The organism is Paenibacillus graminis, from assembly GCF_000758705.1.
In the GTDB taxonomy this organism is placed as follows: domain Bacteria; phylum Bacillota; class Bacilli; order Paenibacillales; family Paenibacillaceae; genus Paenibacillus_AQ; species Paenibacillus_AQ graminis.
Genome location: NZ_CP009287.1, coordinates 1,844,639 through 2,075,324 on the forward strand (window position 1 = coordinate 1,844,639; position 230,686 = coordinate 2,075,324).

133 protein-coding genes and 1 pseudogene (2 of these 134 cut by a window edge) are annotated in these 230,686 nt (G+C 51.6%); 97 read left to right on the forward strand and 37 right to left on the reverse strand.

The genetic code is table 11. The annotated features are described in order from the left end of the window. The 25 genes from PGRAT_RS07760 to PGRAT_RS07880 form a co-directional block, all read left to right on the forward strand. A protein-coding gene (locus PGRAT_RS07760; RefSeq protein WP_244884052.1) for an SDR family NAD(P)-dependent oxidoreductase crosses the window boundary here: on the forward strand, nt 1-4,161 show its 3' portion. It extends 3,504 nt beyond the left edge of the window; only the last 4,161 of its 7,665 coding nucleotides appear in the window; its start codon lies off the left edge, out of view; its stop codon occupies nt 4,159-4,161. After that, a complete protein-coding gene (locus tag PGRAT_RS07765) occupies nt 4,154-11,128 on the forward strand; it encodes a non-ribosomal peptide synthetase (RefSeq protein ID WP_025707130.1) in 6,975 nt (2,324 codons plus the stop codon). Before PGRAT_RS07760 ends, PGRAT_RS07765 begins: the two co-directional genes overlap by 8 nt. A gap of 28 nt (nt 11,129-11,156) precedes the next feature. Further along, nucleotides 11,157-15,404, forward strand: coding sequence for a beta-ketoacyl synthase N-terminal-like domain-containing protein (locus PGRAT_RS07770; protein WP_051424765.1), 4,248 nt, complete (start codon nt 11,157-11,159; stop codon nt 15,402-15,404). Next, a complete protein-coding gene (locus tag PGRAT_RS07775) occupies nt 15,401-15,850 on the forward strand; it encodes a type II 3-dehydroquinate dehydratase (RefSeq protein ID WP_025707132.1) in 450 nt (149 codons plus the stop codon). The genes PGRAT_RS07770 and PGRAT_RS07775 overlap by 4 nt, the downstream gene beginning before the upstream one ends. 17 nt (nt 15,851-15,867) lie before the next feature. Beyond that, complete coding sequence (locus PGRAT_RS07780) at nt 15,868-18,285, forward strand: excinuclease ABC subunit UvrA (protein ID WP_025707133.1); 2,418 nt, start codon at nt 15,868-15,870, stop codon at nt 18,283-18,285. 46 nt (nt 18,286-18,331) lie between these two features. Beyond that, nucleotides 18,332-19,360 carry a cysteine peptidase family C39 domain-containing protein gene (locus PGRAT_RS07785; RefSeq protein ID WP_025707134.1) on the forward strand — a complete coding sequence of 343 codons (1,029 nt, stop codon included), beginning with the start codon at nt 18,332-18,334 and terminating at the stop codon, nt 19,358-19,360. 66 nt (nt 19,361-19,426) lie between these two features. Next, complete coding sequence (locus PGRAT_RS07790; protein ID WP_025707135.1) at nt 19,427-19,717, forward strand: phosphopantetheine-binding protein; 291 nt, start codon at nt 19,427-19,429, stop codon at nt 19,715-19,717. Nucleotides 19,718-20,131: 414 nt separating this feature from the next. Then, nucleotides 20,132-20,854: a thioesterase II family protein gene (locus PGRAT_RS07795; protein WP_025707136.1), complete on the forward strand. Its 723-nt coding sequence runs from the start codon at nt 20,132-20,134 to the stop codon at nt 20,852-20,854. 187 nt (nt 20,855-21,041) lie between these two features. Further along, a complete protein-coding gene (locus PGRAT_RS07800; RefSeq protein WP_025707137.1) occupies nt 21,042-29,447 on the forward strand; it encodes an SDR family NAD(P)-dependent oxidoreductase in 8,406 nt (2,801 codons plus the stop codon). Next, nucleotides 29,440-30,096, forward strand: coding sequence for an HAD family hydrolase (locus PGRAT_RS07805; RefSeq protein ID WP_025707138.1), 657 nt, complete (start codon nt 29,440-29,442; stop codon nt 30,094-30,096). The genes PGRAT_RS07800 and PGRAT_RS07805 overlap by 8 nt, the downstream gene beginning before the upstream one ends. A gap of 36 nt (nt 30,097-30,132) precedes the next feature. After that, the gene (locus PGRAT_RS31510) at nt 30,133-34,413 is read left to right on the forward strand and encodes an SDR family NAD(P)-dependent oxidoreductase (RefSeq protein WP_025707139.1); all 4,281 of its coding nucleotides are present in this window, start codon (nt 30,133-30,135) and stop codon (nt 34,411-34,413) included. Continuing rightward, nucleotides 34,406-42,661: a hybrid non-ribosomal peptide synthetase/type I polyketide synthase gene (locus tag PGRAT_RS07815; protein WP_042266333.1), complete on the forward strand. Its 8,256-nt coding sequence runs from the start codon at nt 34,406-34,408 to the stop codon at nt 42,659-42,661. Before PGRAT_RS31510 ends, PGRAT_RS07815 begins: the two co-directional genes overlap by 8 nt. Nucleotides 42,662-42,733: 72 nt before the next feature. After that, nucleotides 42,734-44,011 (forward strand): ACP S-malonyltransferase, encoded by a 1,278-nt coding sequence (gene fabD / locus PGRAT_RS07820; RefSeq protein ID WP_025704275.1) that lies wholly within the window; start codon nt 42,734-42,736, stop codon nt 44,009-44,011. After that, nucleotides 44,001-48,746: a type I polyketide synthase gene (locus tag PGRAT_RS31515; protein WP_025704276.1), complete on the forward strand. Its 4,746-nt coding sequence runs from the start codon at nt 44,001-44,003 to the stop codon at nt 48,744-48,746. Before fabD ends, PGRAT_RS31515 begins: the two co-directional genes overlap by 11 nt. Next, a complete protein-coding gene (locus PGRAT_RS07830; RefSeq protein ID WP_042266337.1) occupies nt 48,743-53,536 on the forward strand; it encodes an SDR family oxidoreductase in 4,794 nt (1,597 codons plus the stop codon). Before PGRAT_RS31515 ends, PGRAT_RS07830 begins: the two co-directional genes overlap by 4 nt. Further along, the gene (locus PGRAT_RS07835) at nt 53,529-61,493 is read left to right on the forward strand and encodes a non-ribosomal peptide synthetase (RefSeq protein ID WP_042266339.1); all 7,965 of its coding nucleotides are present in this window, start codon (nt 53,529-53,531) and stop codon (nt 61,491-61,493) included. Before PGRAT_RS07830 ends, PGRAT_RS07835 begins: the two co-directional genes overlap by 8 nt. A gap of 4 nt (nt 61,494-61,497) precedes the next feature. After that, entirely contained in the window at nt 61,498-66,171 is a 4,674-nt protein-coding gene (locus tag PGRAT_RS07840) for a type I polyketide synthase (protein ID WP_052415700.1), read from the forward strand. After that, nucleotides 66,168-70,874 carry a type I polyketide synthase gene (locus PGRAT_RS07845; RefSeq protein ID WP_042266341.1) on the forward strand — a complete coding sequence of 1,569 codons (4,707 nt, stop codon included), beginning with the start codon at nt 66,168-66,170 and terminating at the stop codon, nt 70,872-70,874. Before PGRAT_RS07840 ends, PGRAT_RS07845 begins: the two co-directional genes overlap by 4 nt. 34 nt (nt 70,875-70,908) lie before the next feature. Further along, a complete protein-coding gene (locus PGRAT_RS07850; RefSeq protein WP_025706089.1) occupies nt 70,909-72,000 on the forward strand; it encodes a hypothetical protein in 1,092 nt (363 codons plus the stop codon). Nucleotides 72,001-72,053: 53 nt separating this feature from the next. Continuing rightward, nucleotides 72,054-73,136, forward strand: a complete 1,083-nt coding sequence (locus PGRAT_RS07855) for a Gfo/Idh/MocA family protein (protein ID WP_025706090.1) — start codon at nt 72,054-72,056, stop codon at nt 73,134-73,136. Continuing rightward, nucleotides 73,133-74,077 carry an ROK family protein gene (locus PGRAT_RS31520; protein WP_052415701.1) on the forward strand — a complete coding sequence of 315 codons (945 nt, stop codon included), beginning with the start codon at nt 73,133-73,135 and terminating at the stop codon, nt 74,075-74,077. Before PGRAT_RS07855 ends, PGRAT_RS31520 begins: the two co-directional genes overlap by 4 nt. Continuing rightward, entirely contained in the window at nt 74,074-75,255 is a 1,182-nt protein-coding gene (locus PGRAT_RS07865) for a DegT/DnrJ/EryC1/StrS family aminotransferase (protein ID WP_025706092.1), read from the forward strand. The genes PGRAT_RS31520 and PGRAT_RS07865 overlap by 4 nt, the downstream gene beginning before the upstream one ends. 25 nt (nt 75,256-75,280) lie before the next feature. Continuing rightward, nucleotides 75,281-79,576 (forward strand): non-ribosomal peptide synthetase, encoded by a 4,296-nt coding sequence (locus PGRAT_RS07870; RefSeq protein ID WP_025706093.1) that lies wholly within the window; start codon nt 75,281-75,283, stop codon nt 79,574-79,576. Nucleotides 79,577-79,619: 43 nt separating this feature from the next. Next, on the forward strand, nt 79,620-88,058 hold the full coding sequence (locus PGRAT_RS07875) for a non-ribosomal peptide synthetase (protein ID WP_052415702.1): 8,439 nt from the start codon (nt 79,620-79,622) through the stop codon (nt 88,056-88,058). A 13-nt stretch (nt 88,059-88,071) separates the two neighbouring features. Beyond that, entirely contained in the window at nt 88,072-88,650 is a 579-nt protein-coding gene (locus PGRAT_RS07880; protein ID WP_025705246.1) for a GNAT family N-acetyltransferase, read from the forward strand. A gap of 55 nt (nt 88,651-88,705) precedes the next feature. Here the strand turns inward: PGRAT_RS07880 and PGRAT_RS07885 are convergent, their stop codons facing one another. Together PGRAT_RS07885 and loaP are read right to left on the reverse strand one after the other, a co-directional pair. Next, nucleotides 88,706-89,428: a 4'-phosphopantetheinyl transferase family protein gene (locus PGRAT_RS07885; protein ID WP_051424717.1), complete on the reverse strand. Its 723-nt coding sequence runs from the start codon at nt 89,426-89,428 to the stop codon at nt 88,706-88,708. 79 nt (nt 89,429-89,507) lie between these two features. After that, the gene (gene loaP / locus PGRAT_RS07890; protein WP_025705248.1) at nt 89,508-90,116 is read right to left on the reverse strand and encodes an antiterminator LoaP; all 609 of its coding nucleotides are present in this window, start codon (nt 90,114-90,116) and stop codon (nt 89,508-89,510) included. Nucleotides 90,117-90,403: 287 nt separating this feature from the next. Here loaP and PGRAT_RS07895 point away from each other — a divergent pair, with 287 nt between their 5' ends. Beyond that, nucleotides 90,404-91,432, forward strand: coding sequence for a cysteine peptidase family C39 domain-containing protein (locus PGRAT_RS07895; RefSeq protein WP_025705249.1), 1,029 nt, complete (start codon nt 90,404-90,406; stop codon nt 91,430-91,432). 104 nt (nt 91,433-91,536) lie between these two features. Here PGRAT_RS07895 and PGRAT_RS31140 read toward each other — a convergent pair whose 3' ends face one another. Then, entirely contained in the window at nt 91,537-95,124 is a 3,588-nt protein-coding gene (locus tag PGRAT_RS31140; protein ID WP_051424718.1) for a M14 family metallopeptidase, read from the reverse strand. Nucleotides 95,125-95,484: 360 nt separating this feature from the next. Beyond that, the gene (locus PGRAT_RS07905; RefSeq protein WP_081954739.1) at nt 95,485-96,381 is read right to left on the reverse strand and encodes an AraC family transcriptional regulator; all 897 of its coding nucleotides are present in this window, start codon (nt 96,379-96,381) and stop codon (nt 95,485-95,487) included. Nucleotides 96,382-96,584: 203 nt separating this feature from the next. Here PGRAT_RS07905 and PGRAT_RS07910 point away from each other — a divergent pair, with 203 nt between their 5' ends. The 11 genes from PGRAT_RS07910 (at nt 96,585) to PGRAT_RS07960 (ending at nt 113,670) form a co-directional block, all read left to right on the forward strand. Continuing rightward, complete coding sequence (locus PGRAT_RS07910) at nt 96,585-98,768, forward strand: alpha-galactosidase (protein WP_025705252.1); 2,184 nt, start codon at nt 96,585-96,587, stop codon at nt 98,766-98,768. A 116-nt stretch (nt 98,769-98,884) separates the two neighbouring features. Beyond that, entirely contained in the window at nt 98,885-100,669 is a 1,785-nt protein-coding gene (locus tag PGRAT_RS07915; RefSeq protein WP_025705253.1) for a sensor histidine kinase, read from the forward strand. Next, complete coding sequence (locus PGRAT_RS07920) at nt 100,662-102,212, forward strand: response regulator transcription factor (protein ID WP_025705254.1); 1,551 nt, start codon at nt 100,662-100,664, stop codon at nt 102,210-102,212. The genes PGRAT_RS07915 and PGRAT_RS07920 overlap by 8 nt, the downstream gene beginning before the upstream one ends. An 85-nt stretch (nt 102,213-102,297) precedes the next feature. After that, on the forward strand, nt 102,298-103,254 hold the full coding sequence (locus tag PGRAT_RS07925; protein WP_025705255.1) for an ABC transporter permease: 957 nt from the start codon (nt 102,298-102,300) through the stop codon (nt 103,252-103,254). A gap of 14 nt (nt 103,255-103,268) precedes the next feature. Beyond that, entirely contained in the window at nt 103,269-104,207 is a 939-nt protein-coding gene (locus PGRAT_RS07930; RefSeq protein ID WP_025705256.1) for a carbohydrate ABC transporter permease, read from the forward strand. A gap of 85 nt (nt 104,208-104,292) precedes the next feature. Continuing rightward, a complete protein-coding gene (locus PGRAT_RS07935) occupies nt 104,293-105,999 on the forward strand; it encodes an ABC transporter substrate-binding protein (RefSeq protein WP_025705257.1) in 1,707 nt (568 codons plus the stop codon). 352 nt (nt 106,000-106,351) lie between these two features. Further along, the gene (locus tag PGRAT_RS32230; protein ID WP_162165073.1) at nt 106,352-109,744 is read left to right on the forward strand and encodes a glycosyl hydrolase; all 3,393 of its coding nucleotides are present in this window, start codon (nt 106,352-106,354) and stop codon (nt 109,742-109,744) included. A 112-nt stretch (nt 109,745-109,856) separates the two neighbouring features. After that, nucleotides 109,857-110,831 (forward strand): glycosyl hydrolase, encoded by a 975-nt coding sequence (locus PGRAT_RS07945; protein ID WP_025705260.1) that lies wholly within the window; start codon nt 109,857-109,859, stop codon nt 110,829-110,831. 212 nt (nt 110,832-111,043) lie between these two features. Next, entirely contained in the window at nt 111,044-111,601 is a 558-nt protein-coding gene (locus PGRAT_RS07950) for an RNA polymerase sigma factor (RefSeq protein ID WP_025705261.1), read from the forward strand. After that, entirely contained in the window at nt 111,583-112,713 is a 1,131-nt protein-coding gene (locus tag PGRAT_RS07955; RefSeq protein WP_025705262.1) for a DUF4367 domain-containing protein, read from the forward strand. Before PGRAT_RS07950 ends, PGRAT_RS07955 begins: the two co-directional genes overlap by 19 nt. An 84-nt stretch (nt 112,714-112,797) precedes the next feature. Continuing rightward, a complete protein-coding gene (locus PGRAT_RS07960) occupies nt 112,798-113,670 on the forward strand; it encodes a hypothetical protein (protein ID WP_025705263.1) in 873 nt (290 codons plus the stop codon). 169 nt (nt 113,671-113,839) lie between these two features. Here the strand turns inward: PGRAT_RS07960 and PGRAT_RS07965 are convergent, their stop codons facing one another. Beyond that, nucleotides 113,840-115,192 (reverse strand): outer membrane protein assembly factor BamB family protein, encoded by a 1,353-nt coding sequence (locus PGRAT_RS07965; protein ID WP_025705264.1) that lies wholly within the window; start codon nt 115,190-115,192, stop codon nt 113,840-113,842. 169 nt (nt 115,193-115,361) lie between these two features. On the opposite strand from PGRAT_RS07965, the gene PGRAT_RS34640 reads away from it, so the two are divergent. Further along, entirely contained in the window at nt 115,362-115,487 is a 126-nt protein-coding gene (locus PGRAT_RS34640; protein ID WP_280515324.1) for a hypothetical protein, read from the forward strand. A 530-nt stretch (nt 115,488-116,017) separates the two neighbouring features. Here the strand turns inward: PGRAT_RS34640 and PGRAT_RS07970 are convergent. Together PGRAT_RS07970 and PGRAT_RS07975 are read right to left on the reverse strand one after the other, a co-directional pair. After that, on the reverse strand, nt 116,018-118,309 hold the full coding sequence (locus tag PGRAT_RS07970) for an alpha-galactosidase (protein WP_025704868.1): 2,292 nt from the start codon (nt 118,307-118,309) through the stop codon (nt 116,018-116,020). A gap of 93 nt (nt 118,310-118,402) precedes the next feature. Next, complete coding sequence (locus PGRAT_RS07975; protein WP_042266345.1) at nt 118,403-119,392, reverse strand: LacI family DNA-binding transcriptional regulator; 990 nt, start codon at nt 119,390-119,392, stop codon at nt 118,403-118,405. A 191-nt stretch (nt 119,393-119,583) separates the two neighbouring features. Here PGRAT_RS07975 and PGRAT_RS07980 point away from each other — a divergent pair, with 191 nt between their 5' ends. The 6 genes from PGRAT_RS07980 (at nt 119,584) to PGRAT_RS33100 (ending at nt 126,237) form a co-directional block, all read left to right on the forward strand. After that, nucleotides 119,584-121,422 carry a sensor histidine kinase gene (locus PGRAT_RS07980; protein ID WP_025708807.1) on the forward strand — a complete coding sequence of 613 codons (1,839 nt, stop codon included), beginning with the start codon at nt 119,584-119,586 and terminating at the stop codon, nt 121,420-121,422. Next, nucleotides 121,400-122,509, forward strand: coding sequence for a response regulator transcription factor (locus PGRAT_RS07985; protein ID WP_025708806.1), 1,110 nt, complete (start codon nt 121,400-121,402; stop codon nt 122,507-122,509). Before PGRAT_RS07980 ends, PGRAT_RS07985 begins: the two co-directional genes overlap by 23 nt. Before the next feature lie 285 nt (nt 122,510-122,794). Beyond that, nucleotides 122,795-124,114: an ABC transporter substrate-binding protein gene (locus PGRAT_RS07990; RefSeq protein ID WP_025707923.1), complete on the forward strand. Its 1,320-nt coding sequence runs from the start codon at nt 122,795-122,797 to the stop codon at nt 124,112-124,114. Nucleotides 124,115-124,188: 74 nt separating this feature from the next. Next, complete coding sequence (locus PGRAT_RS07995) at nt 124,189-125,067, forward strand: carbohydrate ABC transporter permease (protein WP_025707922.1); 879 nt, start codon at nt 124,189-124,191, stop codon at nt 125,065-125,067. A 16-nt stretch (nt 125,068-125,083) separates the two neighbouring features. Then, nucleotides 125,084-125,926: a carbohydrate ABC transporter permease gene (locus PGRAT_RS08000; protein WP_025707921.1), complete on the forward strand. Its 843-nt coding sequence runs from the start codon at nt 125,084-125,086 to the stop codon at nt 125,924-125,926. 170 nt (nt 125,927-126,096) lie between these two features. Beyond that, a complete protein-coding gene (locus PGRAT_RS33100) occupies nt 126,097-126,237 on the forward strand; it encodes a hypothetical protein (protein WP_155990510.1) in 141 nt (46 codons plus the stop codon). Between the two features lie 949 nt (nt 126,238-127,186). Here the strand turns inward: PGRAT_RS33100 and PGRAT_RS08005 are convergent. Next, a complete protein-coding gene (locus tag PGRAT_RS08005; protein WP_025707186.1) occupies nt 127,187-128,452 on the reverse strand; it encodes an MFS transporter in 1,266 nt (421 codons plus the stop codon). A gap of 48 nt (nt 128,453-128,500) precedes the next feature. Continuing rightward, complete coding sequence (locus tag PGRAT_RS08010; protein ID WP_025707185.1) at nt 128,501-129,412, reverse strand: LacI family DNA-binding transcriptional regulator; 912 nt, start codon at nt 129,410-129,412, stop codon at nt 128,501-128,503. A 199-nt stretch (nt 129,413-129,611) separates the two neighbouring features. Between PGRAT_RS08010 and PGRAT_RS08015 the strand changes: the two genes are divergently transcribed. Genes PGRAT_RS08015 through aroA form a run of 7 tightly spaced genes read left to right on the forward strand, consistent with a single transcriptional unit; the run spans nt 129,612 to nt 138,188 of the window. Beyond that, the gene (locus PGRAT_RS08015) at nt 129,612-130,754 is read left to right on the forward strand and encodes a DUF1611 domain-containing protein (protein WP_025707184.1); all 1,143 of its coding nucleotides are present in this window, start codon (nt 129,612-129,614) and stop codon (nt 130,752-130,754) included. A 20-nt stretch (nt 130,755-130,774) separates the two neighbouring features. Next, the gene (locus tag PGRAT_RS08020; protein ID WP_025707182.1) at nt 130,775-131,914 is read left to right on the forward strand and encodes a DUF1611 domain-containing protein; all 1,140 of its coding nucleotides are present in this window, start codon (nt 130,775-130,777) and stop codon (nt 131,912-131,914) included. A 2-nt stretch (nt 131,915-131,916) separates the two neighbouring features. Then, complete coding sequence (locus PGRAT_RS08025; RefSeq protein WP_025707181.1) at nt 131,917-133,977, forward strand: alpha-amylase family glycosyl hydrolase; 2,061 nt, start codon at nt 131,917-131,919, stop codon at nt 133,975-133,977. Beyond that, nucleotides 133,970-134,404 (forward strand): hypothetical protein, encoded by a 435-nt coding sequence (locus PGRAT_RS08030; RefSeq protein WP_025707180.1) that lies wholly within the window; start codon nt 133,970-133,972, stop codon nt 134,402-134,404. Before PGRAT_RS08025 ends, PGRAT_RS08030 begins: the two co-directional genes overlap by 8 nt. Before the next feature lie 21 nt (nt 134,405-134,425). Further along, entirely contained in the window at nt 134,426-135,604 is a 1,179-nt protein-coding gene (locus PGRAT_RS08035; RefSeq protein ID WP_025707179.1) for a glycosyltransferase family 4 protein, read from the forward strand. 18 nt (nt 135,605-135,622) lie between these two features. Continuing rightward, entirely contained in the window at nt 135,623-136,861 is a 1,239-nt protein-coding gene (locus tag PGRAT_RS08040) for a Coenzyme F420 hydrogenase/dehydrogenase, beta subunit C-terminal domain (RefSeq protein WP_042266352.1), read from the forward strand. Further along, entirely contained in the window at nt 136,818-138,188 is a 1,371-nt protein-coding gene (gene aroA / locus PGRAT_RS08045) for a 3-phosphoshikimate 1-carboxyvinyltransferase (protein WP_081758976.1), read from the forward strand. Before PGRAT_RS08040 ends, aroA begins: the two co-directional genes overlap by 44 nt. Nucleotides 138,189-138,806: 618 nt before the next feature. Here aroA and PGRAT_RS08050 read toward each other — a convergent pair. Then, on the reverse strand, nt 138,807-139,925 hold the full coding sequence (locus tag PGRAT_RS08050; RefSeq protein WP_042266354.1) for an IS4 family transposase: 1,119 nt from the start codon (nt 139,923-139,925) through the stop codon (nt 138,807-138,809). A 292-nt stretch (nt 139,926-140,217) separates the two neighbouring features. Then, nucleotides 140,218-142,536 carry a helix-turn-helix domain-containing protein gene (locus PGRAT_RS08055; RefSeq protein ID WP_025708238.1) on the reverse strand — a complete coding sequence of 773 codons (2,319 nt, stop codon included), beginning with the start codon at nt 142,534-142,536 and terminating at the stop codon, nt 140,218-140,220. A gap of 301 nt (nt 142,537-142,837) precedes the next feature. Here PGRAT_RS08055 and PGRAT_RS08060 point away from each other — a divergent pair, with 301 nt between their 5' ends. The 4 genes from PGRAT_RS08060 (at nt 142,838) to PGRAT_RS08075 (ending at nt 150,817) form a co-directional block, all read left to right on the forward strand. Next, nucleotides 142,838-144,409 (forward strand): extracellular solute-binding protein, encoded by a 1,572-nt coding sequence (locus PGRAT_RS08060; protein ID WP_025708237.1) that lies wholly within the window; start codon nt 142,838-142,840, stop codon nt 144,407-144,409. 24 nt (nt 144,410-144,433) lie between these two features. Then, the gene (locus PGRAT_RS08065; protein ID WP_025708236.1) at nt 144,434-145,333 is read left to right on the forward strand and encodes an ABC transporter permease; all 900 of its coding nucleotides are present in this window, start codon (nt 144,434-144,436) and stop codon (nt 145,331-145,333) included. 19 nt (nt 145,334-145,352) lie between these two features. Further along, entirely contained in the window at nt 145,353-146,222 is an 870-nt protein-coding gene (locus PGRAT_RS08070; protein WP_025708235.1) for a carbohydrate ABC transporter permease, read from the forward strand. A 68-nt stretch (nt 146,223-146,290) separates the two neighbouring features. Then, nucleotides 146,291-150,817, forward strand: a complete 4,527-nt coding sequence (locus PGRAT_RS08075) for an OmpL47-type beta-barrel domain-containing protein (protein ID WP_042266356.1) — start codon at nt 146,291-146,293, stop codon at nt 150,815-150,817. 153 nt (nt 150,818-150,970) lie between these two features. Here the strand turns inward: PGRAT_RS08075 and PGRAT_RS34280 are convergent. The 4 genes and pseudogenes from PGRAT_RS34280 to PGRAT_RS08090 form a co-directional block, all read right to left on the reverse strand. After that, nucleotides 150,971-151,075 (reverse strand): annotated as a pseudogene (locus PGRAT_RS34280) (VOC family protein); the annotation flags it as partial. A 34-nt stretch (nt 151,076-151,109) separates the two neighbouring features. After that, nucleotides 151,110-152,102 carry a YiiG family protein gene (locus PGRAT_RS08080; protein ID WP_025703891.1) on the reverse strand — a complete coding sequence of 331 codons (993 nt, stop codon included), beginning with the start codon at nt 152,100-152,102 and terminating at the stop codon, nt 151,110-151,112. Nucleotides 152,103-152,484: 382 nt separating this feature from the next. Beyond that, a complete protein-coding gene (locus PGRAT_RS08085; RefSeq protein ID WP_025703890.1) occupies nt 152,485-153,453 on the reverse strand; it encodes an alginate lyase family protein in 969 nt (322 codons plus the stop codon). 55 nt (nt 153,454-153,508) lie between these two features. Then, nucleotides 153,509-154,639: a glycoside hydrolase family 88 protein gene (locus PGRAT_RS08090; RefSeq protein ID WP_025703889.1), complete on the reverse strand. Its 1,131-nt coding sequence runs from the start codon at nt 154,637-154,639 to the stop codon at nt 153,509-153,511. Nucleotides 154,640-154,756: 117 nt separating this feature from the next. Between PGRAT_RS08090 and PGRAT_RS08095 the strand changes: the two genes are divergently transcribed. Beyond that, nucleotides 154,757-155,632 (forward strand): helix-turn-helix transcriptional regulator, encoded by an 876-nt coding sequence (locus PGRAT_RS08095; RefSeq protein WP_025703888.1) that lies wholly within the window; start codon nt 154,757-154,759, stop codon nt 155,630-155,632. 54 nt (nt 155,633-155,686) lie between these two features. On the opposite strand, the gene PGRAT_RS08100 is transcribed toward PGRAT_RS08095, so the two are convergent. Next, on the reverse strand, nt 155,687-156,556 hold the full coding sequence (locus tag PGRAT_RS08100; RefSeq protein WP_025703887.1) for a helix-turn-helix transcriptional regulator: 870 nt from the start codon (nt 156,554-156,556) through the stop codon (nt 155,687-155,689). A gap of 161 nt (nt 156,557-156,717) precedes the next feature. Here PGRAT_RS08100 and PGRAT_RS08105 point away from each other — a divergent pair, with 161 nt between their 5' ends. The 4 genes from PGRAT_RS08105 to PGRAT_RS08120 all read left to right on the forward strand — a co-directional run bounded on the left by PGRAT_RS08105 (nt 156,718) and on the right by PGRAT_RS08120 (nt 163,847). After that, nucleotides 156,718-158,691 (forward strand): alpha-amylase family protein, encoded by a 1,974-nt coding sequence (locus PGRAT_RS08105; RefSeq protein WP_042266358.1) that lies wholly within the window; start codon nt 156,718-156,720, stop codon nt 158,689-158,691. Nucleotides 158,692-158,734: 43 nt separating this feature from the next. Next, entirely contained in the window at nt 158,735-159,871 is a 1,137-nt protein-coding gene (locus PGRAT_RS08110; protein ID WP_238326722.1) for a serine hydrolase domain-containing protein, read from the forward strand. 783 nt (nt 159,872-160,654) lie between these two features. Continuing rightward, a complete protein-coding gene (locus PGRAT_RS08115) occupies nt 160,655-162,274 on the forward strand; it encodes an ATP-binding cassette domain-containing protein (protein WP_025703046.1) in 1,620 nt (539 codons plus the stop codon). Then, entirely contained in the window at nt 162,267-163,847 is a 1,581-nt protein-coding gene (locus tag PGRAT_RS08120) for an ATP-binding cassette domain-containing protein (RefSeq protein WP_162165051.1), read from the forward strand. Before PGRAT_RS08115 ends, PGRAT_RS08120 begins: the two co-directional genes overlap by 8 nt. A gap of 199 nt (nt 163,848-164,046) precedes the next feature. Here PGRAT_RS08120 and PGRAT_RS08125 read toward each other — a convergent pair whose 3' ends face one another. After that, nucleotides 164,047-165,093, reverse strand: coding sequence for a LacI family DNA-binding transcriptional regulator (locus PGRAT_RS08125; protein WP_025703042.1), 1,047 nt, complete (start codon nt 165,091-165,093; stop codon nt 164,047-164,049). 508 nt (nt 165,094-165,601) lie between these two features. Here PGRAT_RS08125 and PGRAT_RS08130 point away from each other — a divergent pair. From PGRAT_RS08130 to PGRAT_RS08155, 6 genes are all read left to right on the forward strand, one after another. Continuing rightward, a complete protein-coding gene (locus PGRAT_RS08130; protein WP_238326723.1) occupies nt 165,602-166,459 on the forward strand; it encodes an ABC transporter permease in 858 nt (285 codons plus the stop codon). A 17-nt stretch (nt 166,460-166,476) separates the two neighbouring features. Beyond that, on the forward strand, nt 166,477-167,358 hold the full coding sequence (locus tag PGRAT_RS08135) for a carbohydrate ABC transporter permease (RefSeq protein ID WP_025703040.1): 882 nt from the start codon (nt 166,477-166,479) through the stop codon (nt 167,356-167,358). A gap of 59 nt (nt 167,359-167,417) precedes the next feature. Next, nucleotides 167,418-169,031, forward strand: a complete 1,614-nt coding sequence (locus tag PGRAT_RS08140; protein WP_025703038.1) for an ABC transporter substrate-binding protein — start codon at nt 167,418-167,420, stop codon at nt 169,029-169,031. 32 nt (nt 169,032-169,063) lie between these two features. After that, nucleotides 169,064-170,560, forward strand: coding sequence for a glycoside hydrolase family 32 protein (locus tag PGRAT_RS08145; RefSeq protein ID WP_025703036.1), 1,497 nt, complete (start codon nt 169,064-169,066; stop codon nt 170,558-170,560). A gap of 4 nt (nt 170,561-170,564) precedes the next feature. Further along, nucleotides 170,565-171,452: an ROK family protein gene (locus PGRAT_RS08150; protein ID WP_025703035.1), complete on the forward strand. Its 888-nt coding sequence runs from the start codon at nt 170,565-170,567 to the stop codon at nt 171,450-171,452. 232 nt (nt 171,453-171,684) lie between these two features. Next, on the forward strand, nt 171,685-175,488 hold the full coding sequence (locus PGRAT_RS08155; RefSeq protein ID WP_052415703.1) for a GH32 C-terminal domain-containing protein: 3,804 nt from the start codon (nt 171,685-171,687) through the stop codon (nt 175,486-175,488). 69 nt (nt 175,489-175,557) lie between these two features. On the opposite strand, the gene PGRAT_RS08160 is transcribed toward PGRAT_RS08155, so the two are convergent. Beyond that, nucleotides 175,558-176,994 carry a DHA2 family efflux MFS transporter permease subunit gene (locus tag PGRAT_RS08160; protein WP_244884081.1) on the reverse strand — a complete coding sequence of 479 codons (1,437 nt, stop codon included), beginning with the start codon at nt 176,992-176,994 and terminating at the stop codon, nt 175,558-175,560. Nucleotides 176,995-177,287: 293 nt separating this feature from the next. Here PGRAT_RS08160 and PGRAT_RS08165 point away from each other — a divergent pair, with 293 nt between their 5' ends. Next, nucleotides 177,288-177,872, forward strand: a complete 585-nt coding sequence (locus PGRAT_RS08165) for a TetR/AcrR family transcriptional regulator (RefSeq protein ID WP_025709533.1) — start codon at nt 177,288-177,290, stop codon at nt 177,870-177,872. A 34-nt stretch (nt 177,873-177,906) separates the two neighbouring features. Here PGRAT_RS08165 and PGRAT_RS08170 read toward each other — a convergent pair whose 3' ends face one another. Beyond that, the gene (locus PGRAT_RS08170; protein ID WP_025709531.1) at nt 177,907-178,686 is read right to left on the reverse strand and encodes an ABC transporter ATP-binding protein; all 780 of its coding nucleotides are present in this window, start codon (nt 178,684-178,686) and stop codon (nt 177,907-177,909) included. Nucleotides 178,687-178,809: 123 nt separating this feature from the next. On the opposite strand from PGRAT_RS08170, the gene PGRAT_RS08175 reads away from it, so the two are divergent. Beyond that, a complete protein-coding gene (locus tag PGRAT_RS08175) occupies nt 178,810-179,622 on the forward strand; it encodes an AraC family transcriptional regulator (RefSeq protein ID WP_025709529.1) in 813 nt (270 codons plus the stop codon). Nucleotides 179,623-179,734: 112 nt separating this feature from the next. Here PGRAT_RS08175 and PGRAT_RS08180 read toward each other — a convergent pair whose 3' ends face one another. Genes PGRAT_RS08180 through PGRAT_RS08190 form a run of 3 tightly spaced genes read right to left on the reverse strand, consistent with a single transcriptional unit; the run spans nt 179,735 to nt 182,759 of the window. Beyond that, nucleotides 179,735-181,000, reverse strand: coding sequence for an ABC transporter substrate-binding protein (locus tag PGRAT_RS08180; protein WP_025709527.1), 1,266 nt, complete (start codon nt 180,998-181,000; stop codon nt 179,735-179,737). Between the two features lie 38 nt (nt 181,001-181,038). Then, nucleotides 181,039-181,878, reverse strand: coding sequence for a carbohydrate ABC transporter permease (locus PGRAT_RS08185; protein ID WP_025709525.1), 840 nt, complete (start codon nt 181,876-181,878; stop codon nt 181,039-181,041). Then, nucleotides 181,878-182,759: a carbohydrate ABC transporter permease gene (locus PGRAT_RS08190; RefSeq protein ID WP_025709523.1), complete on the reverse strand. Its 882-nt coding sequence runs from the start codon at nt 182,757-182,759 to the stop codon at nt 181,878-181,880. The genes PGRAT_RS08185 and PGRAT_RS08190 overlap by 1 nt, the downstream gene beginning before the upstream one ends. Before the next feature lie 332 nt (nt 182,760-183,091). Here PGRAT_RS08190 and PGRAT_RS08195 point away from each other — a divergent pair, with 332 nt between their 5' ends. The 4 genes from PGRAT_RS08195 (at nt 183,092) to PGRAT_RS08215 (ending at nt 188,574) form a co-directional block, all read left to right on the forward strand. After that, nucleotides 183,092-183,772, forward strand: coding sequence for a hypothetical protein (locus PGRAT_RS08195; protein ID WP_025709522.1), 681 nt, complete (start codon nt 183,092-183,094; stop codon nt 183,770-183,772). A 315-nt stretch (nt 183,773-184,087) separates the two neighbouring features. After that, the gene (locus tag PGRAT_RS08205; RefSeq protein ID WP_025709520.1) at nt 184,088-184,546 is read left to right on the forward strand and encodes a VOC family protein; all 459 of its coding nucleotides are present in this window, start codon (nt 184,088-184,090) and stop codon (nt 184,544-184,546) included. Between the two features lie 15 nt (nt 184,547-184,561). Further along, complete coding sequence (locus PGRAT_RS08210; RefSeq protein WP_025709518.1) at nt 184,562-185,260, forward strand: SDR family oxidoreductase; 699 nt, start codon at nt 184,562-184,564, stop codon at nt 185,258-185,260. Nucleotides 185,261-185,631: 371 nt separating this feature from the next. After that, nucleotides 185,632-188,574, forward strand: coding sequence for a glycosyl hydrolase 115 family protein (locus PGRAT_RS08215; RefSeq protein WP_025709517.1), 2,943 nt, complete (start codon nt 185,632-185,634; stop codon nt 188,572-188,574). Between the two features lie 58 nt (nt 188,575-188,632). Here the strand turns inward: PGRAT_RS08215 and PGRAT_RS08220 are convergent, their stop codons facing one another. Next, nucleotides 188,633-189,412: a helix-turn-helix domain-containing protein gene (locus PGRAT_RS08220; protein ID WP_025709516.1), complete on the reverse strand. Its 780-nt coding sequence runs from the start codon at nt 189,410-189,412 to the stop codon at nt 188,633-188,635. Between the two features lie 143 nt (nt 189,413-189,555). Between PGRAT_RS08220 and PGRAT_RS08225 the strand changes: the two genes are divergently transcribed. Next, nucleotides 189,556-190,995, forward strand: a complete 1,440-nt coding sequence (locus PGRAT_RS08225; RefSeq protein ID WP_025709515.1) for an amino acid permease — start codon at nt 189,556-189,558, stop codon at nt 190,993-190,995. On the opposite strand, the gene PGRAT_RS08230 is transcribed toward PGRAT_RS08225, so the two are convergent. The 3 genes from PGRAT_RS08230 to PGRAT_RS08240 form a co-directional block, all read right to left on the reverse strand. Beyond that, entirely contained in the window at nt 190,992-191,624 is a 633-nt protein-coding gene (locus PGRAT_RS08230) for a LysE family transporter (protein ID WP_025709513.1), read from the reverse strand. The two genes, PGRAT_RS08225 and PGRAT_RS08230, sit on opposite strands and share 4 nt — an antisense overlap. 113 nt (nt 191,625-191,737) lie before the next feature. Beyond that, nucleotides 191,738-192,184 carry a spore coat protein gene (locus PGRAT_RS08235; RefSeq protein WP_042267924.1) on the reverse strand — a complete coding sequence of 149 codons (447 nt, stop codon included), beginning with the start codon at nt 192,182-192,184 and terminating at the stop codon, nt 191,738-191,740. 143 nt (nt 192,185-192,327) lie between these two features. After that, nucleotides 192,328-193,182: a manganese catalase family protein gene (locus PGRAT_RS08240; RefSeq protein WP_042267926.1), complete on the reverse strand. Its 855-nt coding sequence runs from the start codon at nt 193,180-193,182 to the stop codon at nt 192,328-192,330. 175 nt (nt 193,183-193,357) lie between these two features. Here PGRAT_RS08240 and bcbE point away from each other — a divergent pair, with 175 nt between their 5' ends. The 6 genes from bcbE to PGRAT_RS08270 all read left to right on the forward strand — a co-directional run bounded on the left by bcbE (nt 193,358) and on the right by PGRAT_RS08270 (nt 198,326). Further along, the gene (gene bcbE / locus PGRAT_RS08245) at nt 193,358-194,632 is read left to right on the forward strand and encodes a bacillibactin exporter BcbE (RefSeq protein ID WP_025706438.1); all 1,275 of its coding nucleotides are present in this window, start codon (nt 193,358-193,360) and stop codon (nt 194,630-194,632) included. Between the two features lie 65 nt (nt 194,633-194,697). Continuing rightward, complete coding sequence (locus tag PGRAT_RS08250; protein ID WP_025706437.1) at nt 194,698-195,939, forward strand: LTA synthase family protein; 1,242 nt, start codon at nt 194,698-194,700, stop codon at nt 195,937-195,939. Between the two features lie 52 nt (nt 195,940-195,991). Further along, entirely contained in the window at nt 195,992-196,180 is a 189-nt protein-coding gene (locus PGRAT_RS08255; RefSeq protein ID WP_025706436.1) for a hypothetical protein, read from the forward strand. Between the two features lie 16 nt (nt 196,181-196,196). Beyond that, the gene (locus PGRAT_RS08260) at nt 196,197-196,499 is read left to right on the forward strand and encodes a spore coat protein (RefSeq protein ID WP_025706435.1); all 303 of its coding nucleotides are present in this window, start codon (nt 196,197-196,199) and stop codon (nt 196,497-196,499) included. A gap of 113 nt (nt 196,500-196,612) precedes the next feature. After that, nucleotides 196,613-197,878: an erythromycin esterase family protein gene (locus tag PGRAT_RS08265; RefSeq protein WP_025706434.1), complete on the forward strand. Its 1,266-nt coding sequence runs from the start codon at nt 196,613-196,615 to the stop codon at nt 197,876-197,878. Between the two features lie 16 nt (nt 197,879-197,894). Further along, the gene (locus PGRAT_RS08270; protein ID WP_155990437.1) at nt 197,895-198,326 is read left to right on the forward strand and encodes a CBO0543 family protein; all 432 of its coding nucleotides are present in this window, start codon (nt 197,895-197,897) and stop codon (nt 198,324-198,326) included. Here PGRAT_RS08270 and PGRAT_RS08275 read toward each other — a convergent pair. From PGRAT_RS08275 to PGRAT_RS08300, 6 genes are all read right to left on the reverse strand, one after another. Beyond that, on the reverse strand, nt 198,285-200,126 hold the full coding sequence (locus tag PGRAT_RS08275) for an alpha-glycosidase (RefSeq protein ID WP_420329525.1): 1,842 nt from the start codon (nt 200,124-200,126) through the stop codon (nt 198,285-198,287). The genes PGRAT_RS08270 and PGRAT_RS08275 overlap by 42 nt on opposite strands. A 275-nt stretch (nt 200,127-200,401) precedes the next feature. Continuing rightward, entirely contained in the window at nt 200,402-200,923 is a 522-nt protein-coding gene (locus PGRAT_RS08280) for a DUF3231 family protein (RefSeq protein WP_025706431.1), read from the reverse strand. A gap of 113 nt (nt 200,924-201,036) precedes the next feature. Next, nucleotides 201,037-202,272 carry a hypothetical protein gene (locus PGRAT_RS08285; RefSeq protein ID WP_025706430.1) on the reverse strand — a complete coding sequence of 412 codons (1,236 nt, stop codon included), beginning with the start codon at nt 202,270-202,272 and terminating at the stop codon, nt 201,037-201,039. A 14-nt stretch (nt 202,273-202,286) separates the two neighbouring features. After that, a complete protein-coding gene (locus PGRAT_RS08290) occupies nt 202,287-202,658 on the reverse strand; it encodes a hypothetical protein (protein ID WP_025706429.1) in 372 nt (123 codons plus the stop codon). Between the two features lie 127 nt (nt 202,659-202,785). Next, the gene (locus tag PGRAT_RS08295; protein ID WP_025706428.1) at nt 202,786-203,187 is read right to left on the reverse strand and encodes a hypothetical protein; all 402 of its coding nucleotides are present in this window, start codon (nt 203,185-203,187) and stop codon (nt 202,786-202,788) included. Between the two features lie 5 nt (nt 203,188-203,192). Continuing rightward, nucleotides 203,193-203,597 (reverse strand): hypothetical protein, encoded by a 405-nt coding sequence (locus tag PGRAT_RS08300; RefSeq protein WP_025706427.1) that lies wholly within the window; start codon nt 203,595-203,597, stop codon nt 203,193-203,195. A 215-nt stretch (nt 203,598-203,812) separates the two neighbouring features. On the opposite strand from PGRAT_RS08300, the gene PGRAT_RS08305 reads away from it, so the two are divergent. The 6 genes from PGRAT_RS08305 to PGRAT_RS08330 all read left to right on the forward strand — a co-directional run bounded on the left by PGRAT_RS08305 (nt 203,813) and on the right by PGRAT_RS08330 (nt 209,413). After that, nucleotides 203,813-204,433, forward strand: coding sequence for a GNAT family N-acetyltransferase (locus tag PGRAT_RS08305; RefSeq protein WP_025706426.1), 621 nt, complete (start codon nt 203,813-203,815; stop codon nt 204,431-204,433). Nucleotides 204,434-204,689: 256 nt separating this feature from the next. After that, complete coding sequence (locus PGRAT_RS08310) at nt 204,690-205,256, forward strand: TetR/AcrR family transcriptional regulator (RefSeq protein ID WP_025706425.1); 567 nt, start codon at nt 204,690-204,692, stop codon at nt 205,254-205,256. A 731-nt stretch (nt 205,257-205,987) separates the two neighbouring features. Then, nucleotides 205,988-206,752, forward strand: a complete 765-nt coding sequence (locus tag PGRAT_RS08315) for a MerR family transcriptional regulator (protein ID WP_025706424.1) — start codon at nt 205,988-205,990, stop codon at nt 206,750-206,752. Beyond that, nucleotides 206,749-207,399 (forward strand): GNAT family N-acetyltransferase, encoded by a 651-nt coding sequence (locus PGRAT_RS08320; protein WP_025706423.1) that lies wholly within the window; start codon nt 206,749-206,751, stop codon nt 207,397-207,399. Before PGRAT_RS08315 ends, PGRAT_RS08320 begins: the two co-directional genes overlap by 4 nt. Before the next feature lie 22 nt (nt 207,400-207,421). Next, the gene (locus PGRAT_RS08325) at nt 207,422-208,462 is read left to right on the forward strand and encodes an alpha/beta hydrolase family protein (protein WP_025706422.1); all 1,041 of its coding nucleotides are present in this window, start codon (nt 207,422-207,424) and stop codon (nt 208,460-208,462) included. Between the two features lie 114 nt (nt 208,463-208,576). Beyond that, nucleotides 208,577-209,413, forward strand: a complete 837-nt coding sequence (locus tag PGRAT_RS08330; protein WP_025706421.1) for a metallophosphoesterase family protein — start codon at nt 208,577-208,579, stop codon at nt 209,411-209,413. A 200-nt stretch (nt 209,414-209,613) separates the two neighbouring features. Here the strand turns inward: PGRAT_RS08330 and PGRAT_RS08335 are convergent, their stop codons facing one another. Then, nucleotides 209,614-210,483, reverse strand: coding sequence for a LysR family transcriptional regulator (locus PGRAT_RS08335; RefSeq protein WP_238326833.1), 870 nt, complete (start codon nt 210,481-210,483; stop codon nt 209,614-209,616). A 167-nt stretch (nt 210,484-210,650) separates the two neighbouring features. Between PGRAT_RS08335 and PGRAT_RS08340 the strand changes: the two genes are divergently transcribed. Both PGRAT_RS08340 and PGRAT_RS08345 read left to right on the forward strand, forming a co-directional pair. Continuing rightward, the gene (locus tag PGRAT_RS08340; protein ID WP_025706419.1) at nt 210,651-210,956 is read left to right on the forward strand and encodes a DUF1330 domain-containing protein; all 306 of its coding nucleotides are present in this window, start codon (nt 210,651-210,653) and stop codon (nt 210,954-210,956) included. Nucleotides 210,957-210,971: 15 nt separating this feature from the next. Next, a complete protein-coding gene (locus tag PGRAT_RS08345; protein WP_025706418.1) occupies nt 210,972-211,766 on the forward strand; it encodes an SDR family oxidoreductase in 795 nt (264 codons plus the stop codon). Nucleotides 211,767-212,153: 387 nt separating this feature from the next. Here PGRAT_RS08345 and PGRAT_RS08350 read toward each other — a convergent pair whose 3' ends face one another. Beyond that, nucleotides 212,154-212,558 carry a response regulator gene (locus PGRAT_RS08350; protein ID WP_025706416.1) on the reverse strand — a complete coding sequence of 135 codons (405 nt, stop codon included), beginning with the start codon at nt 212,556-212,558 and terminating at the stop codon, nt 212,154-212,156. A 15-nt stretch (nt 212,559-212,573) separates the two neighbouring features. Next, complete coding sequence (locus PGRAT_RS08355) at nt 212,574-213,791, reverse strand: sugar efflux transporter (RefSeq protein WP_025706415.1); 1,218 nt, start codon at nt 213,789-213,791, stop codon at nt 212,574-212,576. 135 nt (nt 213,792-213,926) lie between these two features. Here PGRAT_RS08355 and PGRAT_RS08360 point away from each other — a divergent pair, with 135 nt between their 5' ends. The 4 genes from PGRAT_RS08360 (at nt 213,927) to PGRAT_RS08380 (ending at nt 219,396) form a co-directional block, all read left to right on the forward strand. Further along, nucleotides 213,927-214,808: a helix-turn-helix domain-containing protein gene (locus PGRAT_RS08360; RefSeq protein ID WP_025706414.1), complete on the forward strand. Its 882-nt coding sequence runs from the start codon at nt 213,927-213,929 to the stop codon at nt 214,806-214,808. 252 nt (nt 214,809-215,060) lie between these two features. Then, on the forward strand, nt 215,061-215,735 hold the full coding sequence (locus PGRAT_RS08365) for a hypothetical protein (protein WP_025706413.1): 675 nt from the start codon (nt 215,061-215,063) through the stop codon (nt 215,733-215,735). A gap of 21 nt (nt 215,736-215,756) precedes the next feature. Beyond that, entirely contained in the window at nt 215,757-216,533 is a 777-nt protein-coding gene (locus PGRAT_RS33105; RefSeq protein WP_156124055.1) for a hypothetical protein, read from the forward strand. 37 nt (nt 216,534-216,570) lie between these two features. Beyond that, a complete protein-coding gene (locus PGRAT_RS08380; RefSeq protein ID WP_025707578.1) occupies nt 216,571-219,396 on the forward strand; it encodes a glycoside hydrolase family 3 protein in 2,826 nt (941 codons plus the stop codon). 210 nt (nt 219,397-219,606) lie between these two features. Here the strand turns inward: PGRAT_RS08380 and PGRAT_RS33110 are convergent, their stop codons facing one another. Both PGRAT_RS33110 and PGRAT_RS08390 read right to left on the reverse strand, forming a co-directional pair. Beyond that, nucleotides 219,607-219,996, reverse strand: coding sequence for a hypothetical protein (locus PGRAT_RS33110; protein WP_042266371.1), 390 nt, complete (start codon nt 219,994-219,996; stop codon nt 219,607-219,609). A gap of 399 nt (nt 219,997-220,395) precedes the next feature. After that, nucleotides 220,396-221,670 carry a helix-turn-helix domain-containing protein gene (locus tag PGRAT_RS08390; protein ID WP_042266373.1) on the reverse strand — a complete coding sequence of 425 codons (1,275 nt, stop codon included), beginning with the start codon at nt 221,668-221,670 and terminating at the stop codon, nt 220,396-220,398. Nucleotides 221,671-221,783: 113 nt separating this feature from the next. Between PGRAT_RS08390 and PGRAT_RS08395 the strand changes: the two genes are divergently transcribed. The 6 genes from PGRAT_RS08395 to PGRAT_RS08420 all read left to right on the forward strand — a co-directional run. Continuing rightward, nucleotides 221,784-224,051, forward strand: coding sequence for a glycoside hydrolase family 3 C-terminal domain-containing protein (locus tag PGRAT_RS08395; RefSeq protein WP_042266375.1), 2,268 nt, complete (start codon nt 221,784-221,786; stop codon nt 224,049-224,051). A 305-nt stretch (nt 224,052-224,356) separates the two neighbouring features. Beyond that, nucleotides 224,357-225,712 (forward strand): glycoside hydrolase family 30 protein, encoded by a 1,356-nt coding sequence (locus PGRAT_RS08400; RefSeq protein ID WP_042267928.1) that lies wholly within the window; start codon nt 224,357-224,359, stop codon nt 225,710-225,712. A 228-nt stretch (nt 225,713-225,940) separates the two neighbouring features. Continuing rightward, nucleotides 225,941-227,698, forward strand: a complete 1,758-nt coding sequence (locus PGRAT_RS08405) for a sensor histidine kinase (protein ID WP_025703403.1) — start codon at nt 225,941-225,943, stop codon at nt 227,696-227,698. Nucleotides 227,699-227,985: 287 nt separating this feature from the next. Beyond that, the gene (locus tag PGRAT_RS08410; protein ID WP_025703402.1) at nt 227,986-229,071 is read left to right on the forward strand and encodes a response regulator; all 1,086 of its coding nucleotides are present in this window, start codon (nt 227,986-227,988) and stop codon (nt 229,069-229,071) included. Nucleotides 229,072-229,150: 79 nt separating this feature from the next. Next, nucleotides 229,151-230,464, forward strand: a complete 1,314-nt coding sequence (locus PGRAT_RS08415; RefSeq protein WP_025703401.1) for an ABC transporter substrate-binding protein — start codon at nt 229,151-229,153, stop codon at nt 230,462-230,464. A gap of 99 nt (nt 230,465-230,563) precedes the next feature. After that, nucleotides 230,564-230,686, forward strand: partial view of a carbohydrate ABC transporter permease gene (locus PGRAT_RS08420; RefSeq protein ID WP_025703400.1) — the 5' end (the start) only. The gene runs 762 nt beyond the window's last position; 123 of the gene's 885 nt are visible here — the first part of the coding sequence; the start codon lies at nt 230,564-230,566; its stop codon lies beyond the right edge, outside the window.

The following is a 230,686-nucleotide window of genomic DNA, read 5'->3' on the forward strand; positions in this document are numbered from 1 at the left end:
CAGACCCGAGTCACAGTGAAGGAGCCGGAAGGTTATACAGCCACACACCGGGAATTGGCCCAGGTATGGGGTGATATTCTTGGACTCGCCTCGATCAGCGTGTTCGATTCTTTTCATCAGCTGGGCGGGGACTCGATTCATGCTGCGCATCTGCACAAGCGCTGGAATGAGCGGCATCCCGGCACGCTTGACGTGACGGATATTTACAGATACCCGACCATCCATGAAATGGCCGGGTATCTGGACAGCCGACAGACAGGCCAGCCTGCTGCGCTTAATCTGGATAGTATTCTGGAAGGGTTCAAGGGGAGCAAATATTCCAAAGAAGAGGCAAAGAGGCTGTTGGCAGAATGGACTGAAAATTCATCCGGTCAGCGCCTTCACCCCGCCGGGAGTGACGAATATGCCATCATTGGATACGCCTGCAAATTCCCGATGGCAGATGATGCCGAACAATTCTGGCGGAATCTTACGTCGGGAGTCAACGCGATCCGGCCATTTCCTGAGTCAAGAAGAAAGGATACCGACAGTTACCTGGCTGCACATCAGATCAGCCCTGGGGACAATGCGTATTGTCAGGGGGGGTATCTGGAGGAGATTGACCGGTTTGATTCCGCCTTCTTCCACATTTCTCCCAGAGAAGGAGAATTGATGGACCCCGAGCAGCGGCTGCTGCTGGAGAATGTGTATCAGGCTGCCGAACACAGCGGCCTGGGCGGCCGAATCCTGTCGGGTACCCGAACCGGCGTGTATGTCGGAAAGGATACCACAGGACGGAATGAGTATAACAACAGGGTGGATATCCTGGACCCCTTGAAAGTGACTTCAGGCTCGACTGGCATTCTGGCCAGCAGAATCGCCTACTATCTTAATTTGAATGGCCCTTGCCTGGTTGTGGATACAGCATGTTCTTCCAGTCTGACCGCAATATGTCTGGCGACGCAGGCCCTGAAGCAAGGACAGATTGATATCGCCATTGTGGCGGGCGTATCTCTGGCGTATCTTCCTACCCAGCATAACTCTCTGATAGACTCTGTTGACGAAATGATCCGTCCTTTTGATGCTGAGGCTAACGGGACCATGTGGGGCGAGGGGGCAGGGACGATCATCCTGAAGCGGATGAATGAAGCGGTGCAGGACAACCATGTGATTCATGCTGTAATCAAGGGTTCGGAGATGAACAACAACGGAGCATCCAACGGTATAACTGCACCGAATGCCGAAGCGCAGGAGAAAGTACTGGTAGCCGCCTGGAAAGCGGCCAATATTGATCCCGAAACGATCTCTTATATCGAGGCCCACGCAACCGGAACCCAATTGGGGGACCCTATTGAAATAAAGGGAATTACCAATGCTTTCAGGCGGTTTACGAATAAAAAGCAATTCTGTGCCGCAGGCACCGTGAAAGCCAATATCGGACATTTGGTCGGGGCCTCAGGGATGGCGTCGGTCATCAAAATGATTCTGGCGTTTAAGCATAAGCAATTGCCTCCGGTTCTACAGTTCAAAAATCCGAATCCATTTATAGAATTTGCCGATTCTCCTATTTATGTTAACGACAGGCTTCAGGATTGGAACGGCTCGGCCGCTCCCCGCAGATGCGGCATCAGTTCATTTGGGTTTAGCGGAACGAATTGCCATATCCTGCTGGAGGAACCTCCAACCTTCCCCGGTCCGCAGGAAGAGAAGCAGGACTGGTATATTCTGGCGCTGTCGGCAAAGACGGCAGCATCCTTGAGCGCATTAATCAAGCGCTACATTCTTCAGATCAACGGATCAGTCACGCTGGATTTGCGAAATCTTTGCTTCACCGCTAACATCAGCCGGGGACATTATGAGCATCGGGTCGTCATCCTGTTCCGGACCGGCAATGAGCTGCGCGCCAAGTTCAAATATCTGCAAGAGGCGGGTCTCCCGGAAGCGGCGGATCACGATCAGAGAATCTATTACAAGGCCAGCAGGATCAGTTATGACCGGAATGGTGATGACGAAGAAGGACTGCTTGAGGAAGATAAGCTCAAATTAAACAGGCTGGCAGAGAGCTTAATGGAGGAATGGAGCATTGAAGAGACGTTGTTCGCTGTGGATCATTTGCACAAAATTGCGCGATTGTACACGGATGGAGCGGATATCAACTGGGATCGTCTATATCAGGGCAAGCCTTACCGGCTGACCGAGCTGCCGGTCTATTCCTATGAAGCTGTCCGCCATTGGATTGGCGACAGCAGCCGGAAGCTGTTGAACCCTTCAGTGAAACACTATCAATTGCAATGGCTGCCGGATCATAGAGAAGAATCCGCAGGGAGCAAGCCGAACGAAGGTGCCTGGCTGTTTATAGGGGGAACCGGAACCAAGAGCAAGGAGCTGCTCAGCGAATTGCGCAAGCAGGAGATTGAACTCATTGAGGTCACTCCGGGAACCCATTACCACCAATTAGCTGCTAATCGGTACAGCATCGGTTCGGGCGAAGAGTATTCTCTTTTGCTGAAAGAGCTTTCAAATAGAAGGGTCCGGAATATCATTCACTGCCTGAGCCTTGCCGACGAAAAGATTGCCGGGATAGAGGACCTTCATGCTGCGGAGAACAGGGGTGTATATAACCTCTATCATTTGGTAACCGAGCTGCTGAACGGACAGTATCATCAAGAACTGAACCTGTTCTTCGTTGCCGATCATACGTTTAGGGTGAACCGGCATGAACCGGTGCTGAGCCCGCATCATGCCGTCATGTTCGGGTTAGCTAAAGTGATTCCTCAGGAATACCCGCAATTTAAATGCCGCTGCATCGATATCGACAATGCTACAGCTTCAGCGGCTGTCTGGGAAGAGATATGCTCCGGTTCAGCGGATTTCCAAGTGGCCTATCGGGACAACACCCGCTATATCGAACATCTCGAAGAGCGGTTGCTGGGAGCTGCCGAAGCGGGCGGCGTGTCCCTGCAAGAAAACGGCGTCTATGTGGTAACCGGAGGACTCGGCGGTATTGGCCTGGCGGTTGCCCATTATCTATCCGGGAAGCAGCGGGTTCATGTCTGTCTGTTGAACAGGGGAACATCGCCGCCCGGCCCAAGCCAAATCGAAAGGATTCGCCAGATCGAAGCTAACGGGTCTGAGGTGGATTTGTATACCGCAGACATTTCCGAACCCGATGAACTGCAAGGTGTATTGCAAGCCATCCGCACCAAATATGGACAGATTCATGGTCTATTCCATTGCGCGGGCATTGCCGGGGAAGGGCTGCTGATTAATAAAGAGAAGCCGGAGATTAAGCGGGTGCTTGATGCCAAAGTAACGGGTACCTGGTTATTGGATCAGTATACGGCCCAGGATAACCTGGACTATTTTGTGCTGTTTTCTTCGGTCACAAGCCTGCTGGGGGGGATGGGACAGGCGGATTACACGGCTGCCAATGCGTATTTGGATGTGTTCAGCGACTACAGGCAAGCGAATAACCGCAGGAGTGTTACCATCAATTGGCCTGCATGGAAAGAAGTCGGCATGACCCTGAAATATGATATTCAGGAGGGACTCTCCCCTTTTCTGGGGTTGACAGAGGAGCAGGGGATCAGCATCCTGGATGCTGTGTTGCAGCGGAAGCTCTCACGGATTATTGTCGGTCAAATCAATGAGCGCCATTTCCGGAGCGGAAACCATTCGTTGCCTTTTGTTGTCCCGCCGCAGATAATCTCCCGGGGAACCGGAGCGTTCCTTCCGGAAGCAAGAGCAACTGCAAGTGCAAGTGTGCCGCCCATCATGCCTGTCTTAAAAGGCAGAAATAATCACAGCTACAATTCGTATGAAACCTCGCTGGCAGCGATGTGGCAAAGGGTGCTGGGAGTCGCAGAGGTCAATGTGTATCTGCCTTTTCAGGAAACAGGCGGAAACTCCATTCTGGCTACAAGCCTAGTCAAAGAAATGGACGACGTCTATCCGGGTTGTGTCAACATAGCGACCTTGTTTGCGTACCCCTCCATCGCCCAAATGGCGGAATACCTGGAGCAGAAACAAAGCCACAACGCATCCCCGCAGGAAGCAGACCCGGGAGACTCCCAGCGAATGGAGCTCAGCGATAAGCTGTCCGGGTTTGTCGAGGGGAAAGTGTCGATAGAGAATATATTGCAGTATCTGGATACCAACGGGTTGGGGGATGATGATGATTAACCGTAAAGAGATCAATGATCATATTTTACAGTTGTTAAAATCAGGAAACCTGAATCAGGAAATGGCTGTAGCCATTCTGGAAAAGGTCAACCGCTCCTCAGAGGTGAAGCGGCAGGATATTGCCGTCATCGGGATCGCCTGCCGTGTTCCCGGAGCCAATACCCCCCGGCAGTTTTGGGGGAATTTGCTGGGGAAGATCAACAGCATCGGAGCGTTTCCGGAGGAACGCCTGCAGGACCTCTCCCCGTTTATCCCGGAATTGGAGGAGATGCTTGCACAGTCCAATCATCAAGCAGGCTACTTGGAGCAGATCGCCCGCTTTGACCATCCGTTTTTTCGGATCAGCGAGAAGGAAGCCATGGCGATGGAGCCCTATCAAAGACTGTTTCTGGAGACGGCATACCACGCGATGGAAGACGCAGGGTATGGCGGAGATCAACTGAAGCATTCGAACACAGGCATATTTGTAGGGATGGAAACGGCTTACCAGTCCCACTATCGCGCTCTGCTCGAACATGAGGATATTTCTTCGTTGACGGGTTCTTTGGTAGGTCTGTTAGCCAACCGGCTTTCCTATTTTCTGGACCTCCGGGGACCCGCCCTTGTGGTAAACACAGCTTGCTCCTCCGGGCTGGTCGCATTGCACCAGGCCTGCCTGGCCTTGGCGAACAAAGAATGCGAAACGGCACTGGTTGGCGGTGTCAACCTGATGGTTATTCCGCAAGCCGCAGGGAAATTAGATGATCTGGAGTCCTCCCAGGGAAAGGTGAAGGCGTTCGACAAGAATGCCGACGGGACGATTTGGAGCGAAGGAATCACAGCCCTGCTTATTAAGCCGTTAGAGAAGGCGTTGAAGGACCGGGACCCCGTCTATGCCGTCATTAAGGCTAGCGGAGTTAACGCCGACGGGGCCTCCAATGGCTTAACCGCTCCAAATCCGGAGGCTGAGACAGGGCTGTTCATCCGCACCTGGGAGAAAGCCAAGATCGATCCGCTCTCGATTTCATATGTGGAAGCCCACGGTACAGGTACACTGCTTGGGGATTCCATCGAATTGCAGGCGATAAACGATGCATTTAAAAAATACACGGATACCCCTCATATTTGCGGCATTGGTTCGGTCAAAACCAATATTGGACATACAGTGGCTGCCTCAGGCTTAGCATCATTGCTCAAAGTCATATTGTCGTTGCAACATAAAAAAATCCCTGCGTCCTTGAACTATGAGTCCCCGAATCCGTTTATTGATGCCGAGCACTCTGCCATCTATATAAATACGGAGGTGAAAGACTGGGAGCGAAAAGATACGCCGCTGCGGGCCGGCATCAATTCCTTCGGCTTCAGCGGTACGAACTGCCACGTAGTGGTGGAGGAAGCCCCGGAGATGAAGCGTCAAGAAGCGGAAGGTTCGCCTCCGGTCCATTTTTTAACCATGTCCGCCGGATCAACAGCGGGCCTAGGCCGATTAATCCAGGCGTATTATGCCTTTTTGCAAGCCCATGATTCCATTGATCTCGAAGATCTTTGCTATACGGCCAATACCGGCAGAGTTCAAGCTGACAGCAGGGCTGCGTTCGTTTTTGCCACCAGAGACGAGTTAATGAAGCAGTTGGCAAATGCGGATGTAACCCGAACCGGCGTATCCGGCGAAGATGGAATCTATATAAGCGGAAATGTCCAGCCGGAAGATGTCTTAGCTGCTGCAGATGAGTTCGAGATTAACCAGCTGGCTAAGCGGTATATCTGCGGGTTATCCGTCGATTGGGCAGCTCTATACCCGCAAAAGCGGCAGAAGCTGAATTTGCCCGGTTATCCCTTTGAAAAGATCAGGCTATGGCCGGCCGCAGCTGCCAAATCCGGTTTTGCAGCCCGGAAACAGCCTAATATGCATGAGACGTCTAACCCGGATGAAGAAGCGCCGCAGTCCCGGCTCTACCACAATATTCAATGGTTGCCCGTTAACACAGAACCCCCTCACCCGCTGCCTACGAGCGAAGAGGCAGTCCTGGTGTTCACCGATCCGGCAGACTGGGGCTGGGCGCTGGCAGATGAAATCTCCCGGCACACCCCCCATGTCATTCATGCCCGGCTTGCCGGAGCTTACCACAGGGAGAGTCCGGCATTATACAGTGTGAGCGGCACGGAAGCAGACTTCTGCCAATTGATAACCGATATAGGCTCCGTGAAGATAAGCAAAATACTTTGGGCAACCGGAATGGATGACTGTGATATCGGGGACAGCCGCGATGTTGAGGAGCAATTGACCCATACATTATACCCGCTGCTGTGTCTGACGAAGGCATGGGTCATGCAGGAAATGAACCTGACAGAGGTTATCCTGGCCGGGAAGAACGGTCAAAGGGTTATCCCCTCAGACGAGAAGATTTATCCATACTTCGCATCGCTTTACGGGATGGGGAAAGTCATTCGCGAGGAATACAGCGGACTCCGCTGCAGATGCATTGATTGCGATGAATCGACACCGGTCCGTGAACTCGCCGAAGAAGTATTTAGACAATCAGACTACTACCAAATTGCGATTCGGGAAGGAAGGAAATATTACCCGCAATTAACACCTGTTGAGCTGGACGCTTTCGGCCCTTCTGCGGCAGGCTTTAAGGAGCAAGGGGTATATGTCATCACCGGGGGAACGGGCGGAATTGGCTTGCAGCTGGCACAGCATATTGCCCTGCAGCACCAAGTGAAGCTTGTATTAATCAGCCGTTCCGGGCTGCCAGCGCGCGAAACCTGGGAAGAGCTGATCCAATCGGCCCAGGAGCCGGACGGAAGAGTGGCGCTGATCCGCAGCCTGAAGCATCTGGAGCGCAACGGCTCACAACTATATACATACAGTGCGGACGTTGCCAGGCTGGATGAATTAGCGCCAGTAATCAGCAGGATCACAAGCCAGCTTGGGAAAATAGACGGAATCATTCACGCAGCAGGCCTTCCAGGCAGCGGTTTGCTGGTTGAGAAGGACGGGCCATCGTTTGCCGCCTCCATTGCTGCCAAAATTAAAGGAACCCATTATCTGCATCAGTTAACCCGTGAGAACCCGCCCGATTTTCTTCTGTTGTTTTCATCCATAGCTTCTGTAGTGGGGGGCATATATTTAGGAGATTATGTGGCGGGGAACAGCTATCTGGACGCGTTTTCCGGTATGCCAACCGAACATACCCGGCTGATTTCCATCAACTGGACGACATGGATGGACACCGGTATGGCGAAGAATACAGGCGGGAACCTGGATGTTGCCTTTCGCTCGATTTTGCCCCGCCACGCGCTCCATGCCTTTGATCAGATTCTAGGCAAAAAAATAAATAACATTGTGGTCGGCAGCATCCAGTTCAATAATGACCTGTTCTGGAACCGTCCTTTGCCGGTTGAACTGGCTCCTGCGATTAGAGCGCAGATCAAGTTTCCTGAAGCTGAAATCGATGTCCGGCTAACCGGAAGGGCAGATGATGCCTATACGGAGATCGAGCGGCAATTGGCCCAGATCTGGGGCAACCTGTTCCAGATGCCAAGCATCGATATTCAAGATAATTTCTATGAGCTTGGCGGCACGTCCATCATGGGCATCAAAATGGCGAACCGGATCAATGAGCAGTACCGTGTAGCCATGACCATTCAGGATATATTCACCCATCTGACGGTATCATCCTTGGGGAATCTGGTGGAGCAAAAGCTGAGTACCAGAACTGAAGCCGGGGCGGTGACCAAGCAGGAAGTGGAACCCGCCCAAACAAGTATGCCTTTGTCACATGCGCAAAGGCGTATTTGGTTTTTGCAAAAAATGAATCCCGACCTGGTGGCGTACAATTTGCCCTTTATCCGCTTCTTTGACATGGACATAGACGGGGAACTGCTGCAGCAGGCGGCTGCCTTCCTGGCCGGCAGACATCTCATGATGCGCACGAAATATGTATTGAAGGACGGAAACCCGGTGCAGGAGGTGCTGCCGGCGTATGTGCCGGCCGTTCAATTTATCGATGCCGCCGGGCAAAATGATCCGGAGTTATTCGTGAGGATGAATATACACCAGCAAAAAATGAAACCGTTCAATCTCGAAATGCCGCCTTATAGAATCTATCTGTACACCATCAGCGCTGAGCGGGCTTGCCTCTACATCAATTTCCACCACATCCTCACAGACGGCTGGAGCATTGATATTTACTACAGAGAATTGTTTAGCCTATACCAATCCTTCCTGCATCGGCAGCCGCCCAGACTGCCGGAGATGAGGTACGATTACTTTGATTGGATTCTAGAACAACAAGCATGGGAGGAGAGCGAAGCCTTTGTGGAGCATGAACAATTCTGGCTGAAGGAGCTTTCCAAGCCCTTGCCGGTTTTGAACTTGCCTTCAGACCACAAAGCGCCTGCCGTTCAGACATATAGAGGCAGCTTCCACAAATTCACAATTTGCGGCGAGCTGTACAGAAAGCTGAAGGCGCATCTTGAAACTCAGCAGATTACAGCCAACAACTTTCTCTTGAGCGCGTATTTTCTGTTATTGCACAACCTGTCGCAGGAGCAGGATATTATTATTGGCGTGCCTACCTCAGGAAGGAATGAACAGAAATGGGAGAGAGTCGCGGGCATATTCATTAATACCCTGTGCATCCGCGTTCAGTTTCAGGGAATTACCACATTCATGGAATTACAGGATACCGTGAAGCACAAGGTATGGTCGGCTATTGATAAAGCCCAATATCCGTTTGATTTATTGGTGGAAAAAGTAAATCCGGAACGGGATTTGTCCAGAAATCCCATTTACAATGTTCTCTTCCAGTTTTATGATAAATTATATTTGGAAAATGAAGGAATCAGCCCGTTTGAATTAAGCTGCCTGGCCCAAGAAACCGATCAGCAAATTGAGATTTCGTTCGAGTACAATTCTGATATGTATACAGAAGGCACCATCTCCCGGTTTGCAGGATACTTCCTGAATATCATCGGACAGGTTGTAGACAAGCCGGAATGCCTCCTCCAAGAGGTTACCTTGTTGAGACATCAGGAAGAAACCGAGCTGTTAAGCCGTTTTCAAGGGGAGCAGGTGGAGCTGGAGGACGACCAGACGGTTCACAGACGTTTTGAAGCGCAGGTGCAAAAAAATCCGGAAGCCATCGCTTTAGTTGATGAGGAAGGGCAAATGACCTTCCGGGAAGTGAACGAGCAGGCCAATCAGCTTGCCTGGATGCTGATCGATAACGGGGTTCAGCGAAATACCCCGGTCGGGATTTTTGTAGACAGGAGCTGCTGGACCGTCATCGGTATATTGGCGGTTCTGAAGGCGGGCGGAGCCTATGTACCGCTTGATCCGGGTTATCCTGAAGACAGGCTCGCTTATATTCTTGCGCACAGCGGCGCCAGATTGCTGCTGACAGAAAACCGCTATCTCCAGAACGTGGCAGCATTCGCGCATGATGGAGGGATTACGGTCATCAATCTGAGTCCGGTCAAGGAACAGACGCCTGTAAGCCAGATGTACTTAACGGATTATGAGGAAGCGCTGTCCAGGGTGAATCCGTCTACCGGAAGCCAAGGAGCGGACTGGATGTATATCATGTACACCTCAGGCTCTACCGGCAAGCCCAAAGGCGTATTGGTTACCCATTCCAACGTCTTGAACTTCGTTGAATGGAGCATTGGAGAATTGCAACTTCAGCCCAGGGATGCACTTCTGCTGGTAACCTCAATCAGCTTCGATATTTCGGTGTTCGAGATATTCGCTGCGTTGTTAAGCGGCGCCCGGTTATGCATTGCAGCTAAGGAACATTTGAGGGATACCGAAAGCCTGCTGGCTTATATGGAAGCCAAGGGGATCACCATCTGGCATTCTGTTCCCAGCCTGATGGTTCAGCTTATGACATTTATCGGGAACAATCAGGGCCGGTACCGCCAATCGCCGGTATTACAGCAGATCAGGCACTTAATGCTTGGCGGGGAGGCATGGAGTACTTCACTGGCCCAAAGCCTGCGCGCGACCTTTCCGCAAGCGGAGATTCGCAATATGTATGGCCCGACGGAGGCAACAATATGGATCTCCAGCTATAAACTGGGTGCGGAGATCGATGAGTCGCATCCGGTCATGCTTATCGGCAGGCCGATTGCCAACAATCAGCTAATCATCCTGGATCAGTATGGCAACGTTTGTCCGCAGGGAGTCACCGGGGAAATTTATATCGCCGGGAACAATGTGACCCAAGGATATTATAGCGATGAACAAAAGACGAAAATGGCCTTTATCCCGCAGAACAATGGGCAGATCTATTACAGGACGGGCGATTTGGGAAGATATTTGCCGGAAGGGAATGTGGAGTTCGCCGGGAGAAGAGACCAATTGGTCAAAGTAAGGGGATACCGTATTGAGTTAGGAGAAATTGAGCAGGCCTTACAAGAGCTGACGAATCTGCAGCAGATCGCTGTAACGACTGTGAAGGATGGGGAAACCAACAAAATTATCTGCCTTTATACCGGCGGCCCGCCGGTTCCGCAGAACCAGTTAAAGGAGGCTGTAAGGCAAAGGCTTCCGGAATATATGATTCCCGCCCAATTTTTTCATGTGGACCAATTCTTGTTCACGCCAAACGGAAAAATGGACTGGAGGTCCATGGAGGCCCTTATTGCCGGAGAAACTGCGGGCAGCATGGATGCAGCGGGAATCCGAAACGAAGTGGACAAGAAGCTGTCCGGGATGTGGACAAAACTGCTGGGCATCCCTGTTGCCGGCATTCAGGATAACTTTTTTGATATTGGCGGGAACTCTTTATTGATCGTACAGATGCAAGGGATGATCCAGCAGGAATTCTTCCAGGACATCCCGATGATGGATCTGTTCAAATATACGTCGATTGAAAAGATATCGGATTACCTGCAGGAGCATACGGTAAAAGTATCGAGTGTGGAAACAGGCCAAAAAAGAGCGGACATGAGAAAAAGACTGCGCAACATGAGAGGTTAACATCCGCCCATGTGAAAGGAACATGACCATGGAAAATGATCTTAGTCTTAACTCGAAGATTGCTGTCATCGGAATGGCTGGAAGGTTCCCGCAAGCAGGGGATATCGGAGAATTCTGGCGTAACCTGGTTCAAGGTGCGGAAGGGATTCAATTCTTCTCCAAGGAGGAATTGAGGCAGGCGGGGGTGAGTCCGGCCCTGCTCGAGAAACCCGAGTATGTACCGGCTTCCGGCCGTTTACAAGACATCGGGGAGTTTGATGCCGCTTTTTTTCAATACACACCAAGAGAATCGGAAATCATGGACCCGCAGCAGCGGTTATTTCTGGAGTGCGCCTGGAATGCAATAGAGGATGCCGGGCATAGCCTGTCCCAATACGAAGGAGCGGTTGGCGTATTTGCAGGGGTAGGTGCGAATAAATATGTAACCCATATTATGAGCCATCCTGAGCTGCTGCATATCTTGGATCACCGGCAAATTGAGGCGGCCAATGACAAGGACTTTCTCACCACACGCGTTTCCTACAAATTGAATGCGACCGGCCCCAGTTTTGCAGTACAGACCGCTTGTTCTTCTTCCCTCGTGAGTGTGCATATAGCATGCCAAAGCTTATTGAATGGCGAGTGCGATATGGCACTGGCCGGAGGCGTTTCCATTCAATTTTTAGACAAGAGCGGATATCTCTATAAAGCGGGCGGCATCGAATCGCCTGACGGACACTGCCGCTGCTTCGATGAAAAGGCAGAAGGAACCGTGTTCGGCGATGGGGTTGGTGTGGTTGTGCTCAAAAGGCTGGAGGACGCCGCTAGAGACAATGATCATATTTATGCGGTGATTGGCGGTTCAGCCATCGGCAATGACGGGGCGGGCAAGATCGGGTTCACGGCTCCGGGATTAGATGGACAGGTACAAGTGATTTCGGAAGCTATGGAAGTGGCCGGAGTGACGCCTAACGATATAGGGTATATCGAGGCGCACGGCACCGGCACCAAATTGGGTGATCAGGTAGAGATTGCGGCCCTTAAGGAAGTGTTCAAAGGCCGGACTCGGGAAGAGGCGTGTTACATTGGATCCGTTAAGTCCAGCATTGGGCATTTGAACACCGCCTCAGGCATCGCCGGCTTAATCAAAACGGTTCTGAGCATCCAGCAGAATCTCATCCCGCCGCTCCTGCATCTCCGCAGCCCTAATCCGCAGTTGGAATTAGAGGACAGCCCGTTCCGGCTGAACCGGAGTCCGGTGACATGGGCTGCGGGTGAGCAGAAAAGGGTGGCGGGCGTCAGTTCTTTTGGCATCGGAGGCACCAATGCCCATGTCATTGTCGAACAAGCCCCAGACCTTTGCCTGGAACCAAACGGACAAGAGTGGCATCTGCTGCCGTTCTCGGGAAAAACGGAACAGGCCCGGCAACGAAACCTTGAAAATCTGCAGGCGTACCTCCAAGCCCATCCAGAGGTTGATCTGTCGCGGGTGTCATCTACCCTTCAGACGGGAAGGGAGCATTTTGACTTTCGCGGATTTCTTCTTTGCGGCAATCATGGAGGGCACCGGGTGTTCTGTCCGGAACACCGGGCGGTAAAGCAGGAGAAATCCGTTGTTTTCTTTTTCTCTTTGGAACAGGCTCCCCCCGTAACAATGGTTCAGGAATTGTACAGGCAGGAGCCGTTCTTTCGAAAAACAATGGATGAAAGCTTTCAAATGGTGGAACGGATGTTTCAGCTTGATCTCACCAAGCGGATATCCCCTGAAGCGGATACTATTCAAGGGCAAGCGGAATTCCCCTCCAGCCAAGAGCCCTATGGGCCGCTTCTGTCTTTCATAGCGGGTTATTCCCTGGCACAGCTCTGGCAGCACTGGGGCGTTTTCCCGCAAGCGGTGGCCGGGGATAGAATCGGCGAATATGTCGGCGCTTGCCTGGCGAATGTTTTTTCACGTGAGGCTGCCTTGAAATTATTATTTTTCCAAGGGGATGTTTCGGAAGGCATTGTGTTGGGACAACCAGCCCTCCCGGTTCTGTCGAATGTATCGCATACCTGGTTAGATGAAGAACAGGCGGTTTCTCTCACCTATTGGAAAGAGGTCTTGAACCAGCCAAACAATCTGCTGGCTTGCGTACCAGAGCTTGCCGCACTCCAAAATCCGGTTTTTATCAAGATCGGTCCGGGAAACCATCGTCTCGATAGCCTGGACCTAACCATCCAAGAAAAGAATCCAACCGCCCTATTGCTGGATTCACTTCCACGCGAAGCAGACCACGAGGCGGCTGACAAGGTTCTTCAGGACGCCTTGGGGAGGTTGTGGCTGGCAAACATTGAGGTCTGCTGGAAGAACGTTCAATCCGGCAGGCAGACCAGAAGAATTCCGCTGCCTACCTATGCTTTTGACAGAGAAACTTACTGGATTGACAGAGCGGCTGCCCAAGAACAGGACGGATTTGCGGCAGATAAACTCCACGAAGAACCATTGCAGGCAGTGGGCAGGGGAGACCATTTCGTTCAGGTTGGCGGCACACGCTATATGCTGGATTCGTCTCAACTGCAGGAAATTCAAGAGCTGCTTGCCAGCTTCTCCCCGGACACTGCCGGATCATTTCCGGATTCACAGGAGAAGCGGAAGGAGTACATCGTTCCCAGACTGTGCAGCCTCTTGGAGGAGTTATTGGGAAAAAGACCGATCAGCAGCCAGGACGACTTTTTCGAATGTGGGGGCGACTCTGTAACAGCGATCCAGTTTGCCTCCCGTGCGAAGGATTTCGGCATCGTGTTTTCTTCGGAGCTGCTTTTTGAATACCCGACGATAGAGCAATTATCGGATAAGCTCCTGGAGCAGCCGGCAGCCTCCCTGCAAGAAGAAGAGCCTATGCCGGAACAACGGGCGGGCATTCATTATTTTGATGTGGCTGCATCCGATCAGAGCCTGTTGGCGGAGGTCTTGCCTGCCGAAGAAGTGGAAAGTGTGTATCCGCTGTCATTTATGCAGCTTCTGGTGTTGAATCACAACATCATTAATGCCCGCTCAGGCACGGTGAATCTGCTTTCGTTCCAGATTTCCGAGGAGCTGGATTACGACCGCTTCCGGTCAGCCTGGCACAAGGTGGCCAACCGCCACACCCTGCTGCGGACAGGCTTTGTCTGGAGAAGAATCTCCAATCCGGTTCAGTTTGTCAAAAAACAGGTGGAAATCACCATCCACGAGCTGGATTGGACCGGACTCTCCCCAGAAGGACAGCAGCGCGCACTGGATGAGTTCCTGTCCCTTGAAAGAAAAAAAAGCTTTAAAGTGGATGAGGTTCCGCAAATGCGTTTCCACCTGATGAAGCTTCGGGAGGCCTGCTATCAATTTGTCTGGTCCTACCAAAACTCTTTGTTTGACGGCTGGAGCATGAACATTATTCTGCGGGAAGTATGGGACAGCTATGGACAGAGCGAATCCCGGATGCTTGTGCCCGAAACCGCGCCTACTCCTTATCTGGCCTATATACAGTGGCAAAAAACAAAGGATATTGAGGAAGCGAAGTGGTGTTGGACAGAAGAAATGAAGGGTTTCAGCATGGAAACGCAGCCGGAGTTAGCGGACGACATCACCCCTCTGAACTACGAAGGCGCCTTTCAGAGTGCAGATATTCTGCCGGGTGATCTGCAGACGGCAAGAGATTATGCCCGAAAAGGGCAGATCACGATGAATACGCTGTTTCTTGGCGTGTGGGGCCTGGTGCTTGCCCGGCTGCTTAAGAAGAATGACATCATGCTGGGAATGATTACATCCGGAAGAGTCCCGGAGGTGGAGCATATGGACACCATGGTGGGATTGTTTACGAACAGCCTGCCTGTCCGCTTGACGTACACTCCTGCGGAGCGTGTCCAGGACTGGTTTCAAGCGCTGCAAAAAAAATTACTGAAGCTCAGACGCCACGAGCATGTTACCTTACAGCAGATAAGCCAGTGGTCCGGGCTTCCTGTCGATTATTTACAGCGGGTGACCAACACACGGAGCTTGGTCTACACCAATTTTCCGTTTCACATGAACCAAATTCCAAACGGAAGCGGGCAGAATTTGCTTCAAGCCGAGAGTATCGGACAACTGCATCTTCCGCTGCGTCTGTTTGTCAATCCGGGCGATGAGCGGTTTACGCTACGGATTGAATACAACCGCAGTGTATATGATCCTGACCATATCGCTCAACTCCTGCTGGATATCCAGCAGCAGGTAGCCAAGATTCCCCATGCGCCAACACTCGGAGAGTTAGTCCATCACAAGGAAGAAGGAGCCGCGTTATGAAGATTGCCGTCGTGAACGGTCCGAATATGAATTTAACCGGTGTACGGGAAACCGGGTTTTATGGAAAAGTCACATGGAAGCAAATTGAGGAGAGGCTGCGGAAACTGGCTGAAGAATGGCAAATCGAGCTGCTTTGTTTTCAATCGAACCATGAGGGGGAGATCGTTGATTTTATTCAAGAGCATCTATCTTCACTGGATGGGATTGTACTAAATCCGGCGGGACTATCCAAAACCGGGTATTCCATCCTGGATGCGATGTCTTCGGTCGGCATCCCTTATATCGAAGTGCATATGTCCAATATTTTTGACAGGGGAGGCTGGCACGCACAATCCATCTTTTTTGAGAATGCCGCCGGACTGGTCGTGGGCCTGAAAGGTTATTCCTATGATCTTGGTCTGCAGGGGATGAAACAGTATTTGGACACAGCGCTTGCTCCGAACTAGCAGAAGGGACATGTGAAATGAAACATATTGAAGTCTATAATGCCAAATTGCATAATCTCAAAAACATCACAACGAAGATTCCAAAACAGCAGCTCATTGTCGTAACAGGCATCAGCGGATCGGGGAAATCCAGTTTTATCTTTGATACGCTCCATCATGAAGGGCAGCGGCTTTATCTGGAGGCCTTAGGCATTTCTCACGACGTCCTGCACTACGACTCGTTTGATATGATTCAGGGACTTAGTCCGACGATTGCCGTACAGCAGAGAACCGTAAGCAATCTGAATCCAAGGTCGGTTGTAGGGACGGCCACCCGGCTCTTGAACTTGATGGCGCTGATCTACGTGAACGAAGGGGTAGAGAAGGGGAGCGGACAGACAGAGACATCGTTGCGGGAATATGTCCCTGGAATGTTTATGTTCAACTCGCCCCACGGTTCCTGTCCGGCCTGCAGTGGCAGAGGAACGATTACAGAGGTGAACATCGCGAAAATTCTGCCGCCAGACAGTGAATCAATAGAAACATGGCACCAATTCGCCTATGAGTTCCCGCAGCACAAAAAAGAAGAAAAGGAATATGTCACCAAGAGGTTTGATAACTTTATCAGCTGTTATAACCTCGCGCCGGAGACGCCGTTTTCACAATTATCCGGTGAGGCCAGAGACGTTTTTTTGCATTATCGGCCCAAACGGACGCAGAGCAAAGGGAACCTTATCTTTTATGGAGTGAATGTGGTGATCGAAGAGAAGCTGAAAAAAGTGAATCTGCAGCAGCTCCCCGATCTCCACATCACCCGGCCATGTACAAGATGCCACGGGTACCGGATCGGGGACAGGGCACTCGCCATCACGTTGGAGAATAACCATATTGGCCAGCTTTGCCGGATGGATGTGCTTGGGCTTACAGCGTTTTTTCAGCATTATCTGGCCGTAAGGCCGCATACTGCTTTTGTGGTGCATTTAATCAAGGAGATCCTCAGCAAGCTGGCCTGTATGGAGACCGTTGGATTATCTTATCTCAATCTGTACCGGGAAATTCCGTCTCTTAGCGGCGGGGAAATTCAGAGACTGCATATCATGTCCCATCTCTCGGCCAAAGTGGATTCGATTATTTATATCTTTGATGAACCGACGGCCGGCTTGCATGAAGTGGAGAAGGCCAAGATTATCGAGAGCTTTCAAAGCTTGAAGCAGCAAGGAAATACTGTGATTGTCGTAGAGCATGATGAAAGTGTGATCCGGCAGGCGGAGTATATTATTGATTTTGGTCCCAAAGCGGGTCAAGAGGGCGGGACTATCGTCTATCAAGGGGACTATGCCAACTTCCTGGATTCCGCTGAATCGATAACGGCCAAGTATCTGCTTCATAAACCGATGCCGCCCAAAGAATATGCGGGGATAGTGGACGCCTCCACGCCCAGGCTTTCCATCAGGAATGCCCAAACCAACAACCTCAAGAATATTAACGTGGATATCCCGCTGCAGTCTATCGTCGGAATTTGCGGTTTATCCGGCAGCGGAAAAAGCTCTCTGATGATCGATACCTTGATCCCTAAGCTGCAGGCGGCATTGAAGGCGCGGGCACCGGGAAACAAGCGTTCAGACGAAACGGAAACCGAGGCGGATACCGTGACGGCCAGAGCAGAGGCGGAGCTGGAAGGTGCCGGGAATATAGACGGTTTTGTCGTCGTCACCCAGCAGTTGGCCCGGAGGCATGAAAATTCGATTGTGGCTACATTTCTGGGAGTCTGGGAGCCGATCCGCCATATTTTCTCCACACAGGAAGAGGCGGCGGCGCAGCAGTTTACGAAAGGACATTTTTCCTTTAACTCCATGGGCTCATGTCCAATGTGCAATGGCTACGGGCATATCAAGAGATGGCTGAGCCAGCTTGTGTTCAGTGAGGAATGCCCGTCCTGCCAAGGCAAACGATTTAAGGATGAAGTGCTGCGGGTGAAGTATAAGCAGCGCAGTATTGCTGACATCCTTGGGATGTCTGTTGCGGAAGCCCAGGCCTTCTTTCAGGATCATCCCAAAATCAGCAACCTGCTTACTGCGATTGAAGAGATGGGCATGGGTTACATTCACTTGGGCCAAAGCCTCACCACACTGAGCGGAGGAGAAGTGCAGCGGTTAAAGCTTGCCAGAGAGCTGGGGAAAAGCGGAAAGGTCAACTATCTGTATATCCTGGATGAACCTACTGTCGGACTCAGCTACTACGATGCCGAAAAATTGCTGATGATCTTAAGCAAACTGGTAGCCGGCAAGCATTCCGTTATACTCATCGAACACGACCCGTATGTCCTTTCCTATTGTGATTATCTCATCGAGCTAGGACCGGGCGCCGGACACAAGGGAGGGGAAGTTGTGGCCGCCGGGACCCCTGAAGAAGTGAAAAAAAATGCCGGTTCGATGATTGGCCCGTTTCTGGAATAACCCCAAGCTTACCGTTCTCAATCGAAACCGAAAGGGGAAGTACGGAATGAAGAAAGTGCTCTTACCGGTGGTGCAGCCGCCTATTTGGGGATACCAGTTTTTTGCTTTTCCGCTTTGTATCGTGCTTGCACACGACAAAAGCCTGCCTTGGTTCTACAGCAACTTCATACAAGTTTGTTATGACAAAAGACCTGATCCGCCCATCCCGTTTACTTTTTACATCCATGACCATACTTTAAATCCATGGCTGCATGTCGAACGCCTGCAAAGAGGCACAATGGGCATCATTAAGCGGAATATTGTTGATTTTATCCGGGACTGTCTCGATGACGGCATGTATTGTAATCTGAACGTAGACGAGTTTTTCATCCCGGAACGGGAAGTTTACCGCAAAGGGCATCTTTCCCATGATGTATTGGTCCACGGATATGACATGCAGGAACAGACCTTTCAGCTTATGGGCTTTACAGATAAGCATACATTTGCTTCCACCAGCGTACGGTTTACCGACTTTGAACAGGCGTATGACAACATTGACAATATTGATCATCAGGCGGTGTGTGATCGGATCTTTCTTTATAAATGGATGGAATCGGGACAATATGATTTTGATCTGACCCTGGTTCAGGAAACTCTGGAAGATTACCTGCTCTCCAGGAATACATCTACGAGATTCCGGATGGTTGCCTCCCCGTGGAATCATTGTGATTATGGGTTGAAAACCTATGAATCTCTGCTGCAATATTTTGAGCAATTGCAGAATGGGCAAACCGGCTTCGACGTCAGGCATATTCATAGCTTGTGGGAACATAAGAGCTTGATGTCAGCGCGCATCAGATACATGCAAGGGCTTTCAAAGCAGCTTATTTCTTCTGATGATACACTTGCTTCTTCTATTGAATTGGAACGGCTGGCATTAAACGCCCGAAATTTGATGCTGAGATATTATTTGCACAATACTCCGGAATCACTTGCCAGGATCATGAGGTATCTGGAAGAAATAGCGGCCAAGGAAAAGCTGTTCATGGAAAAGCTATTGGATCAACTATATCAAAACAAAGCCTACTCCTTCTAAGCCACTGTCATGATCCATCCCGCTCAAAGGCCATAGGTAAAATCCAAAATGGGAGTGATTCTAAGCGTGATAACCAAAAATGAGATTGAAGCCCAATTGGTGCAGATTTATCTTAAACAGATGCAAGCTGTGGCAACTGGCGACACAGCTGTACAGACTAACGGAATTGATTTTTCCGGGGATCAAATCAGCTTGCAGGATGCAGGGATTAACTCACTTGGGTTTATCCGGTTAGTGGTTGAGATCGAAAATGCGTTTCATATGCAATTTGAGGACGACATGCTGAACATTGAATTATTTCATTCACTGCAAGACCTGGTTGCTTATATTGAAAGGGAAGTGAATAAAGCGTCCTAACCTGTATATCCGCCCGGTTGATTCACCAATATGCCTGGAAGTCCCCGGCCGCTTTATGCTGCTTTTTCAGCTTTCGTAAACGCTGTGTGAATTGTCCTGCAATTTCTTGACAAGGGTATAGGCGTACGCTAATATGTTGGTTAAGGGTTCCAAGTCGACAATTTTTTGGATAGATAAAGATGCTCATAGTGGTAAAACCTGCCCTGACAACAGCAGAGTTATAGGGGAGGTTTTTGCTTTATTCTCACAAAAATAACCAGACTGTTCTATTGAAGCTTAGGCACTTTAGAATGACGCAGGGGCCATAAATGATAGAGTAGTAGTGTATGAAGCAAGATACACGAAGTGGCGGAGCCATGCCTCTGAAGACGTTCTAAAGGGTGCGATGGGACGCCCGAAAAGGAGAAATACGCAGTGGGTACCAGCAACGGTTCTTTAGATGGAATGAAGTTGTTTTGTTTGCCGTACGCAGGCGGGTCCGCTACTGTATTTACAAAGTGGAAACGGGAGCTGGACTCAAGAATTGAGCTGATACCCGTTGAGCTGGCCGGTAGGGGAAGAAGGTTTGTTGAACCATTCTATCCTTCGTTGCATGACGGGGTGAAAGATATCTCGACTGCTATTATGGATCAAATAGGCGACAAGGGCTATTCATTATTTGGACACAGCATGGGGACGTTGTATATATGTGAACTGATGAAACAAATCCAGGCCAACGGCTGGGAGAAACCGCGGCATCTTTTTCTGTCCGGCATGTACCCGCCCCATATTCATGATAAGAAGAAGATTCATCATTTGCCGGATGATGAATTCTGGCAAGAAGTCATCAGGCTTGGCGGGACTCCGAAGCAAGTTTCGGAGAACAAAGAACTGATGCAAATTTTCACACCAGTCCTAAGGTCTGACTACAAGAATGTAGAGAGCTACATTACGGAAGCTCCCCAAGTGAAATGGGATATGGATATTACTGTTCTTGTCGGCGATGAGGATGAGATCACAAGCATGGGGGAGATCCGGCAGTGGAAAGAGTACACGACCCAATCTTGCTCGATCGTTACATTTCAGGGAGGGCACTTCTTCATCAACGAGGAAGAGAAGAAGGTCATCGACCTCATTAACAGAACACTAATTGCATAGGATGTGCCAGCATAAATAACCCTCACCTGTATATGGTGAAGGGTTATTTATGTTTGTGCTGCTGGCAGGGCTAACTGAAGGATACGGGTTAGCTCTGAGGGTTTGGGAGCACCTCTTCCGCAGAGTTATTCTTCTGCACAGACATGATTGTTTTCAGCGAAGAATAGGAAAGGGACTGGGGATTACTATGAGTCATCATAACAGTGATCAAAAGTATACTGGTTTGGAAATTGCCGTCATCGGCCTGGATTGTAAATTCCCGCAAGCCGCTGACGCCGGGCAATTTTGGAATAACCTCAAGTATGGAGTCGAAGGGATTCAGTTTTTTTCCGATGAGGAAATGATTCAATCCGGCATCGATTCAGCTCTGTGCAATGACCCGAATTATGTGAAGGCAAGAGGCATTCTGGAAGACATTGAATATTTTGATGCGTCCTTTTTTGATTATACGCCGCATGAAGCGACGGTACTGGACCCTCAAGTCAGAGTTTTTCATGAATGTGTGATGAACGCATTAGACAACGCCGGGTATAATCCCGATACATACAAGGGGCAAATCGGGCTGTACGCGGGCAGCACCGAAAATGCCAACTGGCAGCTCCGGCAGCTTCTGGCCGGCGAGCACCCTACGTTTAACATGAGCTTCCGTGAATATTTATGTACGTCGATCTCCTATAAATTAAGGCTGAGGGGGCCAAGCGTTACCGTTCTGTCAGCATGCTCCACTTCGCTGGTTGCTGTCCATCTTGCGAGCCAGGCCTTGCTGAACGGTGAATGCAACATCGCGTTGGCGGGCGGTGTGCACCTTTCTCTCCCTTCTAAGAAGGGGTATTACTACGTCGATGATCTGATCTATTCAGCGGATGGCCATTGCCGCACGTTTGATTCCGCTTCACAGGGAACGGTGATCAGCGATGGAGCTGGGGTCGTCGTCCTGAAAACCTTGCAGGATGCCATTCAGGACCGCGATCATATTTACGCCGTGATTAAAGGGTCGGCCGTCAATAACGACGGCAACCAAAAAGCGGGGTTCTCCGCACCCAGCATTAACGGACAAAGAGAAGTGATCGAAGCGGCACTCCAAATGGCCGAGGTGGAGGCGGAATCGATTACTATGGTGGAAGCCCACGGTACGGGTACGAAGATTGGGGATTCCATCGAGATCGAAGCGCTGAAACGGGCGTATAGTACGAACCACAAAGCGTATTGCGCAATCGGCTCTGTAAAGTCGAATATCGGCCATCTGAACGAAGCAGCCGGAATTGCAGGCTTGATCAAAACGGTTCTGTCGATTGAGCACCGGCAGATTCCTCCCACGATTAACTTCAACAACCCGAATCCCAAAATTGAATTTGAGGATACCCCCTTTTATGTGAATAATGCGCTGGCCGATTGGACAACCCAAGGCACTGCGCTCCGGGCCGCCGTAAGTTCTTTTGGCATCGGCGGGACCAATGCCCATATCATTCTTGAAGAACCTCCGTCATTGGAACAAAAATCTGAGGAGAAGGCTCCCCGGTTGTTTGTATTCTCTGCCAAGACTCCAACTGCCGTGCAGGAACAAATCAGGCGCTTCAAGGAGCACTTGAGAAGTAGTCCCCATCTGAGTCTGTCCGATGCTGCCTATACGCTGCAAGCCGGGAGAGGGGCCCGGCCAAACCGTGCCTTTATTGTTGCGGACAGTCATCAGGAACTGGCAAGCAAGATTGAGGAAAAGACATTTGCCATCCGGTCAGTGGACAAAAGCCAATCTGCTGTTCTTTACGTCCTGCCGGATATGGATGGTGATGTCCAAGCCGTTCAACAGGCAATCTCCTTATATGAGAGCCATCTGGCATTTCGTCAGGCGGCAGACACGGCCATGGGTAAACTGGGATCTTACAGCGGAATAGACTTCCGTACACTGTTCCTCCGGGGTGAAAAGAATCAGCTGCAGCGTGAGGCTATTCATTTTCTCTTCGGCTATGCTGTGGTAAGCATCATGCTTCAAGTTAACAAAAAACCTTTGGGGCTGCTTGGCATCAAGCGGGGCAGCCTTGTAGCTGCTGCTGTGGCAGAAGCTGTAGCACTTCAACACTCATTTACTGCATTCATGGACAGAGAGCGCACAGCCATCACAGATCATCCAATCTATAACCCCCGTGTCCCGATGTATTCGGCTGCAAGTGGCGGCAAAATGTTGTGGGGACAATTGAAAGAAGCGGAGTTCTGGAGTAATGCCTGGAACGCTTCTTTTTCTTTAACGCCAGGGATTGTGAACCTCGTGAACACCCCCAAGACCCTTGTTGCATATATAGGAACGGAAGTAAACGAGCTAATGACAGCAATGGATGAACCCCACACAAAGCTGATTTCATTCATTTCAAGTGTGGACAGTGATAGTGGAAACCGGGGCTTTCTGGAGTGGATAGGGAGACTATGGAGCGCAGGGCTGGGCATTCGCTGGGATGCGCTTGAGCAGGCAGGGCATAAGGGACGTATTCCGCTGCCCGGCTATCCGTTTGAGCGAAACCGCTATTTCCTTGATGAAGACCCGGTACTACTGGGAGCATCCTTGCTTCAGCAGGTAAAAGGACAGACAGGGCATCAGAAGTCTGCAGCAGATTGCTGCTATACTCCTACCTGGAAGAAAGCAGCGCTTTCCGGCGTGAGAAGCAGGAAGGGGAGCAAGCCCTCAGCGTTAATTGTTCACGATGTCGCATTGGAAGAGCGCACAATTGAAATGTGCAACCGTTACTTTGACCATCCGGTATTTGTGGCAAAAGCTTGTAAGCCCGTTTCGGTTGGCGGCACCACAATCCAACTGGAGAATAGCAGCAAAAGCGCCTACTGCGAAATGTTTCAGGCGTATCAAAAGCAAACCAAGGCGTTGCCCAAGAATATCCTCTATTTTGCGCTAAGCGGGCATGGCATGGATGCATGGGATCACAGACAAGGAGATCTTTTGCTGCAGGAAACTTATTATGGGTTATTGCCTCTCGTTCAGGCTATAGATGAGTGCAATGCAAACGGGAGGCTTCAACTGGGCGTGGTCACGAATCATCTCTTTGATGTGCTGGGCAATGAAGAACTAAACCCATGGAATGCGACCCTTCTGGGATTGGTTCGCGGAATTCCCCTAGAGTTTCCGAACCTGCAGTGCCAGCTCATCGAGATTGCGGATCAAGAACAGCTCCGCCTGCCCACAGTCGCCGATATTCTTTTCCGGGAAGCGGAGAGCAGCCAAGACGAGATTGTTGCTATACGGGGAAACTCCAAATGGATTCCCATGTATGAACCCCTTGCCCCGGGCCCGGACACCCTGCCTGTGCTTTCTGATCGAGGGGTATATTTGATTACAGGGGGAAGCGGCGGCATCGGAATGGAACTGGCCGAATATCTGTCCCGCCACTGCCATGCCCGCCTCGTCCTCATGGTCCGTTCAGCGTTTCCGGCGAAAAGCCAGTGGGCAAGCTGGCTTCGCGAACATGCCGGAAATGATCTTATCTCGGGAAAAATCAGAAGAATCCAAGCCATGGAACAAAGGGGAGCAGAGGTATACGTATATCAGTCAGATGTCTCTGACTTCAACCATCTTGCACACACCATTCAGCAAGTCGAGCAGAAAATGGGGCAGATCCAAGGCGTCATCCATGCTGCAGGGCTTCCTGGAGGCGGTTTTATTCAGCAGCAGAGCAAAGAGACAGCGGACCCGGTCATCTTGACCAAAGCGCTGGGATGCATTCATTTGAATCAAATCCTTCAGGATCATCCTTTGGATTTCTTTGTGGTGTGCTCTTCGATCAGTACACTGTTTCCCATTATCGGGCAGTCCGATTATAACGCGGCCAATGCATTTGTTGATGCATACGCAGAATATTGGAACCGCCTTGGAAAGCACCGGATAACCAGCATCAAATGGGATGTGTGGAAAAATGTCGGGATGGCGGTTAATGCAGGGATGGCTCCAGCTCCCCGAAAGGAACTTGGCCATCCGTTATTCGACTCCTGCCTTCGAGTAAATGATAAGGAGATCTTTCATTCGAAGCTGAGCCTGCGTAAGCATTGGGTACTGCAGGATCATCGCACGGAGGAATATGGCGTATTATCAGGAACTGCTGTACTGGAAATGGTTCGGGAAGCTGTAGAAAGCAGCAGGCAGAAGAAGCCATTCCTTCTCCACAATGTGCAGTTCCACACGCCCATCTTGGTTTACGCAGAAGAAGAGAAGGAAATCGTGCTTATACTCACCAGGAACAATGAGTTTACAGTGTATGGCCGTCTTCCGCAAAAACTTTCATGGGTGCCGCATGTTACGGGGAGGATGGGTTCCGTAGAGCCGCAGGGCAACACCGTGGATCTTGAACAGTTGAAGAACCGCTGCATCCGGCAGAACGTCATGTATACAGAAGCTGATAATCACAAGCATGCGGGCCATCTGATCTTTGGAAAAAGATGGCGGAATATCCGCCAAGTCATGGCCGGAAGCAATGAAGGCCTGGCCATCATCGAGCTTCCGGAGGAATATCAAAGTGATCTGAAAGACTATCATCTCCATCCCGGATTGCTGGATTCTGCAACAAGCTTTTTACTTGGCTTCATTAACCAAACAAGTCTGTATATTCCTTTGTCCTATGAATCTCTCGCGGTCTATGGGGAGTTGACGAGCCGGGTGTACAGCTACAGCAAGTATCTTGGCAGCTCCTTGGCTCAAGAGGAGCTGGCCAGCTTTGATATTCAGATCATGGATGAACAAGGCAACGTTCTTATGGATATCAGGAATTACACCATGGTAGCCGTATCCGATGTGCTGGCCAACCGGATCAGTACCAATCACGGGAAGCCGCAACAGGCTGCCATCGATATAGATCATTTGCTGGACCCGTTCCCGGCCGGGAATGCAGCCGCCTCAACAGGCATCCTGCCGGAGGAAGGGCAGGAAATATTCGGCAGGGCACTTGCGGCGGAAGCTGCCACGATCATCGTCTCCGCGGCACCACTGGAAACACGGCTCCGCGGGGATAAGAGTACCGATCAGCTGCACAAGCACGGACAAGAGCCGGTGACCCGAAAGCCGCAGGGGAAACGGCCCGAGTTGCCGGTGGATTATGTTCCTGCCCAAACGGATATCGAGAAGAAATTGTGTGTGATCTATGAAAATCATCTTGGGTTTCAGCCGGTCGGTATCGAGGATGACTTTTTTGAATTGGGCGGAGATTCGCTCAAAGCCATTCATGTAATCGCCAGTATTAGAAAGCAATTTGACTGCAGCCTGACCCTGACAGACTTTTTTCTGAACAAAACGATTAAGAGTGTTGCCCTATTCATTCTGAATGCCAGCCGTGCTAATGAACGGCAGATTGCTCCAGTGAACCCCAAAAGCCACTATCCCACCTCATTGGCGCAAAAACGGATCTTTTTCTTGCAGGGACTTATGCCAGATACGGTGGGATACAATGAATCCACTTCCGTCTTGCTGGAAGGGAATTTGAGTGCCGGAAAGATCGAGGAGATCTTCGCCGCCATCATCGGGCGCCATGAAAGTTTGCGGACTTCCTTTCGGGTTGAAGATGGCGAGATCGTTCAAATCATCCACCCTCATGTTGACTTTAAGCTGATCGTGACGGCGGTGAATGAGGGGGGGCTTGAACAAGCCGTAGACAGGTTTATTCAGCCGTTTGACCTTGCCCAGGCACCGCTTATCCGCGTCGGCTTGCTCCAAGCCGGGGAGCAGCGTCATCTCCTGGTCGTCGATATGCATCATATTATTTCAGACGGCACGTCGATGAATCTGCTGGTCAAGGATTTTGCTGATCTGTACATGGGGAAGATCCTGCCGCCATTAGCCATTCAGTATAAGGATTATGCCGGGTGGGAGCAAGAATTCATTACTTCCCAAGCCTATCAAGCGAAAAAGGCCTACTGGCTGGAGAAGCTGGCGGGGCCGCTGCCCGTCTTGACTCTGCCGGCAGACTATCCGCGTCCGGTTTCACTGAGCTTTCAAGGCGACCGGATCACGTTGGAGCTTGGCCGCCCGTCAAGTGAACGCATCAAAAAGTTTTCCCAAGAGCAGCAGGTTACCTGGTTTATGACCATGCTGGCTGCGTATTATGCATTGCTCGCACGGCTCAGTGGAGAATCTGATATTTTGATAGGCATTCCACAGGCCGGGCGCAATCACGAAGATGTACAAGAAATGGTAGGCATGTTTGTCAATTCGCTGGTGCTGCGGAATCAGCCGGAGAGAGATAAGCCCTTCCTCGCCTTTTTACAGGAAGTAAGGGCAAGCCTGCTGGAAGCTTTGGAAAATCAGGATTTTCAGATTGAAATGATTATGGACCAGCTTAACTATAAACGGGACCCGGGCCGGACCTTTCTCTATGACACGATTTTTAATTATCAGAGCATGAAGAATCAGACGGAGACGGAAGTAAGCTATCTGCGGGACATGAAGTTGTCGCCGTATCCAATGATATCGAAAACGACGAAAGCGGATCTGAATATTCATTTATATGAAGTTCCTTCCGGAATTTTTTTGGAGTGCTTCTACCGGACGGATCTGTTCAAGCGGGAAACCGTTCAATACATCTTTGAGGAATATCGCAGATTGATCGAAGCCATTCCAGAGCAGGCCGGTATGACAATAGGGGAGTTGCCGGTATTCCGGCAGAAAGACATCCCGCGGGCAGGAGGCAGTGTTTCACCACCCGTCCGGTTCCAAGCCTTCCAATACAACGATCCGTCAGACCATCTGGTACAACGGTTCGAAAAGCAGGCCGCTGCATATCCGGACCATCCTGCTGTCAAATACCGTGAAGAATCATTGAATTACCGGCAGCTTAACGAACAAGCCAACCGGATCGCCCGTCGGATATGGGAGCTGAAAGGACAGGAGAGTGTAGAACAGCCGGTAGCCTTATTGTTCGGGAATACGATTGAAATGGTTGCGGCGCTGGCTGGGGCTATAAAAGCGGGGATTCCTTTTGTGCCGCTCGACCGCAGCGCTCCGGTGCAACGTCTGACCCATATGCTCAATGATGCGCAGGCAACTCTCATCCTCACTGATTCTGAGAATGAGTCCGCTGCCCGTGAACTGGCGGAAAGAGCCAATACAAAAGTAACGATTGTCAATACAGCAGAGGGCTTGAGCGGTATCTCTGCGGAGAATCCCTCCATTTACCCGGAAGGTGATCAAACCGCCTTTATCCTGTATACGTCAGGCTCCTCGGGATTACCGAAGGGGGTAGTCCAATCGTACAGAAACATCACCTATTACATTGCCCAGTTTACGCATTCCTTAGCGGTCAATCATCAAGACCGGATAGCCCTGTTAACCACCTACAGCCATGCCATCGGCATTCTGGATATATGGGCAAGCTTGTTGAACGGGGCAACGCTGCATTTATGTGATCTAAAACTGGACGCGAGTATACAGAGATTCAGCAGCTGGTTGAACTCCGAAGGGATTACCATCTATCATTCCGTTCCATCCGTCTTCCGGTTCCTAATGAAGAATTTGCCCGAAGATGTCAAGCTTCCTTCGCTCCGCATGATTTTATTGGGCGGAGAAGTGGTTACCAGAGCGGATTTTGAGCTGTACAAGAAGAACTGCGCCGAACACTGCTTGTTTGTTAACTTTCTGGGATGTTCCGAATTGATGGTGATTTCCTTTTACATGCTGGATAAGGAAAGTGAAGTGAATCATGCAAAGCTTCCGGCCGGGTACGCAGTCCATGGCATTGACGTGCGAATTGTCAATGATAATGGCAGGGAGGCCGGGATTTTTGAAATCGGGCAGCTTGTTTATCTCAGCGAATATCTTTCTCCGGGTTATTGGAAGCAGGCCGGGGCTACGGAGAGGGGGGGTGCTTCCGCTCCAGACACCGGAGCGAGGCTGTATCGAAGCGGAGACTATGGCCGGCTGCTGCCAAACGGCTGCCTGGAATATCATGGGAGAAATGATACTCAACTGAAGATTAGGGGTTACAGAGTTGATCTGAACGAAATCGAAAGCACACTTGATCACATTCCTTTTATTCAGCAGAGCATTGTCACAGCGATCATGGATCAAGAGGGCGAGCAGGCAATTGCCGCCTATTATGTTTTGAAGGAACCGGCTGCAGAAAAGGAAATTATCCGGGTGCTGCGGGAACAATTGCCGGCGTATCTGATTCCCCGTTATTGGATAGAACTGAAGTCCTTCCCCATGATTGGTCCGAATAAAGTGGACCGCAATGCCTTGCCGGCGCTGGATGCCATTCAGTCAGAGGGCCTCCGGGATGAATATGTGCCTCCCCGCAATGAGATGGAGAACATGCTGGCCAGACTGTGGGGAGAAGTGCTGGGCGTACAGCACATAGGGGCAGATGACGGATTTTTTGACATCGGCGGCCATTCCCTGCTGCTCATGCAGGTCCAGAACAATCTGGAGAAGGAGCTTAAGATAACCATTGAGATGGCTGATCTTTTCAAATATCCTACTATAAGTTCGTTAGCCGCGTTTTTAAAAGACAACCATAGTCACAATGATTACCTGAACCATAGCAAGCAACGCGGAGAGTTGAGAAGAAGCCTGATGGGAAACCGCAGAAAAGGGGAGCTGAACAATGAATAACGCTGTAGTGTTTGACTTTGATGGAGTAATTATTGATTCACTGGAAGTACAGCGCAAAGCCTTTTTCGAGAGCTTTCGCCTGGTTTCCGAGGGTCCGCTCCCTTCTTTTGAGGAATTCCTTGGGCACAGCGGGGATTCCATACCGAACATTTTTACCAAGATGGGCCTGTCGCTTGGCATGACCGAGCATTACCGGAGGATTGCCAGAGAAAACATTCATCTGATCCAAATGATAGACGGCATGGAGGAACTGCTTCGGTACATCAAGGATACAGGCTGGCTCTGCGGCCTTTGCACGGGAAAGGACCGCTCCCGGACTCTGCAAACACTGGAGGAACATGGACTGATCGGCTATTTTGATGCCGTGGTTTGTTCCGATGATGTCACCCATCCCAAACCGCACCCGGAAAGCCTGCTGTGTACCATAGGCCAATTGCATACGACGGTGGATCATTCAGTTTTTGTAGGCGATGGAAAAAACGATATCATTTGTGCGCGTGAGGCGAAGATGAGAAGCATTGCCGTCGCCTGGGGACATAATCCGGTAGAAATTCTCCAGCAGGAAGCCCCCGGTTATATCGCATATAACGTGGAGGAACTGCGCCAGGAGCTGCAGACTCTTTTTCTGCACACTGAAGTTTCATTATAAGCAGCGGGAGGGATTGAATTGTTGGAGGATGACGCGATGCAGTCAAAAATTGCAATTATAGGCATGGCCTGCCGTGTTCCCGGAGCCGATACTCCCGCAGCCTTTTGGCATCAGATTGTACACGGGGTTGAATCCATCAGGACATTCAAGGATGAAGAGCTGACCGCAAGCGGCATTTCAGCGGATATTTTCAACCATCCCCAGTATGTGAAGCGGGGCGCGGTTATCGAGAATGCCGACTATTTTGATGCTGATTTCTTTCGCTACACGGCAAAAGATGCGGAAATTACCGATCCCCAACACCGGGCGTTTCTGGAATGTGCCTGGGAGGCGCTGGAGGATGCCGGATGTGTGCAGGACCTGGAGAACTATTTGGTAGGTGTATATGCCAGTTCATGTATCAGCTCCTATGTTCTGAATCTGTATTCAGATCCCGAATTGATGGGCAGGCTTGGGCATGTCCAGATTGGAATCGGCAATGAAAAAGACTTCTTAGCGTCAAAAATCTCGTATAAGCTGGGACTCAGCGGCCCTTCCGTCAATGTCCAAACCGCCTGCTCGTCCTCTTTGGTAGCGGTGCATATGGCCAGTCAAAGTCTGCTGAACGGGGAATGTGATCTCGCCTTGGCCGGCGGGGTCACCATACGGGGCGAGCAACGGGCCGGATATATGTATCAAAAGGAAGGCATGGTTTCGCCGGATGGGCATTGCCGTGTATTTGATAAGGATTCCAAGGGTACTGTGTTTGGAAATGGCCTCGGAATCGTTGTGTTAAAGCGGTTGGCGGACGCAGTCCGGGACCGGGATAACATTCAGGCTGTGATCTGCGGCACGGCCGTCAACAACGACGGTGATCAAAGGATTGGTTTTACAGCGCCAAGTCCGGTGGGACAGGCTCAAGTGATTCATGAGGCACTGAGTGTGGCCGGCGTTGCTCCCTGGGAGATCAGCTACATTGAAACCCACGGGACCGGGACGGAACTGGGGGATGCCATTGAGATCAAGGCGCTTAAGGAAGTGTATCAGGCCGGGATGCGCCCGGCGCAGTTTTGTGCAATTGGTTCAGTCAAACCGAATATAGGTCATCTCGACACGGCTGCCGGCATTATCGGGCTGATAAAAACTGCGCTGGCTCTCAAGAACCAGGTGATCCCTATCTGCATCAATCATGAAACACCCAATCCAAAGCTCTCCCTGGAGGAAAGTCCTTTTTATGTGAATACAGCATCGCGGCCATGGAAAGAGGCAAGTGCTGCTCCCAAGGCGGGAGTGAGCTCTTTTGGCATTGGAGGAACCAATGCACATGTTATTCTGGAAGAGGCACCTTCCATATCTACAGACGTTTCCGCAAAAGAGCACCATGTCTTTTTATTTTCCGCCAAAACGCTGAAGTCTTTGGAGCAAACCTGCAGGAAAATGGCTGATTTTTTCGGCAATGACTCCACACTTCATCCTGCCGATGTTGCCTACACGCTGCAAACCGGCCGCAAGCATTTTCCTTACCGGAAAATGGTGGTCAGTTCCTCGCTCGAAGAGGTCGCGCAATGGCTCAGGACAGGCTCAAGCCAAGCAGAATGCCAAGGGAGGGAAGAGGTGCCTGTCGCCTTGTTCTTTTCTGCACAGCAGCGGGATATGTTGAAGATCGGTTATGAACTATATCAAAGAGAAACCCGTTTGGCGTCTATCATCGATACGTATTTCAGTGATGAGCTTGTCCTCCGCACACTGGCCGGGCTGGATTTACAGCAAATTTTGGCGGCTCCCCGCCATCGAAACCAGGAACGCCTGTATACGGAGCTTGGCCAGTTTATCTATCAATGTGCGCTTGCCGATTATCTGATTTCATTGGGTATCCGGAAGGAAGTGCTGATTGCAGAGGGAAATGGAGTGTTTTCAGCGATATACGTCTCCGGATCGCTCAGCATGAATGACCTGCTCCGAATCATTCTTATCGGGCAGAAATGGCGTAGTGCAGCAGGGGAGCAGCAATCCTTGCTTGAAATCGAACTGGCTTCTTTGCTGCACGCTCTGCCGGTCCAGACTTCGGAAGCGGAAATGATCGCGGGTGGAATCCGGGTAGACGAAGAAATGCTCCGCCGCAAGGAATTTTGGCTGTCCTGCAGTCAAGCTGCCGGCGGGCCCCAAGCGGCCGAGCTGCCGGAGCAAGAGGGCCGGCTGCTTATTAAGATAGGCATGGAAAGCGAGATAGACGGCCCGCTGAATGCTATGAGCGTGGTTTCTTTACTGCGCCAACCGGTTCACGATGAACCGGCGGATTCTCTCTTATATAGCAAATTAGGGGAAATATGGATGAGCGGCGGAACAGTAGACTGGCAGCCGTTCTATTTCAGAGAGAGCAGAAAGCGCGTCGCACTCCCTACTTATGCTTTTGACAGGCAACGATATTGGTATGAAAGGAAAGAAGAAGTCCCGCAAACCGCTCCGCGTAAAAAAACGCCCGAAAAGTGGCTGTACCGCCCGGTCTGGAAACAGTATTATGCTTCGTCGGACTCCAGTCAAGAGAATAGAGGGCCGGACACCTTCCTGTTGTTTATAGATGACAGCGGATGGGGGGAAGGAATACAAGATTCCCTGTCAGCAAAAGGGAATAAAGTATGTACGGTAAAGATGGGGGCCGGTTTTCGCCGGATCCATCCAGATCAATACGAAATAGATCCCGGCAATGCAGAGCACTATCTTCAGGTGTTCCGGCATGTATTTCAGACGGCCCATCCTGTATGGAAAATCGTTCATATGTGGAGCAGCCGGGAATACATGCCGGACCCCGGGGGTTTTTACAGCCTGCTGCATATGGGCAAGTCCTTTGGCATGATTCAGATTCACCAGCAGATCCAACTGACGGTCGTGACTTCCGCTTTTCAATCCATTATGGGCAATGAGGTCTTGGTCCCGTCAAATGCAACGGCAACCGGTGCAGTGCATGTGATTCCGCAAGAATTTCAAAACGTTCGTACTGCATTAATAGAGATGGCCGGGGAAGAGGCCGGCAAGCAAGATCAAGATATTGTGGAGCTTCTGGTTGATGAATTTTTAAAGCCCGGCCCGGAAAGATTCTTGGCGGTTCGGGGCAGACGGAAATGGGTCCGCACTTTTGAGCCCATGCAGATTGATACGCCAATCGATTGGAAGCAGAAGCGGAACGGGGTACATTTGATTCTTGGAGGATTAGGCGGCATTGGCCTGACTGCGGCAAAGGCGTTGGCGGAACAAGGTGCGGGAACCCTTATCCTGACTGGAAGAGCCTGCTTCCCTCCAGAAGAGGAATGGGAGGAACGGCTTGCCCAATATCCCGAGAACGACATCATCAATCAGAAAATCCGCAGAATAATAGAACTTCAGGAACAGGGAGCCCAGGTATATCTTTATCAAGTACAGGTAAGCGATGAGAAGCGGATGGACGAGCTGTTTACAAGCATAGAGCATATACACGGCAAAATACAGGGCGTTATCTATTCGGCAGGTACGGTTGTAAGCGATTTCTTTCATAATTCAATATCCCACATTACCCGGGAAATGTGTGAAGTTGAGTTTGAGGTGAAGATGAGGGGACTGATTATTCTTGAGCAGATGATTCGCGGGAAAGAGATAGAATACTGCATGGTCAATTCATCAATTTCCACGATTCTCGGCGGAATCGGATTAGCCGCCTATACGGCTGCCAACCAATTTATGAACAGCTTTGTTCAGAGGATGAACCAACAGCAGAATCGGACCAGGTGGATGGCTGTGGATTGGGATGCTTGGGATTTTTCAGTTTCTGACAAGGCGGGCAGCACAGCTGTCAATGAACGCTTGGATCAGTTTATTCATCCTGCGGAAGGGGGAGAGATTCTGAAAGCTCTGTTCCAGGTCATGAACAAGACGGAACATATTGTGGTTTCGACTACAGAGCTTGAACCGAGGCTGGCTCTGTGGGTGAACCATTCGCGGAATAACGAACCGGGCGGCCAACGGGAAAGCAGCAAAGAGCTATCCATCGAACAGCTATTGCAAGAGAGGATCAGAGAAGCAACAGGCCTTTCCAACATGGGGGCAGACGAGAACTTCTTTGATGCAGGGATTACCTCTATCGACATTGTGGGCATGAATGACTCCATCCAGCAGCATATCAACAGACCTATTTTGATTTCCTCCTGGTATGAATATCCGACGGTCAAGAAGCTGGCGGGTTATTTAAAGGGTGAAGAAAAGGAAACGCGCAGTGCTCAGGCGTTTGACCGTACTGAGATCGTGAATAGAGGGATGGATAAACTAAAAATGCTGCGGAACAAAGGGAGGGAGCTGCAAAATGGCTGATCCATCGGATTACAACGGATTAGAGATAGCCGTTATCGGCTTGGCATGCCGGTTTCCGGGAGCAAACAACCGCGAACAATTTTGGAACAATATCAAGGACGGGCTGGAATCGGTTACTATTTTTACGGATGAAGAGCTGAAGCACGAAGGCGTCACGGCTGAGTTCCTAAATAATGAAAACTATGTAAAAGCGGGCGCGGTTCTTGACCGGTTTGAGTATTTTGATGAAAGATTTTTTGGCTACAGCCCCAAAGATGCGCTGGTGATGGACCCGCAGGTGCGGCTGTTTCATGAGGTGGCCTGGGAATCGCTGGAGGATGCAGGGTATGTTCCCGATACTTATCCCGGTTTGATTGGCGTGTTTGCCGGGGCATCCAGCAACTACAACTGGAATGCGAGAGTCTATTCCTATGAAGGGGAGCACCGGGACGCCTTTTCCGAAATTCAGTTGAGCAATAAGGATTTTCTGGCTTCCCGGATCTCCTACAAGTTCAATCTGAAAGGCCCGAGCATGACGCTCACGACAGCCTGCTCCACATCGCTTACTGCCATTCACACGGCTTGCCGAAGTCTGCTGAGCGGCGAATGTGACATGGCGATTGCAGGCGGAAGCTCGATCATAATTCCGCACCGAAGCGGATATTTATATCAAGAGGGTCATTTTCTTTCCAAAGACGGGCATATCCGGGCCTTTGATGAACAAGCCTCGGGCATTCTGTTCGGGAACGGAACCGGCGCCGTTGTGCTGAAGCCTCTGGAAACTGCGCTTGCGGATAAGGATCACATCTGGGCGGTCATCAAGGGCAGCGCGGTCAACAACGACGGGAACCGTAAAGCGGGTTATATGGCACCCAGTGTAGAGGGACAGCGGGAAGTCATTGAGAGCGCTCTGCAAATCTCTGAAGTCGGGCCTGACAGCATTTCTTACATCGAGACGCATGGCACCGGAACTCAGCTTGGGGATACCATTGAATTTACTGCGCTTCAGCAAGTTTTTCACACCAGGCAGTCCCCTTGCATACTGGGTTCCGTCAAGAACAATATTGGCCATCTTGATGCAGCTTCCGGGGTTGCGGGATTCATGAAAGCCGTGCTGGCACTGAAGCACCGGCAGATTCCGCCAATGGTTAACTTCTCGAAGAGTAATCCGCTTCTGGAAATGGAAAAATATCCGTTTGAGATCAATACCAAACTGCTGGATTGGCCGCTGTCCTCCCATCCATTGCGGGCGGGAGTCAGTTCATTCGGTGTGGGGGGGATGAATGCACATCTAATCCTAGAGCAGGCTCCCCTGCCCGCGGAGGAACCGGCAGAGGATTTACAGCCGCAGTTGATCCTGCTGTCCGCGCAAAGCATGGAATCTTTGGAGAACATGACAGAGAATCTGGCGCACCATTTGGAAAAACATCCGGACATCCGTATCCGGGATGTTGCCTATACCTTGCAGGCAGGCAGAAAACCTTTTGAATTCCGCAAGCAGATCATCTGCCGGGACAGGAAACAACTGATCGAAGGATTACGCAAGAAGGATGCCAGGCAGCCGCAGGTGTACCGTGTGGGAGAAGCACCTGAGCAAATTGTGTTCATGTTCCCGGGGCAGGGCGCCCAATATGTCAATATGGGCAGGGAGCTTTATCACAACGAGCCGATATTCCGCAAATATCTGGATCAGTGCTTCGCAATCCTGCGGGTCCATTCGGAAACTGATTATCGGGCTATCCTGTTTCCAAGCGAAGAAGAGGCAGAGCAGGCGCGGGAATTCATGGCGCGGTTGGAACATAGCCTGGTCATCCTCTTTATTTTTGGATACGCATTAGCAGGCTTGCTCATAGAATGGGGGATCAAGCCGGATGTTGTGATTGGATATAGTCTCGGAGAATATATCGCTGGTACGATTTCGGGGTTATTCACCCTGGAGCAGGCTATTCCTCTGGTTCTCAAACGGGGGCAGCTCCTTCAGCGGCTGCCGGATGGAATGATGCTCAGTATTCCGCTCCCGCCGGGTAAGGTTCTGCCTCTGTTAGGCGACTCTCTTGAAATTGCAATTGATAATGAGATATCGTGCGTGGTGGGCGGTCCCGCACATTCGGTGCTTGAGCTGGAAGAGAAGCTGAAGCAGAGCAAATGTGTCTGCACACCGCTCCCCACGGCAAAGGTGATTCATACGTCGAGAGTAGAGTCCATCCTGGATGAATACCGGGCAGCTTTACAGCCGGTGCAGTACCAGCCGATGAAGCTGCGGTTTATGTCCAGTGTGACCGGAGACTGGGCCGGGCCAGAAGAGCTTGCCACAAGTCAGTATTGGATCAATCAGTTGCAGGAAAAGGTTTCCTTTGTGAAAGCGATCCAGCATTTGGCTGATAAACGCACCCTCTTTATTGAAATTGGCCCGGGGCATGATCTAAGCGCCTTGGCCAAACGGACGTTTGGTCAGAGTCCCAATGCACAGGTGCTCAACCTCATTCCGATTGGCACCAGCAAGGTTTCCGAGCAGCATCATTTGTACGACCGGATCGGCAAGCTGTGGCAATATGGCTATTCTGCGGATTGGAATACATTTAACCCGCAGGGCAGACGCATACCGTTGCCCACATATGCGTTCATGCGGAAGAAATTCTGGCTGGAGGAACCCTCGTTTCCAAGCCGGGCAAGCAGTCAGTCCTGTCGCATGAACCGGAAAAACATAGAGGAGTGGTACTATCTACCTTCCTGGAAACGGCACACGCCGGTCTATCAAGCCACGCCATCTCAAGCCAAGCCTGAGAAGCGCAGGCTTATTTTTTGTGACCATAGTTCCGCTGGTTATGGCTTGACCCAAAAATGGAAATCGGTCAGTGAAGGAAGTATTACGGTTTACAAGGGGGAGCAGCGTGCCAAATGGAGTGCGGACGAGCTTGTGATCAATCCCGCCCGGGACGAGGATTACGAATGGCTGTTTCAAGAACTGCACGCCGATTCGTTTATCCCGGATGAAATTATTCATTTATGGAGTTTATCGTTTGATCAGAACGAAGTTCATGCTATTGTCCCGGATGCTGGTCTGGACGATGGTTACTATAGCTTGCTTGCGATTGCCAAAGCGTGCGGACAGCAGCTCAGCGAGCATCCGCTTGAACTGAAAGTAATCTCTAACGGTGTCTGTGAAGTGATGGGGGGCGACGGTACCTTTCCGCATAAGGCAACAATGCTTGGACCTGTGAAGGTCATTCCGCTTGAGTATCCAACGATACGCTGCAGCTTTTTTGACATGGATCGGATGCCGGATGACTCCCGTTTGGACAAGATCATCGATTCATTGGTCCCACAGCTTGCAGCGGCGAAGTGGGAGGGAGTTGTGGCTGTCAGAAACAATAATTTTTGGGTGCCAACCTGTAATGCCGTCACTTTCGATACTCATCATGCCATGAAGATTCAACCGGACGGAAAGTACCTGATTACAGGCGGGCTTGGCGGTATTGGTCTTGCTGTTGCCGGATTTTTGGCACGGCAGGCCAAGGTGGAATTAATCTTAGCAGGACGTACGCTATTTCCTCCAAAAGAAGAGTGGGCAGAATGGAGCGCCCCCCATCTTGCAGAGGAGATCCAACAGCTAACGGAAATAGAGAACTCCGGAGGCACCATTCATATTCTGAAGGCTGATATTAGTGATCCGGCTGAGGTTCAAGCATTGATCGCACAGGTTGAGCATACAGTGGGAGCACTGACGGGGGTTATTCATGCTGCCGGAGTTGCAGACGGTGAGCTCATACAACGTTCCACGCGGGAGAGCTCCAGACATATGTTGGCGGCTAAGGTAGACGGAACGCTTTTGTTGTATGAGGCTTTGCAGGGGAAACCGCTCGACTTTTTTATTTTATGCTCATCACTGAGCTCATATCTTCCGGCTGTGGGCCAAGCGGGATATTGTGCGGCTAATGCATTCCTTGACTCTTTTGCTTTCTATGCCCATGCACAGAATTCCAGTTTTCCCGTCCTGTCAATCAATTGGGAGCGTTGGAAACAGACCGGAATGTCAAAAAGGATTGAAGCCTTGCATAAAGAACTGACCGGGTCGGAACTGGAGGATACGATTACGGAAGGAGAAGGCGTTCAGATTTTTTCGCGGATTGGCAATCTCGCTTTGCCTCAGGTAATCATTTCTGCCTTTGAGATGAACGAGAGGGTCCGGTTCCATGAGCAGGCCGGCTCTCCTCTTGATTTTGAGGGGGCGGAGAGCATTTCTCATCATCAGCCTGATGCGGCGGTATTTGGCCGGCCCAGCTTGACAACGGAGTATGTCTCTCCGCGAAATGAGCGGGAGCGGGAGATCGCGCAGCTGTGGGAAGCGCAGTTCGGGGTGCAGCCGGTCGGGGTGGATGACAGCCTGTTTGAATTGGGAGGAGATTCGCTCATGGCCCTCTCGATTCTGGCCAGGGTCCAAAAGCAATATAACGAGCGTATCCCTATGGCGTATTTTATCAACCACCCGACTGTGGCTGGCCTCAGCAGCTATATGGAGCAAGTAACGCCAAATGTGCCGGACGGGGTCAAGCCTGCTGCGCCCAAGGATTATTATCCGCTGACCTCTGTTCAGAAACGTGTGTATTTTTTGCAAAAGATGCATTCTATGACGACGGTATACAACAATCCGGGAATCTATCAGCTGGAAAGCGAAATCGATATCGGCGTGCTCCATCAAATCTTCCAGAAGATTCTGCAGCGGCATGAAATCCTGCGGACCTCCTTCGGCTTTGCCGGAGAAGAAGTGGTTCAGACGGTTCATCAGAGTGTTGACTTTGCCATCGAAGAGCTGGACGGGAGCGAAACCGGCATAGATGCGGTAATCGCAGGGTTTATTCGTCCGTTTGAATTGGAGAAGGTACCGCTGCTGCGTGTGGGCTACTTGCGGGACAAGCGTATTTTGCTGATCGACATGCATCATCTCGTATCGGATGAGATGTCATACCAGTTGTTGATTAAGGATTTCCTTGCTTTTTATGAGGGCCGGGATTTGACCGTATTGCCTTTGCAATATAAGGACTACGCAGCGTGGCAATCCGGAATGAAAGACAGTCCGGCGTTCGTAAGCCAGCAGCAGTATTGGCTGGATCAATTCGCGGATGGGGCCTGTGAAACGAAGCTGCAGCTGCCGCTCGATTTCAAGCCGCCTCTCATTCAAAGCTATGAAGGCGACTTTATCCGGTTTGATGTGGATGACCGCACAAGCAGACGGTTTAAGCAAATGTTGAAAACAGAGGGCGTGACCTTAAATATGGGGCTGCTGGCGCTTTATGCAGTGGTTCTTTTTAAGATATGCCAGCAGGAGACGGTCATCGTCGGCACCCCGGTATCCGGCAGAAAGCATACGGATCTGGAAAATGTCATCGGCCCGTTTGTAGACACGGTTGCGTTGAAGCTGTCTATGGGAGCCCAGGCTTCTTTTGCGGAATTTCTGCAAGAGGTCAAGCAGACGCTGTCCTCCGCTCTGGATCATCAGGAGTATCCATTCGAAGAGCTGATAGGCAGCCTGGACCTGGAACGGGACTTGAGCCGTAATCCCTTGTTCGAAACGATGTTCAGCTATCGGGAGGTATACGATAAGACCCATCAAATCGGCGGCGTGCGGGAGATTACCTCTTTTTACAGACACAAGACAGCGATGTTCACGATAAGATTTACCGCTTGGGATGAAGGACCGCAGATCGGCTGCGAAATTGAGTACAGTACTACAGTGTTGGCTAAAGAGACGATGCAGCGGTTTGCCGGTTTTTTTGAACATCTTATGCAACAGGTTCTGGACGAGCCTGCCAGACCGCTGACCGAAATTCCGATGTTGACAGATATTGAAAAAGAACAGATTTTGTTTGGCTTTAATCAGACACACAGCATTGTGGAGCCTGGGCAAAATATCGTTTCGTTATTCGAGCGGCAGGCAGAAGAGCATCCGGAGAAGATTGCCGTTGCTGCGGGATTAACCGCAATGAGTTATCTGGAATTTAATCATGCTGTAAATCAGCTGGCTCATTATTTGCAAAAGAACGGCGTAATCCGGGGAACCCCGGTTGGGATATACCTGGAGCGCTCTCCGGATGCGGCTGTCGCCATACTCGCTGTGCTAAAGGCGGGAGGCTGTTACGTGCCGATTGATCCAAGCATCCCAATCCAGCGGATTCATCACATCCAAGAGGAGGCTGGACTGGCGGTCATGCTGTCCACCAGTGATCTAACAGGACAAGCAAAGCTGCAATGCCGGAGAATGATTATGCTGGACCGGGAGCGGGAGGCCATTTCACAGGAGTCACCGGACAATCCGGGCCACGGGGTGGAGGCTTCGCAAACGGCCTATATGATCTTTACTTCCGGTTCCACCGGCAAACCGAAGGGGGTGAAGATTCCGCACCGCGCATTGACGAATTTCCTGCTCTCCATGGCCAAAAAGCCCGGGATGACAGCGGAGGATAAGCTTTTATCTGTAACTACCCTCTCGTTTGATATTTTCGGTCTGGAGCTATTCCTGCCGCTGATCTCGGGAGCGCTTGTTGTCCTTGCGACAAACCGGGAAGCGGCAGATGGCAGAGTCTTGGGGGAGCTGCTTGCAACACACGGAATTACAGTGATGCAGGCTACACCAGCCACGTGGAAGATGCTGCTGCTGTCCGGATATGCCGGCAGCAGCCGGTTGAAGGCGTTATGCGGAGGGGAAAGCCTGCCGCCGGATGTAGCCAGGGAGCTGCTTCCCAAAGTAGGCTCGCTTTGGAACATGTACGGGCCTACCGAAACGACGATCTGGTCAACCGTTGCCGAGATCACCAATGCCGGGCATATCCTGATCGGAAAGCCGATTGATAATACACAAATTTACATCCTGGATCAGAACAAAAACCCGGTGCCCTTAGGAGTCTACGGAGAGATGTATATCGGCGGAGCCGGGGTTGCAGACGGATATGTTAACCAACAGCAGTTAACGGAGAAGAACTTTGTCGACAACCCCTTCAGCACGTTGTATCCCAAGATGTACAGGACAGGTGACTTCGCCCGCTTTTTGCCGGATGGCACCCTCCAATGCCAGGGCAGAATCGATGACCAAGTGAAGATCAGAGGCTTCCGCATTGAACTGTCAGAGATCCAAGCCGTCATTGCCGCTTATCCGGGGATCAAAGACAATGTGGTGGTGCTTGAAACCAGCCCGCCAAATGTGGAAGAAACGGAGACTAGCGAGAAGAAGTCTATCACCAGCTACATGGTTCCGGCAGGACCAGAAGCGGTCAATATCGACGGGCTGAAGGGCTATTTGCTGGAAAGATTGCCGTCCTACATGATCCCGGTGCAATATTTCATCATTGCTGAAGTCCCGCTGAGTGCCAATCAGAAAATTGATAAGAAAAGACTGCGGACGATGCAGCAAAAGCTTCTGGTGTCCGCGAAGGCGTTTAAGGAGCCGGCGTCGGAGGTGGAGAAGCAGATCAGTTCGATTTGGATGAATTTGCTGCACAAAGAGACCCTCAGTATTACAGATTCTTATTTCGACCTTGGCGGCACCTCGATTACCGTGGTGTTGCTGCAGGAACAATTGAGGGAAGCCTTTGGCGTACCGCTCCATGTAGCCGATATTTTTTCACATCCTACCATCGAACGCTTGGCAGGCTTCATTGAAATGAAGATTAGTCCGGAGACCTCCTTACTGCTAAGGGGAGTACAGATGCCTTCCGGATACTATCTGACAGCGAATGACAGGAATGAGCAGATGAAGTTGAGGCTGGAATTAGAACCGGCAACGGCACAGAGTCTGGTCCATATCGCCGATTCCCACGGGATGAGGACGGAAGAGGTCATCCTGGCGCTTCTGTTTTATGTGCTGAATCAGATATCCCGCGAAGAAATTACCGAAATCACTCTTCTGGATGGTAACAACGGATTACACCAGGCGTGCATTGATTTTTCCGAGCTGGAAGACTTTGATTCGCTCTTTACAAAGATTAAGGAAAAGGTCAGTGATATACAGAGTGAACGCTCCCCGGCAGAGAACACCCGGATTGAGGAGAAGGATGAGAAGAACCTGTTCCTGCTGTTCCCGCTGACCTCTTCTGTGGCTGCCAGCTTGTCCTTCCCGTTCAATGCCCTCTGGACATGGGAGATCAGCCGCAGAGAGAGAATTATCGTCCAGCTTGAGTATGACAGACTACTATGGAAAGGGGCAGCATTAAGTAAAATGGTTCAAGGTTTCACACAATTAGCCAATCAGTTGGCGAGCCGGCTCTACATTCCATGAGTCCGGGATATCCGCAGTGTTCACAACCCGGCGGTAAACTGTACCGAGGTAAATAAAGGGAGGATAAAATATATGATAAAAATTGCTTTGCTGTTCCCAGGTCAAGGAAGCCAGTACACTATGATGGGCAAATCTCTTTATGAAAGCTCTGCCGAGGCAAGGGACATTTTTAGCAAAACCAACGATATCCTCGGCTATGATCTGCTTGCGGTTATCAATGAGGGGAATCTGGACAAATTAACGCGGACTGAATTTGCCCAGCCGGCGATCTTTGCCTATAGTTATGCGATTTTTCAATCGATTTGGAAGGACAAAAAGTTTTTCCCGTCCTTTATGGCCGGCCACAGCTTAGGGGAAATTACAGCACTTACATGTGCAGGTGTGTTTACGTATGAGGATGCCCTGCGGCTGGTAATGGAGAGAGGGGCCCTGATGCAGCAGGCTACAACAGACGGGCAGGGCGGAATGGCCGCCATTAACGGCCTGCATCCGCTGCTGGTAGAAGAGGAGTGTGCAAGGCTCTCAAATGAAGAGGATAAAATCGTGGTAGCTAATTATAATTCCTCGAATCAAGTGGTGATTTCCGGGTCCAAGGCGCTGGTCACGCAGGCGGCGGAAAATCTGGCGAAGATCGGGGCAATCAGCATTCCGCTTCAAGTATCCGCTCCTTTCCACACGCCTTATCTTGAAATCAGCAATCAAATATTCCAGCGTGTCCTAACCGCTACGGATATGTCCGCCATCAACTGGCCGGTTCTATCCAATGTGGATGCGAAGCCCTATTTCGATACTGAAGGAATTCGTACCCGGCTCAGCATGCAAATGGTCAGCGCGGTAAGATGGAAAGAAACGATTGATTATTTGCTGCGCCAAGGTGTGAACACCTTTATCGAACTGGGTCCGAAGTCGGCTTTGACCCATTTGATCAAACGTGATTTCTCGCATGTGCGCGCCTTTTCTTATGAGGATCATTACCAGGAGATCATGGCAGTCATCGATGAGCAAATCGCCGAAAAACGCCCTACTCTGGTATCGCGCTCTTTGGCTATCGCTGTGTGTACACGAAATCAGAACTGGGATGAAGCGGAGTACCAACGGGGTGTAATTGAGCCTTACAGAAAGGTGCAGGCACTGAGCAACCGGCTGGAGGAAGAAGGCGGCGAGGAGTCTGCCGAAGACATGAAACAGGCAATCGAGATGCTCCGTTCTGTTTTTGTGACCAAAAAGGTACCGCTGGAAGAGCAAAGGGAACGTTTCACGCAAATCTTTGATGAAACCAAGAAAAGACATCTATTTGATGATTTTGCCGCGCTCATGTTTGGCGAAAAGGAAACTGTGTATGAACAATAAACCTCTGTTCAATCAGATTCAACTCGATTTGGAAGAGGAGCTCCCCCTTTCCTGTGAATCTGCTGAATCAGAGGAAGCTCTCCGCAAAGACATTGCGGTCATTGGGCTGGCAGGGAAGATGCCTGATGCTCACAACGCCAGGGAGTACTGGACTAATATTGTGCTTGGCAAGGATTCGATCCGCCAAATCCCCCTGTCCCGAAAACAGGACTATGAAGCGGTCATGTCCGCCCTGCTGAAAAAGGATTGTCAGAAGGACCCGGCGGAGTATGCGGAAAGCGGGTATTTGGACCGGGTTGACGGGTTTGATTGCGAATACTTTTCCATTTCACCCAAGGAGGCCAAGCTGATGGACCCCAATCAGCGCCTCTTTTTGCAATGCTGTATAGAGGCAATGGAAGACGCGGGGTATGGGAAAGGGAGATTGGGTGGAACCTCAACCGGTGTTTTTGTAGGGTATAGCAGCGATTTCGGGGGGGAATACAAGCATTTGCTCAGCGGGGACAGTGCAGAGCTGGCTGATCTGGCGATGACGGGCAACATCAAATCGATTATCCCGGCCCGGTTGGCTTATTGGCTGGATGTACACGGACCCAGCTTGTTGGTCGATACGGCATGCTCCTCTTCGCTTGTCGCCGTTCATCTCGCCTGCCAGTCCATTCGCCGCGGAGAGTGCGGGATGGCATTTGCCGGGGGAGTAAAGGTGCAGTTGCAGCCCTTTGACAAATCGAGCACCGGTATTGGCATCGTCTCCTCCGGGTTCAGAACGAGAACCTTTGATCGGGATGCCGATGGAACCGGCCTTGGGGAAGGCGCGGGAGCCGTTCTATTGAAGGATGCCAAGCAGGCGATACAGGATGGAGACCATATTTATGCCCTTATCAAAGGGAGTGCAGTCAATCAGGATGGACAATCGATCGGCATTACCGCACCTAACTCCAAAGCACAGGAAGAGCTGATTATCCGGGCATGGAAGGATGCGGATGTTCATCCGGAGACCATTTCTCTGATTGAGGCCCATGGGACGGCAACCCGCTTGGGCGACCCTGTTGAGATTGACGGAATTACCAGGGCTTTTGACAGATACACGAGAAAAAAACAGTTTTGCGCGATTGGCTCCATCAAAACGAATATCGGACATTTGGACCATGCAGCAGGGATTGCCGGCTTGCTGAAATGTATTCTGGCATTGAAGCATGAGACCTTGCCGCCGATGATCCATTTCCAATCCCCGAACCCGGCGGTCCATTTCCATGATTCCCCGGTCTACGTGAATGATACGGTGCGCTCCTGGGAGAGCGGCGAGCATCCTAGAAGATGCGGGATCAATTCCTTCGGATTAAGTGGAACCAACTGCCATATGATTCTGGAGCAGTACCAAGAGCCAGCGGCCGCTGAGCGTGCAGGGAGGCGCAGCGCAGACCGCTGGAACATGATGACGTTATCGGCCAAGAACAGTGATGTGCTGCGCAGGCTCGTCTCTGAGTATCACCAATTCATCAATCAGTCAGAGACAATTGATCTGGACAACTTGTGCTATACGGCGAATACCGGCCGGGACCATCATGTGCATAAGGCGGCAATTGTGTTCAGAGATCGGATGGATCTGCTTGAGAAGCTCCAATCGCTTAAGCAGGCGGGAATAGAGAAGAGCACCATGGAACATGTCTATATGCAGCAGGGGCTTGAACAGGCTTCCAACATCCCGGTATCCCGTCCTGATGTACAGGAGATAGTCCAGGAAATAAGGGCTGCGGTTGATCAGCAGCGTGCATCCCTTTTTCAACAATTGGCACAGTTGTATGTACAGGGGGAAGTTATTCCTTGGCAAAGCTTGTATGCGGACGGATGCTATCAGTTAATCAGCTTGCCTGCCTATCCGTTTCAGGAAACCCGCTGCTGGATCGAACCTAAGACGTATATGACAAAGATGGGATCGCTTGTCGGTCAATGTCTGGTCCGCAGCAATGGGGTTGAAGTTTATGAAGCCCGCTTCTCCTGCGATACCCACTGGGTTGTGGCTGAACACCAAATTGTGGACCATTATGTGCTGCCCGGAACCGCTTATCTGGAGATCGCGGCTCAAGTCCTGAAGCAAACTGCTCCCGGACAGGGCGGGCTGATGATGGAAAATTTCATGTTCCTGCAGCCGCTGCAGCTGAAGGAGCATGAAAAAAAGAGTGTCCACATAGTGCTGACCAGGCAAAAGTCCGGAGTTGATGTCATGATCACCTCCCAGTCCGGGGAGCAGCCGGATGAATGGGTGATTCACTGTAAAGGTAAAGTGAGCATCCTGCACGGGGAGAAGCCAAAAAGGCGGGTTGCTCTCCCGGATATCCTGAAAGAATCGAAGAGACAATCCGTTGCCGGCTATAAACCTGGAGCAGAGGCTCCGGTCCAGACCGGCCCGCACTGGGAGTGTATGAAGGAGATTTATGTGGAGCCTGACCGCATCATAGCCTATTTTGAACTGCCGGCTCCTTTTGCAGCAGAAGTTCACGCCTATACCCTGCATCCATCCCTGCTGGATTGTGCTGTCAATATTCCCATTAGCCAGATTCGCGATGGGTTATTTTTGCCGTTTACTTATAAGAGGATCAAAATTTTTGACAAGATGCCGGACAGAGTTTACAGCATGCTGCACATGAAAAACAACCAGACCGCAGAGCTTCAGGAAACGGTCTCTTTTGACATCGTGCTGTTCGATGAAGCCGGGGATGTCTTTGCCGAAATGGAAGAGTACTCGTTGAAACGGGTACATATCGAAGCATCCGCTTCCGCACCGGTATTGCCTGGAGGGTTGTTCCATCGGCTGGAGTGGGAGCGTACGCCGCTTCGTGAACGGGAGCAAGCTGAGGGCAGCATGCCGTTTACGCTTGTCTTTGCCGGACAAGATCCGCTTTCCCGTAAGCTTCTGGATGCTCTGCAAGAGAGGAACATGCCCTTTATTTCGGTGATAATGGGTGAATGCTTCAGCAAATTGGATGATTATCATTACAGTATCAGCGGGAGTCAGCAGGATTTTGACCGGTTGTGCGGGGATATCCAGACAAGAGGGGTGCAGCGGATGCTCCACTGCTTCTCCTGGAGCCATGATCCTTTGCGTTCAGGCAGCCATGTAGAGCAGGAAATGAACAAGGGACTATTCAGTCTTTTTTATCTGACCAAAAGCTTGGTTGCCCATAATATCCGGGAGAAGATCGAACTCGTCCTCATGGCTGATCTGGGGGTTCAAGTTACACGGAACGAGCCTTGGCTGAACCCGATGCACAGCGCCTTCTACCATCTCGGCAAGGTGGTCAGCAGCGAATACGCCCACCTGCGCTGCCGCTGCATTGATCTGGACCCGGAAACGGAGGTCACTGCGCTTCTGGCGGAGCTGGACAATCCACCTGACCATTACGTAGCTGCGTATAGACAAGGCGAACGGTACGTGCAAAGGATGAGGGAGCTTCCGCTGTCCAATCCGCTGTCCAAAGACCTGATGTTGTCCGGCTCGGGCTGTTATCTGATTACAGGCGGCACAGGCGGCCTGGGGATTACAACCGCGTCTCATCTTGCAAACAAGAAGCCGGTCAATCTGGTGCTGGTCAGCCGCTCCGGATTTCCGGGTGAAAGTGAATGGGAGGAGATTCTCGAAGAAGGAGAACAGCATGAGGTGATACGGCGGATCAAAATTCTGCAGCAGATCAAAGAAAGCGGCAGTACATATACGTTCTATAGAGCAGATATTTCGAGCAGAACTGAACTGGAACATGTGCTGCAGGATGTAAGAAACAGGTTTGGCGGCATAAATGGCGTAATACACGCCGCCGGAGTAGCCGGAGACCAATTCTTGTTCAATAGGGAAGAACAGCGCTTCCGTGAGGTTGTGCAATCCAAAATCGCAGGCAGCCTCTATCTGGCGGAATTAATTACAGAGCCGCTGGAATTCTTTGTTTGCTACTCTTCCGTGTCCTCACTGGAGGGTACGCCCGGACAAGGGGATTATGTGGCGGCCAACGGTTTTCTGGATAGCTTTGTTTACAGTCTGCCTGCCAATCAAAACGGAATCACGCTCAACTGGGCACCTTGGAAAGAGATTGGCATGGCCTATGATTATGGAATGTCCAGTCAAGAGCTGATCTTCAATCTGCTGCCTACGCATGTGGCGGTGTCCGCCTTTGATGCTGCCTTGGCTTCAGGCGAGAAACAGGTGGTGATCGGAACCATCAACAAGGAAAATGTGGTGAAGAATTTCCGCAGCAGTTTCTTTGTTGAAGGCAATAACCTGCTGATGAATTACGTGGAGCCACAGCTTGTTGTTCAAGCCAGCCCCTCCGCCCAAGCCTCCGCCGGTCTTGCGGAAGGAAGAACCCATGACCGTTCGGCGCAGGCCATTAAGGAGCTAATTCGCCAGTTGTGGGTGACCCTGCTTGAATCAGAATCCATAGGGCCGGACGATTCTTTTACTTCTATTGGCGGTAATTCGATCTTTGCTGTGTACCTGCTGCAGGAACTCGAAAAAGCGTTTCCAGGCATGCTGGGAATCTCGGATATTTTTACGTATCCTACGATTAACAAGATGGCTGAATATGTATATTCCAGAATGGAACAAGATCAGCCTGCTTCATCTGCTGAAGCGAATCCAAGCCAGGAGGAAGAGGATTACAACCTTGACCAGATATTGCATCGCTTAGCCAATGGCGAATTGGATATAGATGAGGTTGAGCGATTGCTGGGAGAAGACGAATGAAGGAAACCAAAAAATACATTTATCAACAGATCAAAGATCAGGAGTTATCCGTCGAAAAGTCCAAGGTTATTCTTAAAGAAATCAAACAGGCTGGCGTGAAAAAGCATAAGGACATCGCGATCATCGGGATGGCCGGGCGCTTTCCGGGCGCTTCTAATTTGGATGAATACTGGAATAATCTGCTCCATGAGGTTGATTGCATCGGCGATTTTCCTGAGAGCAGGCAAAAGGGTGTCGAAGGTTTCATCCAAAAGAATGCACTGGGCCCGCTTCAGAAGATAACGTATGAAAAAGGCGGATATTTGGAGCAGATTGACCAGTTCGATTCCGAATACTTCAAAATTTCCAACAAAGAAGCGGAAATGATGGACCCCATCCAGAGGCTGCTGCTGACCGCCGTTATGGAGAGCGTTGAAGATGCCGGATACGGCGGCCGCCGGATCGTATCCTCCAGAACGGGCGTGTTTATTGGAAGGGACCATACCGTAGGGAACATGTACACCCACTTGCTGGATCAGACGGATGAGCTGGCCTTAACCGGGTCTTATACCGGGATTTTGTCCAGCCGGATCTCCTATTTCCTGGATCTGAGGGGTCCGAGCATCGTCTTGGATTCGGCTTGTTCCTCCGGACTGCTGGCCATACATGATGCCTGCCAGGCGATCAGAAACAACGAATGCGACATGGCGATTGCAGGCGGAGTCTGTCTGGTTTTTTTTCCTGTGAAAAATCCGGCGTTTGGTCTGGTGGAATCCAAGCTGCACTTGCTTAAGCCGTTCGATAAACAGGCGGATGGCACCTTGTGGGGAGAAGGCATCGGATCATTGCTGCTGAAGCCGCTCGATAAAGCGATTGAGGACCGCGATCATATCCATGCGGTTATCAAAGGGAGTGCGGTGAATAACGACGGCAGATCCAACGGACTTACGGCACCCAATGCGCTTGCACAGGAAGATTTATTCACAAAAGCGTGGACCAATGCGGAGATTGCGCCTGAAACCATCGGTTTTTACGAAGCGCATGGGACCGGTACCGTTCTTGGAGACCCGATTGAAGTCCAGTCGCTCAGCAACGCTTTCCGAAAATATACTTCCAAAAAACAGTTCTGCGGCATCGGTTCTGTGAAATCGAATATTGGTCATTTGGCGGCTGCTTCGGGAATTGCATCGGTGATGAAAGCCATTCTGTCACTCAAGCATCAAAAACTCGTCAGTACCCTTCATTTTGATGATCCCAATCCGTTTATCGACTTTGTAGGTTCTCCAATCTATATGGTCAATAAGCTTCAGGAGTGGACGCGGGTGCAGGAGGATATTCCGCTGCGGGCAGGCATCAGTTCTTTCGGCTTCAGCGGGACGAATCTCCACCTCGTGCTTGAGGAAGCTCCGGTCAGTACACCACAGGCTGAAGCAAGCCGTCCGTTTCATATCTTTACGGTTTCAGCCAAGGAGAAGGCGGTCCTTTTCGAGTGGGTGTCCCAATATCTGCATCATATGCAGCGCGCCGGAGATGTGGAGCTGGCGGACCTGTGTTACACCGCTGCGACAGGAAGAGGGCATTATGCGTACCGGCTCGCTCTAATCGTCAGGGATATGCAGGAATTACAAGAAAAACTGCATCGCCTCATAAGTGGGCATCCCCGATCCGGGCAATCAGCCGACGGAATCTATTACGGTGAATTCAAAATCGTTCCGGAAAGCAAAAAGGATAAAAGCACCGGGGAGACAACCGAGCCGGCCCTGAATCTATTGCATGAACAGGCACGTACAATGCTGGCGGCTTATTCCGGGCAAGATATTCAGGCGATTTCGGAAATATGCAGCCTGTATGTTCAAGGAGCCGAGATCAATTGGGAAGTTTGTTACCAGCCGGGCAGGCACCGGCGGATTCCACTCCCTGTCTATCCGTTCCAAAAGACAAGCTTTTGGCCGCAGGCGGACAAGCCCCCGGGAAGCCGAGGGCTTCAATCTCCGCCAAGCGAAACCTTGCCTGGGCGCAAGATACTGGAAACCTACCAGCAATCGGTCTATGAAGTTGAGCTGCGTGTAGAAGAGCAGTGGCTGCTGCGGGAACATCTGATGATGGGATTCCATATCGTTCCGGCGGCGGGGCTGATTGAATGGGCCCGCCAGACAGGCTGCAGCCATGTTGGAAACCTTGCGTTCAACCTGCAGGATTTCCGTTTTATTAACCCTTTGATTGTCGGTGAAAGCGAAGGGCATCTAGTCCATACGCGGGTAGAGCAACAGGACAGCCAGTTCCGGCTGCAAATCGCCAATCGGGCCGCCCTGGGCAACGAGGGGAGCCCTAATGAGTGGAACCTGAATGCCGAAGGGCGGATCGTACCTTTCCAGAATATTGGGGTTGCCAGAGTAGATATGGAGCTGCTTCTGAAAAATAGCGGGTGGGAGCCAGTCGAGCCGGACTTTGGCAGCATTGCGGGCAGCACTGCCTTTGGTCCGCGCTGGAACAACATTCGGCAATTGTCCCAGAGCAAGGATCGTGTGCTTGTCCACGTGCAGTTGGGAGAACGCTATGCGGAGGATTTTTCGGCATACGGTTATCACCCGGCTCTGCTCGATACGGGATTGAATGCAGCCACGATGTTTATTTTACGTGATTTGTATCTGCCGTTTTCCTTCAAGAAATTTACGTTCTATGATAACATGCCTGCTTCCTTTTACAGCTGCTTGTGCAAAAGAGAAGCCGGGGGAGACAACAAGGAGACAATCTCTTACGATATCAGGCTGATTGATGAGCAAGGGAACGTGTTCGCGGAAGTAGAGAACTACACCTTGAAAAAAGTGTCCGCAGCAATGGTCACGAAGGACCTCTTCCATCAGCTCCATTGGGTGAAGGAGTCCCGGCAGTCAGCAGGAAGAAACATAACGGACGGCGCTGTCCTGCTGTTTGGAGACGAAAGAGGACGATCCGGCGAATTGGTCCGGCTGCTTGCGGCAAGAGGCGCAGAGGTGATTCGGGTCCATCACGGTGAGAAGTATAGGCAAGAACAGGAATCCTGCTACACGGTAGGCAATGAGGAAGCGGATTATCAACGCTTGTTCGCTGATCTGCAGGACCGGAAGGTCAGCAGAATCATTCATAGCTATGCTCTGGATGCGGGAGGTGAAGCCGCCGGACTCTGCAATCTGCAAGCCCTTCAGGCCCTTCAGGCGAAGAGCATCCAAAGTCTGTTCTATATAGTGAAGTCGTTAGTCCAAGCCAAGTACAAGCAGGAGATTGAGCTGGTGCTGTTAGGGAAGTATGGCTTTGAGATTACAGGGCATGAGGAAGAGCTGGAACCTTGTCAGACGGCCTTCTTCAATCTCGGAAAAACCGCAGCTGCAGAGTACCCGAATATGAGATGCCGCAGTATTGACCTGGACAATCAGACAGCATTGGCAGCTATATTGGAAGAAATAGAGGATGGACAGGCTGTCTATCAAGTTGCCTATAGGGGAAATGAACGGTATGTTCAGGAGTTTGGCCGTTATACAGGGGAACCGGTACAGTCCGGACAGCCGCCAGAGCTGCAAGAGGATGGTTTGTATGTGATTACTGGCGGTACAGGCGGGATTGGTCTTGAAATCGCCAGGTATTTGTCCTCACAGAACAAGATTTGCCTGGGCCTGTTAAGCCGTGGCGGGCTGTCCCTTCCTGATTCAAAAGAGGATACCGGGCGAAACAAAACGGACGGGATGCGAAGCAGGCAATTGAGGATTCTGGAAGAAATCGAACACTCTGGAAGCCGGGTGATGGTGTGCCCATGCGATGTCACAGATGAGGAAGAGCTTGCCGGTGCTCTGCACAGGCTGAGGGAAACCTTCGGTCCGGTGAAAGGAGTCATCCATGCAGCTGGACTGGCCGGCAGCGGATTTTTGTTTACCAAGACCTGGGCGGATTTCAGCAGGGTCACGAAACCCAAGATAGAAGGGGCTTATCTGCTGCATAGCCTGATAGAGGAGCCCCTCGACTTTTTCATGCTATTCTCTTCGGTTGCAGCGCTGGAAGGAAGTCCGGGCCAGGGTGACTATATCGTGGGCAACGGCTATTTGGATGGATTTGCCCCCTATTTGCGCAGGCAGGGGATTCGCGGAATCACGCTGAACTGGGCAGCCTGGGAAGAGATTGGCATGGCTGCAGACTACGGTGCGGCAACGGGCAGCAGCATCTGCAAGCCGTTGAAAACGCATGAGGCGCTTGCCGCTTTTGGACAAGCGCTCGCCATGGACTGCAGTCAAGTGCTGATCGGTTCACTCCACCTTGACCGGCTTGCAGCCGTGCAAGAAAGCTCATTCTTAAGAATAGAGGATGCGCTTATCCGCAGGCTGGGTGATCCCAAGCAGACTGTTCATGATACTTTCCCGTTCACCATTACGGGCCGCGCCGACGGGAACTATGATGACATTGAACAAGCAATATCGCGGATCTGGGCAGAAACGATGCATTTGCCGTCTGTTAACATCTACAGCAGTTTTCTGGATATAGGCGGGGATTCATTGATCGCAACCCAACTGCTCAGAAAGCTGGAAATCGAGTTTCCGGGCATTCTCGACTTGCCGGATTTGTTTACGTATTCTTCGGTGGCCGAGCTTTGCGGTTATATAAAGCAGCAGCGTGACCGGCAGCAAGTGAAAACGGCCGAATCCGCAGCAGATCCGAACCCCTCTTCCGGGGATTCGCTTGACGTGCAGCTGCAATCGATTATGGACAAGCTGACTTCCGATGAACAAACCGTAGAAGATTTGGTGGAGCTTCTATCACAACGGAGGAATCGTATTGATGAGTAACATCGATCTGCTGAATGCCGAAATTCTGGAGAGCGTCAAGGCCAACCGCCTGGACCAGAAGCTCGCGCTGAAAATTCTGCATCAACTAAACAGCAGCCGGGCAGAAGCGGAAAACCGTACAGCCGATGATATCGCCATCATCGGCATCGCCTGCCGCTTTCCTTTTGCCGATACGCTTGAGCAATACTGGGACAACCTGCTTAACGGAGTCAATGGCATCACTGATTTTCCGCTGAAGAGACGTAAGGATGTTGATCCTTTAGTGCGAAAAATAATGGGGACGCCCGTATACGGCAAAGGAAGCTATTTGGAAGAAGTCGATTCGTTCGATGCCGAATATTTTCGCCTGTCCCCCAAGGAAGCCGAGTTCATGGACCCCCATCAGCGCTTGATGCTGGAAGTTGCCGCTGAAGCGATTGAAGATGCCGGTTATATGGGCGAAAAAATATATGGAACCCAAACAGGGGTGTTCATTGGAAGGGACCACCACTCTTCCGGACTGTATCAACAATTCATTGACTCTTCCAACGAGTTGGCCATGACCGGCAATCTTCCCAGCTTTATTTCGGGAAGGCTTGCCTTTTTCTTTAATTTGACCGGCCCTAATCAGGTCATTGATACCGCATGCTCCTCCGGATTGGTTGCCCTGCACCAGGGCTGTGAATCGCTGAAGCATAAAGAATGTAAAATGGCCATTGTCGGCGGAATCAGTCTAAACTTGCTTCCGCTGGCAAACTCCTCGTTCAAAATTGTGGAAAACAATGACGGCAAGGTGCGCCCCTTCGATAAAAATGCCCAGGGAACGACTTGGGGAGAAGGATTGTCCGCCATCATCATCAAACCGTTGCGGGATGCGCTCAAAGACAAGGACCGGATCTATTCGGTGGTCAAAGGCAGCGGGGTGAACAGCGATGGGGCATCCAATTACATCACAGCTCCCAATCCGGAGGCTCAGGAGCGCCTGTTGATTGATGTATGGACTAAGGCAGGAATACATCCGGAAACGGTTTCCTATATTGAAACCCACGGGACAGGCACTGTGGTTGGAGACCCCATCGAAGTGAAAGCGATGAAGCAAGCCTTTGATCAATATACGAATAAAAAACAATTTTGCGGCCTTGGCTCTGTAAAATCCAATATCGGTCATCTCGTGGGGGCTTCCGGGATGGCTTCCCTCATCAAAGTCGTCTTGTCCATGAAGCATAAGCAGTTGGTCCCCACCCTCCACTTTGAAGAGCCGAATCCATATATTCCATTCTCCCAGTCGCCGTTCTATATGGTGGACAAGCCTCTTGCCTGGGAACAGGCCCAAGGGCCGCGGCGTGCGGGCATCAGTTCTTTTGGATTCAGCGGCATGAACTGTCATGTGCTTCTGGAGGAATGGCAGCAGCAGGAAGATCACCACACGGTGCGGGAACAACCGGAGGAACCGCGGATTTTTCCGGTGTCTGCAAAAACGAAGTCCGGTTTGCTGGAATTACTGCACAGGTACTCTCAATTTCTGCAAGCCAATCCACAAGCGGATTATCAGAATCTTGTCTATACCGCTCAGCTTGGCCGGGAACATTTCTCCCACCGGCTGGCCATTATCGCCAAGAATTCGTCTGAGCTGCGGCTCCACATCGCTTCGGTCCTTTCGGACGATGTGGAACAGCTCTCTGAATCGATAGGGTATTACAGGTATTTCCCCATCAGGCAAAAGGCGAAAAATAATATGGCCCAGCAGGACCTGTCCGACGCCACAACGAAGGCTGCCTATGACCAAGCCGGTCGGCTGGTCCGGCAGATCGCCGGGAACCCTGCGCAGGCTGCTGCTGGCTCTCTTAATGAGCTGGCTCAATTATATGTCCAGGGTACGCGCGTGGACTGGGCAGCCCTATGGACCGGACAAGCCGTACAGACTGTCCGGGTCCCGGTCTATCCTTTTGCCAAAACAAGGCACTGGCCGGCACAAGGGACAAATGAAGGAGCATCTCCGGGTGTTCCGGGGCCGCTTCCGGGTGAGTGTACCGTCAAGACAGCGGGAATGAGAATATACGCCGCGAAGCTGTCCGGCAAAGAGCATTGGCTGCTGCAGGAGCATCGCATTCACGATAATGGTGTATGGCCGGGAGTGGCTTATCTCGAAATGGCCAAGGCAGCAAGCGGGTATTATTTTACCGGGAAGAATGTAGAGCTGAGGCAGGTTACTTTGCCAAATATGCTGATGTGCCCGCCGGATGAGACCAGGGTTGTTCATACGATTATTCATGAGGAGCATGATCATGTTGCCTTTACGATAGCCAGTATGAAGGAAAGCGGGCATAAGGAAAACTGGATCATTCATGCACAAGGGGAGATTTATCCGCAGGCTGAGTACAAAATGCCATGGATTGCGCTGGAACCGCTGATTCAGAAGATGAACGAGGAGAACGCTGAAATATTCACTCCGATTCTTACAGCGGGAATTCAGTATGGCCCAAGGTGGAAGTGCATCCGCAGGTTTTACCAGAACGACAGTTCGGCAGTGCTCCATATCAGGTCAACGGGTGGTGCTCCAGAGCGTGAGGAATATTCGCTTCATCCTGCCCTTATGGACACAGCGCTCAGTTTCTGGCATCTGCTGAGACAAAGCGGGGAAGCGGCTGATCTGCCGGCGTTTCCCTTCTATTATGAATCCATCCGCATCTTTGGAGCGATGCCGGCTTCCTTTTACAGCTATTTGCGGAAAAGGGAGACTCACGGAGATCACCGGGAAACGGTCTCCTACGATATCAGCCTGATTGATGAGGAAGGCAACGTTTTCGTGGAAGTGGAGAATTATACCTTGAAAAAAGTCTCGCCGGCGCTGATTTCACAAGATCTTTTCTACCGGATAGATTGGGTGAAGTCTCCACAGCCGGACGGGAAAAGCAGAAGAGGAGGGACTGTGCTCCTGTTCGGCAACGAGTGCAGACGAACCCGGGAATTAATCGGGCACCTGGAGGCAGACGGCGTTGAGCTGATTCAGGTTGCCCGGGGGGATGCGTATCGCAAAGAGACGGACAGCCGTTATGCAGTCGGCAACGAAGCAACGGATTATCTTCAGTTGTTTGCCGATTTGCAGGGCCGAAACCTCAGCCGGATTATTCATGGTTATGCCCTTGACGAAGGCTGCGGGGCAGACAGTTTCACCAGTTTGCAGGCGGCTCAGGAAAAGAGCGTCCAAAGCCTGTTTTTCATTGTGAAAGCGTTGGTTCAGGCGAAATACAAAGAGCAGATCGATGTCGTGCTGCTGGGCAAACACGGCTACGAGGTCACCGGAGGCGAAAAAGAGCTTGAGCCTTGTTATGCGGCCTTCTTCAATCTGGGGAAGGTTGTGAATACGGAGTATCCTAATCTGAAGTGCCGCAGTATCGACCTGGGCGATGAGACCGGATGGGAAGCGGTGCTGGAGGAAATCTTCGGGGAGCGCATGGCGTATCAGGTGGCCTACCGCGGGAATGAGCGGTTTGTCGAGGAGCTGGCCCGCTGCGCTGGAGAGGAGCCGGAAGAGCTGCTCGGGCTGCAGGAAGGCGGCTTGTATCTAATCACCGGCGGAACCGGCGGGCTTGGGCTGGAGATTGCGAGACACCTGTCCTCGAAGAACAAGATCAAGCTCGGACTCTTAAGCCGCAGCGGCCTGCCGCCCCGTGACATAGGGGAGGACATTAGGCAAAGCGGAGCAGAGAAGGGAACAGCCCGGAAAATGGAGCTTCTGGATGAGATCGAACGTTCAGGCAGCCAGGTCATCATATGTCCGTGCGACATCACAGATGGGCAGGAACTTGAACACTGCCTGAAGCAGCTGAGAGAAGCGTATGGACCGGTCAAAGGGATTATCCATGCGGCAGGCATCGCGGGCAGCGGGTATCTGTTTACTAAAGACTGGTCTGATTTTACAAGGGTGACCGCACCCAAGATCGAAGGCGCTTATCTGCTGTACAGCTTGCTGCAGGAGCAGCCGGACTTTTTTGTTCTGTTCTCTTCGGTAGCGACCCTGGAAGGCAGTCCCGGCCAAGGTGATTACGCAGCGGGGAACGGCTACCTGGACGGGTTTGCCCACTTTTTGCGCAGAAAAGGTGTCCGCGGGCTTACCCTTAACTGGACTGCCTGGGGAGAGACAGGCATGGCGCTGGATTACGGTGCATTGGAGGGCGGCGGAATATTCAGGCCGCTGAAAACCGCTGAAGCGGTTCGTGCGTTTAGCCGGACTCTCCAGTTGGGGCAACCCCGCATCATGATCGCAGACATACGTTTTGACCGGCTCAATGAATCCGTTCTGCGGAATTTCCCGCTCCAGCTATCGCCTGAGCTGAGGAGAACCGGCAATCGCTTTGCGAAGCCTGGTCCCGCTCCGGCAGCGGCAGCCCAGATTGCGGTTATCGGCAAGAGCGGGGCCGCAATAAGTGAAACGGAACAGGCAGTGGCGCAAGTGTGGGCGAAGACATTTGGGCTGACAGAAATGGATATATCAAAGAACTTCTATGAGCTGGGCGGAGATTCTATCATGGCTACGCAGATGACCAATCTCCTCAACACACATCTGCAACAGAAGCTGGGTATTGCAGAGATCTTTGAATACCCGACGGTATCCGAACTTGCGGCTTACCTGGAGCAATCTCTTCCTTCACGGAAGGAGGCTCCCGCAAAGACGGCCAGCTCAGAGGCTCCAAATGCCGGTTATGATCTTTCCAAGGCACAGCAGCGGATTTGGTTCTTGCAGAACTACGATCCCCAGACAACGGCCTATCATTTACCGGTTGTCAAGGTGATCCGCGAGGCGGTTGATCTGGCGGTCCTGCAGCAGGGGCTTGATATCCTAACCCGGCGCCACTCTTCGCTGCGGACCGTAATCAGGAATGTGAACGGGACTGCGAAACAGTTCATTGTTCCGGACAGAAGCCATGTGATCCATTTTATCGATTATTCACAGGAACCGGATAGGAAGCTGCTTTCGTCAAGACGGCTGGATGAACTGAATACAACCGCTTTTGAGCTGGAGCAGAACTTATTCCGGGCGGAGCTGCACCGGTATGGAGAGAGCGAGTATCTCTTATACATCAACATGCACCATATGATTTCGGATGGATGGAGTATGGGGGTGTTTTTCCGGGAATGGATGGAGCTGTACGACCAAATCCAGTCCAAGCGTCCCGTCCAATTAGCGCCGATTACCTTGCAGCCGGTGGATTGGGTAGAGCAGGAGAAGCTCTGGATCGGGTCCGAAGATTGTGGAAACATGGAAAAATACTGGCTGGAAGAGCTGGCCCGGCCGCTCCCGGTTCTTGAACTGCCGACCGATTATGATCGCCCGCATTCCCTTGCCTATGATGGGAGTTATATTAAATTCACGGTTTCAGCAGAGGTTACCGGGCAATTGCGGGTGCTGGCAAGAGACCGCTCAACGACCCTGTACATGACTGTTCTGGCGATCTATTTTCTTTTTTTGCAGAAACTCAGCCAAGAAGAGGACATTATCGTCGGATTCCCGGTTTCGGGAAGAGAACAACAGGAATGGGAGAATATCATCGGATTATTTATGAATATGGTGTGCATTCGGGTGGATTTCCGGGAGCTTGGCAGCTTTGGCGAGGTATTGGAGGAGGTCAAACGCAAATGCTTAAAAGCCTATGCCAACGGTAGATATCCGTTCAATACGCTGGTAGAGAAGCTGAACCCGGAAAGAGACCCGAGCAGAACCCCTGTCTTTTCTACCATTTTTCAGCTATATGACAATGTTCCCCAGGACAATGACAGAATGAGCCTTTACGATTTGAGCTGTATTTGCAAAATGGATAACGGTCAAATCGAGGTTAGGCTGGAATACAAAACCTCACTTTTCACGGAACGGACTATACAAAATTACGCTTGCTATTTAACGCACCTGATTAACCAGGTCATCGCAGATCCTGAAGGACGCCTTAGCGGTTATGAATTGCTGGATACCCGTCACAAAACGGAGATTATGAATGCATTCAATCCCCTTCCGGTTCCTCTGAATCCGCCGGATCAGGTCTATCGTTTGTTTGAAGCGCAAGTGGAGAAGAACCCGGACCACACGGCTGTGGTGTATGAGGGAGAACGGCTCAGCTACAGGGAGCTGGATGAGCTGTCCAATCAGCTGGCAGCCTTTCTGGTGCAGCTTGAACAGGAAGCGGCTGATCCGGTTGGCGTCTATTTGGGCCGCGGTATCCATATGATTGCTGCGCTTCTGGGCATTCTTAAGTCTGGCCGTCCCTATGTTCCGCTTGATGCGGATTTCCCGCCTGAGCGGATCGCGTATATGATCAGGCACAGCGGGCTTAGAACCGTTGTCTCAGACGGTGCGTCTATACCCAAGCTGGTGGAATTAGCCGGCGATGTTCTGAAGACTGTCATCGATGTTACAGGCGATTCCATCCCAGCGGGAACAGCAGATCATCTCTCTTGCTACAACTACTCTGATATCCGCAAGCAGCCCGCTGCCCGAATCCGGCCCAAGGCGTCTTCGGCGCTGATGTACATTATCTATACTTCAGGCTCTACGGGAACGCCGAAGGGGGTCATGGTCAGCCAGTCCAATGTGCTCAACTATCTGTTGTGGAGCCGTCAGCAGTTCAACTTGGGGCCGCAGCACAACATGATGCTGGTCACTTCGGTCAGCTTTGATATTTCAGTCTTCGAAATCTTTGGTTGTCTGTCAAGCGGGGCAGCCTTGCATATTGTAGCATCGGACAGGCTCAGGGACCCCGCGCTTTTGTTAACTTATATTGATCAAAACAAGATTAACTTCTGGCATTCGGTACCCACACTGATGAATCAATTTCTGTTCGGAATCTCTTCGCAAGATGAGCGGGAGGTAGCGTGCTTGCAGCAATTTGATGCCGTTGCCATTGGCGGCGAAGCGTGGAGTCCCAAGCTGGCAGGAGATATCCGCAAAAGCTTTTCCCATGCAAAACTATACAATTTGTACGGTCCTACGGAAGCTACGATCTGGGCAACGTGTTATGAAGCCGCAAGCGATTTGGCCGGCAAAACGACAGTGCCGCTCGGCAAACCGGTTTATAACAACCGGATTTATATACTCGATAAGGATGGGAACTTGTGCGGGCAAGGGATTTCCGGTGAAATCTGCATCAGTGGGGCAGGAGTCACTCCAGGCTATTTCCGGGACGAGGAGACAACCGCCGCTGTGTACCGCACCCATCCATTTACCGATCAGATTGTATACCACACCGGAGATATAGGTAAATACAGTATGGATGGCCAGCTCGAATATATTGCCCGCAAAGATGGAATGGTCAAGGTAAGAGGTTACCGGATTGAAACAGGTGAAATCGAACATACGCTCTACAGACTGGAAGGGCTGAAGACGGCTGCTGTTGTAGCGGTGAACGAAGGCGAGTCGAACAAACTGATCTGCTACTATACCTCGGCACGCGATATCCCGGTCCGGGAAATTCAAGATTACCTGCAGCAGACCTTGCCTTTGTACATGATCCCTTCCCGGTTTATCTCTTTGGAAACCCTGCCCACTACATCCAACGGGAAAATCGACAGAAAGGCGCTGCGGTCCATGCCTCTTCTGATGGAACCCGCTGGACAAGCGGAAATGCAGCTGCCGGAGAATGATGCGGAGGAATTTTTGCTGCATGTGTGGCAGGAATTACTCGGAATCGGGAATATCGGAACGGATCAAAATTTCTTCGATATCGGCGGAAATTCGCATCTGATCATTCAGCTTCAAGCAAGAATTGAACAGAAATACATGAAGCGGATCAAGGTCATTGATCTGTTCCGGTGCAAAACCATTGGCGCCATAGCCGATTATATCCAGGGAAGTATGCAGGAATCCGGACAGTCAGAATCCACAACCGGAACAGCAAAGGATGAGATCAGCGATATCATGCAGCTTCTGGATGAATACAGCGAAGGTGAAACCTCCGTAGAGGAAATCCTACAAAAACTGGGGGAGTGAGGTCGTGGAAAAAAAGGACGAGATCTATTCTTATATATTACAAGAGGTCGGTTCCGGACATTTGGATAAAAACATTGCCGCGCACCTGATTCATTACCTCCGGCAGGATCATGGGAAAGAGGCGGATACTGACATTGCGGTCATCGGGGTTGCTTCCCGCTTCAGCAATACCGGCAGTACATCGGAAGTAGAAAAGCTTCTCACCCTGGGTGTGGACTGCATTCAGGAGCTCCCTGCCAGCAGGAAGGAACAGGCTGGCCTGTTTCTTCCCTTGTTTCAGGTAGAGAAGAATCGCGCACAGTATGACAAGGCCGGATATCTATCCGAGATCGATCCGTTTGATTATGCCTTTTTTAATATTTCTCCCAGAGAAGCAAGCCTCATGGACCCGAATCAACGCCTGTTTTTACAGCTTGCCTGGGAAGCCATTGAGGAATCCGGTTATGGGGGAACCCAATTAACGGGCAGCAGGACAGGCGTATTTATTGGCTACAGCTCGGATTTTGGCGAGGAGTATAAAAAAGGCATTCAGATGCTCATGCCGGAAGCTATGGGCGTAGCCATTCCCGGGAATATCAAATCAGTCATTGCCAGCCGGATTTCCCACTACCTGGATTTGAAGGGGCCGGCGGTTGTGTTGGATACGGCTTGTTCGTCGTCGCTCGTCGCTATTCACTTTGCATGCAAACAACTCATCGAAGGCTCCTGCGATTTGGCATTGGCGGGCGGGATCAAGCTGCAGCTCTTCCCGTTAAAGAGCCATGCCCATTTGAAAATCGGCATTGAGTCATCCGATGAGAAAACCAAAACCTTCGATGACAGCTCAAACGGAACCGGAAAGGGTGAAGGAGCCGGCGCCGTTCTGTTGAAGCCTTTGAAAAAAGCTTTGCAGGACAGGGATCATATCCATGCCATTATCAAAGGCAGCGCGATCAATCAGGACGGCAATTCCATTGGCATCACGGCCCCCGATTCGCAAGCGCAGGAAGAAGTGCTCTGCCGGGCGTGGGAAGAGGCGGGGATCAATCCCGAAGAGCTCTCGTATATCGAAGCACATGGCACGGGGACCAGACTAGGTGATCCCATCGAAATCGAAGGCATCAACCGGGCCTTTTCCCGTTATACCAAGAAAAAGCAGTTTTGTGCGATTGGATCGTTGAAAACCAACATTGGCCATCTGGACCATGCCGCTGGGATTGCCGGGTTAGTAAAGGTGATCTATTCACTTAAGAGCAAAAAGATTTTTCCGTCTCTTCATTTCATGAAACCGAACCAAACGATTAATTTCAGCGAGTCGGCTGTATACGTAAACGATCAGCTTCAGGAATGGACGGCCTCGGGAGCGCCGCGGCTTGCCGGTATCAGCTCGTTTGGACTAAGCGGAACCAACTGTCATATGGTATTGGAGGAAGCGCCGCCGGCGCAGCAGAAGCAGCATCACGGAGAGACGGTGTATTTGCTCCCGCTGTCGGCTAAGGACGAAGGAACACTGCGGGAAATGGCTGCAGAGTATATCAACTATTTATATGGAGAATGCCAGATTGATCTGGAAGATCTCTGTTATACAGCCAGTACGGGGCGCGGGCATTACAACCACCGGTTGGCGGTTATCTTCACAGGGTACAAAGATCTGCTTAACCAACTGGAGCATATAGAGCAACACCGTTTGGCGTCCCTGACAGAACGGGAGAAGCAGGCACTGGCGTTCCAGGCAGCCCAACACTTGAAGGAGATGGCGCGGCACCCGGAGAAAGTGATGGACTCCTATCGCAGGATAGCGGATCTGTACATCTCCGGAGCGGCAATCGATTGGGAGGAGATGTACAGGGGCAGGGCTTGTAATCGTCTGAGCCTGCCGGTCTATCCTTTTCTGAAAACGCGCTGCTGGATTAAACCGGAAGCACAGGTTGAACCCAAACGCTCCACTTCGGGCAGGGAGGTCCATCCTTTGCTTGCGGACGTTGCCGGGGAAACACCGGATCAAGCCACTTACGCAGTTCGTATGTCGGCCGAGGAAGCTTGGGTGCTGAATGAGCACAAGGTGGGGAGTGAATATGTACTGCCGGGTACGGCATACATCGAGCTGCTGCTGGAGATCGGGAGGCAGCAGGGCGGGCGGTCTGTCATCAAGCAGCTCGCTTTTCTGCAGCCGTTCTCCGTGCAGGAGGGGGAGACGCAAGCGCTCCAGATCACCCTGAAAAAAGGGAGCGGCGACAGCCAGTTTACTATTGAGAGCAAGGATCAGACAGACGGTACCTGGCGCAGGCACGCGGAAGGCAAACTATGCCCTCCTTCGCGGGAGCGCAAGACGTACGACCTCCCTGCACTGCTGGAAGCCTTCCACACCCATCCGAAGATAACGGGCGTCGAAACCAGCGGAGGTTATATTACCACCGGAGCGAGATGGAACAATATCAAGGAGCTGCGGGTGGGGGAAGAGGAATGCCTGGTTCATGTCGGACTCAGCGATGCGTACCAGGAAGAAGCCGCTGAATACCATTATCATCCGGCGATGCTTGACAATGCGGTCAATATCGCCATCCGCAGCATCGACGACCAGTTGTATTTGCCTTTTTATTATCAGGAAATCCGGGTCTATGGCCGGATTCCCGCGGACATTTACAGCGTGGTGAGAAGGCAGGACTCGGGGCAGGGGCATCAGACGGCAACCTTCGATATTGACATTCTGAATCCGGCAGGGGAGGTGCTTGCCGAGATTGAGGGGTATACGATCAAGCAAGTACAAGCCTGGAAATCGGCAGGGATGTATTACGCCAAGGACTGGATAGTACAGGACGGTACAGCCTTCCCCGATGTTGACCGGGAAATTTCCCGGGAAACGGTCGCGGTCTTCACCGGGGAGGGGGAGATTGCGGACCGGCTCCTGGAGCAGATTCGTTCACAGTATGGACAGGTGATAGAGATTTCCGGCGGGGAATGGCACAGTCGGGAGGGTTATCAGCCATGGCTGGAGCGTCTGCAAGCCGGGAAGGTGGGAACCGTTATTCATCTGGCGGGCCTCAGCGAACGGGAGATTGAAACAAAGGCGGATCTGGATGAGGCCGGGGAGCGGGGGTTTTACAGTTTGTATTCCCTGCTGGACGGCCTCTTTGTGCAGCGTTCCTCCGGGGACCTGAAGCTTATTCTCGTCTGCGACGAAGCGAATCAGGTGACGGGAGAGGAAGCAGGCCTTCATCCGCATCATGGATGCCTGCTTGGACTTGGCAAGGTGGCGCGGGAGGAATTCCCCCAAGTGCACATCCGCTTGGTGGATGTCGACAGACTCACCCCTCCGGACAGGATTGTGAACGAATTCAGCCTCCGGGAAGCGCCCTATCAGGTGGCGTACCGGAACGGGCAGCGTTACGTGGAGCGGCTGAAGGAGGCACCGCTTGAGCCGGATGAAGGGCATCCCGGCCTCCAGGAGGGCGGGGTGTACGTCATCACCGGCGGGACGGGCGGCCTGGGGCTGGAAATCGGGAAGCAGATGAGCCGGATGAGCCGGGTCAAGCTACACCTCATTGGCCGCCGGGAGCTGCCGGCGCGGGAGCTCTGGGCAGAGATCGTGGCGGCAGGAGCCGGGGAGCAGCAAATCCGGCAAATCGCGGCGATTCAAGAGATGGAACGAAATGGAGCCGAGGTGCAGCTTCATGCTGCAGATGTCGCCGAGGAAGGGCCGATGCGAAGCGTGCTGGAGCGGATACGCGCCGGATCAGGCGGCATACACGGCGTGGTTCACGCTGCGGGGGTGGCCGGAGAAGGGCTGCTGGTCCGCAAGAGCGCCGGGCAGATCCGGGAGGTGCTGTCGGCAAAGGTAACCGGAACGTGGGTGCTGGATCAGCTTACGCGGGAGGATAACCTGGATTTCTTCATGATGTTCTCCAGCATGAACACGGTGACCGGGGGAATCGGGCAGAGCGACTATGTGGCAGCGAACAGCTATCTGGATCTGTACGCCGACTGGATGAGAACGCAAGGGAGGAAAGGGATCACGGTCAACTGGCCGCTGTGGCAGGAGGTGGGGATGGCCAAAACCTATGAGGTCGATAACCGCCACAGCGTGTTTGAGAGCCTCACGCCCCGGCAGGGGGCGGCAATCTTTGCCGAGCTGCTGCAGTCTGGCCGGAGCCGGGTTATCGTGGGCCAACTGAAACGCCGGCTTGCCCGGGATACTATCGGGCAGAGCCTGATGAATGATTATGTGCTGTCGGATACATTGGCGGGCGCCTTCCGCACCCGTATGGAGCAGCAACGTGAGGAAACAGAGCGGCCGGTTTCGGACTATTCTCCTGTACGCATTCTTGACAAGGATGAAGCGGATCTGACCAACACCGAAAGAGAAGTCGCCAACATCTGGGGGCAGGTGCTTGGGGTCGATGAAATTAGCTTGTCTGCCAAATTCAACAGTATGGGCGGCAACTCCATTCTTGCCGTTGATTTATTCAGACGGCTGGAAGCGAGATATGGCAAGATCGTAAATATCTCGGATGTTTTCACTTATGCAACCATTGCGGAAATGGCGGATTATCTGGGTATACAGCAGCAACGGCAGAGTGGAACGCCTGCGATGGAACCTGAATCATCGACTCTGGCATTATTGCAGCGATTAGCGAACCAGGAGATTTCAATGAACGAAGCCCTTGAAACGTACAAAACGAAACCGGGAGGCGTGTCATGACTGCGGCAGAAAAACTGATTTTTGAACTGGTAGCCTCCCAAAAGCTGACCCCAAACGATGCTGCCCTATTGTTGGAGCATCAACAGAAGCATGAAGAACTGGTGAAGGAAAAGGAAATCGCTATTATCGGCATGGCGGGCAGATTTCCGGGAGGGGAGGATCTGGGACAATTCTGGGAATGTCTCCAGCATCAAAAGAACGGGATCACTGATTTTCCCGATTCACGGGTTCGCGACTGCATCGGTGAAGGCCTGTTGGACGAAATAGAGGTAAATCAATTGTTTTTTAAAGGCGGATATCTGGAACGGATCGATCAATTCGATCCTTCTTTTTTTCAAATCGCTCCTGCCGAAGCTAAATTCATGGACCCTCTGCAGCGATTGATGCTGGAAGCCTCTTATCAGGCCATAGAGGATGCAGGCTATGATTACAAGGAGTTAAGCGGGACGAATACCGGCGTATATATCGGTACGGACCACACCTGGGGCCAATGGTACAGAGACAATGCTGCCGAACAGGACCCCTTGCTGTTATCCGGCACATGGTCGGCCATTCTGTCAAGCCGGATTTCCTATGGGCTGAATCTGAAAGGCCCCAGTCTTGTAATCGATACCTCTTGCTCCTCCGGCTTGGTAGCCGTGCATGAGGCCTGCCGGTCCATTCAGTCGGGTGTGTGCAATCTGGCAATTGCCGGGGGTATTCACATCAATTACAGCCCGGTAAAAAATCCGATGCTTGATCTTGTCGAATCGCAGGATTCTCTCATCCGAACCTTCGATAAGCAGGCGAACGGCACGGTTTGGGGCGAAGGCGTGGGGGCCGTCATCCTCAAACCGCTGCAGCAAGCCATCCGGGACCGGGACCCTATCTACGGGATTATTAAGGGGAGTGCCGTGAACAACGATGGAACGTCAGACGGCATCACAGCCCCCAATGCCCGTGCACAGGAAGAGGTCATTTGCCAGGCCTGGCAAGAGGCCGGAATCGATCCGCAGACGATCTCTTATGTGGAGGCGCATGGCACTGGAACCCAGTTGGGAGATTCCATCGAGATTGATGGCCTTACCAAGGCCTTTTCACGTTACACCCAGAAAAAGCAGTTTTGTGCGATTGGCACTGTAAAAACCAACATCGGACATACGGTAGGCGCTTCGGGTCTGGCTTCCTTGCTGAAAGTAATGCTGGCCTTTCATCATCAGAAGATGCCGGCCAGTCTTAATTTTCTGGCGGTGAATCCTTTTATCGATTTTTTTGCATCCCCCGTTTATGTGAATGACCGGCTTCAAGATTGGACAACGACGGACACGCCCCGGGTGGCCGGAATCAGTTCGTTTGGGTTCAGCGGGACCAACTGCCATATGATCGTGCAGGAAGCGCCGGACCTTCAGAAGCTGACAGATGAGCGGGAGCAAGCGCCGCTGTATGTGCTTCCGTTATCTGCAAAAGACGATCAGGTTCTCTTAAGGCTGGTGGAGGATTACACCGGTTATATCTCCCGTCATGCCGGGATCGGCTTGCAAGACCTGTGTTATACAGCCAGTACGGGACGGGGGCATTATAACCATCGTCTGGTCATCCTCTTCACCGGATACGCGGATCTGCTTCAGAAGCTGGAGCACCTGCAGAAACACGGTCTCGCTTCCGGTGAGGGGGTCTTCTGCCGCAGCCATGAGATGGCGGCGCACGGCGGGGGAGCGCCGGATCAGCTTGATAAGGTAAGGCTGACAGAACGGGAAAAGCAATCCTTAACGCTTCAGGCCGCCCGGTTGCTGCAAACACTGGACTCTCCACAGGAGGGTCCGGCTCTCTACCGTTCCATAGGTGAGCTATATGTCTCAGGGGCAACCGTTGATTGGAAACGGATGTATCAAGGGTTACCCTGCCAGCGGTTGAACCTGCCGGTCTACCCGTTCCGCCGCATTCGGTGCTGGGCAGAGAAACGCGGTCAAGGGCATCCGCAGCATATGCATCTGCATCAGGCGTCAGGGCATCCGCTGCTTCGGGGAAATGTCTGCGAAACTTCCGGGCAGGTGGTATATACCGCAACATTCTCAGCAGCAGCGGACTGGGTGCTGCATGAACACCAGATCGGCAGGGAGTATGTGCTGCCGGGTACGGCGTACATCGAGCTGCTGCTGGAGATCGGGAGGCAGCAGGGCGGGCGGTCTGTCATCAAGCAGCTCGCTTTTCTGCAGCCGTTCTCCGTGCAGGAAGATGGGGACACTCATGCTCTGCAGATCGTCGTGAGCAACGGCAAGGGCGACAGCGGGTTTACTATTGAGAGCAAGGATCAGACAGACGGTACCTGGCGCAGGCACGCGGAAGGCAAACTATGCCCTCCTTCGCGGGAGCGCAAGACGTACGACCTCCCTGCACTGCTGGAAGCCTTCCACACCCATCCGAAGATAACGGGCGTCGAAACCAGCGGAGGTTATATTACCACCGGGGCGAGATGGAACAATATCAAGGAGCTGCGGGTGGGGGAAGAGGAATGCCTGGTTCATGTCGGACTCAGCGATGCGTACCGGGAAGAAGCCGCCGAATACCATTATCATCCGGCGATGCTTGACAATGCGGTCAATATCGCCATCCGCAGCATCGACGACCAGTTGTATTTGCCTTTTTATTATCAGGAAATCCGGGTCTATGGCCGGATTCCCGCGGACATTTACAGCGTGGTGAGAAGGAAGGACTCGGGGCAGGGGCATCAGACGGCAACCTTCGATATTGACATCCTGAATCCGGCAGGGGAGGTGCTTGCCGAGATTGAGGGGTATACGATCAAGCAAGTACAAGCCTGGAAATCGGCAGGGATGTATTACGCCAAGGACTGGATGGTACAGGACGGTACAGCCTTCCCCGATGTTGACCGGGAAATTTCCCGGGAAACGGTCGCGGTCTTCACCGGGGAGGGGGAGATTGCGGACCGGCTCCTGGAGCAGATTCGTTCACAGTATGGACAGGTGATAGAGATTTCCGGCGGGGAATGGCACAGCCGGGAGGATTATCAGCCATGGCTGGAGCGTCTGCAAGCCGGGAAGGTGGGAACCGTTATTCATCTGGCGGGCCTCAGCGAACGGGAGATTGAAACAAAGGCGGATCTGGATGAGGCCGGGGAGCGGGGGTTTTACAGTTTGTATTCCCTGCTGGACGGCCTCTTTGTGCAGCGTTCCTCCGGGGACCTGAAGCTTATTCTCGTCTGCGACGAAGCGAATCAGGTGACGGGAGAGGAAGCAGGCCTTCATCCGCATCATGGATGCCTGCTTGGACTTGGCAAGGTGGCGCGGGAGGAATTCCCCCAAGTGCACATCCGCTTGGTGGATGTCGACAGACTCACCCCTCCGGACAGGATTGTGAACGAATTCAGCCTCCGGGAAGCGCCCTATCAGGTGGCGTACCGGAACGGGCAGCGTTACGTGGAGCGGCTGAAGGAGGCACCGCTTGAGCCGGATGAAGGGCATCCCGGCCTCCAGGAGGGCGGGGTGTACGTCATCACCGGCGGGACGGGCGGCCTGGGGCTGGAAATCGGGAAGCAGATGAGCCGGATGAGCCGGGTCAAGCTACACCTCATTGGCCGCCGGGAGCTGCCGGCGCGGGAGCACTGGGCAGAGATCGTGGCAGCAGGAGCCGGGGAGCAGCGAGTCCGGCAAATCGCGGCGATCCAAGAGATGGAACGAAATGGAGCCGAGGTGCAGCTTCATGCTGCAGATGTCGCCGAGGAAGGGCCGATGCGAAGCGTGCTGGAGCGGATACGCGCCGGATCAGGCGGCATACACGGCGTGGTTCACGCTGCGGGGGTGGCCGGAGAAGGGCTGCTGGTCCGCAAGAGCGCCGGGCAGATCCGGGAGGTGCTGTCGGCAAAGATAACCGGAACGTGGGTGCTGGATCAGCTTACGCGGGAGGATAACCTGGATTTCTTCATGATGTTCTCCAGCATGAACACGGTGACCGGGGGAATCGGGCAGAGCGACTATGTGGCAGCGAACAGCTATCTGGATCTGTACGCCGACTGGATGAGAACGCAAGGGAGGAAAGGGATCACGGTCAACTGGCCGCTGTGGCAGGAGGTGGGGATGGCCAAAACCTATGAGGTCGATAACCGCCACAGCGTGTTTGAGAGCCTCACGCCCCGGCAGGGGGCGGCAATCTTTGCCGAGCTGCTGCAGTCTGGCCGGAGCCGGGTTATCGTGGGCCAATTGAAACGCCGGCTTGCCCGGGATACTATCGGGCAGAGCCTGATGAATGATTATGTGCTGTCGGAGAGCTTGAACAAGCAGCTCAGGAGATCACTGCACAAGACGCAGAAGCTGGACGGGACGCCCGATCGGGCAGAACTCGTTATTAAGGACGCGAATCAACTCCAAATGACCCGGAGCCATAAAGAAATCGCGCAAATCCTGGCAAAAGTGCTGGACGTTCAGGAGTTGAGCATTTTCGCCAATTTTGAGGACCTGGGCTGGAACTCCTTGCTCGCGGTGAGGCTTCATAAGGAACTTGATGCGGTCTTCCCTGGTCTTTTTGCCATCTCGGATGTCTTTTCCTTCCCTACGGTTCACGACATGGCTGACTATCTGGAACGCAAGAGAACCGTTCCGCAAAAACGGGAGATGACCATCGAACAGGTTATGGGCGATTTGGAGAACGGAATCATCACGGCGGAAGAAGCAGAGGTGTTGATCGGCGAGATCAGCGGGGCAGTATAAACCAAGCTGTAGAGTCAATCGGGGAGGTGACCATGTGAAAGAGTTTTCACTCCAAGCGGAGCCTTTTAACGGAACATGGATAGATTGTGTGTGCAACAATGCAATCTCCATTTTGATGGTGAATGACAGAAATTTCGAATATTTACCCTGTCTCGCGAACGCAAGGTACCGGTTGTTCTCCTATGGTAACTGCAATGAGAGCATAGAGTTTCCTCCCGGCAGCAGCAATATTGTCACACCGCTTCTTGATATGGTGAGAACGCTCGATTTCTCTCCCTACCTGGACTATGAAACCCTGACAGCTGACAAAAATGATCCTGTTCATCAAATCATCAAGGACTGCCTGCACAGAGGCTTTTATATCTTTGTCGATGTGGACCGTTTCTATTATCCTTCCGGCGTTGACGCAGGCAAAAATCATCTGAAGCACCCCGCTTTCATATATGGCTACAATGACGGTGCGAGCGCCTACTTGTTGATGGAAGATTGCATACAGCCAAGTAAAATGGAAAGTTACATGCTCCCTTATGATCGTTTTGACGAGGCAATCGCTGCTGCCGGGTCCGGGGCCGACAGCTATTATATCGTATTGGTTCGCAGCAAGGATCAAGAGCAGCAGTTTTTTTCCAGCTATACGAAGGATCAGATGCGCGGTAACCTGGAATTTCTCTTGAAGGAGGAGCAAAGCCCGTTTATAGATCACGCCATATCTTCAGCCGATACTGGAGTAACGGTATCTTATGGTCTGCCTGTGATCGGGCATTTTGCGGAGATGCTGGAACAAAGATTGCTGGCAATCTTAAGAGATGATTTCGAACATAGAGCGCTGGCAATCAAGAATCCATACTATTACCGCAAGTCAACGATTCAATTGCCGTTCCTTCTTCATCGGAGGAACGGGCTTGAGGAACGGCACTTCCAAAGTCTGACGGACGAATACAAAAAGCTCTGCAATGATTGGAATTTATATGGAAACACCTTGATTAAATATTATTACAAACTCAAATATATGAAGGATTTGAACTGGATGGCCCAGGGTGAACTGGACGCATTGAAGCGGCTGCTCGCCAAACTGTACGAAAAGGAAAGAGACTTAATAGACAGGACCAGGACAGTCTTGGGCTAACCGGGCAATCCGAACAAATGACATTTGTCCCAAACATGAGAGGATGAGATTCATTGTCCAATACAAAAGAGGTTTCCCTTGGAATAATCGGAGCAGGCTGGGTGGCCGAGCATGGTCATCTCCCCAGCTTTTTACCGATGGAGGGCGTATCCTTTGGAGCTGTGTATGATACAGACGCGTCCCGGGCTGCCCGCCTGGCTGAACAAGCCGGTGCCAAGGCGTGCACGAGCCTTTCTGAAGTCAGTCAGATTCCATTAGATGCTGTCCTTGTATGCACACCCAATCACACGCATTACGAACTAGCCAAGCACTTTCTGCAGCAAGGAATCCATGTCCTGTGTGAGAAGCCGATGACAACAACCGCGGAAGAAGCAGCCTCATTGCGGAGAATCGCCGAGGCTTCGGGGGCTGTACTGTTAATGGGTTTCGTGAACCGTTACCGGGACGATATCCGCGAGTTGCGCTCCAGAATCACATCGGGCCACATTGGAGATGTGCAGGTATGTGAGGTCATTTGGCGCAGAAAGAAGGGGATTCCCCGCCCCGGAAGCTGGTTTACACAGCAAAAGATGTCTGGAGGAGGTGTGCTTATTGACCTTGGAAGCCACATGATTGACCAGATGCTTTTTCTGACGGATGCCCCAGAGCCTGTTGCTTGTCTGGCTGGCCTCCACTCCCGGCCGGTTGCACAGGGGGATTATTCCAACTGGCTCGGCAGTGTCGAATCGGACACGGTTGAGGTTGAAGATACGGCTATAGGGATGATTCAATTTGCCAATGGAATGCTGGGCCGGATTCATGTGAGCTGGCAGGATGATGTGGAGGGCGATTTGGTGGAGATCCATCTGAAAGGCAGCAGGGGCAGCGTGATCCTCCGCACCCTGTTCGGCTTCAGCAATCAGGGCTTATACAAACAGCCTTCCTTGCAGTTCACCCCGGCGGGCCAAACATCAGTGTGGTTCAAGTTCCCGCCGAAAAGTGATGTGCTCATTGATTTCCGGCGGCAAGCGCATCATTTCGTGGACTGCATCCGGGAGACGAAGCAGCCCGGCATTACCGCAGAGGATGGGGAAAGAGTCATTCGTCTGATTCAGCTCCTCTATCAATCTGCACATAAAGGGCTTGTTGCCACATGACAGAAGCTCTGGTCTCAATCGATATGGGAGGCTCGGCAGCAAGGTTGGCAATCTTCGACAGCGGCAACATGACATTGGAGGATTCCGTCAAAATTGAACTGGGCGCTGAGACGGAACCGCTCGAAGCGGTCGCGCAGATTGCCAGTGTCATCGCCAGCTGGGAGCAGAATCGGGAAGGGGCCATTCATACCGTGGCGGCTGGTCTTGCAGGACTGCACGATGCTTCCGGAACAATCATCACTTGGCCGAACCGCCCCGCTTGGAACGGTTTTCCTTTTCGTGAGGCATTCACAAGCGCAACAGGCAAGCCCCTTATTCTGTTTGATGATGCCAATTTGGCGGCTATGGGCGAATACCGCTTCGGATTAACCTATCCCGTGAATCCTCTGCTGTATGTAGTAGTGGGAACCGGGATCGGCAGCGCCCTGGTTTTGCAGGGGGACGTATATAAAGGGGCAAGAGGAGCCAGCGGTGAACTGGGCCATATTACGGTGGACCCGAATGGGGAGCGCTGCCCTTGCGGCGGATTCGGCTGCTTGCAATTGTACGCGTCCGGAAGAGCCATTGAGCGTATGGCGATGGCCGCAGGCTTGCCTGTTACGACAGCAGGCGATGTGTTCCGGTTGTCTGCTCATGGAAATGAAGCAGCCCGGATCATCATTCACAATTCGCTCAGACTGCTTGCCATCGGAATTGCGAATGCCGTCCGCTTATTCGACCCGGTATCGGTGGTCATAGGCGGCGGAATGGTGAGCAGATTTCCTGAAGTATACCGTTCCTTGGAGAAGACCATCCAGCTTATCCTGGGAACCTTGCCGCAAAAAAACGTACAGGTATCACTGTCTGTCCTCGGAGACGATGCTGCGCTTTGGGGCGGCCTTGCATATGGTCTGCAACAAGTATCCATAAAAAAACAAAGAAATGGAAGGTGTTCACAATGAGTAACATGACAAACCGATTCCCCAACTGGCCAATGGCTACCGAGAGTGAAGAAAAGGAACTGCTGGAAGCGCTGTACAGCAACCAATGGTGGCGCATGACCGGGACGAAGGTGAAGGAGTTTGAACGGATATTTGCAGAAATGCATAATGCCAAATATGCACTGGGCGTGACAAACGGTACCAACGCAATCGACCTTCTTCTTAAGAGCTTCAAGGTAAAGGAAGGCGACGAAGTCATTGTTCCTGCATTTACGTTTATCTCAACAGCGTTGCCGGTGATGAGTCTTGGAGCCATTCCTGTTCCGGTAGATATTGATCCCGGTACATTTTGCCTTGATCCGGAGAAGGTGCGGGAAGCCGTTACCGAGAGAACCGTAGGCATCATTCCTGTTCATATGGCCGGCCATCTGTGTGATATGGATCGACTGATGGAAATTGCCGGCGAATTCAACCTGTTTGTCATGGAGGATGCTTGCCATGCGCACGGCGGAGAATGGAAGGGCAAACGTGCCGGCAGCATAGGGGATGCAGGGGTCTTCAGCTTCCAGCAATTTAAGCTCATGACAGCCGGGGAAGGAGGGGCGCTTGTTACCAATTCACAGGAGCTGTATGATCTGGCATTTCTATATCACAATGTGGGCCGGCCTTTCGGCGACAAGAAATATCAGCATCTCGTCGAAGGAACCAATTACCGTCTATCCGAATTCCAGGCGGCAGTCCTGCTTCCGCAGGCAGGACGTCTCGCTGAACAAAACCAACGGCGTGAGCGCAATGCGAAGATTCTAAATGAGGAGATCCAGAACATCGAGGGGATCGTTCCGCAGGGCCGCCTGGAAGCATGTACGCTTCATACATACTACATGTACATGTTCTATTACAATCCGGGGAAATTTGGCGGGATCAGCAGAGAACGGTTTGTTGAGATGCTCAATGAGCAAGGAATTCCTGCATACATTGCCTATACCCAAATTCATGATACGCCTATATTCAAAGAGTTTGCAGCTAACCTGGACGGCAGCTATTCTTTCCCGAATCAACTGAATTGCCCGGCTTCCCGGAAGGTGGCGGAAGAAGTCATTTGGATTCATCATCGCGCCTTGCTTGGCGATGAGGAGACGACCAGAGGAATTGCGCAGACCATTCGTGAAATTCAATCCGGTGTGGAAGCGAGAATTTAAAAGGTCTGAAGGAGGAATTCTGACTATGCATCGAACGATCCAGACCCATAGGGATGAAATCGAAGAAAAGCTCAAAGCGGTTTGGAGAGAAGTTCTTCAAATCGATGAGGTTGGAATAAACGATCATTTTTTTGAAGTGGGCGGTCATTCATTAAAAGCTTTAGAGCTTGAGGTCAGAATTGGAATCGAGTTCGATACCGAAATCTCCTTGGAGAATATTTTTGGAAACCTGACGATCAGGGAGCTTGCCGACTATATTTGCAGCTCAGAGGAAGACAAGCGCTCAGTCATTAAACCTGCCCCGGAAAGAGCTCATTACCCGGTCTCCTGGACACAAAAAAACATGTATTTCTCCGCGGTCAGCGGGATAGAGCAGTACGTCATGGATATGCGGAAACTGGATTATGACATTGACCCGGACGATCTGGAGCAGGCCGTCTACACTATCATTAAGCGGCATCGATTGCTGCGGACTACATTCGAGATCAAAGATGAGGAAGTCGTGCAAATTGTGCATGACGAATCCGAATGGTTCCGGATCAAAGTCTGGGAAGCGCCTCAGGAGAAAGAACTGCAAGAGGCATTTATCCGGAATTGTGTGGGGGAACTCAACCAACCATATTCGCTCCAGGAGCTTCCTCTTTTTCGCATTGGGCTTATTCGGGTACCCCGCCAGGGCTGTCTGCTGCTGATCCATTTCCATCATATTATCTTCGATGCGTATTCCATTAAGCTGGTGTATCAGGAATTGGAATGTATCCGGCAGGGAAGGCTGCTGCCGCCTCTCCATCTGCAATATGCTGATTATTGCGTATGGCAAAAAGAACTGGAAGCGACCGGAGAGTATGAGAGCAGGCGGGCTTTCTGGCTGGATATGTTTGCCGGCGAACATCCGCAATTGAATTTACCGCTTGACCGCCCGCGCTCCAATCGTTTGATATCGGCCTACGGAGTCCGGAATATCCGTCTGAAGCGTGAGCTTATTGAACAAGTCAATAATACAGCCACCCGTTACCAGGCCACTCCGAGTATTTTTTTAACAGCTGTGTATGGGTTGTTTCTTTCCAAATATACGGCACAGTCCGATATTTCGCTCGGCATACTCTCCTCGCGCAGGTACAGCGGATTAGAGAATAGCATTGGTGTGTTTATCCGTCCGGTACCCATCCGGTTTCAGGCGGCTGCGGATCAGACCTTTTCCGGATATCTGCAGCAGGTAAAGAAACAGTTCATTGCTGTACTTGAGCATCAGGAATGCGATGTCAATGAAATTGAGGAAGAGATTTGCCGTCAAAAAGGGGTCTCCAGGGCAGAGCATCCGCTGTATCGTGTCTCATTAAACTTTCATACGGAGCTGGAATCGATATTAGAATCCCTTATCTCTGGCGAAGACGATGTAGTGGAGACCCGGAATACGCTGGATATCGCCTGCGGCTTCTATATGCTTGATACTGGAGAAGCATGTCTGAACACGGAATACAATCTGGAGTTGTTTGATCCTGGCACCATAGAGCGAATGGGAGAGCACTTTATGGGACTGCTGCATGCTGTCCTGTCAGAACCGGAGGGTAAGGTTGGACGTTATAGTCTGCTGTCCCACGAAGAGCGGCACCAAATTTTGCATGTTTTTAACGATACCGCCTCGGATCTTGTGGCGGAGCAAACCCTGCAAGCCATTTTTGAACAGCAGGCTAAGAAAGCCGGAGACAACATTGCGGTTAAGGATAAGGATCATTCGCTCACATACCAGGAACTGAACCATAGATCCAACCAATTGTCGCGTGTACTTATGGATAATGGTGTGGGTGCCGGTTCAGTTGTCGGAATACGGCTGGAGCGTTCTCTTGAGATGATGGTCGGCCTCTTGGCGATTCTGAAAGCAGGGGGAGCGTACCTGCCGATTGGTACGGACTATCCGCTGGACCGGGTGTCCTTTGTATTGGAGGACAGTCAGGCCAGGGTTCTGCTTGTTGATGCGGCAGCAACGATAGAAGGCTGGAAACCGGAGTGTCTGATGCTGGATATCCAAGATCCGTCGCTCTATCAGGGAGACGATGCCAATCCGGAACCGAGAAGCGGGCCTGGGGATCTGGCATACATCATCTATACATCCGGCTCTACCGGCACTCCCAAAGGCGTCATGGTCGAACACCGTTCCGTTGTCAACCGGATTGCCTGGATGCACAGGCAGTTTCCGATCGGCGAAGAGGATTGCATCCTCCAAAAGACACCCTATACCTTTGATGTTTCAGTCTGGGAGCTTTTCGGCTGGTATTATAACGGAGCCAGTCTTTGTTTTTTGCCGCCGGATATGGAAAAGGACCCGGAAATGCTCTTGACAACGATTGCCCGTGAGCAGGTCACGCTGGTACACTTTGTCCCCTCCCTGCTGAACGGCCTCCTTTCCTATATGGTGCCGCGTGCGGCATCGGAGGGGGAGCGGCTGTCCAGTCTGCGATACCTGTTCGTCAGCGGAGAAACGCTTCTTTCCGGCACCGTGAACCTGTTCAATCAGACTCTCTTTTCGGCCAATGCAACCAGGCTAATCAATCTATACGGCCCGACGGAAGCCACTGTGGAGGTATCATGGTTCGATTGCTCTGAAACCTCCGGGGAAAGCGGGTCCCGTAACCTCATTCCCATCGGGAAACCCATTGCCAATATCCGCTTGTACATCGTTGACAGGGAGGATGAACTGCAGCCCATCGGAGTTCCCGGAGAACTGCTTATTTCGGGAATTGGGGTTGCACGCGGTTATGTGAACCGCGCCGGTCTGACAGCGGACAAATTTGTTCAGGACCCTTGGGTTAAAGGCAATCGAATGTACCGGACAGGCGATTTGGCCCGTTGGATGCCGGATGGAAACATCGGGTACCTGGGCAGGATGGACGGGCAGGTGAAAATCAGCGGGGTGCGCATCGAGCTGGGGGAAATTGAAAATATAGCGCTCCAATGCCAAGAGGTTGAAGCAGCAGTTGCAGCCGTTAAGGAGATCAGCGCCGGCGATCAGGCTCTTTGCCTCTATTATGTGCCTAGACACGGGCTGGACTCCGAAGCGTTGAGGAGCTATCTTGCCAAGAAGCTTCCGCGGTTGATGGTGCCGGATTATATTATGGGGGTTCCCAAGATTCCGCTCAATTCCAGTGGGAAAGCCGACAGGAGGCTGTTACCGGTGCCTGAGGTTGGAGTCCATCAGGCCGGGGATGATCTGCCTGTAGATGAGGCCGAGCTGCAGCTGGCCGGAATCTGCCAGGATGTGCTGCATCTTGCAGCGATTGGCGTTCGTACCAATCTGTTTTCGGTTGGAGCCAATTCCCTGAAAATTATCCTGATTGCAGCCAGAATCCGTCAAGACATGGGTGTGGATCTTCCGGTGAGCGAGGTTTATATGAAACAGACGATTGCTGAACTAGCAGCATACATCCGAACTGAAGTTTCGCAAGCGCCGCCGAAAAGTGAACATGACCTGATCTTGATTCATAAGGGAGCGCCGGAAGCTCCTTTTCTTTTTCTTATCCACGATATCAGCGGAAGCATCGACGCTTATTTCGGGCTTGCGGCCCGTCTGGGCGATAAGTACACCTGCTACGGTGTTCCTGCGGAGACCACTGGCCGTCAATGGCGGCACGGCGCCACTGTGGAGGAACTCGCCGGAACCTATCTTGCCAGAATCAAAAAAATTCAGAAAGACGGTCCCTACTCGCTGGCAGGCTGGAGTTTGGGCGGCCTGCTGGCGTTTGAGATCGCCAAACAGATTGAAGCTGAAGGCGATGATGTGAGCATGCTCGCCTTGATTGATTCCTCCCACCCGGGGATGCTTCGGCACCTGCAAACGCCTGATGAAGCAGAAGTGGAAAGCTTCAGGCGGCAGCTGGAGGAAGCACTGCCTGCTTATGAATGGATTGCCGGGCTGAGGGATGAAACGACATTATACGGTATATACAAGGAGCTTGCCCGGCACATGGAAGCAAGCGGCCTTGGCTATGAGGCACTGGAAGCTCTGCTCCCAATGGACATTATGCGGGCCATTCCAGCGTATGCGCAGCACAGCACAAATGACTTCTACCATTATGTGAACCTGTTTATCGACCTGCAGCATGCCTATGTTCATTACAATCCGGTGCGAAAGGTATTCGCACAGGCGTATTTAATCAAGGCGTCAGAATCAGGCGGGGTCGCAGAGAACGGCTGGAACGCATTTTTGTACCGTCCCGTCATCTTCCGGGAGGTTAACGGCGATCATTATTCCGTCTTCAGGGAACCGGATCTTGCCGGTTTAGCTGAAGTCTTTGAAACTATAGGTGTCCAGGATACAGAGTAGCGGCAAAGCGTATGCCTATTTTATCGCTAAAGGAGAACGGATCATGAAACAGGACCCTTCAGGTATTAGCCATACAGAGGGACCCTTGCAGATGCAACCCGTACAGTCAACGTTTGATGGGGAAGCGGGCGAATACTGGCACACCATTATAGACAACGGCACGCCGTTAAATATGCCTTTGGATTATGTCCGTCCGGCTGTCAAAAGCTATGCAGGTGAGGTTGCCATGCTCCGGATAAGCGAGGAGCTTGCCGGCAAGCTTGAGCGTTTGGCGGAGAGTGAAACGGTATCTGTCGAGACCGCGCTGCTTGCATGTTACATTGTGCTGCTCTCTAAATATGCAGGCCAGGATACCGTCTTGGTCGGCTGGGCTTACGGCTCGCTTCTGCGGTCCGGCTCGGGAGGGGACGCAGGTCTCACCGTTTTGGCGGGGCAGGTGGATTGGACTGCAACTTGGCAAGAGTATGTAAATAGCATTAATTCTATTTGTGCGCAAGCCAGGAATTCTCAGCACATCCCTTATGCCGAAGTGGTGAAAAAGCTGGAACTTGACCGTGATCCGAGCAGAAATCCCCTGTTCGATGCCTTATTCCAGACGGGGGATGTCAAAACGGGTTGGGATAAATATGATTTTGCATTGGTGCCCGAAAGAGCAGCAGACGGGATTCAACTGAAACTGGAGTATGATACAGCTCTGTTCTCAAAAGGTTCGATGGAGCGGCTGCTTCACCATTATGTGAACATTGTGGCGGATCTGGCGGAGCATCTGGCATGTAGCCTGGACCGGCGGCTGTCGGAGATCGACATGCTGTCGGGAGCAGAGCGCGAGCGGCTGGTTCAGGGATGGAACCCTACATCCGTCCCCTATCCTTACGGGAAGAGCATCGCCGGTCTGCTGGAAGAGCAGGTCCTGAAGCGCCCGGAGGCGGTTGCGGTCTCGCTGGGAAGCCGGCATTTGACCTACCGGCAGCTTCACGAGCAGTCCAACCGCGTGGCACATGCGCTTCACGCGAGAGGAATCGGGGAAGAGGAGATTGTAGCCGTCATGGCGGAGAGGTCGCCGGAGCTGGTGGTCGCGGTGCTCGGGGTGCTCAAGGCGGGAGCGGCCTACACTCCCGTTGATCCCGATTATCCGGCGGAGCGGCTCCGTTACTTGCTGCGCCATTCCCAGGCCAAGCTGCTGCTTATGCAGCACAAGTTCTGGGACCGGGCGGCGGTTAGTGGAGCCGAGACCCAAGCCGAGACTGTGAACATCGAGGAACTGCTGGCAGCGGAGCTGCCGGACGGTAACCTGCCGCTTGTCTACCGGCCTGAGCGGCTGATGTACGTGCTCTATACGTCAGGCTCGACGGGGAATCCGAAGGGGGCTATGATCACATCGCATTCGTTTGTGAATCTGCTCCACTGGTACACGCGGGAGTTCGCCTTTACCGAGAAGGAGCGCATCCTGCAAATTGCCTCAGCCAGCTTCGATCTGGCGCAGAAAAATCTGTATGCGGCCCTGGTAACCGGTGGACGGCTGGTGCTGTTCGAGCCGGGCCTGTACGATTATGAGCACATGGCGGAGACGATCGAACGGGAAGGCATTACGGTTATTAACTGCACACCCAGCGCGTTCTACCCGCTGGTGGAGTGCGCGGCAGACAGCGGATATCGCCAGCTGGGCAGCTTGCGCGCAGTATTTCTCGGCGGGGAGCCGGTCCATATGACCAGGCTGGGACCCTGGCTGCGCAGCGGGGTGTGCCGGGCCGACATCGTTAACACGTACGGCCCGACCGAATGTACGGATATCGCCTCCTATTACCGGCTGCGCAGCGAAGACTGGACGGGCGGGGATGAGCTGCCCATCGGCCAACCGATTGACAACGTGCGGCTGTATGTGGTGGACTCCGAACTGAAGCTGGTCCCTGAAGGCGTGGAAGGGGAGCTGTGCATCGGGGGCGCCGGGGTAGGGCGCGGCTATTACCATGCGCCGGAGCTGACGAAGGAACGCTTCGTGCACAGCACGGACCTGCCGGAAGAGACCGTATACCGGACAGGGGATAGCGTGAAGCGGCGGCCGGACGGCAATATCGTGTTCATTGGGCGGGTAGACCACCAGGTGAAGGTGCGGGGGTTCCGCATTGAGATTGAGGAGATTGAGCGGAAGCTGCTGGACAGCCCCCGGGTACACGAAGCGGTGGTAACCGCCGGACGGGATGCAGCGGGAGACACCATGCTGTGCGCCTATGCGGTGGCAGCGCCCGGCGCCACCGCTGAGCAGGTGCGCGGGGAGCTGGAGGCGAAGCTGCCCGCCTATATGGTTCCGCAGCACGTGGTGCTGCTGGGGGCCATGCCGCTGACGCCCAACGGAAAACTGGACCGCCGGGCATTGCCGGAGCCGACAATCGGGATCGCGGGAACCGGCGCAGCGGGAGACGGCGTAGCGGAAGACGATGCTGCGCTCACGGACGAGATCGAGCAGACATTGGCTGTGCTCTGGCAGGAGGTGCTGGGCGTGGGGCGGATCGGCCCGGAGGATAACTTCTTCCGCCTGGGCGGCCACTCCCTGAAGGCGATTGCCCTGCTTGCCCGCATCAAGAAGGCGTTCGGCGTCAGCCTCCCGATTCAGAAGCTGTTCCGGGCGCCGACGGTCCGGCAGCTGGCCGGGCTGATCCGGGAAGCGCCGAAGCAGCGCTTCGTGCCCATCCCGCGGGCAGACCCGCAGCAGGCATACTACCGGCTCTCGTCACAGCAGGAGCGGCTGTACGTCCTGCAGCAATTCGAGGCGATTGGCACCGCCTACCATGTCACCTGGGCCGCGCAGGTGCAGGGACCGTTTGACCCGGTCCGCTGCGAGGCGGCGTTTGCGGCGGTCAGCCGGCGGCATGAAGCGCTGCGGACCTGCTTCGAAATGACCGGGGATACCGTGGTCCAGCGCGTGCTGCCCCAGGCTACCGGATTTTTCGAGTATGAGGAGGTCCCCGGCGGCGATCACCGTTCCCTGATCGGGCCGTTTGTCCGTCCGTTTGAGCTGAGGACGGGCCCGCTGTTCCGTGTCAAGGTGGTCCGGACAGGCCGGGAGGAGCATCTGCTGCTGCTGGATATGCATCACATGATTACCGACGGCGTGTCCCAGGATATTGTGCTGAAGGAGTTCGCGGCGCTCTATGAAGGTGCGGCTCTGGAACCGCTGCGGATGCAGTACAAGGACTATGCCATCTGGCAATCCGTACAATCTGGGCAGAACAGGCAATCCGCGCAATCCGGGCAGAGAGGGACCCTGCGGGAGCAGGGACGCTATTGGCTGGAGCTGTTCCAAGGGGAACTGCCGGTGCTGGATCTGCCGCTTGATTACCCCCGGCCTGTGGTGCAGAGCTTCGAAGGGGATAAGCTGAGCGTCCGGCTGGACGCAGAGCAGTCGGCAGAGGTGAAGAAGCTCGCGGAGGCCACGGACACAACGTTGTTTATCGTGTTGCTGGCCGCGTATGATGTGCTGCTGCACAAATATACGGGGCAGGAGGACATCATCGTGGGTTCGCCGTTTGCAGGAAGAAGGCATGCCGAGCTTGAATCTATGGTGGGGATGTTCGTCAACACCGTGGCGCTGCGGAGCTTCCCGCAGAGGGACAAGACCGTGCGGAGCTTTCTGGCTGAAGTGAAGGAGAGCTGTCTGAAAGCCTATGAGCATCAGGAATTCTCGTTTGAACAATTGATTGAACAGCTGCAGCTGCCCCGGGATTTCAGCCGGAATCCATTGTTTGACACCATGTTTGTCCTGCAGAATATGGAGGGGTATACCCCGGGCCTCAAAAATGTGCAGATGACGGCTTACCCGGTCAATAACGGCATTGCCAAATTTGATCTTACGCTGGAAGCCGCTGAAGAAAAAGACGGCAGCCTTCGCTTGAGCCTGGAGTACTGCACGAAATTGTTCCGCAGAGACACGGTAGAGCGCTTCCTTCAGCATTATATGAATATAGTGCAGCATCTGGCCGGCAACCTGGACCGGCGGCTGTCGGAGATCGATATGCTGTCGGGAACAGAGCGCGAGCGGCTGGTTCAGGGATGGAACCCTACATCCGTCCCCTATCCTTACGGGAAGAGCATCGCCGGTCTGCTGGAAGAGCAGGTCCTGAAGCGCCCGGAGGCGGTTGCGGTCTCGCTGGGAAGCCGGCATTTGACCTACCGGCAGCTTCACGAGCAGTCCAACCGCGTGGCACATGCGCTTCACGCGAGGGGAATCGGGGAAGAGGAGATTGTAGCCGTCATGGCGGAGCGGTCGCCGGAGCTGGTGGTCGCAGTGCTCGGGGTGCTCAAGGCGGGAGCGGCCTACACTCCCGTTGATCCCGATTATCCGGCGGAGCGGCTCCGTTACTTGCTGCGCCATTCCCAGGCCAAGCTGCTGCTTATGCAGCACAAGTTCAGGGACCACGCGGCGGTTAGCGAAGCCGAGACTGTGGTCATTGAGGAGCTGCTGGCGGCGGAATGGCCGGACGGTAACCTGCCGCTTGTCTACCGGCCTGAGCGGCTGATGTACGTGCTCTATACGTCAGGCTCGACGGGGAATCCGAAGGGGGCTATGATCACATCGCATTCGTTTGTGAATCTGCTCCACTGGTACACGCGGGAGTTCGCCTTTACCGAGAAGGAGCGCATCCTGCAAATTGCCTCAGCCAGCTTCGATCTGGCGCAGAAAAATCTGTATGCGGCCCTGGTAACCGGTGGACGGCTGGTGCTGTTCGAGCCGGGCCTGTACGATTATGAGCACATGGCGGAGACGATCGAACGGGAAGGCATTACGGTTATTAACTGCACACCCAGCGCGTTCTACCCGCTGGTGGAGTGCGCGGCAGACAGCGGATATCGCCAGCTGGGCAGCTTGCGCGCAGTATTTCTCGGCGGGGAGCCGGTCCATATGACCAGGCTGGGACCCTGGCTGCGCAGCGGGGTGTGCCGGGCCGACATCGTTAACACGTACGGCCCGACCGAATGTACGGATATCGCCTCCTATTACCGGCTGCGCAGCGAAGACTGGACGGGCGGGGATGAGCTGCCCATCGGCCAACCGATTGACAACGTGCGGCTGTATGTGGTGGACTCCGAACTGAAGCTGGTCCCTGAAGGCGTGGAAGGGGAGCTGTGCATCGGGGGCGCCGGGGTAGGGCGCGGCTATTACCATGCGCCGGAGCTGACGAAGGAACGCTTCGTGCACAGCACGGACCTGCCGGAAGAGACCGTATACCGGACAGGGGATATCGTGAAGCGGCGGCCGGACGGCAATATCGTGTTCATTGGGCGGGTGGACCACCAGGTGAAGGTGCGGGGGTTCCGCATTGAGATTGAGGAGATTGAGCGGAAGCTGCTGGACAGCCCCCGGGTACACGAAGCGGTGGTAACCGCCGGACGGGATGCAGCGGGAGACACCATGCTGTGCGCCTATGCGGTGGCAGCGCCCGGTGCCACCGCTGAGCAGGTGCGCGGGGAGCTGGAGGCGAAGCTGCCCGCCTATATGGTTCCGCAGCACGTGGTGCTGCTGGAGGCCATGCCGCTGACGCCCAACGGAAAGATAGACCGCCGGGTATTGCCGGACCCGAGCGCCGGAACCGGCGCAGCGGGAGACGATGCTGTACTCACGGACGAGATCGAGCAGACATTGGCCGTGCTCTGGCAGGAGGTGCTGGGCGTGGGGCGGATCGGCCCGGAGGATAACTTCTTCCGCCTGGGCGGCCACTCCCTGAAGGCGATTGCCCTGCTTGCCCGCATCAAGAAGGCGTTCGGCGTCAGCCTCCCGATTCAGAAGCTGTTCCGGGCGCCGACGGTCCGGCAGCTGGCCGGGCTGATCCGGGAAGCGCCGAAGCAGCGCTTCGTGCCCATCCCGCAGGCAGACCCGCAGCAGACATATTACTGGCTCTCGTCTCAGCAGGAGCGGCTGTACGTCCTGCAGCAATTCGAGGCGATTGGCACCGCCTACCATGTCACCTGGGCCGCGCAGGTGCAGGGACCGTTTGACCCGGTCCGCTGCGAGGCGGCGTTTGCGGCGGTCAGCCGGCGGCATGAAGCGCTGCGGACCTGCTTCGAAATGACCGGGGATACCGTGGTCCAGCGCGTGCTGCCCCAGGCTACCGGATTTTTCGAGTATGAGGAGGTCCCCGGCGGCGATCACCGTTCCCTGATCGGGCCGTTTGTCCGTCCGTTTGAGCTGAGGACGGGCCCGCTGTTCCGTGTCAAGGTGGTCCGGACAGGCCGGGAGGAGCATCTGCTGCTGCTGGATATGCATCACATGATTACCGACGGCGTGTCCCAGGATATTGTGCTGAAGGAGTTCGCGGCGCTCTATGAAGGGGAGGTGCTGGAACCGCTGCGGATACAGTACAAGGACTATGCCATCTGGCAATCCGCGCAATCCAGGCAGAGCAGTACGATGCGGGAGCAGGGACGCTATTGGCTGGAGCTGTTCCAAGGGGAACTGCCGGTGCTGGATCTGCCGGCGGATTACCCCCGGCCCGTGGTGCAGAGCTTCGAAGGGGATAAGCTGAGCATCCGGCTGGACGCAGAGCGGTCGGCAGAGGTGAAGAAGCTCGCGGAGGCCACGGACACAACGTTGTTTATCGTGTTGCTGGCCGCGTATGATGTGCTGCTGCACAAATATACGGGGCAAGAGGACATCATCGTGGGTTCGCCGTTTGCAGGAAGAAGGCATGCCGAGCTTGAATCTATGGTGGGGATGTTCGTCAACACCGTGGCGCTGCGGAGCTTCCCGCAGAGGGACAAGACCGTGCGGAGCTTTCTGGCTGAAGTGAAGGAGAGCTGTCTGAAAGCCTATGAGCATCAGGAATTCTCGTTTGAACAATTGATTGAACAGCTGCAGCTGCCCCGGGATTTCAGCCGGAATCCATTGTTTGACACCATGTTTGTCCTGCAGAATATGGAGGGGTATACCCCGGGCCTCAAAAATGTGCAGATGACGGCTTACCCGGTCAATAACGGCATTGCCAAATTCGATCTTACGCTGGAAGCCGCTGAAGAAAAAGACGGCAGCCTTCGCTTGAGCCTGGAGTACTGCACGAAATTGTTCCGCAGAGACACGGTAGAGCGCTTCCTTCAACATTATATGAATATAGTGCAGCATCTGGCCGGCAACCTGGACCGGCGGCTGTCGGAGATTGACATGCTGTCGGGAGCAGAACGCAAGCAGGAAACTTATTATCCAGCTTCCCCGGCGCAAAAAAGATTGTTTATGGCAGATAAGCTATCGGGGAGAGGCACGGCTTACAACGTTCCTGTCATCCGCAGAATTAAGGGGATGCTTGACGCCGGGCGACTTGGCGGGGCCCTGAAGAAACTTGTCAACCGTCATGAATCGCTGCGGACCACCTTCGAACTGGACGCGGGCAGCGGCATGCTGAGGCAAAAGGTCAATCCTGCCGTGTCTTTTGCTTTTCCGGTATATGAGCTAAGCGAAACAGAAACGCTACTGCTGATCCAAGACTTTGTCAGACCGTTCCGTCTTGATAAGCCGCCCCTTTTCCGGACCGCACTCATACGGCTTACAGACCGGGAAGAAAACGTACTGATTATGGATATGCACCACATCATAACAGACGGTGCTTCTGTAAGCATTCTGCTAAAGGACCTGGCAGCTCTGTATGAGAACAGAGATTTGGATATCCTGAAGCACCAATATAAAGATTATGCGGTAAGGCAGAATCAGCTGGCGGGCACTGAGGAATGGAACCGGCAGGAGGAGTACTGGCTTGGAGTATTCCAGGAGCCTGTCCCCGCGCTTCCGTGGGCTGACCGCCGCACAGAACAGCGGGCAGGGGAAGATTCTTCCCGAACAGCCTATTTTGCCATGGATGACAAAACCGCCTCTGAATTGCACCGTCTGGCGCAAACAACAGAATCAACGCTGTTTATGGTGCTGATGGCTGCCTTCACCGCCTTGCTGTCTAAGCTGTCAGATTGTGAGGATATCGTCGTAGGGATGCCAACCTCGGGAAGACATCATGAGGGCTTGGATAATATAGTCGGGATGTTCGTCAATACACTGGCGGTCCGCTTCTTTGCCAGCCGCAATCTGTCATTTCAGGAATATTTGAATCAGGTGAAAGACAAGCTGATAGAAGCCTATGAAAATCAGGATTATCCGCTTGACAGTCTGGTGGAGAAACTGAATGTATCCCGCAATCTCCGGGGACAGCCATTATTCACTGTAATGTTTCAATTTGCCGAAATGGACGCAGCAGAACAAATTGACGCTATTGACATGGTCCCGTTCGGGCACGACAATGTGCCGGGCAAATTCGATCTTCACTTCATTGTAGTGCAGGAGAACAACAGCCTGGGGCTGGAAATAACGTATTTCGAATCGTTGTTTTCAGAAGAAACTATCGGTGAGCTGATTAGCGGATTTATAGAAATAGTTCAGATTATTACCAGTAATCTAGGAACAGGTCTGGGAGATTTATTGAAAAGACAGAGCGTGCTTCCGTCATCTTGAAAGGGGAACAGCAGTGAATACACACCATTTATTCAGCCAATTTCCGATGCTTGTGTCCGATGGGTTAACACTCCAAAAGATTGATGAGAGCCACCTTGAAGAGGTTTTTGGCATCTATGACAACGATACAGTTTTTGAGTATTGCGGGATTATACCCAAGCACAATAAAGCTACCGTAGCAACCATGATTGGGCACTTTGAAAGAGACTTTCTTAAAAGATCGAGAGTGAAGTGGGGGATCTTTGCCAATAACGACAAGGACACACTGGCCGGGATCATAGAAGCTTTTGATTTCAATCAAAAAGTAGATATGATAACCATCGGCTATTTTTTAGCGGAAGCGCATTGGGGAAAGGGGATTGCCTCAGAGGCAGTCAGCCGGGTTGTCCGCTTCTTGTTTCAGGAGGTGGAAGTGAACAGGATTCAAGCCGAAGTGATGCCGGCAAATGAACCCTCCAAACGCGTATTATTAAAAAATGGCTTCAAGTATGAAGGCACACTAAGGCAGGCCACGTTATGGTCCGGTAAAGGAATCGTTGATGTGGAGATCTATGGATTACTGCAGGGAGATTATAAAACAGAGCGAAGATGATAGTAAACAGGCTCCGTCATAACTTCGACGGAGCCTGTTATAACGTCCGGCAGCCCTAATGGACATGGACATCTTGCTGCCCGTGACCGTCCAGAAAATACCGGATAATTGCATCGGGCGAAATCACCCTGACCGTCTCACAAGACTGGGGTTTCTGTCCGCAAACAGCAAGAGCGTAGTTGTTATCAAGGCTGTATGCCTTCAAATACCAGTCACAATGATCAAATACCCGCAAGCCTTCGACACTCCCTGCCCGGACTGTAGAAAAATTGTTCAAGGAATGGGAGAGCCCTTGGCCGATCGCCTTGATATAGCTTTCTTTTGCCGTCCAAACCGCAAAAAACCGTTCTTGCCTTTGGTCATCTGAGGGGGCTTCCTCAATGAATTCAACTTCCTCCCGGGCAAAAAAACGCCTGGAAATCTCAAGTTGAACGGGCTGAATTCTTTCAATATCAATACCGACAGGACTGTCATCGATGGCACAGACCACCCAATCTCCAGAGTGCGATACATTATAATGAAAGCTGTTGTTGTCAGGTATAGCCAAATAGGGCTTGCCGTATGAATTCGTACCAAAAACAATCCTTTTTACCGGCACAGCAAATGTCTCTGAAATCATTTTCCGGACAAGCAGGTCCCCAACCAGCCCTCGAATCAGATCATCCTGGTGATGAAACCTGGATAGCTTTTCACTTTTTTCTCTGGATACACAGGAGAGCAGGGGGATAAGCTGAGTATTTGGGAAATGGGATATAGCGACTGCATAGATTTGCAACAAGGATAGTCCTCCCTTAAGGGTAGCCTTCCGGCATTCGCCTAAGCGCATAGAGAAAGGCAGTATCTGCTTCATCACAAGATTACATGATTAGCTCTTTGCTGCCAACAGGTTCTATGAGTTCAATGCCGAGTTCGATGATACGCTGATCACCCATGAGTGATACCAGGACTTTCGCCCGGCGTGTATGCTTGTTAATTTTTTTGATAATGCCTTCCAGTCCCTTTAACGGTCCGGACTCCACATAGACCTTGGATTCGATGGTGTAGACCTTGGAGAAATTAATCTCTTCCTCCTGATTCAAAAGCTTTAAAATAATCGACATTTCTTCCTCGGGAATCTTCTTGAAGTACAGCTCCTCTTTCGCTGTTGCAGGCACAGCAGACTGTTTATTGTGTGCGGAGATTGTTCTGTGGCAGGTTAAATCTTCTTTGTTCAGATAGTTTAGCATCTTAATAATTTTGGAATTCCTTTTGATTAAGTAGTAAGTGGAGAAATCCATGACTGTTTTTACGAAAATGTAGCTTGGAAACAAATTCTTTTCCACGTATAGAAGCTTTCCATTCTTTTTCTCGGGGACTATTCTCTTTGGGACGATAGAATACAGTGTTTCTCTGTCAAAAGTTTTGTTCAACCAATCCTTTACACAAAGTTCATCGCCTGTCTTCACAAAAAAAATGTACCAGTTCATAACCGACTCCTTTCAAAATAGAGAGGATCATCTGAATGAATAAAGTCTATAAATGGATTTATTGAAAATAATAAACTTGTGGTATTAATTCGTCGAAAGCAGTGAATATCCTCCAATAATTATCATAATTTATCAATAAATAGTCATATTGCACTAAAATGTCGAAAAATGTCATGTTTTTATGAGGAGCAAACGTGGATTAGGATTCGTCTGCTTGACGGGAAACCGCCTGTTTCTGCCAACAAAAAAAGCCGCCTCCAGGGAGGGGCGTTAGGAGAGTATTGCAAATGAGCAGCAGGATTCTTCCAATGTATGAACCCAGGCTACATACTTACAATGTATACGCTGCATTATTTTCGATTATTGCAAAGGATGAAAGCTATCTGCCTTGGTTTTATAGTAATTTCATATCCATCGGAATCAACACTTGTGATGATACTTTGTATTTTACGGATCATTTCACTTTTTTTGAGTACGGGGAAGGTTTAACCTCATGTCCATGGCTGGAGGTGTACAAACCGCCGCATAAAACCATTTACTCTCAATACTCATTCAATATTAAGGATGCTGTCACCAGTTATTTGAACCAGAACAAGTACATTTGGCTCTATTTGGATCAATTCTATATCCCGCAAAGCGCACATTATCAAAAAATGCACAAAGAACATTCAGTACTTGTATACGGATATGATGATGGAGCCAGTGTATTTTACATCGCGGATAACCTGGACAATGGCAAGTTTATAACAACAGAGATTTCCTGCCGGCAGCTTATAAAAGCCTGGGAAAGCGATATTTGTGAACACTTCCGCAGGCTGTTTCGGGTGCTTAATAGCAAACAAGGCGAATATACACTTAGCACCGCACATCTGAGAGATCAAATAGAAGGTTATTTATCCTCAAAACCTATGAATCAAGGGATTTACTGGGATCAAATTCCGGTGGATGGGCCGCACGCTTATGTGCAGAATATACAATATTGGATATTTGGTCATGAAGTATACAGCTATATACAGCGGCTAATCAAGCAAGTAAAAGTGATGAATGGTCCTAAAGTTTTGGATGTCCGTATTCCCCACCTTTTATGGGAGCATAAGAAGTGCATGATAGAACGGATACACTATCTAAATTTGGGAATGCACGATTTGGTTAGTGAATATGAGAAGGTTGTGAATCACTCCTTAACGATCCGGAACCTGACTATAAAATATAATATAACTAAAAATGATAGAATCTTAGACGAAATAGACACCAGGATTAGTGAAGTTGTGCACACCGAAGATATTGTGTTAAGAAAACTGGCCGAGCTGCTATAGTGCTGCTTTTTGTTTTATATACAATTCTACGGCAAACAGGGATGCCCTCAGCCTTTGCGGCGGGGGCATCCCTGTTCACGTTCACTGCCTATCATTCGTTCAGATTATTGCAGGTTGATGATGTTGCTGATCATGACAGCGGCTTGCGCGCGGTTGGCTATATCTTTTGGCGCAAATGTGTTGGCTGTCATGCCTTTCACAACGCCTTCCTGGGTAAGCAGCGCTACTGCGTTTTTACCGTAGGAGGCTATGCTCGATTTGTCTTTGAAGTTCGCAAGTGCAGCATCGGCATGGGTAACTGATTTGCCTTTGAACTTCGTCAGTGCGTTCGCGGCGATGATCGCCATCTCTTCCCGTGTGATGGAGCGTTTGGGCTCGAACTTCCCGTTGCCTACACCGCGGATCAGGCCATTGCTGACTCCGGCAGCGATATAGCTGTAAGACCAATCCGCAGCAGAAACATCACTGAAAGCTGCCGAAGCATTCGCTGTCTGGAGGCCAAAGGCGCGGACAATCATCGTGATGAACTCGGCACGGGTTACCTCTTTGAGCGGTGCGAACGCATTGCCGCCAACGCCGTTAAGGATTCCTTTAGCCGTCAATTCTTCGATAGCAGATACTGCCCATGCCACTCTGCCTAAATCCGTGAAATGGACCACCGGAGCTGGTGTAGCCGTTGCGGTTGGCTGCTGTGCAGCCGGAGCTCCGGTCGGTGCCGGTGTCGCAGTTGGCGCTGCGTTTGCGGTTGGGACAGGTACACTTGAACCCGGATTCGACGGTGAAGCCGGTTCAGGCTCAAGTGCACCGTTATCCATGCCGTCAGCTTCCGTGGCTGCCGGAGACGATGCATAGATCGCATTCGCCAGCAATCTGAACTGGTTCTGCGGATGATATTTGTTCAGCAGATCGTTGGCGAACAAGGTTACATGGACGTTATCCTTCTGGTAATTCAGGGCCAGGACTTGACCTTTTGCCGCATCGCTGTTTGGCCACCAGCCTGCTTTGAAGAAATCCCCGCCTGTTCCGTATTTCGCCAGGACTTCAGCACCTTCCGGCACAGCTGTGATATAAGCGGCGGATACGGTATACAGGTATTCGTTATCTGCATAAGGAGCCGTAATTACGCTGTCCTGCGAGACAGTTGCTTTGAACAAGCCCTCGTGTGCTGAGGGGTTATTAGATTTGTTGACCGGATTGGAGTAATCCAGGCCCGGCAAAATTTTCAGGGCTTTAATACTGCTAAGCATCGTACGCCCATATCCGATGAACGGTTTACCGCTGGCAATCAGGCTGGTGCCCGCATTGACCAGTACATCAGCCGCAGCCGTATCGGTAGTCACCTTGAATCCAAGATCAGCCAGGATGAATGAAGGTGCTCCGGCAATGCCTACGTTCGCCGGCTTGAGCAGCTTGCCTGCCTTGTCCGCTGATGCGCTGAACGGCACAAGGTCCAAGAGATATTTGGACGCTACAGTTTTCAGGTTCGATCTGGAGACCAGGAAGCTGCCTTTTTCATAGCCGGGTCCGCCATTCGAAAGCAGGGTTACCGCTTTTTTGTCCGCAAGCAATTCGTTAACCGCTTTGATCGCATCGTTGCTGCTGTTGCGGATGACGTAGTTTTGCTCAAAACGGTATTGATTCAGATCTGTCGTTGGAATGACGATGCTGCTGACTTGCTGGGTCTTGCCGGTGAATGCGCCGGCTGTACGGCTGATGTACCGGTCAAATCCGCGCATGTCGGCAAAATTTTGTACAGTGTCGGAATACATTTCATTGAAGTCGGATACATCCAGCCCGTCATACAGAACCAGGTTGGCGTAGCCTCGTTTGGCCTGATGCATGTTCACTACATAGGTTCCTGACGGATAAGTGACTCCATCTACGGTTACTGGCGTAGTAGTCTGCTCTACCTTCACTCCGTTGCGAAGCAGGTATTGCACCATTTTGTACGTTTCCAGTTCGTTTTTTTGCAGATCCTTGGCTACTGGAAGCACATAATATTCAGGGAAAAAGTTCGTTGCTTCCGTTGCACGCTTACGGCCGATGGATTCATATTTAGCATTTACCAAATACTTGTCAACCTCTTTGTGGTCTTCATTGTTCATGCCGCGTTTGAAGATTTCCAGCTGGTTCAGGAACAGCTTCTCTTTGTTATTCTGCACATAATTGGTAGCGGCCAGTGCTGCATAGTAGAAAGCATCCAGAGAATCCTCGTTCAGCTCCGGCACCTCAATGGTGTGTCCAAGCGCCCCTTGGTGCATCGCATAGACTGCGGTGTAAGCCGGTGAAGCATCGTCCCATCCGGTAGCATTGCCGTAAGGATTAGCATAATCCGGATCATTCTTCAGTTTCGCGGCTTCCAGATAAGGAATGTGGTAAGCATTATATTTGGTATTAGCGATTCCGGCATTCCCCATAGCTGTAGCCTGATCAAGCATATTGTCCATGACCAGATCGTATTCGATGTTCGGGTCATGCGGCGGTGTACAAGGCTCAATCAGGAAGCCGCTCACGAAACCGTGCATATCCAGGAAGCTCAGCGGTGTCCACTTGGCGATTTGCGCTGTAACGGCCTGAGTCTCCGGTTGTGTCTGGTAGGAGTTGTCGCGGTTCGGGTCAAGCAGCGTCGAAGTTGCACGTGTGTTGAGCGCACGCCCATCCGGATTCTCCACATAATCAAGCAGGAAAATCACGTTGTCCAGCGCCTTGTCGATATCCAGTGCCACCGGAACAACATTGCCGTCCGCATCAGTCGTTTTATAGTTCACGGTTTTCTGGGTCATCAGCGTATCCAAAAACTTAATAATGACATCGACACCATTGGCTTCATCCGCATGGATGTTGTTCAGCCAGACCGGCACTTTATAGTTTTGCAGCTGGCCGTTTTTGATCATCTCCTGCAATGCAGCAGGGTCATTGTTCATCAACGGCAGCGTTTCGTTCAAATATTGGTCTACGGACGCTTTGTCCTTGGCTACGATGGAGAAGTGGATCGCCCGTCCCTGCGTGGACGTTCCAATCTGCTGATACTCCACATAACGGCCGTATTTATTGTTGCTGCCGGCGGTAATTCTATCAATCGCCGGTTTGATCTCATCATATGTATGATAGGTATCATAAGGGTTCAGCTTCACTTGCTGCTGCGCCAGCACATGACCGTCAGGGGCGGTTGCCGTCAGGTTGTATACACCTGCAAGTTTCACATACTCCGCACGGATGCCGCTGATCGACAAATTGACGCCGAAAGGCATATCAAAGTATACCAGAGCAGTTACTGTAGAAGGTGAAGCAGGCGCATAGCTTACTTTTACGAAGGGATCTCCTGTATACGCTCTAACACTGGAAGCGTTGTTCCATTTTTTCCACTGTGCCAGCGGCTTCATCTCTTCCGCTGTTCTGCCGAAGTTCCAGGTAAGCTGGTCTGCCGTTACGCCTTCAGGAAGGGCCAGCGTAATGGGCAGTGTTCTGGGCTCGGTCATCGAAGCTTGGTAGACTTCTGTGGATACTGTAGGTACAGCCGTTTGATAGACTTCTGCGGTAACCGTAGACGAAGCGCCGGAAGCCGCAGATGCAGGGGCGGTCTGAACTTGCGGCTCTGCCCCAGCTGCAACTTCACCGGCATAGGCTGCCGGAAGGATTCCGGACAACGTCAGGGTTAACGCGATTAATAAGGATAATAATTTCTTAGACATTATTTACCTCCCAGTTATTCTCTCTATTTATGGCTTTTCTAGTAAAACGACTCTCCAGTGTCTGTAAGTTTATGCATCCCTCCAAATGAATTCGCCTGGCAATGCTACCATAATAGGTTATATTCACACCACATGTAACGAATTAATATACATAAATATTTTTTAATATACATTTGAACAATATAATATAGCATTTTATTCAAAAGCGGAAGCTTTTTCATAGATTAGATTCAAAAAATATTTGACGCAGCATTAAAAATAGTAAAGTTTAGCATGGTTACTTTAATGTTTTCCCGCACAAAAAAGAAGAACCCGCAAGGTTTATTTAACCTGCGTGTTCCATTACATACAGATAGCTGTTCATGGCAAAAATCCGCTATAAAACAGATGCTCTTCTTCAATTTGCAGAATGGACTCCTCGGAGTCGTTCTGGACTTGGGCCTGGATCTGCGCCCGGTAATTCTTAGGGGCGGAGCCCTTTACTTTTTTGAACATTTTGGAGAAAAGTAAAGCATCGTTATAGCCTACGGACCGGGAAATGTCAGCTATCGAAAGCTCCGCGTTCCCCATCATTTCACATGCTTTATTGATTCTATAACGAATCAAATATTCCTGAATGCTGATCTGCATTCGCTGTTTGAATAACGAGCACAAATAGCTTCGATTGAGTCCGATAAACTGCGCAATATCCTCAATGGTAATTTTCTGAGGATAATTCATTTCGATAAAATCCCGTACCTTTTCAACGTAAATCTCCGTCCGGGTTTCTTTGAGTTCAGGGGACGTCACCGGACCAAACTCGACGAGCAGCGATAACAATAAATACAGCAATCCCGTCAGTCTGGTTTCCCGGGCTTTATGGAATCCTCTTGATTCATTCATCAACTGCAAGCACTGGTAAATCATATCATCTCTGTCATAGTGGAAGATTGGGGAGGTATTGGTTAGACCCGCTTGCTTAAGGAGCAATTCCGCCGCTGTCCCGTTAAAACCAACCCAGCAATATGACCAGGGATCAGCTGTATCAGCTTGATAATAAGTGATAACATCGGGAAAAATTAAAAACCCCTGCCCCTTCCGCAACCGATACCTGTTACCACCGACTTCAAAAAGTCCTTCCCCGCTCAAAACATAATGGAGTAAATAGTGATTTCTCACAGCCGGCCCAAAAAAGTGACCCGGTATACATTCCTCAATACCGAATTGGGTGAGGTGCAATTCCGTGTGCTGTTTGCTACGTGGTAAATACTCAATCACAGCAAGTCTCCTTCCTGTAAAATATCCAGCATTATACCATATTTACTAAGTGCCATGCCATGTACTCTTCATCTTAATTTATATATTATTTTTATAGTGCTGACTACAATACTGTATGAACTTATCAAGTATTAAACCATGTTATTGTGTTTGAACGCAGCAAATTCTGAACAGTATGAACTAGAAGGAAGGGATATTTTACAATGGGCATAATCGTACAAGAGCAGGCAGGGCTGTTTCATCTGCAGTCGTCCGGCATGAGCTATATCTTTCAGATCGTAGACGGGTACCCCGTACATGTCTATTGGGGGAGCAGACTGAAACACCGGGAACCCATGACAGACCTGCTGATTCACACCCCGAAAAATGCCGGTCTGGACCGGCTGCCGCAGGAATACCCGCAATACGGGAGCGGAGACTTCCGGAATCCCGCGTACCAGGTTGAACTGGAGGATGGAACACGTATCACTGAGCTGAAATATAAGGGTTACCGGCTTATTAAGGGAAAGCCATCCTTAACCGGGCTTCCGGCCGTGTATACCGGGGATGAAACCGAAGCGGATACGCTGGAATTAGAATTAACGGATGCCTATTCTGATCTGCAAGTTGTGCTGAGTTACAGCATTTTCGCGGATCGGAACGCCATCGTTCGCTCGGCCCGCTTGGGCAATCAGGGAGAAAAAAAGTTACGGCTTCGCCGTGCTCTGAGTACCAGTGTCGATTTTCCGGGCAAACGCGATTTTGAGCTCACGTACCTTTCAGGTGCCTGGGCGCGGGAAGGTAATATTACCCGCACACCGCTTCATCAGGGTGAGACCCGAATCGATAGTAAAAGGGGCATGAGCAGCCATCAGCTCAACCCTTTTGCTGCTTTGGTTACTCCGGAGACGACGGAAAGCCAAGGGGAGGCTTTTGGCTTTAGCCTTGTCTACAGCGGCGGCTTCGAAGCCGCTGCGGAAGTGGATTCGTTCGGCTCTACGCGGTTTAGCATCGGTATAAATTCCTTTGATTTTGCGTGGCTGCTGAGTCCGGGGGAGAGTTTCCAGACACCGGAAACCGTGATGGTTTACTCTGGACAAGGACTGGGGGACATGTCCCGGACATATCACCGTTTGTACCGGACCCGGCTTTGCCGGGGGAAATACCGGGATGAAGAACGGCCGATATTGGTCAATAACTGGGAGGCTACCTACTTTGATTTCAATGCAGATAAGCTGGTATCCATAGCAGAAGAGGGAGCCAAGCTGGGGATCGAGCTTTTTGTATTGGATGACGGTTGGTTCGGGAAACGGGATTCTGACAATTCGTCTCTCGGCGATTGGGTTGAGGACCGGCGGAAGCTTCCTGGCGGCCTTAAGGATGTTGCGGAACGCATCAACCGGCTGGGCCTTAAATTCGGACTATGGGTTGAGCCCGAGATGATCTCGCCGGACAGCGAGTTGTACCGGAAGCACCCGGACTGGTGCCTGCATGTTCCGGAGCGGAGACGTACCGAAGCTAGATGGCAGCTGGTGCTGGATTACACTCGCCAAGAAGTGCGTGATTTTATCTATGACTCGCTTTCTGCCATTTTTTCCAGTGTGCCAGTCTCGTATGTGAAATGGGATATGAACCGGTGCCTGACGGAAATAGGCTCGGCTGATCTGCCGCCGGAACGTCAATCCGAGACCGCACATCGTTATGTTCTTGGATTGTATGAGCTGTTAGAGCGTATCACCACCGCATTTCCGCACATTCTGTTCGAAAGCTGCTCCAGCGGAGGAGGCCGGTTTGATCCTGGTATGCTCTACTACATGCCGCAGACCTGGACCAGTGATAATACCGACGCAGTGGAACGGCTTAAGATTCAATACGGCACCAGTCTTGTTTATCCCGTAAGCGCAATCGGAGCACATGTGTCGGCTGTGCCAAACCATCAAGTGGGAAGGATAACCCCGCTTGATTTCCGGGGCGATGTCGCTATGTCCGGAAACTTTGGTTATGAGCTTGATCTGACGAAATTTACTGAAGAGGACAAGGAGAGGGTCAAACGCCAAATCCTAACCTACAAGGAGGTTCGCGGATTAGTACAGCGGGGAGATCTATTCCGTTTGCAGAGCCCATTCGAAGGAAATGAGTCGGCTTGGATGTTTGTCTCCGAAGACAAAGAGGAAGCGCTTGTCTACTATTTCCAAGTGATGGCTGTACCAAATGCGCCTCAGAGATTTTTGCGTCTGGCCGGACTTGATCCGGAACTCGAATACGAGATCCATTCGGGATACAGCGGAGAACAGCTTATCCATGGGGGAGACAGACTGATGCAGTTGGGTCTGCCCCTGGCCTATGAACAAAAGGATTATGAAAGCGGATGGTTCAGGGTCCGGGCAGTAAAGCCCGTCACTGTTTGATGTAAAGGATCTGTCAACGCCCGAAAGAGGAACATATCTTCAACAAATCTTTGCCCCTTTCTGTGGAAAAGGGGCATTTTGCGCGCAGCGGCCAAACAGGCCCGGGAGGATGATCCATGTTTTTTATCCGAATGATGAATGACATGAAAATGAAAAAGAAACTGGCGATAACGTTCATTTCAGCAGCTGTTCTGCCTTTGCTGTTATCCGGCTTGTTTCTGACCGGGAAGCTTCGGGAGATTGTCATTAATGACGCCTTTATACAGTTAGCTAACAATGTCGAGCGCGTACGGAAGCGTACGGAAGAACTGATTAAGGTGCCGCTTAACATTTCCTACCGGCTAACCATTGATAACCGGATGAAGATGGTGGCTGCCCAAAAATATGAAAGTTATGCCGAAGTCATCCAGGCATACCGGGAGTATACGGATATTCGCGACTACATCCAATTGTACAAGGAGATATCGAGCATTCGCGTATATGTCGTTAATTCAGGAGCACTTAATAACTGGGAATTTATCCAGCCGGACAATACCATTATGGCCGAGGCCTGGTATAAAGAGGCCATAGAGCAGAAAGGGCTTGCCGGATGGAATCTTATCAAGGATGAACGGAACGGTTCCCAGCAGTTAAGTCTGATACGTTCATTTCCTGTGGACTCCTTAGGGGAGAAAGGAGTTCTGGCCATTAATGTAGATAAACAGCAGCTAAGATCGATCTTGGACCAGGAGTCGTTCACTACGTTGATCGTGGATGACCGGAATCGAGTGGTCGGATCCAATGAAGCGGAATTTTTCGGGAAGAATCTATCCGAAATTGATGGAGATGAAAAGATACTTTCCCGTCAGGAAGGAAGTTATAACACTGTCGTTAACGGAAAAGCGTCCAAAGTCATTATCGCCAATCTGAATCCGGAGAATAGCTGGAATGGACTTCGGATCATTTCCATTTTCTCTGTTTCCGAGATTACGCGTGATGCCAACCAAGTGATCCGGCTCGGCGCAGTTGTAATAACGGTTAGCCTGATCTTTGCAGTTTTGCTTATCTATGCTTCCGCTTCACTATTATCCAGCAGGCTTCTTCGTCTGAGCAAGCATATGTCTAAAGTGGGATCGGGAGCTTGGGAAACGTATCTCCAAATAGACGGTAAAGATGAAGTAGGTTTGTTGTCCAAGCAATTTAATGCGCTTCTCAGAAGCGTGCACGATTTGGTCCAGGAAGTCCAGGAAACGAATCATCAGAAAAATCTTGTAGAGCAAAGACAAAACGAAATCAAGTTCAAAATGCTGGCGAGCCAGATTAATCCGCACTTTCTCTTTAACTCTTTGGAATCCATCCGCATGGAGGCCCACATTCGCAGGCAGGACGATATCGCGGAGGCAGTTTGGCTTCTGAGCACGTTATTGCGCAGCAGTCTGGAGGCCGGTAACGGCAACATTCCATTGCGAGAAGAACTTGAGCGTGTACGCTGTTATCTTGAAATGCAAAAGTTCCGGTATGAAGACCGTCTGGAATATCGTTTGACGGTTGATCCGGGTCTGGAGGAGCATCCTGTCCCTCCGTTTATTATTCAGCCATTAGTGGAAAATTCCATCGTTCATGGTCTTGATAACCGCGAAGAAGGAGCTGTCATTAAAGTTGAAGTGAAGAGAATCCCGCAGGGAGTTCAGGTCAAGGTATGTGACAACGGGGCAGGGTTCCCGGCGGAGCGGCTTGCCAGTATTCGAGCGGAACTTGCCGTATCCGTACATGAACAGGAAAGCCAGCGGATCGGTATGAGAAATGTAAACGATCGGCTGGTCATGCTGTACGGAACATCCAGTGCTTTGAGTATCGGAAGCGAACCCGGAAAAGGTACTTACATCACGTTTTTCATTCCAGGAGGTGCAACCAATGATTAAGGTAGTTATCGTGGACGATGAACCAAAGCTTCGGCAAGGACTTCAAACGCTGATTCCATGGGAAAGTCTTGGTTTTACAGTTGTAGCTGCAGCAAGCAATGGTAAAGAAGCATTAAAAGCTATCGAGGAAAAAACCCCCGAAGTCGTAATTGCAGATATCCGCATGCCCGTTATGGACGGCCTGCAACTGATTCAGCATTTGAGATCGGCCCGGCAACCTTTGCATTGCATTATTCTCAGCGGATATGCGGATTTCGAATATGCCAAACAAGCGATTAAGTATGGGGTTGCCGGATATCTGCTTAAACCAGTGAATATCAGTGAGATGTCGGCTAGCTTGAAGCTGGTGCGCGAGCGGATTGAAGAAGAGCGTCTTCGGGGGGGAACGGGCCAGCCAGAGGGGATCAACCGGGAGTTGTACCTGCACAGCCTGCTTGTTCCACAGGAGAAGACGGAGGACCCGTCAAAGCTTAGAGGCAGGATCGAGAAAATGGATTTGCTGTGGGGCAGTTACGAAGTCATTGTTATTTTTCCGCGTGTTTCCGACGCCGATCTTCCGGAAACATTAAATCAACTATCGGCCGGACTGAAACAGGCGATAGAGGAACGGAATATGGGGGCTGTCACCATAATCTCCCCTTATGTTATTCTTCTGCTCAACGCGCCGCTGCGTGGACCGCAGCGGCGTGAACATCTGTACGGCGGGATCCGGAACATTGCAGGCGATATCCGATTTATTGCCGCAACCGGGGGCGCCGTTGCCGGACCAGAACATATTTGCAGCTCTTATTTAAAAGCCCGGGAAGCGGCAAAATTAGCTTTTTTTAGCGGTAAAGATCGTCTGTTGGAGCCGGAACCTGCTTGTATTCCTTCGCCGGAATCTCCACGGCAGCCGGATGCCAGTTATGAAGGCACACTAGAGGATCTAATCTTTCGCTTGTATTACAGTCTGGAAGCAGGAAACAAAGCTATGGTTCTGCCGCTGCTGAATGAAGCCGCCGCATTATTTTTCAAATCCGGACAAGATGAGAAGTCCGTCAAACAATCCTTCTTTTTTCTTTCTAATGCTATCATTCATAAACTCGCTGCCGCATCCCGTATTGATCTGAAAGAAACGGAGACAGTTTCGCGTTTCTTAAACGGGATTTACCAGCATGATTATCTATCGGATCTTTTGGGAGAGACTCACCGTTTCCTGTTGGAATTTGCGGAGGACTCCGGGCCAAAGGGCAAGGAGCAGGAAATTAAGAAAATGATCGATTTTATTTATAGACATTATGCGGAAGACTTAAGGCTCTCAACTTTGGCTGGCCTGCTGAGCTATAGCACCCCATATTTAGGTCAGCTGTTCAAAAATAAGACAGGAGAGTACTTCAACACTTACCTGGATAAGGTACGTATCCAAAAAGCTAAAGAGCTGCTGGCCCAAGGGATGAAAGTGTACGAAGTGGCCGAGCTTGTCGGTTACACGAGCGTAAATTACTTTTTCAGCAAATTCAAAAAGTATGAAGGCCGTTCGCCGTCCGATTATAAAAATCCATAATTATTAGATGATTTTTCCCGAAATCCTTGGGATGGGTTCCGCCTCTCCTCTGATTTATGATGGTAAGCGAGAGAGGGGAGGAAGTATGAAAACGATAACAGCAAGTGCGGAAAACGCATACAAAAAAAGAAAAAAGAGTGCCTGGAAGGAGTTAAAAAATCAGAAGTATCTTTACTACATGTCTATACCGTTCGTTCTTTGGGTCTTTGTCTTCCAGTACCTGCCTTTGTGGGGCTGGACGATGGCCTTCCAGAAATATAAGCCTGGAGTCGGTTTTTTTGAACAGAAATGGGTAGGCTTTGATCACTTTCGCACCTTATTCGGGGATGAGCACTTCTACCAGGTGCTGCGAAACACGCTGGCTATGAGTTTTATGGGACTGATCGCCGGTTTCATCGTACCGGTCGTTTTTGCGCTGCTCCTAAATGAGGTCCGCGTACAGGCTATGAAAAGGTTCGTCCAGACCGTATCTTATCTTCCACACTTTGTATCCTGGGTGGTAGCTGCAGGGATTGTCACCAAAATGCTCTCGACGGACGGCGGAGTAGTGAATGATATACTCCTTGGCCTGAATCTCATCGATCAGCCGATTCAGTTTATGGCTCAAGGACACTTGTTTTGGGGCATTGTAACCAGTGCGGATATTTGGAAAGAAACAGGCTGGAATGCGATTATATACCTCGCTGCCATATCAGGCATTGGTCCTGAATTATATGAAGCTGCACGTGTGGACGGTGCGAGCAGATTGAGACAAATATGGCATATTACGCTGCCGGGTATCCGGCCGACAATGATCGTCCTTTTGATTATGTCCATTGGCCATCTGCTGGGTACGGGCTTTGAGAAACAATTTTTGCTGGGGAATCACCTGGTCATCGATTACTCTGAGGTGCTTGATTTGTATGCGCTTAATTACGGTCTGGCTATGGGACGGTACTCCTTCGGAACGGCAATCAACATCTTCAACTCGGTGATAAGCCTGATGCTGTTGTTTGCGGCTAACGGAATTTTTAAGCGCTTTACAAATGAAAGTATCATGTAAGGAGGAAGGGTGACATGGGGGTTGTTAAAAGCAATGCGCCGGCCGGCCGGGTAAAACAGACCCTTCAGGCGAAAGCGCCACAAGATCGAATCCTTGAAGTAATCGTATATTTTTCAATGACTGTCGTAACCGTTCTGACGATCTATCCATTCTTAAACGTACTGGCCATATCCCTGAACGATTCAGTAGATACCGTTAGAGGAGGAATCACCGTCTGGCCAAGGCAATTTACGCTGGATAACTATAGTCTGATTTTTACCTATGGAAGCCTGATTACCGGGTTCAAAATTTCCTTTTTGCGGACCGTCATTGGTACCATAGCAGGCTTAATCAGCGGTTCTATGCTGGCTTACACGCTTGCGCGAAGTGATTTTCAAGCGAGAAGATTTATTTCAATTTTTCTTGCTGTCACTATGTATGTCACCGGGGGCTTGATTCCGGGTTTTATTCTGATGAGGGACCTGCATTTAATTGATACGTTTGCTGTCTACATTTTGCCAGGCCTTGTAAGTGCATTTAATGTTTTCGTGATCCGTTCTTTTATAGACGGTCTTCCTTATGCATTACAAGAATCAGCCAAGCTGGATGGCGCCAACGATTTTACGATATACTGGCGCGTTATTCTTCCTCTTTGCAAACCCGCATTAGCCACCGTGGCTCTCTTCCTGGCAGTAGGCCAATGGAACTCCTGGTTTGATACTTATCTTTTTAACGGGTCGAACGAATCTTTGACCACGCTGCAATATGAATTAATGAAAATTCTGCAAAGTACGACAACAAGCGCAAGCAATTCCCAAGACGCTGCGAATATGGCAGAACGTATGTCACAAATTTCGCCGGAGTCGGTAAAAATGGCAATTACGATTGTGGTCACCGTTCCGATTCTTATCGTTTATCCTTTTTTGCAAAAATACTTTGTTAAAGGGATGACGCTCGGCGCTGTGAAGAGCTAGAGTGTCCCGGCCTATGGTGTGCCCAGGCGAACAGCCTGTCTCATACAAGCTATTATCTATTTCATTAATCTAGGGGGTTAGCTTCATGAAGCCAGAAAAAAACCGGTTGATTGTTTCTTCCATATTGGCACTGACTTTAGCGTCGACACTCGCGGGGTGCAGCGGAAATAACGGCCCTGCTGCCGGCAAGGGAAACAATGCGGGAGATTCTTCATCCGGGACAGAGTTAAAACCGGTCACGCTTACTTATTTTTCGGAAGATTCCAGCACAAACTGGAATAACATGAAGGATGAAGTCGGAAAGATTATTACGGAAAAAACCGGAGTGACCCTGGATGCTGAGTTTGCCGTCGGTGATCCGGTGCAAAAAATCTCCTTGATTGCCGCGACAGGCAACTATCCGGATCTGATCGCCGCTAAGGCGGATGTCGGTAAGCTTGTCGACGCCGGAGCTGTTATCGACTTGACGGAATTGATCGACAAGCACGCACCGAATATCAAAAAAATGTTAGGAGATAAGCTTGTCCGGACCAAATACAGCCTGGAGGATCAATCGATTTACTCCATTCCAACCTGGTCCGCCGTTGATGAGAAGAAATTCAAAGCCGACGGAGGATTTGAACTTCAGCACCGTGTCGTCAAAGAGGCCGGTTATCCGGAAATAAAGACGGTCAAGGATTTTGAAAAAGTCATTCAGGATTATATCACCAAGCATCCTACGGACGAAAACGGCAATAAAAATGTCGGGCTTTCGCTGAATGGGGACGATTGGCATATGTACCAGGTCACTAATGCAGGATTCCAGACAACCGGAGGGCCGGACGACGGCGAATATTACATTGATCAAGAAACACATCAGGCGACTTATCATTTCCGCCGTCCGGAGGAAAAAGAATATTTCCGCTGGTTGAATCACATGAACAACATCGGGCTGCTTGATCCGGAAAGCTTTGTGCAAAAGACCGACCAGTTCAAGGCTAAAGTGGCTTCGGGCCGGGTCCTCGGCTTGGCTGATCCGGAATGGGATTATGGTGACGCACAGAATGCGCTGAAGGCTGCAGGAAAGGTCGATCAGACTTATGGTCATTATCCGGTTACCCTGAGTAAAGAATACAAGGATACCAGCTTCTGGCCGGCCGGCTTTGACGGAGGGTACGGAATCTCGATCTCCAGCAAGTGTAAAGACCCGGTACGTGCCATTCAATTCCTCGACTTCCTTGCATCGGAAGAGGGGCAAATTCTGAACAACTGGGGAATTGAAGGAAAACACTATACGGTTGAAGGCGGCAAACGGGTAGTTATACCAGCTGTACAGGAACGCATGGACAATGACAACGCGGCTTTCCAAAAAGAAGCGGGTGTTGGACTTTACTGGAATATGATGGTCCACTATGGGGACGGGATTAAAGATTCAACCGGGAACTATTTCACACGCAGTTATCCTGAGCAGTTGACAGCGAGTTACAGTGAACCGGAGAAGGAAACCCTGAAGGCTTACGGTGCGGAACATTGGAAAGATCTTTTTCCTGCAGAAGAGGAATTTGAACCAAGAGCTTACGGTGCAGCCTACACGATGTCACTCGCCAGTGACGATCCTGCTGTGATCCTGGGTGCTAAAATGAAGGATATTACCTGGAAGCGGATACCTGAAGCAGTGATGTCCAAGCCGGAGGAATTTGATACAATCTGGGACGCCTATATGGCAGACCTGGATAAGGCCGGAGTTAAGGAAATGGAAGAAGCTTATACCGAGCATATCCAAAACCGTATTGAGCTGTGGTCCACTAAGTAGGTTGTTTGCTCCAGCGGGCTCGTTTCCAACTTTATTTAGAACGGAAACGGGCCCATTTTTAATGAAATAAATAATTAGACACAAACGGGTGAGAGAGAATTTACGATGGTTATGTAAGCGCTCTATCTTATGATAAACACCGTACTGCTATCAAGATTTGCTAGGAGGTAAGTTGATGCGGTTGAAAACCAAAAGAAGTCTATTAGGCTCGCTGTGTTTAATTATGTTGTTTTCTATGTTATCAAATGTTGGAGCGAACGGCGCAAAGGCTGCTGCTTTCACAGGCATCTCAGACATTGTTTATAATTCCCAGGGAGGGATGATGGGAGATCAGCGGACGGATACTGATCAAATGAGCGTCATAAAGGTCACTTATGCAGAGGCAGTATTAAATGGGTATGGCATCGAGAAACGGGGTCCTGTCTATGAGGATAAGGATCGGCTTTACGATGGCGAGGGCTATCTCTCTTTCTTTTTCGCGGAAGATGCTTCCTTTCCGGATGAAGCCGGAAATGCAACCTTTACGGTGGAAGCCGCAGAGGCCGGATTGTACAAGATGAGTATAGGCTACTATATTCCTGAAGGTTATGGCGGAAAGGCAACCGGTATACAAGTTAATGGCATAGGCACCGGAGAGCTAATGTTGAATGCACCTGCTGCAGGTACCGTACGGGCTGAAAAAATGGTGAGCAAAGTGCTGTTGAACGCCGGCAAAAATTCGATTAAGGTTACACGGGGCTGGGGCTACTATGGAATCGAGCATATCAAGCTGGAACCGGCCAAAGACCAGCCGGCTGGAAGCCTGCTTGAGGCAGAGGACGGCGTGATGAGCGGCGGTGTCTCGATAGGCACCTCAGAGGAAGGATACTCAGGTGAAGGATACGTGATCTTTCAGCAGTCGGGATCGCTTGCTTTGACTTACAAAACCCCTTTGGCAGGGACATATGACATTTTTGTAGGTTACAGTGCACCAAACGGGGAGAAGAAGAGCAGTATAGTCTTGAACGGGCATACTTCGGAGATTACACTGCCGGAGACCGCCGGCTTTATTGAAATCCCTGCCGGGAAAGCCTGGATGAATCAGGGCGATAATACCATCGTGTTTCAGGCTAACTGGGGCTGGTACAATATCGATTACGTCAAATTGACAGCTGCCGCCAAGCCGGAGCAACGAGAGGTGGCAAGCACATTAATTAATCCGGATGCAACGTCCGAAGCACGGGCACTCATGAACTTTATGGATAGCCAGTATGGCCAAAAGATTATCTCGGGGCAGCAAACGTCTGAGGACGCAGAGTGGATCGGTCAGGAGACTGGAAAATACCCGGCAATACTCGCCACCGACTTGATGGACTATTCCCCCTCGCGTGTTGAGAACGGCGCCTCGTCAACTGAAATCGAGAAAATGATCGCCTGGTTCAACCGGGGCGGTATTGTGTCCCTGTGCTGGCACTGGAATGCGCCAAAGGGGATTGGAGGAGAGGAGCCAGGCTACGAATGGTGGAGAGGCTTCTACACGGAGTTTACAACCTTTGATGTGGAATATGCGCTCGACCATCCGGATTCGGAGGATTATCATTTGCTCATCCGGGATATCGATGAAATCGCAGCTCAGTTGAAACGCCTGCAGAATGCAGGTGTTCCGGTGTTATGGCGGCCGCTTCATGAGGCGGAAGGCGGTTGGTTCTGGTGGGGAGCTAAAGGGCCTGAGCCGGCGAAGCGATTATGGAGACTGATGGTTGACCGTTTGACCAACTATCACCGCCTAAACAACCTGGTTTGGGTATGGAACTCCGAGAATCCGGAATGGTATCCGGGAGATGATGTGGTAGATATCGCCAGTGCCGATATTTACAATCCTGCAGGTGACTATAACCCCAGCATCGCAAAGTATGAGAAGCTGGTATCCCTGGTGAACGGCAAAAAGGTAATCGGACTGGCGGAAAACGGGCCTATCCCTGATCCGGAAATGCTGCAGGCTTATGGCGCCGACTGGAGCTTCTTCACCACCTGGACCGGCAACTTTATCAAGGATGGAACCACCAACTCTGCTGAACATTTGCAGAGAATCTATAAGCACGACTATGTCCTCACTCTTGATGAACTTCCGGCTGACCTGTACTCCTCACTAAAGTATGAGGCAGAGAAAGGAGAACTCACAGGATTAGTGATAAGTGATGAGCAGGGTGTATACTCGGGAAGCGGTTATGTTACAGGGATGGATGCTCAAGGGGGAAGGCTACGGATTAAAGCCAATGCGTCACCAGGTACTTACTCACTGCTGATTCGTTATAAGACGGACAATGTGCAGACAAAGAATAGCATTTCGGTAAATGGAGCTGCTGCGGTTGATTATATGTTTGCAGATACAGCCGAGTGGACAGATACGGTAATGGGACCTTACATTCTGCAAAAAGGAGAGAATACGGTTGATATCATCAGCGCCGAAGGCGGAACAGATATTGATTATATTAAGTTAACGCGTCTTATGCCGTCTGCTGAAACCGTGTCCGAAGCCAGCAGTTCCGGAAACAAAGGGAACAGCGGGATTACGCATAGTTTTGGACCACAGCGTATCGAGGTGGATGGGGCAGAACTGATTGCCGCGCTGAAGAAACAGATTGGCTATCCTGCTGAATCGCAGTTGTTTGTGATTAATGCTGCCGGCAGTGAAGTTACAGAGTTCAGCTTCCCGGCGTCGGCTCTAGCACAAGCAGCTGCCATCACTCCAAAAGCAAGAATTGTAATTCAATCGGATACGGGGTCATACAGTCTCCCGGTTACGCTCGCCGATGTTGACGCAATTTCCGGCCGGTTGGGGGCGGAGGCTGATAAAATTCATATTTTGGTCAACCTGAGGAAGCTCACCAGCAGTCAAGCCGGGGAAATCCGCATACAGGCAAAGGGCCGAGGCGCCCGGTTGGACAGTGACATGTATGAATTCAGCGTCTTTGCAATTTCGGACGCAAGCTCCGTCCAAATCAACCATTTTGGCAGCAGTTATGTATCCCACACAATTACAATTCCCCAAGTAGCGGGCAACGGATTAACAGCCGTAAGGGTCGATCCGGCCACAGGAGAGCTGTCGTTTATTCCAGCTGTATTCAATACATCACCAGATGGCAAAACGGTTGTAACGATCAAGCGGAACGGCAGCGGTATTTATACCATAGGTCAGTTTAACCGAACGTTTGACGATCTCGGCAGCCACTGGGCCAAGAAGGATATCGAATTCATGGCGAATAAATTGCTTGTTCATGGAACCGATGACCATCACTTTGCCCCGAACCGGTTAATTACGCGGGCTGAATTTACAATGCTAATAACCAGAGCGCTGGGTTTCACCACTCCATCGAGAGCAGTCAAATTCTCTGATGTTCCGGTAACAAAGTGGTACGCGGAGGCGATTGGGGCTGCCGGTGAATCAGGTTTAATTACCGGATTTTCGGACGGGACCTTCCGGCCGGACGCTTGGATTACACGTGAGCAAATGGCGGTTCTGATTGTTCGCGCTGCAGCAATCGCAGGTCAAAACGCGGAAGCGGCACATGATGTCCTGGGACAGTTCCATGACTCGTCTTCTATTAGTAATTGGGCAGCGGACAGCGTTAATGAGGCGTTGGCTGCGGGGCTTGTACAGGGCTTGGCTGATGATCAGTTTGCAGCCAAGGTTTGGGTAGACCGCGCACAAGCCGCCGTCGTGATAAAGCGTTTACTGAATTACTTGAATTTTATAAACTCCTAATATATCTATAACAAGATGATTTGCCTATCAGTTCTAATACATGACACACGACTGGGACACCCTTTCCAGATACGGTTCCAGTCGTGTGATTTTAATGATTGGAGTCTCGGAAATGAACAAATTTATTAATGCTACACCCTGCAATCCAAACGCAATTGAGGAAGTCAAAAATGTTCTCCGTTATTTAAGCGAATTGTCCGGTAAGGGGATCATTACCGGACAACACACCCAAACTACCGTACAAAAGGAACTGCGGTATATCAAAGACATAACCGGGAAACTGCCGGCCTTATGCGGCTTTGAGCTTCTCGCCTATTCCCCTAACATCAACTACGGGGATGCCGGCGAAGCTTGTTTAATGGAGGTAGAGGAAAATAAAAATACGCTGGACAATGCATGGGACTGGGCGTTAAACAAGCGTGGGCTGATAACCTTTACCTGGCACTGGTTCTCACCGTTTGGCAGCAGGGACAAAGGGTTCTATACTGAGAACACCACGTTTGACGCTTCCCGGGCAATTATCGGAGGAACAGAAGAGAATAAAATGCTAATTGCTGACATGGATCATATGGCAGCATTGCTAAAACCTTTCTGCGAGCAGCGGATTCCGGTGTTATGGCGTCCCTTCCACGAATCCGAGGGGGACTGGTTCTGGTGGGGAGCCAAAGGGCCGGAAGTTGCCAAACAGCTCTATCGTATAATGTATGAGCGGTATACGAATCATCATGGTTTGAATAACCTCATATGGGTCTGGAATTCTCCGCTTCCGGAAGGATATGTGGGCGACGATGTCTGTGACGTTATCTCCCTGGATTTGTATCCTCCTAAACATACCCATACTGATTTATCGAAAGAATACAACGAGTTGGTGAGAATTACGCCGGCCAATAAGCTGACGGCACTGGGGGAGATTGGTGTGGTCCCGAGCCTCTCTATGCTGGCCGAGACGCGCATTCCCTGGGTTTGGTACATGATATGGTCCAATGATTACGGCGCGTCCGGGGAATGGACGACAAATGAGGAGCTGCGGCGTGCATATAACCACCCCTATGCAGTTACATTAGACCAACTGCCGCGGTTGTATTAAGGGACAATAACCCCGAAGTCCACCAGGGTGTGGTGAACAAAAGTTCATGATTCTACCCTTCAGAAACTGCCGCTTCACTTCCTAAGGGAAATGAAGCGGCGTTTTTTTGGGTATACACCCGTTGTTCAGGATGGAGACGGAAACATAAAAAAATGTCACGCAACAGACGGCTCAAGTGTTATACCTGTATTGATATCAGAAAGGAGACAGTTGTGGATTCTATAGAAGAGAAGATAAGGCGGATACAAGCGGGAGAGGTCTATCTTTTTTCAGATATTATCAGACTCTACCAGCAACGGATTTATGTCTACTGCTTCCGTTTGCTGAACAGCAGGGAAGAGGCGGAGGATGCGGTTCAGGACATCTTCATTAAGGCTTACCAGAACATCTGGGACTACAAACTGCAGGCTAATTTTACCTCGTGGCTCTATAGGGTGTCCTATCATCATTGCTTAAACCAACTGCGGCAGCAAAAGTTCCAGAATCAGCTGCGAAGGCTGCTCAGACAGGATGTAACGGCTAAGAGCGCGGAACAAGTGGTAGAGAATCGGCTGTTCAGCGAATCTGTCGCCGCAGCCCTGCAGAAGCTAAGCATTGAGGAACGGAATCTGGTGATTTTGCGCATTTTTGAAGATAAGTCGTTTGCGGAAATTGCTGAAATTCTGGGTAAAAGTACGGTTACTGTAAGGAAACGGTACGAGCGTACAAGGAGCAAGCTTAGAGAATTCATTGTGAGGAGGGATAAACAGCTATGTGCAAGGACGAATTGACTTCCGAAGAGTTGTTTTTGAAGGAGGGAGATCATTCTGCTAAGCTTCCGCTGGTTGATGTTCATGATTCTGTAATGAAAGCCATCGGGCTTGGCAATGACCGCCTTATGATGGAGCAATCTCAGCTGCAAGTGGAGAACACCCCCGATGTTATGCAGAGTATGGAACCGGTAGTCGAGGCAAAAAGATACCGCAAGCGAACGATGGGGCGGCATATGGGGAGATGGGCAGCGGCGCTGATCCTGATTGCCTTGCTCGGAGGCAGCTATTCCTTATTTATTGAAAGCCCTGGGCAAGCCGCTAAATTCCAGTATGAAGTGCTGCCCTACCAGCCGCTTGTGGTAACGGAGGAAGGGGGGAAGGTTGTAAAATCCAACAAACCAATATTCTTTTCGGAGGAAAAAGTTCTCCAGAGGCAGGAAAGCAAAGAAGAAAGGCTGTTTCGGGAAAAATATTCAGAGGCATATGATGCTGTAGAGAAATTGCTGCTGCCCGAGGAGTTCGCTTCATACGTGCTCAGACAGGAAAAGGCTGGGGGTGAGTCTCCCATGATTGGCGTTGTTAACCGCGCGATGTCATTTAAAGACTATTCCAGCTATGCTGCCAAGGCAAAGAGGTACATAGCACCGGATTTGAAGCAGCCGGAGTATATGCCGGAAGGGTATGTTTTTGACCAGGCATGGATTATACCTTATTTTGAGATCAAAGAAAAGGAATTGCTTGCCCTGAGCGGTGGATTTAAGCTGGAAGGCGGCTACCGGGTCTCCTGGAGAAAAGAGCCGCTGGGCAGCATTAATTTTGATATCTCCAGATTGAGTTACAGAAAAGGTCAGACTATAGTGAATATTTCGGCCAAACGCCTCAAAGAAAAAACCGGAATCGCAGAAAGCTTGATGTGGACCAAAAATACAATCATGGAGAACATTCTGGTCAACGGAACCCAACTGATTTATATGGATCATTCAAGAGACGGGAAAGTAAAGTTGGGTTATAAATACAAACTTGTCTGGGCGGACCCGAAAAACAATATGTTATACGATTTGACTGCTTCACCAGAGTCTTCCTTGACTAAAGAGGAGATTATCCGAATTGCTGCCGGCATGATGAACTAAGGGACTGCCATTAGATGTCACGAATGTGGCAGCCTATGTGTTATTTAAGAGACTTACACATCCAGGAAGGTGGTATTTAAAAATATGCATTCTAAAAAAATGCTCATTGCTATGGCCGGTACGGCCCTGCTGTTTGGTTTAGGGTACGGCCCCGCAGGTGAGGTTTCCGCTGAGAATTCCAGTGCCCAGACTGCGGCTCAACCCGCCATCAAGGCGGAATTCAAGACGATAGCCCAGACCAGCGAAGCCTCTGCGAAAGCGAAAGCGGAGCAAGAAATGAAGAAATTTAAGAATCTCAAAGATATGGAAAAGAAAGCATTAAGTGAAAAGTTTAAGCCCGGAGAAATCAGATATGTGTATATCAATGATAAGGAATATCAAGCCAGTTCTGCCGGATCATCCATTTCGGGTGCAACGTATTCAATTAGGTATAATACGTACAATGAATACGTGGAGAAGTATGCTGCGGGCAATACCGCCATGCCGCTGCGGCTGCAGCAGGCCCCGGAAGGCTATAACTTTTTCATGGCAAATATTACTCCATATATGACGCAAAAAGAACAGAATAAGATATACCAGCAAGTGATCGCTGAGGGGAAGGCATCAGGCAAAAAAATATATGTCAAGAAGCTGCAGGAGAAGCGTACTGCTATAAACATAATCTATAAAATGGCCACAGAGAAGAACGGAATAACAGGAGTTCTCGGCATCGTTGCCGAACCTGCAGGACCCAATGACAAGACGGTTGAATCCGAGCCGGTAACGGCGCAGTCGGAGAAGCTTGAGGTGGGCGGCCAAGAGGTGATTTACACACCTATAGATAAAATGGAATACAAGTCGGTAGCGTGGATGAATCCGCAGACCCGTATCAACTACATTATCCGGGAAACCCGGGGGCATCTGACCAAGGAGGAATTGCTTGCTTTGGCAGGACAGATTATTGAAGCCTCGGCCTAGGAACGGATGAAGAACGGTGTGTTGAACGCACAACAGTCTGCACAGGATTTATATAAGATGGGCTTGAAAATTCATAATAGGGGTTCAACCTATATAAATTGATGGGGTATATTTTCAAAAAGGCAAACAGGAGAGCCTGCATACGCAGGCTCTTTGTTGTGGCCTCCCCTTATTTCAGTGAAGCGGGCAGCTTGATCCCGTGCAGCTTGCCGCCTGATTGAATTAACAGCATGCCGCCAGTCTTCAGCAGCGGGGCAAATTCGGGTGATCCGGTGCGGACGGTGAATACAGGTTTGGAGCTTGTAAGGTCATAGGCATGCAGCAGACCGTCGGACTGGCCGACATAAACCCCTTTGCCGAATATAGCGGCTTGTACCGTATTATTCTCTCCTTGATCGAAGCGTACATATTGTCCGTTAGCGAGCTTCATGGTAATCAGGCCATGGCTGTGCTCATCGGTGTAATAAATCCGGTCCAGATGCACAAGGTTCAGCGGAAGCCGCTGATCATAGCTCTCCTGCGCCCATTTCTTCAACGGCTCTGCGCCGGACACATAGTTCCAGAAATCGTATAGAACCAGACGCTGGCCCTGGTGAATGTACAGATCGTTCCCGTTCAGGAAGGCAGAGCTATAAGAGCCGCCCCCGTGATACACTCCGTCAGTTGCCGCCTTGTCTGTCCAGCTGTAAGTGCGTTCCCCCTTGAGTGCTCCGGTACGGAGATTGAAGGCGGCGATTTGGATTTTGCGGTTCACCGGATCATCGTCCAGCATGAATAACTCACGCTCAGAGTAGAGAATGCCATCCTTAATGGCCAGCGGAGCCAGCTGTCTGGAAGCCTCCCACAGCTTGGTGCCGGTCGTTTTATCGTAGACGGCTACCAGGGACACGGTAATTGCGCCGGATACGGCATAATTTCTAACGACAACCCCCTCCGCCTCCAGCGCTTCTGAGCCAAAATAATAATTGTTCGGATCTTCGGCAATCCGCCATTTGATTTTGCCGGTTGCCGCGTCTACCGCAGCCATTTTTTGGCCTTGGGTCACATACACCGTTCCCCCGGTTACCTTAATGCTGTCCGCAGTTCCGTAGCCAAGGGCGGCAGACCAAGCTTTGCTTCCAGTGTCTTCTTTGACCTTGTAGAGCGCTCCCGCAGTGGTCATTCCGTAAATGGCACCGTTGTTGTACACCATCTGCTGAGCCAACTGGCTGCCGTATTCCCAGAGCCTGGCACCGCTTGCTGCCTTCAGTGCAGCCAGCCTGCCGTTAGGCTGCAGCATAAATACCTTGCCGTTCTCAGCGATAGCTGTCACCGGCTCCACGTTATCTACCCCCTTGGGCTTAGTGACCGGCAGGGACCAGGCAGGTTGTACTACCGGTGCCTCCACCTGCTGATAATAGGGATTTCTTATGCTTACTGCCGCTTCTTCTGCCTCGGCCGTCCCGCCGCCCTCCCCGAGCGGCAGCATCAGTGCAGCACAGATGGCACAGCTGAGTTTTTTGAAGTTTTGTCCCTTTCCCATTGCGTATCCTCCATCTCTAATGAATTGTAACTAAGCTGCAAATGAAAATTGTGACTACGTTGCGTATGAGTCGCAACGGCGATGCATATTCTGGACCGCTACTGTATAGACTCATGGTTTGTAAAAAAGTTACATCTGACCTGCTTTGGATTTAGGAAATGGCCGCCCTTTGGCGGGTTTGCTTGGAAACAACGGCAGAAATGCCGTTGTTGAAGAGGCGGAGGCAGGTTTGCTTGGAAACAACGGCAGAAATGCCGTTGTTGAGGAGGCGTTCTTGTTCTGGCGTAGAAATTAGGCTGCGGCAGCCAGGTGAAGGCATGCGCCATGGAGCGACTGCCTGACCAGGGGGAGCATGGGTACTGGAACCACTTCTGAAGCAGAAATGAAGGAGAAGCCAGGTGAATGCGAGTGATGGATAGTGGACGAATAGAACAAGAGCGGCTGTGAGGGATAGCAGACCAATGAAACAAAAGGCTGCTCTGCTGAAAACCAAACGGGAAGCAGAACGGCTTCGGTTATGGTTTACAGGTGACGGACCGGGTAAGCTTACGCCTACCGCCAATCTGATGCCTACCGCCAATCTGATGCCTACCGCCAATCTGATGCCTACCGCCAATCTGATGCGGCGCCCCTTCGATGCTGGCTGCCCAATCGGCCCTTCGGATACCGTTATGGCTGAAAAAAATGGCCTCCTGCTTCCACTCTATTGGGGAAGCAGGAGGCCATTTCGGGGTTGTGTCAACCGGGGGCACGGCACGAACATTTACGATCGAGGGCAGTCCCTTGCGGGCATGCCCTCTGCAGCTGAATGCACGAAGCGCCGGATCAGCGCCCTACGGCTCTCAGACGGTAGGTGCAGCTGGCGAAATCGCCGTGCAGATCGGAAACGACAAGACCGATACGCATTAAGCGGTCGCCGCCGTGAAGCGTGCCGCCGAATCCTTCTTGAAAGGCGGAGCCGGAGGTTCCCGCCGATGCAGAAGCTTCTGCCCCGCTATGATCCGCCGCGCCATCAGATGCGGCGCCTGTCTCAATCATGTAATCCAATTCAGGGTTCAGCCCTTTAAGCGAAAGACGCGAGATTGGCGCGTTAGGCTTCGCGAGCACACGGAAATAAGCTACAAAGGCCTCTGTTTTGTCCCCGCTCACGAACATCCAGGCCGTTTCGCCGCTTCCTTCAAAAGGACTCAGCAGCCGGTACATATCGCCCTGCTGCACCAATTGGCGTATTTCCTTGTACTGGGCGATCTGCCGGGCTGCCAGCCGCTTCTCTGCCCCGGTGAAGGCGGTAAGGTCCAGCTCGTAGCCAAAATTGCCGCTCATTGCCACATCGCCGCGGATAGCGAGTGAAGTGATCCGTTCCACCTGGTGGTTCGGTACCGCAGAGACATGGGCGCCCATACTGCTGGCGGGATATACCATACTGGTGCCGTATTGGATCGCCAGCCGCTCGATCGCATCGGTGTTGTCGCTGGTCCAGGTCTGAGGCATATAGAACAGCATTCCCGGGTCAAACCGGCCGCCGCCGCCGGAACAGCTCTCGAACAGAATGTCCGGGAAACGTGAGGTCAAGCGTTCCATCAAACCATACAGGCCCAGCATATAGCGGTGGGCGGTTTCTTTTTGCCGCTCGGGGCTGGCTGCCGCGGAGGCGATCTCCGTCATATTCCGGTTCATGTCCCATTTGACATAGGTAATCGGCGCACTGGAAAAAACAGAGCTCAGTGTCTCATACAGATAATCGCATACTTCGGAACGGGAGAGATCCAGAATGAGCTGGTTGCGCGCTTCCGTACGGCGGCGGCCTTCGGCGTGCAGGCACCAGTCAGGATGTTTACGGTATAATTCGCTGTCGGGTGACACCATCTCCGGTTCGACCCACAGTCCGAATTGAAGGCCCTCGGCGTTTACCCGGCCGGCAAGGTCAGCCAGTCCGCCGGGCAGCTTGCGCCGGTCTTCAAACCAGTCGCCAAGCGAGCTGTTGTCGCTGTCGCGTTTGCCGAACCAGCCGTCATCGAGCACGAAGAGTTCGATGCCGAGGGGACCCGCTTCCTTGGCGATGGCTGCGATTTTGTCGGCATCAAAATCGAAATAAGTCGCTTCCCAGTTGTTGACGAGAATCGGACGGGTCTTGTCGCGGTGAACGCCGCGGCACAGCCGGGTCCGGTAAAGCCGGTGATAGGTACGCGACATGCCGCCCAGCCCTTCGCCGGAGTAGACGAGTACAGCCTCAGGGGTCTGGAAGGATTGGCCCGGCTCCAGCAGCCAGGAGAAATCGAACGGGTTAATGCCAATGCTCACGCGGGTCTGGTTAAACTGCTCGACCTCTGCAACTGCCGCGAAGCTGCCGCTGTACACAAGGCTGAAGCCATACACATCTCCTTGGTCTTCATCCGCGCCGGGGCGGAGAAGCGCGAGAAAGGGATTGGCCTGATGACTGCTTGAGCCCCGGCGGCTCTCCAGCGAAACTGCGGCCCCGGCGGTAAGGCGGCGGCGCTGAACATGGCGCTCTCTTGCCCAGGCGCCGCTCAGGTGGAGCGTATCGTAGGCCGAATCGGCAAAATCAACCGAGGCGCTGAGCGCCTGCTCAAGCCGAAGCGGTGTCTGCCCGTTATGCTCAAACCGGACAGAGCGGGCGATGGCGCTGTGGTCAGCAAAAACTGTATACAGCAGCTTAACGGTCAGGCCGGTATAGTCGTCATTAAGGGTAAGCTCCAGCGTCTTCGCCTCGTGATCCTCTTCTGTATAGACTGCAGGCAGCCCTTCAAGTGCAGGTTTTCCGGGAGTAATCGTGCAGCCAACGTATTTAAGTTCGGTGGTCCGGGTGCCGTCAGCCAGCAGAACCTGATAGGCCGGCCGTCTGAAGTCGCCCGTCCCGTACTGAGGGTACTCCTGGGGCAGAGCATCCAGAGAGAGGGTAGGGTTCGGCAGCAGCGGGGTTGGGGAGAAAGAGGATCGTTCACGAAGCTCCAGCACGCCGGCCAGGCTGTTGTCGTGCCGGAGGCGTGCGCCCCAGTATACATGGGAAGGGTAGCCTTCAACCAGCTGTATGATATAGCTGGTATCTTTGGATTGAAGGTGAAACAGGCCCAGCGTTTCGTCTGCGTAAATATTCATGCTCATTACTCTCCTTGTGAATGTGATCCGGTCCGTTGGCGAGGACCGTCCTTGCTTGGGTGATGCGAGGTATCTGTGCATCGCGGCGGCGGCTTAACCAGGCGTGCCGCCGGAGCTCTCCCTGACGATCAGCTTCGTGCCGGTGATCGTATGTGAAGGCGCTTCACGTCCTTCGAACCGCTCGACGAGCAGCTGGACAGCCGCCTTGCCCATCTGCTCGGGATAGGCGCGTACGGTTGTCAGCGGCGGTTGGACGTAAGCGGCCATCTCGATATCGTCGAAGCCGACGATGGCCATCTCCTCCGGCACCCGCACGCCTTGGTCGTGCAGGGCCCGCAGGGCGCCGACCGCCAGCGGGTCGCTCGCCGCGAAGCAGGCTGTCGGCCGTTTCGCACCGGCCAGCAGCTCCTTCATCATCCGGTAGCCGTCGGCGCTGCTCCATCCCCCCGTCCGGACCAGCCGGGCGTCGTACCAGCCCCGCTCCAGCATGATCCGCTCAAAATGATGCGCCCGCCGCTCCCCGTCCCCGCCGCCGCCGATAAATGCAATATCGCGGTGGCCCAGAGCGATCAGGTGGCCGAGCGCCTGATCGACCGCCTGGCGAAAATGCGTCCGCACAGAGTCATAGTCTGTCTGTTCCCCATACTGGTCGACAAGCACGATCGTGCTCTGGTCAGCATGCAGACTCTCCAGCTCTTTGGGATCGAAACCGCCTACGACGATAAGGCCGTCGCAGGCCCGCAGGGCAGGAAGCTGTGCATGCCCGCGCAGGGTTTGGCCGAGCGAAATGCCCAGCTCCCCGGAGCGCAGCTCAATCCCCCGGCGAATGGAGCCGTAATACGGGTCATCCCGTTCCTCCTCGACCGAACAGGTGAGCAGGAGCGAGACAGTCTTGCCGCTCCGCTCGGTATTCCGCTTTAGCTGCTTTAACCGGGCGGGCTTGTAGCCCAGCCGCTCGGCGACGGCAAACACACGGGTCCGAGTAACCTCGCTGACGGCCAGGGACAGGTCATTATTTAACACTCGCGATACCGTCGCGGCCGATACGCCGGCCTCGCGGGCGATGTCTTTAATCGTTGGCAAGCCGCTCACGCCTTTTTTTTAGTTAATAAATTTACTAAATATCGCTTCTATCCTACCATCCACATTCTGTACTTTCAAGTGGTTATATTTTTGGAATATATACCCAGATAGGGTCTGCCCCGGCTTGCTTCTAAACCCCGGGCAATTGTGATACCATGTTGAATATTCATAGGAGGGCGGGGGGAACAGGCTTGAAACTTACAGCACTTATCCGGAGATGGTTTGGCCGGCTCCGGTTCAAAAGCAAGGTCATTGCGATATTTCTGCCTCTGCTGATTATTTCTCTGCTTATTCTGGGCGCCCTGTCCAGCCACTTGTTCAGCCGCTCCCTGATTGAACGGACTACAAGCAACGTAGCCGATGAATCTCAGCTGATCCTCTCCCGTACCGATTATATCCTCCGCAGCGCGGAGACTGCGGCAAATATTATGGTTACCAACATTAACCGTCTTTACGAATCGTATCCCGCTGTTCAGGCGGTTCCGCTGGAGCAGTTCCGCTTTGCCAACCTGATGCAGAGCCGCTTGTCCATCGACCTGTCGATCTTCCGGGAGGTAGATGCCGCTGTGTTCGTCGGCAAAGACGGAACCGTCTATTCTTCCTATACATCCGGCGGGGAGGAAGAGGAGAAGGGCATTGCTGCAAGCGGTATGCTGGATACGGTGAGGGAGGCCGGGAGCTATGGAAACTCACATTGGTTCAGCATGGAGAAGCGGAATGTTCTGACCTCCGATCCGGACTCTCCTGTGCTTACACTGGGAAAGATGGTCATCAATATCGATAGCGGCGAGCCGTTGGGCACACTGTTCCTGATGGTCAAAGAAGCACAGTTGTCGGCGTTTCTGCAGTCCAGCGATCCGGAAGCCTCCAAGGCCTATTATTTCGTGGATGAACATAGGCGCGTTGTGGCGGCAGCGGATAAAAGCAGCTTGCTTCAGCCCATAGAGCCATCGATGGCAGCCAAAATCGGGGATCTTGAGAAAGGGGACAGATCCGCCAGCTTCTCTTACAAGGATGACGGCAATCTGGTTACGGTCAGCCGTTTCGGACCGATGGACTGGGAGCTGATCAACGTAGTTTCGCTTAAGCTGCTCACAGCTGATGTGCAGCAGAATGTGCGGCTGACGGCGCTGGTAGGCGCCCTGTGCCTGATCTTTTCCCTATTCGGCGCCAATTTTCTGTCACGGATGGTTGCAAGTCCCTTGGAGAGGCTGACCAGAGCGATGCGGCAGGTGGTCAGCGGTGATCTCCGCCCGGTTGTGGCCGCGAGAACGGAAGACGAGATCGGAACGATCGCAGAAGCTTTCAATTTCATGGTCGGCCGCGTGCGGGAACTGCTAAATAAGGTGACCGAGGAGCAGAAACGCAAGCGGGAGTATGAGCTTGCCCTGATCAGCGCGCAGATCAAGCCGCATTTTTTATATAACACGCTTGATACCATATATGTCCTGAACGAGCTTGACCGCAACGAAGAGGCCCGGGATACGACCAAAGCGCTGGCGGATTTTTACCGGATGGTGCTCAACAAGGGAAGGGAGCTAATCATCCTGGAGAAGGAAGCGCGGATTACGGATGACTATCTGGCCATTATGCAGATCCGGTACCCTGATGTGTTCCGCTATGAGATTGATATACCGGCTGAGCTGTCGGGTACGCCAATACCGAAGCTGTCGCTGCAGCCGCTTGTCGAGAATGCTATTTACCACGGATTGAAGAAAAAAGGGAGCAGGGGCTTCATCCGCATTCAAGCCTGCATCACAGACGGCAAGGTGCTCGTTCAAGTGACGGACAACGGCATCGGTATGGATGAGGACCGGATAGAGGCCATCATGTCCGGTTATTCACCGGAGGAGGAGACCCGTTCAATCGGTACCTACAGTGTCCAGCAGCGGCTGAACCTATACTTCGGAGAGGCATATGGTTTGACTGTCCGCAGCGTTGTTGATGAAGGGACTGTGGTGGAGCTGTCATTGCCTATGCTTGGAACTGAAAAGAGGGATGAACAGGATGTACAAGGTGATGATCGTTGATGACGAGCCATTGTTCCGCGACTATCTGCGGCTTAAGATGGACTGGCAGCGGCACGGCTTCCGGGTATGCTGCGAAGCGAGGAACGGCCAGGAAGCATTGCTTGAGGCGGAGAAGCATCAGCCCCATCTGGCGCTGGTTGATATTAACATGCCGTTTATGGACGGCATTGAGCTGGCGGTCAAGCTGAAGGAACGCTTTGAACGCATCGTGATTGTGTTCATTTCGGGACACAACGAATTTGAGTATTTGCAAAAAGCCGTGCGGACGGGCGTACAGGATTATCTGCTCAAACCGTTCAACGAAGAGGAGATGTCCGCGATGCTGGCCCGTATCCGGCCAAAGTTGCCGCAGCTGCCCCGTGAGCGGGAGGCAGATAAGGAAGGGGCTGAAGGGAACAGGCCGGTAAGCCCGGCCGGACAAGAGGCGCCGGATCTCAGCAGCATCCGCGACGTCATTGTGCTTGGCCTCCGCATGAAAGATGCGGATATTCTGGAGGAAGTCCGCAAGGCGATCCGCCAGCTCCGCGGCTGCAAATGGGGGGACGAATATGCGGATGCAATGATGATGGGTCTTGTCTCGCTGGTGTTAACCTTTGCGGGCGAACGGGGCTTCTCCTACAGCCGGGTGTGGGACAGCGAAGGCGACAAGCCGCCTTTCGAGAGGTTAAAGGCATGCGGGTCCTGGGATGGTGCTGAGGAGTGGCTGACCGCCCTGTACCGCAGGGTTATACAACTGACAGAAGATGTAAAGCCCACGAAGGCATCGAATCTGTTTGCTGCGGCTATCCACTATATTGAGCAGCATTATGCAGACGCAGATTTATCGGCCGAACAGGTGGCAGGCGGCGTATATGTCGATCCCAGTTATCTGCGCCGGGTTTTCCGCAAGGAGTCCGGGTATTCGATTGTGGACCATATTACGCATATCCGCATGAAAAAAGCCAGAGCGCTGCTGCTCGAAGGCAACCGTAAATTGGCCGATATTTCAGAGAGCGTAGGATATGCGGACCCGAATTATTTCAGCAAAAGCTTCAAGAAGCGTTTCGGCGTCACTCCGACAGAATATGAACAGTTGGTCAGAAAGTAACCCTGCTTCAGAAATTCCTATAAAAAAGCGTAGGCGGTTCCCGGCCGGGAATCGCTTTAAATATAAGAATTTGTCTGCTTCGCACGATAAGTTTTCCTTCTATTTCTCGCTGAAACGGGTACCGTCCTTATAAGGACGGTACCCGTTTCAACTTGTTTTGTCCCGTTTTTTACGGGTAATACCCGTTTTATCCCTTAATGTTATGGCTGGCCGGAGGCTATAATGTGAATGTGGCCGGCAGGTCACAGCCTTACGACACATACTCGCATGAGGGGGATATACACAATGAAAATTGAGCACAAACGTTTAAGCGCACTAATGATAACGCTTTCCATGATGCTGGTGCTGTCTGCCTGCGGCGGCGGCAACACAGCCTCTGACAAAAATCAGAATTCAGCTGCGGCAACTGACAGCGGCAAGGTCAAGCTGAAGGTCTACGCCCAGCACTTTGACGAAGATACGAAAGGCCCCTTCGACTACGCAGTGGAAGAGCTGAAGAAGGAGATGCCGGACGTCGAGATCGAGCTAGACTCCGCGGTGCAGGATGGTAATCAGAAGCTCAAGACTTATGCTGCCACAGGGAACATGCCTGATGTTTATTTCACCGACTGGCAGACCCTGCAGACCTTTGCCAAATCGAAAAATGTAGAGCTGCTGGACGATTATGAATCGACAGCACAGTACAAGGAAAGTCTTAATCCGGGCGTTGAATCCCGTCTGATTGCCCCGGATGGCCATGTGTATGCTTATCCCGATACCGGCATTGAGTTTCAGCTGATTTATTATAACAAGTCGATCTTCGACAAAGTCGGCATTGCGATGCCGATCAAAACCATTGACGAGCTGGCGGAAGCGGCCAAAAAGCTGAAAGCAGCGGGCTACACGCCGATGTCCATCTTCGGAAAAGAAAAATGGATTTCAGCCGCATTCTATAACGGTCTTGTTACCAGGGAGCAGGCTGCTGGCTTTGGCGCATTGGAGGCACAGGGAGTAACGGAGCTGCCACAGGCTTTTGTCACGGCAGCAGAGCAAATGAAGAAGCTTCAAGAAGCGGGACTGTTCGACGCTAACGCAACGAACACGAACTATGACCAGGCGTCCTCGCAGTTTTATCAAGGCAAAGCCGCGATGTTCGTCAACGGCCAATGGGAAATCTACAGCTCGGAAGAAAAGCTTGGCGGCCAGGTTGACTGGATGTATTGGCCGGCCAAAGATGAAGCGACCTACGAACAAACCAAATATAATATCGACGGGGCGGGATCTCCGCAGGGCTACGCTGTTTCGCCCGGCAGTAAGAATAAAGAGACTGCAGTGAAGGTGGCAGCGTTCCTCGCCGCGAAATCAGCAGAATATAAATATACGAAACTGGGCAGCCCGATTATTTCGCCGAAGACGGACAAGCCGATCGCTGCTGACGTGCCGGTCATGATGCAGCGGATCGCCACGGAACTGCTGCCGAACGCCAAAGAATACGCAAAGCTGCTAAGCAATACGCAAATTCAGAATGCCATCAACGACAACACACAGAACCTGCTGGTGGACGGTTTTACAACAGAGAACTTTGTCACGAACCTGAACCGTACATTGGGCAAGGAAAACCAGTAGTCTCAAATCTGCCCTGCCCCTGCGGCCTTCGCCCGGGGGTTCGGCTGTAACGGAACAAGGAGGAAAAGAACCGCATGAATAAATATCTGGGAAACAAATCGGCGCTGGCGCTGTTTCTGCTTCCTGCCCTGTTGTTATATAGCGTGATCCTTATCTATCCCGTGCTGCAGACCGTGGTAAGAAGCTTTTACGATTGGGACGGGCTGAGCACGGCGGCTTTCTCCGGATTTGCCAATTACCGTGAGCTGTTTAACGATCCGCTGCTATCCACTTCCCTGAAAAACGGGCTGATCTTTGCCCTGGTGCTGGCGGTCTTCCAGATTGGACTCGGTACGGTACTGGCACTTGTTTGCGCCAATCCGCGGACCCGCGGACGCAAGCTGCTGAAGACTGCTTATTTCATCCCAGTGGTGCTGTCGGTTACGGTTGTCTGCCAATTGTGGATCGCCATGTACGACCCGACGAACGGTCTTGTGAATAAGCTTTTCGGGCTGTTGAATATTCCTTACCGGCAGAACTGGCTGAGCTCACCGACGCAGTCGATCATTGCTATCGCTTTTGTGAACGCCTGGCAGTTTATGGGCTATCAGTTTTCCCTGCTGTATGCCGGGGTCAAGGCTGTTCCAGAGGATTACTTCGAGGCCGCAACCATCGATGGCTGCGGAAAGTGGCGGGCACATTGGCATGTTACGCTCCCGCTTATGCGGGAAACGTATAAATTCTGCTTCACTATCGCGATCACCTCCGGGATCGGAGCGTTCGTACAGATGCTGATTATGACCAATGGAGGTCCAGGCACGACCAACTACACGATGACCTTCATGATTTACCGGTATGCCTTTATGGAGAGCAACTATGGATATGCGTGCGCAGTATCGGTATTGCTGGTGCTGATCTCGCTTGTAGCGACGGTTGTAATCAACAAGGTGTTCGACCGTGGACAGAATGCCTAATGGAAAGGAGAACCACATGAGCCCAAAAACATTCCGGTCCATCGGGCATTTCCTGTTGCAAATTCCGCTGTGGCTGTATTTTGTTGTATCCATCTATCCGCTGTTCTGGATGATTTCTTATTCGCTGAAGAACAATGACGAAATTTTCGTCACCAACCCGTTTGGCCTGCCGACTCATTTTCGCTTTGAGAACTATGTAAATGCCTGGACGCAGTTCAATATTCCGCGTTACTTTTGGAACAGCTTTGTTGTTTCCATCATATCTACGCTGTTCATTCTGCTTCTGGCGCTTATGTTCGCCTTTGCCGTGGCGCGGATGCAGTGGAGATTCCGCTCGGCTGTCAGAACTTATATGCTTGTCGGTATGTTCATGCCGCTGCAGGTAATTATGATTCCGCTTGCGCTATTGGTTCGGGATTTTCATCTGACCAACACCTATGGAGCTCTTATCATTCCCTACATTGCCATCGGCCTTCCCTTCTCAACCATGGTGTTCTACGGCTTCCTGGTCAGCATTCCCCGGGAAATTGAAGAGGCAGCCTGCATTGATGGTGCAAGCATTTACCGGTTGTTTCTCGGGGTCATCCTGCCGCTGGCACTGCCGGCAATTGCAACGATTGCCATCTTCCAGTTCCTGAACAACTGGAATGAGTTCACTTTGGCGTACATTCTAATCTCGGACGAAAACATGAAGACACTGCCGCTTGGATTGCTCTTCTTCCAGGGCTCGTACAGTACCGACTGGGGAGCCATGGGGGCGGTCATGACCATTGCATCTCTTCCCATGGTGCTGGTATATCTGCTTCTCAGCGATCAGGTAGAGCGGGCCATGACAGTAGGCTCAGCGGTAAAAGGATGACAGCCGTCCGGGCGGCCGCTCTGCTATCCCATACGGAGAACCCGGATCTGAAGTATGAAGAATCTTGAGTTCCAATGCTTTGGGTTTAAGCAGCAGAACGAATAAAAGTCTGCGGAATTCCGAGTGAGATCCAAGTGAATTTCGAGAAATCCCGAGGGTGATAAGTGGACGTGAATTCAGCGGATTCACCCAAAGGGGTGGGAGGAGATCACTCGGGTTCGATAGCCTTTCTCCAACTGGCGCTGGCGGAGAAGCAGGTGCAGGTGAGCAGTACTATAGAAGTTGAACTTAAAGAATTCATAAAAGGGTAGAAGTGCGGAGGGGAAGTTTGGATACTTACAGAGCGGTGGCGTCCGCCTGAAAGCTTTCCGCAGGAAAGCTCGCTATCTTCAGCATAATCAGTCACCGGATTTCAACCGCTAAAGGCGGTTCCAATCAAGAAATTCTTACGACAACAGCGGCTGGAAGTCCAAACATTCCCCGCAGTGACGGCCATACCCCACAATGTAAAACAAAAGTTCAACTTATATGTTGGAAAAAGGGAACTTATTTCTCCCACAAATCTATAATTTTGGGAATTGGGTGGAAAAAGGAAACTTAATCGGGCCATATTCCTTTGTCAGGAGCAAAATGAGCTGAATTAGTGTACCTTTTTCCACTTAACCTGCAGAGAACAGGGTGCTGGGGCAAATTAGTGACCCTTTTTCCACTTGGAATTGCCGAAGGGTGCATAAAGGGTTCTCCAGGCACCGCTAAACTGAAAACCAAAAAGGTTACGCCGTCCAGTCAAGGATGGCGTAGCCTTTTTGTTCAAAGATAAGAGTTTATATGTTTTGGGGGAGGCGAAGCAATGTGGATATCTTAGAACCCTCAGATGATATAAGCGCTGCAGGAGGGGGGTTCGTCAGCGGAATGAAGCGGACAGAGAAGGCCTTATTTTGCGAAAAAGTCTGCTTTTCCGGCGGATTCGGACTCTGAGCCGTTATATCGCTCGTTTTAGCCTGGAATAATGGGAATAGGACAATTAGCAACATCTCAGTCCGGATCGTCCTGCGAAATGCGAAATGGACGAATCCTCCCCGATGGCGTATTTCCTGTCCGCATCAGCCGTTGGTCTTCTGGGAAACAAGCAACGGGTGAATTCGGAAAGAAAGCGTTGAAATAGGCAGATAGGCAGCGGCCGGAAGTCTATACGCTCTCTGGAGTCAGGGCTGCTCCCAAAATCGAAATATTACAATTTCAGTTTATATAGCTTGATGGCTATTTATAACCTCGAATGATCTTGAGCTTAGTTGATGTATATAAGGCGAACAGGAGCAGCAGCAGTCCAATGGACCCCATAACAGGGCCGGGACTGAAATGATCCGAAAGATAGGAGACAATGGATAGACCGATTGATGGAGCTACACTCATAATCGACCCCAGTACTCCGAAAACTCTGCCCTGAATCTCTTCCGAAATTTCCAGCCTGAGGATGATATTGATAAGGAGTGTGCAGAACGAGAACATGAATCCAATCAGCAGGACGACAGGGATAGCTGCGGCTGCAGAAGTAATGAAGGATAACAGGACGTACATCGGGCCCAGACAGAGCAGTCCGGTCATAATGAATAATCCCCGCCGTCTGATTCTGGAACCCAGGATCATAATCAGACCTGAGCCGATCATGTAGCCGAGCGGGATACAAGCTTCCATGAGTCCGAACTGAAAGGGGCTTGCCTTCCAGACGTTGACCGCCATGACCTGGGTCAGCATCATTGAGGGCATGAAGAATAGAGTGAGCGTTGGAAGCATAATGATGACTGCCTTGGCAAAGGGGAATTTCCAGATATAGCGTATGCCTTCTCCAAGATCCTGAATAAATTTCTTTTTCTCTTGGGGCTCTGGATTGGCGCGTACCGGCATTGGCAGGGAACGGACAGCAAGAACCAGCAGGAAGGAGACCAAAAACGTGACTCCATCGAATAAAATGGCATCCGCTGCACCGAAGCTCGCTACAAAGATTCCGCCCACGGAAAATCCAACCGTCCGGCAGATGTTCTCCGACAGGTTAAGCATGCCAACCGCTTGCTGGACATGCTCCTTGCCGACAACGGTGATAATGGAAGACTGGTAGGCAGGGGACTGGAATAGGGCTGACACCGTAGTTAGCGCTGTAAGTACAGCCACGATAATGAACGAAGCGGAAGGAACGGAGATAACGAGGGCAAGGGTCACTACCAGTGAGCAGCTGATCAGATCTGTAAACAGCATAATTTTTCTGCGGTTGTTCCGGTCCGCGAACGTTCCTCCGATGGACCCGAGCAGCGAGCTCAGCAATAGGTTAATGATCGTCAGTACAGCCACCAGTTTGGCGCTGCCTGTGGTCTGAAGCACCCAGAGACTGAGAGCGATGCTGTGAAAGGTATTGCCGAACAGGGAAATGGAGAAAGAGCAGAGCAGCAGCATGAATTTTTTGTTGGCCCACAGCTTTGGATACGAGTGTACCGCAGGAGCTGCTTGGGTGGCTATAACCGGTTCTGTCATATTGATCCTCCTTTCAACTTAAACGTTTAAGTTAATGATCAAAAAAATTTAGTCTACATAATAACAGTTATTCTCTTGCTCGGAGTAGTCCGAATGATATAACAGCTCTTGCATGAGTTCAAATGCGACCTCCGCTTTGTCCCCTTGAAAAAGAATCTTCTCTACACGCTCACCCAGCATTTGCGGGGAATTGCAGGTGCAGATTACGGTCAGATGCTCGAAATCTCCAGACTTCTCGACATAGCTGCCAATGAATTCATTAATCACAATCGCCTGCTTGAAGCGCTGGTGATCCATTGCCGGAAGCAGATCCTGAAGTTCGCGGATCTCGAAGACAGCATCGTCAGACAGAGGAACACAGCTGCGGATATAGCGGGTAAGGAGTGAGTTATTGAAGCTCTCCATAATCAAACAGACCTGGGACAGATCATCCGGCAAGGCCGCTTCAAGCACTGAACGGTAATTGAACACAACCTGCTTGAACAGCTTATCCTCAATCATGCTGTCGATCAGAATCAGGGGGATGCCTTCGACAAAGTGTCTGGAAATCGAGTAGAAGGAGGCATCTTGTGCATCGATGAGAAACACGGCTTCCAGCTTGCGCTCAACGATAATGTCCAGCGACGGGTTGTCGGTATCCAGAGTATAGAGCAGTGTATGATAACCGGCTGCTGTCAGCCGCTGCTCCAAAGTATGAATGAAGGCAAGCTGGGCATGCAGCTTCCAGTAAGGCAATTGCTTGGATTTGTGGACCAATACACCTACCAGACCGGTTTTTTGGTTCGCGAGTGAACGGGCTGCCAGATTCGGAATATAGTGCAGCTCTTCGGCCAGCTGCATAATCTGGCGGCGTGTCTTCTCAGGAATGGTCTGATTGTCCACACGATTCAGCACGTAGCTTACGGTGGCAACGGATACGTTGGCCCGGATGGCGATGTCCTTCATAGTCGTTTTTTTCAACAATCCTATTCTCCAATCTGTCAATTTCCTAAAGATTAACATTAGCTTAGGTCAGGAGTCAATCCTCGAAATTCATGTCATAAAAAACCTTTTATTTCTTGGTATTGATATAATATGTAAATTATTGTAGTATCAGCTTAATCGGTTAAGTCTACCGGTTGTTGTCTATCATTTACTCTATTATGGGAGGCGGTTATGCATGGACAATGTGGTGTTGTATCCCTTCAACAAGATTACGCAAGGGATCATCAGGTTCAGGGATTTAACAGATTTTACGGTAAGGGCGGTTGTTGATTTTGTCCTGCATAAGGGTAAAGACGCAGCAGAGCTGGTGGAAGGCCAGGCGGCCGGAATTCCAATCACGGACAATTTTGAAGAGGTGTTCGGCATAGCGGATACCCTGATATTGAATGATCCGGGAACTTCATTTGGAAATAACGAAAGCGTATATGGCGAGCATAACCTCAGCCAGCTGTGGAGATTGCTGGTTGCCTCTGCCCATGAGCATAAGCTGCGGATCATCAGTGTGCACGAAATTATAGACCGCCCTACCCTGGATTGGTTGCTTAAGAATGGAATTACGATTGAGATTCTACCGCAAATCCCCGCAAGTCTTCAGCACCGGCTTCATACAGAATATGCATTTCCTTCCCCTGGAGATGAAGTAGCCACTTATTTATCCTATTTTGATGTAGATGCACAAATGACCGTTTATAACCGCAATATATGCAAGGTTGGGATATTCGCAACAAGGGGCTGCCTCGGGAAGTTCACGGCTCAAATGTCGTTATTCCGGGCTCTTCAGCAGGCAGGAGAGAAGGTCCAGGCGATTATAACCGAGCCTACGGCTGCGCTCTTCAACCAACCGGGCGGTGATATTATGAAATTTATTGCCCATAAGCCGCTGAACCAATATCCGTACTACATTCACGCAGCTGTCCGGGAAGCGGAGAGCAAAGCCTGTGATTATGTCCTGTTGTCAGGTCAAGGCTCTTTGCTCCCGAATGAGAATTTCGTGATTGCAGCAACCAAAGTTTCTTATTTACGGGCCCTGCAGCCGGACTTGACGATCCTGATTGCAGGCTACGATGATGATGAGCAGATCAGAGACAGCCTCGATATTCTTCGCATTTACGGCAATGCCAGCCGGCCGTTTGCCATTCTAATCCCGGATAAATACGAAGTTGATTTTGGAGAATACATCTCAAAGACTCCGCAAGAAATAGAGCAGCGCAAGGAAGAAATCCGCAGCCGCTTTGATGCTGAACATGTCGAATCGGTGCTGGACATTGGCAGCCTGGCAGGCAAGCTGGCTGATTATAAGAAGACTGTCAGATTATGATCCGGACGGAGGGCGCGAATATGGAGAGAGTTGTGCTGTACCCCTTCAATAAAATCACACAGGGTCTGCTGCGCTTCCGTGACCTGCTGGACGTGGAGATTGTGTCGGTTATCGACTTTGTGGAGGAAGACGGGCAAGATGCCGGAGCGCAGGTGGACGGGAAGCATTCGGGGATTCTGATCCATACGTCCATGGCAGACGGTCTGAAGGACGCGGACACCCTGATTCTGAATGATCCCGGCACCACTTTTGGCGGAAATTCAGGGGTTTTTGCCGAACATGATCTTGCCGGATTATGGCGGAAGTTGGTCTTATACGCTTCTGGCCGGGGCCTAAAGGTGGTCAGTGTGCATGAAATTTATGACCGGGATACCCTGAACTGGATGGCGGAGCAGCAAATCAAGATCGATGTGGTTCACAGTCCGCGGGAGCAGCTTTTTCAGGAGATGGATGAGCGCTATGGCACGGGCGGAACGGATATAGAGCGCTATCTGGGACAGTTCGAAAAGGAAGCTTTGATGTACTCCCGTCCCAGGTCAATTAAGAGGGTTGGGATTTTTGCCACCCGGGGGTGCATCGGGAAGTTTACCGTGCAGATGAATCTCTACCGGCAATTCGCAGCAAAGGGTATTAAGGCGACAGCTTTCATTACAGAGCCAACCGGGTTCCTGTTCAGGCAGCCTGAAGGGGATATCTTCAAGTTCCTGGCACACCGCCCGTTGGAGCAGTATCCGTATTATATCGATACAGTGATTCATCAGGCCCAGCACAGCGGCAGTGACTGGATCATTATGGCGGGGCAAAGCTCCATTCTTCCCACTATGAATATTGCATTTAATTCCCTGAGATTTGCGATGCTGCGGGCATTTGATCCGGAATATGTTCTGCTGATTGCCGGTTATGATGATGACGGCGCTATTCAAGATGCGATTGAGATCTTAAGAATCTACTCCAGGCGGCCGCTTGCCCTGCTGCTGCCTGATAAGCTCGAAACCTCTTATGGGCAATACGAAGTCTATCCCCACGAACGGAGATTGGCCCGGAAGCTGGAACTGGAACAGAAATTTCAAATCCATGTCCTCCTGATCGAACAGGCGGAAACGGCGTTGAACCTTCTCTTGGCGGAAGCAAATGCCATTCCGGCCGGTTCTGGTAAGTAAATATGCTGCATCCGGGCGAATGCATCTATCAGATTGTCACCGACCGGTTCTGCGAAGGCACTCCCGCGGGCCGTCCGCGGGCGGAACTGTTCAGTTCCGGTGCAGACAATCTGCGGAAATATCTCGGCGGCGACTGGGCAGGGATTATTGCCAGGATTCAGGACGGATATCTTACGGGCATGGGGTTCAGCGCAATCCTGATCTCCCAGCCGGCAGAGAATATTGATGTATGTATGGAGGATGAAGAAGGCACAGCCTCCTATCATGGGTATTGGCCCAGAGACTTCCTCCGGCCCAATCCTTATTTTGGTTCGATGGACACCTTCAGAGCCCTGCTGAGTGCTGCGCATGAGCAGGGAATTAAGGTAATTATTGATTTTACGCCAAATCATACCTCCCCGGCACTGGAACTGCGGCCGGATTACATGGAGAACGGTGCAATATACCGCGCGGGCCGGCTGGTAGCAACGTACTCGGGAGATATGGAGCGTGTGTTTCTTCATAATGGCGGAACGGCTTTCCGGGATGCCGAGGATTCGCTGTACCGCAATTTGTATGACCTTGCCGGATTGGATCAAATGAACCCGCAGGCGGATGAGCTTTTGCGGGAAGGGATTGCTTACTGGCTGGATCAAGGGGTGGACGGTGTGCGGATTGATGCCGCCAAACATATTCCCCCGGGCTGGCTAACTTCGCTGAGCGCCTTCATTCATGCCAGGAAGCCGGCTTATCTGTTCGGGGAGTGGTTTCTTGAAGCACATGGACGCACACAGGACAATGCTGCTTTTGCCAACGGGAGCGGGATGAGCCTGCTGCACTTTATGTTCACACACGCGATCCGCGAGGCCTTTCATGGGCGGCGGGGCTTCGGTGCTTTTGCCGATATGCTGCGTGAATCCTCCGGAAGCTACAAGTATTTGTACGACCAGCTTATATTTCTGGATAATCATGATATGAGCCGGTTCACCCGGGATTCAGAGCCTTGGCTTACGGATTTGGCGCTTGTGCTGCTGTTGACTTCAGCCGGGCTGCCCGTAGTGTACTATGGAACCGAGCAGTACATGAGCGGCGGGGAGGATCCCCACAACCGTGCGATGATGAGTTCCTTCAGCAGGGAGACAACAGCCTACCGGCTTGTGGCGCAGCTTAATCGTTTAAGAGCCTGTAATCTTGCGATTGGTTACGGCAGTACGAAGCTGCTGTATGTCAATCCGGGGGTGCTGGTATTCGAGCGCAGCTGCAAGAGGGATGTCGCGCTGATCTTCATTAATCAGGAAGAAAGTGCACAAATTCTGCCGCCACTGGTTACTTCCCTGCCGCAAGGCGCTTACTCCAGCCTCCTTAAGGACATTTATCCGGACCGTCCAGCAGTTGCGGGGGCCGAAGGGGACATACAGAATGTGCTGCTGGCACCGCGGTCTGCTTATGTCTATGTTTATGAGTCTGATCTGGAGGAGCCGGCAGCCGTACATGTCTATCCCAAAGCAGCGGCGCCGGGAAGCGAGCTAATGATCCGGGGCAGACATTTAGGCGACACCGGCCGTCTGACCGTTGGCGGCTATGAGGCAGCTGTAATCTCATGGCAATCCGAGCAGATTGTAGCCAGGATTCCGGCGGTCCCGGCAGGCACACATCCTGTTGAAGGTCTGACGGTCGGGGAGCAGAAGTTCCGGCTGCCGGAAGAACTGAAGGTGTGGACAGGAACACTGGTTACGGTGAGGCTGGTGGTCAAGAACGTACACACTGATTATGATACCGGGGTCTACGTGACGGGGAATGTGTATGAGCTTGGAGCTTGGCAAGCGGAAAAGGCGGCAGGGCCGTTTTACAACCATATTGTCTATCGGTATCCAACCTGGTATTGCGATGTCAGCCTGCCGGCGGATTCCGGGATTGAGTTCAAAATTCTGCTTAGGAGCAGCTCCGGGGTTGTGCGCTTGGAGCAAGGAGAGGCTCATAGCCTCCATACGCCTGCGGAGGGTGTATCCGAAATGATCGTTGAGTGGCAGGGAGCCTGCCAAGAATCCTTTCAATTGTCCGAAGGAGATGCTGCATATGGATGAGAGATTGCAGTTTGACGGGACACAGCTGACCTTCCAGACTGCGCTGGAAGAAGAGAAGAGACAACTGATTGCGTGGCATTTCAAAAGCAGCTGGCTTGAGCTGCCGCAGGCTGTCCGGCTAACCGCCCTCTCTTCCGAGAACAAATTTGCGCAATTCCTGTTCCCGGTGGACAGGCCGCTCGGGCAAATGCTGGAGATGCGGATTCCCAGGCCGGCTAACCGCTACTATTACGCAGATTTAGGGATTATTAAAAAAGTGCAAACGTTTGTACCAATTTTGAGATCTAATGTGTTATTTATTTGTGATGACGGGAGCCTGATGTATTCGGACTGGTTCTCCTTCCAAAGAGATCATGCTTCACCTCCGCTGCTGGAGCAAAATACATGGTGGGAATTCTTCACGGGGTATTCACTTTCTGCACATTGAGAGATTCGGAGGGGGGAACCTATGCAATCAAGAGCATCTGTCTTAATCCTGTCCTGGGAGTATCCGCCTGTGGTGATTGGAGGGATGGCCCCGCATGTCTATGAATTGTCCAGGCATTTGGCCTGCGGGCCGGCCGAGGTCCATGTAATCACCAATAGCGCGCCGGGACGGCCCGTACTGGAAGTGGAGAACGGTGTATACGTGCACCGTGTGAATTCTTATGAGAACTTGACCGATTTCGAGGATTGGGTGCTTGAGTTCAATCTGGCGATTGTAGATTATGTTGCCTCCCGGCTCAGCGGGAACGTAAGGCTCGATCTTATTCACGCGCATGACTGGCTGGTCGGCTATGCCGCCCTTCTGCTGCGCCAGCAGCTGAAATTACCGCTTGTCACAACGGTCCATGCTACAGAATATGGAAGGAATCAGGGACTGTTCACGCCTCAGCAGCACATGATTCATGCCATCGAACATGAACTGGTCACTTCGTCAGACAAGGTCATTGTATGCAGCCTGCATATGCAGCGGGAGGTCTGCACTGTGCATGGTGTAGAGGAGTCCGGGACGGAGATTATCCCCAACGGCATTGATCTTCGTTCAATGGAGCTGATTCCGGCACATTCCTTCAGAAGAGAGCATTACGCGCAGGATGGCGGGAAGATTGTCCTGTTCATTGGAAGACTGGTGAAGGAAAAAGGGGTACAGGTGCTGCTGCAAAGTATGCATGACGTGCTGCGGGAATTCCCGCAATGCACCTGTATCATTGCAGGCCGGGGGCCGATGTACGCCGAGCTTGAAGCCAGTGCGGCTGAGCTGGGTACAAGCATACGCTTCACCGGCTTCGTGGACAGCCAGGAGAAAAGCTATCTGCTCCAGAGTGCCGATGTCTGTGTATTTCCCAGTTTATATGAGCCCTTCGGCATTGTAGCGCTGGAAGCGATGGGCAGCGGTACACCTGTAATTGTGTCTGAAGCCGGAGGGCTGGCCGAGATAGTTGAGCATGGGCGGACCGGCCTTACCAGCATTCCTGGAGACCCTGAAATGCTTGCGGGCCGGATTCTGCAGCTGCTCCGTGCCCCTGATGAGGGGAGCCTGCTTGCGGAAGCAGCCCGGAGGGAAGTTCTGCTGCGGTATGATTGGCAGCCCATTGCGGACAGAACCGGAGAAGTCTATTCCACGCTGAGCGGCGTGAGATTATAAGGAAAGGAAGATGCCGGGATGACATCTTTTATAACGCTCAAGGAAGAGATTATTGATCTATCGCTCTGTGCTTCCTGCGGATTGTGTGCCGCAGTATGTCCCCAAGGCCTGCTTGCGATGAATGGCGATTCCGTTTCACTTCCGGTCTTTCAGGGCCTGGAGGGCCAGGCGGCAGACACCTGCGGAAGCTGCAATCTCTGCTCGGAGGTGTGTCCGGGCTATGATACAGGTGTGATGGAATCGGAGCGGCGCATCTTCGGCCGCAACCGATCAGAGCTTGAACGCTGGACTGGCATCTACTTGTCTACCCATCAGTTATCGGCGGCGGACCCGGAAATTCTCGGCCGGGCGGCCGCCGGCGGGGCGGGAACGATCCTGGCGGTTACTGCGCTGGAGGAGAAGCTTGCTGACGCAGTGATTGTGGTGGGGAGAGATGAGGAACGTCCCTGGGTGCCGAAGGCCTACCTTGCCGATTCGGTGGACCGGATTATCCAGTGTGCCCAGACCAGCTACTGCATCACTCCCAATCTGGACCTGCTGCAGGATGGCAGATATGACAAGATCGGCATTATAGGCGTGCCTTGCCAGATCCAAGGAATCAACAAGCTGCTGAATCTGCCGGAGCACTTGCCGTCCTCTGTGCTGGCAGATAAAATAGCGTTCACGATTGAGCTGGGATGCGCCTCCAACACCTCACTGGGCGGTACCGAACATCTGATTACGGAGATCTTGGGGATCGAATTGGCTGACGTTGCTGTGATGCGCTACCGGGAAGGGCAATATCCGGGGCAGTTCATGGTCAGGACCCGGCAGGGGCAGGAGTATTATCTACCCTTTTACCGGCTGGTGGAGGAATTTAAAAAATTCAAAACCTTCCGCTGCCTCGCATGCCCGGACTGGTGGTCAGGGATCGCCGATATTTCGATTTCGGATGGAGATCCTAATATATTTGATTCCAGCAGAGAAGGGATATCCGCCAAAGCATCCTCCACGGTAATGGTGCGAACGAAGACAGGGGCCCGCCTGCTTGAGCTTGCGGTGCGCCGGAATGCGGCTAAGCTGGTCGATTACACCTTTGATAACAATCTTGGGCTGGAGCGGAAACGGCAGCGGTACCGCAGCTATGCAGCGAAGGGCGATCGGCGGATTCCGCTGGCTCCCGGCAGAGATATGGATTACTCACAAATACTCTCCGATGACGAGGTGATCAGAATTGGCATTGGTTCGAAACAGGGTCGGCCTGCCGGCCAAATGTGATTTGCAGATTAAGGCGAAGCGGGAGGTGTGCTCCTTCGAATTCCATTCGGTTCCCGGAGACAAATCAATCTCCCAGCGGGCCATTGTGCTGAACGCTATTGCCGAAGGCAAAGGTACGGTGTACAATGTGCTGCGTTCCCGTGACATTGAGAGCTGCATCGCGATTCTGCGCCAATTAGGTGTAACGATTGCATGGAACGGGGATGATCTGTCTGTGCATGGAAAAGGGCTGCGGGGCCTGCAGGCACCGGCGGGCAGGCTTGAGGTCGGGAATACGGCTACATCGGCCCGTTTGATATTGTCTGTACTGGCGGGACAGTCCTTTGCAGCGGAACTCGGCGGGAACGCACTGCTCTCGGCAAGACCCATGGACTGGGTTGTTCAGCCGCTGACGGACATGGGGGCTGTAATCGAATATCTTGGGACAAAAGGCTGCCTGCCTTTGCGGATTCAGGGAGCGTCCCCCTTGTCCCCCATAGAAATGGAAGCCACTGTGTTCAGCGCACAGGAAAAGTCAGCCCTGCTGTTCGCGGGATTATACGCGGAGGGAATCACATGTTACCGGCAACGCTGTCAAAGCCGGGATCATACCGAACGCCTGATGCATTATTTCGGCATCGATATTCAATCCGACAACGATGTTACATTCCTGAAGGGTGGCAAGGCCTTTTCCGCCAAGGATGTAATGGTTCCGGGTGATCTGTCCTCGGCGGCTTTTCTGCTGGCTGCATATGCTATTCGGAGAGCGGAGCGCAAGGGCAGCCTGCTGATCAAGGGGGTGGGTGTCAATCCAACCCGGAGCGGATTTACCGGGCTGCTTGCAGAGATGGGACTTCATTTGACGCTGCAAGCGGAAGCCGAGCTAATATCCGGGGAACCCATCGCAGATATCTATTGCACACCGGGAACCCGGTTGTCCTCTGTCCTTGCTGAAGGCAACGGGCGAATACAGAGCCTGATTGACGAAGTTCCTTTGCTGGCAGCGGTATCGGCATTTGCGGAAGGGGATACGGTGATCAGGGATTGCGGGGAATTAAGAGACAAGGATACGAACCGGATTCAGACCACCGCAGGGGTGCTAAGAGCTTTTGGCGTAGAAACTTCCTGCAGTGAAGACGAAATGGTCATTCATGGCGGCCGGCGTCTATCGCCTGCCATCGTTGACAGCTGTGGTGATCACCGGATCGCCATGACCGCAGCAGTATTGGCCAGCAGCCTGGACGAGCCTTCGATCATCCGCAACTGCGGCTGTATCAACGTTTCCTATCCGGGCTTTGTAGAGGATCTTTCGCAGTTTGCGGATATTGATGTTTTGTACGCAGAATGAACTGTTTATTCCGCCTGAAAAGCCCCCCGGCACTGTAAAGATACGGTGCCGGGTTTTTTTGAAGGATAAGAATTTATATGTTTTGGGGGGAACTGACTCCCCCTTATTTAACTGTAATACAGTGTGAAAAAATGTGGATATCTTGGAAGCCTCACAGGCATATACGCGATGCAGGAGGATAGGGCTCCATCCGCGGACTGAAGCGGACAGAGGAGCCCTTATTTTGCCAAAAATCTTACTTTTTCAGCAGTTACGGACTCAGGAGACGTTATAACGTTCGATGGAGCCTGGAATATAGGGGAAAGGGAGAAATAAAGGCATCTCAGTCCGTAGTCCTGCGGAATAGACGAATCTTCTATCCATAACGGCTGCGGATCGATCGCGAAGGAATAGGGCAATCCGTCTTTACCGGCTTCCTCGCAGGTGCTAGTTGGAAAAAGGGAACTTATTTTTCCGAAATTAAGAAATCCTGAGAGTTAGGTGGAAAAAGTAAACCTAATTGGGCCACATTTCTGGTCCAATGGCGAAATGGGCTGAATTAGTGTCTCTTTTTCCACTTCATCTGCCCGAGGGTAGGGTACTCTGGCAAATTAGTTAACCTTTTTCTACGACTGTTGATTAACCTATATTTGGGAAATTTAAGTTACAGGATAGGAACACCCTCCATTCGAGCGGCAAAGATTGTAGGCGAAATAACCGATCGAATTCGGCGAATGTTAGTTTTGCGGTGCTATGGACCGAAGCATTCCCTTGGTCAAACAGATATTTGAGCAGAACGTACACCAATAAAGCCGTATAGAGCTGTCCATATACCGCATTTGGCGTGGTCCCAAATAATCTTGGAACATTCAGTTGTTGCTTAATCCAGCGAAAAAATACTTCGATCTGCCAACGTTTTCGATAAATCTCCGCGATTTTCTCAGGCGAATGCCAGTGCAAATTCGTTGCTAAGATGACGGGGTTGCCTTTCGGATCTCGCAAGATCACCACTCGAAAACGTCGCTCGGAAAGGGCCTTGTTTTTTCCAAGCTGGCAGGTCAGATCTTGTTCAATGCTTCCCGTGAACGGTTTCTTACGTATTCTAGGAACGGGATCATGAAAGGTCGTGTTGTCCCGAAGCCGGATCACAAAATACTGACGCTCGATTTGCACGTCGTAAGCGTCGAAAAACTTGTGTTTTCCGTAAGAACGATCCGCGACCAGAATGCGTGTCGGATCGATGAGCTCCGCACAACTGTTGAGATCATGCTCATTTCCTGTGGTCTCCGTTACCCGATGCAATTCCCCCCGGTCCGCTATGATTGCGACATGGAGTTTAATCCCGGATTTTTGCCCGCGAATGGGAGCCCAAGGAAGTCGGCCCATCCCCACCGTGACTTGAGTGGAGTCGACGACAAGCAGTTCTTTTGGGATGCCAAGGGAACGCTTCGTTTTGCGATTGCACAGCTCAATCATGATTGTCAGCAAACGCTTGAAGAGTGCAAACGGAACCTGTTTCGCTTTTTTGGAGAGGGTAGAGTGGTCCACCGCTCGCTGACCGTAATGAGCCATTTGCTGCTCGCCATCGCGGTACCCGCGCCATTGCTGGAAGGCCGCTTCACTAAGAAATAAGAACAAATCGTACACGGTAAATTTTCTAGCAACATCGATATATCCCAGTTCTTCCAGGATTGGCTTCATTCGTTCCGGGGGAATCACCGATTGCAGAATGTTCGATAATGAAGTAGACTTTTTCATGAGGTCGCCTCGTTTCGGATGTTTGTAGGGGTACAAACACTTTACCGAATCGGCGGCCTTTTTTCTACATTTTTTTGGTTAATCAACAGCCGTAACCTTTTTCCACTTAAAAAGTTGCCGTAGGATTCATGGGGAGTCGTTCTCCAGGTAACGCTAGAACCAAGACGGCTGCGCTGTCCCTTGGAGGACCGCACAGCCGTTTTTGTTCGCGCTTGAGGATGAAATCCGGGAGCGGCTGCCCGTTCCGTGAAGAACGTCACAGCCCTGCGGCTGTGACGCCAGCAGGCCAGAGTTATTCCGCTTGTTCCTTCCCCTGGGAGAGCAGCCGGTCTGCAGCCTGCTGCTGCCGGTACTGTCCGGGGGTTTGCCCTGTCCGGGCCTTGAAGATCTTGTTGAAGTAGCTTACATTTGCATACCCGATATCCCGGCAGATTTCCTCGATGGAAAGGTCGAGCTGCAGCAACTCCATGGCCCGCTTGATCCGAAGCTGAATTAAATAATCGTTAATAGTCATCCCTGTAGACTCCTTGAAGATGCGGCTTAAATAAGAGGAACTGCGCTGCACGTGTTCAGCAACCGTGTCTACAGAAATATTTTTATTAAAATTAACATCCATATAATCCGTTGCCAGCTGCAGGGTCACATCCGTCATCTTCGAACGTTTCTCCTTGTGGTAGGCGATGATTCTGCTGCACATGTCCAGCAGGCACTCTTCCATATCCGGCAGCGTTTCCGCACGCGACAGCACATCTGCGTAAGCCGGTCTGTCCCCGAAGACGGCGGACATGTCGCCACGGGTTTGGACAAGCGTCTTCATGATCTCCCCGCTCAGCTGAAAAAACAGCTGCTGGATATTCGCCTTCCCCAGCTTCCTGTCAATCGCCGTCCGGGTAATCTGCCGGATGGCACCGAAGCATTGCTCCCTGTCTGTCTGCAGCAATGCCTGCAGCAGCTTTGTTTCCAGCTCATACGGATAGTAATAAGCTTCTTCCGTCGACTTCCAGTCGCCCAGGATGCCATATGTCAGAATTTCGCCCTTGCCGATGTACATTTTCAGATTCAGTGCTTCCAGGGTATCTTCGTAGGCTGAGCACACGCTTTGTTCACCGCTATAACTCCGGCTGACAGCAATGGTCACGTTCAAGCTGTACCGGTTCAGCAGAAGCTGCTTCAGCCGCTTGGCCTGTTCCAGCGGGAAGTCGTCCTCCTCCGCAGGAACGCTCAGCAGAATGACGGTCCGCTTGTCATCCTTGGCGAAGATTTCGCCGTCGATATCGGCTCCGAGCTCTTCCATAAGCCCGTAACGGAACAGATAAAACTGGATGCCGTCAGGCCCTTTTACCGGATATGGCTCTTCCAGCTCAAGAGTCAGCACGGCAAACCGGGTAAAATCCAGCCGGAGCCCCAGCAGCTCCGCCGCCTGATCCGTGCTGCCCCCCTGGATGAGGCCGTTCAAATATTTCTCCTTGATCGCTGTATGGTTATCGGTCAGAAGGGAATCCACCTTCCGTTTCTCTGTCATCAGTGTTTCCCAGTTGCGGACCAGCTGATCGTAGATGTGACGGATGAAGCCCGCTTCGTCGCCAGCGGGAAGGGGGCCGCCTGATCCGCTCCGCTGGCCGGCTTCGGAACCGCCGATATAGGAGATCACACTCTGAAGCGGGCGGTACAATCTTCTGGACAAATAAAAGGAGATCGCAAATGCCACCGTCAGGTAGGTAGCCGCAACAGTGACGACTATGAACTTGATCCGGTCCATCCCTTGCAGAAGGCTGGAGCGTTTGGTGATATCAACGAATCTCCAGCCCGTCAGTTCTGAGGTGGTGTAAGAGACGATCCGGTCGGAATCATCCATATAGTAGCCGCTTCCACCGGTCAGGCGGACAGGGTCCAGCTGCGCCAGCAGAGACTCCCCGTCAGCAGAATCGGAATAGAGCAGCTCCGAATGGGGCCCCAATACAAGGGTGGCGCCTTTTTTATTATGATAATGGCTCAAATAGTCGTCGAACAGCAGCTGCAGCTTCAGATTCATCACGATGGCGCCGTTCACCTGGCCGATTAATGGCATCTTTTGCAGCAGGCTGGCGGCAGGCTGTTCCGGCTCGAAGCCGTCCATCCGTCCGGTTAACCAAAGCGTGCGGTTGTCAGACTGCTGCTTCCACACTTCCAGCCAGGAGCGGTCGGCAAAAGTGGAGATAGGCGATGTCCTGATTTCAGGACGCGATGTCAGGACAAGCTCCAAAGGCGCGTAATACAAATAGATGGAATCAATGTAGGGACTTATTTTTTTCTGCGTCTCCACGAAATTGGATAAATCAATCAGGGAGCTTACACTCAACTTGCCGCTGCCATTGGTATGGTACAGGTACGACTGGGTTGTGATCATGCCGGAGGCGGCATATTTGATCGCGGTCAGCTCCTTGTGGATAAGCTCCTGCTGCTGTGTCAGGATCGATTCGTTGTATGCGATGGCATTCTGGATACTGTTGTCTGCTGAAATTGAGTAAGTGATCGTGGAGATGAGAATTACGGTGATCACGGCAATCGCAGTCAAGGAAAGAAGCAGCTTGACGAACATCGTGTTATGTTTGATCGAGCGGTATCCCGGCAAAGCACTCACTCCACTTCTCAGAATGGTTACGCTTACAAATTAAGTGAAATAAACAACACATCACTAGGGGGATTATATCACAGAAGTGCCCTCGGGGAAGAGGATGCCGGAAAAACATTAAAAAAACAGAAAAACATAATGCGCTTTCAGCTGCAGAAGTGGCCAAAAACATAAAAAGAATCGAAACAGAGGATTGTGTACCTTGGCGGAGAAGCTTATCGTAAATGTTGTAACCGCTATCATCACCCGGAACCAAAGCCGGGCTGCGGTGAACATACTTGTTTTAATAGGGGGAGTACTAGTGCAGACGAAATTCAAGAAATTCAGCAAAACCCTTCTACCCGCAATGCTGGTAGCGGGCCTGGTGGCCGGCTGCGGCAACGGCGGGAACAATAAGGCAGCACCGGAAGCCAGCGCAGGTGCAAATGCCGGAACAACGGCAGCAGCAGACCCGGTGGAAATTACCTGGGGTATCCATCTCCAGGCTCCGGGGGTTGTAGAAAACTCTCAAGTCCAGAAGTGGCTTGAAGAGAAGTTCAATGTAAAGATTAAGCCGGTAAAGGTGACTGATGCCAGTATTGCCTCCGGTGAAGTTCCCGATATTTTCATGCTTGGCGATCCCGCCAATGTGACGGCGTATCAGAACCAGGGCGTCCTGATGAGCCTGGACCAGAACATGCTGAAGGAAAAGATGCCGGAATATTACGCGGATATTGAAAAAAACAATGCGCTGTTCCAAACGGTGACTATCGACGATAAGCTATGGGCCATCCCTATGTTCATCGATCTGAAGCCGTATGATTTGGCGATGCTCTGGCGCAAGGATTGGCTGGATAAGGTAGGCATAACGAAGGCTCCTGAGACGCTGGATGAGTTCGAGAAGGCCATCTATGCCTTCGCACAGAAGGATCCGGACGGAAACGGCCAAAAGGATACGTACGGCTTGACAGGTACGGCAACCTCCACCTGGTCCTCCGGCTTCTATTCGATCTTCGGTGCGTTCGGTGTAGAGCCGACGATGTGGCATGAGAAGAACGGGGAAATCATGAACGGCTCCGTCATGCCGGAGACCAAGGAAGCACTGGCCAAGCTGCGGCAGTGGTTCGCTGACGGGGTTATTGACCCAGAGTTTATCACCGATACCCAAGACTCCTACCGCAAGAAACTCTACAATAACCGGATCGGCGTTATCGAGGAGCAGATTGCTAAGGGTGCGCTCCCGGATGCAGCGACCGTGACAGAAATGAAGTCCTTGAATCCGAATGCGGAGCTGGTGTTCGCCAAGAATCCGAAGGGCCCTGGCGGCGACGGCTCGTGGGACTGGGGAGTGAAGAGCAACTTTATTGTGATCAGCAACAAAGTGAAGGACCAGCCGGAGAAGCTTAACAAACTGTTCGAGATCCTGAGGGCAGAGAGCACGGACGAAGAAACCATCAACATGACCAGCCTCGGGGTGAAAGGGACCCATTGGGACTTCACGGAGAGCGGTGCGACTTCAGGAGCCACTCAATTTAAGGCCGGCTTCGAGAAGGCAGAGGAACGCGACCAGGCTGGCATCCGGCTCTTCTCGCTCGGCAACATCACGACGCAGGCATACCGCGAGAAGTATTCCAATCCGGCTCTGAATGAAGCGATCAAAACCTATTCGTCCGCTCCTAGACAGACGGATGCGCTGTTATTCTCGGCACTGCCTTCCGACGGGAAATACAAAAACGATTTAACTTCACTGATGCAGAAATACTTCGCCCAAATTATCAGCGGAGAAATCCCGCTCGAAGATTTCGATAAGTTCGTTGCGGAATGGAAATCCAGAGGCGGCGATGAATTGACTAAAGAAGCCAATGAGATGTACCAGGCTCAATTCAAAAAATAAATAGGGTTTTTAGGGGAGTGTAAGATGAAAACCATACGAAAGCATGGAGAATTATTGGCGCTGTTTCTGTTTGCCTTTGCGTTTTTCATTGTTTTTAAATATGGTCCGCTGTATGGCGTGGTCATTGCATTTAAGGATTTCAAGGTCGTGGATGGAATATGGGGAAGTCCGTGGGTAGGATTTCAGCATTTTCAGGAGCTGTTCCAGAGCAGCGACTTTTACCGTCTTCTTAAAAACACCCTGCTTTTGAACTTTTATCAGCTGCTCTTTGCATTTCCGGCTCCGATTATTCTGGCGATTCTGCTCAATGAGGTCCGCTCCCGGTATTTCCAGAGATTTATTCAGACAACGATGTATTTGCCCCATTTCGTATCTTGGGTAATCATGTCGGGTCTGCTCATCTATTTTCTGTCGCCGACTACAGGGATTATGGCTGACATCATGGGCTGGTTCGGAAAGGAGCCTATCTTCTTTATGGGCAAAAAGGAATATTTCCGGTCCATAGTCGTAGGCTCTTCCATACTGAAGGACCTGGGCTGGGGTTCCATCATCTATTTTGCCGCTTTGTCGGGGATTAACCCGGAAATTCAGGAATCGGCCATCATTGATGGGGCGAACCGCTGGCAGAGGATCATCCGGATCAATGTTCCGTCGATCATGCCTACCATATCGATTATGTTCATCCTCAGTCTCGGCGGTTTCTTAAGTGCAAATTTTGAACAAATTATCAATCTGCTTAACCCGGTCACCTTTGAAACGGGCGACGTCATCGATACTTACGTCTACCGGGTCGGCCTGCAGCAGTTCCAGTACAGCTACACAGCAGCTATCGGCTTGTTCAAGTCGCTTGTGGGACTTGTGCTCATTCTGGGTGCCAATCTGACCGTGAAGAAGCTGAGCAAAGGGGAAAACGGATTATGGTAGGAGCAGGAGGAAGTCAGTCATGAAGACGAGAAAATGGCAGGATCTTATTACACCCGCTATCATCTATTTGGTGTTATCATTGCTCGCGCTGATCGTCGTGTACCCATTCATTCATGTTACGGCGGTTTCCTTCAGCGGACGCGGAGAGGCGCTCCGGAGCGGATTTCATTTTTTTCCGCGGGACTTCGAATGGAGAGCGTACCGGGAGCTGCTGGAATATCCGTTCATTTGGTCAGGCTATGCCAATACCGTGTTCCGCATGGTGGTGGGAACGCTCTTGACGCTGCTAGTCACCGTCTGCGCTGCCTATCCGCTGTCACGCCCTGATTTTCCTATGAAGCGTGCGCTGATCATGCTAATACTGTTCACCATGATCTTCGACGGGGGCATCGTCCCGAATTATCTGCTGATCAAAGAGCTGCATCTGCTGGATTCACGCTTGGTCTATGTGCTGCCTACAGCAGCTAATGCCTTCCAGGTTCTGGTGATGCTGTCGTTCTTCCGGTCCATTCCGGATGCACTGATCGAAGCGGCCCGCATCGACGGGGCCAGGGACATGCGGATCTTGTTCCGCATTGTGCTGCCGCTCTCCATCCCGTCCCTGGTGACGATTGGGCTCTGGTCGCTCGTTCACCATATCAACGCGTTTATGGATAATCTGCTGTATGTCACCGACCAGTCGAAGTACGTGCTGCAGCAAGTCGTCCGGCAGATCCTCATCGAGAACAAGCTGGACCCGTTCACTACGGCAACCAATCTGGTCCCTCCTGCACCGGAGAGTCTGAAGATGGCGTCAGTGATTGTATGCTCATTACCGGTGCTCGTGTTGTACCCGTTCCTGCTTAAATACTTTGAGAAAGGAACGATGATTGGTTCAGTGAAAGGGTAAGCTGCGCTTCCAGGGAACCTCACGGTTCCCTTTCAGATACTTCAATCGATAAGGAGGCATGTAATAAAATGAAAAGAAGAACGTTCATTGTCTTATCGATCATTGCTTTGATAGTAGGATGTTTCCCGGCCGCATCGATTCAAGCAGAAGAGTCACACCCTTCCCAAGCAGTCTATTACGTATCTGAAAATGGAAGCGATTCCAATCCGGGGACAAAGGATAAGCCCTTCCTTACCCTGGAGAAGGCCAGGGATGCCATCCGCCAGCTGAAGCAAGGCGCAGGACTGCCTGACGGCGGCGTTACCGTTTATCTGAGGGGCGGCATCTACAACCGGTCCGGAAGCTTCCTGCTGGAGGAGCAGGATTCGGGAACGGCAGGCAAACCGGTTACCTACAAGGCTTATCCGGGCGAATCCGTGAGGCTGAGCGGTGGCCGGCAGCTTCAGAAAGGGTGGTTCACCCCGGTGACAGACCCGTCAGTCCTGAACCGGATCATCAGCACAGATGCAAGATCCAAGGTTCTGCAGGCAGACCTGAAGGGGCATGGCATTACCGATTACGGGGTCATGAGCCGTCATGGCTATTACAAAGCCAACGATGTAAGCCAGACTCCGCCTATGGAGCTGTACATCGAAGGCGAAGGGATGACCCTGGCCCGGTGGCCTAACAAGGGCACGGTTCAGATGGGCGATATTATCGATCCGGGGCCGACCCGCAAAGATCCTGACTTGCAGACCCGGGGAGGCACCTTCAAGTACACCTATGAACGGCCTGCGCTTTGGACCCAGGCGGATGATATCTGGCTCGACGGGATCTTTGGCTATAGCTGGGAATGGTCGTACAACAAAATCGCTTCGATTGATACACAGAACAAGTCCATCACCCTGGCTTACGGGGAAATGAGCGGAATTTTTAAAAACTGGTACCCGGACTTCCATTTCGCCCAGAACCTGCTGGAAGAGATCGACATGCCGGGAGAGTATTATATTGACCGGAGCAAAGGCAAGCTGTATTTCATGCCCACAGCAGCCTTCCAGGCGGCGAACCCGGAAATTACCGTGTCCATGCTGAAAACCCCCCTGATCAGTACGTTAAATACGTCTTTTGTCACCTTTGAGGACCTGATTCTGGAGAATGGACGGGATTCGGGGGCGGTCATCATTGGCGGCGACAGTGTCCGGCTGGTGCACTGCGAGATCCGCAACTTCACCGAAGGCGGCGTACGGATCAATACCCAGAGCCGCTGGCTGTACAATGACTTCGCTAAGGGCACAGGGGTTAATCACGCGATTGTCAGCACACATATCCATCATGTCGGAGGGACGGGAGTCATCCTGAACGGCGGGGACAGGCTGACGCTTGCGCCAGGCAATAATGTGGTGGAGAACAGCCATATCCATGATTTTGCCTATTACCATAAAGCGTACAACCCTGCTGTGATTCTGACGGGAGCAGGCAACCGCATTTCCCATAATGAAATTCACGATGCTCCGCATCCCGGCATTCTGATCTTCGGAAACGACCAGGTAGTGGAATACAACAACATCTATGATGTCTGCAAAACCTTCTCGGATCTCGGCGCGATCTACATGAATCTGGGCGCTGCCCCGCAGGAGCGGGGTTCGGTTATCCGGGGGAATTACTTCCACAACATCGGTGAAGGCAAAGCCGGTGTGCAGGGCGTCTATCCGGACAATTTCACGATGGGGATGACGATTGAAAAAAATATTTTCTACCGGATGGGCAATTCCGCCATTCTGAACAACGGAGGCGCGCACATCCGCACCAAGAACAACCTGTTTATCGACGCCAAGGTGCCTTATGAGTACTCGGATATGTACCTGGGTGACGGGCCGGAGCAGCAAATCAACAAAAACTATATGCAGCCGTGGCATGCCTTGTTCGAAAAATACAACAACTTCGCCGGCATGCCGCATCTGACCAAGTACCCGGAGCTGGCCAATTTCTTCACGGAGAACCGGTACTATCCTGACACCAACACATTCCAGAACAATGTAATCTATAATCCGACCAAAACGAGAGGCCCCAACCTAAATGAGAATGGAGCTTACGATAAGTTAAAACTGGTTCAATACGCGAACAACTGGGTGACGGACCGCGACCCGGGATTCGTAAACCTGGCGGGCGGTGATCTGAATCTGAAGGCGAATGCTGAGGTGTTCCAGCAGATTCCCGGCTTCCAGACGGTTCCCTTCAGCGAGATGGGAATCATAGGCAAGGCCGGCCCTTATCTGGCTCCGGATGTGATCCCTGTAAAAGGCGTCGTGCTGTATGAGGATGCGATAACCCTGGGTATCGGAAAATCGTATAACCTGTACTCGGCAGTTCTCCCCTGGAATGCGACCAATAACAAATTGCAATATACCTCCAGCGATCCTTCTGTAGTGAAGGTGGACGCAGACGGCAAGCTGAAGGGGGTTAATCTGGGGAATGCAGTCATCACGGCGGTCTCTGCAGACAACCCTCTGTTGAAGGACGAAGTCCAGGTGACGGTTGAGGTCGGAGACGGGATAATGGATGAAACGACTTTTGAGAACGGCCGGAACAGCTGGCCGATGGATGCGAACCGGACCATTGTGGAGACTGACGGCGGCAACCATATGTATAAGCTGCTGAAGGGTGCGACAACGCTGAACGAGAACGACTTCAGCAACTACGAGCTGACCTTTAAGCTGAAGACGCCTCCGGCGATCCCGGAATCGGCGACGCTTTACGTGTTCGACCGGCTGAATCCGGGCGGCAGCGGAGGCAGAATCGGATACAAGAAGCTGGCCGACGGAACCTCTTCCTGGATTCTCTATAATGCGGCCTGGGGTACGGTGAAGCAGAATACGCTGGCCACTCAGGACCTGCTGCCGGATACCGTCTACAACATGAAGATCATTGTCAAGGGCCACGAGATCAGTGTCTACCTAGATGGCAAGCTCAAGCTGAAGGGCACTGATCCGACCGCTAATCCTTCCGGCAAAGTCGGATTCTACGCCGGCGGCTTCGACTATCTCTTGTTCGATGATATCAAATTTACGGTGCCGACGAAGGAAGTGGCCGGTCTGCTGCTCGATAAGAGCAGCGTCAACATGGTGATGAATGAGCAGCAGCAGCTGCAGGTCCAGTTCGACCCGTCAGACGCCGAGAATCATGCCGTTGTCTGGCAGTCGAGCCATCCGGAGGTAGCTTCTGTCGATGGGAACGGAACAGTCACGGCTCTGGGGACAGGAGAGGCTGTGGTTACCGTTGCCTCGGTCGCCAACCCGTCCGCTTCAGCCTCAGCCCGGGTCGTGGTTTCGAATATTCTTCACTTCACCGATTACGATTCAGGAGCTAACGGATGGCCGATAGATCCGAACCGCAGCATTGTGACGGTGAACGGAAACAAAATGTACAAAATTCTGAAGGGGGCATCGGCGCTTCATCCGAAGCTTTTCACGGACTACGAGCTGACTTTCAAGCTGAAAACACCTGCGGAAATGCCGGAAGCGGGTACATTATATGTGTATGACCGTACCGCCTCCGGCAATTCAGGCAAGATCGCATACAAGAAATTGGCGGACGGCACGTCGCAGTGGATTCTTTACAGTCCGACTTGGACAGTGCTTCAGACCAAGAATATAGCAGCTGCGGATTTGCAGCCGGATACGGAATACAACATCCGTGTTCTGGCCGAGGGTTCGAGCATCCGCGTATATGTGAACGGTGAACTGAGATTGGATGGTATAGATTCTGCCCATAACCCGTCCGTAACGGTGGGCTTTTATGTAGGCGGTTTCAGCGCTATGTGGTTTGACGACGTCAAGTTTACTAGGATTGACCGGACCGCTCCCGTAACCACGGCAGCCATGAATCCGGCACTTCCTGACGGATCGGATGGCTGGTATGCACATCCGGTGACAATAGAGCTGAAAGCTTCAGATACGGATTCCGGTGTGACTAACACCGTATATAGCGTTAATGGTGGTGCAGATTGGCTGTCATACCAGGGGCCGCTGACCATCAGCCAGGACGGCCGGTATGCGCTGCAGTACCGCTCGGTTGACTCCGCCGGAAATAAGGGGGACATTCAGACCTTGAGCTTCAAGCTGGATAGCAGTGCCCCTGAACTATCCGTTGCGGAGCCGGCCGCGAGAGCTTATGCAGGCACGGAAACCCTGACATTATCGTGGACCGCCGCCGATGGCATGTCCGGGGTGGCTGACGGCAAGACCTCTGCGCTGCTGGATGGTGAAGCCGTAGAGCAGGGGGCTTCAGTTCCACTGTACACGCTGGATCTTGGCAGCCACACGTTCGCCGTGTCCGCCAGCGATGGCGCGGGGAATACGCAGGAGCGCACAGTAACGTTCTCGACCTATGCCGATATTAACTCGCTGAAAGCGCTGGTCAGCCTGTTCAGGGAGAAATCGTGGATAGACAATCACGGCATTGCGAACAGTCTGAGCACGAAACTGGACCACGGGCAAGTGGAAGCCTTCCTTCACCAGGTGCAGGCCCAAAGCGGCAAGCATATCCAGGCTGAAGCCGCTTCCTATCTCCTGCGGGATGCGCACGATATTCTGGGAAGGGTTGGCACGCAGAGCTAGGTTGATGATCCGATCTGCCGGGTGAATTGAATTAGGAACAAACACAACGGCTGCGCCGTCCTTTATTGGACTGCGCAGCCGTTGTTCCCGTGAATGAAGTACAACTCGTTATTTCTCCCAAAGCCCGACCAGCCGGTCTTCAGGATCTTCAATTCAAATAAACTTTCCAAATTCACTAACCTTATTGTTCTTTGCAAGAGGTACACCTGTTTGTTCAAGATGCTTAATAGTTTCATCTAAGTTATCCACTTGGGAATTTTCTATTGATTTCTAGGCCCAACCATTAGATATCTTAATTCATTTCATTAAATCGTTCAACTGCCTTGCTTAGAAGATAATTGAAATTCTCGGGTGTACCATCTGTAGTGTTCAGGAACTGGCCGTTCAGGTCAGAATCAGACACAGGTTCCTTCTTATTGATGCGTTCAATGATTTTTGAAGCAGCCGCTTTTGCCTCAGTGGCTGAATTAACATAGCTCTCGATACTGAAGCTGTTAATCCCTTCTTTTTGAATTCGTTCCTTGTCTTTTAAGATCGTCATGAGCACACTCAGATCTGCGGTCATGATGTCGTATTTGGCTTTAAACTTCGTCATGTCAAGCTGCAGCACGTTGCTGGCGGTGATTCCCTGTTCATCCATTTCAATGGCCGTAGCCTCGGCATCTATCATGAACTTCAAGGCATTATACCTGATCTGCTGGTCTGCATCCTTCAGTTTTTGCAGTTCAGCCAGACGCTGCTCATTACCCAATTTTTGCAAAGCCGTGAAGTATTGGTTGGCGACAGTCTCGTAAGCGAGATTGGCACTTACCAGCTTGGTATGCAGCTGTTTTCCTTTTGCGAAATCATCATCCACGTAGCCTCTTGTATCATAGTAGGCTTTCATATCGTCCAGGACAGACAACAAATCTTTGAGGACCGGTGCCAGTTTGATCACTAGGGGGTCTGCGTTCGCAAAAGCAGGTTGGCTTGCGGTATAGCCGTTCGCTTTATCAACAACTTCCCGCTCAGTTTCAGCAACGCCGAGCATGATGAAGCTGAAGTTCTCCTCGATTACAGGCTGTGTATCAACTCCGAACTTCTCAAAATAATGAACTAGAACCTCATTGATTCTACCTGTCATCAAGTTGTTCAGCCTGACATACGCATTGTATTTTTCGATTTCTTTGCTCTCGCCGGACGTAACGCCTGCAGGTGCTTGACCCACGGTGGATGTATTGGCAGAACAAGCGGACAACATTGCACCTAACATGATAATGGCAATAACGAATGATAGCTTTCTCAAAATAGTGATTCCTCCGGCTGAGTAATTTAACGGGTCGCATATCAATGCTGATTGTGAAAAACATCTATTCAATTTTAAAGTTATTTGGTGAATAGGTCTTGAGACTTGAGTAGCAAAATTCTAAAAAACTTCTTGATTTTGAGTCAAAAGCATCTTTTTCGCCTAATTCTGTTGTACAGGGCGCTACAGATTCATTTTTTTTCGCTGATTTAGGGATCATCTGCTGTATAAATTGCAATTGAATGCTGCTAGCCCAGTCTGAGCTATGCGGAAGATCATAGCATCCTCTACACCAACAGAGCCTTGGACGAAGTTGTCCAAGGCTCTGTTGGTCTGTCTCAGCAGCGTCTGTCTCAGCAGCATATGGCAATGCTGCATCTGGCTAGCTGTGTGTGAACTGCAGCTCGGGAAAAATCCAGGCGTATGACTGATAATACCCGCTGCTGCTATTTTTGTTGCCAGTAATCGGGCGATAGGGAGAGACAAAGCGCTCATATTCGGGTTCCCTGTAAACGTTGAACATGGCTTCGTACAAATCCAGCGGCCACGTATCGGAAGCAAGCGGTGCCGGGAATTTCTGACCGTTGTCATACGGCCATTCCTCTATGCGCCCATCGGCATAATAAAAGAAGGTATCGAGTGCCTTCTTGACGCTTTTTCCGCCGGGAGAGGTCCAGTGAAACAAATTCTCGCCGGTAGTGTCATCGACTAGCTTGATGGCAGCCGTAAGGGGAGCAAGGGAGAAATAATGATACCAGATTGCATTGTTTCCTCTTGTTGTTTCTTCCGGAATGAGTCCGGAAGTTTCAAGAGAGCTGTCAATATGTTCCTTGAGATAGGCGACTTCTTCCGCAAAACGGGCTTGGTCGTCCATCAGGCGGAACAAGGATAATTGGGCATACAAGCTCCAGCTCCACCAGTTGTTCCGGAGCGGAATGCGGTCCCACCCGGGCAGGCATACCCCGGTCATCCAGGCAATGAACTGGTCCTTGTTCTCCTTGCGCCAGCCGGAATAGCTGTGGAGCAGCTCAGCCGCCCGGATCAGTCCTGTTCCCAGATAGGCGGAGACCAGCGGGCCGTCATCGCCGGTCAGCACCTTGTTGATGGCTGCCCAGCCATCAATCAATTCAAGTGCCTTATCCGCATAGGCGGTCCTGCCGGTGTGGCGGTAAGCCAACGCCGCTGTGTACGCCGCCTGGGCATCCTCCTCCATCAGCCGCTTGGCTGCCTGATGGCCGGCCATATCGAAGTAAAAGCCCGGAATATGCCATGTGGAAACGGCGTGGCAGCTAACCGACATGCTGTCATTTGCAACTTGCAGCAGCTGTTGTAATGCAGCCTGGCTGTTCATAAGTGTGCATCTATCCTTTCGGTTTCAGGCTCAAAATCATTGCTTTTCGAAATCATTACCGTTCATACCAATAGCCCGGCACTCCGCGCTCCAGCCGCATTAAGGCTTCCAGATAGAAATAATCTCCCCAGATCACATAATCATCAGGCGAAATATCAAGCCGGACGGCATAGGAACCCCGGTTCAGCAGTCCTTGTGCATCCGGCTCACCCTTCGTGGAGTAGTTGGCGGCAAGGGAGGCAACGATTCTCCGGGCTGATTGTGCCAGCCATTCCCGGTCAGCGTCATGCTCTGGAAGCAGGGCAACCAGCTCCAGCATGCCCGACGCGGCGATGGCTGCAGCGGAGCTGTCCCGTTTGGTCTCCGGAATCTGCGGCACATCGAAATCCCAGAACACAACACCATCCTCGGGGAGACGGTCCGCAAAATAGCGGGCGAGCCGCTTGGAGGTTTCCAGCAGCTCGGGCTGCCGCATATACCGGTAGGCCAGCGCGAAACCGTAAATGCCCCAGGCTTGGCCTCTGGTCCAGGTTGATCCGTCCCGGCTCCCTTGGTGGGTGCCCCCGCGGATCGAGTCCCCGGTTATCGGATCAAAGTAAAAGGTATGGTACGTGGAGTCATCTCCGCGGACCAGAAATCGGCGGCTCATGGCCGTCTGCTGCTCGGCGGCCTGACGGTAGGCCTCCCGGCCGGTCTGCTGGTAAGCCCAATGCAGCAAAGGCAGATTCATCAGGCAATCGATGATAATGCGCCCGCCGTTCTCGGGATCATCCTTGGGTCCCCACGCCTGGAGAATTCCCGGAATGTCGCGCCATCTTTCCAGCAGAATATCCGCAGCCTGCAAGGCAGCGGACCGGGAGCTTTCGTCCCGTTCCAGAATCCAATGGGCTTTGATGGAGAGAGAATAGAGAAATCCGATGTCATGATGCTCCAGGCCCGTCCGGTGCTCAAGACGCTCCCGGAAGTTGTCCAATGTTGTCATAGCGGCAGTCCGAAACCGGGGGTCCTTGGAATATTCATAGGACAGCCAGAGCAGCCCGGTCCAGAAGCCCTCGGTCCAATCATTACCCGGAGTTAGCCGGTAGATCCGGTTTCCTTGGGTGCTTGTAACGGGGAACTTGTCTCCAAACCGCCCAATATTGTTTGAAATTACGCGCAAGGCGTCTTCGATAGCTTGTGCCCACATAGCGGTATCCTCCATTTCGCGTTATCATGCTGCCTTTATTATATAACCGGACGAATGATTGCCGGTTGTGCTAAAATGTAACCAAATTGCGATTATAGCAACGGGGAGGCGTTGGCGTTGGCGTCACATATAGAACATGTGGATCCGGGCCACAGCAGCTTTTTTCTGGCTTTCCGGGATGAGCTGCAGGAGGATCACTTTCATAAATTTCATGCGCATCAGGGTCTGGAATTGTTATTTATCCATGAAGGGCAAGGGATCGTCGAGGTGGAGGGCCGCACCTATGAATTGCAAGGAGGAGCGTTGTTTTGCTTCCAGCCATACCAGCTGCACAAGGTGGAAATTCCCGCCCCAAGGGATGTCCGCTATGTCCGGACGAATCTGACCTTTGAGCCCCGGTATCTGGAGCCGTTTCTGGCTCCATACCCCAAGCTTGAGGCGTTTCTCCGCTTTTTATCCAGGGGGGCGCTGCCTTCGCCCAGATTTGCTGTTGATGACAGCCGGCTGATGGGAGCGGTGGAGAGTCATGTTCAGGCCGTACTTGAACCGAGTGAGGGGCAGGAGGAGGCCCGTATCCTGTTCCTGATATCCTTGCTGCGGTATCTTCAACTGGCGGTCATTTCCGGCGAGGAGCTGCTGCCGGAAGGCTGGTCCGTTAAAACAACGGCCCACATCGAATCGGTTATGGATTGGATCGAAGACCATTTCAGGCAACCCTTCAGTCTGGAGCTGCTGGCCGGGGAACTGCATCTGTCCTCCTACTATGTATCCCATCTGTTCAAACAGTACACCGGGGTATCGCTCATGGATTATGTCACGGCCAGAAGAATCCGTGAAGCCTGCGTGCTGCTGGGGAATTCCGGGCAATCCGTACAGAGAATCGCCCGCGAGATCGGAGGGCTAAGCGCCCCCTATTTTTGCAAGCTGTTCAAGAAACACAAAGGCATGACGCCTCTGGACTACCGCTCGGCACTTCACCATTCGGCCAAATAGGGGCGGGTTTCTGCAACGCCGGAATATGAGGAGGCGTTGCCAACTCCTTGCCCTCTAAGCTTTCCCGTTCCTAATCTGGCGGTACCTCCCGGGTGTGACTCCAGTTTGTTTACGAAACAGCCGTATGAAGTAATTGTCATTCTCAATGCCGACTTGCCGGCCTACTTCCGAGACGGAAAGTTCCATGTTCTCCAGCAATGATTTGGCCTTTTTGATTTGCAGATCATGCAGATATTGGAGCGGACTCATTCCCGTATACGTTTTGAGGCACCGGGCGAGATAGTCGAACCGGAAATGAAGCGTCTGCTCCATGTGCCTGGCGTCGAAGGGACGGGTCAGATGCTGCTGAAGGTAGGCGATCGTTTGATCGCAGAGCTGTCTTGCGCGGGAGGCATATTGCATTTTTGCCGCAGCCTGCAGTTGGACCAGAAGACCGGCCAACTGCGTCTGCAGCGGTAAGGAGCTTGCCGGAGACAAGGCCTGATGAAGCTCCACCATCCGCTCCAGGAACGGAAGAACATCGGGGATATGCAGACTGGTGAATTTCGGAATATACATCACCTGCTGCTGCGGGGCAGTATCGAGATTTGTCCCTTTGACATAGGGAAAGGACCAGGGGATTTTTCCGCTGTCCATCGTCCGGACCGGTGCCGGATGGACAAAATGAATCCAATAAATTTCCGTGATTTCTTCACAAGGACGATGCCCGGCATGCCTGCGGCCCGGTTCGAGTACCAGCATGGAGCCTTCCTTGATTTCGTAGGGTATCCCTTCTTCCGTCATATACAAGGTGCCCTTTAAGACAAACAGCATGTCATATACATCGAACGAACGGGTTTCGTGCTTTTGCCCCGGCGGCCAAAAGGCGTGGCCGATGGTCACCAGCTGCGGCAGCGGGGGAATGGCAAGCTCCAGGCAATTCATTGCAGGGTGCTCCTTTCAGAACCTGTTATCAACGGTTTCATTGTAGCATGGTGAACTTTGATAAGGTAGAAAATGTGCTATTATAAGTCGATTCAGGACCTGTCAGACCCCGGTGGAAGTCATTATACTGAAGGTATAAGATCCGGAAAGGAAGGGAAAGCATGCGATTTCGTCAGGTTCATCTCGATTATCACACCTCCGAAGCCATCACACCGATCGGAGCCCGTTTTGACAAAAAGCAGTTTCAGGAGATGCTGAAGCTGGGTAACGTGGATTCTGTTACCGTCTTCTCCAAATGCCACCATGGCTGGGCCTATCATCCGTCGGAGGCGAATGAGATTCATCCCGGGCTGAGCTTCGATTTACTTGGAGCCCAGATCGAGGCCGCCCATGAAATTAACGTAAAGACGCCGGTATATCTATCGGCCGGTCTGGATGAGAAGCTGGCCAGGCGCCATCCGGAATGGCTTATCCGGGACGAAAACGATCAGACGAACTGGGTGAAGGGCTTCCTGGAACCGGGATATCACCAGTTCTGCATGAACACGCCTTACCTGGATATCCTGATTGCCCAGACCCGCGAGGTCGTGTCGCGCTATGATCTGGACGGCCTCTTCTTCGATATTGTCGGTGTGCGCAAATGCTACTGCCACAGCTGTATAGAGAGCGTGCGGCGCGAGGGCGGAGATCCGCGGGATGAGCAGGCGATGCGCAGACTCTGGGAGAGAACCTATGCCAACTATACGGCAAGGCTGAAGGAAGCGGCCGAAGCCATCAAGCCGGGACTGCCGATCTTCCACAACGGCGGACACATTGCACGCGGCCGGCGGGATCTGGCAGGGATGAACAGCCACTTGGAGCTGGAATCACTGCCCACGGGCGGCTGGGGCTATGACCATTTCCCGCTGTCGGCCAGATATGCGCAGACGCTGGGCGTCCAATTTCTCGGCATGACCGGGAAATTCCATACATCCTGGGGGGAATTCGGCGGCTATAAGCATCCCAACGCACTCCGTTATGAAACCGCACTCAGCATCGCCAATGGCGCAGGATGTTCGATCGGGGATCAGCTGCATCCCGACGGACACATGGATGAAGCGACCTATGCCCTGATCGGAGAAGCCTACCGTGAGGTGGAGAGCAAAGAAGCTTGGTGCACCCGCACCACGAACGTTGCGGATGTGGCACTGCTGTCGCTCGAAGCAACCGGTGTGCATCCGCAGGCAAAGACCGGCGGGCGTAAGCCGCCATCGGATGCAGGAGCCGCCCGCATCCTGCTGGAGGGGAAATTCCTGTTTGACGTCATCGACAAGGAGCATGATTTTACCGCCTACAAGGTGTTGATTTTGCCGGATTATGTGGCGGTGGATGACGGGCTGCGCGGTAAATTAGAAGCGTTCTTGCAGCAGGGTGGCAAAATTCTGGCGACAGGCTGGTCCGGACTTGATCCGGAAGGGACGCAGTTTGCGGTTGATCTCGGGGTGCGGCATGTGGAGGTTAATTCTTACCGCCCTGATTATTTCCGTCCTTCGTTCAAGCCCGGGCGCTTGCAAGAGGCCTCCTTCATCTTTTACGGACAGGGACAGAAGGTCGAGCTTGCCGGCGGAATCGAGCTGGGACGCCGCGAAGATCCGTATTTTAACCGTGATGTATTTACCTTCTGCTCGCACCAGCATACGCCAAGCAGTTACACTAATGGTGGACCCGGCATGGTGGAAAACAGCAATGGAATCTATATTGCATGGAACGTATTCGAAGATTATGCCAGCAAAGGCAGTCTGATTGTAAAGGAAACGGTTTTGCTTGCACTGAACCGGCTGCTTCCTGATAAGTCTCTGCAGACGAATCTCCCGGCGCAGGGCATCGTCACGCTGCAGGAGCAGAAGGTGGAGAAGCGCCTGGTCAATCATCTGCTGTATGCGTCACCGGTCCGCAGAGGCGAGAACATCGAAGTAATCGAGGATATTATTCCGCTTTACGATGTCCAGGTTTCTGTTCGAACGGAGGGCCGGGTTCAGAATGTGTATTTGGCTCCGCAAATGACACCGCTTAATTTCAGCCGGGAAGAACAGATTGTTCACTACACGGTACCCGTGCTGGAATGCCATCAAATGGTAGTTCTTGATTATGAATGAGCCTCAATATCTATAATTATACTTTGTAAAAAGAGGATGGCGAATGATGAACTTTGAGCCCTTGTCTTCATTTATCGACCGCATCACCTCCTGGCGGATCCCGTGGGCGGAGGTGCTTGTTATGTACCGTAACGAACCAGTTTTCCGTTACCGTAACGGCTATGCCAACCTGGAAGAGCAGACGCCAATCGATGACGGACGGATCATTAATCTCTACTCCCTGACCAAGATCATGACCTGCACAGCGGCCCTCCAGCTCTTGGAGAAGGGCGCCTTCCTGCTGAATGACCGCCTGTCGGACTATCTGCCGGAATACACTGAAATGAACGTGAAGAAGAGGCTGCCGGGCGGCGAGCTCATACTTGAGAAGGCCGTACATCCGATTACGGTACGCGATCTGTTCACTATGTCAGCGGGTTTCTCCTATGATCTGGGATTGCCTTCCATTCGGGAAGCAGTGAAACACACAGGGGGCAAAATGCCGACGCGCGCCATTGCGGAGGCACTTGCCAAGGAGCCGCTGCAATTCGAACCGGGTACCCGGTGGAATTACAGCTTATGTCATGATGTCCTTGCAGCACTGGTCGAGGCTGTGGACGGCCGGCGGTTTGGCACGTATATCCGGGAGGAAATTACCAGGCCGCTGGGCATGGATGACACAGGTTTCGATCTCCCGGACGGGCAGCAGAGCCGTCTGGCTCCGCAGTATGAATATAGTGATGAGCTCGGCAAGCCCGTGCGGAAGGACGGGAACGGGTTCCGGCTCGGAACCGAATACGAGAGCGGCGGGGCGGGATTGCTGTCTACCGTGAGCGACTATGCGCAATTTTTGAATGCGCTGACGAATCAGGGAACAAGCCCGGACGGCGTGCGTATTCTGTCACCGGCATCGGTGGAGCTGATGCGGACGGAGCAGCTGACCGAGAGCATGCGCGGCGATTTCTCCTGGGAGCAGCTGAAAGGCTACAGCTATGGGCTGGGCGTCAGAACCCATATCTCAAAGGCCCGCAGCGGTTCGCTGAGCCCGCTTGGCGAATTTGGCTGGAGCGGCGCTGCCGGCTGCCTGGCCATCATCGATCCGGCTTCGCAGCTGACCGTGATGTATGCGCAGCATATGCTGAACAATCAGGAGCCTTTTGTGCATCCGCGATTGAGAAATATCGTGTACGCCTGCTTGTGAAGTGATAATTAGGCTGCTTACAGGTGCATCTTTGTCATCTGACGATGTTGGGAGTTGTCACAATCCTTACACCCGGTTGAGTTCACAACCTCAAAAGGTACGAAATAGAACCCGGAGGGATAATACTCCTTTTCAGTGCTTGTCTAATCAACAAGTCTGAAGAGGAGTTTTTATTATGATTAGAAAATAAACAAATTGAGGATAACCTCCGGCAAAAGTATCTCCCACATTGGAGAAGTTGATAAATTATCTGTGCGAACTCTTTCGCAGTCGAATTATGGGGAAGTTAACTGATGTTCCAAGGTGAGTATGTAAAAAAAATTCAAATGGAAAATATTAAAAAAAATAGTATTGACAATTATATCTAGTAATGTAAATGTAAATAGATATTTTTAAATTATTTTGAAGTATCTGGTGTGCACCCAACGATTCTCGAACAGCTATCATCTTGTTCTTGGCAGCAAGAAGCTGAACTAAACCAAATTAATTAGGAAGCTCGAGCCTAAATATTTAAATTTTATAAAAATACTACAATGGGAAAGAGAGATATATTATGCAGCATGCAGTTACACAAATGAGATGGAAAGTATTATATTCTAAAGGCTGTTTAGCCTGTAGGGCGGGTAATCGGATATGGGGATTATCGGAAAATTTTGTGTTCACCCCTTGCATAATGTACAAAAACCTTTTAAGTATAGACCACTCTTCTGACTTCACCCAAAGTTGTGAGAAAACCAACAGCGACATTTGCAGAAGACTACTGATATTTAACAGGCAATCCGTATGAAGGGCACTGGGTACTATTCTATTTTCTCCAGGGCCGCTGTTGGGTTTACCTTTAAACTTCTGCTGGGGGTCCCTTACGGGTTTACAACTGCGTTTCTACTGGCTGATATTATACACTCGGCTATGGCTGCTGATTTTCAACAATTGATTCGGCAGTGTTTGTTTCTCGGGGCTCTGGTCTTAATCTTCAATGCCATCGATTATTTCATAAGTGTGAGTATGCAAATCCGCACTGAATATGGCAAGCACCAATTGAAGGCAGCTATATTGAAGCAGTATTTGGCTCAGAATATGAAATTACATACTGAGCTAAACAAAGGTGAGTTCATCGAGCATCTCTATAATGATGTTAATGAAGTTGTGAAATATTTTACGCAGACGCTGCCTGTATGGATTGCTGCCATGGTAACTGCAGCAGCGTATGCTGTCTACTTCGCATCGGTTAACGTTTGGATTTGTTGCCTGTTGATTGTAATTGCGCTACTGCATGTACTCCCGCCAATCGTAATCAAGAAATACATGCTTGAAAATTACCTGGACGCCCGCGAGATAGAAGCGAGAATCACCAATCACCTATTATCCGGTTATAAAGGATTCCGTTCCATTCAAATTTATTCTGCGTATTCATGGTTTATGGAGAAATATAAAAATATACATGCCGAGTACAATAAGATCGGAAAGAAAGCTGAGAAAACAATTACCGTAGAGCAAGGAATGTCAGCTTCATTAGAATATATTGTGAAATTCGGAACGTATGGGATTATTGCCTTCCTGATAGTGAAGGGATTAGGGGACTTGAAATCAGGTTTAGCTATTCTAACTCTCAGTACCGGATTCTATCAAGCCGCAGCCGGAATATTCAACTATTTGGCTGAACGTGAGGTTTACATCACCGCAAGGGCAAGACTATTGGCAATCGGGCATTTGACAGAGAAGAGCCAAACATCGGGTAAACCGCTTTCAGGCTTGGCTCCATTTCTGGAAATTAGCAACCTTTCTGTTGGGAATCCGGAACGGGCAGCCAAGGTTAATGTTCGGATTTTGGAGAAAGACCGCATTCTGATCAAGGGCAGTAACGGCTCGGGAAAATCTTCTCTCCTGAACGTACTGCTGCGCCGAAATCCGTATGACAGCGGAAGGGTGATCTACAAAGGCAGAGATTTGATCTCTATTCCAGAGGATGAATACTTGCGTGAGATTTCCTGGCTTCCCCAGGAGGATTACATATTTTCCATCACTCCTATGCAATTGTACCAAATGCTATATGAGGATAAGCCCGAAAGGTTGGAAGAGGTTCTGCAGATATGCGGACTGTTTGGTCTGGAAGAAAACCTGCTGAGTCAGCGTTCAATCAGTGATTTATCAGGCGGAGAACGTAAAAAGGTATACTTGGTTGCTGCTGTATTGAAAAGCTCCTATTCTTTTATAATGCTGGATGAACCTGAAAATTCGCTTGATCAGCAGTCAAGATCCGTATTAATAGAGCTTATTGAAAGTATAGATCGTACAGTAGTCATTGTCAGTCACGGCAGCTGTTTTCAAGATAACACAAATGTGAATCTGGAATTTCAGGAGAATCATGTAAATTTATATAGAGGGAATGGAGTTCATGCCTAATTCAGTTCTTTCAAAAGCTTTGCAGCATCAGAAATGGGTTATTGTCTGTGGGGTCATCCAGGGGATTACGGGGGGGTACCTTACAATCATTATTTATAATATCATCGGAGATTTTACAAACGATATTTTATACAGGCCGGCTTTGATTACTCTCCGTTCCGCGTTGTCTTTAGTATTAGCTTTAATAGGCAGCATCCTTATAATTCCAGTGATGCAGTATATCAAAAATATTATTTTGTTTCGCCACGCGCTTGAGCATGACCGTTATATTATGAATCAGTTCATTCATCTTCCTTCGGATCAAATTGGGAAATTTAAGGAGGGGGAAATTCAATATCGGCTGGAGCGTGACCCGAATGAATTTCGCTTCACTGTTATAGAGGTATTCACCAAGATTCCTGTTTCTGTTATCGTAGGGGCGGGTATATTCATACAGCTATTTAGGATCAACATGTTATATGCTTTGATATGCCTTATTATGGCGGGTGTTCCTCTGATAGGTATTAGAATCACGAAACAATTGGAAGCTTCTTATAAAATGAAAACTAGAGATTTTGAGATGAAGCAGAGGAATTTAGAAGTAGATATGGTCAATGGAGCGGACTATATTAAGGTATTTCAGCTGGGACAGAAGTTTATTGATCTTTTTTGCCATTATTTTGAAAAATACTATGATCAGCAACTTAGACGGAATATGAAGCTGCAATATTTAATTCAAAAGCTAAATTTGATTTTACGTGTCATTACCGACTCTATTATCATTATTTTCGGCGCATGGCTTGTTGCAGAAAATCAAATTCAAGCTGGTTATATTATGACAGTCATCGGGCTCTCCAATAGTCTGAAGACTGTGTACCAGGATATAGGAACTGCAATCAAAAGCTATCATTTGTTTCAATTATATATCCCGAAATTACATGAAATCAGTGAAGCGGCAGGTGATTCTGGTCTCATCAAGGTGCCTGATGGTCCTATCGCCATTAAAGGTGACAATTTAGGATTTCAATATGAGGACAACCCCCCATTGTTTAGCGATCTTAACTTTACCATCTTACCAGGAGAGAAGGTGGCTATTGTTGGACCCAATGGACGGGGAAAATCCACTCTGCTACAGCTGATGAGCGGACTTCTCAGACCTAGTTCAGGTATCATCACCATTAATAATCTAAATATGTCCCGGATTGATTTACCTTCATACTATCGGCAATTTGCTTATGCGGAGCAGACGCCTTATATGTTTGACGCATCGATATACGACAATGTAAAGCTGGGAAATCCTTCTGCCAGTGCGGAAGAAGTGATTCATGTATTGAAGAAAACGGGGTTACATGACCTCTCGGAACAGAATTTTGATGTCCAGAACAGCTCTGGCGGGGAAAAACAAAGAATTTCCGTCGCCCGGTCATTATTAAAAAACAGTCATTTGGTTTTCCTTGATGAGCCTTATAATGACTTAGATGACCAAGGGAAGGAATTAGTCAGGAAAATAATTCTTACTACAGGAATTACTGTGATTTTTATATCCCATGAGGATGAATTGACTGCTCTGGCTGACAAAGTTATCCATCTATAATTAGTTTTTCAGTGACTGACCTTATGGAAATTGCTCTACGGGTCTGATTAGTTACTTTATTTCAGCGAATGGAACCCCCTTATCAGTAAAAGATCACAGGACAAGGGTCCAGCGTTCTTAAGAACACCGGACCCTTGTCCTGTTTCTACATTTCGATCTTTGATTGGGATTTCATTTCAAATTCAACCTGTGGACAGTTTTAATTGAGAACAGGCGTGGACCCACGGAATATCATATCCGTTGCAACATGGGTCACTTGGTACGGCCTGGTGTTGTCTTTGATCCTGGATAATAGAATTTCAGCTGAAATAATCCCCATTTGGCTGCTGTAGATATGTACGGTTGTCAGATGAGGTTCGACAACCCGCGACTCCGAAGCATCATCAAATCCGCATACAGCAACTTCTTCCGGTACTTTAACCCCTTTGTTCTTCAGAGACTTCATAACACTGATGGCAATGAAATCATTGGCACAGATAAAGACGGATGGCCACTCTTCCAAGGCATCCAGTTGCTGCCCCATCCAGTTTTCCTCCATATTGATATTGAAGTTTCGGTCTGGCGCTACAATATTATGGGCCGGATTTAGAGATATTCCACATTCAGTAAGAGCCCTGTTAAATCCGGTCCAGCGTTCATTGAAGCTTTTACAGTGATTGTAATCGCCTACAAAACCGAAGCTGGTGTATCCGTGGTCTATCAGTTTCCGCGTTACAGAGTAAGTGCTGTGCTCATTCTCCATTAGAACCAGATCCGCCTTCAATTCCGGGTATACCATATCGGCAGCGCAGTCAACAAAAATAGTCGGAATACCAAGATCCGTGATCAGCCTGCTGTAAGCCTTATTGAACATTTCAATGCAGATGATGCCATCCACACTTGATGGTTCAAAGTTACCAGGAAGGGCCATGCCATTGATATCATTCTCACGGACGAAATAAATTGATAAGGTATAGCCCTTGGTACTGATTTCTTTCTCCAGCCCGCTGATCAGCAGGGAACCGAAGTGTGAGCCGTTGGGCAGATTACAGGTCAATAGTGCAATATTGCCTTGTTTGTCGGAGGAGCTAATAGCTGTATCCATATAAGAAAATTGTTTGTATTTAAGCTCAACCGCTTTTTTGATCACCTTGTCTCTGGTGTCAGCAGGAATACTGTCAGCCCCGTTCAAAGCTTTGGAGGCCGTGTTTCTGGAGATCCCCAAGGCATCAGCGATGTCCTGTATGGTTACTCTATCTTTAGCCATGTATTGTACCTTCACCTCTATATCATATCTTCTCATCGTCTTAACTTCCTTAAATGTACAATAGTTTTCCAAAAATAGCAATATAAAATTTACAAATGCACAAATTAGTTTACGTTTTAAAATATAAAAATGTGCAAATTTGTTGTGTACATTACTACTCAATGTGAATATATTAAGCTGAAAATTGCATTTATTCGCTCATTAAATCCCACATTTTGTTATTTTACAACGGATTCTAGACTTTTTCGGTATGTATTGATTGTCAAATGAACAAAAATATTTTTACAAATTTTATTGACGTATGCTGAACTGTCTGATAAATTGTAAATGCAGCGGGGCTTGAGGGCCGCTGAAACGGTGAGCTGCATTTTCATCGCACATTAAATTTGTAAAAGAAATGGAGGCAAAGGCATTGCAAAACACAATAAAAGCGGATGCCAGAAGTACGGTGCCCAGATCTTCGAGCTCCTTACTAAATTTTATAAAGAAGCATTACTTTCTTTATTTAATGCTGGCACCGGCGTTGATCCTGACCCTTATCTTCAAATACGGTCCAATGTATGGCGCGATTATCGCCTTTAAAGATTTCAGTCCCATCAAAGGAATCCTGGGCAGTGAGTGGGTGGGGTTGTACAACTTCAACAAGTTTCTTTCTTCACCCAATTTTGAAGTCATTTTTATGAATACGCTTAAATTAAGTTTTTTCGGTTTGATTTTGAGCTTTCCTGTTCCTATCCTGTTGGCCTTGATGCTGAACCAGGTGCGCAAGTCGGCAGTCAAGAAAAATATACAGCTGTTTCTGTATGCGCCTAACTTTATTTCCGTAGTGGTTGTGGTGGGGATGCTGTTCATCTTCATGTCCCCGACAGGGCCAATCAACCAGATCCTTACCTGGGCTACAGGTGAACCTGTGATGTTCATGTCCCGTCCTGAGTATTTCCGCTGGATCTACATTCTTTCGGATATCTGGACGAGTGCAGGCTGGGCTTCAATTATTTATGTGGCGGCACTTGCCAACGTTGACCCTGAGTTACATAATGCCGCGAATCTGGATGGCGCCAATCTTTTGCAGAGAATTCGCCATATTGATCTTCCGACCATTCGACCGATTATGGCCATTGTGTTCATTCTTGCTGCGGGCGGCATTATGTCGATTGGATTTGAAAAGGCTTATCTCATGCAAACGGCGACCAACCTGCCGACTTCCGAGATCATTCCGACTTATGTGTACAAAATTGGCTTGCAGTCAGGCGACTACGCTTACTCAGCCGCAGTGGGGTTGTTCAACTCGCTTATCAACGTTGTTCTGCTCATTACAGTGAACTTCATTGTGAAGAAGCTGAATGAGGGCGACGGCCTTTACTAAGAAAGGAGCACCTGTTCATGTTCATCAAACATTCCCGGCTGGACCGCTTTATTCTCGCGCTGAATGCCACGTTCTTGACGCTCGCTGTATTGGTGGTGGTGCTTCCGCTCGTTTATGTGGTGATTGCTTCCTTCATGGACCCGTCGGTACTGCTCAGCCATGGATTATCCTTCAAAATTTCGGACTGGTCATTAGACGGCTACAAAATGATCCTTACCAACCCAGCGATGATCCGCGGTTTTGGAAACGCTGTTTTTTACTCCGTTGCATTTGCTGTGCTGACGGTTCTGGTCTCTATCTGCGCAGGTTATGCCCTGTCGGATGACAGGCTGAAGGGTAAAGGATTTTTTATGACCTTGTTCATTATCACGATGTTTTTTGGCGGGGGACTGGTTCCGACTTACCTCCTGGTCAAAAATCTGGGCCTGCTTGACACGGTCTGGGCCGTAATTATTCCCGGGGCAGTCAACGTGTGGAACATTATCCTATCCCGAACCTTTTTTAAGGGCGTACCCAATGAATTGAGGGAGGCAGCCAATGTGGATGGGGCATCAGAGTGGCGGATTTTCATCGGCATTGTCTTGCCGCTCTCCAAACCCATTATCTTCGTGCTTGCCCTGTATGCCTTTGTCGGCCAGTGGAATTCCTATTTCGATGCAATGATTTATCTCGATAATCCGAACCTTCATCCGCTGCAGCTCGTCCTGCGTTCCATCCTGATTCAGAACCAGGTCGATCCAGGCATGATCAGTGATCAGCTGGCTATGGCGGAAATGAAACGGTTGTCCGAAATCATCAAATATGCGGCCATTGTGGTTTCCAGTCTGCCGCTGATCATTATGTATCCTTTTTTCCAGAAGTATTTTGAAAAAGGTGTCATGCTCGGTTCCCTGAAATAGGGGACGGACTGAACATAGATACAGATTTACATTCATCCTACTCAGGAGGTCATGTTTCCATGAAAAAACTGACAACATCAAAAGTGGTAACCCAAGCAGCTTCTGCATCTGTGCTTGCTTCGATCCTGTTGCTTACAGCATGCAGCGGTGGCGGGGGAGGAAGTGCAGCCAGTAAAGAACAGGACCCCAGCGGCAAAGTGACCCTGAACTTTATTACGCAGAGCTCCCCGCTGGCACCGGCTGACCCGAATGACAAGCTGATCAATAAACGTCTTGAAGAAAAAACAAATGTTCATATTAACTGGAAAAACTTCACCAAGGACGTTTTTGTAGAAAAAAGAAACCTGGCGGTTGCCAGCGGTGACCTTCCCGATGCGATTTTTAATGCTGATTATAGCGATTATGAGCTGCTCAAGCTCGCTAAAGACGGTACCATCATTCCGCTGAACGATCTGATCGAGAAAAATATGCCCAATTTTAAAAAGGTGCTGGAAGAAGCTCCCGAATACAAGAGCATGATTACGGCGCCGGACGGCAATATTTATGCCTTTCCCTGGATCGAGGAGCTGGGCAACGGTAAAGAGCGGATTCAGGCTGTAGACAGCATGCCTTGGATCAATGTCGAATGGCTGAAGAAGCTGGGCCTGGAGATGCCGAAAACGACGGATGAGCTGAAAAAAGTGCTGATCGCCTTCAAGACGCAGGACCCGAACGGCAACGGCCAGGCGGATGAAATTCCGCTGTCCTTCATTAATAAGCCCGGCGCGGAAGATCTGGCCTTCCTCTTTGCATCCTTTGGACTTGGGGAGAATCCCGATCACGCGGTTGTGAGCGATGACGGCAAAGTGATCTTTACCGCGGCGGAAGAAGGTTATAAGAACGCCATTTCATTTGTCAATGAGCTGTACAAAGAAGGGCTTATTGATATTGAGGCTTACACGCAGGACTGGAGTACGTACCTGGCCAAAGGGAAGGACCAACGCTACGGCTTGTACTTCTCCTGGGATAAGGCTAACATCTCCGGAGCCAATGATGCCTATGATGTAATGCCGCCGCTCGCTGGTCCGGATGGCGAAGTCAATGTAACGAGAACCAATGCTCTTGGTCTTGGGCGCGGCAAAATGGTCGTGACAAGCGCCAACAAAAACCTGGAAACGACGGCGAAATGGGTGGACCAGCTGTATGATCCGCTCCAATCCGTGCAGGACAACTGGGGCACCTACGGGGATGAAACCCAGCAGAACATCTTCAAATTGGATGAAGCCAAAGGCATGCTGAAGCATCTGCCGCTGGAAGGTGCAGCTCCTGTTGAGCTTCGTGAAAAAACAAGCATCGGCGGACCTCTGGCCGTTCTTGATTCCTACTATGGCAAATATACCACCATGCCGGATGACGCCAAAGGCAGAATGGATATTATCAAGAACATCATGGCCCCGAAGATGAAAGCGGAGAACGTAATGCCAAGTGTATTCAATTCGATTGAAGAGCTGGACCGCCTGACGACGATTGAAACGGATTTGTTCGCCTACGTCCTTAGAATGCGTACAGAGTGGTACCAGAACGGCAAAGTGAATGAGCAGTGGGATGAGTACCTGAAAGAGCTGGACCGGCTGGGTCTGCAGGAATGGCTGAAAATTAAACAAGCCGGTTATGACAGAGCAACACAAAAATAACAAAAGACAGCGGAGTAAAGGAGAGAGCTATAATGACAGCTATTACAAAACAAAACTACCGGGGTGTCTACCATTTCTCGCCCCAGGCCAAGTGGATGAACGACCCGAACGGGATGGTCTATTTCGAAGGAGAGTATCATTTGTTTTTCCAGCATCATCCGGGCGGGATGACCATGGGAGCCATGCACTGGGGCCATGCGGTCAGCAGGGATCTTATCACCTGGGAAGAGCTGCCTATCGCACTCTTTCCGGATGAGCTTGGCATGATTTTCTCGGGGAGCGCTGTTGTGGACTGGAACAATACGACAGGATTTTTTGCGGAAAAACCGGGGCTGGTTGCCATCTTTACACATCACCTGGATATGCCCGAAGGGCAGCCGGCTGTTCAGCGCCAAAGTCTCGCCTACAGCCATGACAACGGCAGAACCTGGACTAAATACGAAGGCAATCCGGTGCTTGAACATGATACCTTCATCGATTTCCGTGATCCGAAAGTGTTCTGGAACCAGGAGACTAACAAATGGGTAATGATCGTTGCTTGCGGTCAAACGGTATGCTTGTATCATTCACCGGATCTGATCCATTGGACTTTTGCCAGTGAATTCGGCAAGGGCATCGGCTCTCATGACGGTGTGTGGGAATGCCCGGACTTGTTCCCGCTGCACGTGGATGGAGACCCATCGAACATCAAATGGGTGATGCTGGTGAGTATCGGCGCGGACCCCGCTTTTGTAGAAGGCTCCAGAACGCAGTACTTCACTGGTCATTTCGATGGGGATGTGTTTACTCCGGACGAGGATTCCCGGACGATCCGCTGGCTGGATTATGGAAGGGACAACTATGCAGGAGTAAGCTGGTCGGATGTGCCTGAGGAAGATGGAAGACGTCTGTTCATCGGCTGGATGAGCAACTGGATGTATGCGCCACAGACTCCGGCAGAAGAGTTCCGCGGGGCGATGACCCTGCCAAGAGAGCTGTACCTTGAATCCAGAGAAGGGAAGGTCCTGCTCGTTCAGAAGCCGGCCAAAGAACTGGAGGCGGCCCGCATCCCTGTTCTTTCACTAAAAGATGTTACTGTGCATGAAATCAACGCTTCTTTAGCCGGTCTCCAGCTGGACGCTTACGAGATTGCAGTGAAGTTCACCCGTGGCATATCTGCGGGAATCAAGGTAAGAGTTGGGGCGGGGGAAGAAACCGTTGTCGGAATGGATGCGGAGACCGAAGAGCTGTATGTAGACCGGCTGGCTTCAGGCCAGAACAGTTTCCATGAGTGGTTCCCGGGACGTCATTCGGTGGAGCTGCAAGCTCCGGGTGAGATCCATGAACTATGCATTTATGTGGACCGTACTTCGGTCGAAGTGTTTGGCAATGGTGGCCAGGCGGTTCTAACGGATCTTATCTTTCCTAAACCTGAATCTGCGGGTGTTGCTGCATTTGCAGAACAGGAAGGGACCCCGTTCCTTTCACTGGAGGTCTACAAATTAGCTCTGCCTGCCGCAAATGGCGATGACCGGCAAGTGGAGGGCTGACGGAATGCGTATAGGAGCCATTGAAGCAGGCGGGACCAAATTCGTATGCGGGATCGGGGACGAAAACGGGAATATTCTGGACTGGCTCAGCTTTCCAACCGGGCATCCGGCTCAGACCCTCCCCCAGGTGATAGAATATTTTCAAGACAAACAGGCAGAGGCGATCGGGGTGGGCTCCTTTGGTCCGATCGATATCAACCCGGAGAGCCCGACTTACGGCTGCGTGACGACTACCCCTAAGCCGGGGTGGGCGAATTACGATCTGCTGGGGACTTTACGGCGTGCCTTTCCGGTCCCCTTTGGCTGGGATACCGATGTCAACGCAGCTGCATATGGCGAAGCCAAATGGGGGGCTGCGCAAGGATCGTCCAGCTGTCTGTACTATACCGTAGGTACTGGTGTTGGAGTCGGCGTGTATTCGGAAGGCAAAATCATTCATGGCCTTGTGCATCCTGAGGGAGGGCATGTGCTGACCAGACGGCATCCTGAAGATGATTTTGCAGGCGTGTGCCCTTACCATGGGGACTGCCTCGAAGGGATGGCGGCGGGTCCTGCCATTGAAGCCAGATGGGGGAAAAAGGGCCACGAGCTGCCCCCGGACCATGCTGCCTGGGAAATGGAAGCCTTCTATATTGCCCAGTCCATAACCAGTGCTATCCTGCTGCTGTCTCCCCACAAAATTATTCTGGGCGGCGGTGTGATGCAGCAGCTGCAGCTGCTGCCGCTCATCCGGCAGGCTGTGCTCCGCAATCTGAACGGGTATGTCAGTTCAAGTGCTATTTTAGATCATGTGGATGAGTATATTGTTTCACCGGGCCTTGGCCAGCAGGCAGGATTATGCGGCGCCCTGGCACTGGGGCTTGCGGCATGGAACAATGGGGCTGCTATATAGATTGAAAATAAGAAAAAAGAGATAAAGTGATGGAGGGGAAGTTTGGAACTTACGGAGCGGTAGCGGCCGCCTTTGTCTGCGGATTTCCACCGCGAACAGCGGTATAAATTCAAGAAATCTGCAGATGGGCAGCGGCCGGAAGTCCAAACATTCCCCGGAGTCACGTCCAAATCCCAAAATAGAAAATCACAAGTTCAATCAAATTGCGCAGAGGAGAAATGGAGGCTAATAGATGAAGAAAAAATTCCAAGCAGCACTGTGCATTCTGATGGTTATAGGAACCGTGATGGCTTCATCGGGCATTTACGCAGTAAATCCTGCCACAGGCTGGGCTGCGCCAGCAGCTCAAGGGACAGGGGAACCAGACAAGGAGGGTCTTTCTATTTTTGAGAGCGCTGCCAATGTGAAAACAAATCTGACGGGATGGCAAGTCAAAGGAAAGGGCGGAATGGAGAATACCGCAGAAGGACTTCTGCTGACCTCCGGTCCGGAGGATAATGTAATGGCTGTTTCTGAAATAGGGGCAGAAGATTTTCTGTATGAAGCTGATGTTATGCTCAAGGAGTTGAAGGCGGAGGCATCTTTGATCTTCCGTTCGAATGATGATGGGAAGAATTCGTATATGCTGCAACTTGCACCCGGGTCCGGGTTAATCCGCTTAAAAGATGCGGCAGGCGGGGCGGGCAAGTTATACGAAGAACGTCAGGTTTCCCTCCAGGAAGGGGAGATCTATCATCTCAAAGTAAAGGCTGAAGGAACCTCACTGAAGGTATATTGGGGGAATCTCTACAAGCCTGTGATCGAGATTCAGGACAGTGCATACCGTTCCGGCCGGTTTGGGCTCCATGTACAGAATGGTTCTGCTGTGTTCCAGAATATAAGGGTAAGTGATCTGGAAGGAAACCTGGGTACAGTGCTTGTTAATAAAGGGCAGTGGGAGCCTGACCTTAGAGGACTAAAAGGAACATCTGAGGACTCAAGCAAAGCACAGCGAATCTTTAGCAAGCAAGCCGCTGATTTTGTATATGAAGGAACCATCTCTTTGGGTTCCAATGCTGTTGCGGCGCTGTCATTCCGCTCCTCTGCCGATGGAGTCCGCGGCTATGAAGCCACCCTTGCGAAGGAAGGGGACCAGGTCCGTGTCAAACTGGCAAAAGCAGACGGAACAGTAGTAGCAAGCTCAGAGCGCGCTTATCCGGGCAGAATTGGCGCAAAGCATCATGTGGAAATCAAAGCAAAGGGCAGCCGGATTCAAGTGTTCCTGGACGGGTATACACCGGCAGCAGTGGATATAAAAGATACTGCGTATTCAACCGGAAATGCCGGACTTGCGGTGAAAACGGGAAGCGCTTACTTTCAGGGTGCGTATCTCATAGACGCTAGCAGCTATTATAATGAAACTTTCCGTCCCCAGTATCATTATACGCCGGTCCGCGGTTCCGCCAGTGACCCGAACGGGCTGGTCTACTTCGAAGGCGAATATCATCTCTTCCATCAGGATGGAGGCACATGGGCTCATGCCGTCAGCAAGGATATGCTGAACTGGAAACGCCTGCCGGTTGCCCTTCCATGGAATGATCACGGGCATATCTGGTCCGGGGCTGCTGTAGCGGATACAGCGAATGCATCAGGCCTGTTCACGGATTCAGGCGGTAAAGGCCTGATAGCTTATTATACTTCCTATAACCCGGATGGCCCTAACGGCAACCAACGGATTGGTCTTGCTTACAGCAAGGATAAGGGGCGCACATGGGAATATGCCAAGGACCGTCCAATTGTGATAGAGAACCCCGGCAGGAACGGAGAAGATCCGGGAGGCTGGGATTTCCGCGATCCCAAGGTGGTCCGTGATGACGGGAATAACCGCTGGGTGATGGTGGTATCCGGGGGCGATCATATCCGTTTCTTTACCTCAACCAATCTGCTGGACTGGACGTTGACCGATAATTGGGGGTATGGGGATTATGTCCGCGGCGGTGTATGGGAATGCCCGGACTTGTTCCCGCTGGCTGTACAGGGGACGCCGCAGAAGAAATGGGTGCTCATGATCAGTACAGGGGCAAATCCGGCAACGGGAGGTTCGGACTCGGAATATTTTGTGGGGAGTCTGACTGCTGAAGGTAAATTCGTGAATGACAACCCGGCTGGGAAGGTCTTGCGGACAGACTTTGGCAAAGAATATTATGCCTCCATGTCTTTCTCGGACATGCCGGATGGGCGCAGAGTGATGCTGGCGTGGATGTCCAACTGGGATTATCCGTTTGCTTTCCCGACTTCAGGCTGGAAGGGTGAGCTGACCGTTCCAAGAGAGGTTACCCTGGTCATGACCCCTGAGGGGCTTCGGCTTGCCCAGAGTCCGGTTAAGGAAATAGAGCAGCTTCGGAGCAGGCTGTTCACTGCAGCGGATAAGATGGTCAGTGCTTCTTCTCCCAACCTGCTGAAGGGTCTCATAGCCGGTGCGTATGAAATTGAAGCCGAATTGGAGATACCGGACGGCAGCACCGCGACAGAGTTTGGGTTTCACGTGCGCGAAGGTGCGGATCAGAAGACGGTTGTCGGCTACAAGGTGGGCGAAAGCCAACTATTCGTTGACCGGTCCGCTTCCGGGATAACGGATTTCTCCAGTCTTTTTAGTACAAGGCATGAAGCGGCTATGAGAGCGGAGAACAAGCGGATCAAGCTGCGGATTTTGGTGGATGAATCCTCTGTTGAGGTTTTTGGGAATGGGGGAAAGACGGTGTTCTCTGAGGTCATTTTTCCTGACCCGGCCAGCAGGGCAATGAGCTTCTATAGCCAGGGCGGCATAGTAAAGGTGATATCTTTGAAAGTGAATAAGCTAGGGTCGGTATGGAATTCAGACAGCGGCGCAGCCACCCGGATTGCGATGGATACCGCGGACCGTGAACTGGAGACCGGAGACAGCGTGACGCTTCAGGCGGCAGTGGAGAACGGGCCCGGCAGCGGTGTTCATCCGCTGAAGTGGAAGTCGAGCAATGAAGAGGTGGCTGGTATTCATGCAGCAGATTTTTCCCGCGCAACCCTTCAGGCGAAAAAAGCAGGGGAGGCCGTCATTACGGTATCCACCCCGAACGGCAAGGCATCTGCCAGCCTTGTGGTAAAAGTATATGGCGGCGAATTTCATACCAATCTCAGCGGCTGGACCAAGGACTTGTCCATGGCTTCATGGATCGCCACAGGGGATGGCATTCGTGGGAAATACTCCAGCGACGCCAATAATATGGCCCAGGAGCAGGCGGGTAATTTTACGTATGAAGCCGACATGAAGCTTGGCGAATCCGGTGGGGCAGGTTCACTTCTGTTCCGTGCAAGCGGGGATGGGCGCAGCGGCTACTACTTGAATCTGGACCCCAACATGAAATCTGTCCGCCTGTTCTACAAGATCGATGGGCGGTTCGAGGAGCGGCAGGTTCTGGCGAAATTCCCGGCCTTCATCCTGCCGGGTCAAACCTACAACATAAAGATTCAAGCGGAAGGCCCGCGCATTATCGTGCATTTGGGAGGACAGCAGATCATGGACCTGAGGGACGGAACGTTTGCGGAGGGACATTTCGGGCTTCATGTCTTTGGCGGGGAGGCCTCTTATCAGAATGTAAAGGTGACCGGGGCAGAGCCAGCGGACTTGATGACCTCAAGCCTGGTGAATACTGAATCCGGGAAATCCCTGTATACAGACAGCCTGGCAAATGGCGAAGCTGTTAAAGTGCGGAATGCCAATGAAGCCACGGATCAGAAATGGGTGTTTGTGCCGACAGGAGATGAAGCAGGCTCCTACTCCATCCGCACGGCCGCCGGCCAGGCGCTTGATCTGGACACAGGACGGAATACAATTCAGCTCTATACTTATCTGGGCTACAATAATCAGCGGTGGATCATCCGGAAGAATGAGGATGGCTCAGCTGCCATTATCTCTGCTCATGAACATCTGGCACTGGCCATATCCGGGGATGGCACCAAACTTACTTTAGAGGCGTACCGAACGGATGAACTGCGCCAGAAGTGGAGAGTAGCTCCATAACGGAATCCCCAAAAAAAGAGATCAACGAGAATGACTTCGTTGATCTCTTTTGCCTATATGTTGCTGAGTTCACGCTTTTTCGGCAATCGCCTGTGTTAGCTGCGCTTCGGGCTCCTGCTCGGAAGCCTGCCCGACACGTTTGATGAAGAAGGCCAGCAGCAAGCCGACGATGCCGATACCTACAATGACGAGATAGGCATCGTTGATACCCTGGATTGAAGCTTCCATAATCATATGTTCCTTGGAGGCGCCTTTTGCTCCGCCTGCAGCCATCATATCCATCATGTGTGTCGTGGTACGGCTGGTCATCACGGTGACGAGCAGGGAAGTCCCTACGGCGCCGGCCACTTGCCGGATTGTATTGGAGATCGCTGTTCCGTGCGCATTCAGCTTGGAAGGCAATTGATTTAAGCCCAAGGTCTGGATAGGCATGAGCAGCAGCGCCATCCCGATCCGGCGTCCAGTGGACATGAACACCAGATACATGTAGCTGGTTGAATCCGTCAGGTTTACAAAGCTCAGAGTCGTCACAATGGTGATCAGCAGACCGACGACGGCAAGCCATTTAGCCCCGAACCGGTCGAACAGCTTGCCGGTGACCGGCATCAGCAGCCCCATGATAAGCGCACCGGGAAGCAGCAGCAAGCCGGACTCCATAGCTGTATAGCCGCGGGCATTCTGCAAATACAGCGGCAGGAGCATCATATCCGCATACATGATGATCGTAACTGCGATGCTAATAATAGTGGTTAACGAAAACATGTTGTATTTAAAGACCCGGAGATCGAGAAGCGGGCTGGAAGAAGCCAGCTGCCGCCAGGTGAACAAACCCAGCGACAGGACGCCTGCTGCAAGAGAAACGATTACCTCTGCGCTCGACCATCCTGCGCTGGCCGCCCGGCTGAAGCCGTACAGCAATGTTCCGAAGCCGATGGTGGAGAGGATGACGCTGGTCAGGTCAATTTTTGGATATGAGCGTTCCGCTACATTCTTCAAATAGATAAATCCGCAGATGATTACAATGGCAGTCAGCGGGAGCATCCCGTAAAACATAGTTTCCCACGAATAATGCTCCAGAATATATCCGGCCAATGTTGGACCGATTGCAGGTGCAAAAATAATGGCTAACCCGACCATGCCCATGGCGGCACCCCGTTTTTCGCGGGGGAACAGGGTTAAGATGACGTTGGTAAGCAGCGGCATAATAATCCCGGCCCCGGCGGCCTGAATCATACGCCCGGTCAGCAGAATAGGGAAGCTGGACGCTAGAGCTGACACGATCGTTCCGGCCAAAAATATAAACATCGAGGTCTGGAACAGCTCGCGCGTTGTGAACCGCTGCATCAGAAATGCCGTAATCGGGATCAATACCCCGTTAACCAGCATATAGCCGGTGGTCAGCCATTGCGCCGTAGCAGCTGTAATATTAAAATCATGCATCAGTTCCGGTGTGGCAACGCTCATGACTGTCTGGTTCAGTGTCGCCAGAAAGGCTCCCAGAATCATAATGAACAATATGGGGCCTTTTTTCACGGAACTGCTTGTTGCTTCTGACTTGTTACTCACTCCACTCCATCCTTTCAACTCGCCGATCATGGACTAAATTTACAATGTGTTGTATAGTTTACAAAGTATAAAGTTGATTATAAATGAAATTTTCATGCAAGCAAGCAACGATTTTCGTGAAAGTGTAAATTAGTTTACAATCGATGGATATTTGTAGCTTTTCAGCCTGAAAAACTACAAACTTAATGAAAATGTAGTCTATCTGAAAAAGGGATAAGAATGGAGAGAGCAGGATGAATAATACAACGCCCCGTACAGATCCCCGTGTACTCCGGACGCGTGAATTGCTCAAAAATGCTGTTGTGGAACTGATGGAAGAAATGAATGTTCAGAAAATATCGGTAAACCGGATTGCCGAGCGGGCCAAAATTAACCGGGTTACTTTTTATCTTCATTATAAGGATATCCCTGATATGCTGGAAAAGATGGCGGATGAAATGGTCGAGGACATAACTAAGGTAGTGAACAGCGAGGATGCGGGGAATTCAGAGCCGGGAGAACATGAGGATTGGCCCGTCCTGGAGAACCTGCTTAAATATATTGCTGCTAATGCGAGATTCTACAAAACGGTGCTTGCCTCAAGACGAAGCTCGATTTTTTCGGATCGCCTGTTCAATCTGATTGCCGACATGATTGCTGCACGGGTGGAAAAAAAGGAACGCCCTGCCGATGCTTCAACAGTGGCGATACAAAAGGACGTGGCGGTCTGGTACGGTTCAGCCGCCCTGATTGGCACCATCATCGCCTGGCTGCGGAACGACATGCCGTATACACCGCAATATCTTGCCAAGCAAATCACTTCGCTCCGGCATCAATAAGCTCAAATATTACCGGAACATCAGTCTTTGGCAGTCAGTCCTGAGCAGCACGCACATAGACCCGTTCTCCATGCCGGTCCACGATCACTTCGGATTCAAAGAAATCGCTCAGCACCGAGGCGGTTAGAATTTCTGGGGTTAGGCCGCTTTGCACCACTTGTCCTCTGCGCAGCAGCAGAGTGTGGCTGAATACAGGCAGAATTTCTTCAGTGTGGTGGGTAACATAGATTAGCGTCGGCATTTCTTTCGAAAGGGCCAGCTCACGGATGCTGTCCAGCAGCCGCTCCCGGGAGAACAGGTCCAGCCCGTTGCAGGGCTCGTCCAGGATCAGGACCCGGGGATCTGCCATCAGCGCACGGGCAATCAGCAGCTTTTGCTTCTCGCCCTGGGAACAGGTTCTGTATTCCCGGTCCCATAAGTGAAAGCAGCCCAGCTGCTTCATCAGCTCTCCGGCACGCACGGTATCCTGCTCGGTCAAGTGCTCATACAGGCCGATTGTGGCATGTTTGCCGCTGATGACAACGTTTTGTGTCCGGTCGGTGCCATAGAGCTTCTCCTGCAGGGAGGAGCTTACCCAGCCGATGGATTTGCGCATTTCACGCAGGTCCACTTCACCGTAACGCTCACCCAGCACTGAGATGCTGCCGGATGTGGGCCAGAGATATCCGGTGATCATATTTAACAGTGTGGTTTTGCCGGAGCCGTTCAAGCCGAGCAGAGCCCAATGCTCACCTGGACGTACAGTCCAGTTAATCCCGTTCAACAAGGTGTGGACGCCTTTGGTCCACGTTACATTATGTACATCAATAATCATGAGGATGACCTTCTTTCTGCAGCTGTATTGTTCATATCATAAACTGCTCCAAGTGGAAAGTCATTGTGTAAAGTGCTCGTAAATGGAGCACTTTTTGCTATAATGGCAGCAGGTGATGATCGTATGGAGATTAATTTACTGACCGATACCTTCGAGCTGTGGAAAGGCAAAAACGGTTTTGCGAACACTCCCCATGAGCATGCGGACTGGTATCAGGTCACCTTACCCGTACAAGGGACATGTGACTTATTACAGAACAGGCAAACCTACCTTCTGCAGCCGGGTGAAGGTCTGCTGCAGCATCCCGGAACCGAACATTCTTTTCAGGTGGGAGCCCTAGCGGCTGTTATCGTGATTAAGTTCCGCGGCAGTCTGCTGAATCATAAGTCGCTTGGAGGCTCACAGGAATACAGGCTGGCGCGGAATTTCAACCCCGAAGAGATCACTGAGCTCTTCCGCAATTGGTCGTATGAATTGCTGGGTAATGAAACGGACGCTCTAATGGTCCAGCAGATGGAGTTTCAGGTGCAGCTGTATCTTGAGCGGCTGCTGCAGGACGACGGGGAATCAGACCGGCCCGGCCTCCATAATTCTGTCTCTCGTCCCTATACGTCTGATCCCCATATGATCCGGGTAATAGATTATCTGCATACCTGCTACAGGACTGCTGTTGATATTGAATCCATGGCTGCCATTGCCCTGCAGAGCCGTTATCATTTTATCCGTTCATTCAAGCAATTGACGCAGCTCACGCCTTATCAGTATGTACTCCGGCTTCGAATAGACGAAGCCGGAAAAAGGCTGCGGCTATCCGAAGAATCGGTAACGGACATCAGCTTCAGCCTGGGCTTCTCCAGTGTTACACAGTTCTACCGGACCTTTTTGCGTTTGAAAGGCATGACCCCGGCGCAATACCGCAAGCTTACGAAGATTTAACGCTTCGCTTCGAAACGTCTACTCATTAAGAACGGGGCGTGTTCAATTGCATTCTATACAGCAGAATGGGATTTTCAGCAAAATAATGAGCAATCCTCTGCATAAAGTGCAATTACTGCACACTGAGATTATCCCAGTTGACCTGGAACTCCTTCAGCATCCCTTCTTTGGTCAGCTTGCCGCCGAGATAACCCTGGATGCTGCTGGATAATTCCTGCGGCATGCCGTTAGGCAGGCGTGACCAGTTCCAGGTTAAGGCCTGATCCTTATCCGTATATTCCAGCACCTCTGAACCAAGGGTACCCAGATCCTCTTCGGTACCCTTAATGCTGTCGAGCGCAGGGATGAACTGGAACTCCTTCGTGATGTATCTCTTGCCCGTCTCCGAGGTAACAAGCCAATCCAGGAAGAGCTTGGCTTCTTCCTTAACCGGGGAGAACTTGTTGACCACCCAGTTGCTTGGAACCCCTACATAGAGTTTATCGTTATCTTCCGGTGTATCGTCCATCGGCATCGGCAGGATGCCCAGATTCAGATCCGGATTAATGCCGTCGATCTGGCCTTGGGTCCAGTTGCCCTGCTGCATCATCGCCGCTTCCCCGCTGGCCACCATGGTGACCTGGGTATTATAGTCAGTCGAGAGCGGATTCTTGTTGCCGTATTCCACCGTCAGGTCCAGCAGGTCGAGCCACCTGGAGAAAACCGGATCTCCGGCAAATTTCTTAGAGCCGTCCGTGAGACCGGCAATAAAGCTTTCAGGATCGGGCTGCTGGGCGAAGGCTACGTTCACATTGTGGTTGCCGAGCACGAACCATTCCTGGTACCCGTTGGCAAAAGGGGTGATGCCTGCGGCTTTCAGTTTTTCGGCGGCCTCCCGCAGCGCGGTCAGCGTGAGCGGCTTTTGGGTAATTCCGGCTTGCTTGAACAGATCCTTATTATAAATGAAGCCGTATCCTTCCAGATTCATCGGCATGCCGTATAGCTTGCCGTCTACGGTCATTTGTTCGGCGGCCAGCGGCTTCACATCCTTGGCCCACGCTTCGCCGCTCAGGTCCTCCAGATATTCCAGCCACATATCGCGTTCATTATTGCCGCCGATGGTGAAGATATCCGGCTCATCCCCGGAAGAAAATTTCGCCCGCAGGGAGGCGCCATAGTCGCTGCCGCCGCCGACGCTCTGAATCTCCAGCCGGATGTCCGGGTGCTCCTTCTCGAATTCGGTCTTAAGCTTAGCCAGCGCTTCGGATATTTCGACCTTGAACTGGTAGATATGCACGGTTTTGATCCCGCCCGCATCGTCCGTGCCGCGTCCGCAGCCGGCTGTCAGCCCGGCCAGCAGCAGGGAGCATGCGAGGAGAAGTCCACGGCTTTTTCTCATATTCATTCATCCTCTCTGCCTGAAAGTAACTGCTATTCTCAGCCCTTGACAGAGCCTTGGGCAATGCCTTCAATAATATACTTCTGCATCAGCAGGAAAAAGATAACCACCGGTGTAATTCCGAGCACAAGACCCGGAAGCGCCAGATCCCACTGCTTCGTATACTGCCCGAAGAAAGAGTAAGTGGCGATGGGTATGGTACGGAGCACCGGGTCCTGCAGAATAAGCGAAGGCATCAGATAATCATTCCAGATCCACAGGGTGTTCAGAATAATGACGGTCACGATGATCGGCTGCATCAGCGGCAGCACAATCCGGAAAAAGGTGCCGTAAGGGCTGCTTCCATCCACCCGCGAGGCCTCCTCAATATCGACCGGAACGGATTTCACGAAACCATGGAAGAGAAAGACAGTCATGGGGGCACCAAAACCGAGGTAGGCCAGAATCAGGCCGGCGGTCGAATCCATCACACCCAGGCGGCTGACAATCTGCACCAGCGGGATCATGATTGCCTGAAAAGGAATGACCATCGCCGCTACAAGAGCCACATAGAGCATGCGGTTATACCTGCTGTTGTTGCGGACCATTTTATAGGCACACATGGAGCAGAGGAAGGCCAGCAGCACATTGCTGGTTACGGTGACCACCAAAGAGTTCAGGAACGCGTGCGGGAAATCGGTAGCTTTCCAGGCTTCTGCGTAGTTGTTCCATTGAAGGACAGAGGGAAGCGCGGCGGAATCCGATAGAATTTCGCTGTAGCTTTTGACCGAATTGGCCAGCAGGAAATAGAAAGGAACCAGAAATACAAGAGCGAGCAGAATCATCAGCAGCTCGGCCAGCAGCAGGGAAACATTGAATTTCTTGGCGGTAGTCTCCATTACAGCTCCACCTCTCTTTTCTTGGTCGCTCTAACCTGCAGCAGCGAGATGATGGCGACAATCACGAAAAAAATCATCGCTTTCGCCGAACCCATCCCAAACCTGCTGATCGTATAGGCTTCATTGTAAATATTGAGCGCGACCGACTCGGTGGCTTTGAAGGGGCCGCCTTTGGTCAGCGACAGGTTCAGGTCGAACAGCTTGAAGGACCAGGAGATGGAGAGGAACAAGCAAACGGTTACAGCCGGCATCACCAGCGGGAGGGTAACATGGCGCAAGGCTTGCATGCGTCCGGCTCCGTCCACCTTGGAGGCTTCGATCAGGCCCTGCGGAACATTGTTGATAGCCGAGATATAGATCACCATCAGATAACCCGCATTTTGCCAGACAAAAACGATCACAATGGCCCAAAACGATGTAGCTCCCGTGCCGAGCCAAGGCAGATTGAAGAAAGACCAGCCGGTAGCCTGCCCCACCGAGGCGAATCCTCTAACAAAGATAAACTGCCAGATGAACCCCAGCAGCAAGCCGCCAATGACATGGGGGACAAAAAACACTGTCCGCAGCAGATTGCGCGTAAACAGCTTGCGGGTCAGCACATAGGCGAGCATAAAGCCAAGCAGATTTGTCAGTACCAGGCCGAAAAATGTGAACCTGGCCGTGAACCAAAATGAATTCAGGAAGGAAGGGTCCTTGGTGAAAATATGGATATAGTTCCGCAGCCCGGTCCACTCGACATGGCGCGAGATTCCGTTCCAGCTGGTAAACGAGTAATAAAGCCCCAAAAAGAATGGAATCAATACAATCACAAAGAAAAACAGGGAAGTTGGCCCGACAAAAATAAACTGCTGCATCAGGCGTGATCTTTTTTTAAGGTCCATTGCTCCTCACCCCTTGGTGTATTGTAGACATTTCATTAAATAACCATGACGCCAGTTAAGCGAAACAAAAAAACTAATATTTTCCATATTCCGCTCCCGGGATGGAGGGTAACACATTACCGGTGAGCGGATGGAGAATCTGCACCCGGAGTTCGAAGTGAACGGTTGGCGGGTACCCATTACAGGCTGGGCGGATGAACACCATCGTGTATGATGTCATTGACGCAGGGGAGCTGCACACACTATAATCTAGAAAAAACGGACGAAGAACGTCCCGTATCCCATGGCTTCTTGGGGTGCGGGATTTTTTTGTGCCGGGGAGGCGGTCAGAGATGGGATTTGCCGAAGAACACTGTAAGTGGCTGGACGATCATAAGAACCGGAGAAGCGGGGAACGTCTGGATCGGCTGAAGCGCGGGCATGGGCATGGAGAGCAGATGTTTGTGGAGCGGGTGTGGTGGCCGATTTTTGGCCACATGGCTGATCTGCACCCTGAGTATGAGGTCATGGATTGGCGGGGCCGTCCTTATTTTGTTGATTTTGTCTGGAAGCCGGGGCAGGTGAAGTTTGCTTTTGAGATCAAGGGGTATGGGCCTCATGTGCAAAATACGGACCGTACCCGCTACCGGCAGGAGTTAAATAGAGAAACCTATCTGCAAATTGCGGGGTATCGCGTGGTCGCGGTTCCCTATGATGATCTGGAGTCGGCGCCGGAGCTGACCATTTCTCTCCTCAAATCCTTGCTCGTTCCATCTTTGTTGAAGAAGGCGGAGGGAGAGGGGCGTCTGTATACTAGGCTGGAGAGTGACATTCTGCGGTTAGCGGCACGTTGGAACGGGAGCATCCGGCCTGTTGATCTGGTAAATGAACTTGGCGTGAATCCGCGTACAGTCAAAAAACTGATGAATTCTTTATGTGAAAAAGGGAAGTTTAGGCCCATTCCTGCCCCTGTCAGTAATAGAGTGTGCCGGTATGAATATATTCATTCTTTTATGGATACTGAGCTATGGTAGGGTTTCCGCAAACAGGCTGGGGTTAGAAAGAGAGGTATAAATACCTCTGATCTGGCCGCAGATGGCGTGCGGAGCGGAAAAAGAGGTATAAATACCTCTGATCAGGCCGCAGACGGCCTGCGGAGCGGAAAGAGAGGTATAAATACCTCTGATCAGGCCGCAGACGGCCTGCGGAGCGGAAAGAGAGGTATAAATACCTCTGATCAGGCCGCAGATGGCGTGCGGAGCAGAACTCGCGCCCAGGCAGCCCCCGCCAGCAGCCTTTTCATCGTGCAGGTATGGTAGACTGGTCAGAATACAAGGAGGTTATGATGGATGTCAGGATGGCTGGGCAATCATTTGATTACGCAGATTGGAATTCTGGTGAACGACATTGAGAAGGTTAGCGGGGCGTATGCTGACTTTTTTGGGCTGGAAAAGCCGGACATTGTCGTGACCGATACGGCAGATATGGCCAAGACCCGATATAACGGCGTGGCGACGGAGGCGCGGGCGAAGCTTGCTTTTTTTGATATGGGTTCTGTGCAGCTGGAGCTGATTGAACCGGATCATCAGCCGAGCACGTGGCGGGATTACCTCAATGAGCATGGGGAAGGACCGCATCATATTGCTTTTGTCGTCGAAGGGATGAAGGAAAAGATCATGCTGCTCGAAGGCAAGGGCTTCCCGCTTCAGCAGAAGGGGGAGTATACCGGAGGGCGTTATGCTTATATGGATACGTTCAAGGAATTGAAAGTGCTGGTGGAACTGCTGGAGAATGACAACAAAGTATAGACAGGAGGATGCTTTATGAATATTCTAATTACCGGTGCCGGGCGGGGTCTGGGGGCTGAGCTGGTTGCCGAAGCGCTGGACCGCGGGCATGGAGTCATCGCCGGGGTCCGCCATCCTGAACTGGCACAGGAACCGTTGGCTCAGCTTGCTGCAATCCATGGAGACAAGTTGACCATAGCGGCCCTTGATGTTACAGACGAGGGCGGAATTGCCTCATTGGCCGCCTCGCTGAAAGGACAAGGGCGGACACTCGGCGGGATTATTAACAATGCGGCGGTCCTGAACGCCCGTGACACGCAGATTGAAGCGCTGGATCTGCAGGATATGCTGACCACGATGGATATTAATTTATACGGGCCGATGCGGGTGGTGAAGCATTTTTTGCCGCTCCTCACGGAATCCGAGTGTTCGATCATCAACATCTCGTCCGAAGCAGGCAGCATCTCGAATGCGTACCCTGGTGACTATCCTTATGCCATTTCCAAAACGGCGCTGAATATGTTCTCACAGCAGCTGCATGTATATTTGCGGGAACGCGGCGTACAAGTGCTCAGCGTGCATCCCGGCTGGATGCATACGGATATGGGCGGGGCAGAGGCGCCGACAGACCCGCGCAGCAGTGCCGGGGGCATCATTAGCCTGATGGAGCAGCGTAATGCTCCACAAGGCCGGTTCATGTTCCTTGACTATACAGGCAAGGACATGGACATCTAGCTGGGGGAGGAGACTGGACTAGCTGAACCCGGACGATATAGATTGAACTTGAAAATATATAAACAGGGAAAAGTGGCGGAAGAGAAGCTTGGAACTGTAGGAGCGGTAGTGTCCGCCTGAAAGCTTTCCGCAGGAAAGACTGCTATTTCAGCATAGACAGTCTGCGGATTTCCACCGCGAACCCCATCCCTGCACCTTCCCAATATAATCTATCCAAACGGAGAAACTCTGACAACCATTGTTGAGGGCTTCTCCGTTTTTTTATTTAGTAATTACAAAAAGTTGCTAGTTTACCCATGGAGGCTGAAACCGCTTACCTTTATAATGTGCCTGAAAGCACGAACTTAACAACGCCAAGGAGAGATATTTCAATGATACCAAAGCACCCATCGGATACACCGGCTGCCGGAGCGCCAAAAATCCCGCAGGAAGTGGAACAGCTGGAGCCCGCGCAGCGCAAGGAATTCACATTTGTGAAGGAGGGAAAGGCAGCTCCAATCTACATAGATCCCAAGGGAGAAGATTATGCCGGGTTGCGCCGGGCCGCCGGATCTTTTGCGGCAGATGTACACCTGGTGACCGGAACACAGCCTGACATTTGCTCCGAAACCTGCAAGCTTGATGGAACGGCAGTCATCGCCGGGTCCATTGGCAGCAATGAGCTGATTGACCGGTTGATTGCGGAGGGGACTCTGGATGTATCCGGGATCCAAGGCAAAAGGGAGTGCTACCGGATTCAAATGGTTGAACGGCCTGTTGCAGGAGTGGAGCAGGCACTCGTTATTGCGGGCAGTGATAAGCGGGGAACGATCTACGGCATCTATTCGATCTCTGAACGGATCGGGGTCAGCCCCTGGGTCTACTGGGCGGATGTTGTCCCGGAGAAGCAGCCGCTGCTGGCTATTTCTGCAAGCCTGCTGAATATAACCTCTAAGGAGCCATCCGTAAAATACAGAGGTATTTTTCTAAATGACGACTGGCCGTCGCTTGGCTCTTGGGTGACTCAAGCGTTTGGGGATTTCAACGAAGAGTTTTACGACAAGGTATTTGAGCTGATCCTCCGGTTGAAAGGGAATTATTTATGGCCTGCGATGTGGAGCGCTGAATTCAGCCTGAACGGCACAAGCAGCCCGTTGGCTAACGCCAGACATGCTGAGGAGTACGGCATCATTATGGGGACCTCCCATCATGAGCCTTTGTTCCGGGCGGGCAGCGAATGGCAAAAGGTGTACCATCAGTACGGAACAAGCAACCTGTGGGATTTTGCCCGGAACAGAGAGGCTATCACCGCCTTCTGGGAAGACGGAATCAAGCGCAACGGAAGCTTCCATAACCTGATCACCCTCGGGATGCGGGGGGAGGCCGATTCAGCACTGGAAGGCTCTGACCGGGAGAATATTGAGCTGCTTAAGGACATCATCCTGACGCAAAAAGCGCTGCTGAAGAAATATCATCTGGAGCATGAGCCGCAAATCCTGGCCGTCTATAAGGAAGTGGAGAAGTATTGGTATGGCACCGCCGGGGTAGAGGGCCTGAAGGATTGGGACGTCTTAAATGATGTTATCATTCTGCTGGCGGACGACAACTTTGGCAATCTCCGCAAAATCCCGGCGGCCCGCGGGCAGCGCCGCGGCGCTGGCTGGGGGATGTACTACCATTTTGACTATCACGGCGGTCCGTTTTCCTATGAATGGGTGAACACCATTCCGCTGGAGAAGGTCTGGGAGCAGATGTCCATGGCGTTCGATTATGGCATCCGGGATGTATGGATCGTCAATGTCGGGGATCTGAAGCCGATGGAGCTGCCGGTATCCTACTTCCTGGATTTGGCGTATGACTTTGAGGCGTGGGGCACGAATGCGGCCAACCGGACCGGAGAGTATACCAAGCGGTGGGTGGAGCAGCAGTTCGGCCATACTCTGGAACCGGGTACAGTAGAAGGAATCGCCCAGATATTATCCGGTTACACCCGGATGAACGGACGGCGCAAACCGGAAATCGTCACGCCCGCAACCTTTAGTCTGCTCCATTACCATGAGGCCGGACGGGTCTTGAAGCAAGCGGCAGAGCTTGAGCAGGCTGCGGATACTTTTTACGCGCTGATTGCCGAACAGCATAAGGATGCCTATTATCAGCTTGTCTACTATCCTGCGGCAGCTTCAGCTAATGTGGTCAAAATGAACATCTTTGCCGGACTGAACAGACTATATGCAGAACGGGGCAGTGTGCTTGCCAACACCTATGCGAATCTGGTAAAAGATGCGATCGGACGGGATCAGCACTTGCAGAAAGTCTATAACCACGGCATCTCGGGAGGCAAATGGCAGGGCATGATGAGCTCGGCTCATGTAGGATATGTCCACTGGGATGCGGAGGGATGGAAATATCCGGAGGTGAGCACGTTAGCCCCTGTCGATGGTCCGCTGATGATTGTTGATGTGGAGGGAACAGAGCAAGGATATGTATCAGGGACGGCCAGCCTCCCGGCATTTACCAATCTGCTGAAAGAAACCTATGACATTACGATCAGCAATGGCGGAGAAACGGGATTTGAGTATCAGGCGGAGTGCAGCGCAGATTGGATCAGGCTGGAGCAAACCCGGGGGTGGATTGACACGGGAACGACCATTCAGGCTGCTGTGGATTGGGATAAGCTTGGGCTTGGGGAAGCGGCTTCTGGTGAAATTACGCTCTCGGGCGCGGGAACAGCCGTGAGAGTGAAGGTAGCTGTGGATTGGACCAGCCTTCAGGATGTGCCGCCGATGACTTTTATTGAAGCCCATCAAGTCGTGTCGATCGAGGCGGAGCATGCCATGAGCCGTGTATCGAGGTCCGGGGTAGAGTGGAGGATCATCGGGAACTATGGACGCTCGTTATCCTCGCTCAAAATGTTCCCGGACGGGGTGTCTTTTGCCCAGCCGGAGCAGGCACCTTATCTGGAGTACCGGATTCTGGTGCGTCAAGATGGGGAATACACCCTGACAGCCTATATTGCCCCGACGAATAACCTCTCACCGGCCAGCGGATTGAAATATGCAGTAAGCCTGGATAACGGAACGCCGGTGGCTGCAGACGCCCTTCCGGTGGGCTATGAGGGCGGCAATCATGATCATGAACCATGGTGCCGGGCCGTGATGGACAATATCCATACTTCGGTCACTTCCCATGAGCTGGCCAAAGGGCTGCATACGCTCCGATTCTATGGCCTGGATGCCGGACTGGTTCTGCAAAAGCTGGTTTTGTCCGCTGCTCCGCTGCCGTATTCATACCTGGGACCTGAAGAGAGCTTCTATACAGGGCATGCCGGACATTAATAATTATTGGGCAGACGGAGGAGGGCGGAAGATATGCTCCTTTTCGATGTGTCCTCCGTTATTTCAGCGCAGATGACGGGGGATAGCCCTTTATCATTTTGAATACATTGCTGAAATAGGCAACGTCATGATACCCGCAATGCTCCGCGACTTCTGACACATTGAAACCGCCTGCCGACAAAATCATCTCCGCGTTGTTTACCCGCACTTTGTTCATGAATTCCTTGCAGGTAAAGCCGGTGTTCTGCTTGAACAGCTTGCCCAGGTATACGGGATTCAGGCCGACCCCAGCGGCCAGTTTGGAAATGCTCATGTTCTCTGAATAGTGATCCATGATATAGGCCATCACTTTATGGACTCTCGGATCAACCAGCGGTGCCTCCTGATGGTGGGCGATGCTAAGCAGCCGGTAAACGATCAGCTGGAAAATAGCCCGGGCCTTCATCCGGTAGAGCGGCTGCTTGCCCATCCACACATGGGAGAAATCCCGGATATCGTCCATAATTTCTTTGGTCCTCCGGTTTCTCGTAACCGTGTGGAAAGGCAGCTGGACATGATTATCCGGCCCTTCCCAGCAAAAATTAAAGGCATAGGAATGCATTGGAGATTGCTTGCAAGTCTGGGCCTCGCGGATACTGCCAGCAGGCGCATAGAGCATGTCGCCAGCCTCTACCGTAAATTTCCGGCCGTTAATGTAATAGTCCGCCCGGCCTTCAAGGATGAACGTCAGATCATGGAAATCAATGGGGCTTCTGGCAATCTCCCAGTCCGGAAAGCATTTGCGGTCGACGAACAGAAAAACCTGTGGCACAAGGTTCTCATATTGGCTAATGTCCATTAGGGCTATTCCTCCTTCCGTACATCATCATAGCATCATGGATTGTAATGTTAAATGCCTGGCCGATAATGAAAATTAACAGGTGTGGGAAGCCTATGGAAGGTGAACATCTAAAATCCCAAACAGGTGAGGAATGAATTGATTTGGATAAAGCTTCAGGGAAGGCAAAAGACGACAAAAAACTGAAATGGTGGCAGCTAAGTCTGCTGGGCGTTGCGGGTACCATTGGTACCGGTTACTTTCTGGGGTCCAGTCTTGCGATTTCCATTGGCGGACCGGCGGTTTTGCTGGTGTATATTCTTGCCGCCGCAGGTACTTATGTAGTATTTGACGCCTTATCCAGAATGACGGCGGATCATCCGGAGCAGGGATCTTTCCGTTCCTATGCCAAAAAGGCCTTTGGGAGCTGGGCGGGCTTCGCCAGCGGCTGGGTGTACTGGTTCTCGGAGCTGCTGATCATGGGAAGCCAGCTGACCGCCCTGGCCATTTTTGCCCGGTTTTGGTTTCCGGCTGTGCCGATGTGGATCTTCGCAGCAGGCTTTGGCCTGCTGGGGCTGATGATTGTCTTCTTCGGCAATAAAGGGTTTGACCGTGTCGAAAATGTGCTGGCGGTCATCAAGATAGCTGCCATCCTAATGTTTATGGTTTTGGCAGCGGCTTTGCTGGCGGGATGGATCGGGGGCGGCAAATATACACCTAAGCTTCCGCTTACGGCTAAGACATTGTTTCCAGCCGGCGGGATAGGCCTGTGGTCGGCATTTCTGTTTGCCTTCTACGCGTATGGCGGCATTGAAGTACTGGGAATTATGTCTAACCGGCTGAACAAACCGGAGGAGGCCCCGAAGGCGGGGAAAGTAATGCTGCTGACGCTTTCTGCCGTATATGTCGTCTCTATTGGCCTCGCGGTGACGATGGTGCCTTTAAGTGCTTTTAATCCCAAAGAAAGCCCGTTTGTGCTTGCCTTAAGCAGTGATCATCTGGCCTTTGTGCCGCATTTGTTCAACGGGGTACTGATCATTGCCGGCTTTTCAACGATGACCGCTTCGCTCTATGCCGTGACATCAATGATGCTTACCTTGGCACAGGAAGGCGATGCGCCCCGGCTGTTCTCCAAGAAGTTGAAGGGCAAATATCCGCTGTACGCCCTGTGTCTGATTTCCGGCGGGTTAATTGCCGCAATCGTGATGTCCCTGCTGCTTCCGGGGAAAGTATATGAATATATCACTACGGCAGCAGGACTAATGCTTTTGTATAACTGGTCTTTTATTTTGCTGTCCTCAGGGAAGCTGCTAAAGCCTGTGAAATGGAGCGGATTGAAACGCTGGACCGGGCTGGTGCTGATCGTTCTGGCGGTTACCGGAACTCTTTTCCACAAGCTCAGCCGCCCTGGATTATACATCAGCCTGCTGCTCGTAGCGTTGATTGTAGGGACTGACCTCATTGTTCATAAGGTCCGCAAAAAAAGCGGGGCCTCTTCTTCTGAAGATAGCCTTGTACAGGAACAGACGACCAGGTATCACGGGCTGGCAGGAGGACCGAAATTCAGGATCATAGGCATCCTCAAGCGCAAGAGCAAGCTCTAATGGAAAAACAGCAGCCGCATGGCTTGTACTCCAAAATAAAAGCCGAAGGCGACCAGCGAGAGCCCGGACAGCACGGAGATCGCCTTAAGCACCCGGGCCGTCAGCAATTTGCGGAACACGCTGGAGGCTGCCGCCATGCATACATCCCAGAGAAGAATTCCAAGTATAATAGCACCGCTGTAGATCAGCAGCTGATGAAGAGGATATTCGCTCGCAGCTTTGGCGAGAATGGAGCCGTAAATCCCCAGCCAGAACAGGATGGAAAGCGGATTAAATAGGGACATCAGGAAGCCTGCCAGATAAGATTTGGCGAGGGAGGCTTCACTGTCTCTCATTTCCGAAGCCGTAATCATGCCTGCACTTTTGATGCTCTCCACACCTGTATATACCAGTACAAAGAACCCGAACAGCCATAAAAAAGCCCGGACAAACGGCGCATCCAGCAGATGGATGACTCCAAAATAAACCAGAAGCATATAAATGATATCTGCACTTATGGCTCCAAGCCCCACTAACCAGGCATGCAGGAAGCCCCCCCGGATACCCTTGTCCAGTTGTGCGGCGTTAATCGGGCCAATCGGAGCTGAAAGCGACAGCCCCAAAAAGATATACCCTATGAATACATTAATAGTCCCCGCCCTCCTTTTACTATTCTGTAGCTAGCTTATTCTTCAAGACAGGGTTGTAGGACAACAAAATGAAGACCCCCGGAAAACCGGGGGCCTTATTTAATCTGCTGTGGTTATAAAGACAAAGCCTTGTTAGCTGTAGCCACATCATTGGAGAGCAGCTTGGGGAGATCATAGGAGGGATACAGGCCGCGTTCGAGCATAAAATAGAAGACTTTGCCGTGCAGGGCGATACATGCATTCAGCTGCTTTTGCAAAGTTGCTCTAAGCTGTGGTGTGGCTGTTTCGGTAATCCCGATCGCATAGCTGCGGACGGCAGTTTTGGCGAATCCGAGCAGCTGTCCCGCATAGAATGCAGTCAAATCTATGTCTTTCAGGCTGTTCCGGGTTCCTTGCGGAGCGAGCGGATAGTATTGCAGCAGTTCTTTTAAGTTCTGTTCTACACTTTGAATAGCCTCGACATAAAGAGCATGAAGCTGGGGGTCTTTGACATCATCAACCGTCATTTTAAAGTGAATAAGCTGATTGCTCTGGTAAGCCGTCAATTCGTGCATCTCCATCGTTTCATGCCAGGCCAGGTGCTGTTGCTGCTGGTTTGGTCTATCATAAGTATACAATCCCAATCCCTCCTAAGCGTTATGCGTTAGCCTATTCAGGACTGGGCGGAGTGTGAATCTATGTTAAGCGGTTGGTCAAAAAAATCTCATGCATTCATATCATGCAATCCGGGGCTGTGCTCATTAGCCAGTTCAGGCATCATAGGCACAGGAAATCCAACTGGAGGAGGCACCACTTCGAGCATTCCTTTGTTGCGGCTTGGAGAGGTTCCCTGGAAGATCTCGCCCATGCGGTTCGGCTCCATGCTGAAATTAAACTGGGCGTTATGATATCCCAAGTCCACAAATTTGCGGCATTCCGGGTATTTATTGATATCATAATTCGGAACCGGGAAGATGCTGCCCCAATTAACACCGAGTGTCTCCAGCGCTTTGGCGAAGGCATTCTGGTGGGCATTATCCCGCACAATCAGGAAGGCGAGCGTTTCCCGGAAGGTTTTGTTGGAGCTCATTTCATAAATCCGTGTTTTCTGCAGTACACCAGTGGATTCCAGCACAACATTATTCAGCAGATCCCCGATGAGGTTCCCGTGGCTGTATACATAATTGCCAAGCCATGGATTGCCGGCTGCATCTACAGGCAATGAAGCCTGCGCTCCCACAATATAATGATGGGGATTGGCATGTTTCACCGCTTCGTCCAAAGGGGCTTGGTCTGCACCGCCGTTACCGGCTTCATCTTTCCCTGATCCGTTCAACAATTGGTTGATGGTGTGCTGTACCAGCTCGACATGGGCAATTTCCTCCATAAAAATGCCCCGCAGCAAATCCCGGAACTGCAGCTCTTTCCCGCGAAAATTACTGCTCTGAAAGAAATACTGCATCATGGTGCGCATTTCCCCGTAATGGCCGCCCAGAATTTCCTGAAGGACCTTGGCCGCTGCCGGGTCCGGCTTATCTGCTACAATACTGTTGATTAATCCTTCTTTATAAAAATACAGATTAAAAACCTCCTCGAACTGATTTGAAATCATCTTAGATATCTTCCCCTCAGCAACTTCATGTTTATACTTTCATTGGCTCTCAGGGATATTTTCCCTTCTGGATATGCGTGCATAAATCGTCCAGAAGAAACCACAATATCAGCATGTGAATAACGATAAAGGTGGTTCTACCATGAAGGGAAAGAAAGGGGCTCTGGTGGCACTGGCTTCCATCCCGCTGATCATGACACTGGGCAACTCCATGCTGCTGCCCATACTGCCGCAAATCTCCAATGAGCTAGGGATCAGCGCTTTTCAGGTCAGTATGATTATCACCGTCTACGGACTAATTGCAATACTGATGATTCCGATTGCGGGGTACTTATCCGACCGTTATGGGCGGAAAAAGGTGATTCTGCCCAGCTTGATTATTGCGGCTATAGGCGGAGCAGGCTGTGTTGCCGCAGCGTGGTTTATGAATGGAGTGAGTGCTTACTGGGTCATCTTGGCCGGGCGCTTCATCCAGGGGATCGGGGCTGCCGGAGCCTTCCCGATTGTTATTCCTTTTATCGGGGATTTGTTCAAGGATGAGAAGGAGGTCAGCAAAGGCTTAGGTATCGTGGAGACCTCCAATACCTTTGGCAAGGTGCTTAGCCCCATTCTGGGCGCTTATTTGGGCACAGTGCTGTGGTATGCCCCATTTATAGCAATACCTATTCTTTGTCTGATTTCGTTTGGGCTGGTTGTATTTTTGGTCAAAAAACCGGAGGCTGAGGAACAGCCGGAGAAGAAGGCCCTGCGTCAGTTCTTAGGAGAAATCAAGGATATTTTGCATGAAAAGGGACGCTGGCTCTATGCTATTTTCGCCATTGGCGGGATCTGTATGTTTGTTACCTTCGGGGTCTTGTTTTATTTATCCGAAACCTTGGAAGCAAAATACAATCTCCACGGCTCCTCCAAGGGTTTTGTGCTGGCGATTCCGCTGGCTTTGCTGTGTCTGGCCTCCTATGGCAGCGGTAAAATCATTGGGCAAAATAAAGCTCTTATGAAATGGCTTGGTTTTGGAGGCATGGTGCTGCTGACGGCAGCCATGATTATTACCGGCTTCAACAATAATATTTTTTTCATGGTTGGATTTCTGAGTTTAAGCGGAATTGGGATTGGGGTGGCCTTGCCCTGCATGGATGCGTTGATTACAGAAAGCATTGAGAAGGAAAACCGGGGGACTATTACCTCTTTATACAGCAGCATGCGGTTTATTGGAGTAGCGCTGGGTCCGCCTGTTGTTTCGCTTTTGATGACCCGGGGGCACTGGGTACTGTTCGGGACGATGGCAGGGGTCGGCACAGTGGGCGGATTGCTGACGCTGTTCGCGGTGAAGCCGAGTGAAGGCGGGAATAAGGAGGATAAGCCTTTGAAGTCCGGGGAAATCAGAAGCAGCCCGCTGCAGCGGCAGCGCGCACGCTAAACGATTAGGATGGAGAGGAGAGGCGAAGCTTGGGTATATTCTCTATTCGGAGAACCTGTATAATCATGGCCGTATTCCTCGTGGGCATTACCATTGTGATATGGCATCGACCGAATGCAGATGGTCCCAAAGCTTATTATGGAGCGGGAAAAGGATACCATCTCATCTTGGTTCAGCTGGAATCCTTCCAGCAATTCCTGCTGAACCAATCGGTCGAAGGCCAGCCGCTGACTCCTGTTCTGAATACATTGAAGTCGGAAAGCTTATATTTCCCGTATCTGTTTCAGCAAATCGGACGCGGAAATACTTCGGATGCCGAGTTTACAGCGAATACCTCCATTTACCCTGTGGGCGCGGTGCCTATGTCATCGAAATACGGAAACCGGAAGCTGCCCAGCCTGGCAAGATTGCTGCATAAGCAGGGGTATATTGCGGATACCTTCCATGTGAATAAGGTAAGCTTCTGGGAACGGAATCAGATGTACCCCGCACTAGGCTTTGACACCTTTTATGATCAGCCCTATTTCCGCAAAGAAAAGTTTAACCGGTTTGGGGCTTCTGATGAGGAGTTGTATCGTGTAGGCTTCAATAAGCTGAATGAACTGGCGAAGCAGGATCAGAAGTTCTATGCCCAGTTTGTTACCGTCTCCAGCCACTCTCCGTATACCCTCCCGGAAGACAGAAAGCGGCTGAAGCTGAACGGCCCGTTACACGGAAAAACCCTTGGGGATTATCTTACAGCTGTTCATTATGCGGACTATGCCCTGGGGACCTTTATCAGTAAGCTGAAACAAACCGGTCTGTGGGATAACTGTGTTTTTGTTGTGTACGGAGACCACTTTGGGCTGAATAAGAAAAAGTACAATCCCCAAAAGATTAGTGATGCCTTGAACATTCCTTATGATAAGCATATCAGCACCTTTAATGTGCCGCTTTTGATTCATTTGCCGGGACAGCATAGAGGGAGAACAGTTGACCAGACCGGCGGCCAAATTGACATTCTTCCGACAATCGCCAATATAATGGGCCTCGATCTTAAGAAGGAGGGGTTTACGGCTTTTGGACAGGATCTGGTTAACGCCGGGCATAATGTTGTGGGCATGCGCTATTACCTGCCCGCAGGCTCGTTCTTCAATGACGAGGTGCTATTTGTCCCCGGTAAAAAAGGCTTTGAGGATGGGAAAGCCACCTTGATTAGAACCCATCGGCGGGTTCGGGACATTACACCCTATAAGCCAGACTATGACCTTATTATGGACCGGCTGAAACGGTCGGACAACTATGTAGAGCATCTCCCGCTCCGGTGAATATAATGTCGGCTTTGGGATATAACAATTGGGGAGAAAGGAGGGGAATAACATGGCGAACCAATTAGGTGTTCATGAAATGCTGGAATTACATGAGCTGCTTACCTTCAAGACAAATTGTCTGACCAAAAGCCAGACCATGCTGCCATTGGTGTCGGATACAGGGCTGAAAGGAATCATTCAGGAAGACATCCGCGGAGGGATTGAAGACATTCAGCAAATCAGAGCTTTACTCGTCTAAATTTAGGAGGCAGAAGATGAATCCAATTGTAGAAAACCTAACAGGAATGAACGCGATGACAGATCAGGCTATTGCCACTGATTTATTGATGGCCTGCAAAAGCGGCTTGAAAAGTTATGCGGCAGCTATCTCCGAGTCCGCCAGTCCGGAAGTGAGAAGTACATTAAATGCACAATTCGGCAAGGCTGTCGGATTACACGAACGTGTGTTTAATTATATGAGGGATAACGGATTCTATAATGCCTACGATCCGTCAGAGCAGCTGCAAATGGATATCCAGAATGCAGACAAGGCTTTGTCCCTATCCAATGTTCAATAGCTTCAGATCAGGCTATTAGAACCTAGTCAGAGATGAGGACCGTCAAGCTTACTGACTTGGCGGTTTTCATTTTACATAAGTAAATAAATCGATAACCCAAGGAGTGAAAGCACATGGATGATTCAACCGTTATGCAGGCTATCCGGAGGCTGGCGCAGCCTTTTGGCAGTGCTGAAGCATTGGACAGTCTGGTTGCTGAAACTAAAAACGCAACTTATGTCCTGTTGGGGGAAGCTTCGCATGGGACCTCAGAGTTCTACAGCGTACGCGCCGAAATTACCAAACGGCTCATTACGGAAGAAGGCTTCCGGTTCATCGCAGTAGAAGGCGACTGGCCCTCCTGCTACACGCTGAACCGTTATATTAAGGGTTACCCCGATGCTGCTCCCCATGCGCGGGCGGCACTAAGCGATTATACCCGCTGGCCCGCCTGGATGTGGGCGAACCGCGAAATTCTTGAATTGGCCGAGTGGCTGCGCAGCTATAATGAAGGACGCCCGGATGAGGAGAAGGCAGGCTTTTACGGCATAGATATGTACAGTCTGTGGGAATCGATGGACGAAATTCTCAAGTATCTCTCGTCTAAGGGGAGTCCGGACCTGGAAGCGGCTAAACAGGCCTTTGAATGCTTCGAGCCCTTTGGCAGGGACGAGCAGTCGTATGGAATTTCAGCGTCGTTGTATGGGGAGGGCTGTGAGGACGAAGTCATCACACTGCTAAGCAAACTTCAAGATGAATGGAAAGACGTTCATCCGGCTGACCGGGAAAATGCCTTAAGCGCTGAGCTTAATGCGATGACGGTACAGGGAGCAGAATCGTATTACCGGACGATGATCCGGCATGACTCCGGTTCGTGGAATATCCGGGACCGCCATATGGTTGCAGCCCTGGACAAGCTGATGGAGTTTCATGGTGAAGGCGCCCGGGCCGTGGTGTGGGAGCATAACACACATATCGGTGACGCCCGGGCAACCGACATGGAGCAGGAACAAATGGTCAATGTGGGACAACTGCTGCGTGAAAAGTATGACAACGCCGTCTATGCGGTGGGATTTGGAACATACGGGGGAACGGTAATTGCAGGCAGAGCCTGGGGAGCTCCGCCAGAAATAATGCAGGTGCCGCCAGCCATGAAAAACAGCTGGGAGGAGCTCCTGCACCGGGATGGGGCTGAGGACAAGCTGCTCCTGTTCAGCCGGGAAGAGACTGTCCTGGACCGGAAGGTCATCGGTCATCGGGCCATCGGCGTTGTCTACCATCCGGAAAGGGAGAGAGGCAATTATGTCCCCTCAATCCTTACTAGACGTTATGACGCTTTTATTTATCTGGATCATACCCGGGCGTTGTCGCCGGTTGAGATGGGGCTGATTCAGGCTTAGGGGGCTAATGATGTTTGTGAATGTATGGCTTGGCTTCTGTCTGCCTTGGTTAATCGGCATTTATATTCTCAGGGACGACCGGTCCCTTATCTATACAATAGGTCCGGCGGCCAGTTTCATTGCCTTTGCGTTCAATGAAATAGGCTATTTCAGGCAGTGGTGGCAGGTGACCCCGGAACAATTCGGGGTCCTTTCATTTCTGCCTTATAATCTGGGTGTGTTTCCAGTCCTCGGGTGCCTGTGTGTGTTTTCGGCCAGGAAGAGCAAACTGAATATCTTCCTGCTGCTCATTCTGTTCAGTCTGCTCAAAACCGGTCTTGAGATGATACTGGTTCTATTTGGGAAGGTCAGCTATGGGCATGGATGGAATGCATTCTGGACTTTTTTTTCTTATTTGATTGCATGTTCACTCACCTACGGGATGTACCGCCTGCTCCGGAGAGCGTAGGGTTTCGTTGGTTTTGATCAGAATTCTGTAGCTGTATGGAGCAAGATCAAGCAGGACCTGTCCCTCTCCCTCCGAAGGAATGAGCTTCTCACCATTCAAGGCATCCTGAAAGTGATCCTCAAGAGGCAGGGGCAGGGTGGCGGGCTGCTCCGAGGGATTCAGTGAAATGACGAAATGGGCATCCGCATCCACTCGTTCATAGACGAAAGCACGCTCCTGCGGATTAGCCGTCAGGATGCGGAACCGGCCGGTCTGCAAGGCCGGAAACGCCTTCCGCAACCGGATCAGAGACTGGTAGCATTCGAAAAGCTCGCGGTTCTGGCGTTCCTCCTCCCAGATCATACATTTGCGGCAATCCGGGTCACCCTCACCCTCAAGACCGATTTCATCGCCGTAGAAGATGCAGGGAGTACCCGTAAAGGTGAACAGGAAGGCGGCGGCCAGCTTCAGCTTTCTCGGGTCCCCGCCCAGCTGTGTGAGAATCCGCGGAGTATCATGGCTGGCCAGCAGGTTGAACAGCACCTCGTTGGCTTGCTGCGGGTAACGCATCAGAAGATTCCCGAGCTGCTCGCCAAAACGCCCGGCGTCCATATCGCCATTGTTGAGGTATTCAGTTAAACGGCTGGCCAGCGGATAGTTCATCACGGAATCGAATTGATCTCCGTTTAGCCAGCGCATGGAGTCGCTCCAGACCTCGCCAATAATAAAAGCTTCCGGATTAATGTCTTTGACAACTTTACGGAAGTCCCTCCAGAACGTATGGTCAATTTCGTTGGCCACATCCAGTCTCCAGCCGTCAATCCCCACTTCCTTGAGCCAGTAGCCGGCGGTATCGAGCAGGTACTTCCGGGCCTCAGGGTTCACCGTATTCAGCTTAGGCATGTCCGCAAAAAAACCAAAGGCGTCATAATTGGGTTTTCCGTCCGTAACCTTCACAGGAAAATTATGAATATGAAACCAGCCGGCATATTCCGAGTGTTCCCCATGCTCAATCACACTTTGGAATTGGGGGGATTGTGCACTGATATGGTTAAATACGGCGTCAAGAACCACCCGGATTCCCTTGGCATGGGCGTTTGCCACCAGCTCCTTAAGCACCTCCACATCACCGAAATCCGGATCAACCTTCCGGTAATCGGTAGTGTCATACTTATGATTGCTTGGCGCTTCGAAGATAGGTGTCAGGTATATGGCTGTAATCCCGAGCCGGGCTAAATAATCAAGATGATCTATAATGCCCTGCAGATCGCCGCCGAAAAAGCTCTCAGCTGTGGGCGTATCTCCCCATGCCGCCACATTCACCGGATCATTTCCGGCATCTCCATTGGCAAAACGGTCCGGCATGATCTGATAGAACACGGCGGACTTGGCCCATTCAGGGGCAGTGAACAAGTCAACCTCATGGATATAAGGTCTTTCATAGAAACCATCGGGTGGTGCCGGCGGTTCCGTGTAAAATCCGGTTTCCGTCATCCAGAGGGTCTCGTCTTCTGCCTGCATGCGAAAGGCATAAGAGAAACGCTTGTTTTCCGGCTTCACAGCCGTTTCCCAATAATCAAAGAACTGATCGGATGCTATTTTACGCATCCGGTGCTCCTCATGATAATGCTCCCAATCATATTTGTCGCCCGTGAGCGCAAAGACCTGGCCGACATTCTCTTTCCCTGTCCGGACACGCAGATGGAAGGTATCCTTGTCATAGAGATACGCCCAGTTGCTGTGGGGAACATGATGCAGTGCTTCACGATGAATAGTTGTACGCTGGCTTGCAGCTTGGAATGCTTGTTCTCTGGTTTGCATAACAGTCCCTCCAAAACACTTAAATTAAGTATATTGTAGCCGACAGAATGGAAAGTAAACTTCTGGAATCCAAATTCATGCCAAAAGAGACCCAGATCAGCGCTGAGCCGTATGAACAGATGGGGTTCCCATTGTGCGGCTAATGATTTTGTACCCCGTAATTTCCGGGAGCAAACAAGAAATTACAAGCAGAGATAACCAGTTGAATACCCGGCGGCAAAAATAAAAAGCCCTTTCTGTTCCCGCCGCCTGGAAACGAAAGGGCTGATCCTGTTTTATGCGTTCACAGTCTCATGTCTTTTGACTTGAAGCGGCGGAGGAATAAGCCAGCCTTTTTCTTTAAGGATGTTCAGAATTTTGACTCCCAGGGCTGCCTTAGTCATGTGGTACTTGCCGAATAAGGCGCCTACATCCTCACGGATGCTTTGTGCCATCGCCTGGCTGCAGGCTACCAAGGAAGTGGCCACATCGGCGGCAATTTTGGCGGCAATTTCGGGATCTGTAAATCTTGCCCCCACGGGAATATCTTCAAGCTTGGCCTGGGGTCTGTCGGGCAGTGCCGGGGCAGTACCAATACCGTTGTCTGTCAATAATTTGTCGCATTCGCTTGCTTCCAGTTCAGCCTGATCAATTAATGCGCCCAGGATTTTTTTTAGATCATGGTCACCCGCATGATTCAGGAAGGCCCGGTAAAAGGAAATTGCCCCCTTTGCAACCATCGAAGCCTGCCACACATTATAGATTTCCCCGTAATGCATCGGTTCATCTTTTGCATTTCCGCCTAAAATACCAGACATACACATGCTCCTTTTTGCTTTTATTTTAGAAAGCCCGCGCCTTCAAAAGACGGCGCAGCCGTTTCTACTTGCTGCATAGTATGTCCTGGATCAAAAAAATTAATGTGAAGTCCTCAAGTACCGAAAATGATATCCTGTTTGCCAAGCCGTGAATCGTTCCAGACAGCAGCCAGCGTATCCGGGAATTTGGTGGCCGCAGTGATGTAGTCGCCGATCAGCGGAACAGGTGTGGGAGAATTGCCGTTAGGATTGGTGGAAACGTCGGATATCCGCCGATTGGCGAAGGAGACGCCGGCATTGAAAGACTCGGCAGCAAAAACATCCAGAAGAAATCCGTCCACCCGGTTCGTGTAATAAATCACCCGTATGGTTCCGTTGGCCGGAGAGACAGTTATAGAAGGGGAGAAATTCTGTGAGCCTGCCGGTGCGCCTGTAATGCTGATGGGCGTGGACCACAGCAGCCCATCCGGAGAACGGGAGAAAAAGACATCTGCATAGCCCAGGCGGAAATCGTTCCAGACCGCATACACAAATCCCCCGAACTGCCCGGCGGAAATGTCGGTTCCTAAGCTGAGGTTCGTCTGCACCCGGAACGCATAATTGGGCACAGGCAAGGGACTCGGCACAGGAACGGTGCTGGCGATGAACGTAGCTCCCCGGGTCACCGGGGGGGTGAAGGAAACCCCTCCATCGAGGGATACTCTGACATAGGCATTCGTCGGGAGGTTGGAGCGGGTCTGAATATAACCGACATACAGCTCTCCTGCGAGTCCAACGGCAAGGGCAGCCCGGTCAAGCTCGCCTCTGGGATCGGAGATGCGCAGCGGCCGTTCCCAACTGAGTCCCTTGTCCAGAGAACGTTGAAAAAAGATAGCCGAGTTCTGGGAAAAGTCATAAATTGGTGTATATCCTACATAAGCATTTCCGATGTACGGGCTGGAGGGAGAACGGTCAACAGCGATAAAAGGCTCATCGTTGTGAACATAGAGGCCGTATCCCTGCTGTACAAGAACTGGAGGATTGAACGTAACCCCGTTATCAAAAGAGGTGTAGGTAGCGATCGTTCCATCCATAAATTCATTGAAAAAGTGAACCGCGACGATAAATGTGTCGGGAAAGGTATAATCGATCGTCGGGGCTTCTGCGCTCATGTATCCCGGCGCTTGCGGCAATACGGTATTTGACCAGGTTGCGCCTCCGTCGATCGAGCGGTAAAAGCCTGTTAATGCGGTTCCTGAACTGTCTTCAACGGCCACGACACACATGATATTGGGGTTAAGCGTACTAACCGCTATCGAGGGCTCAATATGATTCCCCGGCAGAGCGGCAGTGATGTTCACGTTAGCCAATGGATCACCTCATTTTAGGTGGAAATAATTGATAACCGGTCAATGTTTGTAAGCTCAGACTGCAGAATCCGGTCCAGAATGTTTCCGCCAGCATCCAGCGCAAAGATGTTAATAATGGTGTCTACTGCACTGTAGAAATTGATCTGGACCTCATAATAATCGGCAAGCGCAACCGAATAGGTCTGGACAACCAGCTGCTGGGGATTAAGCTGGAAAAGAGTTTCTCCGACAGCGACACGTGTGAAGCTCGCTCCCCGGAAGTGAAAAATCTGCAAGGTGAGGTTAATGGGGGAAATGATGGAATCGTTCAAGCAGGAGATCTGGATCCTATCCAAATGGGTGGAGCCTGTAGGGGGGTTATATACCGCTCCCGTTGTATAAGGCATAGCATGAACTCCTTCCGGCCTTGGTTGAGACGTTTAGTAAAACGTATGTGGAGCATTTTTGTCCTATGCCGGGTTACCAGAATATGTATGATTACAGAGGGAGGACGAAGCTCCCTCTGCGCAGTTCTTACAGAATGGACAAGCCTGTAAATACAATAGGTCCGACGACGTTGGGAAGATTTCCGCCCGATACAGAAGAGGCAGTTATTGCATAAGCATAGTAGCCGGAAGTAATTCCTGAATCTACATAAGTTAATTTGACCGCATCAAACACATGGGCAGCGGTACCGCTGGACCGGAAGCTGCTGATCGCCACCGCATTGCGTACGATCGTGAAGATAACATCGGGAGAGCTGCTGCCGGTGCTCTGCAGGCCGATTGTAGCTCCCAGCATGACTGAGCCGCCAGTGGAAACGTTTAATCCGAATTGCCCGAGGATCAGGCTGCTCGGCAAAGCTATAACGGATAAGGAGGTGGACTGGGAGAAGCTGGACGGGATGCTTTTACCAATATCAATAATCTGCGACATGGCGGTCACACCAGGGAAAGGCCCGAGAATAACACGGGACCTACCAGATTTGCGCTGTTCAGGACAGCGGAATTAACCTGAGATACGGTAAGGGTATAGGCAAAATATCCTGCCGTCAAATTACTGTCCACAAAAGAGAAGCTGATCGGATCAAACTGATTGACGCTTAGCGCACTGGCTGTAATTGAAAAAATCGCCGTGCTTCCCCGTAAAATGGTGAACAGCAAATCCGGACTGCCCAGGGTAGTCTGGGTGCCGACTGAAGCGTCAAGCCATACATTTCCGCCTGTCCCGGTAGTCAAGCCGAATTGGGCGAGCGTATTGCTCGAGGGCGAAGCAACAATGGGAATCGAGATGGATTGGCTGAAGCTGGCGGTAATGCTTTTACTGAAATCGAGAATCTGGGCCACGGTACTCAGCTCCTTATCACATATTTGGTCAGTAATAAATTATGTGATTTTACAGCGGAATGATTGGACGTGATAAGAAACAATAGCAGACCTGGATGTGAAACCTTGGTGTGATCCGGTTAATTCAGGCTCTGTTTGACAAAAGGGATAGCTTCGGGTATTTTGGTACTATAAAAACTATTAAAGTACCATTATAAATTGAGAGGAGCTTTTATATGGATCATATTTCAATCACACACGGCAACCCCAAATCGGCGTCAGGAGGCAGACTCCTGGGGATGGCACTGGATTATATGGCCTATCCGGTGATCGGAACGGCAGATAAAGCATTAATTGAGAACACCCTGCAACAATTATGGGTTCTCGGAAAAAACCGATTCAGCCATCAATATGCTTTTGAAGCAAGGCTGGATAACAGAACGATTGGAATTATCTCCTGCTACCCGGTATCTGTGATGGATAAGCTGGCTTGGCCCACCGCCAGGGAACTAATCAAACTGCGTAAATGGAATCTCATCAAGCATTCTCTGCTGCATTTGCAGGAGCTGTGGTCTATGGTAAGCTTGAAGGAGGGAAGAGCGGATGAATACCATATCGGGGCATTGGCTGCATTGCCGGAAAGCCGGGGGTCCGGAGTAGGGTCCAAATTAATTCAGCAGGCAGAGGACAAAGCCAGATTAAACAACTACGGCAAATGCTCCCTGACCGTCAGGCAAGAGAACTTCCGGGCCATCAAGCTGTATGAGCGGCTGGGATACCGGATTACGGATTCCATAGAGAACAAACCGTATTATCTGTACCGTATGGTCAAACCCCTTCCGCGAATCCTTACCTGAGGATTCAGGTGCAGACGGTAAATAAGTTGAACTTGGAAAATTCATAAAAAGGGTAAAAGTGCGGAGGGGAAGTTTGGAACTGGCAGAGCGGCAGCGTCCGCCTTTGTCACCGGATTTCAACCGCAAAAGGCGGTTCAATTCAAGAAATCCGGGGACAACAGCGGCTGGAGGTCCAAACATTCCCCGTAGTCGACCATACCCGACAATGTAAAACTAAAGTTCAACTTATATAGATGAAGGGTGGACTGGCAAGGACATGGACAACCAGGTCTATTTGAAAATTTTAAAATGCTTTGGAGCCAAAGGCACGCGGTTTACCACAGAGGATCTGGCGAGAGAATTGGGCACGAGTAAACGCACAGTGTATGCCTACTTTTCGAGTAAGGATGAAATGATTGAGAAAACGATTGATTTCGTCTTTTCGCAGATTATCCAGTCGGATACGGACATCCTGGAAGATGCAGGGCTCCCCATTCAGGAGAAACTCAGACTTTATTTTCAGAATATTCCCGACGCCTATTCGATTGGCGCGATTATCCGGCATATGGATGACTTTCAGCGGTATTATCCCCGGCTCTACGAGAAGGTGAATCATCATTTGGATATGATTTGGGACGGTGCTATTGAACTGGTGGAGGAAGGGATGAACCGTGGCGAGCTGCACCAGGTAGATACCGTCATTCTCAAGCTTATGCTGAATGAGACTCTGAAAAAGCTGCTGGACTATGAGTTTATTGCAGGCCATCAAGTCAGCTTCGAGTCCGGCACCAAGGCGATGAGTGATATTGTTTTATACGGCCTTATCAAAGCAGAATCTTCGTAATGATTAAATGAAACAACAGTGAATTCGGTCCTTTTGAAATGGCCGTATCTGGTACAGGGATTGGCCGCAAGGCTGCGGATTATCTGCTTGAGGACAGGCGTTTCTCCTTGATCCGGATTATTCATTGTAACCGCTCAGTGCTCCTGCAAATGGCCTGCCTGCATGGCCCGCATGGCCCGCATGGCTGCTGAAGATCCATGCCGCCATGGCCGCATTATTGATGGACTATACGCTGCATATCTGCATAGCCGGACTGTTGGGACATGTTCACCGGAAGAATCCGGTAGGCATGCCCTTTTTTATTGTATAGGAAATACGGAGAATCATGAAACCAGATGATTTTCTAAATAGCGCTTGCAACGAAGCAGGTGAGCAGTGGCTAGTTGGAAAAAGGGAGCTTATTTCCCCAAAAAATCAGCAATTGTGAGATTGAAGTGGAAAAAGGGAACTTAATTGGGCCATTTTGCCTCATCAGGAGCGAAATGTGCAAGATTAGTTATCCTTTTTCCACTTCGCCTGCAGAGAATAGGTGCACGGGCAGATTAGGTACCCTTTTTCCACTTAGGAAGGCCGAAGGATTCGTATAGGCTTCTTCAGGCAACGCTAAACTGAAATCCACAGCGGCCGGGAAGAACGGGAGAAATCTGAATGATTCTGAGAAAATGGCGTTGACCTTAGGCCAGACCTAAGGTGTATCTTAAAGATGCATACCGGGGAAGGAGTGATGAGACGTGAGAAATGAGATTACCATCAGTGAACTGGCTAAGCTTATGGATGTGTCGGTGCACCAGATCCGCTATTTCGAAGAAAAGGGTTTGCTTCAGCCTGCTTATACTGACGACAACCAGTACCGGATGTACAGTATGAATGAGATCTATCAGCTGGCCCATATTCTGCTGCTGCGGAAGCTGGGGCTGCCGGTTCAGGCGGTCAAAGAAAGTATGACGGGCTTTGGCCCGGACCAGGTCCGGCAAATGCTTCAGACCTCTATGGAGAATACGCATGCGGAGATTCTCCGGCTCCAGCAGCTTGAGCTGTTCATAGGCAAGGTACTTCAAGAGCACCGGGACTTCGGTCAAGAGATCGAGGCTTACCGGGTCAAGCGGCGGGAGGCTGTGAATTTGCGGCGCTGGTTCGGGCTCAGCTCACAGAATGTACTGGAGGCCAGACAGCTTGCCGGCCAAGCGGGTCCCGGTCTCAACTTGTTCGAAGCGGATATTCATTATGTGTTCGAGGGGGAAGGTCCTGCTGTCCTCTGCACGGAAGCCGCTGAGGGAGCCAGTCTGCTGCTGCCGGCAGGAGATTATCTGTCCTTCCAGTTTCCCGCCGCCCATGAAGATGAACTGGAGCAGCGGATGGAGCAATTCAGTTCGTATGCAGCAGATAGAACCCTTCATCTAACAGGACCTCTTGTGCTCATTGAGAAATCGTACCTTTCCCTGTTCAGCCAGGACAGGCTTCATTACGAACTGCTGCAGCGGATCGGAACCGTATGAAGCAAGCACACATCATCATTGCGCCAATGCAGGCTGAGTACAACCGGCAGGTTAGCCATTTGCTTGTGGACGCGTTTTATGGGAAGTTTTATCCGTTGACGAGGCTTGAGCCGGGCGGGCTGGCGGCTTTGTTTGAACAGCTGCTGGATGCTTTTCCGGAAGAGCCGGCGAGCCAAAGGCTGGTTGCGCTTCAGGAAGGGGAAGTCATCGGTACATTATGCCTCAAGCGCAAAGCTGAAGCTGATCTCTTGGCAGGGGCGGACAATATACCAGTCCGGCTTCCGCGAATGAAGGACATCACCCGGGATGGGCAGAGGAAGATGTTCAAGCTGTTGACAGCCTTGCACTTTTTGGACCATAAGCCGCAGGAGGGAGAATGTTATATCGCGGATCTATCCGTGCATCCGAAGGCCCGCGGGCAGGGAGTAGGCAAGCAGCTGCTGATTTGGGCACAGCATTATGCCTGCAGTGATCCGCACCTGGAAGTGCTGAGCCTGCATGTCTCCGGGCATAATCAAGGCGCAAAACGTCTGTATGAACATATTTCCTTCCGCACACAGGCGGCAGAGCACAGTTTGGTGAGGCTTCTTCTTTTTCATGAATGGAGATGGGAGTATATGGTCCTGCCACTGCGCAAGCAAACATGATTTCTGAACAAGAGGAGTCCTTATGAAAAGAAAAATGGGAATCACACTCATCGTTTTGGTGCTCATCTGTGCAGGGGCGGTGCTCTATGTATTGAAGCAGAACACTTTTGATATGGAGGAGCGGTCCCTTGAAATTCCTTCTCCGCAGGGCAAATTAACCGGCACGCTTGTCCTGCCCAAGGAGGTGTCCGGCAAGCTGGGGCTTGTACTGTTCATTCACGGTGATGGAGCGGTCAATGCTTCCCATGATGACGGCTATAAGCCGCTATGGGAGAGGCTTGCTAAGCAAGGCTATGCTTCACTGTCGCTGAACAAGAGAGGCATCGGCGGCTCCGAAGGGAATTGGCTTGACCAGAGCATCGATGACCGGGTAGACGAAGCCCGCCAGGCGCTGGCCTGGGCCAGAACACAGCCGGTGATTGATCCTTCGCGGATTGGGGTGTGGGGAGCCAGCCAGGCCGGATGGGTGATTCCGAAGCTTGCGGGGAAGGAGCCGCTGGCCTTCAGTATTCTGGTATCCCCGGCTATCAACTGGCTGACTCAGGGCGAGTATAATACACGTAGTCAAATGGCGAAGGACGGATACTCCGGGGATGAAATTTCCGCACAGGTAGCGTATGAACAGCAAGTGAAGGAGCTTTTGAAAGAGGGTGCAACGTATGAGGAATATGTACAGGCTGCACATAAGGGCGATGTGATGTCCCGGGAACGCTGGACATTTGTGAGCAAGAACTTCCGGGCGGACGCGACCGCCGGTCTGCAGCACTTCAAAACTCCTGTGCTCCTGCTGCTGGGGGAAGACGATGTGAATGTAGACTGGAAGGAAACAGAACACGTTTACCGCCAAAAAGTAAGTCCATCCTTGCTCACGGTTAAGCTCTTCCCGGATACAGAGCATTCCATGTTGTCCACCCGAACCGCCGGTTCCAAGCTGCGTGCCGTGCTCATCAGCCTGTTCGCGCCTCGACAAATCACGGTCAACGGGTATATGGAGCAAATTGAACAGTTCCTGCAGGACACCGAGCTGGCCGGGAAGTTGAACTCCCGGAGCATAGGAATATAGCTGCTGGCTGTTATTTTCTCCGGCCTAGCTTCTCTTTGTCCAAGATATGTAACTTGGTATTGAATATACATACCATTACATATGATTAATCGATAAGAGAGAGGCGGGACATCAATGAAAAAGCAGGCTCCACCTGTCAAAAAAAAAACTCTGTCCTCCAGAACTGCTGCACGTAACCGGACAGCCGGCCCATCGGCTAAAGCCCAGGTCATCCGTTTTGCGGTGATCGGGGACAGTCATGTGGGATATGGGAACAGCTCCGGCATATTCAAGAATCTTTTGCCCAAAGCGGTCGCGGGTGTGAAACCGAGGTTTGTGATATTCGGAGGCGACAACGCGCAGGCAGGTGCGGATCATGGAAATCATGCGGATGCTTATTACAAAGACTTCAAGGATACCGTGACCAGCACACTTGGCAATATCCCTTACAAAGCTTCGATAGGCAATTGGGAGGCAAGTACCGCAAACCTGTTCACCAAATATCTGGGGGCCGTTTCGGGAAAGATGAATTTTCCGGGGACACAGGGCAAGGTCAAGTATGTGTGGCTGGATTGTGCGCTTGGAAGGTTCACCCCGGCCAGTATAAATTTACTTACGAATTTGGATGACCAGCATTATTATATTATTGATTTTCATTGGCCCTTGAAGGTGAGCGGAATTACCGTTGACTCCAGTCATGTGTTAAGCGGAGCTGAGACGGGCAGATTTTTCGCTTCGATTCCTGCCAAGGCGAGAGACAAGGTGCTGGCGATTTTTACCCATCATGGACATTTATTTTACCACAAGCTTAACAATATCTACCCGGGCTTTACCCAAACCAAGTTTTTCGTCTGCGGGTGCTCGGGGGATTATAAATGCAAGTCCAACGGGGACCGGGGCTACTATGATGCTGCCTTGACGATTAACGGGAATCAAGCCAGTATTGAAGCGTTTCGGGTTAAGGTTGTGTAGGGAAGAGAACGGTTGTTGCGTTCGGCTCAGCAGGTGTAATTGCCGTGAATCTCAGCATGTACCGGATTGAACGGATGATCGGCTAGATGACGAACAGCCAGGTGTCGTTCATGCGCGGATTACATCCCGATTGGATGGTACATCTCCTGAACGCCTTTATGGTGCCGGAGCTGGAATCGGCTGCCTTTCAGTAATTCAATCTATACAGGATGAACCTGTTGCTGTTCCATACAATCAATAAATGCTTTGGCCGCTGCCGGAAGGTAGCGGTCTTTTCGCCATTTGAGGCCGATTTCCCATTCCCAGCCTTCTTCGGCAATCGGAATCCAGGCGAGCCCCTCCAGCATTAGCCCCGGCGTTTGCGGAAGGACAGATACGCCGAGTCCTGCTCGGATAAAGCCGGCTACTGTAACCAGATCCTCCGCATCGTAGGTGGAAGCGAGCTGAAATCCGGTATTTTCAAAACGGGCGGTGATGGTGGCTTTGAGGCCGCAGTTTTTTTTGAGACCGACAAAAGGTTCGCCGGACAGCTTGGTAAGACTTAGTGAAGACTGCCGGGCAAAGGGATGACGGGCGGGAACAACGATGTATAGCGGCACCTTCTGAATGGTCAGCCATTCGTGCTTCATCACCGGGGATTCCCTGGAAGTAATCATCAGGTCCGAGCTGCCCAGCTCGAAATGCTCATCCAGATCCCCAAGGTTGCCCTGAAACAATTCAAAACGGACCTTAGGATGCTCCTGCATGTACTCCTGGACGAGGTTTGGCACCAGATCTACTCCAAGAATGTTCAGATAGGAGATGGAGATTAAGCCGGTATCCGGATCGGACCATTCTCTGATCTCCTGTATTCCGCCCTCAATGCTGCGCAGAGCCCCTTCTACCCGCTTGGCGAACTGCACCCCGTAACGGTTAAGCCGGATATTTCGTCCGCCCCGGTCAAACAGCGGCAGCCCCAATTCCTCCTCCAGCTTGGAAATGGCATGGCTTAAGGCAGGCTGGGTCAGGTTAAGGGCCTTGGCGGCCTTGGTCATATGCTGAAGCTTGGCAACGGTTATGAAATATTCCAATTGTGTGAGTTCCAGAAGAAGCCCCTCCAATTTATATGAATAATAGTAATCAATCAGATAAATAAGATAAATTATACTTATATAAAAAGGCGATGTAAACTAACGTTGTGCCTGACAAGCAGACACGGCGATACAGCAGCTTACTGTATATGAAATGGAGGAGAGCAATGAGCGCCTATGTTATTTTTATCCGTGAGCACAGCCATGACCCGGAAGAGCTCCGCATCTATTCACAAAAAGCGCCAGGCGGTCTGGCAGGCCATCCCGTAACCCCGCTTGCGGTGTATGGAACCCATGAAGTGATCGAGGGTCCCGCTATTGAAGGAGCGGCCATACTAGAGTTCCCCAGCATTGAAGCGGCTAAGGTCTGGTATTACAGTCCCGCGTACCAGGATGCGGTACAGCATCGGCTCCGGGGCGGAACTTACCGCGGGATCATTGTTGAAGGCGTGTCCGCAGCAGCATCAGAATAATAGGAGGAATCAGAAATGGCAATAACCTATAAAGACCCAGCCCATGAATTTGAAGGGAAAAGAGTACTGGTGACCGGAGGTACCCGGGGCATGGGGGAAGCCATCGCCAAAAGACTGGCAGGCAGCGGAGCAACGGTGCTGACGACTGCCCGCACGATGCCTGCTGATCTTCGGGAGCCAGGGCTGTTCGTGCAGGCGGATATTGCCACACCTGAAGGAGTGGGGAGGGTCATTCACGGGGTAAAAGAAGTGCTCGGCGGCATTGATATTCTAGTGAACAATGTGGGAGGCTCCAGTACACCTCCGGGCGGGGCGCTTGTCCTGACCGACGAAGACTGGGTGCAGGCTCTGAACTGGAATCTGCTTGCCGCCGTCCGGCTGGACCGCGGGCTGCTGCCGCTGATGCTGGAGCAGGGCTCCGGGGCGATCGTCCATATTTCCTCTATCCAGAGACGTCTGCCGCTGTATGAAACTACACTGGCCTATGCTGCCGCCAAAGCGGCTCTGTCCAACTACAGCAAAGGTTTGTCCAATGAATTTTCGCCGCGCGGCATCCGCATTAATACCGTGGCTCCGGGTTTTATCCAGACCAAGGCGGCGGAGGCGATGATTGACCGGATCGCCCAGGCGGCAGGAAGCCGGGAAGCTGCCCTGCAGCAGCTGATGGATTCACTTGGCGGCATCCCCCTTGGCCGTCCCGGCCTGCCGGAGGAGGTTGGGGAGCTGGTGGCATTCCTGGTGTCTGACCGGGCGGCGTCGATTACAGGCAGTGAATATGTGATTGACGGCGGGACGATTCCGACGGTGTAACTGGGGAAATGGATGGATGCTGCATAGGGAACATGTTGTAGCAACCGCAGTAGAATATGGAGTGTGTTGCAGCAAACCAGCCGGTGACGGCTGGTTTTGTTCTGTAGACCAGAGACCAGAATTGATATGTCCGCCCACAAAAGGGAGAGGATACCTAAGTGGAATTAGTGAACCTAAATGTGCTCAAATCGCGTTACACAGAGGTGTTAGTTGGAATAAGTAGACTTGTTTTCAGTGAAATCACCTCTTAAGAGTGAAATCGGCCGGATTAAGTGTACTTTTTCCCACAAGCGCTTGTGGGAGAAGGGGATGGGCAGATTTAAGTTCACTTTTTCCATTATAGACAGCTTCGGCAGCTGCAGCCGGGGGCGTTCCCCTTCCAGTCCACTACCGTGCAGGAACAGCCCCCGGCTGCCCGCCATACAAACATTCCCGCCTCATGCCGCTGGCTGCCCTAAGTACAGCATATTTCAACTCTTCCTTGGCAACAGGTTTGAGCAGAGTGGCCATACCTCCTTTGCAGAAGGCATCCAGGACAAATTCATAACTGCTGGTGACAATGATTGTGCCATGAGTCTGGCTTGCATTCACCCGTTCCAGCGCACTTGCTTCGCTGATCAGCAGCTTGGCATCCGTCACAATGATATCCGGGTTATGCCGCTCAATCAGCCGGATGGCCCCCGTATCACAGGCTGCTTCCAGAACCGCTTCATATGTAAAAGGCAGCGTCTCCAGCAGAAGCTTCAATTCACTGCGCATTTGGGGTTTGTCGTCGACTAGTAAGATTTTCATAGCAAATTCCTCCTGTTATGTGATACTGGCTGAGCGGGTTGCCTCTTCTGCCGCAGAACGCCGGGGGAGTGCAAGCAAGGCCAGCGAGACCATTCCCAGCAGCAGGCATACCCAATAGGCGTTTCTGTACCCGAACCACTGCGCCGCCGCTCCTCCGGCCAGACTGCCAAACAGCCTTCCGATGGTAGTGGAGTTGGTGTACAGCGTTGAAGCATATCCAGGCAGGTCCGGGAGCAAATCCTGGATATAGCTGATGCCAATGGCAGAAATAACTGCTACGAAAAAGGCGAGCAGCACCTGTCCGGCGATAATCATCCACAGTGAGGTTGAGGCCAGCACGACAATGTAATAAGCCGCTCCCAGCACAATCCCCCAGACCATGAGCAGGCGGGCGGAGTATTTGGCGGACAGGAGGCCCAGCACAAGCATCAGCGGGATCTCAAGCAGTGCGCAAATACTCGATACCGATGCGACATTCTGCGTGTTCCCGCCGAGCGTGTCCGTGATAAACAGGGAAATATTCAAGTTGTTGATCCAATGCCCGGAATAGAGCAGCGTCAATACCAGAAAGGGAACCAGAACCCGACGGTTCTGATGGAGCTTGACAGGCTGTTGCTGCTTGCTGCCTGCAGTTTGCGGCGGAGCGGCAGGAGCTTTTACAAAGATAACAACCAGCAGGGCGTTCATAAGAAAAATCAGCACGGTGCTCATGAAGATTCCCGGGAATCCGAAATAATGGATCAGAACCGAGCCGGCCAGCGGACCGGCAATAAATCCGAGTGAAAACATGGACCGGAGCGTAGAATTGGCAAAAGCATGATCTGCGGACTTGCTGGCATTGACAGCTTCCCGCGCACTGGCGAACAGCTGTGGCATGGCCGGAGCGCCAAGCGCTGTGAATACGGCCATATACAGCAGCAGCCCATAGAACTCATGGATCAAGAGGTAGCCGGCAAAAGCAAGCGCATTAAAAAACATGGCGGTGACCATCAGCTTTTTGCGGTTCAGTCCGCTGTCGGAACGTTTGGCAATCCACATGCTGAGCCATACGCCGGTTATGATGGTTACAGCCGTAAAAACACCGAAGATGCCTGCGGATACGCCAAGCTTAGTGGTGAAATAAACAGCCAAAAAAGGTGAGCTGATGGATATAGCCATCCCCTGCAGCATCATGCAGATCAAAAAGACGGGATAACTGGGAATTCGGAAAAGATTGCGGGTACGGGTCATCATTTTTACGGGAACGTCTCCTTCAGAAGCAGCTTGCGGCTTTATCTTTCATTTGGTTATAGTATAGTTAATTATTGATGATTAAAGAATGTTTTATCTGCTCGAAAACCTCTACTATTTGGCTGGGACGGTGAGATTATGGATCTTAGGCTGCATGCCTGCGCGTACTCTTTTCATACGCTGCCCTTCAAAACCTCCTTTACGCCGCCGCCGTTTTTTCTGTTCCGGCTGCAGGTGCTGGGCAGCTGCAGGGCGCTGGTGCACGGGAAAATGAGACTGATTGAGCCTGGAGATCTGCTGATCTATCCCCCTGGCGAGCTGTATCATTTAGAGGTTGAGGCTATAGACGGAAAGATAGAAAGCGGAGATTATTACCTGCTCTGCGAAGGCTCGTGGATCGAACAGTGGTGGAAGGCCCGGCCCCGTAAGATCCAGCAGCGGATTCATCTGGATGGCGGAATGCTGTCCCTATGGCAGCAGCTCAGCATCGAGCAGCACCGGATTGTACAGGTCAATCCCGAGCTGATCCGGCATCTGCTGTGTGCCTTATGTCTGTCGCTGGACCGGCTTGCGGAGGAGTCAGGTTCCCGGCAGGACCTGCAGGTACGTTCCAACGAATTGGTCCTGCTGATGCAGCGGTATATCAACGAGCATGCCCTGCGCCCGCTGCGGGTGGAGGAGGTTGCCGCGGCTGCCGGGTTAAGCGTCTCCCGTGCGGTGCATCTTTTTAAAAAACTGACGGGGTATACGATCATTCACTACACCCAGGAGATCAGACTGTCCAATGCCCTGGAGCGAATCCGCTATACCGACTTGGGACTGGAAAATATCGCCGGAAGCTGCGGATTCGGCACCTACTCCTATTTTCACAAGGTGTTCAAGGCCAGATATGGCCTCTCCCCCAAGGAAGTGCGGGACCGCCCGCCTCATTCTATTCTGGAAGGCACCTATGTTATCACCAGCGGGGATCAGAACGTCACCGGCCTCTCGCCGGATGCGCGGAGGTTTTTAACGACTTGAGGGGGGCAGGTTCGGCAGAGAAGGGAGTAAGCTATAGAGCATATGTCTTGGCGGTTGGCTGAAACAGGATGAAAGGAAGCGCGGGGAGTGGCAGGTATTGCGCTAAATTGTTCCAAGAAAATGCTGCACATGAATTGACAGTTCAAACAAGTAAACCCTATACTAGCTTTAAATAAGGACGAAGCACGTCCCGTACTCATGGATTCATGGGTGCGGGACTTTTTTGCGTCCATGGGAAGGGGAGTGCACCTTATGGGATTTCAAGAAGCGTACAGCACATGGATCAAGTATCACATAGGCCGGAGAAAAGGAGAAAGGAGGGACCGGCTGGAACGGGGGCATGGTCATGGAGAGCGTATGTTTTTGGAGCAGGTATGGTGGCCTTTGATGGGATCGCTACAGAATCTTCACCCCGAATATGAGGTCGCAGATTGGAGAGGTAGACCTTATTATGTGGATTTGGTCTGGAAGCCGGGACAGGTCAAATTCGCGTTCGAAGTGAAGGGCTACGGCCCGCATGTGCAGAATATGGACCGCACCCGTTACCGGCAGGAGCTCAACCGGGAAACATTTCTGCAAATTGCCGGCTATCGGGTAGTTTCAATTCCCTATGACGATCTCGAAGGTAGTCCGCAGCTTACAATTTCGCTCATTAGGTCCCTAGTGGCTCCTTTTATAGGCGGGATCAATGCGGTGGGGCAATTTACCCGTCTGGAGCGGGAGATGATCCGGCTAGCTGTGTCCCGGGATGGAATGATCCGCCCGGTTGACCTGGGCAAGGAGCTTGGGATTAACCTGCGGACGGTTCGAAATACGCTGCAGGCTCTTTGTGCGAAGGGGAGACTCAGACCTGTGCCTACTAAAAGCGGCAGTAGAGTTTATCGCTATGAGGTGATTTATTCATTCTCGGACGACCAGCTATGGTAATTGAGGCTTCGGGAGCTGGAGGTGGAACGAACAACGGCAGAAACGCCGTTGTTGGGGCGCCTGAGGCCGGGCAGCCGGGAAACAACGGCAGAAATGCCGTTGTTGAAGCGCCTGCGGCCGGGGAGCCGGGAAACAACGGCAGAAACGCCGTTGTTGGGGCGCCTGTGGGCGGGTAGCCGGGAAACAACGGCAGAAATGCCGTTGTTGAAGCGCCTGCGGCCGGGGAACCCGGAAACAACGGCAGAAACGCCGTTGTTGAAGCGCCCGCGGCCGGGGAACCCGGAAACAACGGCAGAAATGCCGTTGTTGAAGCGCCTGCGGCCGGGGAACCCGGAAACAACGGCAGAAATGCCGTTGTTGGGGCGCCTGCGGCCGGGTAGCCGGGAAACAACGGCAGAAATGCCGTTGTTGAAGCGCCCGCGGCCGGGTAGCCGGGAAACAACGGCAGAAATGCCGTTGTTGAAGCGCCCGCGGCCGGGTAGCCGGGAAACAACGGCAGAAATGCCGTTGTTGAAGCGCCCGCGGCCGGGGAACCCGGAAACAACGGCAGAAATGCCGTTGTTGAAGCGCCCGCGGCCGGGGAACCCGGAAACAACGGCAGAAATGCCGTTGTTGGGGCGCCTGCGGCCGGGGAACCCGGAAACAACGGCAGAAATGCCGTTGTTGGGGCGCCTGCCCATCTTAGATTCGGGCCCGGCGCAGCTCCCCGCCCGAATCTCTAATTTTGAACTGATTTTTCTGTCAATTGTTCAGGTGTTGCTCCCGGCGGAAATCTTTTATGATAGGAAAGATAGATGAAACCGTTATCATAAAGATCAAAAGGAGTGTCTGCCCAATGGAAACCGCAACCTTTCCCTTTGAACAAATTGAATTGCAGCTGAATGAACGTGTGCAGGACCTGCTCTCCAGATTAACGCTGGATGAGAAGGTAAGCCTGATGCCCCAATATCAAGCAGCCATCGAGCGTTTAGGAGTAGGCGGCTATAAGCATGGTACGGAAGGGGCACACGGCATTTCCTGGCTGGGCGCAGCCACTTCTTTTCCCCAGCCTGGCGGATTGGCCTGCACTTGGAACCCGGAGCTGGTGCAGAAAATCGGTGAAGCGATTGGGGATGAAGCCAGAGCGTTTTACCGTAAAAATCCGACGGTGAATGGCCTGACTCTTTGGGCGCCTACAGTAGATATGGAGCGCGACCCGCGCTGGGGCAGAACGGAAGAGGCTTATGGCGAGGACCCCGTACTGACAGGCCGCCTCAGCACTGCACTGGTGAAGGGTATTCAAGGCGACCACCCCAAGTATTTGAAAGCGGTAGCAACGCTCAAGCATTTCCTGGGTAATAACAATGAAATTGACCGTGGAGTAGCTTCGTCCAGCATAGATCCGCGCAATATGCGCGAGTATTATCTCGAAGCCTTCAAGCCTGCCTTCAAAGAGGGCGGCGCGCAGTCGATGATGACGGCGTACAACTCGGTGAACGGCGTTCCGGTGATTTTGCATCCGGCAGTCATGGAGATTGTGAAGGGCGAATGGGAAATGGACGGTTTTATTGTAAGCGATGCCGGAGATTTGTTCGGGATTGTAAAAGATCATAAATATTACGAATCGTTCGCCCGGTCCATGGCAGAATCGATCAAAAACGGCATCGACAGTGTGACAGAGGAAACGGAGGAAACGATTAAGGTTATTCATCAGGCGCTTAACGAAGGTCTGCTGACTGAGGGGGATCTGGACCGCGCGCTTTTCAATACATTCCGGGTCCGTTTCCGCCTGGGCGAGTTCGATCCTGAGGAAGGCAATCCGTACGCAGCCATTGACGATTCCGTCATTCTCAGCCCGGAACACAGCAAGCTGTCCCTGGAAGCCGCGAAGCAGTCCATCGTCCTGCTGAAGAATGACAATGCTGCCCTTCCGCTCCGCTCAAAAGAGTTGTCCAAAGCCGCAGTCATTGGGCCACTGGCGGATGAAGCCTTCAGAGACTGGTACTCCGGCACTCTGGCTTATGGCGTGACTCCGCTGCAGGGTGTGACCAAGAAGCTGGCCGGGAAGCAGGTTGTTTTTGAGAGCGGGGACGACCGCATTATTCTGACTTCGGCAGCCAGCGGCAAGGCCGTGGGAATGACTGGGGAAGAAGGAAGGCTGGCAGTGCTGCATGATGTGCCGGAGCGCGGAGAATTATTCCGCCATACGGCCTGGGGCTGGACGGCCCATACGCTGGAAGCCACCAGCCGGGGACAGTATGTAACATTGAACGATGCCGGCACCCTGACAGCTTCTGCGGATGAAATCTATGGCTGGTACGTGAAGGAATCGCTGAATCTGGTGCCGGAAGAAGGGGGGGCGGTCAGCCTGCGCACCTGGAATGACAAACTGATCTCAATTCGCGAAAAGGATGGCACCCTGCATGTTGGTGAACAGGATGCCAGTACCGAAGCGCACACCTTCCACAAAAAGATTGTTGTAAACGGTGTAGAAGCTGCAGTCCAGGCGGCCAAAGCCGCAGAGGTCGCTGTCGTATTCGTCGGCAACCATCCGCTGCTGAACGGCAAGGAAGAAATCGACCGTCCGGATATTGTGCTCCCGGAAGAGCAGGAACGTCTGGTCAAGGCAGTCTACGAAGCCAATCCCAACACTGTAGTAGTTATTGTGGGCAGCTACCCGATTTCCTCCACATGGATTGATGAGAATATTCCGGCGGTGCTGTACACCTCCCACAGCGGTCAGGAGCTGGGCAACGCGGTAGCGGATGTTCTGTTCGGGGACTACAGCCCGTCGGGCAAACTCAATATGACCTGGTACCGTTCCGTGGATCAGCTTCCTGGCCTGATGGATTACGATATTATCAAAGGCAAAAGAACCTACATGTACTTTGACGGCGAGCCGCTGTATCCGTTCGGCCATGGGCTGACCTATGCGCAGGTGGCTTACCGCAATTTGTCGCTGGCGGAGCATGAGCTGCAGCCGGATGGAATAATTAACCTATCGGTGGAAGTTAAAAATACCGGTGCGGTGGAGAGCGACGAAGTGGTCCAGCTCTACATCCATGCCTTATCCTCCCGGGTGCAGCGTCCGCTCAAGCAGCTCATGGGTTTCGAGAAGATTCATCTTGCCGCCGGACAGATGCACACTGTTGCCTTCACTTTGCCGGTGGCCGGGCTGGCCTTCTGGGATGTGACGCGGGAGCAGTACTGTGTGGAATCCGGTGATTACGAGGTCATCATTGGCCGTTCCTCGGGCGATATTCAACTGACCGGACGCGTGTATGTGCAGGGCGATACTGTTCCGCCGCGTAATTTGTATGCTACAGTCAAAGCCGAGAACTACGATGACTATGAAAAAGTGTACCTGGATGAGTGCAAAGCGGGCGGCGCATCCATTCACCCGGCAGCGGACGGAGCCTGGATCGCCTTCAAGGATGCGGATTTCGCACAGGGTGCAGTCGAGTTCCAAGGGCTTGTATCCTCGGCCACAGGCGGTAGTCTGGAGATCCGGACCGGAGGCCGTACTGGGAAATTGGCAGGTACGCTGGAGATTCCGGCAGGCAGTGCAACCCAGGAGTGGAAAAGCCTGTCCGTTCTTGTCGGCATTGAAGCCGGAAATACGGATGTTTATTTGATCTTCAGCGGTGAGGTTCTGCTGAGCCGTTTCCATTTTAGCGCATAGAATGAAATACAGCATGGCCCTGGATGTTCTGAGGATTGGGCGTTGATTGTATGGTGGATGGTGATTTCCAGGGGTTCAGAACGTACGAGGAGATCTGGAACGGGGCAGTTAAAGTCTACGAATGCAGGTTTCGTGGCGGGTTGATTCAATGATCTTGCCTAAAAGAACCCGCTGGCCGCACTTGGCCAGCGGGTTCTTAAGTCCACGGACTCAGTCTCCGCCGCCACCGCCGCCATCTCCGCCGCCGCCGCCGGAATCGCCGCCACCAAAACCTCCGCTGTCGTGGCCTCCGCTATGGCCTCCGCTATGGCCGCCGCCATCCCAGCCGCCATGATTGCCATGTCCGCTGCCCCAGCTGCTACCGCCGTGGCTATGATTGTTGTGGCTGCCATTACCGTTGTTCCCGTCATGATGAGGATGGCCGGAATGATGTTTTTGACTGTCTCCCGGGGTGAGGTCCGCTCCGTTTCCTGTGAAGAAGAAGCTATCGGCGGAATCATTCCTGCTTCTCCCGCTGGTGCCGCGTTTGTTGTTATCTCTCAGAATGGCCTTAGCGACGATATAAACGAACACTACAATAAAAATGATGCCAATACCCAATCCTATCCCTCCTAAATTTAAGGTCTCTTACCAGAATTGTACCATAATCTATTGCAGACATGCCTCTGTCTTCTGCGGAGAGCGTTGCAGAAACGACACAACGGCGTGGTGACGAGTGAGAGAGGTTAGGTGACGAGTGAGAGATGTTTGGTGATCAGTAGAAAGGTTTGGTGATCAGTAGAAAGGTTAGGTTATCAGTGAGAGAGGTTAGGTGACCAGTGAGAGAAAAAGGGCCATCGCAAACCTTCACAGACAGGTGAGGAAAAAAAACTGCGTAGATTTCACAAGTTTGATTGCATATTGTGCAATAGATGTATCTCCAGCTGAACTTGAAAGTGGATTGAAGTAGAGAAATCGAATAGAAGTCAGCCCCGGCCCCCGGCCAAGTCTTGTTACCTGTCAGGTAATCCCCCGGTCATGCCGGAACTCCCTGGGGGTGATGCCGGTATATTTCTTGAATACTTTGGTGAAATAGCTCTGGTCGTTAAAATGCAGCCGGGTAGCGATATCCGACAGGCTGATCCCTGGCCACTCCATCAGGCGTTTGGCCTCCTCGATCCGTTCCCGCTGGATGTATTCGCTGACGGCAAGGCCCGTTTCTTTCTTGAACAGCTGGGAGAGGTAGCTGGCATTCAGCCCGGCAACTCCGGCAAGCTTGCTCAAAGTAAGCTCTTCATACAGATGGTTGAAAATATAATTCTGGCACAGCGCAGAGGTGCGGGACAGCTTGGACCTGCGGTTATCCTTCACATGATCGGCGAATTCGCACAGGGCCGCAAGCTGGGCACGGTCCACCGCCGGAATATCCTGCAGTTCCTCAATATGCTGAATATGAAAATCACTCAGCGTGTAAGCGATCTCCCAGAACAGTCCTCCGTCAATGGCCGCACGGGTGGCCAGGGTAATGGAGGAGATGGCGAGATTTTTTTTGCTGCGCAGCTGGCTTTTCCTGGAGAGCAGCCCGTATTGGTCTTCGTTGAAGCTGGCATGTGTCTGCAGCAGCCCGCTCTTGTCTCCGTTGCGGATATGCCGGAACAGCTCGCGCTCTTGGCTCGGATCATGGTGCAGCCAGGTGTTCTCCCGCCGGTAGGACAGATTCAGATCAGGTGTGCTGTCCCTCAGCTGCGCAGGTTGAAGCAGTGTCGAATCGAGCAGCAGCTCGCTGACGGACAGGGTCCGGCCGGTGGCCAGCGTATACAGCAGGATGGCCGCATGGCACAGCCGCATCCGGTCCAGTGCGGGCAGACGGCGGTAATATTGCAGCCAGGCCTCCTGTTCTCCAGGAGGAGTGTTGTGGTCACGCAGCAGGGTGCCCGCATTTTCTTCGGTCAGGGGAGCGTACAGCGAAGGGCCGATGACGACGGCCCCACTCTGCTCCAGCTCTCCGCATAGAGGGAGAATGATGAAATTCTCCAGGTAAGCCGTTGTGCAGATTCGCGGAAAAGCAGCGGTTCTTGAATCATTCCGGCTGCCTGCTGCAGCTTGAATCCTTTCCAGAACTTCCGCCGGAAGCCCTTGGATGCCTTCGACCGGAGGCCGGGTGTGGCCAAACGGATGCAGTGCCTGCACTGTTTCGCCTTTCGGATTCAGCCAGGTGACCGGCAGCCGATAAGCCTCGTACAGCAGCCTGCATATATAAGGAATCCGTTCATGATCTTCCAGATGCTCCAGCATGTTTCCTCATCCTTTACCCAATGAAAATACCAAGAATACAATTATTCTGCCATAAATCTGCCGGAAAGTATATTAGAATGGGAAAAAAGAAAGCACTTTCAAGGAGGTTCCCCATGACTATTGACATTCGACATCTCATTTCGCAATTGACGCTTGAAGAGAAGGCCGCTCTCTGCTCGGGTCTTGATTTCTGGCATACCCAAGGAGTTGAACGGCTGGGCATCCCGTCTGTGATGATGACAGATGGTCCGCATGGCCTGCGCAAACAGGCGGAGAGCGCAGACCATCTGGGTCTTCATAACAGTGTGCCTGCCACCTGTTTTCCTTCGGCGGCAGGACTTGCTTCTTCCTGGAACCGGCAGCTGATCCGCCGGGTCGGTGAAGCGCTGGGCAGGGAATGCCAGGCTGAGGATGTGGCCGTTCTGCTGGGGCCAGGCACCAATATCAAACGTTCCCCGCTGAACGGGCGGAATTTTGAATATTTTTCCGAAGATCCATATTTGTCTTCGGAGATGGCTGCGAGTCATATTCAGGGAGTACAGAGCCAGGGTGTGGGCACATCGCTGAAGCATTTTGCCGCCAATAACCAGGAGCACCGCAGAATGTCCACCGATGCCGTGATTGATGAACGGACGCTGCGGGAAATTTATCTGGCGAGCTTCGAAGGGGCAGTGAAACAAGCCCAGCCATGGAGCGTTATGTGCTCTTACAACCGGGTAAACGGAGAATATGCTTCGGAAAGCGAAACGCTGCTGACACGGATTCTCCGGGATGAGTGGGGGTTTGAAGGTTTCGTAGTGTCCGACTGGGGGGCTGTGAACGAGCGGGTGAAGGCGCTGCAGGCCGGGCTTGAGCTGGAGATGCCATCAAGCGGAGGGATCGGCGGTGCCAAAATCATTGCCGCCGTGAACAGCGGCGAGCTGTCCATGGAGACGCTGGACCTTGCGGTGGAGCGGCTGCTTAGCTTTATTTACAAACGGGTGGAGAACCGTCAAGAGAACCTCTCGTTTGAGCCGGGCGAACACCACCTTCTGGCGCGTGAGGTGGCCAGGGAAAGCATGGTGCTGCTGAAGAATGAAGGCAGCCTTCTGCCGCTGGCTCCGCAAGGCACGCTTGCCATCATCGGTGAGTTCGCGAAGAAGCCGCGTTATCAGGGGGGCGGCAGCTCGCATGTGAATCCGACGAAGCTGGATGATGCCTTTGCGGAGCTGCAGGCGGTGGCGGGGGAGGCAACAAGCTTCCTGTATGCGCAGGGTTATGAGCTGGGCAGCGATGAGGTGAACGAAGACCTTCTGCGTGAAGCGCGCGATACAGCCGCCAAGTCGGATGCCGCAGTGCTGTTCCTTGGACTGCCGGACAGATACGAGTCGGAGGGGTATGACCGCAGCCATCTGTCCCTGCCCGCAAGCCATATCGCACTGATCGGGGCGGTGGCTCAGGTGCAGGAAAACATTATCGTGGTGCTGAGCAACGGTTCCCCGGTGGAAATGCCCTGGATCGGCAAGACGAAGGCGGTTCTGGAAGGCTACCTGGGCGGGCAGGCCTTCGGCGGGGCGGTTGCCGACCTGCTCTTTGGCGTGGTGAGTCCAAGCGGGAAACTGGCCGAAACGTTCCCGGTGAAGCTAAGCGACAACCCGTCGTTCCTGAATTTCCCCGGTGAAGGCGACAAGGTGGAGTACAAGGAAGGGGTGTTCGTCGGCTATCGCTACTATGACAAAAAAGAAATGGAGCCGCTGTTCCCGTTCGGCTTCGGCCTGAGCTATACCGAATTCGAATATAGCGGCTTGGTGCTGGATAAAACCAGCATACGCGATACAGACACCGTTCAGGTCACCGTAACTGTGAAGAATACCGGCAGCCGGACCGGACAGGAGATCGTCCAGCTCTATGTGGGTGACGTGGAGAGCAGCGTCATCCGTCCGCTCCAGGAGCTGAAAGGCTTCCAGAAGGTAGAACTGCAGCCCGGAGAGGCGCGCGGGGTTTCTTTTACACTGGATAAACGCGCCTTTGCCTATTACAATGTGCAGCTTGGCGAATGGCATGTCGAGAGCGGAGCCTTCCGGATTGGGGTCGGCGCTTCTTCCCGCGATATCCGTCTGAGCGCTTCCCTTGAAGTGGCTTCCACAACGGAGATTCCAGTGAGCTTCCACCGCAATTCGACAGTCGGGGATCTGCTGGACAATCCGCTTACGGCAGAGCGCGCGAAGAAATTCAGCAGTATTTTCGGACTTGAAAGTGCGATGGAGGATAATCCGGAAATGTTCGTGGCGATGATGAAATATATGCCGCTGCGGGCTATGATCGGCTTCGGGCAGGGGAAATACACCGAAGAGGATTTGGCTCAGGATCTGCGCGAGCTGAATGCACTGGCGGCGAAATAACAACCGGCAGCAGCAGAGCATTAACGGCTAGGGAACTTGATTAGGATTGTATAAAAAAAGGCAGCAGCCCTGACCCGGGTTTGCTGCCTTTTGGATGACCTGCCGGAGAGGAACTCGAGATTATGAAAGATATTAACAGGAGCAAGGTTAAAATAGTCCAATTCCAGATTGCTGAATTGTCCAATACATCAGCGATACACTCAAGGTATAATGAAAGCGTAATCATAATTATAGTGGGGCATACCTGAGAAAGAAGTTTCCGGTAAGCCTGCTGAATTCTTAAGCTCACATGGAGGGTACAAATGATGACGGATATAAATCTCAAATGGTATTCCAGCACAGAGCAGGCGCCTTGGACCGAGCGTCAGGTGCCGGAGGCGAGAGTACCGGGAACGGAGGAAGCGGCACCGGCCAATCTGACGGTTACGGATGACAGCTACCAGACGCTGGAAGGCTTCGGCGGCTGCTTCAATGAACTGGGCTATGCCGCACTGGGCCAGCTGCCGGATGATGAACGGGCCAGAGTGATGTATGACTTGTTCCATCCCGAGGGAGAACAGCGCTTCAGCATCTGCCGGCTGCCGATCGGAGCCAGCGATTATGCGCTGGACTGGTACAGCCTGAACGAAACGGATGGCGATTACGCGATGGAGCATTTCTCCATTGAGCGGGACCGGCAGCTGCTGATTCCCTATATCAAGGAAGCTCTGGCGCTGAACCCGGAGCTCCAATTATTCGCTTCTCCCTGGAGTCCGCCAACGTGGATGAAATTTCCCAAGGCGTATAATTACGGCACGCTCCGCTGGGAGCCGGAGATTCTGGCTGCTTATGCCCTCTATTTCGTGAAGTTCGTAGAGGCCTACAGGGCAGAGGGCATTACCATACATCAGGTGCATGTGCAAAATGAAGTGGTCGCCGACCAGAAGTTCCCTTCCTGTGTCTGGACCGGGGAGCAGCTGAAGATTTTCATCCGCGATTATCTCGGACCGGCGTTCGAGCAGCATGGGCTGGATACGGAAATCTGGCTCGGCACGATCAACGCCCCGGAGCCGTGGGATGAATGGCTGAAGAAGAAGTCCAGCGATCATGATGCTTTTGCCGGGGTGGTGCTTGGTGATCCGGAAGCCTATAAATATGTTAAGGGCGTCGGCTACCAGTGGGCAGGCAAACATGCCATTCAGCGTACGGTGCAGAGCTACCCTGAACTGCGCTATATGCAGACGGAGAATGAATGCGGCGACGGGGAGAATACCTGGTTTTACGCCAAATATATTTTTGGCATGTATCAGCACTATTTTATGAACGGAGTCAACGCCTATATCTACTGGAATATGGCGCTTGCCCCCAAAGGGCGCAGCACCTGGGGCTGGGAGCAGAACTCTATGCTGACCATTGATCCTGCCTCCAGGCAGGCTATCCTCAACCCGGAGTATTTTGTGATGAAGCATTTCACCCGCTACGCCGTGCCGGGTTCGGTAAGGGTGGGGCTGAGGGGGCCGTGGAGCGGACATGCTGTCGCTTTCCGCACACCGGAGGGCCGGCTGACGCTGGTTATCGCCAACCCTTATATGGAGGCACGGATGCTGCATTTGCGCAGCGGGTCATCGCTGTACTCCTTTGAGCTTGAAGCAGAATCCTTTCATACTTTAGTGCTGGGTTAAGCTCAGCGTAGCTTTATTCCAAATGAACTAACGTCCGGAAATAGCGGGGCGTTAGTTTTTTGCTAAAATATAAGAATTTATATGCTTCACGCAATAAATTATCCTTCTATTTCTCGCTGAAACGGTATCGTCCTTTAAAAGGACGGCAAAGCCGTTTCTGCTTGCTATATATTCCATTCTGCCTTGGGATACACTACGGCAAGAGATGCAAAGGGGCTGGAGTGCACAATGTTAGCTAAATGGATGATGAAGCTGTCCGGTCCTTTCCGGCGGAGTATCCGCAACAAGCTCATTCTGACCATGATCGGCCTGGCTGTAGTGCCTATTGTGGCGATTACAGCGCTCGCTGCCGAGAACACCCGCCGCTCTATGGAGGCTGAAGTGATCAGCACGAATCTCTCCAATATGAAATGGACCGGTGTCTATCTCGGCGACCAGTTCGCCCAGCTGAATAATCTGATCTATACCGTGCTGATCAGTCCGCATTTAAGCGATTATCTGGCGAATGCTGAGGAAGCGAGCCTGTCCAGCCAATTTACGGCGCAGCGGAATATTACCGATACTTTGACGAATCTGTTCTATTCTGCCGGGAACCATGTGGTTGGGGTGGAGCTGTATTTGAAGGAATACAACAAGCTGTTCACAATTAATGCCTCGCAGAGCAATATTGAATCCCCGGCTGCGATTCCGGCACCCTATAAGCTGCTGTTCGACCAGAATAAGGATTTCATGATCACAACGGACAGCACGGATGGCACCAAGTTCCAGCTCATCCGCAGCATTAACCGTTTTGAGAATCAGGAGAAGCTGGGCGGTATCTCCCTGCAGATCCGCTGGGGTGTGCTCGACCAGACACTGGACCTGCTGGGAAGGGGAAACGAGCATACGGTATTTATCGCCGGAGCTGACGGCAGAGTGCTGTACCAGCCATGGGGCAGTGCTCCGGCTGCTGTTACACTTCACCGGATCGCCGGCACCAGTGAGACGCAAGGGTATTTTCGCAGCGATCATGAATATGTGTTCTACAACACCATTGACCCGGTGGGTCTGAAATTGGTCACAGTGATCCCGAACAGCTTCATTAATAAAAGCGCGCTGGCGACCATGAACTTTGGTCTGATTATCGGTGCCGTGTCTGTAGTTGTCGCGATTCTGCTCGCTGTCATTCTCGCCTGGCGGCTGGCGACTCCGATAGTGAGTCTGGCCCGTTCGATTCAAGGCTTCGGCATGATGAAGGAGCGGGAGGTGCGGCTCAGCAACCGTGTGGACGAGATCGGCCTGCTGGAGACGAAGCTGGATCAAATGTCGCACCGCATCCGCGAGCATATCCGGACGGAATACCTGATCAGCCTGGAAAAAAAGAGTGCCGAGCTTAAAGCGCTGCAGGCGCAGATCAACCCGCACTTTCTGCAGAACACCCTGCAGATGATCGGCAGCATGCTGTTCAAGAACAGCCCGGCCGAAAGCTACGGCGTGATTCGGTCGCTGAGCGATATGTTCCGCTATATCATCCGCGAGCCGGAGGATCTGGCGCCGCTGCGGGCGGAGCTGAACCATCTGAACAACTACATGCAGATTCAGCAGCAGCGGTTCGCCGTCCGGCTGAATTACAGCCTTGAGGTGGATGAAGAGACACTGGGCAGTTTCATTCCGAAGCTGAGCCTGCAGCCGATTGTGGAGAATGCTTTTTTCCATGGCCTGGAGCCGCAGGAAGGCCCTTGGGAGCTGGAGGTTCAAGTGGCCCGCGCCGGAGAGGATACAGTCATCACCATCCGTGACAACGGGGTGGGGATCGAGCCGGACAGGCTTGCCGAACTGCAGGGCAGGCTGACCCGGCGCAGCGGGGAGCTGTGGACCCATGGCGAGCGGATCGGACTGAGCAATGTGGCTTCACGGATTCACCTGCATTTTGGCGACAGCTATGGCATTCGGGTAGAGAGTACAGAAAGACAGGGAACCACAGTGACCGTAACCATTCCTCTATAAAAATGAACTATATCAATTGAACTTGAAATTTTTATGAATGAGGGAAAAGTGTCGGAGTGGAAGTTTGGAACTGGAGGAGCGGTAGCGACCGCCTGAGAGCTTTCCGCAGGAAAGCTGGCTTCGTAAGCATATGCTTTATGTTTGGATTTCTACCGCAGACAGCGGAATAAAATCAGGAAATCCAAACATAACAGCGGCCGGAAGTCCAAACATTCCGCGCAGACAGGGCAGAACCTGAATTATTGGATTTTCATGTTCAATTTATAACCGAAAGGAATGAACCGACCATGATAAAAGTGCTGCTCGTGGATGATGAGAGCTGGAACCGGGACATTGTGCGGACGTTCGGCGCATGGGCGGAGCTTGGAATGGAGATTGCCGGCGAAGCCGAGGACGGGCGGGAAGCGCTGCGCCTGATCAGTGAGCTGTCGCCGCATATCGTAATCACCGACATGCGCATGCCCGGCGCGGACGGCGTGATGCTGATGAATAATCTTCATGAGCGGAACCCGGAGATCAAAGTCATTGTAGTCAGCGGCTATGATGATTTCAAATATGCCCGGAATGCCCTCCGGTACGGGGCGGTGGATTATCTGCTGAAGCCGATTGACCCCAAGGAATTGAACGCTGTGCTGGACAAATGCCGGAGGGAACTGGAGGAGGCCGGCAGAGGGCAGAGCATATATGCGCTGGATATTGATGTGTCGTTGTGGCTGTCCTCTTACAAACAGCGGATGCGTGTGCATTTCAACGAATTGAATGCCGAGGGGGTAAATTCGGTCCTGCAAGGGATTGGCAGAGAGCTGGAGCATGAGGGCGTAAAGGGGCCCGGCGTCTTCCGGCAGGCGGCAAGTGAAATGCTGCTGCTGCTGAAGGAGCTCATCCGGGGAAACGGTCTGGAGGAAGACTTATTGAAAGCGGAGATTCCCCATACGGCACTTGCATCGGCAGAGAGCGTATCAGCATATCTGACAGAGCTCTATGAAGCAAGTCTTGAGCAGCTCATCGGGCAGCGCAAGTTCAAAAACAAGCTCAATCTGGAGGAAGTGAGGTTGTATATTGACGGGCATTTTGCTGAGGCGGTAACGCTGGACGGGCTGGCGAGAGCTTTTTTTGTCAGCAAGGAATATTTAAGCAAAGTGTTCAAGCAGGAGTACGGCTGCAACGTCACGGATTATATTCTCGGGCTGCGGATGGACAAAGCCAGGGAGTGGCTGGCCGATGAAAATATTCCAATCAAGACCGTGGCTGAGCTTGCAGGATATGAGGATGTCGGCTATTTCTACAGGGTATTCAAAAAGCATTTCGGTGTAGCTCCAGGGGAAATGCGCAAGCAGAAATCCGGTTTAAAAATGTCCAATCCGGAAGGGTAATTCCGTCCAATTAAACGCTTTCATATTCAGGATACAATGAAAGCGTAAACAAAACACAGACATTGGGAGGTCTTACAGCATGAAAAAGATGAGCCAAGGGTTACTCGTCACATTCCTCGCCGCTGCACTTCTTGCAGGCTGCGGCAGCAATAACGGCGGAAATGCAGGCAATGCAGCCGGAGACGATGCAAGCACCGGCAGCGGAAGTGCCAGCGCCAAAAGCGTCACACTGAAGATGTTCATCGCGCAGCCGCGCTTCAAGGAGCAGTATGACAACTACATCGCCGAGTTCGTGAAGAAAGAGAAAGCGGACAAAAACATCGATGTCTCCGTACAGCTGGAAATGCCAACGGCGGACAATGCTTCCCAGATTCTCAAGACGCGGCTTGCTTCGAATGACGCGCCGGATATTTTCGCCATCCATGCTGTCAACGAAATCCCGTCCTATTATAAAGCCGGATATTTGGAGGATCTGACCAGCCAGCCGTTTGTCGGCAAGCTGCTGGACAGCGTGAAGCCTTCAGTGACCACTACAGACGGCAAGGTTGTGGCGCTGCCGCTGGAAACCCTCTCCTGGGGTTATCTGTACAATAAAAAAATCTTCAGCGAGCAGGGACTGACTCCACCGACGACTCTGACCGAGATGAAGACAGTCATCGGGAAGCTCAAAGCCAACAATGTAACCCCATTTGTCCTCTCCTATAAGGAGTCCTGGATTCCGCAGCTGGTGCTGCCGCTGGCAGTGGGCGGGATGATGAAAACCGAAGATCCTGAATTCGTGAACAAGATGAACAAGGACGAAGGCTCCTTCAGTGAAATGAAATCGGCGATCTTTGATGTATTCGATCTGATCAATGAGAACGGCACAGCCAAAGCCACTGAAGTCGGCGGTGATGACGGAGCAGCAGCTTTTGCCGCAGGCAAGGGGGCGATGTGGCTGATGGGCCCATGGTATGCCGAAACGATCCTTAAGTCGAACCCCGATTTGGACTTTGGCGTAGCTCCGCTGCCGATTAACGACAACCCGGAGGCAACGCTGATCAATCTCAGCGCTTCAACGTCGCTGGCAGTGTCTCCAACCAGCAAAAATAAAGAAGTCGCACTTGATTTCCTTAACTATGTGCTGGACGACCAGGCGTCCAACGGGCTTTTCCAGGCGATGAAGTTCAATCCGGTATCCACCGTTCATACCTATGAAAGCTACCCTTGGATCACTGAAGCTACCACCTATGTCAAAGCAGGCAAGTCCGTACAGGACCCGGCCATTCCGCAATCGGTCAAAGATGAGGTGGGCAAAGGGCTGCAGGCATACTACGCCGGACAAATGTCGCAGGATGATGTGCTGAAGGCACTCGATAAAGCGTGGAAATCCTACAACAAAGTGAATAAATAAGCTGCGGCAGACGATCAGGGATGGAAGAGCGGTTGAACCCCATTTTCCTCCATCCCTGTTTGCTGCTGCCCACATCATAGAAGGAGAGGGGCGGATACTGTGCCGGTCAAGAGCTATAAACATATTGTTTCGCTGCTTGCTTTCGTCGCGCCCGCATTTATCATCTACTTATTGTTTCTGCTGATCCCCACAATCGGCGGCATGTACTACAGCTTCACGGAC

Bases quoted from the DNA above. Each gene is read 5' to 3' on its own strand.
- PGRAT_RS08280 (WP_025706431.1), bottom strand. From the start codon at position 200,923: ATGTCTGGTATTTTAGGCGGAAATGCAAAAGATGAACCGATGCATTAC.
- PGRAT_RS08115 (WP_025703046.1), top strand. From the start codon at position 160,655: ATGAAGGGCACTGGGTACTATTCTATTTTCTCCAGGGCCGCTGTTGGG.
- PGRAT_RS07780 (WP_025707133.1), top strand. From the start codon at position 15,868: ATGAAACATATTGAAGTCTATAATGCCAAATTGCATAATCTCAAAAAC.
- PGRAT_RS07765 (WP_025707130.1), top strand. From the start codon at position 4,154: ATGATTAACCGTAAAGAGATCAATGATCATATTTTACAGTTGTTAAAA.
- PGRAT_RS08185 (WP_025709525.1), bottom strand. From the start codon at position 181,878: ATGGAGACTACCGCCAAGAAATTCAATGTTTCCCTGCTGCTGGCCGAG.
- PGRAT_RS07800 (WP_025707137.1), top strand. From the start codon at position 21,042: ATGAGTCATCATAACAGTGATCAAAAGTATACTGGTTTGGAAATTGCC.
- PGRAT_RS07875 (WP_052415702.1), top strand. From the start codon at position 79,620: ATGAAACAGGACCCTTCAGGTATTAGCCATACAGAGGGACCCTTGCAG.
- PGRAT_RS08180 (WP_025709527.1), bottom strand. From the start codon at position 181,000: ATGAGAAAAAGCCGTGGACTTCTCCTCGCATGCTCCCTGCTGCTGGCC.
- PGRAT_RS08400 (WP_042267928.1), top strand. From the start codon at position 224,357: ATGACGGATATAAATCTCAAATGGTATTCCAGCACAGAGCAGGCGCCT.
- PGRAT_RS07920 (WP_025705254.1), top strand. From the start codon at position 100,662: ATGATTAAGGTAGTTATCGTGGACGATGAACCAAAGCTTCGGCAAGGA.
- PGRAT_RS08130 (WP_238326723.1), top strand. From the start codon at position 165,602: ATGCTGGCACCGGCGTTGATCCTGACCCTTATCTTCAAATACGGTCCA.
- PGRAT_RS07805 (WP_025707138.1), top strand. From the start codon at position 29,440: ATGAATAACGCTGTAGTGTTTGACTTTGATGGAGTAATTATTGATTCA.
- PGRAT_RS07930 (WP_025705256.1), top strand. From the start codon at position 103,269: ATGGGGGTTGTTAAAAGCAATGCGCCGGCCGGCCGGGTAAAACAGACC.
- PGRAT_RS08030 (WP_025707180.1), top strand. From the start codon at position 133,970: ATGGATGAGAGATTGCAGTTTGACGGGACACAGCTGACCTTCCAGACT.
- bcbE (WP_025706438.1), top strand. From the start codon at position 193,358: ATGAAGGGAAAGAAAGGGGCTCTGGTGGCACTGGCTTCCATCCCGCTG.
- PGRAT_RS07910 (WP_025705252.1), top strand. From the start codon at position 96,585: ATGGGCATAATCGTACAAGAGCAGGCAGGGCTGTTTCATCTGCAGTCG.
- PGRAT_RS08250 (WP_025706437.1), top strand. From the start codon at position 194,698: ATGGCCGTATTCCTCGTGGGCATTACCATTGTGATATGGCATCGACCG.
- PGRAT_RS32230 (WP_162165073.1), top strand. From the start codon at position 106,352: ATGAGCGTCATAAAGGTCACTTATGCAGAGGCAGTATTAAATGGGTAT.
- PGRAT_RS07815 (WP_042266333.1), top strand. From the start codon at position 34,406: ATGGCTGATCCATCGGATTACAACGGATTAGAGATAGCCGTTATCGGC.
- PGRAT_RS31520 (WP_052415701.1), top strand. From the start codon at position 73,133: ATGACAGAAGCTCTGGTCTCAATCGATATGGGAGGCTCGGCAGCAAGG.
- PGRAT_RS31140 (WP_051424718.1), bottom strand. From the start codon at position 95,124: ATGTCTAAGAAATTATTATCCTTATTAATCGCGTTAACCCTGACGTTG.
- PGRAT_RS31515 (WP_025704276.1), top strand. From the start codon at position 44,001: ATGAACAATAAACCTCTGTTCAATCAGATTCAACTCGATTTGGAAGAG.
- PGRAT_RS08235 (WP_042267924.1), bottom strand. From the start codon at position 192,184: ATGGAGATGCACGAATTGACGGCTTACCAGAGCAATCAGCTTATTCAC.
- PGRAT_RS08075 (WP_042266356.1), top strand. From the start codon at position 146,291: ATGAAAAGAAGAACGTTCATTGTCTTATCGATCATTGCTTTGATAGTA.
- PGRAT_RS08170 (WP_025709531.1), bottom strand. From the start codon at position 178,686: ATGATTATTGATGTACATAATGTAACGTGGACCAAAGGCGTCCACACC.
- PGRAT_RS07845 (WP_042266341.1), top strand. From the start codon at position 66,168: ATGACTGCGGCAGAAAAACTGATTTTTGAACTGGTAGCCTCCCAAAAG.
- PGRAT_RS08025 (WP_025707181.1), top strand. From the start codon at position 131,917: ATGCTGCATCCGGGCGAATGCATCTATCAGATTGTCACCGACCGGTTC.
- PGRAT_RS08405 (WP_025703403.1), top strand. From the start codon at position 225,941: ATGTTAGCTAAATGGATGATGAAGCTGTCCGGTCCTTTCCGGCGGAGT.
- PGRAT_RS08290 (WP_025706429.1), bottom strand. From the start codon at position 202,658: ATGCCTTATACAACGGGAGCGGTATATAACCCCCCTACAGGCTCCACC.
- PGRAT_RS08175 (WP_025709529.1), top strand. From the start codon at position 178,810: ATGGAGATTAATTTACTGACCGATACCTTCGAGCTGTGGAAAGGCAAA.
- PGRAT_RS07870 (WP_025706093.1), top strand. From the start codon at position 75,281: ATGCATCGAACGATCCAGACCCATAGGGATGAAATCGAAGAAAAGCTC.
- PGRAT_RS08210 (WP_025709518.1), top strand. From the start codon at position 184,562: ATGAATATTCTAATTACCGGTGCCGGGCGGGGTCTGGGGGCTGAGCTG.
- PGRAT_RS08320 (WP_025706423.1), top strand. From the start codon at position 206,749: ATGAAGCAAGCACACATCATCATTGCGCCAATGCAGGCTGAGTACAAC.
- PGRAT_RS08340 (WP_025706419.1), top strand. From the start codon at position 210,651: ATGAGCGCCTATGTTATTTTTATCCGTGAGCACAGCCATGACCCGGAA.
- PGRAT_RS08090 (WP_025703889.1), bottom strand. From the start codon at position 154,639: ATGTGGGCACAAGCTATCGAAGACGCCTTGCGCGTAATTTCAAACAAT.
- PGRAT_RS07895 (WP_025705249.1), top strand. From the start codon at position 90,404: ATGAGCAGCAGGATTCTTCCAATGTATGAACCCAGGCTACATACTTAC.
- PGRAT_RS08190 (WP_025709523.1), bottom strand. From the start codon at position 182,759: ATGGACCTTAAAAAAAGATCACGCCTGATGCAGCAGTTTATTTTTGTC.
- PGRAT_RS08380 (WP_025707578.1), top strand. From the start codon at position 216,571: ATGGAAACCGCAACCTTTCCCTTTGAACAAATTGAATTGCAGCTGAAT.
- PGRAT_RS07970 (WP_025704868.1), bottom strand. From the start codon at position 118,309: ATGAATATTTACGCAGACGAAACGCTGGGCCTGTTTCACCTTCAATCC.
- PGRAT_RS07955 (WP_025705262.1), top strand. From the start codon at position 111,583: ATGTGCAAGGACGAATTGACTTCCGAAGAGTTGTTTTTGAAGGAGGGA.
- PGRAT_RS08065 (WP_025708236.1), top strand. From the start codon at position 144,434: ATGAAAACCATACGAAAGCATGGAGAATTATTGGCGCTGTTTCTGTTT.
- PGRAT_RS07935 (WP_025705257.1), top strand. From the start codon at position 104,293: ATGAAGCCAGAAAAAAACCGGTTGATTGTTTCTTCCATATTGGCACTG.
- PGRAT_RS08390 (WP_042266373.1), bottom strand. From the start codon at position 221,670: ATGCTGGAGCATCTGGAAGATCATGAACGGATTCCTTATATATGCAGG.
- PGRAT_RS08395 (WP_042266375.1), top strand. From the start codon at position 221,784: ATGACTATTGACATTCGACATCTCATTTCGCAATTGACGCTTGAAGAG.
- PGRAT_RS08150 (WP_025703035.1), top strand. From the start codon at position 170,565: ATGCGTATAGGAGCCATTGAAGCAGGCGGGACCAAATTCGTATGCGGG.
- PGRAT_RS08410 (WP_025703402.1), top strand. From the start codon at position 227,986: ATGATAAAAGTGCTGCTCGTGGATGATGAGAGCTGGAACCGGGACATT.
- fabD (WP_025704275.1), top strand. From the start codon at position 42,734: ATGATAAAAATTGCTTTGCTGTTCCCAGGTCAAGGAAGCCAGTACACT.
- PGRAT_RS08260 (WP_025706435.1), top strand. From the start codon at position 196,197: ATGAATCCAATTGTAGAAAACCTAACAGGAATGAACGCGATGACAGAT.
- PGRAT_RS31510 (WP_025707139.1), top strand. From the start codon at position 30,133: ATGCAGTCAAAAATTGCAATTATAGGCATGGCCTGCCGTGTTCCCGGA.
- PGRAT_RS08360 (WP_025706414.1), top strand. From the start codon at position 213,927: ATGGATCTTAGGCTGCATGCCTGCGCGTACTCTTTTCATACGCTGCCC.
- PGRAT_RS08330 (WP_025706421.1), top strand. From the start codon at position 208,577: ATGAAAAAGCAGGCTCCACCTGTCAAAAAAAAAACTCTGTCCTCCAGA.
- PGRAT_RS08310 (WP_025706425.1), top strand. From the start codon at position 204,690: ATGGACAACCAGGTCTATTTGAAAATTTTAAAATGCTTTGGAGCCAAA.
- loaP (WP_025705248.1), bottom strand. From the start codon at position 90,116: ATGAACTGGTACATTTTTTTTGTGAAGACAGGCGATGAACTTTGTGTA.
- PGRAT_RS08305 (WP_025706426.1), top strand. From the start codon at position 203,813: ATGGATCATATTTCAATCACACACGGCAACCCCAAATCGGCGTCAGGA.
- PGRAT_RS08035 (WP_025707179.1), top strand. From the start codon at position 134,426: ATGCAATCAAGAGCATCTGTCTTAATCCTGTCCTGGGAGTATCCGCCT.
- PGRAT_RS07915 (WP_025705253.1), top strand. From the start codon at position 98,885: ATGTTTTTTATCCGAATGATGAATGACATGAAAATGAAAAAGAAACTG.
- PGRAT_RS07925 (WP_025705255.1), top strand. From the start codon at position 102,298: ATGAAAACGATAACAGCAAGTGCGGAAAACGCATACAAAAAAAGAAAA.
- PGRAT_RS08345 (WP_025706418.1), top strand. From the start codon at position 210,972: ATGGCAATAACCTATAAAGACCCAGCCCATGAATTTGAAGGGAAAAGA.
- PGRAT_RS08100 (WP_025703887.1), bottom strand. From the start codon at position 156,556: ATGAATTGCCTGGAGCTTGCCATTCCCCCGCTGCCGCAGCTGGTGACC.
- PGRAT_RS08145 (WP_025703036.1), top strand. From the start codon at position 169,064: ATGACAGCTATTACAAAACAAAACTACCGGGGTGTCTACCATTTCTCG.
- PGRAT_RS08350 (WP_025706416.1), bottom strand. From the start codon at position 212,558: ATGAAAATCTTACTAGTCGACGACAAACCCCAAATGCGCAGTGAATTG.
- PGRAT_RS08005 (WP_025707186.1), bottom strand. From the start codon at position 128,452: ATGACAGAACCGGTTATAGCCACCCAAGCAGCTCCTGCGGTACACTCG.
- PGRAT_RS08265 (WP_025706434.1), top strand. From the start codon at position 196,613: ATGGATGATTCAACCGTTATGCAGGCTATCCGGAGGCTGGCGCAGCCT.
- PGRAT_RS07830 (WP_042266337.1), top strand. From the start codon at position 48,743: ATGAAGGAAACCAAAAAATACATTTATCAACAGATCAAAGATCAGGAG.
- PGRAT_RS08015 (WP_025707184.1), top strand. From the start codon at position 129,612: ATGGACAATGTGGTGTTGTATCCCTTCAACAAGATTACGCAAGGGATC.
- PGRAT_RS08255 (WP_025706436.1), top strand. From the start codon at position 195,992: ATGGCGAACCAATTAGGTGTTCATGAAATGCTGGAATTACATGAGCTG.
- PGRAT_RS08105 (WP_042266358.1), top strand. From the start codon at position 156,718: ATGCGATTTCGTCAGGTTCATCTCGATTATCACACCTCCGAAGCCATC.
- PGRAT_RS08135 (WP_025703040.1), top strand. From the start codon at position 166,477: ATGTTCATCAAACATTCCCGGCTGGACCGCTTTATTCTCGCGCTGAAT.
- PGRAT_RS08085 (WP_025703890.1), bottom strand. From the start codon at position 153,453: ATGAACAGCCAGGCTGCATTACAACAGCTGCTGCAAGTTGCAAATGAC.
- PGRAT_RS08295 (WP_025706428.1), bottom strand. From the start codon at position 203,187: ATGTCGCAGATTATTGATATTGGTAAAAGCATCCCGTCCAGCTTCTCC.
- PGRAT_RS08155 (WP_052415703.1), top strand. From the start codon at position 171,685: ATGAAGAAAAAATTCCAAGCAGCACTGTGCATTCTGATGGTTATAGGA.
- PGRAT_RS07990 (WP_025707923.1), top strand. From the start codon at position 122,795: ATGAAAATTGAGCACAAACGTTTAAGCGCACTAATGATAACGCTTTCC.
- PGRAT_RS08120 (WP_162165051.1), top strand. From the start codon at position 162,267: ATGCCTAATTCAGTTCTTTCAAAAGCTTTGCAGCATCAGAAATGGGTT.
- PGRAT_RS07985 (WP_025708806.1), top strand. From the start codon at position 121,400: ATGTACAAGGTGATGATCGTTGATGACGAGCCATTGTTCCGCGACTAT.
- PGRAT_RS07785 (WP_025707134.1), top strand. From the start codon at position 18,332: ATGAAGAAAGTGCTCTTACCGGTGGTGCAGCCGCCTATTTGGGGATAC.
- PGRAT_RS08160 (WP_244884081.1), bottom strand. From the start codon at position 176,994: ATGATTCTGGGAGCCTTTCTGGCGACACTGAACCAGACAGTCATGAGC.
- PGRAT_RS07995 (WP_025707922.1), top strand. From the start codon at position 124,189: ATGAATAAATATCTGGGAAACAAATCGGCGCTGGCGCTGTTTCTGCTT.
- PGRAT_RS08000 (WP_025707921.1), top strand. From the start codon at position 125,084: ATGAGCCCAAAAACATTCCGGTCCATCGGGCATTTCCTGTTGCAAATT.
- PGRAT_RS07960 (WP_025705263.1), top strand. From the start codon at position 112,798: ATGCATTCTAAAAAAATGCTCATTGCTATGGCCGGTACGGCCCTGCTG.
- PGRAT_RS08275 (WP_420329525.1), bottom strand. From the start codon at position 200,126: ATGCAAACCAGAGAACAAGCATTCCAAGCTGCAAGCCAGCGTACAACT.
- PGRAT_RS08220 (WP_025709516.1), bottom strand. From the start codon at position 189,412: ATGGACATTAGCCAATATGAGAACCTTGTGCCACAGGTTTTTCTGTTC.
- PGRAT_RS07965 (WP_025705264.1), bottom strand. From the start codon at position 115,192: ATGGGAAAGGGACAAAACTTCAAAAAACTCAGCTGTGCCATCTGTGCT.
- PGRAT_RS08110 (WP_238326722.1), top strand. From the start codon at position 158,735: ATGATGAACTTTGAGCCCTTGTCTTCATTTATCGACCGCATCACCTCC.
- PGRAT_RS08415 (WP_025703401.1), top strand. From the start codon at position 229,151: ATGAAAAAGATGAGCCAAGGGTTACTCGTCACATTCCTCGCCGCTGCA.
- PGRAT_RS08215 (WP_025709517.1), top strand. From the start codon at position 185,632: ATGATACCAAAGCACCCATCGGATACACCGGCTGCCGGAGCGCCAAAA.
- PGRAT_RS08365 (WP_025706413.1), top strand. From the start codon at position 215,061: ATGGGATTTCAAGAAGCGTACAGCACATGGATCAAGTATCACATAGGC.
- PGRAT_RS08070 (WP_025708235.1), top strand. From the start codon at position 145,353: ATGAAGACGAGAAAATGGCAGGATCTTATTACACCCGCTATCATCTAT.
- PGRAT_RS08355 (WP_025706415.1), bottom strand. From the start codon at position 213,791: ATGATGACCCGTACCCGCAATCTTTTCCGAATTCCCAGTTATCCCGTC.
- PGRAT_RS07775 (WP_025707132.1), top strand. From the start codon at position 15,401: ATGAAGATTGCCGTCGTGAACGGTCCGAATATGAATTTAACCGGTGTA.
- PGRAT_RS07865 (WP_025706092.1), top strand. From the start codon at position 74,074: ATGAGTAACATGACAAACCGATTCCCCAACTGGCCAATGGCTACCGAG.
- PGRAT_RS08205 (WP_025709520.1), top strand. From the start codon at position 184,088: ATGTCAGGATGGCTGGGCAATCATTTGATTACGCAGATTGGAATTCTG.
- PGRAT_RS08050 (WP_042266354.1), bottom strand. From the start codon at position 139,925: ATGAAAAAGTCTACTTCATTATCGAACATTCTGCAATCGGTGATTCCC.
- PGRAT_RS08325 (WP_025706422.1), top strand. From the start codon at position 207,422: ATGAAAAGAAAAATGGGAATCACACTCATCGTTTTGGTGCTCATCTGT.
- PGRAT_RS07945 (WP_025705260.1), top strand. From the start codon at position 109,857: ATGAACAAATTTATTAATGCTACACCCTGCAATCCAAACGCAATTGAG.
- PGRAT_RS07770 (WP_051424765.1), top strand. From the start codon at position 11,157: ATGGAAAATGATCTTAGTCTTAACTCGAAGATTGCTGTCATCGGAATG.
- PGRAT_RS08140 (WP_025703038.1), top strand. From the start codon at position 167,418: ATGAAAAAACTGACAACATCAAAAGTGGTAACCCAAGCAGCTTCTGCA.
- PGRAT_RS08165 (WP_025709533.1), top strand. From the start codon at position 177,288: ATGAATAATACAACGCCCCGTACAGATCCCCGTGTACTCCGGACGCGT.
- PGRAT_RS08195 (WP_025709522.1), top strand. From the start codon at position 183,092: ATGGGATTTGCCGAAGAACACTGTAAGTGGCTGGACGATCATAAGAAC.
- PGRAT_RS07835 (WP_042266339.1), top strand. From the start codon at position 53,529: ATGAGTAACATCGATCTGCTGAATGCCGAAATTCTGGAGAGCGTCAAG.
- PGRAT_RS08040 (WP_042266352.1), top strand. From the start codon at position 135,623: ATGACATCTTTTATAACGCTCAAGGAAGAGATTATTGATCTATCGCTC.
- PGRAT_RS08125 (WP_025703042.1), bottom strand. From the start codon at position 165,093: ATGGCTAAAGATAGAGTAACCATACAGGACATCGCTGATGCCTTGGGG.
- PGRAT_RS08020 (WP_025707182.1), top strand. From the start codon at position 130,775: ATGGAGAGAGTTGTGCTGTACCCCTTCAATAAAATCACACAGGGTCTG.